Below are 229,123 nucleotides of genomic sequence, written 5' to 3' on the forward strand. Positions count from 1 at the left end.
TGCAGCAGCTCGGCGGACCGGCCGACGGCCGGGTCGGAGAAGCTCTCGCGGGACTCGTAGAGCATGTCGGCCGCGATCCGGATGGTGGTCAGCGGCGTGCGCAGCTCGTGCGAGACGTCCGAGACGAACTGCCGCTGCACCTGCGACAGGTCCTCCAGCTCGCCGATCTTCTCCTGGAGGTTGGCGGCCATGTCGTTGAACGAGCGCGCCAGCCGGGCCAGGTCGTCCTCGCCGCGCACCCGCATCCGCTCTTCGAGCCGGCCGGCGGCGAGCCGCTGGGCGCCCTGCGCGGCGAGCCGTACCGGGATCACCACCTGCCGGGTGACCAGCGACGCGATCGCGGCGAGCAGCACCAGCAGCACCGCGCCGACGCCGACGAGCGAGCGGCCGACGAACGTCAGCGTCGCCTGCTCCTCGGTCAGCGGGAACAGGTAGTACAGCTCGTACTGGCCGGTCTTGCCGCCGACGATCAGGCCGGGCTCGTCGGGCTGCCCGATGTAGGAGAGCGTGCCGTACGTGGACCCGCGCGTCCCCGAGGGCCCCTTGGCCAGCTCCTCGCGGAGCCGCTGCGGGACGCTCTCCTCGCGCAGCTCGTTGGTGGCGAACCCGTCGAAGTACGGCTGCCGCACGTCCCGGATGTACACCTCGTACAGCCCGGACGGGCCGCTGCGCGCCTTCAGCGAGTTGACGACGGTCTCCAGCCGGCCGCCGGCGTCCTCGGACGGGTTGCCGAGGTCGCGCTGGACGGCGCTGAGGCCCTCGTCGAGCTGGAGGCGGGCGGCCTTGACCTTGCCGTCCATCAGCGCGGTGGTGATCTGCTGCATCAGGAACAGGCCGAGGATCGCCACCACGATCGCGGAGATGAACAGCGTCGAGGTGACGACCCGTACCTGGATGGAGCGCCGCCACCGCGTGTAGGCACGGCCGATCGCGCCGCGGAGCACTCGGCGCGTCCTGCCGAGCCCGCGGCGGGCGAGGCGCCTGACCCTGTTCATCGCGGGGTACGGGCGCCTGGTCAGGCGGGTCCGGCCTTGTAGCCGACGCCGCGGACGGTCACGACGATCTCGGGCCGTTCCGGATCCTTCTCGATCTTGGCGCGGAGCCGCTGCACGTGCACGTTCACCAGCCGGGTGTCGGCGGCGTGCCGGTAGCCCCAGACCTGCTCCAGCAGCACCTCGCGGGTGAACACCTGGCGCGGCTTGCGGGCCAGCGCGACCAGGAGGTCGAACTCCAGCGGGGTGAGCGGGATGTGCCGGTCGCCGCGCTTGACCGAGTGGCCGGCGACGTCGATGGTGATGTCGCCGATCTGCAGCGTCTCGGGCGCGGGCTCGTCGGTGCGGCGCAGCCGGGCGCGCACCCGGGCCACCAGCTCCTTGGGCTTGAACGGCTTGACGATGTAGTCGTCGGCGCCCGACTCCAGGCCGAGCACCACGTCCACGGTGTCGCTCTTGGCGGTGAGCATCACGATCGGGATGCCGGACTCCGCGCGGATCTGGCGGCACACGTCGATGCCGTCGGCGCCGGGGAGCATCAGGTCGAGCAGCACGAGGTCGGGCCGGGTCTCCCGGAACGCCTCGAGCGCCTTGTCGCCGTCATGGACGAACGACGGCTCGAAACCCTCGCCCCTCAGCACGATGCCGAGCATCTCGGCGAGAGCGAGATCGTCGTCGACGACCAGTACGCGTCCTCTCATGGCCCTCATCGTCACTAAAGTCGGGGATGGTGGGGGGAAATCGTGGGATCTGGCAGGTCTGACGGGGATCTGTCGGGGTGCGGCGGGCACGGCGCGCGGGGGATACCCACCTCAGCGTGCCAGGTTACCCGCGTTTGCCTGGTCCGTGACCCGTCCGGTTCCGGAAAGATCGCCGGGCGTGCGGGCGGACGGGCGAACGCGGACGGCGGCCCGTGACAGGATGACCCGACGAGTAATCGCACGGGGAGCGGACATGGCGACACCGGACGGCACGGACACGGCCCTCGCGGGCGAGATCCCGTTCCGGCCGCTGTCGATCGCGGAGATCCTGGACGGCGCGATCGCCTGCATCCGGCTCTACCCGCGCGCCGTCCTCGGCACCTCCCTGCTGATGACCACGGTCGTCCAGGTGGCCGGGTCGGTGGCCGCGTACTACTTCGTCGGCCGGACCGCGCGCGACGAGGTCACCCCGAGCTGGGTGGTCCGCTCGGTCGGCACGCAGTTCACGCTCGGCGCGTTCGGCCTGGTGCTGTCGGCGTTCGCGATCGTGCTGCTGGCCGGGATGCTCGGGCCGGTGATCGGCCGCGGGCTGTACGGGCAGCCGGTGCCGCTGCGCCGCGCCTGGCGGGACACCCGCCCCCGGCTGTGGCGGCTGGTCGGCACCGCGCTGGTGGTCACCCTCGTCCCGCTGCTGGGGCTGGCGGTCCCGACCCTGCCGTTCGCGGCGTTCGTCGCGGTCGACGCGCCCGCCGGGGCGGGCGTGCTGTCGGCCGTGATCGGCTTCCCGCTCGGCGCGGTCCTGATGGTGTGGCTGTACGTGCTGCTCGTGCTGGCCGCGCCGGCCGTGGTCCTGGAACGGCAGAGCGTCGGCGGCGCCCTCAAGCGCGCGTACGCGCTGTCCCGCGGGCGCTGGTGGCGGACGTTCGGCACCTGCCTGCTGGCCATCCTGGTCACGGTCTTCATGGGGTTCTTCGCGCTGCGGATCCCGTTCCTGCTGGTGGAGCTGATCTTCTTCGGCGGCGACGCGGGCGCGGACGGGCAGGGGAACGAGGCGCTGTTCGCGCTGGCCGTCGACACCGTGGGCCGCATCGTGAGCTGGACGGTGGTGCTGCCGTTCGACGCGGGCGTGATCGCGCTGCTCTACCTGGACCGCCGGATGCGCCGCGAGGGGCTCGACCTGGAGCTGCGCACCCGCGCCGTCGAGCGCGCGGCGGCCCGTACCGGCCCGGTGGCGGGCACCGGCCGCGCGCCCGAGGGCGAGAACGGCGAGGCCCGGGGCGAGGGCGCGGACCGCCGGGATCCTGACGACGAGTTCTTCGAGACCTGGGAGCCGCCCGCGCCGCGGCACCGGGCCGGACCGCTGCCGTACGAGACCGGGGCGATGCCGTGAAGCTGCCCGAACCGATCGGCCGCGAGGAGGCCGAGGAGCTGGCCCGCCGCGAGCTGGAGAAGCCGATCTACCAGCGCGACCAGCCGTCCTGGCTGGAACGGGTCCTGGACCGCGTCGGCGAGTGGCTGCGCGAGCTGATGAACCGCGGCGTCGACCCGTCGGCGCACGGCAACGACGGCGGGTACGTCTCGCTGGTCGTCATCCTCCTCCTGGTCGCCGCCGCCATCGGCCTGGTCGCCTGGCTGATGTGGGGGCGCGGCAACGTCCGGTCCCGGCGCGAGGCGCTGCTGGACGAGAAGCCGACCACGGCGCGCGACCACCGGACCGCCGCCGAGGAGCACGCCGCCGCCGGCGACTGGCCCAAGGCCATCCGCGAGCGCCTCCGCGCCATAGCCCGCGACCTGGAGGAACGCGCCGTCCTCGCGCCGCAGCCGGGCCGCACCGCCGACGAGCTGGCCGCCGAGGCGGGCGCGGCGCTGCCCGAGCTGGCCGGCGGGCTGCGCGACGGCGTCCGGATCTTCGACGACGTCTGGTACGGCGACCGGCCGGGCAGCGCGGAGTCGTACGCGCGGATGAAGGCGCTGGACGAGCGGGTCCGGGCCGCGCGCCCGCGCCCCCTCGGCGGCGAGGACGAGGCCGCGCTCGCCGGGACGGCCGCCGACGAAGGGGGCCCGCGATGGTGATGAGCGACCGTCCCTCCACCGCCCCCGCGGCCCCGCCCGGCCCGGCGGCCGGCGGCGACGGCCCCACCGCGGGCCAGGTGGCCGCGCGCCGCTGGCGGTCCTCGCGGGGCGTGCTGTTCGCCGTGCTCGCCCTGGTCGTCGTCGCGCTAGGGATCGCCGCGCTGCGCCCGTCCGGCTCCGACCAGGACCTGGACCCCGAATCGGCCCGCCCCGGCGGCACCCGCGCGCTCGCCGAGATCCTCAAGCAGCGCGGCAACCCCGTCCAGGTGTCCCGCGACGCGGGTGACGCGGCCGGGAAGGCCGGCCCCGGCACCGTACTCGTGATCACCCGGCCGGAGCGGCTCACCGACCGCGACATCGCCCTGCTCCGCGGCACCCGCGGCGACCTGCTGCTGGTCGAGCCGTCCCGGGACGTGCTCGCCGGGCTCGCCCCCGGCGTGGAGCGCGCGAGCAGCAGCTACGAGCCGGTGTCCGAGCCCGGCTGCGCCGTGCGCGGCGCCGAGATCGCCGGGCGGGTCGAGTTCGGGCGGTCCGACACGTACCAGCTCACCGGCGGCGCGAGCGGCGGCATCGGCTGCTACCGGTCCGAGGACGACCTGCACCGGCTGGTCCAGGTCCCGGCCGCCGGCCGGACGATCACCGTTCTCGGCTCCGCCGCGCCGCTCACCAACGAGCGGCTCCGCGACGAGGGCAACGCCGCCCTCGGCATGAACCTGGCCGGCGCCCGCGCCGCGACCGTCTGGCTGATCCCCGACATGCCCGCGCCGGGCAGCGGCAGCGAGGAGGAGTCGCTCGGCGACCTGCTGCCGTTCGGGGTCAAGCTGCTCATCCTCCAGCTGATCATCGCCGTCGTGCTCGTCGCGCTGTGGCGGGCCCGCCGGCTCGGGCCGGTGGTGGCCGAGGCGCTCCCCGTCATCGTCCGGTCCGCCGAGACCGTGGAGGGCCGGGCCCGCCTCTACCGGGCGCACCGGGCCCGCGGCAGCGCCGCCGAGGCGCTGCGCGCCGGGACGCGCGAACGCCTCGTCCCGCTGCTCGGGCTGCCCCGCAGCGCCGCCCAGGACCCGGCCGCGGCGCGCGAGATCGTCGCCGCCGTCGCCCAGCGCAGCACGTACGACGAGGCGATGGTCGGCGCGGCCCTGTACGGTCCTGAACCGGGGGACGACGGGCAACTCGTCGGGCTCACCGACCTCCTCGACGACCTGGAAAGGCAGGTACGCCTCTCGTGAACCACCCAGTCGAGCTCGACAAGGGGATGCCGTCCGACGACGACCGCCCCGGCGGCGCCCTCGAAGGGTCCGACACGGCGCGGGCCGCGCTGACCGCGCTGCGCGGCGAGGTCGCGAAGACCGTCGTCGGCCAGGACTCGGTGGTGACCGGCCTGGTCATCTCGCTGCTGTGCCGCGGCCACGTGCTGCTGGAAGGCGTGCCCGGCACCGCCAAGACCCTCATGATCCGGACGCTGGCGGCGGCGCTCGACCTGGACTTCAAGCGGGTGCAGTTCACGCCCGACCTGATGCCCGGCGACGTCACCGGCTCGCTGATCTACGACAACCGGACCGCGGAGTTCGAGTTCCGCGAGGGCCCGGTCTTCACCAACCTGCTCCTGGCGGACGAGATCAACCGGACGCCGCCCAAGACCCAGGCGTCGCTGCTGGAGGCCATGGAGGAGCGGCAGGTGTCGGTGGAGGGCATGCCGCGCGCGCTGCCCGACCCGTTCGTGGTCTGCGCGACGCAGAACCCGATCGAGTACGAGGGCACCTACCCGCTGCCCGAGGCCCAGCTCGACCGGTTCCTGCTGAAGCTGACCGTGCCCGTCCCCACCCGGGACGAGGAGATCGCGATGCTCCAGCGGCACGCGACCGGCTTCGACCCGCGCGACCTGTCGGCGGTGCGGCCGGTGGCCGGGCCGGGCGATCTGGCCGCCGGGCGCGCCGCCGTACGGACCGTCCACCTGGACCCCAAGGTCGCCGCGTACGTCGTCGACCTGTGCCGCGCCACCCGGCAGTCCCCGTCGCTCGCGCTCGGCGTGTCCCCGCGCGGCGCGACGGCGCTGCTGGCGACGTCCCGCGCCTGGGCATGGATGTCGGGCCGCGACTACGTGACGCCCGACGACGTCAAGGCGCTCGCCCGGCCGACGCTGCGGCACCGCGTCCAGCTGCGCCCCGAGGCGGAGCTGGAGGGGGCCACCACCGACGGCGTGCTGGAGGGCATCCTCTCCCACGTCCCGGCGCCCCGCTGACCGGAGGGAACACTCCATGGCGCTGACCGGACGCCTGGGCCTGCTGGCGCTGCTCGCGGCTCCGCTGCCGATCCTCCTTCCGAGCTGGTGGACGCCGCTCGGCGTCCTGGGCGTCCTGCTGCTGGGCGTGGTGGCCGACCTGGCGCTGGCGGGCAACGTCCGGGCGCTGCGCTTCCACCGCGCCGGCGACACCAACGTGCGGCTGGGCGAGAAGGCGACGGTCGCGCTGATCGTCGAGAACCTCGGCCGGCGGCGCCTCAAGGCCGTCGTGCGGGACGCCTGGCAGCCGAGCGCGGGCGCGGTCACCCGTACCCACGCGGTGGACGTCCCGGCCGGGGAGCGGCGCCGTACGGACATCACGCTCGTCCCCACGCGGCGCGGCGACCGCAAGGCCGTGACCGTGACCGTCCGCTCGGTGGGGCCGCTCGGCCTCGCCGCCCGGCAGCTGTCGCGGCCCGCGCCGTGGACGCTCCGCGTCCTGCCGGCCTTCCCCGCCCGCCGCCACCTGCCCGGCAAGCTCGCGAAGCTCCGGCAGCTGACCGGCCAGCACGTGGCGCTGATCCGCGGCCAGGGCACCGAGTTCGACTCGCTGCGCGAGTACGTCGACGGCGACGACGTCCGCTCGATCGACTGGCGGGCCACCGCCCGCCGCGCCGACGTGGTCGTCCGCACCTGGCGTCCCGAGCGCGACCGCCGGCTCTACCTCGTCCTCGACACGGGCCGCACGTCCGCGGGCCGCGTCGGCGACATCCCCCGGCTCGACTGCTCGATGGACGCCGCCCTCCTGCTGGGGGCGCTCGCGTCCCGGGCCGGGGACCGGGTGGACCTGCTCGCGTACGACCGGCGCGTCCGCGCCCGGGTGGAGGGCGCGTCCCGTACGGACCTGCTCCCCACGATGGTGCAGGCGATGGCGCCGCTCGAACCCGAGCTGATCGAGAGCGACGCCGCCGGCATGGTGTCCACGCTCATGTCCCGCGTCCGGCAGCGCTGCCTGGTCGTGCTGCTCACCGAGCTCAACACCGCCGCGCTGGAGGAGGGCCTGATCCCGCTCCTCCCGCAGCTCACCGCCCGCCACCTCGTCATGATCGCCGCCGTCGGCGATCCGCGGGTGGGCGAGATGGCCGCCACCCGGGGCGACCTGGCCTCGGTGTACGACGCGGCCGCCGCCGAACGGGCCCGCGCCGAGCGCCGCCGCCTCACCGCCGAGCTCCGCAGCCACGGCGTCGAGGTCGTCGACGCCCCACCGGACGAGATCGCCCCGGCCCTCGCCGACGCGTACCTGGCCCTGAAGGCCGCCGGCCGGCTCTAGCCCGCCGTGGGGGCGAGGTCGGGGCGGAGTTCGGGGTCGCCGGTCTCGCCCCGGCGGACGGCGCGGCGGCCGAGGACGATCACGTACGCCAGGAACGCGACCTCGGCGACGACGCCGATGCCGATGCGGAGCCAGGTGGTGTGGACCCAGCCGGTCACGAAGCCCTCGATGAGGCCGGAGACCAGCAGGACGGCGATGAGGCCGAGCGCGACGCCGACGGCGGCGCGGCCCTCCTCGGCCAGCGCCTGGCCGCGCCGGCGGCGGCCCGGGTCGATGACCGTCCAGCCCAGCTTGAGGCCGGCGGCGCAGGCCAGGTAGACGGCGGTGAGCTCCAGCAGGCCGTGCGGCAGGATCAGGCCGAAGAAGATGTCGCCCTTGCCGTGCGCGAACATCAGGCCCGCCGTGAGCCCCAGGTTGACCTGGTTGAGGAGCAGCACGTAGATCGTCGGGATGCCGAGCAGGATGCCGAAGATCAGCGCGGTCGCCGACACCCACGCGTTGTTGATCCAGACCTGGAAGGCGAACGACGCCGCCGAATGCTCGACGTAGTAGTTGGCGAAGTCGTGCTCGACCAGCCGCCTGATCTCGTGCGGGGTCGCGATCGCCGCCTGCACCTGCGGGTTCCGCGCCACCCAGATCGCGAGGACCAGCGCGACCAGGTTGCCGAGCACCGCGCAGCCGAGCCACCACCAGCGCATCCGGTACGCGGTCGCCGGGAACGATACGGTGGCGAACCGGCCCACGTCCCGCCACAGCGGGGCCTGCGCGCCGGCGACGGCCGCGCGCCCCCGCGCCACCAGCGCGGACAGCCGGCCGACCAGCATCGGGTCGGGCGAGCTCGACCGTACGACCGACAGGTGCGTGGCGGTGCGCTGGTAGAGCTCGACCAGCTCGTCGATCTCCGGGCCGGTCAGCTTGCGGCTTGAGTTGATCAGCCGCTCCAGCCGCTGCCACTCGGCGTTGTGCGCGGCCACGAAGGCGTCGACGTCCACCCGGCGAGACTAACGCCTCGGCCGCTCGTACGGGCAAAATGGACCCGGCACCCCCAACGGAGGAGGCACCTTGACGCAACTCGTCACCGGCGAGGCCGTCGCGCTCGACATCCGGGTCGCGCGCCTGGCCAGCCGGGGCTGCGCCCTCCTGCTGGACCTGTTCTTCCAGATGATGATCCTCAACCTGCTGCTGTACGTGGCGGGGATGACCGCGGTCGTCGCCGACGAGGCATGGGGCGTGGGGCTGAGCATCCTGGCGGTCGCGGGCGTGATCGTCGGGTACCCGTGCGCGTTCGAGACGCTGACGCGCGGCCGCACGCTCGGCAAGCTCGCCGTGGGCATCCGGGTGGTGGCCGAGGACGGCGGCCCGATCCGCTTCCGGCAGGCCCTGGTACGGGCGCTCGCGGGCTTCCTGGAGTTCTTCGTCCTCTACGGCGCGCCGGCCCTGCTCACCTCGCTGTTCAACAAGCGCGGCAAGCGGCTCGGCGACGTGTTCGCGGGCACGGTCGTCATCCAGGAGCGGCTACCGCACGCGGCGCTGCACGGCCCCGTCGCGGTGATGCCCCCGCAGCTCGCCGGCTGGGCCCGCAACCTTGAGGTCTCCATGGTGTCGGACGAGCTGGCGATGACCGCCCGGCAGTACCTGTCGCGCTTCTGGGAGCTGCGCACTGAGGTGCGCGACCAGCTCGGCGGCCGGATCGCCGACCAGGTCCGCGCCGCGGTGAGCCCGCCGCCGCCCGACGGCGTGCGCCCGGAGATCTTCATCTCGGCCGTGCTGGCCGAACGCCGCCGCCGCGAGGAGTGGCGCCTCTACCGCCGCCAGGCGGCACGCATGCGCAAGCTGGGCCACGCCTGGCCCACCGCCCCGGCGCCCGCCCCCGTCATGGCCATGGCGGGTGCCGCACCGGCCGCGGGCCCGATGCGCCAGGGCCCGCCCGCGCCGCCCCCGTTCAGCGCCCCCCAGCCCGGCCGGCCGCGTTTCCTGCCGCCCACCGACTACGGCGCGGGCCCGTACCAGCAGGTCCTCGTGCCGCAGAACCCCCAGGCCCCCGGTGGCTGGCCGCACCAGCAGCAGCCGCCCCAGGGACAGGCAGGCGCGTGGCCGCAGCAGCAGACGGCACCCCAGGGGCACACGGGCACCTGGCCGCAGCAGCCGCCTCAGGGACAGACGGGCGGGTGGCCGCAGCAGCAGCCCCCGCGGGCTTAGAGGTTCGGAGGGGATTCGAGGTCGGTGAGCTCTATTCCCGGGGCGTTCAGGACCACGTCGCCTGCCACGTGTACCGGGGCGACCTCGCCGGTGGCGAGGTCGGTCAGTTCGTAGGCCGCGACCGGCAGCGGGTCGGTCTCGGTCTCGTACGGGGTGATCCCCGTCAGGCGCCAGCGGCGGTCGACGGTGAGGGTCGCCAGCGACGGGCCCGTGACCTGGACGACGCGTACGGACGCCCCCTCCCCCGGCCGCAGGTCCAGCGTGCGGGACAGCGCGACCAGGAACGCCGGGGACTCCCCCAGGAAGCCCACCGCGCGGGCCTGGTGCTCGGCGTCGCCGCGCACCCAGACGAGGTCGCGGCCGGTGACGCCGCCGCGGATGCGCCACTCGGGCCCGGCCAGCTCGACCCGGATCTGCCGCCAGCGGGTGTCGGCGACGAGGTCGGTGCGGACGCCGTCGGAGCGTTCGCCGACGTAGCGCCAGCCGCCCGCGCCGGGAGCGCACCGGAAGCGCTCCTCCAGGCCGCCGTCCAGATGCAGGTACGTGCCGCGCGGCATGCTCAGGAGCCCAGCCGCCACGAGTGCAGGTAGTCCTCCTGCTCGGCGGTCAGCGTGTCGATGCCGATCGACATGGACGCGAGCTTGAGCCGCGCGACCTCGGTGTCGATCTCCTTGGGGACCTCGTGGACGGCGGGTTCGAGCGTCTCGTACGCGGTGGCGAGCCAGGCCAGGGTGAGGGCCTGGTCGGCGAACGACATGTCCATGACGGCGGCGGGGTGCCCCTCGGCGGCGGCGAGGTTGACCAGCCGCCCCTCGGCGAGCAGGACCAGCCGCCGGCCGTCGGCCAGGACGTACTCGTCGGCCTGCGGGCGGACGCCCTCGTGGACGTCCACGGCGAGGTCGTTCAGGGCGCGCACGTCGATCTCGACGTCGAAGTGGCCGGAGTTGGCGAGGATCGCGCCGTCCTTCATGACGGCGAGGTGCTCGGCCGCGATCACGTCCCGGTTGCCGGTGACGGTGATGAACACGTCGCCGAGCGGCGCGGCCTCGGCCATCGGCTGCACGGCGAACCCCTGGAGCGCGGCGTCCAGCGCCTTCACCGGGTCGATCTCGGTGACGACCACGCGGGCGCCGAGCCCGCGGGCGCGCTCGGCGAGGCCGCGGCCGCAGTACCCGAAACCCGCGATCACGATCGTCTTGCCGGCCAGCAGCGTGTTGGTGGCCCGGACGATGCCGTCGAGCGTGGACTGGCCCGTCCCGTACCGGTTGTCGAACATGTGCTTGGTGTCGGTGTCGTTCACCGCCACCATCGGGAACTTCAGCGCCCCCTCGCGCGCCATCTGGTGCAGCCGGATGACGCCCGTGGTCGTCTCCTCGCAGCCGCCCTTGACGGTCCCGATCAGGTCGGTCCGGTCGATGTGCAGCGTGTTGACCAGGTCGCACCCGTCGTCCAGGACGAGGTCGGGCCCGGTCTCCAGCGCCTGGTGGATGTGCCGGTAGTAGCCCTCCCGGTCGGTCCCGGAACGGGCGAACACCTCGGCCCCGTACTCCTGGACGAGCGCCGCGGCGGTGTCGTCCTGCGTCGACAGCGGGTTGGACGCCGCCAGCGCCACGCTCGCGCCGCCCGCCTGGAGCGTCCGGATGAGGTTGGCGGTCTCGGTGGTGATGTGCATGCAGGCGGCGACGCGGAGGCCGTCCAGCGGGCGCTCGGCCGCGAACCGCTCCCGGATCTGCCGCAGCACGGGCATGGTCCGGTCGGCCCACTCGATCCGCTTGACCCCCTCGTACGCGAGGGAGACGTCCGCGATGTCGCTCACCAGTTCCCACCTTCAATCAGACGAGAGCCGCCGTACGGCCGGGACGGGCCGTACGGCGGCGTGCTCGCTCGATCTTTACCGGATCCCGATCAGTATCGGTAGTGGTCCGGCTTGTACGGGCCCTCGACGTGAACGCCGATGTAGGCGGCCTGCTCCTTGGTCAGCTCGGTGAGCTTGACGCCGAGGGCGTCGAGGTGGAGGCGGGCGACCTTCTCGTCCAGGTGCTTGGGCAGCACGTAGACGCCGATCGGGTACTCCTCGGTCTTGGTGAAGAGCTCGATCTGGGCGATCACCTGGTTGGTGAACGAGTTGGACATCACGAACGAGGGGTGGCCGGTGGCGCAGCCCAGGTTCATCAGGCGGCCCTCGGCCAGGACCAGGATGGAGTGGCCGTCGGGGAAGCGCCACTCGTGCACCTGCGGCTTGATCTCGATCCGCTCGATGCCGTCGATCTTGGCCAGGCCGGCCATGTCGATCTCGTTGTCGAAGTGCCCGATGTTGGACACGATCGCCTGGTGCTTCATCCGGGCCATGTGGTCGGCGCGGATGATGTTGAAGTTGCCGGTGGTGGTGACGAAGATGTCGGCGATCTCGACGACGTCCTCCAGGGTGGTGACCTGGAAGCCGTCCATCGCGGCCTGGAGCGCGCAGATCGGGTCGATCTCGGTGACGATGACGCGGGCGCCCTGGCCGCGCAGCGCGTCGGCGCAGCCCTTGCCCACGTCGCCGTAGCCGCAGACCACGGCGACCTTGCCGCCGATCAGCACGTCGGTGGCGCGGTTGAGGCCGTCGATGACCGAGTGGCGGCAGCCGTACTTGTTGTCGAACTTCGACTTGGTGACCGAGTCGTTGACGTTGATCGCCGGGAAGGCCAGGGTGCCCTCCTTGGCCATCTCGTACAGGCGGTGGACGCCGGTGGTGGTCTCCTCGGTGACGCCCTTGATGCCGGCGGCGGTCTCGGTCCAGCGGCCGGGACGCTCGGCGATGGTGCGGCGCAGCGTGTCGAGGATGATGCCCCACTCCTCGGGGTCCTCGGCGGTCGCGGACGGGACGGCGCCCGCCTTCTCGTACTCGGCGCCCTTGTGCACCAGCAGGGTGGCGTCGCCGCCGTCGTCGAGGATCATGTTGGGGCCCGACCCGTCCGGCCACGCGAGGGCCTGGTCGGTGCACCACCAGTACTCCTCCAGCGTCTCGCCCTTCCAGGCGAACACCGGGACGCCCTTCGGGTCCTCAGGGGTGCCGTCCTTGCCGACGACGACGGCCGCGGCGGCGTGGTCCTGGGTGGAGAAGATGTTGCAGGACACCCAGCGGACGTCGGCGCCGAGCTCGACCAGCGTCTCGATCAGCACGGCGGTCTGGATCGTCATGTGCAGCGAGCCCATGATCTTGGCCCCGCGCAGCGGCCTGGCCTCGGCGTACTCGGCGCGTACGGCCATCAGGCCGGGCATCTCGTGCTCGGCGAGCCGGATCTCCCGGCGCCCGAAGTCGGCCAGCGACAGGTCGGCGACCTTGTAGTCCATGCTTGGGTAACTCCTCGTCGTCCACTGTGATCGGCGACCGCCGCCGGGGCGGGGTCCGGTGCCGGGTTCGCCCGCGAGTCTAGGCCCGTCCCCGGGTGCGGAGCACGGCCGGACCTGACTTTCTGACACGGATTTGTCAGAATCGGCCCATGCGCATCACGGAGGCCGCCCGCCGGCTCGGTACCTCGCCCCGCATGCTCCGCTACCGCGAGAGCCTCGGGCTGCTGCCCGCGACCCGGGAGCCGTACCCCGGTTCGCGCGGCCGCGTCGCGGGCGGCCACCGCCGGTTCGGGGACGCGGAGCTGCGCGCCGTCGCGCTCGCGCTGGCCCTGGAGAAGCGGTACGACATCGGCCCCGCCGAGCTGGCCTTCGGGCTGCGGGTGCTGGCCGAGCCCGAGGTGCAGGCGCGGGTCCGCGAGCTGGGCGAGCGGGTCGGACGGCTGTCCGCGCCGCCCACCCGGGCCCTGGACTTCGAGAAGGAGAAGGCCCTGCGGCTCCTCCAGCAGCGCTCCCGCCCTAGGCCGGGAGGAAGTGCGCGAGGAGGAGCTTGACCAGCAACGCCGGTGCCAGCCAGAGGAGCGCGCCGGGGACGGGGAACGCGGTCAGCGCGACGGCGGTGCCGAGGACGGCGGCGCCGAAGGCGACCGGAGGCCGCAGGTCCGCCGGGGCGGCCGTGGCGGCGAGGGCGCCCGCGACGGCCAGCGCGTACAGGAGTCCGGCGGCGGCCCAGCCGTAGCCGGGCACCGCGAGGGCGACCAGGAACGGCTGCACGTGGACGGCCACGAACCCCAGCCGCCTGGACGGGGCCTCGCCCGGCCCGTGGAAGCGCCGCTTGGCCGCTCCCGTGGCGTTGGCGACCGCTCCCCCGAACATGTCGAACGCGACGGCGGCGATGACCGCGGCCGGGAGGGCGGCGTACCCGGCGTCGAGGGCGAGAGCGGCCGCGAGGACCGTTCCGGCGGCCGCGGCGCCGTAGGTCACGGCCAGCTCGCCGGTACCGGCGCCCGGCGCCACCAGGAGGCCGTTGATCGTACGGAGGGCCGTCACGCGTCCTCCCGCGGGCGCAGGCCGTCCAGGCAGACGGCGACGATCGAGCCGGCCAGCTCGCGGAGCGGCACCCGGGGGTCGACGACCCACTGGAGCAGGCAGCCCTCGATGGCGCCGACGATGACGGCCGCCTCGGCGGCGCCGGTCCCGGCGCGTACCGCGCCCTCGGCGGCGGCCTCCTCCAGCAGGACGGTGACCGCCTCGCGGTACCGCTCGTAGACGCGGGACATGTTCAGGGGGCGGCCGGGTTCGCCGCCCCGGCCGACCGTCCACAGGTCCAGGAAGAGGCGGGCCAGGTCGGGATCGCCCGCGGCCGCGCCGATCACGGCGTGCACGAGCCATTCGAGCCGTTCGACGGCCGGGCGGCCGAGCGTGCGCGCGATCCGGACGATCTCCGCGTCGGCGGCGGCCAACTCCTCGAAGACGGCGTCCAGGATCGCCTCGCGGCTGTCGAACGCCAGGTAGACGCTGCCCTTGCCGATCCCGGCCTCGGCGGCGACGTCCTCGACGCGCGAGGCGGCGAAGCCCTTGCGGGCGAACACCCGGATCGCCGCGTTCAGGATCTGCTGTCGCCGGGCGTCCTCGTCGACGTGTTTCGGGGTCATCCGGCCTCCTTTGACTGACTGGTCAGTCATCCTACGCCTTCGGCGCGAGAAGGACGGCGGGCGCGTTCTCTGAAGTGGGCGCGTTCCCTAAGCGGGCGGGTTCTCGCCTGGTACGACGACGCCGGACTCGTACGCGAGCATGACCGCCTGGGCGCGGTCGCGCAGGCCCAGCTTGGTGAAGACGCGGGCGACATGGGTCTTGACCGTGTGCTCGCTCACCACGAGCCGCTGCGCGATCTCGCCGTTGGACAGCCCGCCCGCGATCAGGACGAGCACCTCGGTCTCCCGGGCGGTGAGCGTGGACAACTCGGACGGCGCCTTCGGCTGGTTGCGGCGCTGCTTGGTGAACTCGCGGATCAGCCGCCCGGTGACCTGCGGCGCGAGCAGCGAGTCGCCACGGGCCACGACCCGTACGGCCGACACCAGCTCGTCGGCGGTGGCGTCCTTCAGCAGGAACCCGCTGGCGCCCACGGCGAGCGCGTCGTAGACGTACTCGTCCACGTCGAACGTCGTCAGCACCAACACCCGGACGCCGTCCGCCCACGGCTTGGCCAGGATGCGGCGGGTCGCCTCGATCCCGTCCATCCCGGGCATCCGGATGTCCATCACGATCACGTCGGGCCGCTCGGCCTCGGCCAGCCGGACCGCCTCCCGGCCGTCGCCCGCCTCGCCGGCGACGGAGATGTCGGGCTGGGCGTCCAGCAGCGCGGCGAACCCGGCCCGCACGATCGTCTGGTCGTCGACGATCAGTACCTTGATCACTCCGCCGCTCCGGGGGACGCGGAACGGCGGTCAGGGCCGCCCGGGCGGCTGGGAACCGGGGTCACGGGTGGGGCTCTCCTCCCTCGTCAGCGGAAGCTCGGCCTCCACCAGGAACCCGCCCTCGGCGGCCGGACCGGCGGAGAACCGTCCGCCCAGCATGGTCGCACGTTCCCGCATGCCCACGAGGCCATGTCCGCCGCCCTCTTCGCCCGAATGCGGGGTTTCCAGGCGGGTACGGCCGCTCTGGCCGCTTCCGGCGGTGTTCGCCAGGTCGGCGGGATCCAGTACCGCGGTACGCGGCGCGCCGCCGTCCCGGTTCAGCACCATGGTCGGCGCGGCCGAGCCGTCGTCGCGGACCCGCACCGCCAGCCGGTCCGGCAGGTACGTCAGCTCCACCCGCACCCCGGCGCCCGGCGCGTGCCGCCGCGCGTTCGTCAGCGCCTCCTGGACGATCCGGTACGCCGACAGCTCGACCGTCGTCGACAGCGACCGCGGCTCGCCCTGCACCGCCAGGTCCACCTGGCCGGCCGCGGCCCGGTGCTGGTCGATCAGGTCCGGCAGCCGGTCGAGGCGCGGCTGCGGCGCCGACTCGGGCTCCGGCTTGGCGTCGGCGCGCAGCACGCTCAGCAGCCGACGCATCTCCACCAGCGCGTCCCGGGCGGTCCGGGCGATCTCGGAGTAGCCGGCGCGGGCCTCCGGCGAGAGGTTCTGCATCGTGTACGGCGCGGTCTCGGCCTGCACGGCGATCATCGAGACCGAGTGGGCGACCACGTCGTGCAGCTCGCGGGCGATCCGGGCGCGCTCCCGCATCACCGCCTGCTCGCGCTGCACGGCGGTGAGCCGGGTGAGGGTCTCGCTGGTGCGCTCGTGCGCCTCCGCCTGCGTCCGGTCCGCGGTCTCCACGGCCCGGCGGGCGTCGCCCAGCCCGATCGCCGCCAGCACGGCCACGGCGGCGGCCGGCCAGGGAATGTCGTCCAGCGTGCTCGTCGCCAGGTAGACGACCGCGACGATCACCGCCGCGCCGACCGCCAGCGCGCCCGCGGACTGCCGGGGCAGCTGCCGGCCCAGCGCGTACAGCGTGTACAGCGCGGCGAACGCGGTCGTCACCAGCACGGTCTGGCCGGTCAGCAGGCTCGCCGCGAACGCGCCGAGCACCACGGCCGCGACCGGGCGCAGCGACTCGGCCCGCCACACCAGCGGCAGCGTGCCCGCGACGGCGAACGCGCCCTCCACGGTCAGCGGCGTCTCCACCCGCGGCGCCAGCTCGGCGAGCGCGGCGACGGTCAGCGCGAGCCCGGTGAGCGGGGCGAAGTACCAGGCCCGGGTGAACTCGCTCCAGGCGTTGATCCAGCGCGGCAGCGGCGCGGTCGTGCCGGCCGCCGGGGCCGTCCGGGTGCGGCCGTCGCTGCCGGGCCCGCCGGGGGCGGGGGCGGCGCGGCGGCCGTACAGCTTGGCGCCGATCCGCACGCCGAGGGGGCGCAGCAGCCGGCCGGCCCCGGTGAGGATCCACAGCAGCAGCTGGCCCACGCCCGCCACGATCCGGCCGGACAGCCGCCACGCGTGGTGGGCGAGCCCCGCGCCGAACCCGGTGGGCGGGGCGCCGCGCCCGTGCGGCGGCCCGGGCGGCGCCGGGGTCTGGGAGTGCTGGTCGCTGGTCACCCCTCAATACTGACCGCTGCGGGCGGGTTCTCACCTCACCGTGCGGTGTTATGCGATCAGCTCGTATCCCCCTCGAGAACGACCCGCGTTCCCTCCTCCAGGGGGACGTACCGGCGGGATCCCGGCACGTAATGTCTTAACCGTGACCGAGCCGGTGGCCCGCTGACATAGGGGGTTCGGCGAGCCGCCGCGGTCACGCCAGAACCGCCCGGCTTCAGGGGTCCGGGCGGGGAGCATGGGAAGGCGTCCTCGCCGGCCGGGGTACGGCCGGTCAAGCCTGGGCTGGGGTCGACCGGCGAAAGGCCACCGACCGGCGAGGCTGCTTCCCATGCGAGGGAGCCAGGTCAGGACGACGAGGACTTCTCCGCGGCGTCCGTCTCCGTGGCCTCCGCCGTCTCCGTGGTGCTCCCCTCCGCCGAGACCCCGCCCTGGCGGGCCTCGTCGATGGCGGGCTCCAGGTAGATCAGGCGGGCCACCGGGAACTGCTCCCTGACCTTCGCCTCGGCGGCGTCGATGCCCCGGGCCACGTCCGCGGCCGTGTCGTCGTGATTCACCGCGATCTTGGCGGCGATCAGCATCTCCTCCGGGCCCACGTACTGCGTGCGCATGTGGATGACGCGGTCGACCTCGTCCACCGACTCCAGCGCCCGCTGGATCTCCCGCTCGACCTCCGGGTCGGCGCCCTCGCCGATCAGCAGGCTCTTGGTCTCCAGCGCGAGCACGATCGCGATCACGGCGAGCAGCACGCCGATGGCCACCGTGCCGACGCCGTCCCAGACGCCGTTGCCGGTCACCACGGCCATCGTGACGCCCAGCAGCGCCAGGATCAGGCCGACCAGCGCGCCGAGGTCCTCCAGCAGCACGACCGGCAGCTCGGGGGACTTGGACCGGCGGATGAACTGCACCCAGGACTTGCTGCCGCGCACGCGGTTGGACTCCACGATCGCGGTGCGGAACGAGAAGGTCTCCATGATGATCGCCGCGATCAGCACACCGAACGCCCAGGCCGGCGACTTCACCTCGTGCGGGTCGGTGATCTTGTGGATGCCCTCGTACAGCGAGAACACCGCACCGACCGTGAACAGCACGACGGCGACGACGAACGCGTAGAAGTAGCGCTCCCGGCCGTACCCGAACGGGTGCTGGGGCGTGCGCTGGCGCTCGGAGCGCTTGCGCCCCACCAGCAGCAGGGCCTGGTTCCCCGAGTCGGCCAGCGAGTGGATCGACTCGGCCAGCATGGACGACGAATGCGTGAACAAGTACGCGACGAACTTGGAGGCCGCGATTCCCAGGTTGGCGGCCAGCGCGGCGACGATCGCCTTGGTTCCGCCCTCAGCACTCATATATCAACGATCCTTGCCTTGAGCTCTTGAATGGCCGACACCGGTGTGGGGTCGGCCCCCAGCGCGATAGCCAAGTAAACCGTGATGTAGTCCGAGAGTGCGATCATTGTCGCGATTCTTTCGAGCGGGTGCCCGCCCTCGGCGGAGATCTCCGTCACCGCGATCCCGCGCGCCCGGGCCAGTTCCCCGGTGACCTCGCGGCGCCGCGCCACCTGCGGATGCTCCTCGGTGTCGCGCAGCACGACCAGGTGCAGCCCGTGCTCGGCGTCGTCCACCCGGTCCCGGAAGAAGTCGTCCGGATCGTCCGCACCGCCGCCGCGGCGGGACGCGAAGTACCCGTCGAACGCCACCACCTGGTTGTGCCCGGACTCGGGCAGCTCGCCCCAGACCCCCGGGTACTTGGCGTTCTCGTTGAGCTGGCAGCAGAAGCGGTACGCCGCCGTACCGGCCAGCGGTGAGGTGCCCCACACCAGCGGCACGTCGCCCATCAGGTCGAGCGCGATCCGCTTGGCCGGGTTGACGAACGGCTCGCTCCCCGGCCGGCACCGGTGCGCGACGTCCTCCAGCCGGCCGGCGGCCGACTCCAGCACCTCGTCCGGCAGGTCGAGCAGCTTCAGCGTGCGGGCCGCGAGCAGCAGCGGAACGGTCAGCCCCCACAGCGTCGCCCGGGGCTGCCCCACCGAGCGCACCGGGACGAACAGCCCGCGGTTGCGCTCGGCCAGCTCGGCCAGCGGCGAGTCCGCGCCGCCGACGAACAGCAGCCGGCACCCGCGCCGCGCCGCCTCCGCCGCCACCACCAGCGTCTCCTCGGTCGCGCCCGAGCACGACACCGCGATCACCAGGTCGGCGGCGCCGACCCAGCCGGGCAGGTGGTAGCCCCGGACGGTCACGACCGGCACCGCGCAGCCCGGCCCGCACACGGCCGCCAGCACGTCCCCGGAGATGCCCGAGCCGCCCATGCCGGTGACCACGATCGCCCGCGGCCGGCCGTCCTCGGCCAGCGCGTCGATCCCGGCCTCCGCGGCCAGCAGCCGCGCCTCCCGCAGCTGCGCCGCCGACGAGGCGACCTGCCGCAGCATCCCGCCCGGATCGGCCTCCTCGATCGCCCCGGGATCGTCCAGCCGCCCGGAGTCGATCCCCGGACTCACCGTGCTGCCCGGTCGCCTACGGGACACCCCCATGCGGCGCCTTCCCTCGTCGCTCCGGTCGCAAGCTCCCTGCACTCCTCAGTCCAGGCGCCGCGTCGTCCCTCCGGCTCCCTCTCTGTTACCCGGTCGCCTACAGGACGCCCCCATGCGGCGCCTTCCCTCGTCGCTCCGGTCGCAAGCTCCCTGCACTCCTCAGTCCAGGCGCCGCGGCGTCCCTCCGGCTCCCTCATGGGGTGGGGGTCCTGGCCTCGTCCACCAGAAGGACCGGGATGTCGTCGCGCACCGGGTAGGCGTAGCCGCACGTGCCGGTGCACACCAGCTCGTCGTCCCGCTCCTCGGCGCGCAGCTCGCCGCCGCAGTTGGGGCAGGCCAGGATCTCCAGCAGCCAGGTGTCGAGCCTCACGTTCACTTCCCCCTCACGATGGCCAGGACCTCGTCGCGGATCGCGGCCATGGTCTGCTCGTCGGCGGCCTCCGCGTTGAGGCGCAGCAGCGGCTCGGTGTTGGAGGGCCGCAGGTTGAACCACCAGTCGTCGGTGCCCACGGTCAGCCCGTCGAGCTCGTCCACGGCCACGCCGGGCCGGCCCTCGAACGCGGCGCGGACCTGCTCGGCGGCGGCGGCCTGGTCGGCCACCTCGCTGTTGATCTCGCCGGACGCCGCGTACCGGGTGTACTCGGCCAGCAGCGCCGACAGCGGCTCGCTCTGCCCGCCGAGCGCGGCCAGCACGTGCAGCGCGGCCAGCATCCCGGAGTCGGCGAACCAGAAGTCGCGGAAGTAGAAGTGCGCCGAGTGCTCGCCGCCGAACACCGCGCCGCTCTCGGCCATCGTCTGCTTGATGAACGAGTGCCCGACCCGCGTCCGGACCGGCTCGCCGCCGTTCTCGGACACGATCTCCGGGACGGCCTTGGACGTGATCAGGTTGTGCACGATCGGCGAGCCCGGGTGCTTGGCCAGCTCCCGCACGGCCACCAGCGCGGTGATCGCGGACGGGGAGACGATCTCGCCCCGCTCGTCCACCACGAAGCAGCGGTCGGCGTCGCCGTCGAAGGCCAGCCCGATGTCGGCGCCGGTCTCGCGGACCTTCGCCTGGAGGTCGCGCAGGTTCGCCGGCTCGATCGGGTTGGCCTCGTGGTTGGGGAACGTGCCGTCCAGCTCGAAGTAGAGCGGGACGAGGTCGATCGGCAGCCCCTCGAACACCGACGGGACGGTGTGCCCGCCCATGCCGTTGCCCGCGTCCACGACCACCTTCAGCGGCCGGATCCCGGACAGGTCGACCAGCGTCTTCAGATGGTCGGCGTACCCCTTGAGCAGGTCGCGCTCCGAGACGGTGCCCTTGGGCCCGTCGTACGCGGGGACGCCCTTCTCGACCATGTCGCGGATCTCGGTCAGGCCCGTGTCGCGGCCGACCGGCTTGGCGCCCGCCCGGCACAGCTTGATCCCGTTGTACTTGGCGGGATTGTGGCTCGCGGTGAACATCGCGCCGGGCATGTCGAGCGCGCCGCTGGCGTAGTACAGCATGTCGGTCGAGCCCAGCCCGGCCTCGACGACGTCCGCGCCTTGGCTCGTCGCGCCGCGCGCGAACGCCGCCGCCAGCGGCACCGACGACTCGCGCATGTCGTGGGCGGTCACCACGGCCGAGGCCCCGGTCACCCGCACGAAGGCGGCGCCGGCCGCCTCCGCGGTCGCGGCGTCGAGCTCGTCCGGGACCACGCCCCGGATGTCGTACGCCTTGAAGATCTTGGCGAGGTCGCCCACTCCTGCTCCCTGGTAGGTCTCATCGGTGCCGGGCACGGCGTTCTCACCACGACGCCATGTGGGGAACGAGCCTATCGAAGGGAGCCGGGCGCGGCCGCCCTACCACCCGGACCGGGTCACTCCTGGCCGGGCTGCGTCCCGGCGGGCTCGGAGCGCAGCACCCGCAGGTGCCCGCGGCGGCCGACCTCGGTGCCCTGCCCCACCGGCTCCTGGCCGGTGCCGGGCGCGGGCCTGGCCGCCTCCCGCACCGCGTCCGCGAGGGCCTCCAGGTCGTCGGCGCTCGGCTCGGGGTCCTCCTCCACCGGAAGCCGGACCAGTTCCCATCCCATCGGAGCGGTGAGCCGCTCCGAATGCTCCGCGCACAGGTCGTAGCAGTGCGGCTCGGCGTACGTGGCGAGCGGCCCCAGGACCGCGGTCGAGTCGCGGTAGACGTACGTGAGCGTGAAGACTGCCGGCGCCTTGCAGGCGGTGCGGGAGCAGATGCGGACGGGGCTCACGATGGCCGACCGTACCTCCCAGCCGCCGACTCCGCCACCACCCGCGCAGACGTGTCGCCGTTACCGCCCTAATTCCCGCGCAACAATCACATACCGTGCCCGCCCGGATGCGGTCCGGCCTGCCGCTCGGGCGGGGCGCGAGGGGCGGTCGAGGGGTAGTGTGGGAGACGTGCGATCCCGTGTGGCAGGCGTGCGCCGCCGCGACCGGCACGGTCGCGGCCTCCGCGGCCCTCTGACGCCCCCGCAGGCCCCGTTCTCCCGTACCCGCGCGGAGCGCTTCGACGACCTCGTCGCCGACGAGGTACGCCGGCTCGGCCGCCGCTGGGAGCGGGAACTGGCCCGCGTCGAGTTCGCCGTCGAGGACGTCCCCGCCGTCGAGCCCTGGTCGGACGGGCCCGTACCGCTGGGCCAGACCGTCCCCGCCGAGGACGGGGCGCCCGTCCGCATCGTCGTCTACCGCCGCCCCATCGAGGCCCGGGCCACCGGCGACCGCGAGACCGCCCGCCTCATCCGCGACCTGCTGGTCGAGGAGGTGGCCGACCTCCTCGGCCTCTCCCCCGAGTCCGTGGACCCCAGCTACGACGAGTGATCGTGGAGGGGCGACCCTCCCCACCACCCGCCGTCCCCCGCACCCACTGCTGGGGACTCCGTCCCCTCGGCCCCCTGAAGGCGGCGGGGGCGGGGCTAGTACAGGACGCCTTGGGTGTCTCCTACCGGCGGCAGGTGGACCGTGGTCACGGCCGGGGGGACGGGCAGGGTCGTGAATAGGGCCTTGTCGTCCTTGCCCGTGGACTGGACGCGTACGGCGTGGACGGGGCCCGAGCCGGGGCGCGGGGCGATCAGGAGGCCCTGGTTGGCGCCGGACGGGGCGGGGAGCCTGACGTCCACGGTCCGCTCCGACGGGATCCGCACGTCCTTCGGGGCCCCGGGGCCCTGGGCGGTCATCGGGGTGATGCGCACGTCGGCGGGGCCGTGGGGGGCGGTCAGGGTGACCGTGGTGTCGAAGCGGTTGTCGGAGACGGCGCCGAACCCGCCGGGGGCCAGCGGCGGGGTCGCGGTGCCGTAGGCGACGTCGGCGCCCTTCTGGGCGTCCAGGCCGGCCAGGATCGGGCGGTCGGAGACCAGCCGCACGGCGGCGGGCTTGCCGGACAGGGCGCGGTCGAGGTCGACGGCGGTAACGGTGCCGGCGGGGGCGTCCAAGGTGTCCTGGCCTTCGGGGGCGAACGCGCCGTCGGGGCCGATCACCTGGACCTTGATGCCGGCGTTCTCCTCCCCGGGTACGGCGACCAGGAGGCGGCGCCTGCCCTCGCCCGCCGGGACGCCGGGAACGATCAGCGAGGTCGCGGGGGACGGCGAGAGCGGCACCCAGTCGATGCCCTTGCCGCCGGCGATCCGGACGCGGACGGACGCGGCGACGCGGCCGGCGGTGGCGCGGACGCGGAGGGCCAGGTCGCTCGCCGTCCTGACCGTGTCGCCCAGCCCTTCGGCGGACTTCCCGATCTCGATGACCTTGGTGCCGTACGGGGGGACGGGGATGCCCCGGCCGTCGGTGGTGTCGAGCGGGCCGTCGCCGGACAGGGCGGTGAGGTCGACCGCGGCGGGCTGCCGGTCCACGTTGGCCAGGTGCAGCTGGACGCTCTCGGCGGCGACCGGGCCGGGGCCGACGAACCACTGGTCGGTGCCGGGACGGGCGCAGCGGACGCCCGCGAGCCCGCGGTCCTCGCCGCCGGGCCAGTGGGTGGTCTGCCCGGCCTCCAGGCCCGCGGCGAGGGCGCCCTGGGCCCGCACGGTGTACGAGTCGTCGCCCGGCTCCGGCAGGTCCTTGAGCAGGCCGCCGCCGAACGACGCGAGCGAGCCGGCGGGCGCGCCGCCACGGGTCGGGTAGAGGTCGGCGCGGCCGGGCTGCTTCCCCTTGGCCTCCAGGAGGTCCTGAGAGGCGCTCTGGACGGTCAGCCGGGCGCCTTCCTTGCCGGGGCACACGGCGACGGCGGACGTGACGGGAGCGTCCCGTCCGGGGCCGGTGGCGTCGGCGGCGGGGCGGGAGAGGGCCGCGGCGCCGTACAGGGCGGCCACGGCCAGCAGGACGAGCGCCGCGGTGGCGTAGCGCATGCCGAGCAGGCGGACGATCTTCTCCGGGTTCACACGCGCTCCCCGGCCGGCGCGGGCTCCCCGTCGGGCGCCTCTTCGGGCTCGGGCCGGATGCGGGCGCGCAGGGCGCCGGTGCGGCGCTCGGCCCCGGCGGCGGCGCGGCGGGCCAGGGAGCGGGCGCGGCGGCCCCGGCGGGCACCGTGAGCGCCGCGGCGGCCGCCCTTGGTGAGGTCGACGGCCTCGGGGCGGGCGCCCGGCAGCGCCAGGACGGCCACGGCCAGGACCGCGACGCCCTGGACGCCGACCCAGACGTGCCGCGTCCACATGCTGCGGGTCAGCTCGAACCGGCCGCCGCCCGCCGGGATCTCGTACGCCTGCGCCCAGCCGTCCAGGGTCCGCGACTCCACGTCGCGGCCGTCCAGAGAGGCACGCCAGCCGCCGTCGGCGGACTCGGCGAGCAGCAGGGTGCGGGCGTTGCGGCTCGCGGGGATCCGCACGTGGGCGCCGATCTCGCCCGCTTCGAGGGGGGTGGCGGTGCCGCCGTCCAGCAGCATCAGCCGGCCGGCGGGGTCGGGCAGCCGCCACACGCCGAACGCGTCGGTCCGGCTGAGGCGCGACAGCTGCGGCGCCGCGTCCAGCACGGGGGTCAGCGCGTCGCGGGACGGCCGCGGGACCAGGACGTACTGGACGCCCATCCGGGTCAGCGCCCGCCCGTCGGCGGCCCGGCCGCCGGCCAGCCCGGCGACCAGGTCGTCCATCCGGCGGGTGGCGTCCTCACCGGCGGGGGTCTCGGCCTCGCCCAGCATCGGCTCGCGGCCGCGCAGCACGGTGTACGCGACGCGGCCGCCCGGCTCGCGGCTCAGGACGAGCGTGCGCGGCCCGGCGGGGCCGGACACGAACGACGGGACGGCGTCGGGGTCGGTGCGCCCGAGCGGGCCGCCGGCGCCGCCGGCGATCCAGCCGGCGGCGGCGAGGACGGGCGCGGTCAGCGCGGCCAGCACGATCACCGCGCCGCCGATCCGGTACGTGAGGTGCTTGCCGGCGAGCACGTCCACGGCCCGCTGCACGGCGGCCGTCGCGGCCAGCAGCACCCCGGCGCCCGCGAACAGCAGCGCGACGCCCGGCCACGCGGGGGCCGTGTCGCCGCCCTTGGTCACGGTGGCCATGCTCATCACGATCGCGGTCAGCAGCCCGGCGACGGCCAGCAGCCAGCCGGTCAGCACGACCGTGCGGCGGCTGCGCAGCGGCAGCGCGCAGACCGCGACGAGCAGCAGCCCGTAGAGGGTCCAGCGGGCCGGGGTGCCGGGGCCGCCGGGGTCGAGTTCGAGGAGGCCGCGGGCGGTGGCCAGCGGGGTGGCGGGCCCGTGCAGGCCCGCCTCCAGGAAGAACCGGGACGGGTGCAGCAGCAGTCCCAGAGTCCACGGCAGGAGCAGCAGCGGCGGCACGCCGAGGGCGATCACGAGGTTGCGGCGGCCGCGCCCGGCGACGAGCGCGGCGAGCCGGCCGGGGCGGGCGCCCGTGCCGCCGAACAGCGCCCACAGCAGGACGCCCGCGAGCAGCGCCAGCAGCCAGGTCAGCGGGACGAACGCCATCGCGACCGTGAGCAGCAGCGCGACCGCCCACGCGGCCCGCCCGGCGCGGCGCGGATCGGCCGGGCCCGCCGAGCGCGGCAGCCCGAACATCCGGATCGCCTGCACGGCGATCAGCGGCAGCAGCACGATCACCACGGCGGTGCCGAGCCGGCCGCCCGCGATCGCGCCGGTGCCCACCGGCAGCAGCGCGTACACGGCCGCGAACCACACCCGTACCGCCCAGATCGGGATCCGGGGGCCGGTCGCGCGGGCCCGGCGGCCGGTCCGCCGCTTCTCCCTGATCAGCAGCCGGGACGCGTGGTACGCCGACAGCCCCGCCAGCGGCACGCTGCCCAGCAGCAGGAGCGACACCGCCAGCCACGGCTTGCCGAGCAGGACCGTGGACAGCAGCGCGAGCGCGCCGACGTACGGCGGGCTGCCCGCGTCCGAGCCGAGCCCGGTGCCGTGCCAGCCCGCGGCGTACTGGGCCCACAGGTCGCTCGCGCCGCCCCAGGCGGGGACGAGCGCGCCGCCGCCGAGCCGCCCGGCGGCGGTGATCAGCGAGCGCTCGGCGGCCAGCGCGACGGCGGTCAGGCCGAGCCCGACCATGACGCCGGGCCGCGCCAGCAGCCGCCGCAGCGTCCCCGGGCCCTGGTCGCGCTCGGGCTCGTCGTCGGCGTCGTGCCGCCGGCCGCCGCGCGCCGCGAAGTACGCCGCGGCGGCGTCGACGATGCGGCGCAGCGCCACCCGCCGCGGCTGGAACCGCCGGATGCTCCGGTGGACGCGCTTGCGCCCGTCCGCCCGGGCGGCGCGGGCCCGCCGCAGCCGGCCGGGGGCGCGCAGCACGTCGCCGAGCGCGGCCAGCTCGTCGCGGGCCGCGTCCTGCCGCTTCACGACCAGCAGGAACAGGGCGCGGGTGAGGGTCGTCCACACGTTCCGCGGCAGGGCCCGCAGCATCGCGGGCAGCGGCTGGTTGGCCAGCAGCGTGTAGAGGCCGTTGCGGCGGTCGCGGCGGCGCCGCGACTCGGCGGTCATGCCGATCTCGCGGACGCCGCGCCAGGACGCCTCGGCGTGGTAGAGCACGGCGTCGCTGACCACGACCACCCGGTGCCCGGCGGCGTGCGCCCGCCAGCAGAAGTCGGCGTCCTCGCGGAACAGGCCGAACTCGACGTCGAACCCGCCCAGCGCGTCCCACACGTCCCGGCGGACGAGCATGCCGGCGCTGGCCACCGCCATCACGTCGCGCAGGCTGTCGTGCTGGCCCTGGTCGAACTCGCGGCGGTCGACGCCGGTCTCGCGGCGGGCGGCACCGTCCATGGCGACGCCGACCTCGCGCAGCACGCGGCGGTCGTCCCAGTCGCGCAGCTTGCCGCCCAGCACGGCGGCGTTGGGGTCGCCGTCGGCCGCGGCCAGCAGCCGGGCCAGCGCGTCGGGGGCCGGGGCGGAGTCGTCGTGCAGCAGCCAGACCCATTCGGTCCGGGGCTCGGCCGGGGCGTCCTCCGGGACGGGGACCGGCAGCGACGCGGCGGGATGCCGCAGCGCCTCCGCGATGGCCTCGCCGTAGCCGGTCGTGCGGGGCAGCGTCAGCATGTTGCCGGCGCCGACCACCTCGGCGAGCACGGCGGGACCGCGGTCCCGGCTCCCGGTGTCCGCGGTGACGAGGCGTTGGACGGGCCGGGTCTGGGTCAGCAGCGCCTTCAGCGTCTCGGGGAGCCATCGCGCACCGTCGTGGGCGACGAGGACCGCCGTGACGACATGGCGATCGAGAGTGGGCGACAAGGGTCCGCTCGATCTGTGAGGTCTGAGGGGTCTCGATTGGGGTCGGGACGATAGCAGCCGTGCCGCCCCTCCGGGGCCGGCACGGCTGACACTGTACGCGCGGGCGGGCCGCGCCGCCCCCGGATCCCCCCGGATCCTCTGGGGAGCCGCCCGGCCCGCCCGTACCGTTCCGTCTCTTCCCGCGCTCTCGCTTCCGGGTCCCTCGCTTCTCGCTTCTTCGCCCGCGAGTTCCCCGCGACCGCTCGACGCCGATCAGACGGCCTGGCGCTTCAGCTTGCGGCGCTCCCTTTCGGAAAGACCGCCCCAGATGCCGAAGCGTTCGTCGTGCTGCAGCGCGTACTCCAAGCACTCCGCCCGTACCTCGCATGCCCGGCACACCTTCTTGGCCTCGCGAGTCGAGCCGCCCTTCTCCGGAAAGAAAGCCTCCGGGTCCGTCTGCGCGCACAGTGCGCGCTCCTGCCAGCCCAACTCTTCGCCGTCCGTGCCGTGCGCCAGCGGGATGACTACCTCGCTCACAGCGCACCTCCTAGCCCGTGGAGCCCCCTGGTCAATGCCTTCCCTCAGCTCCATCCCCCGAGAAGGCACAGAACTACACCCACGAAATTACACGCGTGTAGCGCCCGGTCCGTCAAGCGGAACGAGTTTCCGGGGGGACAAAGGGTGTTATTCGAGCTATGGGCACGATCACGTTTGGACGGAGATCAGTTAATCGCCCGGAACATCCGCGCAGGCGTGATCACCGCGCCATCACCGTTCGATCAACGCGCCGTCACTGCGGCGGCGGGGGGCGGTTGTCGCGGTACCAGTCGCCGCCCTCCTCGGGGCGCTGCTCGCCCTGAGGAGCGCCGTGACCCTGGTCACCGCTACTACCCCCGTAGGCGCGGGTCCATTCGCCCACGCCCTCCTCGGCTTCGGGAGCGGGCTGCTGGCCGTACGCCTGCTGCCCGCCCTGGCCGTACTGCTGGCCCTCGCCCGGCTGCCCGAACTGCTGCTGGGGCTGCTGCGCCTGGCCCTGCTGGAAGTCCTGCTGGGGCTGCTGGCCGTACGGCTGCTGCCCGAACTGCTGCGGCTGCTGGGGCTGCTGCTGCCCGAACTGCTGGCCGCCCTCGGCGCCCGGCTGGCCGAACTGCTGCTGGCCGTACCCCGGCTGGGGCTGCTGCGGCTGCTGGCCGAACTGCTGCGGCTGACCGAACTGCTGCTGCGGCTGGGGCTGACCGAACTGCTGCTGGCCCTGCTGGTAGCCGAAGTCGGGGTAACCGCCGGGCTGCATCTGGCCCGGGCCCTGCGGGCGGGCCGGCTGCATGGCCTGGAACACGGCGAACAGGAACCAGCCGGCGATCCCGATCACCGCGATGATCGACGCGCCGTACAGGAACACCGCCAGCTTCGCGCCGCCGCCCGCGATCTGCGACTCCACGAGCAGCGAGGCGAGCCAGCAGACGACCGTGAACAGCCCGATGCCGCCGAGGACGCCCAGCGCCCCCATGACGATCGTGCGGGCCTGCCGGGTCGGCACCGGGCCGAGGGCCACCAGCGCCACCGCGAGCGCCACCAGCGCCACCGTGGCGACCTGAGCGAAGAAGCCGCCGGAGATCTCAAGGTACGCGCGGTACTTGAACCCGGCGCTGTTCTCGCCGCCGCCGAGGAAGAGGTCGATGAGGCCGGCCAACAATTGCACGCCCGCCGCGGCGAGCAATACCCAGGCGGCCGGTTCCCGCAGGCGCTGGACGGCTTCCTTGTTCACGGCGACATCTCTCCAGTGGCAGGCAATGTGATTCCCCCGCAAAGCTTTGCACATCCCGGGCCCCGACGTCTCTTCACCCTCCGGCGCCATAGGCTGAGCCCCATGAGCATGAAGATCGTGGCGCCGGCGGGCGGGATCGGCGGGGCCCGGTTCCTGCGCGGGCTCCAGCGGGCCGCCCCCGAGGCCGAGATCACCGTGATCGGGAACACCGGCGACGACATCTCGCTGTTCGGGCTGCGGGTGTGCCCCGACCTCGACACGGTGATGTACACCCTCGGCGGCGGGATCAACGAGGAGCAGGGCTGGGGCCGGCTGGACGAGTCGTTCACGGTCAAGGAGGAGCTGCTGGCGTACGGCGTCGGGCCGAGCTGGTTCGGGCTGGGCGACCGCGACTTCGCCACCCATATCGTCCGCACCCAGATGCTGGCGGCCGGCTACCCGCTGTCGGCGGTGACCGAGGCGCTGTGCGACCGCTGGTCCCCGGGCGTGCGGCTGATCCCGATGACCGACGACCAGGTCGAGACGCACGTGGTGCTCGACGACCCCGAGCAGGGCCGGCGGGCGGTGCACTTCCAGGAGTGGTGGGTACGGCTGCGCGCGTCGGTCCCGGCCGAGTCGATCACCGCGATCGGCGCCGGCGAGGCCAAGCCCGCCCCCGGCGTGCTGGACGCGATCGCGGCGGCCGACGTGGTGCTGTTCCCGCCGTCCAACCCGGTGGTGAGCATCGGCACGATCCTGTCCGTGCCGGGCATCCGGGAGGCGATCGAGGCGAAGACCGTGGTGGGGATCTCCCCGATCATCGGGGACGCGCCCGTGCGCGGCATGGCCGACGCGTGCCTGACCGCGATCGGGGTGGAGACGTCCGCCGCCGCGGTCGCCGCGCACTACGGCGCCGGGCTGCTGGACGGCTGGCTGGTGGACGAGGCGGACGCGGGCACCGAGGTGCCGGGGATCGAGGTGCGGTCCCGGCCGCTGCTGATGAGCGACCCGGACGCCACCGCCGCCATCGCCGCCGCCGCCCTCGACCTGGCCAAGGAGTTCTGAGTGAGCCGGAGGGCCGCGGCGCGGGCTGGACTGACGAGCGAGGAACGAGCGAGGAGGGAAGCCCGTGCCTGAAGGCGGCCCGGAGGCGAACGGGAGACAGGGAGCTTTCTTGAGCACGATCGAGATCTTCGGGATCACCGGGCTGCCCGAGATCGCCGAGGGCGACGACATCGCCGCGCTGCTGCCCGCGGACGCGCTGCGGGACGGCGACGTCCTGGTGGTCACGTCCAAGATCGTCAGCAAGGCGGAGGGGCGGATCCTGGTCGCCGGCGACCGGGAGAAGGCGATCGACTCCGAGACCGTGCGGGTCGTGGCCCGGCGGGCGCACGCGCGCGGCGAGACGCGGATCGTCGAGACCCGGCAGGGCCTGGTGCTGGCCGCGGCGGGCGTGGACGCGTCCAACACCGAGCCCGGCACCGTGCTGCTGCTGCCGGAGGACCCGGACGCCTCGGCCCGCCGCATCCGCGCCGGGCTGCGCGAGCGGGCCGGGCTGGACGTCGCGGTGATCGTGTCCGACACGCTCGGCCGGCCGTGGCGCAACGGGCTGACCGACGCGGCGATCGGCGTCGCCGGGCTGGCCCCGCTGGACGATCTGCGCGGCCGCGAGGACGCGTACGGCAACCGGCTCGACGCGACCATCACCGCCGTCGCCGACGAGATCGCCTCGGCGGGCGAGCTGGTCAAGGGCAAGCTGGCCGGGGTCCCGGTCGCGGTGGTGCGCGGGCTGTCGTCGCTGGTCACGGCCGACGACGGGCCGGGGGCGCGGCAGCTGGTCCGGCCGCCGGACGAGGACATGTTCCGGTACGGCTCGGCCGATGTCCTGCACGCGCGCCGGACGATCCGCGAGTTCACGGCGGAGCCGGTCGACCCGGCGGCGGTGCGGCGCGCCGTGGCCGCCGCGATCACCGCGCCGGCGCCGCACCACACGACGCCGTGGCGGTTCGTGCTGCTGGAGTCGGCGGAGTCGCGGACCCGGCTGCTGGACGCGATGCGCGACGCGTGGGAGGCCGACCTGCGCCGGGACGGCTTCACCGAGGAGTCGATCACGAAGCGGCTGCGCCGCGGCGACGTGCTGCGCCGCGCCCCGTACCTGGCCGTCCCGTGCCTGGTCATGGAGGGCTCGCACGACTACCCGGACGAGCGGCGGGCCGCGGCGGAGCGCGAGATGTTCGTCGTCGCGACCGGCGCCGGCGTGGAGAACCTGCTGGTCGCGCTGGCGGTCGAGGGGCTCGGCTCGTGCTGGGTGTCGAGCACGATGTTCTGCCGCGACGTCGTCCGCGAGGTCCTGGACCTTCCGGACGAGTGGGATCCGATGGGCGCCGTGGGAATCGGGCACGCGGCGGCGCCGCCGCGGCAGCGGCCGCCCCGTTCCCCGGACGCGTTCATCGAGGTCCGCTGAAATTGCGGCGCCGCTGAAATTGCGGTGAGGACCGGGCGGCGCCATTCGGTGCCGCCCGGTCCCCGTTCACGGCAATGGTCAGGTGCCGACGAGCGGAAGGCTCAGCCCGGCCTTTCCGAAGTGGCCGACGCCGTCGGTGCGGCGGGCCGCCTCGATCCGTTCCGCCGGGACCTCGCCGTAGGTGGTGGTGCGCTGCCGGGCGGGCCGGCCGGCCGCCGCGGCGATCTCCTCAAGCGAGCTGATGGTCTTGAACGAGCCGTTCTCCGACCCCGCCATCCGGCTGATCGTCTCCTCCATCAGCGTGCCGCCCAGGTCGTTCACGCCGCCCTGGAGCACGCGGGTGCACAGCTCGTCGCCGAGCTTGACCCAGGAGGTCTGGATGTTGGAGATCGCGCCGTGCAGCAGGATCCGGGCGAGGGCGTGAACGGCCACGTTCTCGCGGGCGGTGGGCCCGGGGCGGGCCAGCCCGGCCAGGTAGATCGGCGAGTTGTGGTGCACGAACGGCAGCAGCACGAACTCGCTGAACCCGCCGGTCCGCTCCTGGAGCGAGCGCAGCAGCTTGATGTGCGCGACCCAGTGCTCGGGCTTGTCGACGTGCCCGTACATCATCGTGGACGTCGTCGGGAGGCCGACCTCGTGCGCGGTGGTGACGACCTCGATCCACTGGTCGGTGGGCAGCTTGCCCTTGGTCAGCACCCAGCGGACGTCGTCGTCGAGGATCTCGGCGGCGGTGCCGGGGAGCGAGTCGACGCCCGCCTCCTTGGCGCCCTGGAGCCACTCCCGGATCGACAGGTCGGTGCGGCTGGCGCCGTTGACGACCTCCATCGGGCTGTAGGAGTGCAGGTGGATGTCCGGGGCGCGCTTCTTGACCTCGCGGGCGAGGTCGAAGTAGGCGGTGCCGGGCAGGTCGGGGTGGATGCCGCCCTGCATGCAGATCTCGGTGGCGCCGGCCGCCCACGCCTCGTCCACCCGGTCGCCGACCTGGCTCAGGGAGAGCGTGTACGCGTCGGCGTCGGTGCGGCGCTGCGCGAACGCGCAGAAGCGGCAGCCGGTGTAGCAGACGTTGGTGAAGTTGATGTTGCGGGTGACGACGTAGGTGACCTCGTCCCCGACGGCCTCCCTGCGCAGGTCGTCGGCGATCTTCGCGAGCGCGTCCAGCTCGGGACCGTCGGCGTGCAGCAGGGCGAGCGCCTCGTCGTCCGACAGGCCGGCCGGGTTCCGCTCGGCGCTCGCGAGCGCCGCCTTGACGTCGGCGTCGAACCGCTTGGGGGCGGACATCCGGTCGCGCAGGGCGTCCCAGTCGCCGTAGACGGAGTCGAAGTCCTCGCGCCGGTCGCTCGTCCGGCCGCTGGTGTCGATCTCGACGTGCAGGTCCGTGCGGCCCGTGCCGCCGAACTCCGCGAACCCGCCGTCCGGCTCCTGCCACGGCCGCCCCTCCAGGACGGCGTCCTCGCGGGCGAGGCCGGTCTTCGGGTCGGCCAGCGCCGCGACGTGCCCCGTCAGGCGCGGGTCCAGCCAGGGCTCGCCGCGCTTGATGTACTCGGGGTAGATCGTCAGCCGCTCGCGCAGCGTGAATCCCTGCTCGGCGGTCCTGGCGGCCAGCTCGTCGATCTGCGGCCACGGCCGCTCGGGGTTGACGTGGTCGGGCGTCAGCGGCGACACCCCGCCCCAGTCGTCGATCCCGGCGCGCAGCATCAGGGCGTACTGGTCCGCGACGAGGTTCGGCGGCGCCTGGACGCGCGCCTTCGGCCCCAGCACGAGCCGGGTGACCGCGATCGTCGCGGCCAGCTCCTCCAGCTCGGCGTCCGGGGTGTCGCGCATCTTGGTGTCGGGCTTGGCGCGGAAGTTCTGGACGATGACCTCCTGCACCGCCCCGTACTCCCGCATCGTCCTCCGCAGCGCGAAGATCGCGTCGGCGCGCTCCTCGGCCGTCTCGCCGATGCCGATCAGGATGCCGGTGGTGAACGGGACGTTCGTGCGGCCCGCGTCCTCCAGCACCCGCAGCCGCACGGCCGGGTCCTTGTCCGGGGAGCCGAAGTGCGGCCCGCCCCGCTCGCTGAACAGCCGGGTCGCCGTCGTCTCCAGCATCATGCCCATGGACGGGGCGACCGGCTTGAGCCGCTGGAAGTCGCGCCAGCCCAGCACGCCCGGGTTGAGGTGCGGGAGCAGGCCCGTCTCCTCCAGCACCCGGACGGCCATCGCCCGCACGTACGAGAGCGTGTCGTCGTACCCGTGCGCGTCCAGCCACTCCCGGGCCTGCTTCCAGCGGTCCTCGGGCCGGTCGCCGAGGGTGAACAGCGCCTCCTTGCAGCCCATCGCGGCGCCCTGCCGCGCGATCTCCAGGACCTCGTCCGGGCTGAGGAAGGGGGATTCCAGCTTGTGCGGGACGGTCGCGAACGTGCAGTACCCGCAGCGGTCGCGGCACAGCCGGGTGAGGGGGATGAAGACCTTGCGGCTGTAGGTGATGACGCCGGGCCGCCCGGCGGCCTCCAGGCCGGCGTCCCGGGTGCGCGCCGCGTAGGTCAGCAGGTCGTCGAGCTGCGCGCCGCGCGCGTGCAGCAGGGTGGTGGCCTCGGCCGGATCGAGCGTCTTGCCATCGCGTGCCCGGGCGAGCGCCCGCCGGACCGCGTTCGGGCTCGGCACGCTGCTGTTCATGGCATCCATGACATCGAACTCTATGCCAAGCGTCATAGAATGAAGAGAGGCGGGTCCGGCCGGAATCGTCAGGGAGAGCGCGGGCTCGCACCGGTTTATTCCCCCTTCACGGCGCCGCGAACGAGACTGGTCCGGCGGGCGGCCAGCTCGTCGGCGGACGCGCGCAGGGCGTCCAGCACCGCCCGCACCGAGGGGCGCACGTCGGCGCCCACCCGCGTCCACATCACCATGCGGCGGCTGACCCGGGCCTCGGCGATGTCGCGCACCGCGACGCCCTCCTCCAGCTCGGCCAGCGCCAGGTCCGGGACGAGGCAGGCCGCGCCGCCCTGGGCGACCATCGCGAACAGCACCATGAAGTCGTTGGACCGGAACCGGACCCGGGGCCGGAAGCCGCCCAGCTCGACGCAGGTGCGCTCCAGCAGGTCGGCGTGGTTCGTGCCGACGTGGCCGGACACCCACGTGTGGCCGGCCAGGCCCGCGATCCGGACCGGGCCGTCGCCCTCCACCCGCGCCTCCGGCAGCGCCAGCCGCATCCGCTCGGTGATCAGCACCTCGGCGGCCAGCTCGGGCCGGCGCGGGCGGGGCAGGTGCGAGTACTCGTCGGTCAGCACGACGTCGATCTCGCGCAGCACCAGCGCCTGGAGGACGCGGTGGAACTCCTCGTCCAGGACGTCCACGACCAGGTCCGGGTACGCGGCGGCGAGCCGCGGCAGCGCGGGCGCGAGAACGTGCAGCAGCGCGGTCTGGAAGCCGACGACGCGGACGGTGCCGGCGACCCGCCCGCTGGCGGCCAGCGCCTCCTCCTCGGCGCGCTGCGCCGCCGCGAGCAGCGCCTCGGCGTGCCCGGCCAGCACCTCGCCCGCCTCGGTGAGCCGCAGCCGCCGGCCGACCCGCTCGACCAGCTCGCAGCCCACGTCCTTCTGCAGCTGGGCGAGCTGCTGGGAGATCGCGGACGGGGTGTAGCCGAGCGCGTCGGCGACCGCGCCGACGGTGCCGCGCAGCTTCAGCTCGCGCAGCATGCGTAGCCGTCCCAGATCCAGCATTGTGAAGCGATTCTTACACGAACCCTGCAGAAAGTATCGCTGGACCTGAAACATTCGCCGCGCGACACTGGATGTGCAACCGCGGAAACGCGCCCCTGGCCAGGGCTCATCCCTACGGAACGAAGGAACGCACCATGTGGGTCATGCTCGCTCTCCTCGCCGCCCTGGCCGTGCTGGGTCCGCTGTTCGGCGCCGACTCCCGCGACGGCCTCGACTGGACGCCCGGCAACTTCTGGCTGCGCCGCCGCGCGGGGCGCCCCTCTTTCAGAAGCGGCGGTAGTCGCGCACCGCGAGGCGGGGGCCGCGTCGCGGCGGACCGGCGCCGCTCGATTCCAGCAGCCGGGTGACGCGGTGCCGGTGCCCGGCGTACGGCGCCAGCAGCTCCAGCATCCCGGCGTCGTCCACCTTGCGCCCGGTCAGGGCCCAGCCCACGATCCCGGGCAGGTGGTAGTCGCCGACGGAGACGGCGTCGGCGTCCCCCGCGGCGCGCTGCCGGATCTCGGCGGCCGTCCACACCCCGATCCCCGGCAGCGACCGCAGCCGGGGATCGGCGGGATCCTCCTCCAGCCGGGCCGCGACCCGCGCGGCCCCGATGATCGTCCGGGCCCGTACCGCCTCGGCGCCGGACCGGTGCCATTCCCACGAGGGGATCCGGATCCAGACCTCGGGCGGCGGCGGCACCCGCAGCGCCGGGTTCCCGGGCGCAGGCCGGCCGAACCGCCGCAGCAGGTAGCCCCACGCCCGCCACGCCTCGGCGGTGAGGACCTTCTGCTCCAGCACCGCCGGCACCAGCGCCTCGAAGACGCGGCCCGTACGCCCGATCCGCAGCCCCGGATGGCGCCGCAGCGCGTCCCGCACGGCCGGATGCCGGGCCTCGAACTCCTCGGGGACGTCCCCCGCCCTCAGCAGCCCGGGCACCCCGTCGAGCAGCCACTCCGCGCCCGGCCCCCAGGCAGCGGCGTCGACGGCGTCCCCCCGCCTCCGTAGCCGCAGCGTCCCCGGTCCCTCCGGCGTGAACGAGGCGCGCCAGACCGACCCGTCCCGCTCGACCCGGAACGCCGGATCGTGCGGCCCCCGCCGGTGCGGCCGCAGAGTCAGCAGGAGATCGACCGCGAACGGCGCCCGCCACACCCGCACCAGAGCCCCGTCCATAACGGACGCGAGAGTACCCGCCGCCGGCCACCGCGCGAGCGCTCCAGAACGTTGACTCGTGGCGTGTCTCGCCTCTGGAGCGCCCCGACCAGGAGGACACGCCACGAGTCAACGCGGCTGCCGGGGCCGTGAGGGGGCTATGCGTCGGTTGAGAAGCGCAGGGCGGTGGCCGGTAGCTCCACGCCCGGCCAGACTCGGAGGCCGCCGCGCAGCTCGTTGCCCGGGCCGACGACCGCGCCGTCGCCGAGGACGACGCCGTCCAGCACCGCGCCCGGCCCCACCCGCGCGTGCCGGCCGACCACCGAGTCGCGGACGGTCGCGCCCTCCTCCACGTGCGCCTCGTCCAGCAGCACGCTGCCCAGCACCGTCGCGCCCGCCTCCACGGACGCGCCGCGCCCGACCGTCGTGCCGTCGCGGACGACCGCGCCCGGCGACACGCGCGCGCCGTCCAGCTCCAGCCGCTCCCCCGGCTCGCCCGGTATCGCGGACGACGCCAGCCGCCCCTCCACCAGGTCGCGGGAGCCCTGGACGAACGCCTCCGGCGTCCCGACGTCGAGCCAGTAGCCCGGCTCCACGTACCCCATGACGACCGCCCCGGAGGCGATCATCTCGGGGAACGTCTCGCGCTCGACCGACACCACCTCCTCGGCCGGGATCGCGTCGATCGCCGAGCGGCGGAACACGTAGCAGCCCGCGTTGATCTGGTCGGTCACCGGATGCGGCGTCTTCTCCAGGAACGCGGTGACCCGCCCGTCCGCGTCGGTCGGCACGCACCCGAACCGGGACGGGTCGTCGACCGGCGTCAGGTGCAGCGTCGCCGCCGCGCCCGCCTTCTCGTGCGCCGCCACCTGGGCCTGGACGTCGTGGCCGGACAGGATGTCGCCGTTCAGGATCAGCACCGGGTCGTCGGGGCCGCAGGTCAGGCCGCGCGCGGCGTTGCGGATCGCGCCGCCGGTGCCGAGCGGCTCGTCCTCGGTCAGGTAGACCAGGTCGACGCCGTGCGCCCGGGTGCCGAACGCGGCCTCGAACATCTCCGCGCGGTACGACGTCGCGAACACGATGCGGTCGACGCCGGCCGCCCGCGCCCGCGCCAGCTGGTGGGCCAGGAAGGGCACTCCCGCCGTGGGAAGCAGCGGTTTGGGGGTGGAAATGGTCAGCGGGCGCAGGCGGGTCCCCTGCCCTCCGACCAACAGGATCGCTTCCAAGAGGCTCCTTCCCCGGACGGCCGGGCCGGTCCCGGCTCCCACGGCCAGAAAAACGTCCGGCCGAGCCTACTTGTCCCCTCAGCCGGCCGGATACTGCGCCACTGCCTGCTCGTACGACGCCAGGTGCGCCTCCGCGGAGGCCGTCCAGCTGAACCCCTGGGACCGGGCGTACGCGGCGTCGGCGAGGGTCCGGCGGCGGTCGGGGTCGTCCATCAGCCGCTCCAGCGCGGCGCCGATGGCCGCCGCGTCCGGCTCGGTGTAGGCGACCGCCTCGCCGCCCACCTCGGGCAGCGGGCCGCGCCGGGTCGTCAGCACCGGGGCGCCGCACGACATCGCCTCCAGCACCGGCAGGCCGAAGCCCTCGCCGGTGCTGGGCAGCGCCACCGCCAGCGCGCCGCCGAAGAAGCCCGGCAGCGACGTCCAGGCCAGGTAGCCGGGCCGCACCACGCGCAGCCCCAGCGGCACGGTCGCCAGCGCCGCGTCCACCTCGTCGTCCCAGCCGCCGCTGCCCGCCAGCACCAGCGCGGGCGGGTCGGGGCGGTCCTCACAGGCGCGCACCCAGCCGCGGATGAGGTTGGGCACGTTCTTGCGCGGCTCCAGGGCGCCCAGGTACGCGATGTACGGCCGCCCGTGCAGCCCCAGCCGGTCGGAGACCCGCTTGGTCTCCTCCTCCGACGGCCGGTGGAACGCCTCGTGGTCGACGCCGTGGTACGCCACGTCGATGTGGCCGGGATCGGCGTCCAGCACCCGGACCAGCTCGTCGCGGGTCGCGCGGGACGGCACGATCAGCCGGGTGGCGCGGCGCGCGGCGGTCCGGGTCGCCGACTTGACGAACGTCGTCCGGACCGGGTCGTGCACCTCGGGCTCGGCGAAGAGCGTCACGTCGTGGATCGTCACCACCGTCGGCCGGTTCGCCTGGATCGGGATCATGTAGGTCGGCAGGTGGATCACGTCCGCGCCGACCTGCCGGGCCACGTACGGCAGCCCCGACTGCTCCCAGGAGAGCCGGGACGCGCGGTGCGCCAGGGCCGCCGGGCCCTTCACGATCCGGGCGCGCGGCGCGAGCTCGCCGTACCGTTCCTCGTCCGCGCGCTGGCAGGCCACCGCCAGGTCCGCGCCCAGCTCGTGCAGGGCGCGGAGCAGCCCGTCGACGTACCGGCCCAGCGCCCCGCGGTCGGCGGGTACGGCGGTCGCGTCGAGCAGAATCCGAGGCGCCAAAGGGTCCACCCCTATCCCCGCGAAGATCGGCAAGCCCATCGGAAGGCCGGAGTGAGGGGGATCACCCCGCCGCTCACCGAGCCTACGCCGAATAGGGCCGCCGGGAAGGAACGCGAAGAATTCGGCCGTGTCGCCGCGGGATCGCGGTCAGCCGCGCTTGCGGGCGCGGATCAGCACGATGCTGCCGCGCTCGTTCGGCGCCCGCCGGTCGGTCATCGCGACGATCGGGGTCAGCGGCGCCGCCGCGTTGAAGCCGACCTTGCCGCCGTACGTCGACAGCGACAGGTAGAGCCGCTCGGCCGCCGCCGTGCGGAACTGGTACGAGTACCGCACCAGGTCCAGGCCGCGGTCGTCCATCAGCTCGCGCAGGCTGCCGTGCGTGTACGTGTGCTGCACGTGGTACTTCGACCTGTGCGCGTCGCGGAGCTTGGGCCAGGCGTCGGCGCGGCTCAGCACGTCGGCGGACATGAAGATCTCACCGCCGGGCTTGAGGACCCGCGCCATCTCGTCCAGCGACTTCCCGCCGTCGTCGAAGTGCTCGATCGCGCAGACCGACAGGACCGCGTCGAACGAGCCGTCCGCGAACGGCAGCCGCAGCGCGTCGCACTCGATCAGCGCGGGCGCGTTCGCGAGCGTCCGGCCGTACACCATCTTCTTGCGCATCAGGTCGATCGAGACGGCCTCGGCGCCGCGCTTGCGCGCCTGCCCGGCCCAGTAGCCGTCGCCGCCGGCGACGTCGAGGACCCGCTTGCCGCGCAGGTCGCTCCCCATCCAGCCGAGCAGCGTCCCCGCCTCGCGGTACCGGCACACGTGCACCTGGTGCCCCATGAAGGCGACCACATCCGAGAGTTTCATCGCCGACCACTGTAAGCGCAGCCGCTCACGGGGGTGGCCTAATCTGGGGCGCGTGAAGTCGAAGGCCGTCCTGATGCGCGTGCTGCGGATCCTCCTGGTGCTGCTCGCGCTGGGCTTCTGCGCCTACAGCCTGGTCTCCCAGTGGGACGACACCGTGCGGGCCTTCGGCCAGATGTCCTGGATCACACTGGCGGGGGCCTTCGTCACCGGGGTCGCCGGGCTGTTCGTGTGGATGCTCGGCTGGCGCGCGTACCTGGCGGGACTGGGCTCGCCGCTGCCGGTCCGGGCGACGTTCCGGATCTCCAACATCTCGCAGCTCGGCAAGTACGTGCCGGGCAAGGTGTGGGCGCTGGTCACGCAGATCGAGATGACCCGCGAGCACGACGTGCCGCGGCTGCGCAGCTTCAGCTCCACGATGCTCGCCGTGGCGACGTCCTGCGCGTGCGGGCTGGCCATGGCGGCGGTGACGCTGCCGCTGACGTCCGAGGCGGCCCGCGACCGGTACTGGTGGCTGTTCCTGCTGGCGCCGGTGATGCTGGCCGCGCTGCACCCGCGGATCGTGACCTGGTGCCTGGACACCGCGCTCAGGCTGGCCCGCCGGCCGCCGCTGGAGCACCCGGTGAGCCTGGGCACCACGCTGGTGGCCGCGGCCTGGACGATCCTCGGCTGGGCGCTGTTCGGCGCGCACACCTGGCTGCTGTGCGCGGCCGTGGGCGGCGAGGGCGCGGGGCTGCCGTTCCAGGCGGCGGGCGCGTACGCGCTGGCGTTCGTGTTCGGCCTGCTGGTCTTCATCGCGCCGGGCGGGATCGGCGCCCGCGAGGCCGCCCTGGTCATGGTGCTGGGGCCGGTGCTGCCGGCGGGCGCGCCGATCGTGGTGGCGATCGCGTCCCGGGTCATCCTGACGCTGGCCGACCTCGCCGGCGCCGGCGTCGCGTTCCTGATGGGACGGGGCAAGGTGGCGCCGGACGGCCCGGTTCAGGACGAGCCGGAGAAGTTCACCAAGACTTCGACGTAGGCGTCCCAGAGCGGGGCGTGGTCGACCGGCCGGACGCCGGCGCGCAGCCGCTCCGGCTCCCCCTCGGCGTAGAAGCGCTTGAGCGCGTCCGTGAGGGAGCCCACGTCGTCCGGCTCGCAGACGATGCCGTCCACGCCGTCCCGGATCTGGTCCGCGAACCCGCCCACGCGGGTGGCGATGACGGGGACGCCGTACTCGTACGCCATCCAGACGTTCTGCGAGGCGGTGGCCGTCCGGTACGGCAGCACGAGCGCGTCGGCGGCGCCGAACAGCTCCGGCACGTCCGCCGCGGGAACGTAGCCGGGACGCAGGTCCACGCGGTCGCCGAGGCCGAGCTCGCCGATGAGGGCGCGGGTCCCGTCCACGCCGCCCCAGAACTCCCCCGCCACGGTCAGCGCGACGCCGTCCGGGCCGGCGGCGAGGGCGCGCAGCAGCACGTCCAGGCCCTTGTACGGGCGGATCATCCCGAAGAACAGCAGCCGGTCGCGGCGCCCCGCCGTACCGGTGTCGGCGGCCGGGGCGGTGGGCAGGTGGGCGGGCATCTCGGCCACGCTCACCGGGCGGGACGTGAGCCCGCGCGCCAGCCCGGCCTGCTGCCCGGAGTGGACGAGGACGCCGTCGACCTTGCGCAGCAGCCGCTTCATCAGCGGCACGTCGTACGGCTTGCGCTCGTGCGGCAGCACGTTGTGGCACAGCGCGACGACCTTCGTCCGGCGCCGCAGCCCGGCCAGGATCCCGAGGTACGCCGGGACCTGGACGGGGCTCAGCACGGCCAGCACGACCAGGTCGTACGAGCGCAGGTCGCGGCCGGTGCGCCACCAGCCGTCCGGGCGGCGCCAGTCCAGCCGCCGCCGGGTGCCGGGGAACGGCTCGCCCTCCGGCTCGGAGATCGTCTGCTGCCCGGGGTAGAGGAACGACGGGTACTGGGCGCGCCAGGACTCGATGACCGCGGCGTGCCCCGCCGCGGCCAGCCGGTGCGCCAGCTCGGTCGTGTGGTGCGCGCCGCCGCCCTTGTACGGGAACGCCGGCCCCACGATCGCGATCTTCAAGGGCGCCCCGGTCATGTGTCGCCGCGGGAGCGGACGATCAGGTCGGCGAGCAGCGCCAGCGACGCGATCAGCAGCCCGGTGATGAAGATCATCACGGTGTTGTTGGCGAAGTACCCGAAGTGCACGATCATGTCGAACACGCCCTTGCCGAAGCCGATCAGCAGCAGCCACAGCGCCGGCGGCATCAGCACCTTGAGCGGGTTGAAGTACATCACCATCCGCAGCACCTGCAGGATGTAGCGGTAGGCGTCCTTGGTGAAGTGGAACTTGGACTTGCCCGCCCGCTTGGAGTACGGGACCGGCTCGTACCGGACCGGGTGCTGGTTGGACAGGAACGCGATGGTGATCGTCGTGACGCAGGAGAACCCGGGCGGCAGCAGCCGCAGGTAGGGCAGCGAGACCTCGCGCCGGAACGCCCGCAGCCCGGAGTTCAGGTCGGGGATCTTGGAGTTGGTGAGCCGCTCGGCGAACTTGCGGATCAGCCACTTGGCCGGGACGCGCAGCGCCTTGTGCGAGCCCTCCTCGGTGGTCCGCGCGCCGACGACCTGGTCGACCGACGGGTCGGTGTCCAGGATCTCGACCAGGTCGGGGATCAGCTCGTTCGGGTACGACATGTCGGCGTCGGTCCACACGACGATGTCGCCGCGGGCCTGCTGGCTGCCGATCCGGCGGACGGTCCCCGACCCGCTGTTGTGCTGGAACGCGATCACCCGCATGTGCGGGAAGCGCGGCGCGGCCTCCCGCAGCCTGGCCAGCGTGTCGTCGGTGGACTTGTCGTCCACGGCCAGCAGCTCGTAGCTCTTGCCGCTGTCGTCCATGACCTTGGTGATGCGCTCGACCTCGTCGATGACGTGGTCCTGCTCGTTGTAGCAGGGGAGCACGATCGTCACGTGCACGTGCTCTTCCGCCGGGGCCGGATCCGGGACCGGGTCCGCGGGCGCGTGCACCACGGGCGCCTGGGGCGCTTCGGGCTGCTCGGTGGGCTGGGTACTCACGCCGGGCGAGGATACTCGTCCCGGCTGAACTCTGCGGTCAGGACGGGACGGCCGCGCGCTCCCGGGGCGGCGGGGGCTGCGCCATCCAGACGTCCATGGAGAGGCCCCAGGTGCCGTCGGGAGGCTCGACCAGCGTGCGCTCGTCCTGCCGCGTGCGGACGGCGACGACGTGCTCGGCCCGCGCGTACGGCGCCACCTGCCGCGCCTCCGCGCCCAGGAGCACCGGGCGGCGGCCCGCGGCGTGGATCTTCCCGATGACGCGGCGGACGTCGTCCGGCTTCGCGCCGGCGACCGTGCGGGCCGCGGGAACGCCGCACATGCCGCGGACGACCTGGAGGAACCGGTCCGCGGTGGCGCGCTCGACCACCACCACCGAGGCGTCCGGGCCGATCCGCCCGCACAGCTTCCGGACGGCCGCCACCTCGCCCTGCTCGGTGCGGGAGACCAGGATCCCGCCGGACGACAGCACGACCGGAACCAGCAGGACCAGCACCGCGCCTACCGCCCACCGCCGGGTGGCGCGCGGGCCGTACCCGTTGCGGCGGATCCGGCGGATCGTCCAGGCCGCGCCCCACACCGCGAACAGCAGCAGCCCGGGGATCACCACGGCGATCAGCCGCCGCGACGCCCACGGGTGGTCGGGGGTGATGCCGGGCCGGTACAGCACCAGCACGGTCGTCCAGGCGATCATCGCGAACGGCAGCAGCCACTCGGGCGCGGTCCCCCACACCAGCCGCCGGGCCAGCAGCGCCGCCCCGAACGTCGCCATCAGCAGCGCGGGCACGCCGACGTACCAGACGGCCCAGTAGAGGGAGAGCTCCGAGTACTGGCGGGTGCCGTCGGCGGCCAGCCCGGACAGCTTCTGGACCTGCTCGATGAAGTGGACGTTCACCTCGTCGTCGGACGTCGCGGGCTCCCGCCGCACGGTCTGCACCAGCGGCCGCACCGCGAACGCCAGCACGGCCGCCACGGTCAGCAGCGCGGCGGCCGTGCCCGCCCGGCCGCGCCGCGGCGCCGTCCCGAGCCGGCGCAGCCGGGACCCGGTCGGCTCCCAGCGCAGCGCGGCCGCCATCACGACCGTCGCCGCGACCAGCAGGCCCGTGATGAGCAGCAGCGGGTCGACGGACGCGCTCAGGTAGTCCAGGTACGGGCGCGACAGCAGGAAGCCCTCGGCGAGCCCCGCGCCCGCACCGGCCGCCAGGCCGAGGGCCAGCGGCACGCCGGTACGGCGCCGGGCCCCCGCCAGCAGGCCCGCGAAGACGACCACCGGCAGGATGTCGCGCAGCCCGTCGATGCGGACGAGCACGATCAGGCCGAGCGCCAGCCCGCCCAGGAACGCCTTGGCCACCTCCGGCGGGACGCGCGGCCGCGGCGCGTCCTCTCCCGGCACCCGGGAGCGCTCGTGCTCCTCGTCGCGGCGCGCGTCGTGCAGCAGCACCAGGCCGCCGAGCAGCAGCACCAGCGCGGGAACCTCGCTGTAGGTCGCCCGCGACACCCACAGCATCGGCGTCGTCAGCGCCAGCAGCAGCGCCCCGGCGGGCGCCCAGCGCGGGCCGACCAGCCGCGCGACCAGCCCGCCGAACGCCACCACCGCGCAGGCGCCCAGCAGCGGCGCCATCGCCAGCATCAGGTGCGGCCCGCCGAGCCAGTCGCCCAGCGCGAGGATCAGCGGCAGGCCGGCCATGAACTGCGGGACGAGGTCGTCGCCCGCCACGTAGAACGCCGGGCTGCCGAAGCCGAGCGCCGGGTCGCCGCCGCCGAACGCGGCACGGTCCTGCGGGATCGGCAGCGAGCCGTGCTCGGCCAGCCACGCCGCGAACTGCGCGTACGAGGCCGGATCGCGGCGCACCACGATCTGCTCCCCGGCCATCAGCACCTGGAGGACGAGGAACGCCGCGCCGATCGCCGCGACGCCCCAGAACGACCAGCGCGGGAACGCGACGCCGCCCGGGCCGCCGTCGGCGGCGTCGTCCCGGCCCGGCCGGTCCCGCAGGCCGAGCCACAGCGCCACCGCCGCCACGGGCACGAACAGCGCGATCGCCGGCAGCGGCCGGAACGCCCCGGCCAGCAGCAGCGGCAGCGACACCGCCAGCCAGGCGGCGACGAGCAGCGCGGGCGCGGCGGACAGCCGGGCGAGCAGCCGGCCGGCCCTCACCGGGCCGCTCCGCTGCCGGGCGTGAGTCGGTGCGTTCTCATCGGTGCGGAGCGTAGCGGCCCGTCCGGGGCGCGGAGGACAGGCCCGTGGGAGTCGCGTGGCGCGGAACCCGGCCGGACCTCTCGTACGCTCGGCTCATGAGCATGATCGGACCCGCGGAGCTGCTCCGGCGGCGGGTGGCGGACGACCCGTCCCGCCCCCTGGTGACCTTCTACGACGATGCCACCGGAGAGCGGGTCGAACTGTCGGCCCGCACCTTCGACAACTGGGTGTCCAAGACCGCCAACCTGCTGGTGGACGGGCTGGCGGCCGAGCCGGGGACCCGGGTGGTGCTGGCGCTGCCGCCGCACTGGCAGTCGGCGGCGTGGCTGATGGCCTGCTGGGCGGCCGGCCTGGAGGCCGTGCCGGTCGGCACGGATCTCGGCACGGATCCCGGCACGGGGGACGATCCGGGATGGATCGGCTCCGGGACCGAACCGCCCGGTACGCCCGGGCCGTACATCCTGGTGGCCGCCGAGGAGGTGCTGGACGCCGTGACCGCCGACCGGGACGCCGAGGAGATCGTCGGACTGTCGCTGCACGCGCTCGGCGGCGCCCTGGCGGAGTGCCCCGCCGGGGTCGTCGACTACGCGGTGGAGGTGCGGTCGTACGGCGACCGGTTCACGCCCCCGCCGGACGCGACGCCCGACGCCCCCGCGTTGAGTGTGACAAAGACCACACTCAGCGGTGCGCGGCTGGTCGCCGAGGCCATCGGTGCCGCGGAGAAATGGGACTTCGACGCACGTGACCGGGTCCTGGTTGACATGCCGTACACCACACTCGAAGGCGTGCTGGTCGGGCTTCTTTCCCCACTAGCCTCAGGGGCTTCCGTCATAATCCAACGAAACTTCGACAAAGCATCCCTAGATCGACGAGCGACCCTGGAACATGTGACAGCGGTGGCGGGTGTACCGGGATGGAATGACGCATCCGGGTCCGTAAGACGCCTCCTCTGACCTAGTCTCTGTTTGTTTCCGCCCCAGAAGGCGGGCCCGGCGCGTACCGCGGCGGGCGCCGACCCCACCTCGGAGCCGATGAACAGCAACCCGATGTACATGGAGTACGTCGACGACGCCGACCCCCAGCCGGCGGCGCGTCGGCGTGGCTGGCGCGTCCTCGGCTGGGTCTCCATCGGCCTGTCCGCGGTGATGGTCGCCGGATCGCTGACCGCCTACGGCGTCTACCGCAAGGCGATGGGCAACATCTCGCAGGAGGACGCGAACGCGCTGCTGGGGCCCAACCGCCCCAAGAAGCTCAACAGCGCGATGAACATCCTGCTGCTGGGCTCCGACACCCGCGCGGGCTCCGGCAACGCCAAGTACGGCAAGAGCATGACCAAGGAGCCGCCGCGCTCGGACACGATGATCCTCCTGCACCTGTCGCCGGGCGGCGGGCAGGCGATGGGCATCAGCTTCCCGCGCGACCTGATGGTGCCGATCCCGTCCTGCAAGCTGAAGAACGGGCAGCGCACCCCCGCGCAGACGATCGGGCAGATCAACGCCACGTTCACGATCGGCGGCGCGCCCTGCACCATGAAGACGATCGAGAGCTTCACCAACATCAAGATCGATCACTTCATGCAGGTCGACTTCAACGGCTTCAAGACCATCACCGAGGCGGTCGGCGGCGTCGAGGTCTGCCTGCCCAACGCCGTCGACGACCCCCAGTCCAAGCTCAAGCTCCCCAAGGGCAAGAGCACGATCAAGGGCGAGACGGCGCTGGCGTACGTGCGCGTCCGCAAGGGCCTGGGCAACGGCTCCGACACCGACCGCATCAAGCGCCAGCAGAAGTTCCTCGGCGCGCTCGCCAACAAGGCGATGAGCGCGGGCGTCCTCAGCAACCCGAGCAAGATGCTGTCGCTGATGAACGCCACCACCAAGTCGCTCACCACCGACAGCGAGCTGACGCCGCAGGTGATGATGGACATCGCGTCCGGCATGCGCGGCATGACCTCGGGCAAGCTGCGGTTCGTGACCGTGCCGTGGGGGGCGTACGCGCCCGACCCCAACCGCGTCGCGCTGCGCCAGCCCGCCGCCGACCAGTTCTTCAGCGCGGTCCGCAACGACAAGACGGTGCCGGCCGAGCCGAAGAAGGAGGCCGCCGGCGCCGCGCCCAAGATCCCCGCGAGCCAGGTGCGGGTCCGGGTCTACAACGCCAGCGGCATCGACGGCCAGGCCCGCCGGGTCGCCGACGACCTGGAGGCGCAGGGCTTCCACGTCTCGGTCGGCGGCAACCTCGACCTCACCAAGACCAGCCGGGTGATGTACGGCGCCGGCGCCGACCAGCACGCGCAGACGCTCAACGCGCTGATCCCGAACGCGCCGCAGCCCACCGCCCGCACCGGCGGCCAGCCCGGCCTCGTCGACCTGGTCGTCGGCTCCGACTGGACGTCGCTGAAGAACTCCAAGAACGGCGGCATTCCCACGCAGGACGGTGAGGTCAAGGCCACCGACGACGTCTGCAAGACATGAGCGACCCGGCGGCCACCGCGACCGTTCCGGCACCCGCGCCGGAGGCGGCGGCCGCGCCCGCGCCGGCTCCCAGGCGGCGCGAGCGCGACCCGTTCTTCGACAACGCCAAGTTCCTGGCGATCCTGCTGGTCGTGATCGGGCACTCGCTGGCCTACCGGCTCGAAGTGCCGCTGGCCAAGGGCCTGTACATGTTCATCTACATGTTCCACATGCCGATGTTCATCGTGGTCACCGGCTACTTCTCGCGGAACTGGACGTTCGCCGGCGGCAAGGCCCGCAAGCTGATCACCAATGTCGGCGTGCCGTACGTGGTCTTCGAGATCGCGTACTCGCTGTACGACTGGACGGTCGGGCGCAACAAGCTGGAAGTCAGCCTGCTCGACCCGTACTTCCTGACGTGGTTCCTGTGCGCGCTGTTCTTCTGGCGGCTGTCCACGCCGGTGTGGCAGCAGATCCGCTGGCCGCTGGCGGTGGCGCTGGTCTTCTCGCTGCTGTCGTACATGAGCGACCTGGGCGACTCCCTGGACATCCACCGGCTCATCGGGCTGCTGCCGTTCTACGTGCTCGGCCTGATCCTCAAGCCGGAGCACTTCGAGCTGCTCAAGAAGCCCGCCGCGCGGGTGTTCGGCTGGGTGACGCTGGCCGCCGGGCTCGCCCTGATGTATCCCGCGATGGCGCACTTCAACCGCGACTGGCTCTACTGGAAGCACCCCCACGAGGAACTGGGCGTGGGGAACGTCACCGGCACCGCGATGCGGCTGGCGATGTTCGTCGCGGCCACCGTGCTGGTCGCGGCCTTCCTCGCGGTGGTGCCCAAGCGGAGGACGTGGTTCACCAGGCTCGGCGCGACCACGCTGTACGCCTACCTGCTGCACGGCTTCATCACCCGCCTGCTGGAGTTCACCGACTGGTGGGACGCCGAGTGGCTGAACACCGTCCCGGGACTGGTCCTGGTGATCGCCGGGGCCGCCGCCGTGGGCACGTTCCTGTGCTCCAAGCCGGTCGTCAGGTGCATGAGCTGGGCCTTGGAACCGAAGATGCGGTGGGCGTTCACCCCGCTGCGCCGGCCCGGATCGCAACGATCCAACGGGAAGGTGAACAAAAAGGAGCCAATACGTAATGGTGTCGGCGGCTGACCGATAGCATCAGGCGCGGCACCCGAGACAAACCTCCGTCAACCGGAGTGAGCGCGCGCGCTGGAGGGGCCCCCGCGTCCGGGGAAGCCCACCGCCGTCGGGGAGCCCTCACGTCGATGAAAGGACAGCACTCCATGGCGAACTTCACGCTCGAGGACGTTCGGCAACGAACGTACAAGGCGCGTGATGCATGGTGGACCGTACTTCTGGTGGATCCGCCCGCCTCCCGCCTCGTCCGATTCACAGCCAACCGGACGAACATCACCCCGAACCAGCTCACCGTCGGGGCACTGATCCTGGGCCTGGGCGCGGGGGCCTGCTTCGCCGTCGCCACCGCCCCCTGGCTGCTGCTCGGCGCGCTGCTGTACCACCTGTCCTTCACCCTCGACTGCATGGACGGCAAGATCGCCCGGCTCAAGGGCACCGGATCGGTCTTCGGGGCGTGGCTCGACTACATCTTCGACCGGATCCGCGTGCTGGCCTGCGCGATCGCCCTGATGGGCGGCCAGTACGCCCGGACCGGGAACGTGGCCTACGTCTGGGCGGCGCTCGGCGTGGTCTTCCTGGACATGCTCCGCTACATGGACGCGCTGGAGATCTACAAGGTCCGCTCGCAGATGCGGAACAAGCTGCGGACCATGAAGGAGCAGGTGGAGGCCATGGAGCTGGCCCACCGCTCCAACGGCCACGCCGCCGGCACCGCGGACACCGCCGGCGCCAACGCGGACCTGCGCTCGGCCGAGGGCGTCCTCGCGCGCGCGCCCGAGTCGGAGATGGACGACCAGGTCGTCGGCGACAACCCGAACGTGCTGCTGCAGGAGGGCTTCAACAAGAAGTTCCCCTGGTACGCCCGGATCCGCAACGCGCTCAAGCGCGGCCGCATCCGCCCGCACCTGATCAGCGGCATCGAGTTCCAGATGGGCGTGTTCATCGTCGCGCCGGTCGCCGCCGCCGTGGTGCCGGGCGCGATCATCCCGGTGTCGGCGGTGTCGGCCGTCGGGATGCTCGCCTTCGAGTTCGTGATCATCTACAAGTTCTGGCTGTCGAGCCGCGACTACGGCCGCGTCCTCGGCGACCTGGAGAAGAAGTCCGCCGAGTGGGCGCTCCGCACCGAGCAGGCGGAGGAGGCCCGGCCCGCCGCGCACACCGCGCCGCTGCCGGCCGACGTTCCGGTCAGCGGCCGCTAGCCCGCCACGTTTCCGGCTCGTGCCGGCCGTTCCCCCGCGGCCGCGCACGGGCCCGCCGGAGGCCCATCAGTGACCAGCCCCCGCCTCGCGCCGGCCGTCCCCGCGGTACCCGCGGCGAGCGCTCCCCCCGCCGCCAAGAAGCGCGACGCCTATTTCGACAACGCCAAGTTCGTCACCGCCGTACTGGTGGTGCTCGGCCATGTCTGGGCGGAATTCGGCGACAGCCACGCCGTCGACGCCGCCTACAAGGCCGTCTACGCCTTTCACATGCCGGTGTTCGTCTTCATCACCGGCTACTTCTCGCGCAGCCTGATGAGGAACCCGCAGAAGTTCCGCACCATGCTGCCGACCCTGGTGGTCCCGTACCTCATCTTCATCGTCCTCTACCGGGGACAGATCGTGCTGCTTCTCGGCAAGCCGTTCGATCTGAACGAGTTCCTCATGCCGCACTTCCTGATGTGGTTCCTCGTCGCCATGGTCTGCTGGCGGCTGAGCGCGCCGCTGTGGGACCACCTCCGCCATCCGGTGGCGGTCGCGGTGGTGGGATCGCTGCTGTCCGGGATGTGGATCTTCGGCGAGGAGCCGACGATGAGCCGGATGGCCGGGCTGCTCCCGTTCTTCGTGCTGGGCCTGATGATCGAGCCGGAGCGCCTCCAGGCGCTGCGCCGCCCGGCCGCGCGCTGGGCCGGGGCCGCCGTGCTGGTGGCCGCGGTGCCGGCGATCTACGTCTGGGAGAGCGGCCTGCTGGGCGTTCCCGGTATCAACATGGACCTTCTGTGGTGGAACAGCAGTTACCGGGACATGGGGTATTCTGCATTGGTCGGGATGAGCGGACGCGCCGCCGCCCTGTTGCTGGCGGTCATTCTCGGAACCGCCTTCCTCGCAGTCATCCCCCGCAGGCACACATGGTTCACGGAGATGGGTACGAGGACGATGTACGTGTATTTGCTGCACGGGTTGGTGGTGAAGACCTTCGACTACACCGGCGTATTGGCCGAGCCGGTCCTGCACACGCCACTGGGCATCGTCGGAGTGACACTCGCCGCCGTCGCGCTCGCCCTGCTCCTGTCCACCGGCGCCGTACAGCGCCTCACCCGCCCGGCGATCGAACCGAAGGCCCGCTGGCTGCTGAAACCCCAGCACGGGCGCGGCACCTGAACCCGCACCGCCGAAATGGACGCCCGCGAAATGCACACCGCCTTAACGCACACCTGAACGCACGCCACGAACAATGGGCGCTCGGTCGGCGTCCAATCGAAACAGCCCCCCAGCAAGCGATGGGTCCACAGTGAGCAGCGACACCAGCATCTCCCTCAGCATCATCGTGCCCGTGCACAAAGTGCAGGGGTACATCCGGCAGTGCCTCGAGTCCATCCTCGTCCCCGATGTCCCGAACCTGGAGGTCATCGCGGTCAACGACGCCTCGCCGGACGGCTGCGGGGCGATCCTCGACGAGTTCGCCGAGCGCGATCCGCGGGTGCGGGTGCGGCACCTGACCGAGAACGTCGGCCTCGGGCAGGCCCGGAACGTCGGCCTGGACATGGCGACGGGCGACTACGTCTGGTTCTTCGACAGCGACGACTACGCCACCGAGGGCGCGGTCCGGGCCATCTACGACCGGCTCGTGGAGACCCGCCCGGACGTCCTGCTGTTCGACTACGCCCGCTCGTACTGGACCGGCAAGACCAAGCGCAGCATCATCAACCACCTGTTCCGCGAGCCCCCGGCGCCCGACGTCTTCCGGCCCGAGGACCGGCACAGCGTGCTGGAGCTGATGATGACCGCCTGGAACCGGGCGATCCGCCGCGAGTTCCTGCTGGAGCAGGGCCTGCGCTTCAGCAGCGGCTACTACGAGGACTTCAACGTCACCTACCCGCTGCTCATGGCGGCCGAGCGGCTGAGCCTGCTGGACCGCGTCTGCTACATCTACCGGCAGCGGCGCCGCGGCGCGATCACTAAGACGGCCGGCAAGAAGCACTTCGACGCGTTCGCGCAGTACGACCGGGTCTTCGCCTTCATGGAGAAGATGGGGCCGCGCGCCGACCAGTTCCGCCCGCTGATGTTCAACCGGATGCTGTGGCACCTGCTGGTCATCCTGGAGCGCGAGGACCGGGTGGAGGGCCCCGAGGAGGCCCGCTTCTTCGCGGAGATGTCGCACATCTACCACCGCTACCGGCCGGTCGACTACGCCGTGCCGGACGACCCGATCCTGGCCAGGAAGCACCGCCTGATCGAGAAGAACGACTACAAGGGCTTCAAGAAGCTGCGGCAGAGCGAGAAGGCCGACAAGAAGCGCGAGAAGAAAGAGAAGAAGCGCAAGAAGGACAAGCGCACTCTCAAGAACTCGATCAAGGCGCGGGTCAAGATCGCGTACTACAAGGTGCAGCTGCGGCGGCCGCTGGACGAGAACGTCGCCGTCTACGGCGCGTACTGGTACCGCGGCTACGCCTGCAACCCCGCCGCCATCTACGAGGCCGCCAAGGACCTGGCGCCCGGCGTGCGCGGCGTCTGGGTGGTCAAGCCGGCCGGCCGCAAGAACATGCCCCAGGGCGTCGACTACGTCGTCTCCGGTTCGCTGAAGTACTACCGCCTGATGGCGCGGGCCAAGTACTTCGTCAACAACGTGAACTTCCCCGACGAGATCGTCAAGCGGGACGACCAGGTGCACGTGATGACCCAGCACGGCACCCCGCTGAAGAAGATGGGCCTCGACCAGATGGAGTACCCGGTCGGGACCAGCGACATGGACTTCAAGGCGCTGATCGCCCGGTCCGACCGGTGGGACTACCTGGTGTCGTCCAACCCGCTGTCGAGCGAGGCGTGGGACCGCGGCTTCCCCTGCAACTACGAGATGCTGGAGATCGGCTACCCGCGCAACGACCGGCTGGTCAACGCCGACGCCGCCGAGCGGGCCCGGCTGCGCGCCGAGCTCGGCATCCCCGAGGGCAAGACCGCCATCCTGTACGCGCCGACGCACCGCGACTACCAGCGGCGCTACACCCCGATGTTCGACATCGGGCGGTTCCTCCGCGAGCTCGGGCCCGACCACGTCCTGCTGCTGCGCGCGCACTACTTCTACAAGCTCAAGGACCTCGCGGCCGACATGGGCTGGCCGGCGGACCGGCTGATCGACGTGTCGCAGCACCCGACGGTGGAGGACCTGGCCATCGCGTCGGACGCGCTGCTGACCGACTACTCGTCCATCATGTTCGACTACGCGAACCTGGACCGCCCGATCGTCCTGTACGTCAACGACCTGGAGACGTACACCCGGACCCGCGGGCTCAACTTCGACCTCATGGCGAACGCGCCCGGCGCGGTCGCCACGACCGAGGACGAACTGATCGACGCGTTCACGTCCGGCGCCGCCTGGGACGACCAGTCGGCCAAGGCCCGTGCCGCGTTCCGGGACCGGTTCTGCCCGTGGGACGACGGCCACGCGGCCGAACGCGCCGTCCGGCGCGTATTCCTCAACGAACCGGTCCAGACCGGCGCGCATCCCTGACCCGGAAGTCGGGTGGGGGCACCCCAAGGGGGATCCGAAGTGAAAATCAGCGTCATCGTTCCGGTGTACAACTGCCGGGAGTTCCTCGACCACACGTTCCGGTCGGTGTTCGACCAGTCGCTCGACGGTGAGCTGATCGAGCTGATCGCCGTCGACGACGGGTCCACCGACGGCAGTGGCGAGTACCTGGACGAGCTGGCCGGACGGCATCCCCGGATGAGGGTGCTCCACCGCGCGAACACGGGCGGGCCGGGCGCGCCGCGCAACGCCGGCATCGAAGAGGCGCGCGGCGAGTACGTGTTCTTCCTCGACGCCGACGACCATCTCGGTCCCGAGGCGCTGGAGCGCATGTGCGCCGCCGCCGACGCCAACGGGACCGACGTCGTCATCGGCAACTACGTGGGGATCGGCCGGTCGGTGGCCAGGTACGACCGGTCGCGCCCGCGGGTGACGCTCGACGACCCGGACTTCGACGTCTTCGGCAGCTCGCTCACCGCGCACAAGCTGTACCGGCGGTCGATGCTGCTGGACAACGGGATCCGGTTCCCCGAGGGGATCCGGTCCGGCGAGGACAAGGTGTTCGCGGCGCACGCGTACCTGCACGCCCGCGCCGTCTCGATCGTCGCCGACCACGACTGCTACTACCTGGTCGCGCGGGAGTCGGGCACCAGCATCATGCAGACGGGCGGCGCCCCCGCGGCCGAGTACTACCCGCAGATCGCGCTGCCGCTGCTGCAGAGCGTGGTGGCGCACACCGAGCCCGGGTTCGCGCGCGACCGGATGCTCGTCCGGCTGTTCTGGCGCGACGTGCTGCACCGGTTCGGCGCGGCGTTCCTGAAGGACCCCGTACGGCGGTACGAGACCTGCAAGGGCGCCCGCAAGGCGTGCGAGGACTTCCTGACGCCGGCCGTGCTGGAGCGGCTGCCGGTCCACCACCGCGTGATCGCGCACCTGCTGCTGGAGCACGAGGACGCGCTGCTGCACGAGATGATCAGCCGGGTGCAGGACGGCTGGATCCCGCGGATCGTGGTGGACGGGGACCGCGCGTACGCCGAGTACCCCGGCTTCCGCTCGCCCCTGGCGTCGCTTCCCGACGAGTACTTCGACGTCACCGGGCGCCTCACGGTGATCCGCGAGGTGACGCGCGCCGAGTGGGCGGGCGGCCGGCTGCTGCTCGGCGGCACCGCCCGCGTGAAGGGCGCGGAGGAGCCCGGGACCGTCCGGGTCGTGCTGCGCCACAAGCAGGACGGCACCGAGATCGCCCTCCCCGGGGACGGCGCGGACGGCGCGTTCGCCGTGGAGTTCGACCCGGCGGCACTGCCGTCGCCGGGCGTCTGGGAGTTCCATGTCGCGGTCGACCTCGGCGGGGTCACCGCCGAGGCCCGCCTCGCCATGGACCGGGACGGCGACGGTCCGGCCGCGCCGGGGGCCCGGCTCGTACCGGCCGCCGGGCTGGTCGTCGTGCCGTTCCTCAGCCCGAAGGCCGGGCACCTGTCGGTGCGGGCGGGGTCCGGCGACAGGTTCACGCGCGAGGTGTTCGCCGTCGAGGCGGTGGAGTGGGCGAGCGAGGGGCGGCTGCGGCTGCGCGGCTCGCTGCTCATGGCGGCGGCCGGCGAGGAGCCGCCGGTGTCGTTCCGGCTGGCCCACCGCGGCGGCACGGACGTCCGGCACGCCGCGGTCGAGCGGTCCGCGGACGCCGGCCGGCTGGTCCTCGACGTGGTCGCGGGCCTCCAGGGCTGCCCGCCCGGCCGCTGGGACGCCTGGTGCGAGATCGGGACCGGCGCGGACGCGGTCCGGCTGCGGGTTCCGCTGCCGGAGGGCGCGGCCCTGCCCGCGGCGACCGCCACCGGCTTCGGCCCGGCGCGGCGCGATTACGAGCCGTACCGGACGGCCAAGGGCGGCCTCTCGGTCAACATCACCGCCACCCCGGTGACGCGGCGCCTCAGGAGCGCCCTGTCACGTACGGTGCGCGCTCCGCTGGCCCGAGTCCGCGGTGACCGGGCTCGCTGACTCGGGCTCCCTCGCGTCCGCGCCGTCCGTCTCGTCCACTTCGTCGTTCTCGTCGTTCTCGGCCGGCTCCGCCGGCGGCTGATCCGGGCCGTCGCCGGCGGTGCCGGAGCCGTCGGTCCCGCGCTCCGTCCCGGGCCCGGGCTCGGCCCGCGCTCCGGCCGCGGCGCCGTCCCCCGGCTCCGTTCCCGTCTCGGGCTCGTACGGGCGGGGCAGCAGCGCCAGGGCGGCCGCGACGATGGCGAACGGGACCGCCGGCACCACGTACCGGTAGTCGAAGTCCGCGGTGGCGGCCGGGATGACCAGCAGCGCCAGCCCGAGGGACCCGGGCAGCAGGACGGTGCGCAGCCAGTGCAGCAGCCCGCCGCCGACGCGCCAGCGGCCGAGGTGGCGCAGGTTCCGGACGAGCCCGGCGAGCCCGGCGAGCATCATGTAGCCCAGGAACGTTCCCGGCATGGCGGCGTGGTCCTGGTACGCGAGCACGCGCGAGGCGTGCGGCTCCACGACGCGCGGCCGGCCGCTCCCGGCGGGGTCGTACCGCTCGGCGAGCAGCGCGTCGTCGTCGGCCCACTCCTCGCCCTTGGAGAACTCGTACTGGTGCCAGGTCCAGGGCGTCGGGTACGGCTTGCGCTCCCACTCGAAGGAGCGGAACGTGTCCCGGACGATCACGGCGGCGTAGTCGCCCGGCTGCGCCATGATCGCCTTCCAGGCGAACTCGCCGGCCAGCTTGTCGGCGTGCGGCCCGGTCACCCAGCCGGGGATGTTCCGGAACGCCGAGTCGTCGGTCCACATCGAGGAGAACGCGGGCGAGATGGCGGGGTTGGTCTGCTTCGGGCACATGATCGCCAGCTCGGGGCTCGGCTTGATGATCCGGCAGTCGGCGAAGTCCGCGGTCCGCCCGTACAGCCAGATCTGGCTGGCCTTGGCGACGGTGAACTGGCCGTACACGGAGTTGAACCAGGCCATGTAGGCGAGGATCGCGACCGCGTACACGCCGGCGGCGCTCACGCAGGCGCGCCAGCCGGCGCGCCGCAGCAGCATCCCCACCAGCAGGACCAGGATCAGCGGCAGCCCGGCCGACCGGGTCAGCGCCGCGCTCGCCATGACCAGGCCGGCCAGCCCGCCGGTCCACCAGGTCATCCGCTCCCGCCAGAGGATGACCGTCATGGCCAGCAGCAGCAGGAACGTGAAGAGGAAGTCCGACATGAGCATGTGCTCAAGGGCGATCTGGTGCACGGGGATCAGCACCGGGACGGTGGCCGCCGCCGCGATCAGGCCGGGCAGCCAGCGCCGCCAGGCGATCCGGCCGGGCGGGCGGCGGCGCCACGCCGCCTGCCCGGCGCGCCACACCAGCAGGTAGACCAGCACGCCCGTCAGCACGCCGATCGCGTGCTGCACGGCCACCACCACGGTGAAGCTGTGGAACGGCTTGAGCAGCCACAGCAGGAACGGGTAGCCGCTCGGCCGCAGGTCGCCGGGCCCGAGCTCGATCGCGACCTTGAGGTAGCCGGCGGAGTCGCCGAACCACCAGGGCGCGGGGTAGCCGCGCACCGCGATCACGCGGACGGCGACGGCCACCGCCAGTACGGGCAGGAAGAACAGGTGGGGGGCTGCGGCGCGGCCCAGCCCCGCGATGCCGCGGCGCGGTTCCTGGACCACCGCCCCCCTTCGCTCTGACCACCGGATCGAGCGGAACATCGGAAGCCTGGAGACCACCGGCAGATCATATCGGCCTGACGGGTCCGTAAACTCCGCCGAAACTCCGCTATATCAAGGCTTTCCGACCGGTTCCGGCGCCACCGGAGCCCCCGCGAGCAGCCCGGTCCACTGGCGGCACACCTCGTCCAGCGCGTACGCGCCCCGCACCTGCGAGCGGGCGAGCGCGCGCTCCTCCTCCCACCGCCCCTCCCGCACGGTCGCGGCGATGGAGGCGGCCATCGCGGGCGCGTCCCGGTGGATCCACCGCGTGTCGTAGATGGTGTCCGCGCCCGGCCAGCCGAGCAGGACCGGGACGGCCCCGGACGCCATGCCCTCGGCCGGTGCCAGGTGGAAGCTCTCGTCGTCGCTGGTGGACAGCACGAAGCCGATGCGGCGGAGCCACGCCGGGACGTCCCGCCCGTACGAGTCGAACACCACCCCGCCCGCCAGCAGCGGCGAGCGGCGGATCCGGCGGAAGACCTCCTCGTAGTGGGCGCGCTCCTCCGGCTTCTCCCAGATCCACCAGTACTCCCACGGGAGCTTGGACTTCACGAAGAGCGTGAAGCGCGGGTCCTCCCGGCGCAGCTCCTCCAGGGCGTCCAGGGCCAGGTCGAGCCGCTTGCGGGACGGCGCGATGCCGATCATCCCGAGATGGTGCTCGGCGCCCGCCAGCTTGGGCCGGTCGAGCTGGAGGTCGTCCACCCAGTTCGGGACGACCACGACCTTCTCGGCGGGCCAGCCGGTCATCTCCCGGGTGAGGTCGGCGTAGTGCGGGCTGACGCAGATGACCTGGTCGACGGCGTCGATGTCGAGATGGCGCGGCCAGGCCGCGTACAGCTCGAAGCGGTGCAGCCGGACCAGCAGCCGCTGGCCGGGGCGCTTGTGCGCCGCGTACCAGAGCGCGTTGGGCCCGCACCACTCGCAGATCACCACGTCCGCCCAGTCGGCCAGCGCCTGGCTGCGCTCGGGATCGTGGGACTTGAGCGCGGCCCAGTGGTCGACCCGTACCTCCATGTCGGGCCGGGACTCCAGGTAGTCCAGCAGCCGGGTGAAGAACTTCAGGTCGTGCCCGGCGACGCCGACGCGCAGCCGCCGCCCCTCGGGCACGGGTGCGGCGGCGACGGCGCGCGCGGCCTCCAGGACGGCCTCGGACGGCTCGGGGAACGCCCGCGCCAGGTAGCCGCGCAGCCGCCCGGCGGCGGCGTCCAGGCTGTACTCGGCGGCGGCTGCCCGGCAGCGCTCGACGGCGAGCGTGTGGACGTCCGGGTTCTTGCCGATCAGTGCGAGGGCGTCCACCACGTCGTCCTCGGTGGCGGCGAACAGCGGGTAGTCGGCCCCGAACAGCCGCTCGTGCATGGGCGTCCGGTTGAGCACGACCGGGACGCCGAGCGTCCCGCACTCCAGCACCTTGGTGGACAGCTCCAGGCTCGCGTCCATCTCCGGATGCCGCCAGGACAGGCCCACGTCGCAGGCCGCGGTGAGCCGCATCGCCTCCGCGCGCGGATGCCCGCCGTGCCAGACCACGCCCTGGCCGGACTCCAGCGCGGCGCGCATCCGCTCGGAGTAGCCCGGGTCCTTCGGGTCGTCGTGGATCTTGTCGCCGACCATGTGCAGCTCGGCGTCCACGCCGCGGCGGGCCAGCAGGCGGGGCAGCGACGCCATCTCGTAGGTGTTCCAGCGCGGCGCGAACTTGCCCGTGTAGACGAGCTTCAGCGCGCGCCCCTCGGGCGGGCCGTCCGGGCGGCCGGTCATCCCGTCCGGCAGCACGACCACCGGCGGGAACAGCACGCTCTTGCCCGCCGTGGCCGGCACGGCGCTCTCCAGGAAGCCGCGCAGCTCCTCGGTCTGGCAGAGCAGCATCCGGGACGCGTCGGCGATCCGCCGCAGCTCCCCCTTGGCGGAGCCGGCGAACTCCCCGGCCGTCTGCGGGACGTCGGTGAGGTACGTCCACAGCCGCCCGGCCAGCGGCCCGGCCGACAGCTTGCCCGCCAGCCGCCGGCCGCGCACGACGACCAGGTCGAACGGGTCGGCCTCGTCGATCGCGGCGAGCACGGCGGCGGCCTGCTTCGGCTGCATGCCGGCCTCGCCCTCGACCAGCCCCTCGGCGTGCGGGCTGAGCACGGTCACGCCGGGCAGCGCGCGCAGCGGGTCGACCAGCCGGCCGGTCCGTACCGGGGCCTTGAGGACGAGGGTCACCTCGCAGCCCGCCCTGGCGGCGGCCTGCACCATCCCCTGGGCCCAGATCGCCGAGCCGTCGATCAGGTTGAGGTCGACGTCGCCGTAGACGAGGGCGCGTGGTCGCACGGAAGGTCCTTTCACGGTGCTGCGGGAGCGGCGGGGCGGCCCGCCGGTGCGAGCTGTTCGAGCTGGGTGAACGCGGTCGCGCGGGCGTCCCAGTCCAGGATCGCGAGGGTCGGCGGCGGCGCCTCGCCCCACAGGACGAGCGGCAGCCCGCGCTCCCTGGCGAGCCGGCGGGCCTCGTCCAGCACGCGGTCCCGGTCGTACATGCCGGGCACGCCCAGGTAGGCCCAGGGCCCGCCGGGCTCGCCGGCCGCCGCGTCGACGACCAGCAGGTCCACGTCGGCGGAGTCGAGCACGATCGTGGCGTCGTGCGGGTGCAGCGGGACGACCCGGGCCCGCTCGCCGAGCGCGGCGGCGGCTTCCCGGCCGAGGATCCCGGCGACGATCAGCCCGTCGTACGGCTGCGACACCAGCAGCCGGTCCTCGGGCCGGTCGACGCGGTCGAGCTGGACGCGCTCGCTCTCCCGGACGCTCGGCGCGACCGCCGGGATGTGCCGCTTGCGCCACAGCCGGTACAGCTCGCGCGGGAGCCGCACGCCGCGCTGCTTGGGGTTGCGGGCCGCGCCCGCGACCAGCCGCCCGAACTGCACGGTCGTCGAGCTCTCCAGCGCGATGAGCCGCCGTTCCAGCTCCTGGACGCGCCCTTCGCGCTCCCTGAGGACGGCTCTGAGGCGGGCCGCCTGGCGGTTGGCCTTGGCCGCGGACGGGTCAGTCACCGAGGAACTCCATGATCACTTCTGCGATGCGGGGGCCGGCGTGGCCGTCCCACAGCGGCGGCTTGCGGGTGTTCTCGCCGCGCTCGGCCTCCAGGGCCTTGCGGGTCTCCGGGACGAGGTCGTCGAGGGTGACCAGGCGGTTGGTGCCGTGGGTGATGGTGATCGGCCGTTCGGTGTTGGGCCGTACGGTCAGGCAGGGGACGGCGAGGATGGTGGTCTCTTCCTGGAGGCCGCCGGAGTCGGTGACCACGGCGGCGGCGCCGCGTACGGCGGCGAGGAAGTCGATGTAGCCCAGCGGGTCCAGGACGTGGACGCCCTGGTGGGTGTCCAGGCCGGCGGCCAGCAGGTTGGCGCGGCCGCGGGGGTGGAGGGGGATGACGAGGTCGGCGAGGTCGGCGATGCCGTGCAGGTGGGTGACCAGGGCGGCGGCGGTGGCCGGGTCGTCGACGTTGGCGGGCCGGTGCAGGGTGGCCAGCACGTAGCGCTCGGGCAGGTGGTGGGCGGCGCGGACGGCGGCGGTGTCGAAGTGGCCGAGGTTGGTCAGCAGGGTGTCGATCATGGGGTTGCCGACCAGGTGCGCCCGGGCGGGGTCGATGCCCTCGGCGGCCAGGTGGCCGATCGCCTCGGGGCTGGTGACCAGGCACAGTGCGGAGAGCTGGTCGGTGAGGCGGCGGTTGACCTCCTCGGGCATGGTCATGTCGAAGCTGCGCAGCCCGGCCTCCACATGGGCGACCGGGATGTGCAGCTTGGCCGCGACCAGCGCGGCGGCGATCGTCGAGTTCACGTCGCCGTACACGATGACCAGCTCCGGTGAACGGCTCGTGAACTCCTCCTCCAGCCCGAGCAACAGCGCGGCCGTCTGCTGGGCATGGCTGCCCGACCCGACGCCGAGGTTGACGTCGGGTTCGGGCAGGCCCAGCTCGCGGAAGAAGATCTCCGACATCTTCTCGTCGTAGTGCTGGCCGGTGTGGACCACCGCCTGCGCGGCCCCGCGGGCCGCCAGCGCGTCGATCACCGGCGCCGCCTTGACGAAGTTCGGGCGTGCTCCCAGAACGTGCACGATGGACGCCACCACAATTTCCCTTCTGTTCATCGGGGTTGCCTACGCTCGCCCGCCGTGCTCAAAAAACCCGTCTACCTGCTGGGACAGACCTGGCGGCAGCTCCGCGACGACCCGGGGCGAGCGCCCCGGCTGGCCGTGCGGCTGCTGGCCCGGGCCGTCCCCGGCCGCCCCGGCGCGCGGCTGCGCGGCTCCCGCCTCGCGGTGCCCCGCCCCCGCGACCCGCGCCGCGAGTCCGCCGACCTGCGCGCCCTGCTGGACGCGCCGGCCGCCCCGCCCGCCCGTGAGCGTTCCCGCGCGACGGCAAAGCCCGAGGCTGGGGCCGTTCTGCAGTTCGTGACGAACGCCCTGCCGCTCACGAACGCCGGCTACACCGTGCGGACGCACCGGATCGCCCTCGCGCAGCGCGAGCTCGGCTACGACACCCACGTCGTCACCCGGCTCGGCTACCCGCTCAGCCAGGGCCTCGGCGACGCGCGGGCGGCGGTCGAGGTGGACGGCGTCCCGTACCACCGGCTGCTCCCCTGGCTCCCCGCCGCCGACCCGCGCCGCGACATCGGCAAGAGCGCCGACCTGGCCGGGCGGCTGGTCGAGCGGGTGCGGCCGCGAGTGCTGCACGCGGTGAGCAACCACCTGAACGCGGCGGTCGCGCTGGAACTGGGCCGCCGGCACGGGCTGCCGGTGGTGTACGAGGTGCGCGGCTTCCTGGAGGACTCCTGGCTGTCCCGGGACCCGGCGCACCGGGAGACCGACGACTTCTACCGGCTGACCCGGGAGCTGGAGACCCGCCGGATGGCCGAGGCGGACGCCGTGGTCACGCTGGGTGAGGCGATGCGCGCCGAGATCGCCGGCCGGGGCGTCGACCCCGGCAAGATCTACACGGTCCCGAACGGGGTGGACGCGGCGTTCCTGGAGCCGCTGCCGGACGCCGCGGGCCTCCGCGCCGAGCTGGGGCTGAGCCCCCGGCTGCCGGTGGTCGGGCTGACGTCGTCGTTCTACGGCTACGAGGGCATCGACACGCTCATCGACGCGGCGGCGCTGCTCCGCGAGGACGGCACGCCCGTCACGCTGCTGCTGGTGGGCGACGGGCCGGAGACCGGCGCGCTGGTTCGGCGCGCCGCCGGGCACGGCCTGGCGGTCGACGACCGGCGCCCCGGGCAGGGCGGCGCCGGCCCCCGCGGCGGCGAGCACGACGCTCGGGTCGTGTTCACCGGCCGGGTGCCGATGGGGTCGGTTCGTCGCTACCACGCGCTCCTCGATGTGTTCGCCGTTCCCCGCAGGGCGGACCGGGTCTGCCAATTGGTCACGCCCCTCAAGCCGATCGAGGCGATGGCGGGGGGAATCCCAGTAATAGCAAGTGATGTCAATGCTCTGCGCGAAATCGTGGAACCGGGCGTGACCGGCACGTTAACACTTCCGGAAGACGCGGCGGCATGGGCGAATTCCCTGGCAGCGCTGATTTACAGTCACGAAGAACGCCGAAAAATCGGACAGGCGGCCCGGGAATGGGTCAGCGCGGAACGCACCTGGCGAGCCGTGGCCAGCCGCTACCGGGACGCCTATGCAGTGACATAGAACTCGCGCGAAGGGAGCCACCGGAATGGATCTGGTGGTCATTGGACTCGGTTATGTCGGGTTGCCGTTGGTCAGGGAGGCATGCCGGGCAGGACTCCGCGTCGGGGGCCTGGACCGCGACACCCGCGTCATCGACGGCCTGGCCGCGGGCCGCTCGCACATCGACGACGTCACCGACGGCGAGGTTCGCGAGATGCTCGCCGCCGGGTTCGCGCCCAGCACCGACGACACGCTGCTGGGCGCCGCCCGCACCATGGTCATCTGCGTGCCGACCCCGCTGTCGGCCGAAGGCGGCCCCGACCTCACCGCCGTCAAGGGCGCCGCGGCCACCATCGCCCCGCACCTCAACCCCGGCGACCTGGTCGTCCTGGAATCCACCACCTACCCCGGCACCACCGAGGAGGTGCTGCGGCCGCTGCTGGAGGAAGGCTCCGGCCTGACCGCCGGCACCGACTTCCACCTGGCCTTCTCACCCGAACGCATCGACCCCGGCAACCCGCACTACGGCGTCGCCAACACCCCCAAGATCGTCGGCGGACTCACCGAAGCCTGCGCCCAGGCCGCCGCCGCCCTCTACGGCAAGTTCGTCGCCCAGGTCGTCCTCGCCAAAGGCACCCGCGAAGCCGAGATGGCCAAACTCCTGGAGAACACCTACCGCCACGTCAACATCGCCCTGGTCAACGAGATGGCGGTGTTCTGCAACGAGCTGGGCGTGGACCTGTGGGACGCGATCGACTGCGCGGCCACCAAGCCGTTCGGGTTCCAGCCGTTCCGGCCCGGGCCCGGCGTCGGCGGCCACTGCATCCCCATCGATCCCAACTACCTGTCCTACAAGGTGCGGTCGCTCGGCTACCCGTTCCGGTTCGTCGAGCTCGCCCAGGAGATCAACGACCGGATGCCGCGCTACATCGTCGAGCGCGCCCAGCAGCTCCTCAACCAGCACGGCAAGGCGCTGAAGGGCGCCCGCGTCCTGCTGCTGGGGGTCACCTACAAGGCCGACATCGCCGACCAGCGCGAATCCCCGGCCCGGCCCATCGCCCGCCGCCTCGCCCGCCTCGGCGCCGAACTGGCCTACCACGACCCGTACGTGCCGTCATGGCAGGTGGACGGGGTCGAGGTCGCCTCGGCCGGGCCGGACCTGCCGGCCGCCCTGGCCGGCGCCGACCTGGCGATCGTGCTGGCCGACCACGCGGCGTACGAGGCGGAGACGCTGGCGCGGCACGCCCGGCTGCTGTTCGACACCCGGGGCCGGACCCGGGACGCGCGCGGCGAGAGCGTCGAGCTGCTGTGAACGGCCCGGCCGCGGCCCCGGAAAGGCGGTTCCCCGCGCCGGATCCGGCCCCGGATCCCGCGGCGGCGCCCGAGCCGACCTGCGGCGTCCACCGCCCGGACAGGCGGAATTCATCCGCCATTTCCACGGCGCCCGGAGGATCCAGAGTGAAAGATCATCGGAACCGTTCCGGAGTGAGTGGAATGCGGGTCTGCGTTTGCACGATCGTGCACCATCCCGAGGACGCCAGGATTTTGCACCGGCAGATCCGGTCCCTGCTCGACGCGGGCCATGAGGTCACCTATATCGCACCGTTCCGGGCGTGTAACGTGACCCCTTGGCGGGAAATAAGCCCGGTCGACGTGCCGCGGGCGACGGGCCGGAAGCGGCTGCGCGCGCTGCGCGCCGCGCACCGCGCGCTCGAAGAGCACTCCGCGTACGCCGATCTCGTGCTGCTGCACGATCCCGAACTGCTGATCTCGCTGCCGCGGTCGGTGCGCGACCGCACGGTCGTCTGGGACGTGCACGAGGACACCGCCGCCGCGCTGGTCGCCAAGGGCTGGGTGCCCGGGCCGGTACGGCCGCTGCTGCGCCCGCTGGTGCGGCGGCTGGAGACCCGCGGCGAGCGGCGGCACCGGCTGCTGCTGGCGGAGGAGGGCTACCGCGAGCGGTTCCGCGAGCCGCACCCGGTCGTGCCGAACACCACGTTCGTCGCGGACCTGCCGCCCGCGCCGCCGGACGACCGCCGGATCGTCTACGTCGGCCACCTGTCGGAGGCCCGGGGCGCCCTCGACATGATCGAGATGGCCCGGCTGCTGGCGCCCGAGGGCGTCATGGTCGAGCTGATCGGCGCCGCCGACCCGCAGATCCGGCCGCGGCTGCGGGAGGCGCAGCGGGCGGGCCTGCTGCGCTGGTACGGCTTCGTCCCCAACGACCGGGCGCTGCGGATCGCCGAGGGCGCCATGGCGGGCCTGGCGCTGCTGCACGACGAGCCCAACTACCGGCACTCCATGCCCACCAAGATCGTCGAGTACATGGCCCGCGGGGTGCCGGTGATCACCACTCCGAACCCGCCCGCCGTGGCGATCGTGGAGCCGGCCGGGTCCGGGATCGTGGTCCCGTTCGGCGACCCGGCCGCCGCCGCGGACGCCGTCCGCAAGCTGCGCGCGGACGCCGAGCTGCGCACCGGCCTCGGCAAGCGCGGCTACGAGGCCGCCCGGGCGCACTACCACTGGCCGGTGCACGCCGAGCCGTTCGTCGCCCAGCTGGAGGAATGGGCGGGCCGCCCCTCCCCGGTCCACCCCCGAGGTTGACTCGTGGCGTGTCGCCCCCTCGCGGCGGCACGGCGAGGCGGACACGCCACGAGTCGACGTTTCCGGCGCGGACGGCGCGTCAGCGCGAGCGCGGGAGGTGCGCGGCGACGGCCTTCGCCAGCCGGGTCGCCGCGCCCGGCGGCCGCGCGGCGTCCACCATCACGATGTAGCGGTCCACCCGCAGCGCGATCATGCTCGCGGCCGGGCCGATCTCGTACGCCTCGTCGCCGCCGATGTCGGTACGGCGCCGCGCCTTCGACTGCGTGGACTGGAGCGTCTCCAGCATCGCCGAGGCGCCGCCGGGGGCCGGGGCGACCCACTTCACCGTCACCGTGAGACCGCGCGAACCCCATCCGGGCACCGTTGCCGGCACCGGGCCCGGCACGGGCGAACGGCCCGGCGACGCGTCCCCTGACGGGCTCGCCGAGGGACGCGGCGAGCCGGACGTCCCGGCGTCCCCTCGCTCTTCCTCGCCCTTGGCCTTGTCCTTGGCCTTGTCCTTGTCGCGCGGCTGCTTCTCGGGCTCGTACGTGCAGCTCACCGGGTGCGGCAGCCGTACGCCCTCCAGCGTCGCCCGTTCCGGCCTGGCGACGTACTCGCCCTTCAGGTCCAGCGCCTTCAGCAGCGCGCACGCGTCCGGCCAGTCCGCCTCCGCGACCCCGCCCAGCTCGGCGGGGCCAGGCCCGGCCGCGCCGCCGCGCAGCGCGATCAGCCGGGCCGATCCGGTCGGCCGGGGCGCCGCCTCCGGGACGGCGACGTACAGCAGCCCGCCCGCCGCAGCCAGCCACGGCCGCACCCCGCCCAGGACGGGGTCCATCGCGAACGGCGCCGGCGCGGTCGTGGCCGTCCCGTCGCCGGGCTCCACCACGTCGACGCCGGCGGGCAGCAGGCGCTCGTCCAGCTTGGGCCGCAGCGCGTACAGCCGCCCGGCCGCGGTCGTGAGCGCCACGTAGCCGGGGACGTCCCGCTTCCATTCCGTCCGGCCCGAGGGCACCGCGACCGACTCCATCAGGCCGCCGCCGCCGTCGCCGTCCGGGTCCCGCACGACGATGAGGCGCCCGCCGACGAGCGCCGCCGGGCACATGCCGTCGGCGCAGACCTCGGCGCCGTTCCAGACGGCGAACTGGGTGCCCTCGCGGTCGTAGGCGCGCAGCGCCGTCCCGTCGGCGGCGAGCGTGACGCCGTCCAGCATGCGCACCTCGGGCGACTCGGCGGAGCCGAGCGCGCGGACCCAGCGCTGCCTGCCCCGGGCCGGGTCGATCGCCAGCAGCCGGCTGCCGCCCGCGCAGTCGATGGCCAGCGCCACCAGCTTCTCGGTGCCGTCGGACGTGTGCGCGGCGTCCTCGAACAGGCGGCAGCCGGCGGGCAGCCGCACCGTCCACGCCTTCTTGCCGTCGGCGGCCGCGCGGCCGCGCAGGACGCGGCGCTCCTGGTCGGTGGTCAGCACCACGCCGGCCCCGGCGGGCCAGCGCAGCGTGTCGCGGTTGGCGGCGGCGGGCCGGTCGCCGGCGCGGCGCCACAGCACCCCGCCGGACAGCGCGTCGAACCCGACCAGCTGCCGCTCGCCGCGGTGCCCGTCGCGCTCGAAGTGCCCGACCAGCCGGGACCCGGTGGCCGCCCAGCCGAGCATGGTCCAGCCGGTCCGGCGGTAGCTCCAGCGGGCGGCGCCGGTGCGCGCGTCCCGCACCTCCAGGCCGCGGCCCGAGGCCGTCACGACCTGGCCCTGCGCGACGTCGTACGCGACGGTGCCGTACCCGGCCTGCGGGCCGCGCCGCACCTGCGCGGTGCGCTGCCAGCTCACCGCCAGCGGGCCGGCGGGCGGGCCCAGCGCGGGCTGCGGCGCGACCGGCTCGGCCGTCACCGTGTGCCGGACCTGCCACCACTCCGCCTGGAGCACGAACCGGTCGACCACCAGCCCGCCGGCGGCGACCAGCGCGGCGGCGAGGGCGAACGCGAGGAGGCCGCGCCCGACGGAGCGCGGCCCGCCGCGCGGGCGCTCCCAGCCGGTGCTCACGACCGCGTACGCCTCCCTCCGGGACCCGTCCCGTACCGTGTCGGTGAACCGTGCGAACGCCTCCCACCATGCCCTGTGCCGGACACCCCGCGCGACACGCGGCGAGAAACGGAGCCCCGTGGAAACCTTCATCTCCTGGCGGACCTGGGACGAGGCCCGCGCCGACCTGGAGCGCGAGCCGCCCGTACCGGACCCGGCGCGGAGCGCGATCGACCTGCCCGCGCTGGAGCGGGCCGCGGTGGCGGCGGAGCGCTGGCACGGCGACCAGAAGCGGCCGACGGGCGTCCCGTACGTGGAGCACCTGCTGGAGGCGCTGGAGGCGGCCGTGCGCGGCGCGGGCGAGACCCGTACCGAGGTCCTGTCGGCGGTGCTGCTGCACGACGTGGTCGAGGACACCGGGGCGACGGTCGGGGACGTGGAGGACGCGTTCGGGCCGGTCGTGGCGGAGCTGGTGGACTGGGTCACCAAGCCGCCCGCCGGGAACGCGGGCCGGCAGGCCAAGCGGGCGGCGAAGGCCGCGTACCTGCGCCGGCTGCGGGACGCCCCAGCCGAGGCGGTCGCGGTGAAGCTCGCCGACCGGGTGAGCAACGTCCAGCGGCTCGACCAGATGCCGCCGGACTTCCAGCGCCGCTACTACGCCGAGACGGTGACGTACATCATCCCGCTGGCCGAGGGGCACCCGTGGTTCGCCTCCTGGTACGCGGACTGGCGCGAGCGCTACGCCCACCTCCGCTGACTCCGCCGTGCGCGGGGTCCGGGCGCTCTGGCGTGACCCGCCGGTCATGCGGGATCATCCAGGCATGGAACGCGAATGGGTCGCCGAGGAGAGCGTGGTCGTCGGCGCCGCCCCGGCCGTGGTGTACGAGGCGGTTTCCGACCTGCGGAAGATGCCGGGCTGGAGCCCGGAGCTGTTCGCCGTGTGGATCCGGGGCCGCTCGATCGAGGCGGGGACGCGGTTCGTCGGGTTCAACCGGATCGGCCCGCGGGTGTGGTTCACCAACGCGCGGGTGACCGCCGCCCTCCCGGGCGAGCTGTTCGCGTTCCGGGTGTCGAGCTTCGGCATCCCGGTCGCGCTGTGGGGCTACCGCCTGGAGGGCGTCGAAGGCGCCGAGGGCGACGCGACCCGGCTCACCGAGTACTGGCAGGACCTGCGCCGCGACAGCCGCGGCTCCAGGCTCGTCACCCTGATGGGCAAGATCTTCACCGGGGTCCCGGCGGAGCGGCGCGCCGCGCTGAACCGGGCCGGGATGCGCGCCACGCTGGAACGGATCAAGGCCGCCGTCGAGCGGAAGCGGTGAGCGCGGCGCGTGACTTCAAAATGAGAACCTGTTCTACTTAGGCGTGTGACGACCGAGACCCACACCCCCGCGCACCTGATCCAGGGCGAGCGGGTGGCGATGCCCGTGCGGATCCGGGACGCCGCCGTCGCCTCGGCGATGTTCCCCGTACCGGCCGCCCCGGCCCAGGCCCTGATCGCCTACTCCGGGCTGGAGGTCGCCGAGCCCCTCCCCGGCCGCGCCGTCTGCTCGCTGGCGTTCATCCGCTACGCCGACGGCGACCTCGGCCCGTACCACGAGTTCGCCGTCGCGTTCCTGGTCCGGCCGCCCGGGTCGCGGCCCCGGCCCGGCCCGCTCGCCCTCAAGGGAGCCGGCGCGTTCATCCACTGGCTGCCGGTCAACCAGGAGTTCACCCTGGAGGCCGGCCGGACGATCTGGGGCTTCCCCAAGGAGATCGCCGACATCCCGATGGACCTGACCGGCCGGATCCGGCGCTGCGCCGTACGGTTCGGCGGCCGTACCGCGATCGAGATCGCCGTGCGGCCCGGGCTGCCCGTACCGGCCGGGGCGGGCGCCATGCCCGACGTCACCGCCTACTCCTGCCTGGACGGCACCACCCGCCGCACGCCCTGGACGCTGACCGCCTCCGGGGTCCGGATGCGGCCCGGCGGCGCCCGCGTCCGGCTCGGCGACCACCCCGTCGCCGACGAGCTGCGCGAGATCGGGCTGGGCCGGGCCCGCGCGCTGAGCACCGCCACGGTCGACCACCTGACGATGAGCTTCGCGGACGCCGCGCCCGTCGCGGGCCGCGCGGAGGAGGACCGGAGTTGAGGAAGACAGCGCTGGTCACCGGGGCGGCGAGCGGCCTCGGCGCGCTCGCGGCGCAGCGGCTCGCCGCCGGCGGCTGGGACGTCGTGGCGGTGGACGTGGACGAGGACGGCCTGGCCCGCACGGCGCTGCGCTCCCCCAACACGCACACCCGCGCCTGCGACGTCGCCGATCCCGCGGCGGTCGAGGCGGTCGTGGCCGAGTCCGGCGCCGTGCACCGCGTCGTGCACGCCGCCGCGGTCAGCCCGCTGGCGCCCGCGCTGGAGCAGCCCCTCGCCGACGTCGAGCGGACCCTCCGGATCGACTACCTGGGCACCGTGAACGTCGTCCGCGCCACCCTGCCCGGCATGCTCGGCCGCGGCGCCGGCGAGCTGATCCTCTTCTCCTCGCTCGCGGCGTTCACGCCGGTCGCCGGGTCCTCGGCGTACGGGGCGGCCAAGGCGGCCGTCAACGCCTACGCCGAGACGCTGGCGAACGAGCACCGCGGCAGCGGCGTCCGCTTCCGGATCGTCTGCCCGCGCCAGGTCGACACCCCCGCGTACCGCGCGGCCGCGGCCGCCGACCCGGGCGGCACCGCGGCCGGGATGCGGCCGATGCCGCCCCGCGCGGTGCTGGACGCGGTCGACCGCTCGCTGGCCGGGGACGGCCTCTACGTCTTCCCGGACGCGATCACCCGCGCGGTCGTGCTGGCCAGGCGGTACGCGCCCGGCCTCCTGCGCCGCGCCCTGCCCGCGAACTGACCGTACGCGGAAACGGGGCACCGGGGTCGAACGCGCGATTTCGGGGTACCGAGGGCCGAGCGAATACGCTGTCTCTTCCGCCCCTTCCCGGGGCCCGGACGGACGGTGAGGGAGCAGCCTGCATGTCGTCCCACGTGGAGGGCCGGCCGGCCACGGTCAAGGATCACGAGATCGCCGCCGAGCAGCGCTACGTCGACGTGGCGTACGCGCGGCTGGAGGAGATGCGCGCGGACGCGCAGGCGATGATCCGCGAGGGCTACCGGCAGTCCATGGCGGGCACCAAGGGGTCGCTCGTCGACCGGGACGCGATGGTGCACCAGGCCGCCATGCGCGCCAGGGCCCTGGACGTGGCCGACGACGGCCTCGTCTTCGGCCGCCTCGATCTCGACCCGTCCCGCCGTCCCGCCGAAGGGAACGGCGCCGGCGCGCCCGGGTCCGGCGGTGAGATCCGCTACATCGGCCGGATCGGCGTCCGCACCCCCGAGCACGACTCCCTCGTGATCGACTGGCGGGCCCCGGCCGCCGAGGACTTCTACCAGGCCACCCCCGAGGACCCGCGCGGCGTGATCCGCCGCCGGGTGCTGCACTCGCGCGGCCACACCGTCGTCGACCTGGAGGACGACCTGCTCGACCCGGCCGCCGCGGGCGACCTCACGGTCGTCGGCGACGGCGCGTTCATCGCCTCCCTCGCCCGCGCGCGCGAGGGCGCGATGCGCGACATCGTCGCCACCATCCAGCGCGAGCAGGACGAGGTGATCCGGGCGCCCGCCGACGGCACCGTCCTGGTGCGCGGCGCCCCCGGCACCGGCAAGACCGCCGTCGCCCTGCACCGGGTGGCGTACCTGCTGTTCCGGCACCGCCGCCGGTTCGGCTCGCGGGGCGTCCTCGTCGTCGGCCCGAACCGGCGCTTCACCGCGTACATCGAGCGCGTGCTGCCGTCCCTCGGCGAGGGCTCGGCCACCCTGCGCTCCCTCGGCGACCTCGTCGACGGCGTCTCCGGCACCGTCCACGACACCCCGGAGCTGGCCCGCCTCAAGGGCGCCGGCGACATGGCCAAGCTGCTGCGCCGCGCCGTCACCGACCACGCCCCCGGCGCCCCCGACGAGCTGCGGGTCGTCTACAAGGGCGTGGTGGTGCGGCTGGACCGGTCCAGGCTCGACCGGATCCGCAACGACGTCCACCGCCGCAGCCGCGGCAGCGTCAACGCCGCCCGCGGCCGCGCCGCCGACAGCCTCCTGGACGCCCTCTGGGACGCCTTCCGCGATCTCGGCGGCCCCGAGGCGGCCGCGTCCGCCGCCGAGGGCGACATGAGCGTCTGGAACGCCCTCCTCGCCGCCGACGGCCTCGCCGAACTCGACCCGTCCGACGCCCCCGGCACCCCCGTCGCGGTCTCGTCCAACGGGAGCGGCGACACGATGCGCGACGAGTTCCTCGCCCGGGTCCGCGACCAGCGCGCGTTCACCGACTTCCTCGTCGCCTGGTGGCCGATGCGCCGCCCGATCGACGTGCTGCGCGCCCTCGGCGACCGCGACCGGCTGCGCCGCGCCGCGTCCCGCGACCTGTCCCCCGGGGAAGTCCGCCTCCTGGCCGACGCCTGGGCCGGCGAACCGCCGCTCTCCTACCAGGACATCGCCATCCTGGACGAGATCGACGCCCTGCTCGGCCCGCCGCCCCGCCCGTCCCGCCGCCGCAAGCCCGCCGACGACGACCCGTTCGTCGTCGACGGCGTCAACATCCTCACCGGCGAGGAGGTCGCGGACGAGTCGTGGGAGCCCGAGATGCAGGAGCTCACCACGTCCATCGAACGCCTCGAACGCTCCCGCCGCGTCGACGACGGCGTGGTCGAGGAGCGCCCCGAGTACGCCCACATCGTCGTGGACGAGGCCCAGGACCTGTCCCCCATGCAGTGGCGCATGCTCGCCCGCCGCGGCCGCCAGGCCAGCTGGACGATCGTCGAGGACCCCGCCCAGAGCGCCTGGGAGGACCTGGACGCCGCCCGCGAGGCCATGGACATCGCCCTGGGCGCCAAGGAGGCCCCCGCCGAGGGCCGCCGGCGCCGCCGCAAGCCCGCCCCGCGCCGTGCCCGCCACGAGTACGAGCTCACCACGAACTACCGCAACTCCACCGAGATCGCCGCCGTCGCCACCCGCGTCCTGGCCCTGGCCCTCCCGGGCGCCCACCCGGCCCGCGCCGTCCGCGCCTCAGGCATCGACCCGGCCATCCGCCTGCTCCCCGAACCCGACCACGAGCGCGCCGCCCGCGAGTACACCGAGGAGCTCCTCGACCAGGTCGAGGGCACCATCGGCGTGATCCTCCCCACCGGCACCGAGGCCGCCCGCGCCCGCCTCGCCGCCGGCCTCCCCGACCGCGTCCAGGTCCTCGACGTCCTGGAGGCCAAGGGCCTGGAGTTCGACGCCGCCGTCATCGTCGCCCCCGAGACGATCGCCGCCCAGTCCCCCCGCGGCCTCCGCGTCCTCTACGTCGCCGTCTCCAGAGCCACCCAGCACCTGACGATCCTCACCGCCGACCCCACCTGGCAGACCACCCTCACCAAGGACTGACGCAAAAAAGGACCGCGAGGCGCGTTCGCACCTCGCGGTCCCGAGTGGCATCGCCATGGGCCCTCACCGCCGTTCCGCCCAGGCTCCTTCCCGATCCGCCTTCTCCCCGCCCGCCTCGTGGCGGCCGTCCCGCTTTTCCGGCCCCGCACACGGATCCGCCCCCGCGGGCTCCGTGATGATCACAAGGTCGGCTTTTCCGGACGGCTCTTCCGAACTCAGATCCTGATGTCTCACCGGGACTCCCTCTTCTGGACGCCCCCGAGCGGGCCTTGCGGGCCGGCGAGGGGCGCTCGTCTTACCGGGTCGGCCGGTTGACGAAGAGTCCGGCCATCGAGCGGAACGCGGTCTCCCATCTGGTGCCGGGCGGGCGGTTCGCCAGCACGGTCCGGCGGCTGTGCCGGCCGAATGCCGCACAGAGCCCCAGATAGAGAGCGAAAGTGACGAACGCGATGTAAGCGCCCGCAGTAGCGATCATCGCCACAATCTCCTCTTCTTCCTCTTCCGTTGCTGCCCGAGGGACGAAACTCCTCCAGATGAGCCCGTCGATTCCAGTGACCTGGCCCAGTTAGGCGGGTAAGCTCGTCCCAGTCATCCCAACAAGTAGATAACCCGGACAATCGGCCTTAAACATGCGATCATGGCCGATCAGTCGTGTTAACTGCCTCGAACAGCTCATCTGTACGGGTCAGGACATCCAGACCAATCGGGGCCCGTCATCGGGAGGCTGCCATGCCGGCTCGCTATGAGGAGATCGCCGCCGACCTGCAGAAGAAGATCAAGGCGGGTGAACTGAAGCCGGGTCAGCGACTGAAGACCGAGAAGGAGCTGATGGCCGAGTACGGCTCGGCCCGCAATACGGTGCGCGATGCGATCAACAGACTCAAGGTCCTCCGGATGGTGGAGTCCCGCCAGGGCAGCGGCAATTTCGTGGTCAAGCAGCCCGAGCCGTTCAAGATCACGCTGACGCCGGAGAAGGAGACCGGATTCAGCGGTGGCGAGGGGGAGGCATGGACCACCGAGGCCAGCAAGCAGGGGCGCGATGCCTGGGTGTCGTCCACCAAGGTGCTGATCGAGCAGGCGGACGAGGTGCAGAGCCGAGAGCTCGGCATCAACGAGGGCGAGGATCTCATCCTCCGCCACCAGCGGCGCTACATCACCGGCGAGGCCGATGAGGACGTTCCATGGTCGATGCAGACGTCGTACTACCCGTTCAGCTTCGTCGAGCGCGGCGCCACCGCGCTGATGAAACGCCAGGACATCGAAGAGGGGACGATGGCGTACCTGGAGGAGAAGCTGGGCATCCGCCAGGACCGCTACACGGACACCCTCGGGATCCGGCCGCCCGACGAGGACGAACGGGACTTCTTCAAGCTTCCGGCCGAGAGCAGCGTGTGGGTCTACGAGCACAAGAGGACGGTCTACGACACCGATGACGTCCCCTGCCGCTACACGGTGACGGTCTATCCGACGGATCGCAATGAATTCGTCATCGAAGCGCGCCTGCCACGCTAGCACCAATCGCCACAATTACCCCTGAAGCAATACATTCGGAGGTCCTCAGGCAGCAGCCTCGCTCGATGTCACGATAGGCCGGCCTGTCCAACGGGCCGGCCAAATCGGCCTTTTTCGTCCATCCAACTGTAGCTTTTTCACGATCTTTTACTGCTGACTACAGCTTTTCTATCTGTTTTTGCGTCTTTCGACTAAAGGCGCTCACCGTGGGCGCCTGTTCAGTAGATGGAGACCCGATGTCCGACAGCACCTTGCCGGCCAGGCACGAGGACCCTGCCCTCGACCTGCTCCGGCCCTACATCACGGCCTCTGCTCGCGCGCTGCTGGCCGCAGGCGTCGAGCTGGAGAGGTCGTGGCTCGACCCGTCCGGCCCTCGCGATGCCACCATCGTCTGCCGGCTGAAGGGCGAGACCCGCGCGCTCGTGTGGGACGAAGAGAGCGGCTGGCGCATCGGCGGGTTCATCAGCGGGCGTCCGGGCGAGCGCACGCAACTTTCCGATGCCCGCTACCTGGGCCAAGAGGTGCTGCCACGACCCGAGAAGGTGGCGAAGGCCGTCGTCACCGATTCCACGCACCCTGCCCGCAAGTACAGGGATCACTTCGACGACCCGGCGTCGTTCGACGACACGGTTCGCCAGGCATGCAACTGATGGCCGCCTGAACGCCGCACGAGTCGCCGCCGTGCCATGTCCGCACCGGTGGGCACGGCGGTTCGGTGAGCAATCAAAGCAGAAGCATACAATCGTCACATAAGTCGACATTCACCCCTGCAAGCTGCCTTGCTTGCAGATCGGTCAATACTGCATTATTCCGGCATCGTATAAGTTACGGTGATTATCTGCCCTTGCCGGCAGTACCGGGATTGCGGCTCGGACATGGCCGGCCACGGCCCGGATCTGCGGTTCCGTCGTCGCGAGCGAGGATCGAGAGTGGGAGTGAGGTTCCGACTTTGTCCGGCTTCACCAGGCGATCTGCCATCCGTACTCGACCTGATCGACAGTGCTGCCGAGTGGTTGCGCACCAAGGGCACCACGCAATGGCAGCACCCCTGGCCGGACCGTGAGCAACGCGACCACCGCGTCCTCGACGCACTCGAGCGTGGCCAGACCTGGCTGCTCTGGGAAGGGGCCGCACCGGTCGCGACCGTGACGCTCACGCGCACACCGAACGTCGCCTTGTGGACAGCCCGGCAGCGCGCCCAGCCGGCTCTCTACCTCCACCGGCTCGTCGTCGAGCGCGGCCGGGCCGGGCTGGGCATCGGCGCCCACCTGCTCGACTGGGCCGGTGTACGGGCCCGCGAGTGGTACGGCGCGCACTGGCTGCGGATCGACGTCTGGACCGACAACTACGCGCTCCATCGCTACTACCGCGAGCGGGGCTTCAGGCGGCTCAGCCAGCTGCCCGGCATCCCCGGCTACCCCGCGGGCGCGCTGTTCCAGAAGGACACCGGCTCCATCCGGCTGAGCCGCCGCCTTCCCTTCGAGGTCGGACCGTACCCCGCGCACGAGGCGCACCACCCCGCCGGTTCCGACTGGAGTGCCGCGCCCTCTCCGCATCCTTCCTCCACATCGAGCGGCTCCGTGCCGGCGCTTCTCGGCGCGGCCAGGGATCGCTGAGGCCGGTACCACCGCCTGTCCGCCGAACGGCCCGGCTCCCCACCGGGGCTCCGCCACGGGAGACGCGGCACCGTCGATCAGAGAAAGCGCACCCGCTCGGTCTCGGTGGCCCCGGCCTCCCGGACGAAGACCGCGCCCCCCTCGTCCATGATCTTCTCGAAGTAGTCGTAGAGGATCAGCGCGCGGTTGATGACGTCGGTCTTGGAGTCGTCCGTGCGGCTCACCAGATCGGCGAGTGCGGCCGCCCCCTTGCCCGTGAGGTTGACCGTGATCCGTTCCTTGGCGGACGGCGCCTCGCTCTGCCGGGCACCGTTCCGCGCACGGCCCACCAGGGACGACTCCCCCTTGCTCATCGCGGTCTCCTCACCAGGGCGCATGCCCACCCGTACCCTCGCACCACCGCTTCAGGCGCATCGGCCGTGCGCGTTCCGCTCGCGCCGACGATGCCCACCATCCCATGGCATGTCCTCAGGACATACCCCGCACTGTCATACGTACTCATACTTTCTCCGTTGTATATGGCGATGTACATCAATCGTATGTACACCATATGTACGAAGCGCGTACGCTCGGCAGAGCACGACCCCGCGCCCCGACCGCACAGCGGTGATCGCCCACCCCGGCGATCGTCCAAGACGAGGAGGGAAAGGCGCATGGGCCACCGATCGACACCCGAACGGCGTGGACGGCTCCGCGACGGGACCGCGCGGGCCGTTCTCGCGGCCGCCGCCGGAGTGGGCGGCACCGTTCTCTTCATCGGCGGGACGCCGTCCGTCGATGTGGGCGTCACCGCGCTGATCGTTCTCGGCATGGTGGGCGTGGTGGCCATCCCGGTGTCCGGCTACACGCTCATGCTGGTGTGGCTGGCCGTGCGGGGGCTGGAGAAGGCCGACTCCCCCGAGGAGGTCACCGGCCTCATGCAGGTCGGTGCGGCCGCGTTCACGATGCCGTTCGCGACCCTCCTGCGCGGGATGCCCGTACGTGCGGGTCCTCCCCCGCGCCGCACCAGGGCGGTCCGCCCCTCGGCCGCCGCCGCGATCACATCTTCCGGAGCCATGCCGCCGGCCACCGCTCCCGTGCGAGGCGGGACGCCGGACTGGGAGCCGGAGGGCGGCTTCGTGCCGAACCACACCTTCTGGGCCGAACTGACGCCCATCGAGCGCGGCACCCTGGCGCAGTTGTCGGAGCGGCTGACGTTCCCCGAGGGCGCGGTGCTGTGCCGGAGGGACCAGCCCGCCGACCGGGTCATCGTGATCCGTTCCGGCGTGGTGCGGGTGACCTCCGGCCGCGCGGGCGACGACCGGGAGCTGGCGCGGCGCGGGCCCGGCGACATCCTGGGCGAACGGGCCATGCAGCTGATCAGGGAACGGTCCGCCACCGTGATCGCGCTGACCCCGGTGCGGGTGATGGTCACCTCGGCCGCCGCGTTCAACGCCTTCCTGGACGACCATCCCCGGGTGGTGGAGGTACTGGAGCGCCAGATCTACGACCGCCTCACCCGCTCCACCGACCCCGCGGACGATCGGGGCCGGCCCGCCGAGCCGAGATTCACCGGCCAGTACTGCGCGGTGCTCTTCATCGACGTGGCGGGCTTCTCGACACCGGCCCGTACCGACCGGGACCGGCTGGTGATCCGCAAGTCCGTGTACGCGCTCCTGGAGAAGGCGTTCGAACGCGCGGACATCGCCTGGCGCGACTGCCACCGGGAGGATCGCGGCGACGGGGCACTGATCATCGTGCCGCCCGCCGTCCCGGCCGCGTCGATCGTCGACCCGCTGGTCGGCCTGCTGGCCGCGGAGCTCGCACGCCACAACCGGGGCGCGAGCGAGCGGCTGCGCATCCGGCTCCGTGCCGCGCTCGACATCGGGCCCGTGACCAGCGACCCGTACGGCGTGAACGGAGAGGTCATCATCCGCGCCGCCAGGCTGCTGGACGCCCCGGTGTTCAAGCAGCGGCTCGCCGCCGCCACGGCGCAACTGGGCTTCATCGTCTCCGAGCCGGTGTACGACAGCGTCGTACGGCACGCGTCCGGGCACGGCGATCCGGGCTCCTACGTCCGCGCGAACGTGAAGGTCAAGGAGGCCCGGCTGACCGCATGGACCCGGATGCTGGAGCCGACGCGATCGATCCGCTGACCAGTCCGCGCTCTAGCGCGGCAGCCGAGCCTCGATCACGAACTCGCAGGGAGGAAGGAGGCCAGGATCGCCGCCCGGACCCACCTGCCCGCCGTGGTGGTCAGATGATCGGGGGGCGGCCGGTTCTCGTCATGCGCCAGGCCGTGCGCCAGCTGATGGGGCGGCGGGGGCCGGCGGGCTTGCGCCAGCCCTCCAGGAAGCCCTTGAACCATGGCTTGAGGGCGCTCGGCCTGCGCTCGCGCAGGACGGTCATGGCGACCCACACGGCCAGGTAGGTCAGGCCGATCGTCCAGGGCAGGTTGCGGCGGGCCAGCCAGACGCGGTTGCGGGCGTTGTAGCGGTAGAACATGTCGTGCCGGGTGGGCAGGACGGCCGGGTGGAACATGACGGCGGACGCGTCGTACACGATGCGGTAGCCCGCGTTGAGGACCTGCCAGGCGAGGTCGGTCTCCTCGTGGGCGTAGAAGAAGTCCTCGGGCAGGCCGCCGCCCGCGTCGAAGGCGGCGCGGCGCATGGCGCAGGCGCCGCCGAGGAACGTGGTGACCTCGGAGGAGCGCTCGGGGTCGCCGGCGCGCAGGCGCGGGACGTGGCGGCGCTCGCCGCGGCCGCCCTCGGGGTCGCGGACGCGGAACGACACCACGCCCAGCGACGGGTCGGCGGTGAAGCGGTCGCGCAGGTGGGCGCCCAGCCGGGTAGAGCGGTACCAGCCGTCGTCGTCCAGGAACAGGACGATGTCGCCGGACGACGCCTCGACGCCGCGGTTGCGGCCGGCGGGAATGCCGACGTTCTTGGGGAGGCGGACGAGCACGATCCGCTCGTCGTCGAAGACCGGGTCGTCGCCGGGGGTCCAGTCGCCGGGGACGCCGTTGCCGACCAGGACGATCTCGACGTCGACGTGCTCCTGGTCGAGGGCGCTGCGCAGGGCGCGGGCCAGTTCGGCGGGGCGGTTGCCCATCGTCAGCACGACGACCGACAGGGTGCCGCCGCCGCGGGTGGCCACCGGGGCCTCCTCGATCTCCTCAGAAAGGCTCACTTCAGTCTCCGCGAGGCCAGGATGCTCACCAGGTGCAGCAGGGTCTGGACGACGGCGACCGCGGCGACCGCGACGGTGAGCACCCGGATCGCGGCCGGCGTCTCGTTGCCCAGCAGGACGTCGATCGCGGCGGCCGCCACGATCAGGAGGGACAGCTCGACCGCGCCGATGATGCGGTGGAACTTCAGCATCGAGGCGGCCTGCCGGGCCAGCGCCATCCCGGTGGAACGGGGCCGCAGCGCCCGGTCGCCGCCGGCCGGGTCGGCGGGCAGGCCGGACTTGGCGCGCGCCACCACGACGTTGTCGGTCTCGGCCTTGATCAGCGCCGCGCCGAGCGCGGCGAGCAGGCCCAGCTCGGCGTAGCCGCCGTTGGACCAGCCGCCCTGCGCGGCGAGACCGAGGCCGATCAGGAGCGAGACCTCGGAGAGGTAGTGGCCGATCCGGTCGAGGAACACGCCGGCGACGGACGTCTGCCGCAGGTAGCGGGCGACCTCGCCGTCCACGCAGTCGAGCAGCAGGTAGACCTGGATGAGGAGGGCGCCGCCGAGCGCGGTCCACAGCGCGCCGGTGCCGCCGAACGGCAGCGACACGACGACGCCGGCCGCGATGCCGCAGCCCATCATCATGTACGTCAGCTGGTTGGGGCTGAACCCCATACGCATGGCCAGCCAGGCGAAGTACGGCGACAGGGCCCGCATGTAGAGGCGGCCGGCCCAGTGCTCCTCGTTGCGGCGGTCCTTGAGGCCGGGCGGCTGCCCGTACCGCCGGACGTCGGCGACGCTCGCGGACCGCCGGGACGGCCGCTGGTCGTCGCCGGGGGCGGGCATCTCCGGGATCTCAGCCTCCATGGGCTTCGACATACTCTTCCACCGCCTTGAGGATCGCGCCCTGGTCCAGGCCGAGATGCTCCAAGATCGTATAGCGGCCCGGGCGGGTCTGCGGGGCATACTCCACGGCTCGCGCGAACTGCTCCGCGGTCAGCCCGATGTCGCCGGGCAACCGGGGCAGCCCGTGCCGGTCCAGGCAGGCCGTGATCTCCGCCAGCCGGTCGGCGCCGGTGCCGAGGTGCGTGGCGCGCAGGTGGTAGCAGAACGCGGCGCCGATCCCGGCCAGCTCGCCGTGGTTGGCGGTGCCGGGATACAGCTGGTCGATCGCGTGCAGGATCTCGTGGTCGCCGCCGCTGGACGGCCGGGACGAGCCCGCGAACGCCATCGCCATCCCGGACAGCACGAGCCCCTCGGCCAGCACGGTCAGGAACCGGTCGGACTCGATCGTCCCGGGCTGGTGCAGCAGCGCCTCGGCGGCGGTGCGGGCGACGGTCAGCGCCATCCGGTCGACCGGCTCGCCGCACTCGTCGGCGGCCAGCAGCCAGTCGTCCACCGCCGAGAAGTTGCTCACCACGTCGCCGATCCCGGCCCGGACCAGCTCGGCGGGCGCGGCCCGCACGTAGTCGAGGTCGACGACCATCGCCAGCGGCATCACCACGCCGAAGGAGCCCTTGCCCTTCTCGTGGGTCAGCGACGCGACCGGGGAGCAGATCCCGTCGTGGGAGAGGTTGGTGGCGACCGAGACCATCGGGATGCCGGCCAGCGTCGCCGCGTACTTGGTCGCGTCGATCGTCCGGCCGCCGCCGATGCCGACGACGGCCTCGTACGAGCCCGCCCGCAGATTGGAGCCGAGCGATACGGCGGCGTCGACGGTGCCGCCGTCGACCCGGAAGACCTCGCAGGCGGCGAGCGACGGCCGGACGTGCTCGGCGATCTGGTCGCCCTGGCCGGGGCCGACCGCGATGGCGACCCGGCCCTCGGTGACGATCCGCCGGTCGGCCAGCAGGTCGCCCAGGGCCGCGACGGCGCCGCGCCGGACATCGATGGACAGCGGCGCGGTCAGCATCCGCGTCAGCAGGGGCATGTGGACTTCCTCGCTCGGGACGTCGGGGCGCCCGGGACGCGAGTCGGCGCGCCCGGGCCCGGCGGGCGGGTCAGTAGCCCTTGGCGATGCGGCGGGCCTTCTCCAGGTCGTCGTGGTTGTCGACCTCGACCCAGTCCACCTCGCCGATCGGGGCGACGCCGATGACGCCGCCGCGGTTGACCAGCTCCTGGTAGCCGTCCTCGTAGTAGAGGTCCGGGTCCCCCTCCCAGGTGGCCTTGAGCGCGTCGGCCAGCGGCTCGGCGGCGGCCGGCTCGATCAGGGTGGCGCCGATGTACTCCCCGTTCGCGGTCTCGGGGTCCATCAGCTTGGTGATCCGCTGGAGCCGCCCCCCGGCGTCCAGGATCACCTTCATCTCCTCGTCGGCCAGTGTTTTCACGTCGTCCACCGCCAGGAGGATGTCCGGGCCGCGGTTCGCCAATAGGGTCTTCTCGACACCGACCGGGTGGACCGTGTCGCCGTTCACCATGAGGACGCCCTTGGAGAAGTGCTCCCGAGCCAGCCACATGGAGTAGGCGTTGTTCCACTCCTCGGCCTTGTCGTTGTGGACGAGGGTGAGCGAGACGCCGTAGCGCTCCTCCAGCGCGGCCTTGCGCTCCTCGACGGCGCCCGCGCGGTAGCCGACGACGATGACCACGTCGGTCAGCCCGACCTCGGCGAGGTTGCCCAGGGCGATGTCCAGGATGGTGGTCTCACCATCGACCGGAACCAGGGCCTTGGGCAGCGTGTCGGTGTAGGGCCGCAGCCTCCGGCCCGCGCCCGCCGCCAGCACCATTCCGATCATGCTTCCTCTTCCTCCAGGTGACCCGTCACGCCGCCGCGCACCGCATCGCGCCCGGCACCGCGGCCGCCCGTGAGCCCGGTTCGCGCCCAGACCGCGACGCTCTCGCCCACGGACAACACGCCAAGGTAGACGGCGAGCGCCGCGTACGCGAACGGAAGGGCGCCGGAGAGGCCCGCCCAGCCCGCCAGTCCCGCCAGGCCCGCGGCCAGCATCCGGCCGTCCCAGCCCAGCCCGGCCCGGCGGAGCGGCCCGGCCGCCCCGAACCCCTGGTGGGTGCGGTACACGATGTCGTAGTGGTGGTACGCCAGGACCGCGAGCAGCACGTAGACGAGCGGTGCGGCCACACCCTGTGCGAACCCCAATGCGGCGAGGTAACCATACTCGATCGTGCGGAGACCGGGAGGGACAAGCCAGTCGATCCTCCCGTCCAGGGGACGGCGGGCGGACGGTCCGGCCAGCACGGCCGCCATGACCGGCGCGAGGGCCGCCGCCGCGGGCCATCCGGCCGTCCCGGCGGCCAGCAGGGCGGCCGTGAGCAGCAGGGAGGCGGCGACCGCGACCGGCGGGGACGGGCGCTGCCGGCCCGGCCGCCCGAGCAGCCGCCCGATCAGCAGGACGGCCGGCCCGTCGTCCCGGTAGGCCAGGAGCCGGTCTGGTACGGCCGCGCCGCCGGTCCCCGGCCCGCCGCGCGCGTGCGGCACGGCGTCCCGGAGGAGCCCGCTCCCCGGGCCGGTCATGCCGGGACCGCCCGTCCGAGCCGTCCCGCGAGGGTGTACGCGGCGGCGGCCGCGCCCCAGGCCAGCAGGGCGAGGAACGCCACCCTCGCGTCGGCCGCGGCCGCGGTGACCGCGATCAGCGCGATCCGCTCGCCGCTCGGCAGGGTGAGCGCCTTCCGCGCCCAGTACGCGGCGCGGCCGCCGCTCCTCCGCCCGGACTCGGCGGGCGCGACGGAAGCGGCGGGCGCGGCGGGGTCCGGGAGTCCGAAGGAGCCGTCCGGGGCGCGGCGGGCGGCCGCGGCCGGCGCGGGGGCGGAGCCGCGGGCCATGAGGGACGCGGTGAGCCTGACCCTGGCGGGCGGCGGGGCGTTCCGGGCGTGGAAGGAGAAGTCCATCATGTGCCTCAGGACCTGGAGGATCAGCGCGGCGGCGGCGAGCGCCCACACGTACCCGCCGCCGGCGGCGCAGCCCCAGGCGAGGCCCGCGTACGCCGCGTACTCCTTCACCCGGTCGAGCACCGAGTCCAGCCAGGCGCCGAACACGCTCGCGCGCCCGGTGTAGCGGGCGAGCTGCCCGTCCACGCAGTCGAGGACGAACGAGAGGTAGAGGAGCACCGCGCCGGTGACCAGCCCGGCGCGGGTCCCGGCGGAGAACCACATCGCCGCCAGCAGCGCCAGCGCCAGCGAGGTGCCGGTGACCGCGGCGGGCGTCAGGTCGCGGCCGGCGGCCCAGCGGACGATGTGCGGCGAGTACGAGCTGACCGCGTACGTGGCGACGAACCCGTCGTCCGCCTTGACCGCCGCGGCGAGCCGGCCGGCGTCGTCGCCGTCCTCGATCGCCGCCCGGGCCGCGCGCACGCCCTCCGCGTCGGCCGCCCGGCGGCAGGGCGCGCCGCCGCACGGTTCGGCGGCGACCGGCGTGCCGGACCGGACGAGGCCGACCAGGAGCAGCTCGGCGGCGCTCGCCCGCGTGCCCGGCGTCACGAGGTCGGCCAGCTCGGCGGCCGTGTCGGCGGCGGCCGGCGCCTGCTCCGCCGCGATCCGCAGCACCCCGGGCGAGAGGGCGTTCGGGTCGGGGACGGCGTGGTCGGCGGAGCCCGCGGCGACGATCCGGCGGCCCGCGACGCGGACGTCGGCCGTCCCGTACGGCCGGTCCGCCGGGTCGGCGGTACGGGCGAGCGCCCGCCCGCGCGGCACGGTCAGCGCCGCGACCGGCGGGCCGCCCACGCCGCCCACGCCGCCTGCGCCGCCCGTGCCGTCCAGCAGCCGGGCCAGCGGCTCGTCCGCGGCGACCAGGTCGGCGGGCAGGATCAGCAGCGGCGTGCCGTCCGTCCAGGCGAGCCTGGCCAGCCGGGCGATCTCCCGCAGGTCGGCGGCGGTGTCGGCGCACTCGGTGACGAAGTGGCCGTGGGCCCGCAGCGGCGGCGCGAGATCGGGCCGCCCGAGGACGTGCACGTCCGGTACGTTGAGCGTGGTGAGCTGATCACACAGCCGCGCCAGGAGCGTCGGCGGCCCGTCCGGGTCGCCCGGGGCGGCGGCGCCGCCCGGGTACGGCAGGGCGGCCGCGGGTCCCGGGCCGGCCCCGCCGCGGGCCCGGCCCGTCGCGATGATCACCGCTAGGGTCATCGGCGCCTCCCGGCCGCCTGGGTGCAATAACAGGAACGACTGCTCAGTGTAGCCATCCGGCTACATATTGCGATCAACGAGATGGGACGGCATGGCGGACCGTACGGTGGCGGTGGTGCTCGCGGGCGGCATCGGGCAGCGGGTCGGCTCGGCCCGCCCCAAGCAGCTCCTCGAAGTCGGCGGGCGGCCGATCCTCAGCCGGGCGATCGCGGCCTTCGACGGCCATCCCGGCATCACCGAGGTACTGGTGGTGATGGCCGCCGGGCACGTCCGCGCCGCCGCCGCGCTGGCCGCCCCGTTCCGCAAGGTCACCGGGGTGATCGAGGGCGGCGCCACCCGTACCGCCTCGACCGCGGCCGCGCTGGAGGCGCTCGCCGGGCATCCGGACGGGACGCGGGTGCTCTTCCACGACGCCGCCCGGCCCTTCGTGGACGCCCCGGTGGTCGACCGCGTGCTGGACGCCCTGGACGCGTACGACGCGGTCGCGGTCGGCGTGCCGTCCAGCGACACCATCGTCGCCGTCGAGGACGGCGTGGTCGCCGGCATGCCGCCGCGCGCGTCGCTGAGCCGGTTCCAGACGCCGCAGGGGTTCCGGCTGGGCACCGTGCGCGCCGCGTACGGGCGGGCGCTGGCCGACCCGGACCTGCTGGCCACCGACGACTGCGGCATCGTCCACCGCTACCTCCCCGAGGTGCCCATCCGGGTCGTGGAGGGCAGCGAGCGCAACCTCAAGGTCACCCACCCGCTGGACATCGTCGTCGCCGAGCACCTCGCCGCCGCCCCCGCCGATCCCGCCGATCCCGCCGACCACCCCACGGAGCTCTCGTGATCTTCGAAGACCCGGCCTCCCGGCACCGGCCCGCCGTCATCGGCCACCGCGGCCTCGGCTCCGGCGACCTCGCGGTCCCCGGCGCCGCCGACGGCGCCACCGTCGCCGAGAACACGATCCCCTCGATGCTGGCCGCGCTGGACGCCGGCGCGTCCTGGATCGAGCTCGACGTCACCCGTACCGCCGACGACGCCCTGGTGCTGCGGCACGACCCGACCACCCCGGAGGGCGCGTTCGTGGTGGACGGCGAGGCGGCCGCGCTCGGCCTGCCCCTCCTGGAGGAGGTCTTCGACGCGCTGCCGCCCGAGGTGCCGGTGGACGTGGACGTCAAGACGATCCTGGAGGACGCGGTCGACGATCCGTCCCGGCGCACCGGCGCCCTGCTGCTCCCCGTCCTGGAACGGGAGGCGCGCCGCCGGCCGCTGCTGGTGACCTCGTTCGACCCGTCGCTGCTGGCCCACCTGCGCGACAACCTGCGAGGCGTCCCGCTGGGGCTGCTGACCTGGCACCGCTTCCCGCTGTGGCACGGCATCCCGGCGGCGGCGGGCCTCGGCCTCCAAGCGGTCGGCGTGCACACCGCGTCCTGCGGCTTCGACCAGCCCGACACGCGGCTGCGGCCGCTGGAGCACTGCGTGGACGTGGCGCACAAGGCCGGGCTGGAGCTCCTGGCCTGGTGCCCGCCCGCCGAGCGCGCCCGCGACTTCGCCGCCGCGGGCGTGGACGCGCTCGTCGTCAACGACGTCCCGGGAGTGGTGGCGGCCCTGACCGAGGATCCCGCCACCGTCGACTAGCGAGTGGCGGCCGGCGCGCCGACCGCCGGGATGCCCGAGCCGCCGTCGACTCGTGGCGTGTCCTCCCTCCGGCGGCCGCGTGAAGGACGGACACGCCACGAGTCGACGGCGCGGCGGGCAGGGTCAGGCGGCGGTCACTTGCCGTCCTTGTCGCCGCGCAGGTCGTCGCCGCCGTACATCTGCGTCCACTCGCCCGGCTGCTCCTGCTTCGGCGCGGAGCCGCCGGCGGGCGCCTGCCCGGGCTGCCCGGGGTGGTCGCTTCCGGAGCCGTAGCGGGGCGCTCCCGGCTCGGGCGGCGTGCCGAACGGGCCCTGGTCGGCGGGCGGCGGCGGGGTGCCGTACGGCTGCGCGGGCGGGTTCGGGTCGGCGGCGGGCGGCGGCGTCCCGTACGGCTGCTGCGGGTGCGCCTGCGGCGCGTACGGCCCCGGCTGCGCGCCGGGCGGGCCGACCGGCGGGCCGCCGGGGCCTCCCGGCCCCATCGGGCCCGCGTACTGCGGCGCCCGGCCACGGGCGGCACCGGCCGACCGCCAGCGCGAGGGCGGGGCCGAGGCCGCCAGCAGCGCGACGCCGACGAGGAGGAACCCGCCGTACGCGCTGAACGTGAGGAACCAGCGCGCCAGGTCGCCGGGCATGAGGTCGGGCAGGTGCCGGATGCTGAACCGCGGCGCGGCGATCCACAGCAGCCCGATGAGGGTGAACACGATCCCGGGGACGGCCGAGGCGACCGGCGACAGCCGGGAGCCCATCAGCGCGCCGAGCAGGGCCGCGCAGAACAGCAGCGCGAGCGCGCCGGGCAGCCGGTCCGACCACGGCGGTTCCATGAACAGGCGCGCGTAGCGCACGGTCCTGTCCGTCCCGTACATCAGGCCCACGGCGATGATCGGGGTGGCGACCAGCCCGACCACCACACCGATCCCATGGCGTGCTCCACCGGACATGGCCACCTCCTCAGGCGCCGACGGCATGATCCGTCCAACGTAACCCTGAGATGCGGTGATCGGGAAAAAGGTTCGAGACCGTTACGGGTTTTTCGCCGGCGTCGGCTGACCCAGCCCGGGCGGGCTCGTCAGGAAGCCCAGCCCCCAGGACACGTGCATGGTCGCGAACACCAGCGGCAGCCGCAGCCACGCCGACACCGGCAGCCCGCGGCCCTCGACGCCCGCGCCGAGCACGATCCCGGCCGCGTACGCCCCGGGGACGATCCAGCCCGGCCAGAACCCGAACGCCCCGGCCACCGCGCCCGCCGCCATCGCGACGACCGCCAGCGGCGGCGCCAGGTAGCGGAAGTTCAGCGTGCCCTGGTGCTCCCGGCCCACCACGCGGCGCCAGCGGCCGGTGTGGAAGTACTGCTTGGCCAGCGCCCGCAGGTTGGGCCGCGGCCGGTACGTCACCCGCATCCGGGGCGTGAAGAACACCCGCCCGCCGGTCTGCCGGATCCGGTGGTTCATCTCCCAGTCCTGGGCCCGCACGAACGTCTCGTCGTACCCGCCGACCCGGTCGAGCGCGCTCCGCCGGAACGTCCCGAGGTAGACGGTCTCCACCTCGCCCGCCTCGCCGCCGGTGTGGAACCGGGCGTTCCCGACCCCGATCTTGGACGTCATCGCCCGCGCCACGGCCTTCTCGAACGGGGTGACGCCCTCGGCCGCCATGATCCCGCCGACGTTGTCGGCGCCGGTCTCCTCCATCGTCTCCACCGCGGCCCGGACGTAGTCCGCCGGCAGCAGCGAGTGGCCGTCCACCCGCACGATGATCGAGTACTGCGACGCCTTGATGGCGATGTTCAGCCCCTGCGGCGTGCGGCCGGTGGGGTTGGGGACCACCACGATCCGCGGATCCTCGGTGGCCAGCCGGGCGGCGATCTCCTCGGTGCGGTCCCGGGAGGGCCCGATCGCCAGCACCAGCTCCAGCTCGCCTGGATACTCCTGGAGCAGGATGCGGCGGACGGCGTCGGTGAGGTGCCGTTCCTCGTTCAGTACGGGCATCACCACGGAAACCGCCGGCCACGTACGGTCGGTGGTGGCGGCCTGCGGGGCGCTGTGCGCGCCGGAAGACGGATTCATCTGGACTCGCGGGCTCTCTCTCGATCGTCCATGACGCAGCCGAACACACCCGGGTCAGCCCGGGGGCAAGGTCAAGACGGCGCCACGTTACTGCAAGGACACGAGGTCCAGGTACCGAACGGACCGGTGTCTCCCACTTTAGAGTGGGAACCCACGCGTGCCGGAAGGTGCCGAAGCGAAGTTCTCGGGAGGCGGCGGCCAGGATGGCAGACGGGCCCAGGAAACCGGACGGGCAGGGACGGGGCGGCGAGACCGATCCGCTGGAGCGGTACTTCAAGCCACGCCCCGGCGGCCCCGGCGGCCCGGCCGAGGACGACGAGAGCATCGAGGGCGTCACGGTCGACGGCGTACCGGCCCCCCGGGTCGCGGTGGACGGGCCGCGCGGCCCGCGCCGTCCCGGCTCGGGCATGAGCCGCCGGTCGGCGATGAGCGCCCGCAGGCAGCGCCGCTTCCTGATGGTCACCGGCGCCATGTCGGCGTTCGTGCTGCTGACGTCCGGCGGCGCCTGGGCGTTCCAGAACTACGTGACCGGCGCCCTCGACCGGGTCAGCGTCGGCGGGCTCGGCAAGGGCAGGGACACGCCGAAGGGCGCCATGACCATCCTGGTCGCGGGCGTCGACCGGCGCGAGGGGCTCACCAAGGAGCAGCAGAAGGCCGCCAGGCTCGGCCACGAGGCCGGCGAGCGGTCCGACACGATGCTGCTGATGCACATCTCGCGGAACCACGACCGCGTCACGGTGGTCAACCTGCCGCGCGACTCGTACGTGACGATCCCGCCGCACAAGTCGAACGGGTCGGAGGGCCCCAAGGGCACCCAGGTCCCGGGCCGTCCCGGCAAGCTGACCTGGGCGTACCAGTTCGGCGGCCCCGACCTGACCGTCGACACCGTCAAGCGCTCGACGGGCGTGTCCATCGACCACTACGTCGAGGTCAACTTCTACGGCTTCATCAGCATGGTGGACGCCCTCGGCGGCGTGGACGTGTGCACCGAGGAACCGATCAACGACAAGAAGAGCGGGCTGGTGCTGCCCGCCGGCACCACCCACGTGGACGGCATGAAGGCGCTCGCGTTCGCCCGCGCCCGCTACACCCTCACCGGCGGCAGCGACCTCGGCCGCATCGACCGCCAGCAGCAGTTCATGGCGGCGATGATGAAGCAGGCCCTGAGCACGAAGACGCTGAGCGACCCGGGCAAGTCGTCGCGCTTCCTCAACGCCGCGCTCAAGTCCCTGCGGGTGGACGACAAGCTCGCCGACGACCTGCCCGGCCTGGCCGAGCAGATGAAGGGCCTGTCCACCGACAGCCTCACGTTCGCCAAGGTCCCGCTGGCCAACCCGAACCACAACGCGCTGTTCTGGAACGCCCCGACGCCCCAGTCCAGCGTCCTGTGGGAGCAGAACCGCGCCGACGACCTCTTCACCAAGATCAGGCGCGACCAGCCGGTGGCGAAGGAGAGGAAGCCGTCCGCGGCGCCGACGACCGCCAAGCCAACCGGCCCGACCGTCCCGCCGGAGGACATCCGGGTCAGCGTCCTGAACGCGATCGGCACCCCGGGCCTGGCCACCAAGGCCGGCGGCCAGCTCCGCGACGAGGGCTTCAAGGTCACCGTCGTGCCCGGCGTCGCCCGCCGCGGCCTCCAGACCACCACGATCCAGTACGGCCCCGGCCGCAAGGACTCCGCCGAGACGCTGGCCGCCGCGATCCCCGGCGCCAAGCTCAAGCAGGTGGGCTCGCTCGGCTCCCGCGTCCAGGTCCTCGTCGGCGACGACTGGTCCGGCGTCGAGAAGGTCAAGGTCCAGGCGTCCCCGACGGCGTCCGCGAACCCGTCCGGCGAGGTCGAGTCCGGCACCGCCACCGAAAAGCTCTGCAAGGGCTGACCGGGCGCCCCCGGCCGGAGTCCCCGGCGGCCGGGGGCCGTGCGGCCACGTCGGCGGCTACTTCAGGAGCTGGCGGGCCATGACCATGCGCTGGATCTGGTTGGTGCCCTCGTAGATCTGGGTGATCTTGGCGTCGCGCATCATCCGCTCGACCGGGAACTCGCGGGTGTAGCCGTAGCCGCCGAGGAGCTGGACGGCGTCGGTGGTCACGTCCATCGCCACGTCCGAGGCCAGCGCCTTGCAGGCCGAGGAGACGAAGGTGAGGTCGGGGATCTTCGCGCCGTGCATCGCGCGCTCGGACTTGATCGCCGCGTGGTAGGTGAGCTGGCGGGCGCCCTCCAGGCGCATCGCCATGTCGGCCACCATGAACTGGACGCCCTGGAAGTCGCTGATGGACTTGCCGAACTGCTTGCGCTCCTTGATGTAGCCGAGCGCGTAGTCCAGCGCGCCCTGGGCGATGCCGAGGGCCTGGGCGGCGATGGTGATGCGGGTGTGGTCCAGGGTGGCGAGGGCGGTCTTGAAGCCGGTGCCCTCCGCGCCGATGATCCGGTCGGCGGGGATCCGGACGTTCTCCAGGATGACCTGGCGCGTCGGCGAGCCCTTGATCCCGAGCTTCTTCTCCTTGGGCCCGAACGAGACGCCCTCGTCGCCCTTCTCCACCACGAACGCGGAGATGCCGCGGGCCCCGACGCCCGGCTCGGTCACCGCCATGACCGTGTAGTACTCCGAGACCCCGGCGTTGGTGATCCACATCTTGGCGCCGTTGAGCACCCAGTGATCCCCGTCACGCACCGCGCGGGTCTTCATCCCGCCCGCGTCCGACCCTGCCTCGGCCTCCGACAGGGCGTACGAGAACATCGCTTCGCCCTTCGCCACCGGAGTCAGATACTTTTTCTTGAGCTCATCGGAGCCGGACAGCAGGACCGGAACCGTGCCGAGCTTGTTCACCGCCGGGATCAGCGACGACGAGGCGCACGCGCGAGCGACCTCCTCGATCACGATCACGGTGGCGAGGGCGTCGGCCCCGGCGCCCCCGTACTCCTCCGGGACGTGCACCGCGTGCAGGTCGTTCTGCACCAGCGCGTCCAGGGCCTCCTGAGGGAAGCGGGACTCCTCGTCGACCTCCGCCGCATGCGGCGCGATCTTGGCGTCGGCGAGCTCGCGGACCGTCGTGCGGAGCAGCTCGTGCTCCTCGGACGGAGCGTACGTGGGAAAGTCGGGACTCATAGCGCGAATGCTACCCGCCGGTACACTGCCCCCGGCCAGGGCGGGGTATGTCCACCACCGGGCGGCAGCGAGAGACGACGAAGGAGTTGTGCCTTGACCCACCGGCTGACGGTGATCGGGACCGGGTACCTGGGCGCCACCCATGCGGCCTGCATGGCGGACCTGGGCTTCGAGGTGCTCGGACTGGACGTCGACCCCGAGAAGGTGGCCCGGCTCGCGGCGGGCGACCTGCCCTTCTACGAGCCGGGGCTGGAACCCGTGCTCCGCCGCAACCTGGAGAACGGGCGGCTGCGCTTCACCTCCTCGTACGAGGAGGTCGCCGAGTTCGGCGACGTCCACTTCGTCTGCGTCGGCACCCCGCAGAAGGCGGGCGAGTACGCCGCGGACATGACCTACGTGGACGACGCGATCACCTCGCTGGCGCCGCTGCTGCACCGGCCGTGCGTGATCGTGGGCAAGTCGACCGTGCCGGTCGGCACGGCGGAGCGGCTGGCCGGCCGGATCGCCATGCTGGCGCCCGCCGACGGCGACGCCGTGCTGGCCTGGAACCCCGAGTTCCTGCGCGAGGGCTTCGCCGTCCAGGACACCCTGCACCCGGACCGGATCGTCGTCGGCGTGCCCTCCGACCCGGGCGCCGCCGACCGCGCGGAGAAGGTCCTGCGCGAGGTCTACTCCTCCATGCTGGCCGCGGAGACCCCGTTCATCGTCGCGGACTACCCGACGTCCGAGCTGGTCAAGGTATCGGCCAACGCGTTCCTGGCAACCAAGATCTCGTTCATCAACGCGATGGCCGAGGTCTGCGAGGCCGCGCACGCCGACGTGACGAAGCTCTCGGAGGCGCTGTCGTACGACGACCGGATCGGCGGCCGGTTCCTCGGCCCCGGGCTCGGCTTCGGCGGCGGCTGCCTGCCCAAGGACATCCGCGCGTTCATGGCCCGGGCCGGCGAGCTGGGCGTCGACCAGGCGCTGACGTTCCTGCGCGAGGTCGACGAGATCAACATCCGCCGCCGGATCCGGATGGTGGACCTGGCCCGGCACGAGCTGGGCGGCTCGTTCATCGGCCGTACGGTCGGCGTGCTCGGCGCGGCGTTCAAGCCCAACTCCGACGACGTGCGCGACTCCCCCGCGCTCGACGTGGCCGCCACCATCCGCGGCCAGGGCGGCAAGGTCACCGTGTACGACCCGCAGGCCATGGCCAACGCGCGCCGCGCGCACCCGGCGCTGGACTTCGGCGAGTCCGCCATGGACGCGGCCCGCGGCGCGCACGTGGTGCTGCTGCTGACCGAGTGGCAGGAGTTCCGCGAGATGGACCCGCACGCCCTCGGCGAGGCCGTCGCCGAGCGCAACATCGTCGACGGCCGCAACGCCCTGGACCCCGAGCAGTGGCGCTCCGCAGGCTGGAACTACCGCGCCCTGGGCCGCCCGTAGGGAACGATCGGGACCGCGGCGCTGTTGTGCCGGACATGGATGATCTGTTCGCACGGCAGGACGTGATCAAGCGGCTGCTGAACGAGTCGCGGCGGTGGGCGTTCGTGGGCCTGGGGGACAATCCCGAGCGGGAGGTCCATACCCAGGCCCGGCTGCTTCAGCGGCGCGGCAAGACGATCGTCCCGGTGCATCCGTCCGCGGCGACGGTGCTGGGCGAGAAGGGCTACGCGGCGCTCGCGGACGTGCCCGGGCAGATCGACGTCGTCGGGGTCTACCGGCGCGCCGAGCACGCGGGCGCCGTGGTGGACGAGGCCATCGCCGCGGGCGCCGGGGCCGTCTGGCTGCCGCTGGACGTGATCGACGAGGCGGCGGCGCGGCGGGCCCAGGAGGCCGGGCTGGACGTGGTCATGAACCGCTGCCCGGCCGTGGAGTGGGCCCTGCGGCGGTAGCGCTAGAGGTTCTCGCGGAGGCGGGCGCCCTTGGCCTTGGCCTGCGCGTACAGGTCCTGCTGGAAGTCCGCCATCTTCGCGCGGAGCGCCTCGTCGGAGGCCGCCAGGATCCGCACGGCCAGCAGCCCGGCGTTGCGGGCGGCGCCGACGGCGACGGTCGCGACCGGGACGCCGGCGGGCATCTGGACGATCGACAGCAGCGAGTCCATGCCGTCCAGGTGCTTGAGCGGCACCGGGACGCCGATGACCGGCAGCGGGGTGACCGAGGCGAGCATCCCGGGCAGGTGGGCGGCGCCGCCCGCGCCCGCGATGATGACCTTGAGGCCGCGGCCGGCCGCCTCCGCGCCGTACGCGATCATGTCGTGCGGCATCCGGTGCGCCGAGACGACGTCGGCCTCGTAGGCGACGCCGAACTCGTCGAGCGCCTCCGCGGCGGCCTTCATCACCGGCCAGTCGGAGTCGCTCCCCATCACCACGCCCACCTGGATCAAGACTCTGCTCTCCGTTCATCTCCGGGCCGCCTCATGGCGCTACGAGTCACTCGGGTTCTCCTTCATGTCGGAGCCCCAGCGCAGGAAGTCGGCGGCGTGCCGGGCGCGCTCGCGGGCCTCGGCGAGGTCGGCGCCCAGCGCGGTGACATGGCCGATCTTGCGGCCGGGGCGGACCTCCTTGCCGTAGAAGTGCACCTTGACGGCCGGGTCGTGGGCCATCACGTGCAGGTACCGGTGGTAGATCTCGCCCTTGTCGCCGCCGAGCACGTTCGCCATGACGGTGTACGGGGCGGTGGGCTCGGTGGAGCCGAGCGGCAGGTCCAGCACGGCGCGCAGGTGCTGCTCGAACTGGGAGGTGCGGGCGCCCTCGATCGTCCAGTGGCCGGAGTTGTGCGGGCGCATCGCCAGCTCGTTCACCAGCAGGCCCGCGTCCGTCTCGAACAGCTCGACAGCGAGCAGGCCGGTCACGCCGAGCTGCTCGGCGACGCCGAGGGCGAGCCGCTGCGCCTCGGCGGCGGTGCCGCCGTCCAGGCCGGGCGCGGGAGAGATCACCTCGACGCAGATGCCGTTCTCCTGGACGGTCTCCACGATCGGGTACGCGGCGCCCTGGCCGTGCGGCGAGCGCGCCACCAGGGCCGCCAGCTCGCGGCGGAACGCGACGTGCTCCTCGGCCATCAGGGTGACGCCCTCGGCGATCAGGCGGGCGGCCAGGTCCGCGTCCTCCGGGCCGCGCAGGATCCAGACGCCCTTGCCGTCGTAGCCGCCGCGGGTGGCCTTGAGGACCAGCGGCCAGCCGTGCTCGCGGCCGAACGCCTCCAGGAACGCCCGCGGCTCCCGGTCGGGGACGGCCCCGTACGCCGGGCAGGGCGCGCCGATGCCGCTGAGCCGCTCGCGCATGACCAGCTTGTCCTGGGCGTGCAGGAGGGCGGCGGCGCTCGGGCGGCAGGGGACGCCGGAGTCCTCGACGGCCTGGATGTGGTCGCCGGGGACGTGCTCGTGGTCGAACGTGACGACGTCGCAGCCCTTGGCGAAGGCGCGCAGGTCGTCGAGCGAGGAGTCGTCGCCGACGTGGACGTCCGCGCACACCCGGGCCGCCGAATCGGTGGCCGAGCCGGCGAGCACCCGCAGCGACACGCCGAGCGCGATCGCCGCCTGCTGGGTCATCCGGGCCAGCTGGCCGCCGCCCGCCATACCCACCGTGGGCATCTGAGCTGGATCTCTCACGCCCGAAAGGCTATCGGGGCCGGGATGGTGAACGAACCGGGCGGGTACGGCGTCAAAGGATGTGTGATCCGCGTCGAGGAGGGCACGGGGAAGGGGCGCGAGTCCGGGATCGTTCCCGTTGCGACGCCCCAGTGGCAACATGCGTCTATCCTCGATGTGCCTCCACAGTCGCCAGAGCGCGCGCCGGCCGGGCGCCCGCGCCGCGCAGTGGCCGCCGAAACCGCAGCCGCAGTCCGGAAGGACGGTCCCCGTTCGTGAAGCTGCTCTCCCGTCTCCGCCACCGGTTCGAGCACCTGGTGCGCGAACTCGCCAAGTTCGGCAGCGTCGGCGCGATCGCCTTCGTCATCACGATGGTCCTCAGCAACGCGCTGCACAACGAGGCGGGCCTGGGGATGGGGCCGCTGTCCTCCAACGCCATCGCGACCGTGGTGGCGACCACGTTCTCGTACGTCGCCAACCGCTACTGGACGTTCCGGCACCGTGACCGGACCGGCCTGGGCCGCGAGTACGTGCTGTTCTTCGCGCTGAACGGCGTCGGCCTGGTGATCACGCAGCTGTTCATCGGCTTCGTGCACTACGTGCTGGGGCTGCACGGCCCGCTCTTCTACAACGCGGCGCTGATCCTCGGTACCGGGGCGGCGACGCTGTTCCGCTTCTGGTCGTACAAGAAGTGGGTGTTCCTGCCGGTGGAGGCCGCGCAGGTCGACCCGCACTCGGGGCTGCCCGGCACCGCGCCCGCCGAGCCGGCCGCGTCGGAGCGCGTCAACGGCCGTTCCCTGCCGTCCCATGGGCTGGGCCGCCCGATCGGCGAGCAGCCGGCGGAGGGCCGGGCGGAGTTCACCCGCTCCCACTGATCCCTCGGTCCGGCCGGTCCGGCGAGGTCAGGCGGGGCCGATCACGACGCGTTCGGAGGCCAGCCGGGCCTCGGCGGCCGGGCGCAGGAACACCCCGAAGACCGCGGGCCGGTTCTGGATCAGCTCCAGCCGGCCGCCGTCCACCACCGCCAGCGAGCGGGCCAGGTAGAGGCCGAGGCCGGTGCCCTTGCCGCTGCTGACGCTGCGCTCGAAGATCCTGGCCTCCAGGTCCGCCGGGATGCCCGGCCCCTCGTCGGCGATCTCCACCACCACCGAGCCGACCCCGAGCTTGGTGTTGATCGTCACCGGGCCGGAGCCGTGCACCAGCGAGTTGTCCAGCAGCGTCGCGATGATCTGGGAGAGCCCCTCCGGGCTGGTCATGCCGACCAGGCCGCGCTCGCCGGTGGTACGGACGTCGCGGCCGTCCCGGCGGAAGATCGGCCGCCACTCCTCCACCTGCTGGGCGATGATGTCGTCGACCGGGGCCGCGACGGCGGCGCCGGTGCGGTCGTGCCGGGACCGGGCCAGCAGCTGCTCCACCACGGCCACCAGGCGTTCGGCCTGGGCCAGCGCGGCGGCACCCTCCTCGCGGACCACCTCGGGGTACTCGGCGGCCTCGACCATCTCCTCCAGCCGCATCGACAGCGCGGTCAGCGGGGTGCGGAGCTGGTGGCTGGCGTCGGACGCGAACTCGCGGCTGGCCGCGAGCAGGTCGGCGATCCGCACCGCGCTGCGGTCGAGCACCTCGGCGACCCGGTCGACCTCGGGGATCCCGTACCGGCGGCGGCGCGGCCGGGCGTTGCCGCTGCCCAGCCGGTCGGCGGTCTCGGCGAGGTCGGTCAGCGGGACGGTCAGCTTCCGGGCCTGGAACATCGCCAGCCCGACCGTCACAGCGACGCCCAGCGCGGCCAGGCTGCCGATCAGCAGCATCAGCCGCAGCGCCTCGTCCTGGATCTGCCCGGCCGGCCGGGACACCTGGACCCGGACGCCGCCGGCGGTCCCGGTGGCGGTGAGCAGCTCGGTGCCGCGGGCCGGCCGCGCCCCCGCGGTGACCGTCCGGTCGTTCGCCAGCGTGATCACGATGTACCGGCCCGGATACTCCTGGGCGATCTTCTGGGCGGTGATCGGCTGGCCGGACTCCAGGCTGAAGCCGACCCCGCCGAGGATCGAGGCCGCCTCGCGGTCCAGCGACTGGCGCGCCTCCTCGTAGATGAGCTTGTGCGTGGCGTAGGCGAGGGGGATGCCGAGCAGCAGGATCGCGACGACCGCCACCGCGAGCGTCGACAGGAGCAGTCGGCGCCTCATCAGGGCTCCTTCGAGGTGAAGCCGTGATCACGCCGCATCGCGCCGCGGCCCGTCTCGGATCGGCCCGCGGCGGCGCCGCATGATCATGGCGAACGGTTCAGGGCGTGCGCGGCCCTAGTCGCCGCGCTCGAACCGGAAGCCGACGCCGCGCACGGTCGTGATGTAGCGCGGGCTGCCGGCGTCGTCGCCGAGCTTGCGGCGCAGCCAGGAGATGTGCATGTCGAGGGTCTTGGTGGAGCCCCACCAGTTGGTGTCCCACACCTCGCGCATGATCTGTTCGCGGGTCACGACCTTGCCGGCGTCGCGCACCAGCACGCGCAGCAGGTCGAACTCCTTGGTGGTCAGCTGGAGCTCCTGGTCGCCCATCCAGGCCCGGCGCGACTCGGCGTCGATCCGGACCCCCTGGACGATCGGGGTCTCGGTGCTGCCGCGGCGCAGCAGGGCCCGGACCCGGGCGAGCAGTTCGGCCAGCCGGAAGGGCTTGGTGACGTAGTCATCGGCACCGGCGTCCAGCCCGACGACGGTGTCGACCTCGTCGGCGCGGGCCGTGAGGATCAGGATGGGCACCCCGTGCCCCTCGGCGCGCACCCGGCGCGCCACCTCCAGACCGTCCAGCTCGGGCAGTCCGAGATCGAGGACGATGAGGTCCACGCCGCCCCCGAGCGCCCGCTCCAGGGCCTGCGGCCCGTCCGGGCTGACTTCGACGGTGTACCCCTCGCGCCGCAGCGCACGGGCGAGAGGCTCGGAGATGGACGTGTCGTCCTCGGCGAGCAGTACTGAGGTCATGGACCGATCGTATGACCATTCATGAACGTTTCCCGGCGGCCGCCGCGCTCTTGACCTGCGGTTTGCCACTCATAGTACTTCCATGAACACGGACAAGTCAGAGAGTAGAGCGAAGTAACCGCACGTTATCGGCGGAGGTCAGCGCGGTGCGGGAACGGCGAGCACCGCCACGGCGGGTCCCGGCAGGGTCAGCGTGGCGGTTTCGCCGCCATCGCCCGCCTGACCGCCGTCCAGGCGCACGCCGGGATCCGAGGCGAGCAGGAGGCGGCCGTCCGGTTCGACCGGGATTCGCGCCGTCCGTTCCTCGAATTCGACGGCCACCCGGATCCGGCCGCGCCGCAGGACCAGCCGGCGGGCATCCGTCCCATCGCTCCCATTCCGCTCATCCGCCCGCGTGTCGCCGCCATTCCCCGGGGCGATCTCCGGCTCGCACGGGATCTCCACGGTGGTGCCGGTGAGGCGGGGATCGTTCAGCTCGGGCCAGGCCCGCCGGAGCGCGATGAGCGCGCGGTGCCAGTCGAGCAGCTCGCGGTGGACGCCGGTGCTCGCCGCCGGCTCGGCCCAGTCGAGCCGCGAGCGCCGGAAGGTGTCCGCGTCCTGGGGATCGGGGACCTCGCCCGCCCAGCCGTGCCGGGCGAACTCGCGCCGCCGCCCCTCCGTCACCGCCCGGCCCAGCTCGGGCTCGCGGTGGTCGGTGAAGTAGCACCACGGCGTGCTCGCCGCCCACTCCTCCCCCATGAAGAGCATCGGGGTGAACGGGCCGAGCAGGAGCAGCGCCGCGCCGATCTTGAGCCGGCCGGGCGGGAGCGCGGCCGCGACCCGGTCCCCGGCGGCCCGGTTGCCGACCTGGTCGTGGTTCTGCAGGAACGTCACGAACCGGTGCGCCGGCGTCCGCTCCACGTCCACCGGGCGGCCGTGGCGGCGGCCCCGGTACGCCGACCACGTGCCGTCGTGGACGAACGCCCTGGTCAGCGCCTTGGCGAGCGTCCCGGTCGAGCCGAAGTCGCAGTAGTACCCCTGCCGCTCGCCCGTCAGCGCGGCGTGCAGCGCGTGGTGGACGTCGTCGCACCACTGCCCGTCCAGCCCGTACCCGCCGGCCTCCCTGGACGTGATCAGCCTCGGGTCGTTCAGGTCGGACTCGGCGATCAGGAACAGCTCGCGGCCGAGGTGGGCCGAGAGCCCCCCGACGCGGTCCGCCATCTCCTCCAGGACGTGGACGGCGCCGTGGTCGTTGATCGCGTGGACGGCGTCCAGCCGCAACCCGTCGAACCGGTAATCGCGCAACCACATCAGCGCGTTGCCGATGACGAACGCGCGGACCTCGCCGGACCCCGCCTGGTCGAAGTTCACCGCGTCCCCCCAGGGGGTGCTGTAGGCGCCGGTGAAGTACGGCCCGTAGGAGGCGAGCCGGTTGCCGCTGGGGCCGAGGTGGTTGTAGACCACGTCGAGGACGACGGCGATCCCCTTGGCGTGGGCCGCGTCCACGAACCGTTTCAGCCCGTCGGGCCCGCCGTACGGCTCGTGCGGCGCCCACAGGTGGACGCCGTCGTAGCCCCAGCCGTGGATCCCCGGGAACGCGGCGACGGGCAGGAGCTCGACGGCGTCCACTCCCAGGGAGACGAGATGGTCGAGCCGTTCTATGGCCGCGTCGAACGTCCCCTCAGGGGTGAACGTGCCCACGTGCAGCTCGTACAGGACGCTGCCAGGGAGGGGGCGGCCCCGCCAGGCGCCGTCCGTCCAGGGGAATCGGTCGTGCTCGTACACCCGGCTCACTCCGTGCGCGCCGTACGGCTGCCAGGGAGAGCGCGGGTCGGGCAGGATCTCGTCCCGGTCGTCGAGGACGAAGCCGTAGTCCGTGCCGTGCCCCGCGCCCGGGACATCGGCGGCCCACCACCCGTGCCGCCCGTCCCGCCTCATGGGGTGATGGACGGGGTCTTCTCCTTCCCGCCCCTCCCAGACGGCGACCCGGACGCGCCCGGCGCCCGGCGCCCACACCTCGAACCGGGTCACCCGTCCTCCGCCACCGGATCCGGGACCAGCAGGGCCACCGGCAGCGTGCCGAGGACGTCGGCGAGCGGCAGCCGCGGGCCCCGGTGGACCTCGCCGGTCAGGACGTCCCGCCACAGGCCCGGGGCCGCGCCCAGGTACGTGCCGCCCCAGCCGCCGGCGCGTTCGAGCCCCGCCGGGAGCCGGGTCGCGACGGTCAGCGCCCCCGGCCGCTCCCCGCGCCGGAACGCCAGCGCGTGCCGCGCCGCCGGCCCCTCCGCCGCGACGGGCTCGTACGCGCCGGTCCCGTACCACTCGGGACGGTCCCGGCGCAGCCGCAGCGCCCGCGAGGTGACCAGCAGCTTCTCGTCGTCCAGGTCGCGGGGCTCGCGGCCGCTGTCGAGCCGGGTGAGGCGGGCGCGGCGCAGCCCGTAGTCGACCGGCCGCCGGTTGTCGGGGTCGACCAGCGACAGGCCGGTCAGCTCGCAGCCCTGGTAGACGTCCGGGACGCCGGGCATGGTCAGCTGGACGAGCTTCTGGCCGAGCACGTTGGCGCGCGCGTACACGTCCAGCATGTCCACGAACCCGGCCAGGTCGGCGGTCAGGTCGGCGTCCCCGAGGACGCGCCGCGCGTACGCGAGCACCGCCTCCTCGTAGCCGGTGTCGGGCTCGATCCAGTCCGTCCGGGTCTTGGCCTCGCGCATCGCCTTCGTCAGGAACTCCGCCAGCCGCTCCTCGGTCAGCGGCCAGGCGCCGGCGAGCGTCTGCCAGAAGAGGTACTCCAGGTCGGGTTCGAGCGGCGACCCCTTCGGGTCCCAGTCGCGCCAGCGGGCCGCCGCCTCCGCCCACGGGCCGGGCAGCTCCGCCAGGACGGCGAGCCGGGCGCGGACGTCCTCCTGCCGCTTGGTGTCGTGCGTGGACAGGGTCGTCATGGTGGCGGGCCAGTCGCGGAGCCGCCGGGCGCAGTACGCGTGGAAGTCCTCCGGGCTCACCGCGAACCGCGCCGGGTCGCCGCCGACCTCGTTCAGGGAGGCCATCCGGTTCCAGCGGTAGAACGCGGTGTCCTCCACGCCCTTGGCCGCCAGCGGCGCCGACGTCTGCTGGAACCGCACCGCGAACTCGGCCGCCCCCGACCCGCCGCCGCCCCCGAGGGCCAGCGCGACGATTCGCCCCAGGTCGTCGCGCAGCCGTTCCGGGACGCGGGCGCGCGCCGCCAGCTCGGCCCGCTCCAGCACCTCCACCGCCTGGACGGGCGGGTCCTCGCCCGGGACGACGTACGCGCGGTAGACGGGCATCGCGGCCAGCAGCTCGACCAGGGCGGTGCGGAGGTCCGCGGCCCGCGCCTCGTCCCGCTCGCCCAGCGCCCGGCACAGCACCCGGTGCAGCCGGTCGACCTCCGGCCGCAGCCCGTGCCCGGCCGCGTGCCGGCGGGCCTCGTACTCGACCTCCGCGAACGACTCCGGCCCGCCGGTGAACGCCGTGTACGCCTCGGTCAGCGGCCGCTCCCCGGCCGGATCGACGAAGACGCCGCCGACCATGCCGAGGGCGTCGTACCCGGTGGTCCCGGCGCACCGCCAGCCGGGCGGCAGCCGCTCCTCCCCCGTGGTGATCTTCTCGACCAGGATCCAGCGCGGCGCGCCCGGCGCGGACGCGGCGGCCGACAGCCGCTCCAGGTAGCCGCGCGGGTCGGTGAGGCCGTCGGGATGGTCGATGCGCAGGCCGTCCACGAGGCCCTCGGCGACCATGCGCAGCAGCAGCCCGTGCGTGCGGGCGAAGACCTCGGTGTCCTCCTGGCGCAGGCAGATCAGGCCGGAGATGTCGAAGAACCGGCGGTAGTTCGGTTCCCCTTCCCCCGGCAGGACGAGCCGGCCGCCGCCCGCCTCCCAGTCGACGTCGAACCAGCGGGCGTACGGCGAGTCCGCGCCCTCGTCGAGCACCGCGGCGAGCGGCGCGTTCAGCTCCGGCGGGTCGGGGATCGCCATGTGGTTGGGCACCACGTCCACCAGCACGCGCAGCCCGTGCGCGCGGAACCGCGACACCATCGCGCGGAACGCGTCGCCGCCGCCCAACTCGGCCGACAGCCGGTCGTGGTCGACCACGTCGTAGCCGTGCGTCGAGCCGGGCGCGGCCTGGAGCACGGGCGACAGGTACACGTGCGACACGCCCAGCGACGCCAGGTACGGCGCGAGCGCGGCCGCCTCCCTGAAGCCGCAGTGGCGGGTGTCGCTCGTGCCGCGCAGCTGGAGCCGGTACGTGCCGGCCGCCGGGGCCGCCGGGGCGTCCGGCTCGGGGGGCGGCGGCTCAGACACGGCGGAGCACCTGGAGCGAGCGGGCCTCGACCATCACCGTCTCACCTGCCTTGACCACGGGAGACTCCTCCTCGGCGAGCATGGGATCGGCGGTGTCGAGCACCTTCGACCACATCCCTCCATACCGGGCGGGCGGCAGCCCGAAACCCAGATCGCCGTGATGGGCGTTGAACAGCAGCAGGAACGAGGCGTCCCGGATCCGCTCGCCGCGCCGTCCCGGCTCGCCGATCGCGTCCCCGTTCATGAAGATGTAGAACGACTTGTTGTAGCCCGCCGACCAGTCGGCGCCGGTCATCTCCCGGCCGCCCGGCGTGAACCACAGCAGGTCGGGCAGCTCCTTGCTCTGTCCCTTGCCGCCCTTGCCGCCCTTGCCGGGACGGTCCGCCGGGCGCCCCTTGAAGAAGCGGCGGCGCCGGAACACCGGGTGCCTGCGGCGCAGCGCGGCCAGCTTCTGGACGAAGTCGAGCAGCGGGAAGTTCTCCTGGAGGCCGTCCCAGTCGACCCAGGAGATCTCGCTGTCCTGGCAGTAGGCGTTGTTGTTGCCGCGCTGCGTGCGGCCGATCTCGTCGCCGTGCGACAGCATCGGCACGCCCTGCGTGAGGAACAGCGTGGCCATGAAGTTGCGCTTCTGCCGCTCCCGCAGGCCGATGATCTCCAGGTCGGCGGTCGGGCCCTCGGCGCCGCAGTTCCAGGACCGGTTGTCGTCGGTGCCGTCCCGGTTGCCCTCGCCGTTGGCCTCGTTGTGCTTGCCGTCGTACGAGACCAGGTCGTGCAGGGTGAACCCGTCGTGGCAGGTCACGAAGTTGATCGACGCGATGGGGCGGCGGCCGTCGTCGGCGTACAGGTCGCTGGAGCCGGTCAGCCGGGACGCGAACTCCGGCAGCGTCGCCGGCCGGCCCCGCCAGTAGTCGCGGACGGTGTCGCGGTACTTGCCGTTCCACTCCGTCCACAACGGCGGGAAGTTGCCGACCTGGTAGCCGCCCTCGCCCACGTCCCACGGCTCGGCGATCAGCTTCACCTGGGACACGACCGGGTCCTGCTGGACGAGGTCGAAGAACGCCGACAGCCGGTCCACCTCGTGCAGCTCGCGCGCCAGCGTGGCGGCAAGGTCGAAGCGGAAGCCGTCCACGTGCATCTCGGTGATCCAGTAGCGCAGCGAGTCCATGATCAGCTGGAGCACGTGCGGGCTGCGCATGAACAGGCTGTTGCCGGTGCCCGTGGTGTCCATGTAGTAGCGCGGGTCGTCCTCGACCAGCCGGTAGTACGAGGCGTTGTCGATGCCCCGGAACGACAGCGTCGGCCCCAGGTGGTTCCCCTCGGCGGTGTGGTTGTAGACCACGTCGAGGATCACCTCGATGCCCGCCTCGTGCAGGGCCTTCACCATCGCCTTGAACTCCAGCACCTGCTCGCCGCGCTGCCCCGCCGCCGCGTACCCGTTGTGCGGGGCGAAGAAGCCGATGGTGTTGTAGCCCCAGTAGTTGCGCAGCCCCCGCTCGACCAGCGGGGCGTCGTGGACGAACTGGTGCACCGGCATCAGCTCCACGGCGGTCACGCCCAGCGCGGTCAGATGATCGACGATCACCGGATGGCCGAGCGCCGCGTACGTGCCGCGCATCTCCGGCGGGATCTCCGGATGCCGGTACGTGAGCCCCTTCACGTGCGCCTCGTAGATCACCGTCTCGTGGTACGGGGTGCGCGGCGGCCGGTCGTCGCCCCAGTCGAAGTAGGGGCTGACCACCACCGACCGCATCGTGTGCGGCGCCGAGTCGGCGTCGTTGCGGGACCAGGGGTCGCCGAACGCGTAGCCGAAGCACGACTCGTCCCAGTCGATCTCGCCCTCGATCGCCTGCGCGTACGGGTCGAGCAGCAGCTTGTTCGGGTTGCAGCGGTGCCCGGCGCGGGGGTCGTGCGGGCCGTGGACGCGGTACCCGTACCGCTGGCCCGGCATGATCCCCGGCAGGTAGGCGTGCCAGACGAAGGCGTCCCGCTCCGGCAGGGAGATCCGCGTCTCCCCGCCGCCCTCGCCGGCGGGCCCGTCGAACAGGCACAGCTCCACCCGCTCGGCCGCCTCAGTGAAGATCGCGAAGTTGGTCCCCGCCCCGTCGAAACGGGCTCCGAGCGGATACGCGTCCCCCGGCCAGACAACCGTCACCGTCCGCCCTCCCGTTCGTCCGGGACGGATGCTTCCCCCTGAGGCCCGCCTCACACGCCAGGCCGGCGGGGCAGGCGGCCAGGTAAAGAGAACCGGCCACCACTGGCCAGACCGGACATCCGTGAGCTACCTTAGGGGAGCCTTACCTTATTGAGGGTGCCCTAACCGCCCGGCGCGCTTCGCCGGCGGTGACGCCCTCCGACCGTAATGCCGCACGGAAGGTTCGACCGCCGGATGTACGTCTGCATCTGCAACGCCGTCACCGAGGATGACGTGCGGAGCTGCATGGCCGGCGGGGCCTGCTCCCCCAAGGAGGTCAAGGCCGCCTGCGGCATGAAGCCCGGCTGCGGCAGCTGCACCAAGCGCCTGCACGCCCTGGTGAGCGAGTACCGCACGGCCAGCGAGCTGGCCGACGCGATCACCGGCGGCCCGGCGTCCCCGGTGATGCCCGCCGAGCGCACCCAGCCGATGCCGGTCGCCGACCCCGCGGCCCCGGCCGCACCGCCCGTCACCGGCCCGGTGCCGGTCGCGGGCGCCTCGCTGCCGGTCCGCACCGCCGAAGGGGGGACCGCCGCCACCGCCGCCTGACGCCCGCGAACCGGGCCCCGCCGCCCCCGTTCCGGCCGGACACGCGCCGAACGGGGGGTTAGTGCTGTCCAAGAACAGGGGCACGTGCGAGCATGGTCGACATGGAAGGCGACAAGGACATCATCAACCTGCTCAACGAGCAGCTGACCGCGGAACTCACCGCGATCAACCAGTACTTCCTGCACGCGAAGATGCAGCAGAACTGGGGCTACACCCGCCTGGCCCGGCACACCCGGGAAGAGTCGATCGACGAGATGCGGCACGCCGAACGGCTGACCGACCGCATCCTCTTCCTGGAGGGCCTGCCCAACTACCAGAAGCTCGGCACCCTGCGCATCGGCCAGACCGTCGTCGAGCAGCTCAAGGCCGACCTCCAGATCGAACTGGAGGCCGTCGCGCGGCTGCGGCCCGGCATCGAGCTGATGCGCTCCCGCGGCGACGTGACCTCCGCCCGCCTCTTCGAGTACATCCTCGAGGACGAGGAACAGCACATCGACTACCTCGAGACCGAGCTCAGCCTGGTGGAGTCGCTCGGCGAGCAGAACTACCTCCAGCGCCTCACCGAGGCCCCCGGGGAAGACCTCAGCAAGGCGTGAGCGCGCCCCGGCCCGCGGGCGAGCCGGTCCCGGCCGTCACCCGGCGGCCGGGGCCGCGACGTCCCCGGGACCGGGCTCGTCCCGGCCCCGGCGCAGGACGTACGGCTGGACGATCCCGAGGCCGCGCACCGGGCGCCGCACGATCCGGGTCGTCGCGAAACCCGGCTCCTTCTCCAGCTCCGCCGCCAGCTCCGCGTCGATCACCACCGAGCCCGGCCGGGCCAGCTTGGTCAGCCGCGCGGCCAGGTTCACCGTCGTGCCGAACACGTCGCCCATCAGCGACAGCACCGGCCCGTACGCCACACCGACCCGCACGTCCGGGACCTCGGTCTCATCCGTGATCGCCTGGGCGATGGCCAGCGCGATCTCGCCGCCCACCGCCGGCGTGTCGGCGCAGAACAGCACCTCGTCGCCCAGCGTCTTCACCAGCCGGCCGCCGCACGAGGCCACGATGTCCGACGCCGTCTCCTCGAACCGCTCCACCACCCGGGCCAGCTCCAGCTCCTCCAGCTCCCGGCTCATCTGCGTGAACGAGACCATGTCCGCGAAGCCCACCGCGATCTGCGGCCGCACCGCGCCGGACGAGCCCGGCTCCCGGGTCGCCGCCGCCGCGATCGCGCGCGTCCCCGCCGCGGCCAGCTGCCGCCGCCAGGCGTGCACCACCAGCGGCTCGAACTCCCCGATGTGCTTCTCCGCCAGCTCCACGATCGTCCGCACCGACTCGGCGTCCGGCTCGTCCCCGCCCGGCCCGATCATGTGGCTGAGCAGGTTGACCTGCCACTCCGCGAGCCGGGTCATCGTCTGCCCGAACGCCCGCACCAGCCGGATCACCGCGTCCTCGTCCAGGACCCCCTCGTCCATGAGGCGCCCCAGCCGGTTCAGCGCCGCCACGTCGCCGTCCGTATAGGCGACCTCCCCGTCGGGCATCGAGGGGTAGCCGAACGCCTTCCAGACCTGGCCGGAGAACTCCCGGCTCACCCCGGCCCGCTCGACGGCGTCGACACGGGTGTAGAGCAGCTCGCCGCCCAGCAGGAGCTCCTCGATCTCCTTCGGATCCGGCAACCCCGCTGCTGACATCTCCCCTGCCCCTCAGCCCGCCGGCGGCGGCGACGCGGTCAAGTTCCGCGACATATCGTGGCAGACGCCATGCTTCCGGGGTGATCGGACCGCCGATCCCCGCGCGCCGTTCATCGGACGTGCACCACGTCGCCGGCGCCGACCGCCCGTACCGCGCCGTCCTCGCCCGTCACCACGAGCCGCCCCGACCCGTCGATGTCACTCGCCGTCCCGCGCAGCGGCTCACCCCCGGGAAGCTCCACCCGCACCGACCGCCCCAGCGTCGCGCACAGCTCCTTGTACGCCGTCCGCAGGCCGCTCGCCTCCGCATCCCCGCCCAGCGCCGCCCACTCCCGGTACCAGATCTCGAACTCGCGCAGCACCGCCCGCAGCAGCGGCGCACGATCACTGAGCGGCGCCCCCTCGATCAGCAGCGAGGTCGCCGCCGGCACCGGAAGCTCGTCCTCCCGCAACCCGACGTTCAGCCCGCACCCGACGACCACGGCGTCCGCCACCTTCTCCGCCAGGATCCCGCCCAGCTTCCGCTCCCCCGCGAGAAGATCGTTCGGCCACTTGAGCCGCACGTCCACGGCCACGTCCGCCCCGTCCCCCAGGAACCTCTCCCCCGCCTCCGACCACGCCGTCATCCGCCGCACCGCGGACGCCACCGCCACCCCCGCCAACAGCGGCAGCCACCCCAGCCGATCCGCCGCCACCTCCGGCCGCAGCAGCACCGAGAACATCAGCCCCGACCGCGGCGGCGCCGACCACGCCCGCCCGAGCCGCCCCCGCCCCGCGGACTGCGCCTCGGCGACCAGCACCGACCCCTCCGGCGCCCCCTTCCCCGCCGCATCGCCCAGATCCGCGTTCGTCGACCCGGTCTCCGCCACGACCCGCACATCCCGCCACAGGCCGTCCGCCCGCACGAGCGCCCGCTGAAGAGCCCGCTCATGCAGAGGCGGCCGCTCAAGATCCCCATAAGGTTGCACGGTTTCATTGTGGGGGGTCGACCCCCCACGCCCCCCGCGCAGGGTGCGTGCACCCTCCGCTCGTTCCTCGCTGCGGGCACCCGCCCCCTGGCAGGGGGCTCCGCCCCCCGCACCCCCCGCTGGGGACTTCGTCCCCTCGCCCCCTTTTGGGGCTCCGCCCTTGCCCCCTCCTGGGGCGGGGCTGGAATGGCTAGGGTGCTTGGGTGGATGGAGTGACACTGCGGCGCGATGCGGGGCATGCGCACGTCGCCGAGATCGTTCTGGATCGGCCCGAGGCGCTGAACGCGCTGTCCACCGCCATGGCGCGGCGGCTGGCGGACGTGGGGGCCGAGGTCGCGGCGGACGCCGGGGTGCGGGCGGTGGTGCTCAGCGCGGCCGGCGAGAAGGCGTTCTGCGTGGGGGCCGACCTCAAGGAACGCAACGCCATGACGGACGCCGAGATCCTGGCGCAGCGGCCGGTGTTCCGGGCCGCGTTCGGGGCGATCCTGAACCTGCCGCAGCCTGTGGTGGCGGCGGTGCACGGGTACGCGCTGGGCGGCGGGTGCGAGTTCGCGCTGAGCTGCGACCTGATCGTCGCCGACGAGTCGGCGGTGTTCGGGCTGCCCGAGGTGGGCGTGGGACTGGTGCCGGGCGGCGGCGGTACGCAGTTGGCGCTGCGCCGGCTCGGGCCCGGCCGGGCGGCCGATCTGGTGTTGACCGGCCGCCGGCTGGGCGTCGACGAGGCGCTGGAGTACGGGCTGGTCGACCGGCGGGTGCCGGCGGGGTCCGTGCGCGAGGAGGCGCTGGCCATCGCGGGGACGATCGCCGGGAACTCGCCCGTCGCCGTGCGCGCCGCCAAGCGCGCCCTGCGGCTCGGGGACGGGCTGAGCCTGGACGCCGCGCTCGACATCGAGGACAACGCCTGGCGCACCGCCGTCTTCTCCGCCGATCGCCGCGAGGGCATCGCCGCGTTCAACGAGAAGCGCAAGCCCGACTGGCCCGGCCAGCCGCGTTGACTCGTGGCGTGTCCCGGCTCCGGGCGGCCGGCGACGGGGAGACACGCCACGAGTCGACCGCCGGCGGTCAGCCCGTGTTCTGGAGGCCGGCCGCCACTCCGTTGACGGACAGCAGCAGCAGTTCCTCCAGGTGGGCGCGTTCGGTCCCGTCCTGGACGCCGTCGCGGAGGGCGGCCAGGGCGCGGAGCTGGAGGTGGGAGAGCGCGTCGACGTACGGGTTGCGCAGCTCGACGGCCCTGGAGAGGACCTTGCGGTTCTCCAGCAGGCGGGTGTGGCCGGTCGTCGCCAGGACCAGCGAGCGGGTGCGGTCGTACTCGGCCAGGACGGTCTCGGTGAGTTCCGGGCGGCCGCCCAGCGCCAGGTAGCGCTCGGCGATCGCGCGGTCGGACTTGGCCAGGCTCATCTCGGCGTTGTCCAGGAGGGCGCCGAAGAGCGGCCACGCCTCGTACGCCTCGCGGAGGGCGTCGAGGTCCTCGCCGTCGGCGGAGACGGCGGCGAGGCCGCTGCCGAGGCCGTACCAGCCGGGGAGGTTCACGCGAGTCTGCGTCCACGCGAACACCCACGGGATGGCGCGCAGGTCCTCCAGGCCCTGGGCCGCCTTGCGGCGGGCGGGGCGGGAGCCGATGCGCAGCTCGGCGATCTCCTCCAGCGGGCTGACCCGGGCGAACCAGGCCGCGAAGCCGTCGGTCTCGATCAGCGACCGGAACGCGGCGCGGGCGGCGTCGCTCAGCTTGTCGGCCAGCGGCCGGTAGCGGGCGGCGGCGCTGCGGGCGCGGTCCTGGACGGCGTCGGTGGACGCCAGCAGGACGGCGTTCGTCACCTGCTCGACATGGCGGCGGGCGATCTGCGGCCGGCCGTACCGGGCGAAGATGACCTCGCCCTGCTCGGTGACCTTGAACCGGCCCGCGACGGAGCCGGGCGCCTGCGCGAGGATCGCGCGGTTGGCGGGGCCGCCGCCGCGGCCGAGGGAGCCGCCGCGGCCGTGGAACATCGTGAGCTTGACGCCGTTGCGGGCCGCCCACGCGGTGAGGGCCTCCTGCGTGTCGTACAGGCGGAGGGTGGCGCTGGCGGGGCCGAGCTGCTTGGCGGAGTCGGAGTAGCCGAGCATCACCTCCAGCCGCCGCCCGGTGTCGGCGAGCCGCTTGCGGACGGCCGGGATCGCGAGCATGCCCTCCAGGACCTCGGGGGCGCGCTCCAGGTCCTCGCCGGTCTCGAACAGCGGGATCACGTCCAGGACGGGCGCCCGGTCGCCGAGGGACGCGGCCAGCTCGTGGACGTTGGCGATGTCCTCGGCCGTGCGGGTGAACGAGATGATGTAGCGGCTGCACGCCCGGACGCCGAAGCGGTTCTGGATCCACGCGACCACGCGGAGGGTCTCCAGGACCTCCTCGGTCATCTCCGAGTACGGGCCGCCGGCGCGGACCTCGGCGAGGGCCTTCTCGTGGATCTCCGAATGCTGGCGGACCTCCAGCTCGGCCAGGTGGAACCCGAACGTCTCCACCTGCCAGATCAGGTGCTGGACGCTGCCGTACGCCTGGCGCGGCGCCCCGGCCTCGGCCAGCGACTCCTGGACGAGCCGCAGGTCGGCGAGGAGTTCCTCGGGCGAGGCGTAGGCCAGGTCGGCGTCGCGCTCGCGGGTGGCGGCGACTCGGGCCGCCGCGTACAGGAGGAACTGCCGGTGCGGCTCGCCCGGGGAGCGCTTGGCGATGTCGCCGATGCGGGCCGGGTGCGCGGTACGGGCCGCGGCGAGCGCCTCGCGCAGGGCGGGCGAGGGCGGCGTGGTCGCCTCGTGCAGGGTCAGCTCGCGGCCGATCCGCCCGCAGGCGGCCTCCAGGGCGCGCAGCACGTGCTCGGCCTGGATCATGACGGCGTCCCGGGTGACCTGCGCGGTCACGAACGGGTTGCCGTCCCGGTCGCCGCCGATCCAGCTGCCGAGCCGGACGTACGGGCGGGCCTGCGGCGGCTTGACGCCGGTGCCCTCGGGGTCGAGCGCGCGGTCCAGGGAGCGGTAGATCTCCGGGACGACGCGGAAGATCGTCTCGTCGAACGCGGCCATCGCGGTGCGGACCTCGTCCAGCGGGTCCATCTGGGTGTGGCGGCGCAGGGCGGTCCGCCAGAGGAGGTCGATCTCCTCGCGGAGCCGCCGTTCGAGCTCGTCCGCCTCGCTCGCGCCCGGGCCCTCGTTCAGGCGGGTCAGCAGGTCGCTGACGCGCTGGATCGCGGTGACGACGGCGCGGCGGCGGGCCTCGGTCGGGTGGGCGGTGAAGACGGGCCGGAACTCCAGGCCCTCGACCACCTCGGCCAGCCGGCCCGGCCCGGCCGTCTTCCGGATCTGCTCGACGGCGGCGGGCACGGAGCTCGGGACGGTCTCGTCGCGGGTGTCGCGTTCCCGCAGCGTGCGGATGCGGTGGTGCTCCTCGGCCAGGTTGGTCAAATGGAAGTAGACGGTGAACGCCCGCGCCACCTGGCCGGCGCGTTCCAGCGTCCAGCCCTCGACCAGGGACGCGACCTCGCCGCTGTCTATCTCGCCGCGGCGGGCGGCGATGACGGCGTGCCGCAGCCGTTCGACGTCGTCGAGCAGTTCCCGGCCGCCGTACTCCACGAGCCCGTCGCCGAGCATGGCGCCGAGCAGCCGTACGTCGCGGCGCAGCGGTTCGGGCATGTCCTGCCGGAGGGTGTCGCGCGTGTTGGTAGCCACGGGCCCAAGGTTATGGGTCCCGCGTAACGGGATCCCGCGCGGAACCGCCGATCAGCGGCCGGTTACCCTGACCGGCATGGCGATGGAAGCTCCTGAACCCGCGGCCGGGATCGACGTCCACACCACCGCGGGCAAGATCGCGGACCTGGAACGGCGCCGGTACGAGGCCGTGCACGCGGCGTCCGCCCGCGCGGTGGAAAAGCAGCACGCCAAGGGCAAGATGACCGCCCGCGAGCGGATCGAGGCGCTGCTGGACGACGGGTCGTTCGTCGAGTTCGACGAGATGGCCCGGCACCGGTCGACGAACTTCGGCCTGGAGAGGAACCGGCCGTACGGCGACGGCGTGGTCACCGGATACGGCACGGTCGACGGCCGGCACGTCGCGGTGTTCAGCCAGGACTTCACGATCATGGGCGGCTCGCTCGGCGAGGTCTACGGCGAGAAGATCTGCAAGGTCATGGACCACGCGCTGAAGACCGGCTGCCCGGTGATCGGGATCAACGAGGGCGCCGGCGCGCGGATCCAGGAGGGCGTGGTCGCGCTCGGCCTGTACGCGGAGATCTTCAAGCGGAACGTGCACGCGTCCGGCGTCATCCCGCAGATCTCGCTGATCATGGGCACCACGGCCGGCGGGCACGTGTACTCGCCCGCGCTGACCGACTTCATCGTCATGGTCGACCAGACCTCGCACATGTTCATCACCGGCCCGGACGTCATCAAGACGGTCACCGGCGAGGAGGTCACGTTCGAGGAGCTGGGCGGCGCGAACGCGCACAACTCCCGGTCCGGCGTGGCGCACTACCAGGGCACGGACGAGGAGGACGCGCTCGAGTACGTGAAGGCGCTGGTCTCCTACCTGCCGTCCAACAACCTCGCCGACCCGCCCGTCTTCGACGTTCCGGTGGATCTGGACGAGCTGGACGCCGAGGGCGCCGTCCTCGACTCGATGATTCCCGACTCGCCGAACCAGCCGTACGACATGCGCACGGTGATCGAGCACGTGCTGGACGACGGCGAGTTCCTGGAGGTCCAGGAGCTGTTCGCGCCCAACATCGTGGTCGGCTTCGGCCGGGTCGAGGGGCACTCGGTCGGCGTGGTCGCCAACCAGCCGATGCAGTTCGCCGGGACGCTCGACATCCACGCCTCGGAGAAGGCCGCGCGGTTCGTGCGCACGTGTGACGCGTTCAACATCCCGGTGCTGACGTTCGTGGACGTGCCCGGCTTCCTGCCCGGCACCGACCAGGAGTGGAACGGCATCATCCGGCGCGGCGCCAAGCTGCTGTACGCGTACGCGGAGGCCACCGTCCCGCTGGTCACGGTGATCACCCGGAAGGCGTACGGCGGCGCGTACGACGTGATGGGCTCCAAGCACCTGGGCGCCGACATCAACCTGGCATGGCCGACCGCGCAGATCGCGGTGATGGGCGCGCAAGGCGCGGTGAACATTTTGTACCGGCGCGAGCTGGCGGCCTCCGACGACCCGGACGCGCGGCGCGCCGAGCTGATCACCGAGTACGAGGACACGCTGGCCAACCCGTACATCGCGGCCGAGCGCGGCTACGTCGACGCGGTGATCAAGCCGTCCGAGACCCGCGGGCAGATCATCCGCGCGCTGCGCTCGCTGCGCGAGAAGCGGATGACGCTGCCGCCGAAGAAGCACGGCAACATCCCGCTGTGACCGGCGCGTACCGAGGAGGAGGCCCGGGTGGGTGAGGCGAGTGGCGGGCGGCCGTTCCTGCAGATCGTGCGGGGGGACGCGACGCCCGAGGAGGTCGCCGCGCTGGTGGCGGTGCTGACCGCGCGGGCCCGCGCGGCGGCGGCCGGCGGCGGGCGGGACGAGCCGGCGGTGTCGCGGTGGGCCGACCGGTCCCGGCTGGTGCGCGATCCGGCGGGCGGGGCGGCCCGGCCGCGCGGCGCGCGCGCGTGGCGGGCGAGCGCCCTCCCGCGGTAGCCGGGAGAAGCGGCCGGCGGAAGCGGCCGGCGAGAGTGGACCGACCGCCCGGCGCGGCCCCGTTCCAGGACGGGCGCCACGCCGGGCGGACGCGTTCCGGGGACGTTCACCGGCGACGCACGGTCACGGCCGCCACCCGGGTCACATACACCGCGTAACGTGGCGTAACGCACACCGGGCGGGGGCGGCGGGCCGGCGTACGGCGACGCCGAGGGGAGATGTAACCGTGGTTCGCCCCCAGGAACGGGCCCGGCACGAATAAGGTGAAAGGCCATGGCCACCTCGGAGTTCGTCCCTCAGCCCGCGCGATACGCCGTCTTCGTCGACGCGGGGTACCTCTACGCGGCCTCTGGGGCGCTGCTTCTCGGCTGCGGCTCGCGGCGCGAGTACCGCGTCGCCGCGGAGAAGTTGATCAAGGCGTTGACAAGCCATGCCGACGACCAGTTGCTCGGCGAGTTGCTACGGGTCTACTGGTTCGACGCGGCGCCCAAACGGCAGCCGACCGTCGACCAGCGCGTGATAGCCAACCTGCCCCTGGTGAAGCTCCGGCTGGGCAACCTGAACGCCCAGGGCCAGCAGAAGGGCGTGGACGCCCAGTTGCGCGCCGACCTGGAGGCGCTGGCCCGGCACCGCGCGATCACCGACGCGGTGCTGCTGGCGGGCGACGAGGACATGCTGCCCGCGGTGGAGGCGGCGCAGCGGTACGGCGTCCGCGTCCACCTGTGGGGCGTGGAGCCGACCCACGGCTCCAACCAGGCCGAATGGCTGGTCTGGGAGTCCGACACCGTCGAGGTCCTGCCCGCCGACTTCCTGCGCCCGTACTTCACTAAAGCCAAGGTGCTCCCCGTTCCGGCCACCGCGCCCGCCGCGCGCGAGCCCGTCGCCGCCCCCGGGCGGTCGCCCGTCCCGTCGCCGTCGCAGGTGTTCGCCGGCCGCACCCCGGCGGTCAAGCCGTCGCACACCGCCGCGGGCGTCCGCGCCGGCGGCGTCCCGGCGGGCGCCGGGATCCCCGCCGCCCCGGCCGGGACGGTCGCGGCCCCGGCCAACTCGCACGGCGGCCTCACCCACGCGGAGGGCCGGCTCGGCCCCGACCGCGACCACATGCTGGAGATCGGCGAGCACGTCGCGCAGAAGTGGCTGTTCGAGCGCGGCCGCGACAACATCCGCGACCTGCTGCCCGGCCCGATCCTGCCGCCGGTGATCGACAAGGAGCTGCTGATCGAGGCGGAGAAGGAGCTCGGCGGCTCGCTGCGCCCGTACCAGGAGGCCCGCACCTGGCTGCGGGACGGCTTCTGGGAGCGCGTCTACCGCGAGTTCGGCATCGGGATCGGCAAGTCCGGCTGAATCGCGCGCCCCGGACCGCCGCGACCGCGTGTTGTGATGATCCGTGCACGGCGAGTGCGCGAGCCGGTACAGTCCCGCCGTGATGGGGGCATCTCGTGGACCGCGCCGCCGCCGGGCTCCGGCGCTGCTCGCCGCCGCGGCGCTGGCGGCGGCCGCGTGCGAGTCGCCGGTACCGTTCCACCCGCCCGGCGAGGGCGCCCCGGACGCGCCGGTCATCGCCGTGGGCGGCGCCGCGCCGGGCACGCTCGACCGCGCGGCGCCCCCGGCCGCGGACGCGCCGCGCTCCGCGGCCGCGACCGGCGCCGCCGCCGGCGTGTACGCGGCGACCGGCCCCGGCATGCTCGCCCCCGGCGTCGCCGCGCTCCCGCCCCGCGTGTACGTGCCGAACGCCGCCGCCGGCACGGTCGACGTCCTCGACCAGCCCACCGCGCGGCTGCTCGGCCGGGTCCGCACCGGCGGCGCGCCGGCGCTGGCCGTCCCCGCCTGGAACCTGCGGCGCCTCTGGGTGTACGACCTGGCCAACGGGACGGCCGTGCCGCTCTCGCCGCGATCGGCGCGGCAGGGCGGGACGCTGCGGATCCTGCGGCCCGGCCCGCTGTACTTCGCGCCGGACGGCCGCGAGGCGTACGTCCTGGCGGGCCGGCACGCGCGGCTCGACGTCCGGCATCCGCACACGATGGAGCCGCGGGCGAGCGTGCGGCTCCCGTGCGCGGGCGCCGCGAGCGCCGACTACTCCGCCGACGCCGCGTCCCTGGTCGCGTCCTGCCCGGCCGCCGGCCGGCTCGTCCGGGTGGCCCCGGCCCGCCGCGCCGTCACCGCGTCGGTACCGCTGCCCGCGGGCTCCCGGCCCGGCGACGTGCGGCTGCTGCCGGACGGCTCGGCGTTCCTGGTCACGGACGCCGCCAAGGGCGGCCTGTGGCGGATCGACGCGGCCTCCCTCCGGCCGGCCGGCTTCGTCCGTACCGGGCCGGGCGCGCGCGGTCTCGTCCTCGACCGCCGCGCCGCCCGCGTGTTCGTGGCGGGCGGCGACGGGACGGTCTCGGCCGTCGATCTCGGCACGTTCCGCGCCACCCCGCTCTGGCGCGCGCCGAGCGGCCACGCCCCGCTCCCCGGCGGCGTCTCCGCCGACGGCGGCGCGCTGTGGCTGTCGGACCCTGTCGCCGGCACGGTCCACGCGATCTCGACCCGCACGGGCGCCGCCCTCCGCACGGTCACGGTCGGCGGCCGCCCCGGCCCCCCGCTCGTCTACCCGCAGCCGGCCCGCCACTCCCTAGGCGGCCCCGGCCTCTACCGCTGACCCGCCGCGTCGACTCGTGGGGTGTCGGCCCTGTCCGCGCGGCCGCGGACGCGGACACGCCACGAGTCGACGGCTCGGGCTAGCGGGCTACGGCGTGGCGCCACTGGGGGACCAGTTCCTCCACCAGGGCCTCGGTCTCCGGCTGGAGCTGGTCGAGCATCGGGTCGCGGCCTATCCGGTTGCGCAGCTCGTCCACGACGACCCTCACCTGGGCCTCGTCGCCCGCGGCGTGCGTCGCGCGGAGCAGGTCGCGCCACAGGCCCTCGTCCTCGGGGGCGAGCCGCAGGCCGGCGCGGGCGGCGCCGATCGCGCCGCGGATGTCGCCCTCGTCCAGGCGCAGCACGACGAGGCGGTGCGCCACGTCGATGACGCGGGCGGTCGCCTCGTACTCCAGGTCGTCGGTCACCAGCCAGCCGTACCGGCCGCGCGGGCGGCCGGCCAGCACCGGGCCGCGGACCAGGTCGAGCGCGTACGCCATGTACGCCGTCTCCGACGCGGGCTCGGCCGCCGACCGCCACACCAGCCAGCGGAACACCGCCCAGTCGACCCGGACCTCCGAGCCGAGCCTGATGCGGCCCCGGTCGTCGTAGTAGAGGTTGGGACGGCCGCGCGCGTCCCGGCCCAGCCAATCCGACACGCGCGCCACGCAGGCGTCCCGTACGCCGGCCGTGACGCCGCGCGGCCAGACGGCACCGCCCAGCACGGTCGGGTGGACGCCGCCGGGATGCGTCGCCAGGTAGACGAGGACCTCGGTGCACAGCGCGCGGCGGCTCTCGTCCATCGGGCCCGGCGCGTCCACCTCGATCGGGCCGAGCAGCCGGATGTCGACCGACGACCGCTGCGCGCCCGGCCCGCCCTCCGACAGCGGGCCGTCGCCCGGCTCGGGCAGCGGCACCGACTCCGGCCGGGACGCGGTGTGGAAAAGGTCGGCGATCGCCCGGTAGTGCTCCTCCGGGACGAGCTGCGCGTCCACCTCGAAGCCGAGCACGCCCGCCTGGAGCCGGCCGTCCGCGTCGACGTCCCACGTCCAGGTGGCGCCCTGGATCTCGCCCGGGACCAGGTGGCCGGCCGCCATCCGGGTGCCGGTACGGGCCAGCGCGACCAGCCGGTCGGCCTCCCGCTCGGACGGCTCGTCCGCCATGATCAGGTAGTGCGGCATCCACGCCTCGCCGAACACGCCGCGGCTGCGGCCGGTGAGGACCGAGTCGACGCCGGACGCCGCGAGCGCCTGCCGCACCTCCTCGCCGCGCCCCTCCAGCTCGGGCAGCGCGTCCGCGAGCGTCGGGACGGTGCGGATCCGGTCGGGCGCGATCTCGGCGAGGTTCTCGCCCAGCTCGCCGCCGAACCCGACCAGCGTGATCCGCATGTGGTCGGACCAGCGGTTGGTGGCCAGCTCCAGCGCGATCGCGGCGAGCACGTCCCGGCGGGTGTCCGCGGGCCCGCGCAGCGCGATCAGGCCGTGCGCGGCCTCCAGGTCGACCAGGATCCGGCCGCCGGGCCCGTTCGCGGTGGCGCTGGTGCCGATCGAGACGAGCCCCGGGTACGGGGCGAGGACCTCGCTCAGGTCGGCGGCCTCCAGCGCGGGCAGCGCGTCGGCGTGCAGCCGCCACACCTGCCCGTCGTCGTGGCTCTGCCAGGGCGCGGGCGGGTTGCGGTCGGCGGGCGCGATCCACAGGTCGAGGCCGCCGGCGCCGAGATGGACGCCGTACACCGTCGGCAGCGCCCGGCCGCCCGCCGCCATCGACTTCGACAGGTGCCGCAGGCCGAGGTCGAGCAGCCGCACGCCGTCGTCGTCGGCACCGATCCGCAGCGCCCGCTCGGCCGCCGCGGCCGCGCCCTCGGGACGCGGGATCATGTGCCCGAACGCGCGGTTCCACATCTGCTCGCGGCGCCGCCGGCCGAGCGCGCTCAGCACGCCCGCCGCCAGCAGCGAGGCCGCCGCCAGCCCCTCCGACCATTCGAGGTCGAACGGCAGCGGCGCGTCGTCCGCCTGGGCCCGGTCGCTCCCCGGGACGCCGGCGCTGCCCGCGCCCCCGCCCAGCTCCCGGCCCGGCCCCTGCGGCTTGGGTTCGGCCTTCTCCGGCTGGGGCTCCTTCTCCGGCTGCTTCTCGGGCGGAGGGACGTTCGTGCCCGGGATCTGCGCGCCGGGCTGCTCCGTTCCCTGCCCCGTCTCGGGCACGGGCTCGGGAACGGGCACAGGCTCGGGTTCCGGCTCCGGCGTGGGCTCGGGCTCCGGTTCGGGCTCCGGCTGCGGGGCGGGGGCGGATCGCTCCGGCTGCGGCTCCGGCTCGGGCTCGGGCTCGGGCTCGGGCTTCTCGTCCGGTACGGCGCGGCCGTGCCGGAAGTAGTCGTTCAGGTCCTCGACCGGGACGACCTGCGCGTGCTTGGCGTCGGACGGCATCTCCAGGATCCAGCCCGGCCGGATCAGCGACGCGATGCTCAGCCGGCTGCCGTCCGGCTGGATGTGGCCCTTGTTGAGCGCGAAGATCTCCTTGTACCGGCGGCCCTCGCCCAGGCACTTGTCGGCGATCTCCCAGAGGCTCTCGTGGTGCCGGCCCTGGGGCGGGTTCACCCGGTAGATCTTGGTGGTCTCGGCCTTCTCCATCGGCTGCGCGGCCGGCGCCCGCGCCGGCGCCGCCTGCTGCTGCACGGGCTGCTGCTGTTGCGGCGGCGCGGCGGCCAGCGGCCGGAACTCCTGCGACTGCGTCTGCACCGGCCGCTGGTGCAGCTCGCGCCCGGAGAACGCGGGCATGATCGTCGTGGTGGCGGTGAACAGCAGCAGCGCCGCGACCACCAGCCGGTGCACCAGCGACTGCGTCCCGCCGGCCAGCGGCACCCGGGCCGGGACGCCGACGCCGCGGATCCCCGCGTACACCTCGACGACCGCGCACAGCGCGAGCTGGAGCCACGCCAGCCAGACCAGCGCGACCAGGATCGGGATCAGCATCCCGTCGCCGACCGGCCGGGTGAGGTCCGACAGCTCCGGTACGCGGTCGGGGATCGGCGAGCCGAAGAACGTCAGCAGCGCGAACGGCACGCCGAACAGCAGCGCCGCCAGCGCCAGCAGCGCCCCCAGCCCGGCGAGCACGTCCAGCGGGGTGCGCCGTGCCCGTACCCGCACGGGCTCCGGCGCGCCGTACCCCAGCCGCCTTCCCGAGGCGTCCCGGACGCTCTCGGGCCGCCTGCCGCCTCCATGCCGTGGTGCCGTCATCGGTCCCCTACTGATCTCCGTCGGTCACCGGTCGAGCGGACGCCGTCGAGGTCATCGTAAACTCGCCCAGCCCGGGCACGATGCCCAGCAGCTGGGCCCGCACGGTGAGCTGCACGGTCACGTCCACCTGCTCCTCGTCGGCCGCGCACCGGGACGCGGTGACGTCCTCGCCGTAGTCGGCCAGCAGGTCGCAGGCCGCGGCCCTGGCCCGGTCCGGGGCGATGACCGGCTCCCCGGTACGGCGCAGCGCGGCGGTGTCGATCTCGTTCGCGCCCGCCCGGGCGGCCTGCTCGGCCATGTCCGCCGCCCGCTGCCGGGCGTGGATCGCCAGGCCGCCGTCCACCAGCAGCCCGGCCAGCAGGAACACCGCGGGCGTGAACAGGACGACGTACATCGCGATCGTCCCGCGATCCCCGCCGTGTCCCCGGTCGCGACGACACCTCATCCCGCGTCCCCGCCCCGGTAGGTGAACGTGTCGATCGGCGCCAGCGCGCGCCCGCTCAGCGACTTGCTGCCGGGCAGCCCGATGAACGACAGGTCGGCCAGGTCCACGTCGCACGTGATCGTCACGGCGACGCGGCCGCCGGGCCCCCACCGGCTGGTGTCGGTGACGACGGTCGGGCCGCTCGCGCACCAGTCGCGGCCGTTGAGGTTCGCGGTCGCCGCCTCCTGCGCCAGGACCTCCGCGCCGCCCGCGCTGCGGGCGATGGACGCGGCCCGGACGGCGTCGCGCGCGGCGCCGTCCACCTGGCTCTGCGCGTCCACCATCCGGCCGCCCGCCGCCAGCAGCATCAGGAAGATGACGAAGAGCGGCGTGACCAGCACCATCTCCATCGACATGGAGCCCGAGTCGCCGCGCGCCTTCACTGGGCGCCTCCCTCGCAGGCGACGCCGTCGCCGACGTCCGGGCGGAAGCACTCGATGGGTCCCTGCGAGCGCTGCTCGACGCGGAACGTCATGAACGGGATGACGCGCACGGCCTCGCCACTCACCTCGACCCAGCGCTGGTCACCGGTCTCGCCGGTCCGCACGTCCAGCCCGGTGAGCAGGTTGCGGCCGATCTTGCGGACGTCGCCGGCGGCCTTCTCCTGCGCGGCGCCCTCCCAGCCGCCGCCGACCGGTGCCGTACGGGCCACCCGGGCGCCGGACTGCGCGGCCGCGAGCGCGACGTGGCGGGCGTGGTAGACCATCGCGAACTGGACGACGGCCAGCATCACCAGGATCAGGATCGGCGTCAGCAGCGCCCACTCCATCGAGGACGCCCCGCGGTCGGGCGCCTGGTCGCGGCGCGGGCGGGACATCCGCGCTACTCCGTCCGGATGCTGTTGGCCTTGTTGACGATCAGGTTGCGGATCGTCGCGCCGATGGTGATCGCGATGACCGCCAGGATCGCGGTGATGATCGCCCATTCGATCGCCGAGGCCCCCCTGGTGCGGTCGGTCTCGTTCCGGAGCCGGTCGATCCGGCTGCCGAGCAGGGCCCGCAGGTACACGACGGCCGGGTCGTTCCATGGATTCAACGGACCCATCAATCCTCCTTCGAGGGATCGGTGTCATTCACGCCGCCATCACTCGCATGAGGGCGGGGTAGGCGAGGAAGACCAGGAACGCGGCGCAGAGCAGGAGCTGGGCGACGAGCATCGACTGGGACCGCTCGCCGGCCTTGCCCTCCAGCTCCGACAGCTCGCGGCTGCGCATGGACGCGGCGCGGGCCGACAGCGACTTGCGGATCTGGGCGCCGTCGTCGGCGACCAGCGACAGCGCGCCGGCCATGTCGCGCAGCTCGGCGATGTCGAGCTCGTCGCCGAGGCCGCCGAGCGCCTGCCACGGCGTCTGGCCGGTGATGCGGGCGTTGGCGAGCGCGTCCCGGATGCGGTGCATCGCCCAGCCCTCGCCGACGTCGGCGGCGGTCATCAGCGCCTCGGGGACGCCGCGGCCGCCGGCCAGGTTCATCGAGACGAGGTCGAGGAACGCGCCGACGACGTGCCGGAAGTCCTGCCGCCGCCCGGCCGCCTCCTGCCGCAGCTGCATGTCGGGGAAGAAGAAGAACAGCACCGCGAAGAACACGCAGATCCACGCCGGGATCTGGAACGAGGCGCCGAGGCCGAGCAGCGCGAAGTACGCCACCACGACCGGGATGAACAGCAGCGCCGCGGCCGGGAGCAGGAACTTGGTGGCGAGGAAGCCCTCCAGCGACCGCTCGGTGATGGCCAGGTCGGCGCGGTACGAGCGGAGCCGCCAGCCGCGCGCCTCGCAGTAGCGGACCAGTTCCTTGCCGACGCGCGAGCGCAGCGTGCCGACCTTGTCGAGGGTCGGCGAGACGCGGCCGGCCCGCGCGTCCTCCAGGTCGCGGCGGCGGGCGGCGTCGAACGCGGCCAGCCGCGCGGTCAGCCCGGGACGGGACGGGAACAGCGCGCGGAACAGCAGGTAGAGGCCGGCGCCCACGAAGGCGCCCGCCAGCAGCGGACCCGTCACGCCGAACCACCCCGATCCACGAGCACGGCCCGGCCATGGTCACACGCGCACGTCACGGCGCACCACCCCCGCCGCCCGCGTCCATCGTGTGCCGCCCCCGCAGCACGCCGCCCTTCGGCTGGTCCTTCGGCCGGCCCTTCGCCTGCCACGCGGCGACCGTGCTGGGCACCTCGCCGGGGACGCCGGGACGGTCCGTGCGGGTGAGGAAGCGGCTCGGCATCTCGTACTTCGCCAGCCGCCGCAGCCACACGAAGCCCGCCCCGTACAGCGCGATGACCAGGCACAGGACGAGCTGGCCGAGGAAGTCGTCGTACGGCTCCACGTAGGAGTGGTTGAAGACGGCCAGCCCGATCGCGGTGCCGACCGAGACGCCGACGACGATGCGGACGCTGCGGCGGGTGGCGCGCCGGTCGGCCTCGACGCGGCGGCGCATGTCGAGTTCGGCGCGGGCGGACGCGGCGAGCGCGCCGAGCATGTCGCGCAGGCCCGGCCCGCGCAGCTTGGCGTTCAGGATCAGCGCGGCGATGACCAGGTCGGCGGACGGGTCGTCGAGGTCGTCGGCGAAGCGGCGCAGCGCCTCCGGCATCGGCACCCGCGTGTGCAGCCGGTCGACGAGGTTCCGCAGCGGCTGCTGGAGTACGGGCGCGGACGCGCGCAGCGACGCGGGGATCGCCTGCTCCAGCCCGACGGCGCCCGCGATCGTGTCGCGCAGCGACTCCGTCCACGCGGCGAGGGCCTCCAGCCGGGCGATGCCGCGGCGCTCCTCGGCGGCGCCGCCGGCCAGCCCGTTCCAGGCGAGGACGAGCACGCCGGTGCCGGCGGCGGCGATCGGCCAGCGGGTCACGACCAGGACCGCGATGCCGACGATGACGGCGAGCGCGGTGCGGGTGCTGAGCGTCCTGATGAGGTCCTCGCGGCTGCGCACCCGTGCCGCGCCGGAGCCGCCGCCGGGCCGGGCGGGCAGCCCGCGGACCGCCAGGACCAGCACCAGCAGGCCGCCGCCCACCAGGCCGCCGGCGAGGACGGCGAGCATCACGTCGGGCGCGTACACCGGCTACCAGCCCCCCGCCGCGACGGGGTCGTACCCGAACTCGGCCAGCTCGTCGGCGCAGGAGATCGGCGCGGCGGGCACGGCGGTGCCGTCCGGGCCGAGCGCGAACACCTCCGACGACAGCACCCGGTTGTCGACGCCGGTCACCTCGCGGACGCTGGCCACGAACCGGCGCAGCCGGCCGCCGCGCGCGTACTCGTTGCGCTTCTCGATGAAGACGACGAAGTCGATCGCGCCCGCGATGAGCATGTGCGTCGCCTCGACCGGCAGCCGTTCCTCGGACTGGATCGCGTACGTGGCGATGCGGTTGAAGACCTCCATCGAGGAGTTGGCGTGGATGGTCGACAGCGAGCCGTCGTTGCCCTGCGTCATCGCGTTCAGCATCGTGACGATCTCGTCGCCGAGGACCTCGCCGACGATGACGCGGGACGGGTTCATGCGCAGCGAGCGGCGGACCAGCTCGGCCATCGAGATCGCGCCCTGGCCCTCGGAGTTGGGCAGCCGCTGCTCGAACGCGACGCAGTTGGGGTGCAGCTCCGGGAACGCGTCCAGGCCGAGTTCCAGCGCCCGCTCGACGGTGATGAGCCGCTCGTGCGGCGGGATCTCGTTGGCGACCGCGCGCAGCAGCGTGGTCTTCCCGGCGTTGGTGGCCCCAGCGATCATGATGTTCTTGCGGGCGAGCACGGCGGCCCGGAAGAAGGCCCCGATCTCCGGGCTGAACGTGCCGTTCCCGACCAGGTCGGACAGGAACACCTTGCCCATGCGGGCGCGGCGGATCGACAGCGCGGGCCGCAGGGTCACGTCCATCACCGCCGACAGCCGGGAGCCGTCGGGGAGCCGCAGGTCCAGCTGCGGGTTGGCGGAGTCGAACGGCCGCGACGACAGCCCGCTGTAGGCCGCGAGGATCTGGATCAGCTCGATCAGTTCCTCGTCGCTCTCGGCGACCGGCTCGCCCATGACCTCGCGGCCGTCGGCGTACCCGATGAAGACCCGGTCGCAGCCGTTGACGTCGATGTTCTCGATCTCGGGGTCCTCCAGCAGCGGCTGGAGCCGGCCCACCCCGAACAGCGCCGCGTGCACGCCCGCGGCCAGCGCCTCCTCCTCTTCGGCGTTGGGCGGGCGGCGGCCGGAGGTGATCTCGCCGCGCGCGTACTCCTCCAGCACCTGGCCGATCAGGGCGCGCGCGAACTGCCGCTCGTCCTCCGCCGACATCGGGGGCAGCCCGTTGGCGGCGTCGAGCCGGCGCTGCTGCGCGAGCCGGTCGCCGACCTCCTGGCGCAGCCGCTTGACGAGCCCGTGGTCCACCTACCGGCCCCCTTCCTGGTACTGCGGCGCGGGCGGCCGTACCGCCGGAGGGTGCGCGTACGAGTCCTGCGCCTGCGGGGCGTACTGCCCCTGCTGGTAGGGGCCCTGCTGGTACGGGCCCTGGGCGTGGCCGCCCTGCGGCGGTACGGGCGCGTCGCCGCCGACGCGGCCGGCGAGGGTGCCCGCGACCTCGCGCGCGGAACGGATCAGCAGCGACCGGTCGAGCCGCCCGCCCCAGCGTCCCGACAGCATCTCCGCGCCCTTGGGGTCGAGCGCGAGCCCGCCGAGCACGGTCACCGGCGGCGGCGCGGGACCGGGGTCGGCGGCCGGTACGGTCCCGTCCGGCGCGCGCATCCGGTGCTGCGCGCCGGCGAGGATCCGGTCGACCTCGGCGATCGAGGCGCGGAAGTCGCGCGGGTCGGCGAGCACGACGACGCCGATGGGCGGGCCGCCGCGCAGTTCGGCGGCCAGCGCCGCGACGCGCTCGCGCAGGTGCGCGACCTGCTCCAGGGTCGCGCGGGTGAACAGCACGACCATGTCGGCCTCGCGCATGAGGTCGTACAGCGGGGTGCCGGCGCCGAGCCGCCCGCAGTCGGCGAGCACGTCCACCGGGGCGAGCCCGGCGAACGCCCGGCCGAGCGGCCCCCACAGCCAGGTCATGCCGCGCGCCTGCTCGGCGCTGGTGATGCCGACGAGGACGTCGAGGCCGCCGACGAGCCGCTGGCAGTGCTCGGCGATCTGGTCGGGGCGCAGGCCGCGGCGCGCGGTGGCGGCGAGGCTGAGCAGGCCGCGGGACGGGTTGAGCATGCCGCCGTCCTGGCCCGCGTCCCCGGCGGCGGCGGCCGGGAGCCGGTAGACGAGGTCGCCGCCCGCCTGGTCGCATTCGGCGACCAGGACGGGACGCGGCCAGACGGCGCCCAGGGCGACGGCCGCCGTCGTGACGCCCGGCGCCCCCTTGTCGGCCGCGAGCGCGATGAGTGCCACGGTCAGTTACCGCCAGTGCCGTTCGGGGGCGGGGATTCGTTCTGCCCGGGCGTCCGGCCCGGGGTCTCGCCGTTCTGGCCGTTCTGCCCGTTCTGGCCGCCGGTGGGGGGCGGGCTCTGGGACGCGCCGGGCCCGGTCTCGCCGCCGCCGGTGTCGGCCGGGGGCGGCGGCTGCGCGCCGCCGCCGCTCACCCTGGTGCCCTCGGGGATCAGCGCGATCGCGATCGATCCGGCGGAGGCGGCCTGGGTGACCTGCGCGGCCTCGCCGGGCGGCACGGCCACGTCCACGCTCGTCTGGTCGCCGCGCAGCCGCTGCCGGTCGCCGCCCGACGACACGCCGATCACGACGGCGTCGGCCGACAGCACGGTGCCGGCGCGGGGGCCGCCGCCGTTGCCGCCGCCGACCGCGTACAGGCTGACGCGCTTGCCGGTCTCCAGCCCCTGGGACGGGAACTGGCCGGGCTTGAGCGCCAGGCCGACCACGACGCGGCCCTTGGCGGCGTCGTCGGCGGCGCTGACCATGCCGTTGGTGAGCAGCGCGCCGCGCACGAGCGGGACGGCGGCGTACGCGCGCGCGACCCGCTCGCGCTCGGTCCAGTTGATGTAGTAGGCGGTGCCGGTGTCGCTGACCTGGACCTCTTCCAGGGCGTTGAGCGGGATGCGCTGGCCGGCCGCGACCGGCTGCGCGATCCGGATGGCCGAGACCCGCTGCCCGCTGGCCATCACCAGGTAGGCGCTGGTCAGCGCGCCGCCGAGGATGAGCAGCACGGCGAGGGCGGCGAGGGCGGGCTTGCGCTCGCGCGGCGCGGCGGGGAGCCGCTGGCCGCCGGAGGCGCCCAGCCCCGAGCGCCCCAGTCCCCGCGGGTCGGCGCCGCCGCCCGCCGGAGTGGTCGCGACTCCGCCCGTGACGGCCGACTGGTTGGACTTCATCGCACTGCCCACGCGCTCCTTCCCCGCCCCGCGCGGCTCGCCACCCGCGAGATCCCCGCTTTCACCGGGCGATCCATGCTCGCGGTGCGGGCGATGCCGCGTCAATGGATTCCGGAAGGTGAAGCCCGCCCGTAACGTGATGTATCCCTATGACCTGCCGGGACGGCGGCCACTTCCGTTCTTACGGGCAGTCACAGGAATCACTGACTACTCCGGAGTCTCACCTCTGGTTCAGATTCATATATCGCGTTGGTGAGGCGGGGACCGCCGTTCGGAACGAGCGTGGAACGGGTGTGGAACGTCCGGTCCGGGTGCGCCCCATCCGCCCGCCCCGGCGCGTTCCGGATTATTAAGCTGGCCCGTACGGCTGCGATGGAGGGCTCGAATGCGGATCTCGTTCACGGCGCTGACGGGCCAGGGGCCCCGGGACGTCGTGATCGACGTCGATGACGAGATGACCGTCGACGGCGTCGCCCGGTCGCTTTTCAGCGTTCTCGACGGAAAGGCGCAGGCGGGCCGTTCCGAGCCGCTGCGGCCGCGCTTCACGAAGGCGGCCCTTCCCGTCATGGCGGCCGCCGCGACCCGGCCGGTGGAGCGCCGCGAGCCGCACGCGCTGTGGATGGACGGGCGGATGCTCGACCCGCAGGCCCGCGCCGTCCGGGAGCTGCGGGACGGCGCGGTCGTGGCCGTCGAGCAGCGCGCCGCCGCCGCGACCGTCCTGGCCGAGCCGTCCGGGCTGATGGAGGTCCGGGTCGTGACCGGGCCCGCCGCCGGGTCGGTGCACCGGCTCGGGCTGGGCGCGAGCACGCTCGGCTCCGGGACCGGCGTGGACGTCACGATCCCCGACCCCGCCGTCCCGGCCCGCGCGCTGCGGGTCACGGTCGGCCGCGACGCGGTCGAGGTCGAGGGCGCCGCCGGTGCGCTGCTGGACGGCGAGCCGCTGACCGGTACGGCCGTGTGGCCCGCCGGGGGCATGCTCGCCGTCGGCTCCAGCATCCTGACGATCGCGCCGAGCGCCGCTCCCGACACGCACCTGGAGCCGCTCCCCGACGGCGGCCTCGCGTTCAACCGGCCGCCGCGCCTGAACCCCGCCGGGCGGGGCCGCCGCCTGGAGGTGCCCGAGCGTCCCGAACGGAATCCGCGCGAGCGGCTCCGGCTCTTCGGCGCGCTGCTGTTCTCCGCGTTCGGGCTGGTGATGGCGTTCGCGCTCGGGCAGTGGTGGTGGGCGCTGTTCGCGCTGGCGTGGCCGCTGATGACGCTCGGCGAGTGGGCCGGCGACCGGCTGCACGGGCGCAAGTCGTACAAGAAGGCGCTGAAGGAGTACCAGGCCAGGGCGGCGGAGTTCGGCGGCGCGCTGGACCGGCTGCGCCGCGAGGACCAGGCCGAGCGGCGCGCGGCGCATCCCGACCCGGCCGAGGTGCTGCTCACGGCGACGGGCCCGCGCCGCCGCCTCTGGGAGCGGCGCGCCACCGACCCCGACGCCCTGCACCTGCGGCTCGGCGTGGCCGACCTGCCCGCGCGCGTCGAGCTGGCCGGACGCACCGGGCCGGCCGGGAGCGGCGGGCCGGACCCCGAGCTGGGCGACGTGCGCGTCCCGACGGCCCACCTCGTACCGGTCGCGCTGCCGCTCCCCGAGCTCGGCGTCGTCGGCCTCACCGGGCCGCGGCCCGCGTCGCGCGCGCTCGCCCGCTGGATGGTCGCGCAGGCCGCCGCGCTGCACAGCCCCCGCGACCTCGCGATCGTCGTGCTCAGCTCCGACCAGGAGGCCGGGGACGAGTGGAACTGGGTGCGCTGGCTGCCGCACGGCAAGCCGCGCGAGGGCGAGGAGTGCACCGCCCTGGTGGGGACCGACCCCGAGTCGGTCGCGCACCGCATCACCGAGCTGGCGATCCGCGTCACCGAGCGGCGCCGGGCCGCGCAGGCGTCCGCGAGCTTCTTCGGCGGCGCGGCGAGCACCGGGAAGGCGGCCGAGGCCGTCCCGTACAACATCCTCATCGTGCTGGACGGCGCGCGCGCCCTGCGCCGCGTACCGGGCATGCCGATGCTGCTCTCGCGCGGCCCCGAGTACGGCCTGTACGCCATCTGCGTCGACGACGAGGAACGCCTGCTCCCCGAGGAGTGCGCCGCCGTCGCCGCCTGGGACCCCGACGGCCCCGAGACGCTCCGGCTGCGCGGGCAGGGTCTCGACGTCCTCGGCCCCATCCTGGCGGACCAGGTGTCCGCTTCCTGGGCCGACCGCGTGGCGCGTTCGCTCGCGCCCGTACGGGACGTGTCGCGCGAGGACGCCGAGGAGGCGCTCCCGTCCGACGTCAGGCTCCTGGACCTGCTCGGCATGCCGGACCCCACGGCCGAGCACGTGCTGGCGTCCTGGGCGCGCACCGGCGGGCGCACCACCCGCGTCCCCGTCGGCGTCGGCACGGACGGCGTCCACGAGATCGACCTGAGCCGGGACGGGCCGCACGGCCTGATCGCGGGAACGACCGGTGCCGGCAAGTCCGAGCTGCTGCAGACGCTCATCGCGTCCCTCGCCGTGGCCAACCGGCCGGACGAGATGACGTTCGTGCTCATCGACTACAAGGGCGGCGCCGCGTTCAAGGACTGCGCCGCGCTCCCGCACACCGTCGGCATGGTGACGGACCTGGACGGCCACGCCACCGAGCGCGCCCTGGAGTCCCTCGCGGCCGAGCTGCGCCGCCGCGAGGAGATGCTCCTCGAAGCGGGCGCCAAGGACATCGGCGACTACAACGACCTGCGCGCGTCCGCCGCCGAGCCCGGTCTCGCCGCGATGCCGCGGCTCGTCCTGGTGATCGACGAGTTCGCGGCGATGGTCGCCGAGCTGCCCGGTTTCGTGGCCGGGCTGGTCGACATCGGCCGCCGCGGCCGCTCCCTCGGCGTCCACCTGATCCTGGCGACCCAGCGGCCCGCCGGGGTCGTGACCGCCGACATCCGCGCCAACACCAACCTGCGCGTCGCGCTCCGCGTCACCGACCCGGACGAGTCCACCGACGTGCTGGACGCGCCCGACGCGGCCCACATCTCCAAGTCGGCGCCCGGACGCTGCTACGTCCGCTCGGGCGCCGCGGACCTGCACGCCCTCCAGTCGGCGCGGATCGGCGGCCGCCGCCCCGGCGCGCGCGCCGGCGGCGGACGGGCGACCGTCCTGCCCGTCCCGTGGCAGGGCCTGGGGCGCCCGCTGCCCGCCCCGCGCGAGCCGGCCGACGACGCCGCCACGATGGTGACCGACCTGGCCGTGCTGGTGCAGGCGGTCGGCGAGGCCGCGCGGCGTTCCGGCATCCCGCGCCAGCCGTCCCCGTGGCTGACCCCGCTCCCGGAACGGGTCCGGCTGAAGCCGCGCACGACCGCCGGCGGGTCGGTCGTCGACGTCCCGCCGATCCCGTTCGGCATCACCGACCTGCCCGCCGTGCAGTCGCGCGAGCCGCTCGCCCTGGACCTCGCCGGCGGCGGCCACCTCTACCTGGCCGGTTCGGCGCAGTCGGGACGCTCCACGGCCCTGCGCACCATCGCGGGCTCCCTGGCCGGCGGCTGCTCGCCCTACGACGTGCACCTGTACGCCATCGACTGCGGCGCCAACGCGCTGCTGCCGCTGGTGTCGCTCCCCCACTGCGGCGCCGTGGTGAGCCGCGACCAGCTCGACCGCTGCGAGCGCCTCCTCACGGCCCTCGCCGCCGAGGTGGCCCGCCGCCAGCAGCTCCTCGCCGAGGCGGGCTTCGCCTCCCTGACGGAGCAGCGCGCCGCCGTGGCCGCGACCGACCGCCTCCCCTGGATGGTCCTCCTTCTCGACCGCTGGGAGGGCTTCCTCGCGGCGTTCGAGAACTACGACTACGGCCGCCTGGTGGACGCCGCCCTGCGCCTGCTGCGCGAGGGCGCCGCCGTCGGGCTGCGCGCCGTCTTCACCGGCGACCGCACCGGCCTGAGCGGCCAGATCTCCACCATCTTCGACCGCCGCCTGATCCTGCGCATGGCCGACCCCAACGACTACGGCTACGCGGGCCTCCAGGAGAAGCAGGTCCCCGCCGCGATGCCGCCGGGCCGCGCCCTGGAGCTCCTCCCCCCCGGCGCGCCCCTCCGCGAATCGCAGATCGGCCTACTCGGCGACGACCCGTCCGGGACGGCGCAGGTCGCCGCCCTGCAGGAGATCGCCCGCACCTCGGTGAGCCGCTACGGGCGCCTGCCGCGCAGGCAGCGGCCCATCCACGTGGACGAGCTGCCCGTGCGCGTCACGTACCGCGAGGCGATGGCCCTCGACCAGGACTTCCTGGCGCCGTCCGCCCTCTGGGCGCTCGTCGGCGTCGGCGGCGACACCCTCGCCCCCGCCGGCATCGACCTCCTCCACGACGGGCCTGGCTTCGCCGTCGCGGGGCCGCCGCGCTCGGGCCGGTCCACGACGCTCCGCACGATCGTGCACTCGCTCCTGGACCCGGCGGTCGGCGGCGGCCTCGTCCCGGTCGTCCTCATCACCCCGCGCCGCTCCCCGCTGCGCCTCCTGGCGGGCCGGCCGGGCGTCCTCGGCGTCCTCACCGGCGACTCCGGCACCGACGACCTCCTGGACGCCATCGGCGACGAGCACCGCTACGTCGTCGTCGCGGACGACGCCGAGCTGCTCGACGAGACCGAGCTGGACGACGCCCTCCGCGACGTCCTCCGCACGGCCCGCGACGGCGAGCACGCGGTCGTCATCGGCGGCACGACCGAGGACCTCGGGCGCGGCTACCGGGGCTTCCTGTCCGACACCCGGCGGTCCCGCTCCGGCGTCCTGCTCTCGGTCGACTCCCCTGACGACGGCGAGCTGTTCGGCCTCCGCCTGCCCCGCAACGCTCCCCTGGGCGGCCCGACCGGGCGCGGCCTGTTCGTCGTCACGGGCGCCACCACCCAGATCCAGGTGGCGCTGCCGCCGCCGGTCAGCGGAGACTCCGCAGACAGGGGCTCCGGACGGTGACGAGCACGCCCGAGTCGTCCTCCCCGGGGAGCAGCTCCACGACGAAGCCGTCGGCGTCCGCGAAGAACGCCTCGTTCTCGCGGCCGACGGCGTCGCGCCGCTCGTTCAGCCGCGCGGCGAGCCGGTCGACCGTCTCCTGCGCGCGCTCGGCCGGGATCGTCGCGGTCACCTCCACGGCCCCGCTCCCCGGCGGCTCGACCAGCCCCCTGGCGCGTCCCGCGTAGATCCAGCAGCCGCCCGGCCTGGCGCGCGACGACGGCCGCGCCTCCCCGGCGACCTCCTTCAGCTGCGCCAGGGCGCGGCGCTCCGCCTCGTACCGGCTCATGGAACCGAACCTGTCGACGTACGCCGCGTACCGCTTCGCGGGGGCGTAGTACTCGGGGGCCATCCCCATGCACCAGCCGCCCGTGCCCAGCCCCACCGCGATCCACCCGGAGATCAGCCCCAGCCCCACCCACTCCTGCCCGTACATCAGCACCGTGGCGCCGCCCATCAGGCACGCGAGCGCGCACGCGGCGGCCACCGCGTACACCAGCGCCAGCGGCGGCGGCTTGGGCATCCACTGCCGCTCGGGCGCCGTCCCGATCCCCAGCGGCCACAGCAGCAGCGGCATGGACAGCAGCAGGCACACGCCCGCCGCGAGCGCGATCCCGCCGAGCCACCGCCACAGTTCGCGATACCAAGGGCCCACCCAACGGGCATACGCCTCCCGTCCCGGCGCGGCAAGCGCCGCACCGGACCCCGGACGCGGCGAAGTGGCCTCATCCGGCCAGCCGATCGCCCACCGCGTTCACTCGTGGCGTGTCCGCCTTCGGCGGTCGGCCGAAAGGACGACACGCCACGAGTCAACCCCGCGGCGCGGCGAGCATGGCCTCGAAGACCTGGGCCAGCTCGCGCGCGTCCTCGCCCGCGTGGTGGGTGTGGGGCAGGCCCTCCAGCTTGAGGGTCTGCTTGACGATGCTCTTGCGGGTGCTGACCCACTCGCAGCCGCGCATGCCCATCCAGTAGCTGCGCATGTCGATGCCCGCGCCGCTCGCGCTGAACGGGCTCTTGCCCAGGAAGCGCATGAAGTACCAGTGGACGAACATCCCGTCGAAGACCGCCGGGCCGGCCAGGAACACGGGACGGCCGACCTTGCGCAGGCCGTTGATCCACTTCGCCGCCGCGGCCATCGCCTCCCCGGCCGCCGGCGCCTCGCGCAGGAGCCGGTCGCGGTCGAGGCCGGAGACGGCCAGCGCCTCCGGGACGAAGTCGTCCGAGATCGGCCGCAGCTCCGTATAGAACCCCAGGTCGTCCCGCCCGACGACGGCCATCCCCAGCGAGATCATGCTGTACGGGCCGGGGATCGGCCCGTCCGCCTCGACGTCCACGGCGATGTACAGCTCGGGCAGCTTGGGCGGCTTGGGCGGCTTCGGCGGGTTGTCCATGCCGCCGGACGTTAGCCGGGCGCCCCGGCGCCGGTCCATCCGATTATCCCGTTCCCGTTGACAGGTCCCGCTATCTCTCTATTGTGCTAGTTAACTAGTGAAATGGAGCTCGCATGATCGAGTTTCACCTGGACGACCGGTCCGGCCTGTCGCCGTACCAGCAGCTGGTCCGGCAGGTACGGCAGGCGCTGCGGCTCGGGCTGCTGCACGAGGGAGATCAGCTCCCCACGGTCAAGGAGGTCGTGGGCGGGCTGGCCATCAACCCGAACACGGTGCTCAAGGCGTACCGCGAGCTGGAGCACGAGGGGCTGGTCGCGGCGCGTCCCGGCAAGGGGACGTTCGTGACGGCGTCGCTGGCGGACGCGTCGCTGGCCGCGCACGGACCGCTGCGGCAGGAGCTGCGGCGCTGGCTCGCCAAGGCGCGGCGGGCCGGGCTCGACGACGAGAGCATCGAGGCGCTGTTCATGACGACCTTTCGGTCCGCCTCTCAGGAGGAGATAGCGTGAACGCCGTTCTGAGCACCCGGGGTCTCGGCAAGAAGTACGGGAAGCGCTGGGCGCTGCGCGACTGCACCCTGGACGTCCCCGCCGGGCACGTGGCCGGCCTCGTCGGCCCGAACGGGGCGGGCAAGACGACCCTGCTCACCCTCGCGGCCGGCCAGATGCCGCCCACGGCGGGCGGCGTCACCGTCCTCGGCGAAGGGCTCACCGGGAAGCCGGCGCAGCTGGCCCGGATCGGATTCGTCGCCCAGGACACCCCCACGTACGCCGGGCTGAGCGTCGCCGACCACCTGAAGCTCGGCGCCAAGCTCAACCCCGGGTGGGACGCCGCGCTGGCCCGGAACCGGATCGAGCGGCTCGGCCTCGACCCGTCCCGGAAGGCCGGGAAGCTGTCCGGCGGGCAGCGCGCCCAGCTCGCTCTGACGCTCGGCATCGCCAAGCGGCCCGAGCTGCTCATCCTGGACGAGCCCGTCGCCTCCCTCGACCCGCTGGCGCGCCGCGAGTTCATGCAGAGCCTGATGGAGGCGGCCGCCGAGCAGGAGTTCAGCGTGCTGCTGTCGTCCCACCTGGTGTCGGACCTGGAGCGGACCTGCGACCACCTCATCGTGCTCGTGGACGCCCGGGTCCGGGTGACCGGGGACGTCGGCGAGCTGCTCGCCACCCACCACCGGCTCACCGGCCCGCGCCGCGACCCCGGCCGCCTCCCGGCGGACCAGCACGTCGTCTCGGCCAGCCACACCGACCGGCAGAGCACGTTCATCGTCCGTACCGGCGCGCCGATCCACGACCCCTCGTGGAACGTCAGCCAGGTCGGCCTGGAGGACCTGGTGCTCGCCTACATGGACACGTCCGCCGAAGACCGGAAGAACGGCGACCGGCCGATCCCGGAGGTCCAGCGATGATCTGGCTGGCATGGCGGCAGTTCCGCACCCCGGCCGCGGCGCTGTTCGCCGCCGTCGCCGCGCTGGCGGCCGTCCTCGCGATCACCGGCCCCGGCCTGGCCGACGACCACGCCGCCGGTCTCGCCGGCTGCACCGCGCAGGGCGACTGCTCGAACTTCACCCGGCGGTTCTTCGACGAGCACAGGAGCGCGTTCGCCGGGCTCATCGTCGTCGTGGTGTTCCTGCCCGGCGTCATCGGGCTCTTCTGGGGCGCCCCGCTGATCGCCCGCGAGGTCGAGACGGGGACGCACCGGCTGGTGTGGAACCAGAGCGTCACCCGTACCCGCTGGCTCGCGGTCAAGCTGGCCCTCACCGGCCTGGCCGCCGTCCTCGTCACCGGCCTGACGGTCCTCGCGGTGACCTGGTGGTCCGATCCCATCCAGCGGACCGCAGGAAGCGAGTTCCCGAAGCTGACCCCGGTCCTGTTCGACGCGCGCGGCGTCGTCCCTCTCGGGTACGCGGCGTTCGCCTTCGCGCTCGGCGTCACCGTCGGGATGCTGGTCCGCCGCACCCTGCCCGCCATGGCGATCACGCTGGCCGCGTTCGCCGCCGTGCAGTTCGCGATGCCGCTGCTCGTGCGGCCGCACCTGCTGCCGCCGACCGAGATCACCACCACGGTCACCACCGAGAACGTGGGCGAGTTCATGTCCGAGGGCCCCGGCAACCCCATCCAGGTCAAGGTGAAGCCGTCCGACGAAGGTGCCTGGGTCCTGTCCCAGAAGACCGTGGACGCGTCCGGCCGCACCGTGAAGCACGTGGGCCTGACCATGGACTCCGGCCCGTGCGATCCCCACTCCCAGCCCGCGAGCGCCGAACGGCTGGGCCCGCCGAAGCGCTGCCTCGACGAGATCAGCAGGCGCGGCTACCGGCAGGTGCTCTCGTACCAGCCGTCCAGCCGCTTCTGGCCCCTCCAGTGGGCGGAGACCGGCATCTATACGGTGCTCACGCTCGGCCTCACCGGCTTCTGCTTCTGGTGGCTCCGCCGCCGCATGTCCTGAGATGACACGACACGAAACGGCACGGCACGGAAGCGGGTCCCGGCCTCGGGGGGGTTGACCGGGACCCGCGGTCCGTGCGCCGCGTCAGCGGGTGGCCGCCTCGATGTTCTGCTGGGAGCGCTTGATGTCCTGGCCGCCCTGCTCCAGCGCGACGGCCATCTTGTCGAAGGCGGTCTTGGCCTCCGTCCAGGCGGCGCGGAAGCGGTCGGCCTGCGGCCCCCACCAGATCTCCTGGCTGGAGACCGTGCGGCCGTTGAGGTCCTTGATCAGTGCGTCGAGGTTCCGGGAGTGCTTGCTGAACATCCGGGACAGATCTTCCAGCGCCGCGATGCTGGCGCCCCTCTTGTCGGTCATGGGTGGACCCTCTTCCCTTCGCCACGGCGCGGGGTGCTTCCAGGCAATTGCCGACAGCCTACGGCCCAGCCTTCACAGGAGCCAGTAAAGATCCGTGCGATCGGCGAACGGGTCAGCGGCCGCCGGCCGAGCTCTTCGGCGGGAGGTCGGCCGGGTCGAGGTCGTTGATCGGGTGGGCCTCGGGGTCGACGACGCTCTCGCCGGTGAGCGTGATGCGCTCGTTCTTCGTGACGAACTCGAAGCGGCGGCGGACGGACTGGGTCATCTTGCCGGTGCCGTAGCGGACCTCGGTGTGCTCCACGGCCTCCAGGGTGATGTGGTCGCCGGCGCGGGTGGCGCTGGCGGCGTCGAGGCGGGTGCGGGCGCCGGTGTACGCGGGGCCGCCCTGGACGGGGGCGCGGTTGCGGTTCTCCAGCTCGCGGAGCGTGCGGGCGTGGGTGCGGACGACGTCCGGCGCGATCAGCACGCCCATGATCTCGTCGGGGACGGTCTCGCCGGAATGCCTGGCCGGCTGGACGAGCGCCTGGGAACGGAGCCGGACGAGCGTTCCGGCGGCGGCGGTCAGCTGTTCTCTGGTCTCGTGGCCGACCGGGGTCGTGTCGCGCCCCAGGGCGGACGAGGGCGGCACGACGCAGACGGCCAGGGCCAGGACCAGGCCCAGCCGCGTCCAGTGGCGGACCATCGAGGGCTCCCGAATCGTCGGCTGATCAGACGCGAAGATACACCCGGCGGGCCGTTCCCGGGGAATGAAAATGGTTATCGTCCTGTTCTAGGAGGCGTACGCAACGAGGAGGTCGTGAAGTTGAAGAACATCCACCCGGACTACAGGCCCGTGGTGTTCCGTGACCGGAGCGCCGACTACGCGTTCCTGACGCGGTCGACCGCCACGAGCGAGCAGACGATCGAGTGGACGGACGGGCGCACGTACCCCGTGATCGACGTGGACGTGTCCTCGGCGAGCCACCCCTTCTACACGGGGCGCGGCCGGATCGTGGACTCGACCGGCGCCGTGGAGAAGTTCAACCGGCGCTACGGCCGGTAACCCGGTCACCCGGTCACCCGGCAACACGGACGTGCGAAGGAGCGGCGGGCCCGGCGGGCCCGCCGCTCCTTCATGTCCGGACTTGTTCGGCTCTCTCATGCCGTGCCGGGCAAACACTTCTGTACCTTCCGTTTGCGCTGGAAGCGGCGCGGCCGGGTATCGGCGACGTTGGCAATCCGAGCGAGAACGGGGAAGTGAACGATGGGGTTCGTCAGGACGCGCGACGGCGAGGAGATCTTCTACAAGGACTGGGGATCGGGACGGCCCGTGGTGTTCATCCACGGCTGGCCGCTGAACGCCGACGCCTGGGAAGACCAGATGAAGCTCGTCGCCGAGAACGGCTTCCGCGGCATCGCCCACGACCGGCGCGGCCACGGCCGCTCCAGCCAGCCGTTCAACGGCTACGACTTCGACACCTTCGCCGACGACCTGAACGACCTGATCACTTCGCTGGACCTGCGGCACGTCACCCTGGTCGCGCACTCGATGGGCGGCGGCGAGCTGGCGCGCTACATCGGCCGGCACGGCACCGACCGCGTCGACAAGGCGGTGCTGCTGTCGGCGATCCCGCCGCTGATGCTCCAGGGGCCGGACAATCCCGAGGGCGTTCCCGAGCAGGTGTTCGAGGACATCAAGAGCGGCATCATGAAGGAGCGCTCGCAGTACTGGAAGGACGCGTCCGAGGGGTTCTTCTCCGCCAACCGCCCCGGCAACAAGGTCACCCAGGGCAACAGGGACGCGTTCTGGTTCATGGCGATGCACGAGAGCATCCAGGCCGGCGTCAAGTGCGTGGACGCGTTCGCGCGCACCGACTTCACCGAGGACCTGCGCAGGTTCGACGTCCCGACGCTGGTCGTGCACGGCGACGACGACCAGATCGTCCCGATCGACGCCACCGGCCGCAGGTCCGCGGAGATCATCCCGAACGCCACCCTCAAGGTCTACGAGGGCGGCTCGCACGGCATCGCGCTCGTCCCGGGCGACAAGGAGAGGTTCAACCAGGACCTCCTGGACTTCCTCAAGAGCTAGCCGCGGCCGTCCCGGCGGGAACGTGTCAGGAACCCCTTACCAGCTGCGCGTTCCCGCCGATGAGGAGGGGCTTGCGAAACCGTGGAACGGCCGTTATCTAGACTGCGCGTGCGAGGTTGAGGGAGGAGACCCACGTGCGCAAGGTCCTGATCGCCAACCGCGGTGAGATCGCGGTCCGTATTGCCCGTGCCTGTCGCGACGCGGGGCTTGCCAGTGTCGCGGTGTACGCCGAGCCGGACCTGGACGCCCTGCACGTTCGGGTCGCCGACGAGGCGCACGCGCTGGGCGGCCAGACGGCCGCCGACAGCTACCTGAACATCGAAAAGATCATCAAGGTGGCGGCGGACTCGGGCGCCGACGCCGTCCACCCCGGTTACGGGTTCCTGGCGGAGAACGCCGATTTCGCCACCGCCGTCCAGGACGCGGGGCTGACCTGGATCGGTCCGCCGCCCGCGGCGATCACCGCGCTGGGCGACAAGGTGCAGGCCCGGCACATCGCGCAGAAGGTGGGCGCGCCCCTGGTCGCGGGCACCAAGGATCCGGTGTCGGGCGCCGAGGAGGTCGTGGCGTTCGCCGAGGAGCACGGCCTGCCGATCGCGATCAAGGCGGCGTTCGGCGGCGGCGGCCGCGGGCTGAAGGTGGCCCGCACGCTCGACGAGGTCACCGACATGTACGAGTCGGCCGTCCGCGAGGCCGTCTCGGCGTTCGGGCGGGGCGAGTGCTTCGTGGAGCGCTACCTGGACCGGCCCCGGCACGTGGAGACGCAGTGCCTCGCCGACAAGCACGGCAACGTGGTGGTCGTGTCCACCCGTGACTGCTCGCTGCAGCGCCGCCACCAGAAGCTGGTGGAGGAGGCCCCGGCGCCGTTCCTGAGCGAGGAGCAGCTGGAGCTGCTGTACAGCTCGTCCAAGGCCATCCTGAAGGAGGCCGGGTACGTCGGCGCCGGGACGTGCGAGTTCCTGGTCGGGCAGGACGGGACGATCTCGTTCCTGGAGGTCAACACCCGGCTCCAGGTGGAGCACCCGGTGACCGAGGAGGTCGCGGGGGTCGACCTGGTCCGCGAGATGTTCCGGATCGCCGACGGCGAGGAGCTGGGGTACGGCGACCCGGAGCTGCGCGGCCACTCGATCGAGTTCCGGATCAACGCCGAGGACGCGGGCCGCAACTTCCTCCCGGCCGTGGGCACGCTGACCCGGTGGTCGCCGCCGTCCGGGCCGGGCGTGCGGCTGGACGCGGGCTGCGTCGAGGGCCAGACGATCCCGCAGCAGTTCGACTCCATGATCGCCAAGCTGGTGGTGACCGGCGCCACCCGCAAGCAGGCGGTGGAGCGGTCGCGGCGGGCGCTGGCGGAGTTCGAGATCGGCGGGATGCCGACCGTGCTGCCCTTCCACCGGGCCGTGCTGGACGAGCCGGCGTTCGTGCCGGCGGACGAGAGCGAGCCGTTCCAGGTCCACACGCGGTGGATCGAGACCGAGTTCGACAACACGATCGCCCCGTACGAGGGCGACGTGGCCACCGAGGAGGAGGCGGGCGAGCGCGAGCGGGTGACCGTCGAGGTCGGCGGCAAGCGCGTCGAGGTCGTGCTGCCGGCCGGGCTGGGCGCCGCGCCGGCGGGCGCGGGCGCGGGCGGCGGCAAGGCGGCCCCGGCCAAGCGGCGCGGCGGCAAGAAGGGCGGCGGCTCGCAGGCGTCCGGCGACTCGCTGGTCAGCCCGATGCAGGGCACCATCGTCAAGATCGTCGCCGAGGAGGGCGCCGAGGTCGCGGCCGGGGACCCGATCGTGGTCCTGGAGGCGATGAAGATGGAGCAGCCGCTGAACGCGCACAAGGCCGGCACGGTCACCGGCCTGGCCGCCGAGGTCGGCGCCACCGTCTCCAACGGCGCCGTGATCTGCGAGATCAAGGACAGCTGAGCGGAAGGTCGCAGCGCCCCCGGTTCCGGCCATCCGGAAACGGGGGCGTTTTCCTTTTCCGCCCCCCTAGTCCGGGTATGTCCAGATCAGACGGAACGGACGGCGGTGCCTGCTCGTCTACCAGGTGAGGAGGCAGGTCTGCTAATGAACACCGGACGCAAGAACACCGATTCGCAGCCCGGGCGGGCGGCCCGCCGCGGCGCGACGCTGGCGGTGGCCGCCGCCGTCTTCGCGCTGCTGTTCGGCTTCGCCGCGCCGGCCCAGGCGGACGACACCGTCTCCACGATCGCCAACGGCCTGACGCAGTCCCGGCTGTACGTGACCGGCGAGGCGCGCCGGCAGGCGTCCATCGACGAGAACGCCGTACGGTCGGCGCTCGACCGGCAGGACGAGGCCGACATCCGGGCCGTCGTGGTGCGGAACCAGGCCGGGCAGGAGGCCATGGGCCGGATGCTGGTCGCGGTGAAGAACCGCGTCGGCGAGGGCGAGACCTACGTCGCGATCACCGCCGACGGCTCGCGGATGACCGGCATCTCCAAGACCTTCGACACCCGGGAGATCAACCAGCTGGTCGCGCGGTCCGACCCGGGCGGCAGCGCGCAGGCGCGGCTGGCGGCGTTCGCCGACGTGGCCGAGACCAAGGCCGACGACAAGGCCCGCAGCGGCATGATCGGCGGCTTCGTCACGCTCGGCGTGGTGATCCTGGTGATGGCGGGCGCGCTCGGCGCGTTCCTCGTCGCCGGCAGGCGCCGCCGCGACCGCGAGGCCCGCCAGATGGCCGAGCTGAAGAAGGGCGTCGAGGAGGACGTGACGCTGCTCGGCGAGGACATCGCCGCGCTCGACCTCAACGTCATGGACCGGGACCTCGACCCCGACACGCGCCGCGACTACGAGCGGGCGATGAACTCCTACGACGAGGCCAAGGCGGCGACCGAGCGCGCCGCGCGCCCGGCCGACATGGAGAACGTCACCACCGCCCTGGAGAACGGCCGCTACCACATGACCGCCACGCGGGCCCGGCTCGCGGGCGAGCCCGTACCGGAACGGCGCGCCCCCTGCTTCTTCAACCCGCAGCACGGGCCGTCCGTCAAGGACGTCGTCTGGGCGCCGCACGGCGGCGTGGCCCGGTCCGTCCCGGCCTGCGAGATGGACGCCCAGCGCGTCCTGACCGGCCAGGACCCGGACGTGCGGATGGTCCCGTACGGTGACGGCCGCCGCCCGTACTACGACGCGGGCCCGGCGTACGCGCCGTACGCGGGCGGGTACTACGCCGGCTACGGCGGCATGGACCTGCTCGGCGGGATGATGATCGGCACGATGCTCGGTTCCATGATGAGCGGCGGCTTCTACGGCGGCGGTTACGGCGACATGGGCGGCGGCTTCGGCGGCGAGGGCGGCGACGTCGGCGGCGGCTGGGACTTCGGCGGCGGCGACTTCGGCGGCGGGGGCGACTTCGGCGGCTTCTAGCGCCGCTCGACACGGCCCGGGAGCCCGGCCACGGCGCGAGCGCGCTACCTGCCCGGTGAGGCGAAACCGAAGGCGAGCCTCACCGGGCAGATCGCGAAACGATGTCGCGCTCGCCCCGGTCACGGTCGCATCGCGGGCCGGGATCGCGGTTAATAGGCGTGCTCGGTCATCAGGCGGCGGGACGCCTCGGTGATGCTGCCCGACAGGGACGGGTAGACGGCGAAGGTGTGCGCGACCTGGTCGACCGTCAGGTGCTGCTGGACGGCGACCGACACGCCCAGGATCAGCTCGCTGGCGCGCGGCGCGACGATGACGCCGCCGAGCACGATGCCGGTGGACGGGCGGCAGAAGATCTTGACGAAGCCGTCCTCGAAGCCCTGCATCTTGGCGCGCGCGTTGCTGAACAGCGGCAGCATCACCGTGCGGGCGTTGACCTCGCCGGAGTCGACCATCTTCTGCGTCACGCCGACCGAGGCGACCTCGGGATCGGTGAAGATGTTGGACGACACCCAGCCGAGCTTCAGCGGCTGCACGGCCTCGCCCAGGGCGTGCCACATGGCGATCCGGCCCTGCATGCCCGCCACCGAGGCCAGCATCAGGATGCCGGTGCAGTCGCCGGACGCGTAGATGTGCGGGACGCTCGTGCGGGAGACCTTGTCGACCTCCACGAACCCGCGGGCGCTCAGCCGCACCCCGGCCTTCTCCAGGCCGATGCCGCGCGTATTGGGCTCCATGCCGACGGTCATCAGGCAGTGCGAGCCGGTGACCTTGCGGCCGTCCTCCAGCGACACCACCACGCTGTCGCCCTGGCGCTCGACGCCGGCGGCGCGGGAGCGGGACATGACGTTCATGCCGCGGCGCAGGAAGACGTCCTGCAGCACGCCGGCGGCGTCGGCGTCCTCGCTCGGCAGGATCCGGTCGCGCGAGGACACCAGCGTGACGCGGGAGCCGAGCGACAGGTACGCCCCGGCCAGCTCGGCGCCGGTGACGCCGGAGCCGACCACGATCAGGTGCTCGGGCAGCTCGGGCAGGTCGTACAGCTGGCGCCAGTTCAGGATGCGCTCGCCGTCGGGCTCGGAGCCGGGCAGCACCCGCGGGGTGGCGCCGGTGGCGAGCAGGATGACGTCGGCCCGCAGGTGGCGGTCGCCGACCGCGACGACGTGCGGCTCCAGCAGCCGCGCCTCGCCGCGCACGATCTTGACCTCCTCGTACGCGAGGCGTTCGGCCACGTCGAACGACTGCGCCCGGGCCAGCTCCTTCACCCGCTTGTTGACCACGGGGAGGTCGACCTCCAGGCCGCCGACGATGCCGTCCGGGCCGCCGTTGAACTTCAGCCCGAGCCCGGCGGACTCCGACATCACGGCCATCCGGGTCGAGGTGGCGATGAGCGTCTTGGAGGGCACGCAGTCGGTGAGCACGCACGCGCCGCCGGGGCCGTCGCGCTCCACGACGGTCACGTCGGCGCCGAGCTGCGCCGCGACGAGCGCGGCCTCGTAGCCGCCGGGGCCTCCTCCGATGATCACGATGCGGGTCGTCACGCCTCCCATTGTTTCTCATGACCGGCGATGCCCTGACCAGGGCCGCGCCTTCGCGCGCCGGGGCGGATCCCCCTCGGATCCGGGGAACTGCCGTACGCTTGGCGACCGTGGCACTGTACGCGGCGTACGCCTCCAACATGGACCCCGAGCAGATGGCGTCCCGGGCCCCGCACTCACCGATGCGCGGCACCGGCTGGCTCGCGGGCTGGCGGCTCACCTTCGGCGGCCAGGACGTCGGCTGGGAGGGCGCGCTGGCCACGGTCGTCGAGGACCGCGACGAGCAGGTCTTCGTCGTGTTGTACGACGTCCCGGCCTGGGACGAGACCGAGCTGGACGCCTGGGAGGGCGCGGCCCTCGGCGTCTACCGCAAGATCAGGGTGCGGGTGTCGACGCTGGACGGCGACGTCCTGTGCTGGATCTACGTCCTGGACGACTACGAGGGCGGCCTGCCCTCGGCCCGCTACCTGGGCATCCTCGCCGACGCGGCGGAGGCGGCCGGCGCGCCCGACGACTACGTCAAGGAGCTGCGCAACCGCCCCTGCAAGTCGCTCGGCGACTAGCGCGGCCGCGCGGCTCCCCCGTACGGACCAGGTGATCAGCGGCGGGCGCCGCCGTCCGCGAGCGCCGGAGCGGCCGCGGCGGGCCGTGCGGCCGGGCGGCCAGCAGCGCGGTCGCGGCGGCCACGGCCAGGAACAGCGGCGCCCAGAGCAGGCCCGCCCGCCCGAACCGGACGGCGTGCGCGGGGACGGCCGCGCCCGGCACATCATCGGCCTCGTCGTCGTCCCCGGCAAGGACGCGGGCACCGGCGGCGCCGCCGGGCACGAGGGCGGCTAGGGTCGGCATGGTGAGCAACGAGGCTTTTCCACGTGCCCGGGCGGCCGCCGAGCGGCTGCGGGAGCTGACGTCCTTCGACTCGTTCGACGTGGCCCTGGTGATGGGGTCCGGCTGGGTCCCGGCCGCCGACGCGCTCGGCGAGCCGGTCGCGGAGCTGGCGGTCACCGAGCTGCCCGGCTTCGCGCCGCCCGCGGTGGAGGGCCACGCGGGCCGGATCCGGGTGGTCGAGGTCGGCGGCCGGCGCGCGCTGGTCTTCCTCGGCCGCACCCACCTGTACGAGGGCCTCGGCGTCGACCCCGTCGTGCACGGCGTCCGCACCGCGCTGGCGTCCGGCGTGGGCACGGTCGTCCTGACGAACGCGGCGGGCGGGCTGCGGCCCGAGCACCAGAAGGTCGGCGACCCGGTGCTGATCTCCGACCACATCAACCTGTCCGGGGCCAACCCGCTGACCGGGCCGACCTTCCTCGACCTGACCGAGGCGTACTCCGGGCGGCTGCGGGCGCTGGCCCGCGAGGTGGACCCGACGCTGGCCGAGGGCGTGTACGCGGCGTTCCGCGGCCCCACCTACGAGACCCCGGCCGAGATCCGGATGCTCCGCACGATGGGCGCCGACATGATCGGGATGTCCACGGTGCTGGAGGCGATCGCGGCCCGGCAGGGCGGCGCCGACGTGCTGGGCGTGTCGCTGGTGACCAACATCGCGGCCGGGCTGGCCGAGGGCACGCTGGACCACGAGGAGGTCCTGGCCGCGGGCCGCGCCGCCGCCGGCCGCATGGGCGCCCTCCTCGCGACGGTCATCTCCAAGCTGTGAGCGGGGCCGTGAAGCCGCCGTACGCGCGCGAGGCCGAGGAGTGGCTGGCGCAGGATCCGGATCCGGAGACGGCCGCGGAGCTGCGGAAGATCCTGGACGCCGGGGACGCGGCGGAGCTGGCGGCCCGGTTCGGGGCCCGGCTGGAGTTCGGCACGGCCGGCCTGCGCGGCGAGCTGGGCGCCGGTCCCAACCGGATGAACCGGGTCACCGTCATGCGCGCCGCCGCCGGGCTGGCCGCGCGCCTCGGCCGCGGCGGGCCCGGCGGGGTCGTGATCGGGTACGACGCGCGGCACAACTCGGAGCGGTTCGCGCTCGACACGGCCGCGGTCATGACCGGGGCGGGCCTGCGCGCCTGGCTGCTCCCGCGGCCGCTGCCCACGCCCGTGCTGGCGTTCGCCGTACGGCACCTGGGCGCCGCCGCCGGGGTCATGGTCACCGCCAGCCACAATCCGCCGCGCGACAACGGCTACAAGGTCTACTGGGGCGACGGGGCGCAGATCGTCCCGCCGCTGGACGCCGAGATCTCCGCCGCGATCGACGCGGTCGGGCGGGTGGACGCGCTGCCGCTGGGCGACGGCTGGACGGTCCTCGGCGACGAGATCGTCGAGGCGTACCTGGACGCCCTCGCCGCCCTCCCCCTCGGCGGCGCGCGCGACGTGTCCACGGTCTACACGCCCCTGCACGGCGTGGGCCGGGACGTGCTGCTGCGGGCGTTCGAGCGGGCCGGGTTCCCGGCGCCGGCGGTCGTCCCCGAGCAGGCCGCGCCCGATCCGGACTTCCCGACGGTCGCGTTCCCGAACCCCGAGGAGCCCGGGGCCATGGACCTCGCCCTCGACCTCGCGGCCGGCCGCGAGGTCGACCTGGTGATCGCGAACGATCCGGACGCGGACCGCTGCGCCGTGGCCGTCCCCGGCGCGCGGCAGCTCACCGGAGACGAGGTCGGCGGCCTGCTCGCCGAGCACGTGCTCCGGCACGCGGCCGCGCCCGATCCCCTGGTGGTGACGACGATCGTGTCGTCGTCCCTCCTGGACCGGATCGCCGCGGCGCACGGCGCGCGCTCGACCCGTACCCTCACCGGCTTCAAATGGATCATGAAGGCCGGGGACGGGATCGTCTACGGGTACGAGGAGGCGCTCGGCTACAGCGTCGGCGGGATCGTCCGCGACAAGGACGGCGTCGGCGCCGCGCTCACCGTCGCGGCGATGGCCGCCGAGGCGAAGCGGGACGGCCGCACGCTGCTCGACCTCCTGGACGACCAGGCCCGCCGGTACGGCCTGCACGCCACCGGCCAGCTGTCCGTCCGTGTCCCCGATCCCGCGCTGATCCCGGCGGCGGTGCGGCGGCTGCGCGCCGATCCCCCGTCCGCGCTGGCCGGCTTCGCCGTCGAGTCGGCCGAGGACCTCGCCGAGGGCGTCGACGGCCTGCCGCCCACCGACGGGCTCCGGTTCCGGCTGGCCCCGTCCGCCCGGATCGTCGTCCGCCCGTCGGGCACCGAGCCCAAGCTGAAGTGCTACCTGGAGGTCGTCCGGGCCGTACCGGACGGCGACGTGGCCCCGGCCCGCGCCGCGGCGGAACGCGACCTGGAGGCCCTCCGGAACGCCCTGTCAGCCCTGCTGGACCTGTCCTGACCTAGCCGAGCAGGGCGAGCAGGGACGCCGCGACGGCCAGCGCGCCCGGCACGGCGACCGCCGCCACCGCCGGGCGCGACCAGGTCACCGTGCCCTGGTCCGCCTCGCCCTTCCCCTGGTGCTCGCGCGCCAGCTCGGTCAGCTGCCGGGCGGCGAACATGGTGGGCGTGCCGTGCTTGAGCGCGGTCGCGGCGGCGTCCGGCATCCGGGCGGCCTGCCGCCGCTCCCGCGCCTCGGCCTTGGCCCGGGCCCGCGGCGACGTCTGGTGGACCCACGCCTTCGTCCGGCGCTCGCCGCCCGCCGCCGTGAAGGTGAACAGCAGCGCGTCCGTCGCCTCGATCTTGCGGGACGCGCGCCACGGGACCCGCGTGTCCCGCAGCGGGTTGCGCACCGTGTACCCCTGCTCGTCCGCCACCACCGCCGGGCGCAGCCCCACCGCGTACGCGATGCCGCAGCCGAGCAGCAGCAGCGCGGTCATGACCAGCGAGGCCACGTCCCGGCCGCGCACGGCGATGTCGATGAGGTTGAGCGCGGCGAACACCATCCAGGCCCAGCCGGCGACCCGGGCGACGGTGGACTTGATCGTCAGGAGCGGGGTCATGCCCACAGCATTCCAGGCTCGTGCCATCACCAGAACGCGGGCGGCGCTCAGGTCGCGTCGCGCAGCGCCGCGAAACCCGGCTTGATCACCTCGTTGATCAGCTCCAGCCGCTCGTCGAACGCGATGAACGCCGACTTCATCGCGTTCACCGTGAACCACTGGAGGTCGTCCCAGCCGTACCCGAACGCCTCCACCAGCTTCGCCATCTCCAGCGACGGCACCGTCCCGCTCATCAGCCGGTTGTCGGTGTTGACCGTGACCCGGAAGTGCAGCCGCCGCAGGAGCCCGATCGGATGCTCGGCGATCGACTTGGCCGCGCCGGTCTGGATGTTGGACGTCGGGCACATCTCCAGCGGGATCCGCTTGTCGCGCACGTAGGCCGCGAGCCGGCCCAGCCGCGGGTTCCCGTCCTCGTCCTCGGTGATGTCGTCGATGATCCGCACGCCGTGGCCGAGCCGGTCGGCGCCGCACCACTGGATCGCCTGCCAGATCGACGGCAGCCCGAACCCCTCGCCGGCGTGGATGGTGAAGTGCGCGTTCTCCCGCTGGAGGTACTCGAACGCGTCCAGGTGGCGGGTGGGCGGGTAGCCGGCCTCGGCGCCCGCGATGTCGAACCCGACGACCCCCGCGTCCCGGTACCGCACCGCCAGCTCCGCGATCTCCATCGACCGGGCCTGGTGCCGCATCGCCGTGACCAGCGTCCCGACGCGGATCCCGTGGTCGCGGCCGCCCCGGGCGAAGCCGTCCAGGACGGCCTCCACGATCGTCTCCAGCGGGAGGCCGGTCCGCGTGTGCAGCTCCGGCGCGTACCGGACCTCCGCGTAGACGACGCCGTCCTTCGCCAGGTCCTCGGCGCACTCGTACGCGACCCGGGTCAGCGCCTCGGCCGACTGCATGACGCCGACCGTGTGCGCGAACGTCTCCAGGTAGCGCTCCAGCGACCCGGAGTTGGACGCCTCCGCGAACCAGGCGCGCAGATTCCCGGGATCGGTCGTCGGCAGGTCCCCGTACCCGGTGTCGCGGGCCAGGTCCACGATGGTCTCGGTCCGCAGGCCGCCGTCCAGATGATCGTGCAGCAGCACCTTGGGCGCGCGCCGGATGTCGTCGAGCGACGGACGTTCGTTCATCTCGCGAATCTACCCGCCGCCCGGCCCGGGTACATCGGCGACATCTGCCGAGCGTCGGTCCGGCTCGCCCGCGCCGCCGACGGCAGGCTCACCGGCTGACCAGGTCCTTAAGGTGGCGGGCGGTCCTCGCGCAGCGCCCGCAGCGTGGCGGCGGACCGGGCGCACTCGGCGGCGGCGCAGGCGGTCTCCCCGACCGCGGCGCGCAGGTCGGCCGAGGTCAGCTCCGGCAGGAGTGCGGTGAGCGCGCCAGCGGCGGCGCGGGGCCCGGTCAGCGCGGCGTCGAGCAGGGCGTCCGCCTGGCCGGCGCCGAGGGCGCGGAGGGCGGCCGAGCCGTCCGGGTCGACCGGGGACAGCCACGTCCACCAGCCGGGCGGCACGACCGGGGCGGCGGCGTATCCGGTGAGGAGCTGGCGGGAGGAGAACGGGAGCCGGGCGGTCACGGTCCCGTCGGGGGCGGTGACGGTGAGCACGCCGCGCAGCGTGCGCAGGAGCGCGGTGCGGGGGGCGGCGATTTCGAGGGCGGGGCCGGTGAAGCCGGACTGCACCAGCGGTACGAGTCGCGCCCGGGCGTGCCGGAGGTCGGGCACCGACTCCGTGGCGGCCTTACCGTCCCAGCCGGCGGCGAGCCCGTGCAGGACGCGGCGGATCCCGGGCGCCTCCAGGGCCCGGCGGAGGAGGGCGGGCCCGTCCTTGTCGGTCGCGCCCAGGTCGCGGACGAAGGCGTCCAGTTTCTCGGGCAGGTCCGCTTCGGCGGCGGCGCTCGCGAAATCGGTGTCGAGGTTCCAAAAGAGGGGCGCGTCGCGGTCAGCAGCCGGGCGGCGAGGGCGTCCTCCGCGTCCCGCTTCTTCACGCCCGCCGCCTTGGCGAGCGGCCGCAGGTCGGTGAAAATCCGCGCGTACGGAACGACCCCGGCCGCGAACGCCTTCTCCAGGATCTCGTGGAAGCGGCCGAGGGCCTCCTCCGGAGAAAGGTGCTCCGCCATGAGGCCGATGTGGGCGCGCAGGACCGCCGGCGCCACGGCGCCGGCCGGCACGAACTCCAGGAACGTCCCGTGGAGCCGGTCCATGTCGCGGAGGGCGGGATGGTTCTCCTCGGCGCGGCGGGCCTCGCCGAACGCCCAGGCGGCCAGCTCGGCCTCGCCCGCCGCGAGGAAGTCCCGGCAGGCCCGCTCGAAGTGGGGAGGCAGATCGGCGGCGGCGAGCGGGCGCGCGGCCCTGGTGACCTTGGACTTCTCGATGGCCGCTTCCTGGAGGTTCACTCGCCGTGCTCCCTCCGGCAGGACCGCCACCAGTCGGCGGCGCGGGCGATGTCGGGGCCGGTCGTCCACAGGTCGGCGGGGTCGTCGGGCATGAGCAGCTCGCGGAACCGCCCGACCGGGCCCGAACGGCGGCTCCCCATGGTCTTCCGTTCCAGCCCGCCCGGGACCGCCCGCTCGTCCCGGGCCGCCTTCAGCAGCTCGATCACGTCGGCGGGCAGGCCCGACTCCTCCAGCGGGACGCGCGGGAACGACCGGACGAACCCGTCCTTGTCGCCGTACAGGATCCCGACCGCGGTCGCGGTGGTGATGCCGGCCCGGGCGGCCAGCTCCTTCGCGGTGCCGGCGCCGGCCGGCGGCGGGCCCTTGTCGGCCAGCAGCCGTTCGACGCGGCGCAGCAGATCGGGGCTGAACCTGCCCTGGGGAACGGTGAGCACGGGGACCCGTCCCTCCGGGAACCCGTTGTCGCCGAAGCGGCCGTCCGGCGCGTGCTCGACGGCCGCGAACAGGTCCCGCCCCTGGCTGCGGCCGCTCACCACGAGCAGCGCGCCGTCCGGGGTCCGCCACAGCGCGAGGTGCGGGTACCCGGAGCCGCTGAACGGCCGGTCGAACCAGTGCAGCCGCCAGCGCCCGCTGCCGTCGCCCAGCGGGGTGTTCGCCCAGGCGTTCAGCTCCGCGACGGTCCGCTCCGGGAACCGGTCCCATGGCCACAGCCGGCTCATCAGCTGCCCGGTCATCCGCTCGAACTCCTGGGGGATCCATTCCGTCCCGCTCAGCGAGTCGAGGGTCCGCAGGAGCACCGGTTCCCGCGGGGCCGGGCCCTCCGCCGCCCCCTCCAGGAGATACTCGGACACCAGCCGGACCCGCATCAGGGTGTGCAGGTACCGGGTCGGCAGGTCGGGCGCGGTCTCCAGCAGCGGGACGGGCGGCGGCCGGTACGGCAGGCCCTCCATGCCCAGCAGCACGTGCTCGTTCAGCAGGCACCGCGCCGCGCGCACCACCCGCCCGGCCACCGTCTCCGCCAGCCCGGGCGCGGTGATCTCGGGCAGCAGCTCCGCGATGAACTCGCCACGCCTGATCGAGCCCACACCGGACCATCTGGGCAGGACGGGCTCCACCAGGCGCCGGACGGCCGCCCGGTCCAGCGACCGCAGCCATGCCGACCCGGCCGGGTCCACCGCCTCCCGCGTGCTCCACGCGGCGGGCGGGAGCACGGACGCCTGCCGGGGCGTGAACGCCGTCCGGAGGACCTCCGTGCCGTCCGGCGCGGTCACGGTGATCACGCCGTCCCGGAGCCGCACGTCGTTCCGCACGGCGGTGCCGGGGAGGGTGACCGTTCCGGTGCCGGGCGCTTCGGGACGGGCCGTACGGGAGGCCGCCTCCAGCCTCAGTACGGTCCCGGCCGGGCCGTCCACGACGAAGGTCTGCCATTGCCCGCCGGGCCCCGGGCGCGACGCGTACCAGGTCTCGCCGTCGAACCACGGCATCAGGTCGCCCGGGCAGGAGCCGAGCGTCCAGGTGCCGCCCTTCCCGTCCGCCGCCACGGCGTCGCGCTTCCGCCGGACGGTCACGTACGCGCCGTGCTGGAGGACGGACTGCGCGTCGCCGCCCCACCTGACGTCGTGCGCCGGCGGCACCGTCCGCATCCCGATCTCCTCCAGGATCCCGGTGCGCAGCTCCGCCGCCAGGGCGTCCACCGGATCACTGATCTCCACTCCGCCCAGGAAGCCGGGGTTGCGCTCCAGGAACCGGCGGCCGTGGTCGTACAGCCAGGAGACGGCCCGGTCGAGGCGCGCCAGGACGCCGGACTCCAGGTCGGCCTTGAGGATCTCCCTCAGCTCGGCGTCGGGCGCGTCGTGCCAGGGGGCCGGGGTCGGCGGGATCGCCGCCGGGTCGGTGCCGGACGGCGGCTCGCCGGTGCGCGGGAACAGGTGGTCCGCGCCCTGGTCGGCGAGGCGGAGCAGGTGGCCCGCCGGGCAGGGCCGGCCGGCGTACCACTCCAGCGGCAGCCGCGTCCCGGCGCCCGCGTCGACGAGCGTCTCCAGCCACCGGTCCCGGTTCTCCTCGCCCGGCTCGGCCGCGATCAGCAGGTCCATCAGGCCGCCGTCCCGGGCGGCGACGTCGGCCAGCGCGGGCGCGGCGGCCGCCCAGATCGTCGGCGGGGCGCCGGGCAGCAGGCCGTCGCGCAGGAGGCGGGCGGCGAGGAACTCGTCCTCGTCCCGCTTGCCCAGGCCCGCCGCGACGGCCAGCCGCCGCAGGTCGGGGAAGACGCGGGCGTACGGGATCAGCCCGGCGCCGAACCCCGCGCGGATCACCTCGCGGAACCGCGCGTGCGCCTCCTCGGGCGCGAAGTCCTCGCCCAGCGCCTTGGCGTGGTCGCGCAGCACGGCCGGCGCGACCACGCCGTCCGGAACGAGTTCGAGCAGGACCCGGTGCAGGCGCCCGGTGTCGCCGAGGCCCGCGTCCTTCTCGACCTTGCGGGCCTGCGTGAACGCCCATGTCGCGACCTCCGCCGACCCCGCCGTGAAGGCCCGGCACGCCTCCTCGTAGAAGGCGATCCGGTCCGCGGGCGGCAGCGGCGCCGCCAGCCTCCTCAGGCCGGACTTGAGCTTGCGGGGGTGGTCGGTCGCGGCGCCGGCGACCAGGGCTGCGAGTTCCGGGGTCATGGTGATCGATTATCGGGGCGCCGCCGCGCGCACGGCGCCGCGTGGCGCGGCGCCGTGCGCGGTGCCGTCAGGGGCGCTGCCCCGGCTTGGCGACGAACCCGGACTCCACCAGGCCGCCCCAGCCGACGACCTCCCCCTTCTTCACCGGTACCAGGCCAACCGGCCGGTGATCCTTGATCGCGACGATGCGGAATCCCAGGTAGGCGTAGGACTTCGGATCGACGATGATCTCGCTGCGGAGGTAGCCGCCCTCCATCCGGTAGAGCGTCACGCCCTTGCGGCCGGCGATGTCGGTCGCCCGCGGCTCGTACCGGACGCCGGGGATCTTCGCCGCGGCGCCGTACAGCGCCGCCCGGATCCTGGCCGGCAGCACGGCGTCGCGCATGTGGAGCGAGATGAGCTCGAACGCCCTGGCGTTGCGCTCCTCGGCCGTCGGCGGGACCGGCTTCGGCCGCTCCTTCAGCTTCGCCCTCGTGCGCGCGGGCGCGTCCTTCGGGATCGGCTCGTTCCAGGCGGCGACGCTCCTGGCGTGGTCCGCGTCGATCGCCTTGTAGATCCTGGCGAGCAGCTCGGCGGGCCGGTCCGGCAGGGACAGCAGGTACGGGTAGTCCAGCCGCCGCACGCCGTCCGACACGGCCTTGGAACCGTTGGCGACCTTGAGCCGTCCGCCCTCGACCACGGCGAACCGCTTGCCGTCGGTCCGGCGCCAGATCTCCCGCGACAGGGTCTTCCCCGGCTTGCCGCCGCCCTCGCGCGTCCCGGCGAAGACGGTCTTCACGTACGCCCACCGGGGGCTCTTCGCGATGGGCTCGGTGGCCGCCACCAGCGCCGCGTTGTGCGCCAGGTCCTCGGGGCCGGCGACGGTGCGCAGCCTGTCCGGGACGGCCGGGCCGCCCCCGCCGCCGCCCTGCCCGCCCGGGCCGGCCACGACGACGCCCGCCGCGACGGCCGCGCCCGCGAGGACGCCCGCGACCAGCAGGCGCCGGCGCCCGAAGAGCGACCGGCTCCGGGCGGGCGACTCCGCCTCGTTCAGCAGGCGCACCCGCATGCGGGCCTTGGCCATGCGGTCGTACTCCGGGACGTCCGGTCGGCCCTCGCGGAAGAGGGTGATCTCGTCGGTCTTCATGACTCCTCCAGCGGGTTCGCGCCGCCGAACGCGCGGCGGACCTTCTTGCGGATCCGGTGCAGCCGGGACCTGACCGTCCCGATCGGCACGCCCAGGGCCTGGGCCGCCTCCTCGTACGACAGGTCCGCCCAGGCGATCAGCAGCAGCAGATCGCGGTCGGCGGCCGAGAGCCGGCCGAGCGCGGCGGCGAGCCGCGGCTGGAGCCGCTGCGCGCTGACCTTGGCGGTGCTGCGCTCGTCGAACGGCTCCGCCGCGCCGTCCGCCGCCGCGCGGGCCAGGGCGCGGTTGCGGCGGGCCTCGGCGCGGCGGTGCTCGCGCAGCGCGTGGGTCGCGATGCCGTACAGCCAGGGCCGGGCGTCCGGCCGGGCGAGGTCGTACCTCGCCCTCTTGCGGAACGCCGCCAGGAACGTCTCGGCGACGATGTCCTCGGCCATCTCCGGGCCGAGCCGGCGGGCGGCATAGCGGTGGATCTCGTCCGCGTGCCGGTCGAAGACGTCCGCGAAGCGCTCCGGCCGGCGCAGGGACTCCTCCATCAGCGCCGCGTCGGTCGCCTGCCCGGAGCCGGTATCCGGCTCCGATTCGGACGGCGCGGTCAACACCTTCCACTTCCGTTCACAGGCGGTCCCTTCCGAGTGGATTTCACCCCGTACTCGACCGCTCCCCCCGGACCGGTTCCCTTTTCTTCCTGGACGTTGCCGCCACCGCCAGGTACCTTGTGAAGCATGGTACCGGGTGACGCATCCAACCTGCTGACCCAGATGAGGCGGGGCGCACTGCCGTACTGCGTGCTCGCGCTCCTGCGCGACGGCGAACGGTACGGAGTGGAGATCGTCCGCCTGCTGGCCGAGGTCGACGGCCTGGTCACCAGCGAGGGCACCATCTACCCGCTGCTGTCGCGGCTGCGCCGGCAGGGGCTGGTCGAGACGACCTGGCGGGAGTCGGCGTCCGGACCGCCCCGGCGCTACTACCGGCTCACCGCCGACGGCGGGCGCGCCCTCGGCGTCTTCGCCACCGAATGGGCACGCTTCCGCGACGCCGTGGAGGGCTTCGTCGGAACGGAAACGGAGAGCTGATGACCGGCACCGACCAACTGATCACCGACTACCTCGACCGGCTGGACGCGGCGGCGCGCGACCTGCCCCCGGACCGGCGCGCCGACCTGCTCGCCGAGATCCGCGAGCACATCGCCGTCGCGGTCGCCGAGCGCGGCGACGGCTCCGCCACCGCCGTCCGCGACGTCCTCGACCGCCTGGGCGACCCGGCGGCCATCGCCCGCGAGGCCGCCGACGAAGCCGGCCCGGCCCCCGCGGCGCCGCGGCCCGGCCGCGGCGCGTTCGGCGTCACGGGCGCCGCCCTGGCCGTGGCCGCGGCCGCCGCCGGAATCCTCCTGCCCGTGATCGGCACGCTCGCCGCCGCCGCGCTGATCTGGGCGCTGACCCGCTGGCCCGCCCGCCACAAGGTGCTCGCCGCCGTGGCCTGGCCGGTCGGCTTCGGCATGGGCGCCTGGTACGCCGGGCCGGGCGCGTCCGAGTCCACCCTGTGCTCGCCGGACGGCACCTGCACCACCGACGGCATGCCCATCGAGGCCCAGCTGGGCCTCGGCCTCGCCCTGGTGACCGCCGCGCTCCTCGCGACGGTCCTCGTCGCCCGCCACGACCGCCTGGCGGCCCGGCGCGGCTCCCATCCGTCCAAGCCATGACCGGCGGTCCCCGGCGACGATGGACCCCGTACCAGCATCGAACCTGATCATCCGGAGCCGTCGATGACCATCCGCCGTGTCATGCCCGACATCCAGTCCGACGCCATTCCCGCGAGCCGCGAGTTCTACGAGCGGCTGGGCTTCGAGCAGGTCATGGACGCCGGCTGGATCGTGACGCTGGCCTCCCCGTCCAACCCGACGGCGCAGGTCAGCCTCATGTCCGGCGACCGGACCGCGCCGGTCGTCCCCGACCTGAGCGTCGAGGTGGACGACGTGGACGCGGTCCACGAGGCCGTGCGCGAGAGCGGGGCCGAGATCGTGCACCCCCTTCAGGACGAGGAGTGGGGCGTCCGCCGCTTCTTCGTCCGCGACCCGAACGGCCGGGTGGTCAACGTCCTGACCCACCGCTGAGCCGCCGGCGCCTACTCCACGTCCGGGAACGTCCACACGGCGCGGGGACCCGGGCCGACCGTCAGGGTCGAGCGGCCGATGCGCTCCTCATGGCGCGTCCGCAGGGAGCGGTTGAGCGACATGTCGATCCGCCGCAGGCCGACCTCGTCGCGCGGCACGACGTCGAGGCGCATCGTGGTGCCGCCGCGATGCGCGACGACGCCGCCGCCCGGCACCGGGCGGACGGCGAACCCGCCGGCGCGCAGCAGCGGCACCGTGTCCGCCAGGTCGCCGCCGGTGATCGCGATGCGGACGCCGGTCACGTCGCGCATCAGGCGGTCGCGGTAGGTGTCCGGCAGGTAGCGCTCCCGCCCGACGTCGCCGGGGCGGGCGGGCGGCTCGGTGTTGCTGCGCGGGTCGGCGAAGTACTCCGGCCGGTACTCCATGCCCCACCCGAGGAACGCGTCGATCTCGTCGGTGACGTAGACGGCGTCGAACCACGGCACCGGGACGCCGTCCCCGAAGTCGCGCGTCTGCAGGAACCGGACCGGCTCGGCGACGCCCTGGTCCCGCAGCCGTTCGACCACCGTGGCCAGGCCGCCGGCACGTTCGACGGAGACCGCCAGCCCGGCGGAACCGTAGCCGGTGTCGGGGAGGTCGCCCACCCCGAACAGCTCGAAGTAGGTCTCGCGGCCGTACAGGTAGCGGCCCGTCCAGGTGACCCCGCCCGTACCGGTCGTCGTGCGGACCTGGAAGTTGGCGAACTCCCGCAGGTAGGCGGAGTGCTCGACGGCATCGGCGGTCACCCGGTCGATCACGCCGTAGGCGTGGTTGAAGAACATCAGCTGCGACCGGCTCTCCAGCCCCCGCGCCGTCCCCGCCTGGGCCCCGACCGCACCGGCGAGGGCGACCATGAGGATCGTCACGAGGGCCGCGAGCATCTGCACCACCCGGGAGATCGGCATGCGCCCGATGCTAAATCGGGAAAGTCCTGCTGTACACGCCGCCCACTGATGCAGGAAAGGCCGTGCCGGGTTATCCGGGACGCCCCGTACCCGTATCGCGGAACGCGCATCACCTTCGCTTTTCCGGAACCCGAGCGAATGGATCTTGCGAGCGCCCGGCGGCGCGCGACGTCCGCCATCGGCCATGATCACGCCCGCCGTCGCGCGCGCCTCGATCGTCAGTGGCACTGCCAGGTGAAGCGGACGCGGTCGAAGCGCCGCGCGGCGAGGTCCTCGGCGGTGGCCAGCCAGTAGAGGATGCCTGCATCGCCCCACATCATCCCTGCGTCGGCGTCGCTCGCGAACTGGGCGAGAAGCCTCCACCGCGCCATCTCGTCGAGGATGTCGTCGAAATGGGCATTGTCGGGGGTGAAATCGTCGAGGTCCCAGTCCGGGGAAAAGTCGGCGACCTCGTATTCGACCTTGCCCTGGACGTGGCTCGGCAGGCCGCCCACCTGGTGCCTTCCCGCGGAGCAGAGGCCGCGCACGGCGTCGTTGAACGCGGCGTACATCGGATCGGCGGACAGCGTCTCGGGGGCGATGCCGAGCGGCTCGTACATCTCATGGGTCTCGATCAGCGGCAGGGCGACGGCGGGCTCGGCACGCAGCGGTACCTGCTTGTAGGGATCCAGCGGGCTCGGCGTCCGGCGCGGCTGGACGGGCGTTCCCGCCGGGACGTACAGGACCCGGGACCCGGGCCGGGACGCGGGCTCAGACGGATGGACCCAGCTCTCGTGGCCGTCCGCCTGCCCGTCGAAGTAGAAGAACAGGAGGGCGCCGTCCGCGGGCAGGGGCAGCCCGGTCGCCGGCAGCCGGCCGCAGTCGAGGGCGGCGACGAAGGACAGGGGGCCGTGCCCTTCCCATGTGGGCCAGTCGAGCGTCTCCGGAAGCAGCGGCTCGCCGCCCAGGACGCCGACCCGCTCGTCTCCGGGCCGAGCGGCCGAGAGGATCCGGCCCGATGGTCTCAACAGGGTGCGGTACCGGTCCGCGAGATCGGCGGGAAGCCGCTCGGCTGCCAGCCGGCGGATCTCGGAGAGACTGATCATCATGCGGCGGGAGTATGCCGGACCCCGGTGACAGCGGCCGGCCCCGCACCCGTCCGGTGCGGGGCCGGCCCGTCACTCGCGCTGCCCCATCCGGTCGACCACGGCGGAGTGGAGCAGGGCGAACTGCGGGTCGCCCATGTACCGGTAGGTCCGCGGGTCGAGGATGATGCCGACCCGGGGCTCGCCCTGCCGGTCCCGGCCGAAGAGGACCCCTATGCCCGTCCGCCCGGCGTAGTCCTTGACGTTCTTCTTCACCCGAACGCCGGGGATCTTCGCGAGGGCCCGGTAGAGCGCGGCGTTCTTCTCCGGCGGGATGAGGTGGTTCTCGCGGAACAGCCCGGCGATCACCCCGAACGTGGTGACGTCCCGGCCGGCGTCCCGATGGTCCTTCCGGACGCGGGCGAGCAGGGCGCCCGGCTCAGCGGGCAGCGAGGCCACGTAGTCGTAGGTCTTGTTCGGCAGCGTGCTCCAGATCGCCGGACCGCCGATGTCCCCTCCGTTGAAGCCGGGACGCGGGACGCCCGGCCGGCGCTTCTCCCCTGGGCTCATGATGTAGGAGCGGCTGATCCGCTGGTTCTGGACCGACGACGCCATCTGCTTGCCGTCGAACTTCCACCACTCCTCGACCGTCACCTTCCCCTTCAGCATGGCCTCGCGCCCGGCGACGTTCCCGCTCTGGAGGGCGTACGCCGCCTTCGTGCGCGTGTAGATCCACTGATCGGGGGTGGGGCGCGCCGGCGCCGCCTGCCGTTCGACGGTCGCGGCCGCCAGTTCGAGCGTCCGCAGGTCCACCTCGCCTCCGGGCGCGGACTCCGGGGACGCGCCGAACTGCGCCACCGCGACCGCCGCCGCGGCCGTGGCGGCGAGCCCGCCCAGGAGCATCGCCCGGCGGCCGGCCCGGGCACGGCGGCGTCCCGGCGCGAGCTCCCTCTGCAGGTGGGCCCGGGCGCGGGCGCGTGCGGCGGGGTCCGTCGGCACCTCGGGACGGTGCCGGGCGATGAGGGCGATCTGGTCGTCGTTCACGCGTCCTCCTGGAGCTGGTCGATGTCGCCGAGGGTCCGGCGGAGCTTCCCGCGCACCCGGTGCAGGCGGGACCGGACGGTGCCCAGCGGCAGCCCGAGCGCCTGCCCGGCCTCCTCGTACGTCAGGTCCGCCCACGCGATCAGGAGCAGCAGGTCGCGTTCGCCGCGCGACAGCTTCGCCAGCGCCGCCGCGATCCGCGGCCCGAGCCGCTGCGCGGTCACCCGCTCGTCGCTGTCCCGGTCGAACGGCTCCGCGGCCCATTCCGCGCCCGTACGGGCCAGCGCCTCCTGATGGCGGCGCTCGACGCGGCGGTGCTGCCTGATCAGGTTGGTCGCGATGCCGTACAGCCACGGCCGGGCGTCGGGGCGGCTCTGGTCGTACCGGCGCCTCCCGCGGAAGGCCGCGGCGAACGTCTCCGCGCCGACGTCCTCGGCGATCCCGGGCCCCAGCCGCCGCGCCACGTACCGGTGTATCTCGTCCCAGTGCCGCTCGAAGATCTCGGCGAACCGCTCCGGGTCGTCGAGGGACGCCCCGATGGTCTCGCCATCGGTCGTCCCTCCGGCACCCGGAGGTCGTGTGATCTTCACCAACCCTGTCTCCCTGATCCGGTGGATCGGTCAACCAGTACTTGGCGACGCGGCACCCGCTTGTTCCCGCTCAGTCCCAGAAGTTGAAGATCAGACCCGTCACCACCGCCGCACCCGCCAACTCACCTCAGGCAAACGGCTCTACCTTCTTGAGCCACTCCGCCAAGTGCCGGAAAGCATGACGCCTCATGCTGATCGTCGGACCAGTAGGATCCTGGCTGTCGCGGAGCACTACAAATTCCAAGTCAGCGGCAACCTCAACACAGTTGTCCCCGGACTCATTGCTGCGAGAAGACTTCCGCCAGCTCAGCCTTCTTGATTCCATCTTTCCTCAATAACCCTTCTTATCAGCGCTCTACTGTCTCTGGTGTTCAGAGCCTCAGCCTGGAGCCTGACCATACTCTCGTTCACGAAAGCGAGGTCCGCAGGATCAGTGGAGGTCTCACCCCCATAGGCCTTGGCCGTATAGACCACTTGACTCTGATCCGCCAAGGTGGCTATCGCGAACGTTGCCCATACATTGCGAACGTAACTGATCGGCAAGATCTGTAGATTGACGTTGTTCTCGTCGGACAACGCCAACAGGTATTCAAGTTGTTCCTTCATGACCGCAGCCCCGCCGACCTCTCGATACAGGACCGTCTCGTCCATCACAACCGTGACCGCGGGCGCAGGAACGCGACCCAAGACCTCCTTCCTCTGCATCCTATTCTTTACCGCATCATCGTCACCCAGAAGAATCCGAGCATAAGCCTCGGTCTGGAAAAGGCCGTAGACCACCCGATCTTCATAGGCGCGAAGCATGATCGCGACTTGTTCGGCCCTGGGGAAGTTGGCGAAGAACTTGGGATATTTGTCGGACTTGATCGAGTCTAGTAGCTCATCCCACGATTCGACGATGGTCGCACCCGATCTGAGCGCCCGGTCCAAACGCAAGGCGAAGTCGCGGCGACACCGCGTCCGCCCGGACTCGATCTGCGTGATGTAGCTGCGGGTCACATTGACCGCGGCGGCGAGCTGCTGCTGATTGAGCCCAGCCGCCTTGCGAAGGCGGCGGACCTCTGCGCCGAACCCCAGGAACTCGGGCTTGATCTTGTTCTGCATCGACATGATCGTCCCCAGGTTAGTGATCACGACAGTACTTGCGAGTGTTCCGTTAGTAGAAGCTCGCTTTCCTGAGACTGTACGACCTCCCGTGTCTTCATGGTGGTCGTTCGTACACACAGGGTGACTTTGGTGAGGATCTTGCGGATGGCGCGAGGGCCTCGGCCGGGGTCAGCCATGTCCCCATGGAGGGAACTGGCCATGTCAGCAGTGGCTTTCGCGCCGGAGACGCCGGCTCTCGTGCTGGCTCACACGGATCGGGCGCCTTCTCGGGCGCGGCGCTTCCTGGTGGAGCGCTACCGGGAACTCGGGATCGCGGACGACTACGTCGGGCGGCTCGTGGTTACCGAACTGGTTACCAACGCCTATCGGCACGTCGGGTACGGCTTCATCGTCGTCCGCGTCTTCCTGGACGAGCGGGACGGCGCGGCCGTCATAGAGGTCTGGGACCAGGGCACCCACATGCCCTCGCCGCGCCCTGAGGACCACGAGGCGACCTGCGGGCGCGGCCTGCTGCTGGTGGGCGAACTCGTCCAGGCATGGGGCGTCCGCCTCCTGAACGAGGAGGGCAAGGTCGTATGGGCCCGCCTCGCACCGTGACCGATGGTTTTCCACAGGCTGTGGACGGCGGGCGCTGTCAGGCTGCGCCGCGCGCCCGACCCGCCGACCGCCGCCGCCGGGCATGTTGACTCGTGGCGAGTCTCGCCTGCGGCGCGGGCGCGGGAGGGAGACACGCCACGAGTCAACCCGGCTGGGGCGGGTGGGTCAGGTTATGCGGTCGATGATCAAGGGGTGGAGATCCGGGGATCCCGTCTCCTCGATCTCGTACGCGCCTTCCAGGGACTCCAGGGCGCGGGGAAAACGGTCCATGTCGTCGGCGTAGAGGGACAGGAAGGGCTGGCCCTTGGTGACCTTGTCGCCCGGTTTGGCGTGGCAGGTGATGCCCGCGCCGAACGAGACCGGGTCCTCCTTGCGGGCCCGGCCCGCGCCCAGGCGCCAGGCCGCCACGCCCACGCCGAACGCGTCCAGGCGGGTGAGGACGCCGGTGGCGGGGGCCAGGACCTCGTACGTCTCGCGGGCGACCGGGAGGGGGGCGAGGGGGTCGCCGCCCTGGGCGGTGATCATGCGGCGCCAGACGTCCATGGCGGAGCCGTCGCGGAGGGCGTCGGCCGGGTCCTTGGCGGAAGCCAGACCGGCGGCCGTGAGCATCTCGCGGGCCAGGGCGAGGGTGAGTTCGACGACGTCGGACGGGCCGCCGCCCGCGAGGACCTCGACGGACTCGGCGACCTCCAGGGCGTTGCCGACGGCGTTGCCGAGGGGGCGGTCCATGGCGGTGAGGAGGGCGGTCGTGCGGAGGCCGTGGTCGGTGCCGATGGCGACCATGGTCTCGGCGAGCTCGCGGGCGTCCGGGAGGGTCTTCATGAACGCGCCGGAGCCGACCTTCACGTCCAGGACGAGCGCCCCGGTGCCTTCGGCGATCTTCTTGGACATGATCGAGGAGGCGATCAGCGGGATCGACTCGACGGTGCCGGTGACGTCCCGGAGGGCGTACAGCTTGCGGTCGGCGGGGGCCAGGCCGGTGCCGGCGGCGCAGACGACGGCGCCGGTGGACTCCAGGACGTCCAGCATCTCGGCGGGCGACAGGGACGCGCGCCAGCCGGGAATGGATTCGAGTTTGTCCAGGGTGCCGCCGGTGTGGCCGAGGCCGCGGCCGGAGAGCTGGGGTACGGCCGCGCCGCAGGCCGCGACCAGGGGCGCGAGAGGGAGGGTGATCTTGTCGCCGACACCGCCGGTGGAGTGCTTGTCGGTCGTGGGACGGGACAGGGCCGACCAGTCCATCCGGTCGCCGGAGTCGATCATCGCCTGGGTCCAGGACGAGACCTCGGGACGGGTCATCCCGTTCAGGAGGATCGCCATGGCCAGGGACGACATCTGCTCCTCGGCGATGTCGCCGCGGGTGTAGGCGGCGATCGTCCAGGCGATCTGGTCCGGGGTGAGTTCGGCGCCGTCGCGCTTGGCGCGGATGACGTCGATCGCGTCCAACGGTCAGCTCCTCGTGATCAGGTCGTCGGGGCCGAAGGCGTCCGGCAGGACCTCGGACATGGGCCGGATGCCCGACACCGTCTCCAGCAGCATGTCCGGGCCGCCGTGCTCGTACAGGAGCTGGCGGCAGCGGCCGCACGGCATCAGCGGGTCGCCGTGGCGGTCCACGACGGAGACGGCGAGGAGGCGGGGCTTCCCCGAGGCGCCCTCGCCGTAGAGGGCGCTCGTCAGGCTGCACTCGGCGCACAGGCCGACGCCGTACGAGGCGTTCTCGACGTTGCAGCCGGTGATGACGCGGCCGTCGTCGACCAGGGCGGCCGCGCCGACGGGGAAGTCCGAGTACGGGACGTACGCGCGCCCCATCGCCGTGCGGGCCGCCGCGCGCAGGGCGGGCCAGTCGATCTCCTGGGTCACCGGGCCTCTCCCTTGCGGTAGCGCTGGCCGTTGCTGGCGGGCATCCGGAGCCGCTGGCTGGCCAGGGCGAGGACGAGCAGCGTGGTCAGGTGCGGGGTGAACGAGACCAGCTCGCCGGGCACCGTCTCGCTGAGCAGGAACCAGGTGAACAGGCCGGCCGCGGCGACGACCGCGAGGGCGGCGCCGATGAACGCGTTGCGGACGTCGGCGCGGTCGTGGTCGGTGACGACCAGCGGGCGCAGCGTGGTGCCGCGGTACGCCTGCCAGAGCGCCACGGCGACCAGGATGATCGTGACGAACAGCAGCAGGGCGTGGACGGCCTCGCCGCCGCCGCGGACGTTCATCGCGTCGGTGTAACCGAACAGCAGCGAGCCGGTGGCCAGCCCGCCCGGGCGCCAGTTGCCGAAGATCATCGCGGCCAGGCCGATGAAGCCGCGGCCGCCGGTCTGGCCGTCCTGGTAGACGGGGGCGGCGACGGTGACCAGGAACGCGCCGGCGAGGCCGGAGAGGGCGCCGGAGATGGTGACGGCCGCGTACTTCATCCGGTAGACGTTCACGCCCAGCGACTCGGCCGCGTACGGGTCCTCGCCGCAGGACCGGACGCGCAGCCCGAACGCCGTGCGCCACAGGACGAAGAAGCTGATCGGGATCAGCGCGATCGCGACCAGGGTGAGCAGCGACATGTCGGTGGTGAGGCCGCGCAGGATCCCGGCGAGGTCGGAGACCAGGAACCAGCCGGTGTCCTCCAGCGACCCGAGGAGGTCGGGGCTCTTCCAGCCGAAGAAGTCGCCGCCGGACAGGACGGGCGCGGTGACCCGGTCGATCGGGTCGACCGGCGGGGACTGCCGGGGCCCGCCGCCCAGCGCCTTCGCCTCGCCGGTGTTGAAGATCAGTCCGGCGAGGAACTGGGTGAGGCCCAGCCCCAGGATGTTGATCGCGACACCGGAGACGATGTGGTCCACGCCGAACGACACGGTCGCGACGGCGTGCAGGAGGCCGCCGAGGGCGCCGCCGGCGATGCCGGCGACGACACCGGCCCAGGGCCCCCACTGGAAGCCGGCCCACGCGCCGGTCCAGGTGCCGAGGATCATCATGCCCTCAAGGCCGATGTTGATGACCCCGGCGCGCTCGGACCACAGGCCGCCGAGCCCGGCCAGGAAGATCGGCACGGCGAGCCGGAGGGCGGCGCTGACCGTACCGGACGAGGTCACGTCGTCGGCGCCGGTGATCACCCGGACGAGCGACAGCAGCACCAGCAGCACGGCGGTGAGGATCAGGTAGTGCGGCCAGCGCAGCCGCAGCCTGCCGTTGCCGTTGGCGCCGTTCCTGAGCTTCGCGGTCACGGAGGCGGTCATGACGAGGCCCCCTTCGCGAGGTCGTGGCCGGTGGCGAGTTCGGTGGCGACCGTGCGCTGCTGCAACCTGATCTCCCAGCGGCGGACCAGCTCGTACACGATGACGACGGTCAGCACGACCACGCCCTGCATGACCCCGACGATCTCCTTCGGCACGTCGACCTCCTGGAGCACGTCCGAGGTCTGGTCGAGGAACGCGAACAGCAGCGCGGCCAGCGCGATGCCGGCCGGATGGTTGCGGCCCAGCAGCGCGACCGTGATGCCGGTGAAGCCGAGGCCGGCCGGGAAGTTCAGCGAGTACTCGTACGAGGCGCCGAGCAGCTCGGGCATCCCGATCAGCCCGGCCACCGCGCCCGACATCACCATCGTGATGACGATCATCTTGCGGGCGCTGACGCCGCTGGCCTGCGCGGCCGTCGGCGACAGCCCGGAGACCTTCAGGTCGAAGCCGAACCGGGTGTGGTTGATGACCACCCAGAACACGATGCCGACGACGACCGCGAGCGGCAGCAGCCCGTACACCGAGCCGGGCAGGTCGGTCAGCGTCGGCGCGACCACCAGCGCGGTGATCGCGGCGAACGCCAGCGCGCCCAGCGCGCCGAGGACCAGCCCGGTGGAGGCGCCGCGGCCGGGGTGGGCGTCGGCCTGGCGGCGGTGCGCCGAGTAGATGATCGCGGCCGAGCCGGCGATCAGCACGACCGCCAGGCCGGGCCCGGAGAACAGCGCGGTCAGCACGTCGTTCAACTTGCCGACCTGGCCGGACTCGGGGATCTTCGGGGTGGCGACGTTGTTGCTGCCCGGCCGCACCTCCGCGAGCCGCTGGTCGTTCAGCAGGTACGCGATCAGCCCGGTGGCGATCGCGTTCAGCATGATCGTGGAGAGCACCTCGCTGACCCCGCGGGTCACCTTGAGGATGCCCGCGATCGCGGCCCACAGCCCGCCGACCAGCATCGCGGCCACGATCACCAGGAACTGGCCGAACGGGGCGGGCAGCGCCAGCGCGCCGCCGAGCGAGGCCGCCAGCATGGCCGCGAGCCGGTACTGGCCGTCCACGCCGATGTTCAGCAGCGCCATCCGGAAGCCGATCGCGACCGCGACCGCCGACAGGTAGTAGCGGGTGGCGCGGTTGAGGATGTCGACGATCGAGTTGTCGGTGGTGCCGTAGTCGACCATCGCCTGGATCGAGCTGAACGGGTCCGCGCCGGTCACCCGGAGCAGCCCGATCGTGATCAGCAGCGAGATCAGCAGGGCGAAGACGGGCGCCCCGACCTGGAGGCCGAGCCCGCTCGGCCCGAGCCCCTGGAGGATCGCCTTCCACGCCGGGACGCCGGAATCCGCCGGCGGCCCGGCGGCGGGCTTCGCCGGCTCGGTGCCGTCCCGGTCGTCCGCGGGCTCCTTCGGGGCGGTCACGAGTCGTCCTCGCCGGTGGCGCCGGTCATCGCGGAGCCGAGCTCCTCGGGGGTGACCGTGCCCGGATCGACCTCCGCGACCAGCCGGCCGCGCAGGATCACGTGCAGGGTGTCGGACATACCGATGAGTTCCTCGAGATCGGCGCTGATCAGCAGGACGGCCAGCCCGGCGGCGCGGGCCTGGCGCAGGTACTCCCAGATGGCGGCCTGCGCGCCGACGTCGATGCCGCGGGTGGGATGGGCGGCGATCAGCAGGCGCGGGTCGCCCGACATCTCCCGGCCGACGATCAGCTTCTGCTGGTTGCCGCCCGACAGCGCGGCGGCGGGGACGTCGATGCCGGGGGTGCGGACGTCGTACTCGCGGACGATCCGGGTCGTGTCGGCGCGCGCGCCGCGCCGGTCGACCCACGGGCCGCGCACGTTGGGGCGCCGGGTCTGGTGGCCCAGCATCCGGTTCTCCCAGAGGGTCCCTTCGAGGATGAGCCCGTGCCGGTGCCGGTCCTCGGGGATGTAGGCGATCCCGGCCTCGCGGCGGCGCCGCGTCGGCCAGGTCGTGATGTCGTCGCCGCCGAACGCGATCGTGCCCGAGTCCGCCTGGCGGATCCCCATGATCGCCTCGATCAGCTCGGACTGGCCGTTGCCCTCCACCCCGGCCAGGCCGACGATCTCGCCGCGCCTGATGCGCAGCGACACGCCGTCCACGACGGGACGGCCCGCGTCGGTGAGCACGGTCAGCCCGTCCACCTGGAGCTGCACGTCCTCGGTGACCGTGGACTCGCGCAGCTCGGGCGTGGGCAGCTCGGAGCCGACCATCAGCTCCGCCAGCTCCCGCGACGTCACGCCCGCCGGGTCGAGCCGGGTCGCGACCGTGGTGCCGCGGCGCAGCACCGAGATGCTGTCGGCGACCGACAGGACCTCGTCCAGCTTGTGCGAGATGAACAGCACCGTGAGGCCCTCGGCGCGCAGGTCGCGCAGGTTGCCGAACAGCTCCTCGACCTCCTGCGGCACCAGCACCGCGGTGGGCTCGTCCAGGATCAGCACCTCGGCGCCGCGGAACAGCACCTTGAGGATCTCCACCCGCTGCCGGTCGCCGACCCCGAGGGTCTCCACCAGCACGTCGGGATCCACCCGCAGCCCGTAGGTGTCGGACATCTTCGCGATCCGCGCGCGGGCCGCGGCGAAGTCGATCCGGCCGCGCCGCCGGGGCTCGGCGCCCAGGATCACGTTCTCCAGCACGGTCAGGTTGTCGGCCAGCTTGAAGTGCTGGTGGACCATGCCGATCCCGCGGGCGATCGCGTCGGCCGGGGAGCGGAACGCGACCCGCTCGCCGCCGACCTCGATGGTGCCCTCGTCCGGCCGCTGCATCCCGTACAGGATCTTCATCAGCGTGGACTTGCCGGCGCCGTTCTCCCCGCACAGCGCGTGCACCTCGCCGCGCTCGATGGTGAGGTCGACGTCGCGGTTGGCCACCACGCCGGGGAAGCGCTTGGTGATCGACGTCAGCCGTACGGCCGGCCCCGCGCTCGCCGCGGGGGCTCGTTCCCCCGCGGGGTGAACGTCAGGCACGTGTGCCCTCCTGACTCGCTGTCTGCGGTTCCGCGCCCCGGCACGCGCGCATGCCCCCGGCGCCTCTCCAGGCTCGCTGCCCGGAGAGGCGCCGGATCATGCGGCGCGTGCGCCGGTACGTGATCAGGGCTTGGTCGGGACCTTGATCTTGCCGGCCACGATGTCGGCCTTGTAGCCGTCGAGCTTGGCCTTGACGTCGTCGACGTGGCCGCCGGAGGTGGCGAAGCCGACGCCGTCGTTGGTCAGGTCGTACTTCTTCGTCCCGGCCTGGAACGTGTTGTTGCTGACCGAGTTGACGAAGTCGAACACCGCCAGGTCCACCCGCTTGATCATCGAGGTGAGGATCTGGTCCTTCACGCTCGCGACCGCGGGCTGGTTGTACTGGTCGGAGTCGACGCCGATGGCCCACTTCTTGGCGCCGCCGGCCGTCTGGATCACGCCGATCCCGGCACCGCCGGCGGCGTGGTAGATCACGTCCGCGCCGGCGTCCAGCTGGCCCTGCGCGGCCTCCTTGCCGAGCGCCGGGTTCTTGAACCCGTCGAAGTTCGGCGGCTGCGTCAGGTACTTGGCCGGCAGGATCTCGATGTCGGACTTGGCGTGCTTGGCGCCCGCCTCGTACCCGGCCTGGAACTTGTGGATCAGCGGCACGTTCACGCCGCCGACGAAGCCGATCTTGCCGCTCTTGGACTTCAGCGCCGCGGCGGCGCCGACCAGGAACGAGCCCTGCTCCTCGGAGAAGCAGGCGCCCAGCACGTTCGCGCCCTCGACCTTGCACTGGTCGGCGTCCACGACCAGGAACTTGGTGTTCGGGAAGTCCTTGGCGACCTTGTTGATCGAGGTGGTGTAGGCGAAGCCCACCCCGATCACCGGGTTGTAGCCCTGGTTGGCCATCAGCCGCAGCCGCGACTCCTTGTCGGAGTCCGGCTCGTCCGGCTTGGCCGAGATCTCGTTCGTCTCGATGTTCAGGTTCTTCTTGACCCGGTCCAGCCCGGCGGCGGCCGAGTCGTTGAACGACTGGTCGCCGCGGCCGCCGATGTCGAAGGCCAGGCCGACCTTCAGGGTCTTCTTGTCGCCCTCGCCGCCACCGTCGGAGGCTTTCTTGCCACCGCAGGCGGCGGCACTGAGGGTCAACGCCGCGCCCGTCATGGTGACGAGCGAGATCTTCAGTCCACGGCGCAAGGCAGCGCTCCCTTCGCGATTCCCCAGAAATCGATCGGACGCTACCCCGCAGAACGCACGGAACGCCCGTTGTGCACCGATTCGCAACGCGTCCGTTACCAAGGCGTAGGCGAGATCGCCACAGGTCAGGACGCGGACCGGACCGCCGGGGGACGGGGCCGGAAGCGGACCCGGAGGCCGGGCCCGGGGGGCGGGGGGCGGACGCGGGCCTCGCGGCCCGCGGCTACTCAGGTGAGCGCGGCGCCCTCGACCGGCTCGGCCTCACCCTGCCGGCCGCCGTCCCACAGCGCGGTCAGCGCCGTGGCCGCCAGCACCCGGACGCCGGCCGCGATGCAGCTCTCGTCGACGTCGAAGTCGCCGCGGTGCAGGTCGTACTCGTCGCCCGAGCCCGGCCTGCGCACGCCCAGCCGGGCCAGCGCGCCGGGGATCGACTCCAGGTACCAGCCGAAGTCCTCGCCGCCCAGGCTCTGCGGGGTCGGCACCGCCGCGTCCTCGCCGAGCACCTGCGCCGCCGCGTCCCGCAGCATCTGGACGCTCGCCGCCTCGTTGACCGTGGGCGGGACGCCGCGCACGTACTCCAGCGACGCCTCCACGTCGTAGGCCGCCGCCACCGACTCCAGCAGCGCCTTCATCATCTCCGGCGCCCGGTGCCACGCCTGGTCGTCCAGGCAGCGGACGGTGCCCTCGGCGATGCCGTCGTCGGGGATCGCGTTGGCCACCGACCCGGCCGCCACCCGGCCCCACACCAGCGACAGGCTGGAGCGCGGGTCGACCCGCCGGGACAGCGCCGACGGCAGCTCCGTCACGATCTTGGCGAGCGCGTACACCAGGTCGGCGGTCAGGTGCGGGCGGGCGGTGTGGCCGCCGGGCCCGGTCACCTTGACGTACACCTTGTCGCAGGCGGCGGTGATCGGCCCGGTGCGCAGCCCCAGCTTGCCGACGTCCACGCGCGGGTCGCAGTGCAGCGCGAACGCGCGGTCGACGCCGCAGATGCCGCCCGCCGCCATCATGTCCAGCGCCCCGCCGGGCGACTCCTCGGCGGGCTGGAACAGCAGCCGCACCCGGCCGGGCAGCAGCCCCGCCTCGGCCTGCTGCGCCAGGAACAGCCCCGCGCCCAGCACCATCGCGGTGTGCACGTCGTGCCCGCAGGCGTGCGCGACGCCCGGCACGGTCGAGGCGTACGGGACGTCCTTCTCGTCCTGGAGGGGCAGCGCGTCGATGTCGGCGCGCAGCGCGACCGTCGGGCCGTCCTCGGGGCCGATGTCGCAGAACAGGCCGGTGCCGCGCGGGAGGATCTGCGCCTTGAGCCCGGCCGCCGCCAGCCGCCCGGCGATCCGCTCGGTGGTGCGGTACTCGGCGTACCCCAGCTCGGGGTGCATGTGCAGGTCGCGCCGGAACGCGATCAGGGCGGGCTCGGCCAGCGCGAGGAAGGCGTCGAGCTGCGGCTGGAGCGCGCCGCCGCTCAGCGCGGCGGCCCGCACCTCGCCCGCGCTCGCGCCCGTGCGGGCGCCGGCCCCGGCGCCGTCGTGGTCGTCGCCGGTGCGCTGGGCCGCCCCGGGGGCGGTCGGTGGTTCAAGGCCCGGCATCACCCCGGGTCCGGTCTGTGTCATGTGCGCCCCCTGCGCGAGGGCGGAGCCGAACGGCGTCCGCCCGGTGGACTTCTCTCGGGCCGGCCCGGCGGCCGGGCCTGCGGGTGGGTCGGTAGGTGGGTCGGCGGATGGGCCGGGGAGCGGGCCGGTGCCGGACGGTTCCCCCGGTTCGAGCGTTTCCCCTGGTTCGAGTGATTCCCCCGGTTCGGGCGTATCAGGTGGTCCCGGCATGGGCGACCTCCCCGTACGTGACGAACCGGTCCTGCGCGAGCTCCATGATCGCCGCGTCGACCAGGTCCGGCACGGATCCGCCCTCGGCGCGGATCGCGCGCTGGCGCTCGTACGGCGCCCCGTGCTCCAGCACCTCGCCGGCGACCTTGAGCTCCTCCGCGCAGCCCAGCCGGTCGGCCACGGGCTCCAGCTCGCGGATCAGCTCGTAGAGATCGTCGCGGAGCGGTGCCGTGCTCCCCGTGTCGTCGGTGATGACGATGGCGTCGAGCCCGTACCGGGTGGCCCGCCACTTGTTGTCGCGCACCACCCAGGCGGCCGGCCGCGGCAGCGTGTAGCCGCGGTCCAGCTGCTGTTCGAAGAGCGTGACCAGGCTCTGGCACAGGGCCGCGGCCATGCCCACCTCTCGCATGGTGGGGATGCCGTCGAACATCCGGATCTCTACGGTGCCGAAATCGGGATGCGGGCGGATGTCCCACCACACTTCCTTGATGCTCCGGATCGTACCCGCCCGGAGCAGCGTTTCCATGTAATCCTCGAAGGCCGCCCAGTCGTCCAGCAGGTGGGGCGGCCCGGCCGTGGGGAGCTGGCCGAAGACGACCGCCCGGCTGGAGGCCAGGCCGGTGTCGCTGCCGCTCCAGTACGGGCTGGAGGCGGTGAGGGCGAGGAAGTGCGGCAGGTAGGCCGACAGCGCGTTGACGATCGGGATCGCGCGGTCGACGTCGCTCACCCCGACATGCACGTGCACGCCGAACGTCTGGATGCGCCGGGCGAGCCACTGCATCTGCTCGATCAGCTCGGCGTAGCGCTTCATCGGCGCCATCACCGCGTCCCGCCAGTCGCTGATCGGGTGGGTGCCCGTGCAGGCCAGCGTGATGCCGCGGGCGGCCGCGGCGGCGCGCAGCTCGGCCACCGTGGCGGCCAGGTCCTGCTTGGCCTCGCCGACGGTATGGCAGATGTCGGTCACGATCTCGACCGTGGACTCCATCAGCTCATGCCGGATCTTCGGGTTGTCGCCGCCCTCGCTGAGCGACGGCAGGGCGGCGAGCACCTCGCCGGCGTCCTGCCGCAGGTACCGCGTCTCGGCGTCGATGAGCTGGAGTTCCCACTCCACGCCCAGCGTCGCGCCGCGCGACGGGTTGAAGTCAATGGCCACGGCCAACCTCCGTCCACAATCCTCGCAGGTCGATGCGTGGCACGTGGCGCTATTCGGCCAGCGGGGCCCTAAGCCTGCACAAACGCGCCGCCAGGCTCGGGCCCTGCGTTCCATCATGGCGCCCGGCGCCCGCCACGCTGCGGGAAACCATGCCCTATGCGGATCATTTGACTCGTCCGGGCCGCCGACGATCACGGCGTGTCACCCTTTTCGGTCATCGAACGGTACGGATGTCATCCCTAGAAGGGACTAGTCCGCCCGTCCGGAACCCGCTTCCGGAACGGTATGGAATGATCACATGACGGACCGTATCCGGGGAATGATCGGCGCATGGCTGTGACCGTCCCGGAACACGACGACCCGGAACGCGGCGGCGCCGATCGACCGGTGCCCGCTACTTCCCGTACACACCGAAAGCCTTGGACGTCGCCTAATCTTCTAATCTTCGGGAGTTCACGAGCGGCGTGCACGGATGACCGGAACGAGGGGCGGCGGAGCTTGCGAGGACAGCGAGGATCGGCACGGGCGCGGGCGTCCCGGCCCCCGGCGGCGCCGATGGGAGCGAACCAGGTCCTGAAGGCACGGGAAGCGCGGGAAGCACGGGGAGCGCGGCCGTGAGGCGGCGGCCCGGGCGCGCGGCCGCCGCGGCCGCGGCACCGCTGCTCGCCGCGACGCTGCTGGCCCCTCCCGCGCTCGCGAACCCGAGCCCGGCCGCGACGGAGCCGGTCGGCGGGGCGCAGCTGGCCGCCAAGGGGATCGTGGCCGGCCAGGGTCCCGGCGTCCCGGCACCGCCGAAGATCAAGGCGTCCTCGTACCTGATCGCGGACGGCGACACCGGCGAGGTCCTCGCGGGCAAGGACCCGCACGGGCGGTACCTCCCGGCGAGCACGCTCAAGACGCTGACCACGCTCGCCCTCGTCTCCAAACTCGACCGGAACAAGCTCGTGCGGCCGTCCCAGAAGGCGTGCGACGTCGAGGGCACCAAGGTCGGCATGACGCCGAAGATGCAGTACAAGGTGTCCGACCTGTTCCACGCGCTGATGATGATGTCGGCGAACGACGCCGCCGTGGCGCTCGCCGAGGCCAACGGCGGCATGGAGAAGACCCTCGCCGACATGAACGCCGAGGCCCGCCGCATCAACGCCCGCGACACGCTGGCCGGCTCCCCCAACGGCCTCGACAAGGACCTCGGGCTCGACGTCAAGACGCAGCACACGTCCGCGTACGACCTGGCGCTGATCCTGCGCGAGGGCATGAAGAACGCCGACTTCCGCAAGTACGTGGAGACGATCGACCACCACTTCCCCGCGCCGCCGTCCAAGAAGGAGCGCAAGCGGGGCAAGAAGGTCGGCGGCTACCCCATCCACACCCACAACCGGATGCTGGAAGGGCAGTCGCAGGAGTACGAGGGCATGCTCGGCGGCAAGAACGGCTACACGATCGCGGCGAAGCAGACCTTCGTCGCGGCGGCCCGCCGGGACGGCCACACGATCATCATCTCGCTGATGCGCGCCGACGAGCAGCCGTCGCGGCTCGCGGCCGAGCTGCTCGACTGGGGCTTCGCCGCGCGCGGCAAGGCGAAGCCGGTCGGGACGCTGGTCCCGCCGGGCGACCCGGCGGCGAAGAAGCCCACCGACGCCCACAAGCTGCTGCCCGCCAACCCGCTGACGCACGACGACTCCGCCGGCGGCTGGGGCCTGCTCGTCGGCGGCGGGGCGGCGGGCGCGGTGCTGGTCAGCGGCGCGCTGTTCCTGCTCCTGCGGCGGCGCCGTACCGCGCCGTACACCGAGTCGTACGACGAGGCCGGCTCCTGACCCCCGCCCCGCCGCCGGGAACGGGGTAACCGTGACCTGACTGGCCGCCCGCGGCGACCGGCCTTACCCTCGCACTGGGGCCGGTCACCCGCGCCGCCGCTGGACGGCGGACCGGTGCCGCAGGAGGAGCCGTCGTGACCCACGAGCACCCCAACGCGGCCCTGATCCGGGAGGGCTACAACGCCTTCGGCAAGGGCGACATGGACATCATCCGCACCCTCCTGGACGACCGGGTCGTGCACCGGGTGCCGGGCCGCGGCCCGCTGTGCGGGGAGTACCGCACGCCGGAGGAGGTGCTCGGCTTCTACGTCCGGGTGTTCGAGCTGTCCGGCGGGACGTTCCGCACCGAGCCGTACGCGGTCATGGCGGGCGACGACTACGGCGTCGCGCTCGTCCACACCAGCGCCGAGCGTCCCGGGCGCCCCGGGCGGGTGCTGTCCGGGCGGGCGGTCGACGTGTTCCGCATCCGGGACGGCCGGATCACCGAGATCAGGACACTGGCCGAGGATCAGTACGCGGACGACGAGTTCTGGTCGTGACCCCGCCGTCACCGTCCCGTTTCTCGGCGCTGAGGACCGCCCGGCGGGTCGCCGTCCAGGCCGCGACGAGCAGCAGGAACCGCGACACCACGTTGATCCAGATCATCAGCCCGACCAGCACCGCGAACGAGGCGTACACCGGGTTGCGGGTGGTGTGGCCGAGCAGCAGCGTCGCGGCCTGCTTGAGCACCTCGAACCCGAGCGCCCCGGCCAGCGCGCCGTGGTAGATCGACCGCCAGGGCGCGCGGGTGCCCGACAGCCGGGAGAACAGCACCAGGAAGATCACCGTGTTGGTGCCGATCGCCATCGCGAACGTGAGCAGCCGCAGCGCGGTGCCGGCGCCGGCGACGTCGTCCCAGCCGAGCCAGGTGAGGACCGTGTGGCTGGCCTGGTTGGTGACCGTCGTGACCGCCATCCCCAGGATGAGCAGCGTCCCCAGCAGCACGATCACGCCCAGGTCCCAGGACCGCCGGACGAAGAAGTTCGCCTCCGGCTGCGGCTCCTTGCCCCAGATGTCGCGCAGCGACTCCCGCAGCACCTGCACGAAGCCGAGGCCGGTCACCAGCAGCCCGGCCAGCCCGACCAGGCCCGCCGCCGTCTTCGACCGGACGATCTCCTCGACCTCCAGCTGCTCCGCCATCCCCGGCAGCAGCGAGTAGACGGCGTCGACGAAGTAGGCCCGCGCCAGGTCGCTGACCCCGACGAGGTACCCGAGCAGCGCGTACGTCAGCGCGAGCAGAGGGAAGAACGACAGGAAGCCGTACGAGGTGAGCGCGGCCGCGAGCCGGTCGCCGCGCCGGTCCTGGTACCGCTCGAACGCCCGGACCAGGTGGTCGAACCAGCCCCAGCGCCGGCGCCGCTCGCGCAGCGCGCCCGTCCCGGCGTCCCGCACGGCGCCGGCCCGGTCCGCGAGGCGCTTGATCATCCGCCGCATACAGGGCGGTCTACCCCGCTGCGTCTAGGTCACGCCGCGTCCGGTCAGCGTGCCCCCGGGTGATATCCCGCTAACCTGCCGGAACGTCCTTGCCGAAGTAAAAGTCCCGCCGCGGCCGCCAGACGCCGTCGGGGCCGTGCTCGTACAGGGAGAAGCTCTCGACGGTGAACGCGGCCTTGTAGGAGGCCAGCTCCTTGTAGGCGCGGTCCATGACCTCCTCTGGGAGGTGGTGGGCGACCGTCACGTGCGGGTGGTACGGGAACTCCAGCTCGCGGCTGAGAGGGCCGGACACGACCCGCCGCTGGAGGCGGCCGCAGCCGTCGGCGCCCTCGGCGAGCGCGACGAACACGACCGGCGACACCGGCCGGAACGTCCCCGTCCCGCTCAGCCTGATCCGGAACGGCGCCCCGGCCTCGGCGACCGAGCGCAGATGGTGCTCGATCGCGGCCAGCGCGCCGGGACCGGCGACCTCCGTCGGCGGCAGCAGCGTGATGTGCGTGGGGATCGCGTCGGCGAGCGGATCGCCGAGGGCGCCCCGGGCGCGCTGCAGCTCGGTGCCGTACGGGTCGGGGATCGGGACGGCCACCCCGATCCAGCGTGCGGGCCCCGTCGGTGCCGGAGTTCCCGGGGTCACCGGGGCTCCCGGGGCCCGCGGGGCCCGCGCGGGCTCAGTGGCCTCGCCCAACGAATCCCACCCTGTCACGGACCACGTCCATGGTCCGCCGGGCCACCGCGCCCGCCCGCTCGGCGCCCTGCGCCAGCACGCCGTCCAGCCGCTCCTCGTCGGCCAGCAGCTTGGCGGTCCGCTCGCGGATCGGCGCGAACGTGTCGAGGACGACCGCGGCCAGCTCCTTCTTGAACGTGCCGTAGCCGCCGTCGCCGTACCGGGCCTCCAGATCGGCGACCGGGGTGCCCTCCAGCGCCGAGAAGATCCGCAGCAGGTTGGTGACGCCCGCCTTGTTCTCCTCGTCGTAGCGGACCTCGGTGCCGGTGTCGGTCACCGCGCGCATGATCTTCTTGCGCATCGGGCCGGGCTCCTCCAGGACGTCGATGATGCCCTGGGGCGAGGACGCCGACTTGCTCATCTTGGCGGTCGGCTCCTGGAGGTCGGTGATCTTGGCCGCGCCCTCGGGGATGAACGCCTCGGGGGCCACGAACGTGTCGCCGAACCGGTGGTTGAAGCGCTGCGCGAGCGTCCGGGTGAGCTCCAGGTGCTGCCGCTGGTCCTCGCCGACCGGGACGTGGAACGTCCGCTCGCCGGGCCCGGGCTCGGGCGAGTAGAGGAGGATGTCGGCGGCCTGGAGGACCGGGTACGTGAACAGGCCCACGGTGGTGCCGCCGGTCCCCTGCTTGGCCGACTTGTCCTTGAACTGCGTCATCCGGCCGGCCTCGCCGAACCCGGTGAGGCAGCCCAGCACCCACGCCAGCTCGGCGTGCTCGGGCACGTGGCTCTGCACGAACAGGGCCGAGCGCTCGGGGTCCACGCCCATCGCCAGCAGCTGCGCGGCGGCGACGCGGGTGCGGCGGCGCAGCAGCTCCGGGTCGTGCTCGACGGTGATCGCGTGCAGGTCGACCACGCAGTAGAACGCCTGGTGGGTGTCCTGCAAGGCGACCCACTGGCGGAGCGCGCCGAGGTAGTTGCCCAGGTGGAACGAGTCGGCGGTGGGCTGGATCCCCGACAGCACGCGCGGGGCGGGGCCCGTGCCGCGCTCGGTGCCGGGGCCGGTGCTGGAACCGGTGCTGGGAGTGGAGGCTTCGGACATGCTCACGGATCGATTCTCTCAGGCCCCGTGCGAGGCGGCGTCGTCGGTCCGGCGCCGGAGGCGGAGCCGGCCGGGGCGCCGGCCGGGGCGGTGGCCCCGGGGGCGCCGTCAGCGGTTGGGACGCCGTCCCCCACGGGGACGTTCGCGGCGAGGGCGTCCGGACCGCCTCCGGCCACCGCCCGCGGCACCGGCTGCCCCAGCGGAACGGACTGCCCCGGCGGGACGGGCTGCGTCAGCGGCACGGAGACGGACTGGAGCGGGACGGACTGGAGCGGGACGGACTGTGCCGGACCGGACTGCGCCGAACCCGGCTGCACCGGAACGGACGGGGTGACGCGCACGCGCGCGACGCGGCGGCCGTCCATCCGGACGACCGAGAGCCGGCAGCCGCCCGCCGCCACCGCGTCCCCCGCGGCGGGGACCCGGCCGAGCACGGCCATGATGTGGCCGGCGACCGTCTCGTACGGCCCGGCGGGCAGCCGTACCCCGGTCTCGGCGGCGAAGTCGTCGAGGTTCAGCAGACCGTCGACCTCGACCACCCCACCGTGCAGACGTTGCGCTTGCGCGTCCTGCACATCATATTCATCGCGGATGTCCCCGATGAGCTCCTCGACCAGGTCCTCCAGGGTGACGATGCCGGCGGTGCCGCCGTACTCGTCCATGACGATCGCCAGGTGGTGGCCCTCGCGGCGCATCTCCGACAGCACCGGCAGCACCCGGCGGGACGCCGGCAGGTACGGGACGGGCCGCACCAGCTCCCCGACCGGCACGCCGCGGTCGGCGACCTCCGGCACCAGCAGGTCCCGGATGTGGACGAACCCGATCACCTCGTCGTGCGAGCCGCTGCACACCGGGAACCGGGAGTGCGGGCTGCCCGCGGCGATCCGGGCGGCGGCCGCCAGCGTCAGCTCGGCGTCCAGGAACTCCACCTCGGTGCGCGGCACCAGCACCTCGCGCAGCGGCCGCTCGGCGGCGGCGAAGACCTCCTCGATCAGCGCCCGCTCGTCGGCGGCGATCTCGGTGTTGGCCGCGATCAGGGCCCGGACCCGCGCGGCGGTGACCATCTCGCGCGGCACGGCGGGGTCCTCCCCGGCCAGCCGCGCGGCCAGGCCCGCGGACCGGGCCGTCAGCCGCGCCAGCGGGCGGGCCAGGGCCCGGCCGCGGCGGGGACGGTGCTCGTCCATGGCGGCACGCCTCCCTGCGGTGTTCCGGCTGCTTACGTGGCTGCTGTGTTCCAGCCTTCCCCGCCCGGGGTTGCCGATAGCCTGAAACGCGTCCCGGCGATGCCCCCCGCGAAACGACCAGGAGGATTTTCCGTGAAGTTGCTCGTCACCGGAGGCGCAGGTTACGTCGGCAGCGTCGTCACCGCCCAGCTGCTGGAGGCCGGGCACGAGGTGATCGTGCTCGACGACCTGTCCACCGGGCACGCGGACGCGGTGCCCGCGGGCGCCCGGCTCGTCCACGGGACGCTGCGCGAGAGGGCCGCCGAGGTGCTGGCGGACGGGGGCGAGGGGAGCTTCGACGCGGTGCTGCACTTCGCGGCCAAGTCCCTCGTCGGCGAGTCGGTGCAGAAGCCGTGGCTCTACTGGGACGGCAACCTCGGCGAGTCGCTGGCGCTGCTGGACGCGATGCGCGAGACCGGCACGTCCCGGATCGTGTTCTCGTCCACGGCCGCCACGTACGGCGAGCCGGAGGAGACGCCGATCGTGGAGACGGCGCCGACCCGCCCGACCAACCCGTACGGGATGTCGAAGCTGGCCATCGACACCGCGCTCGCCGAGTACGCGCGGCTGTTCGGGTTCGGCGCGGTCTCGCTGCGCTACTTCAACGTCGCGGGCGCCCGGCTGGTCGAGGGCGGCGAGGCCCAGGGCGAGCGGCACGCGGTCGAGACCCACCTGATCCCGAACGTGCTCAAGGTCGCGCGCGGCGAGAAGGAGTCGGTCAGCGTGTTCGGCGAGGACTACCCGACGCCGGACGGCACCTGCCTGCGCGACTACATCCACGTGGTCGACCTCGGCGTGGCGCACCTGCTGGCGCTGGACGCGTGCGCCCCGTCCACCCACCAGATCTTCAACCTGGGCAGCGGCAGCGGCTACTCGGTGCGCGAGGTCATCGACATGTGCCGCGAGGTCACCGGGCACCCGATCCCGGCCGAGGTCGGCCCGCGCCGGCCCGGCGACCCGGCGGTCCTGGTCGCCTCCTCCGAGAAGATCAGGACGGGGCTGGGCTGGAAGCCGGAGCGCGACCTGCGCGCCATGGTCACCGACGCGTGGACCTTCGTCCAGGGCCGGTGAACGCCGCCGAGTCCGCCGTGGCCCTCGCCGCGGCGTTCACCGAGGCGTACCGCCGCGCCCCCGAGGGCGTCTGGCACGCGCCGGGCCGGATCAACGTCATCGGCGAGCACACCGACTACAACGACGGCCTCGTGCTGCCGTTCGCGCTGCCGCTGGGCGTGTCGGTCGCGGCGGCCCGGCGGGACGACGCGGTGCTGGAAGTCAGGTCGCTCCAGGCCGCCGACGCGGCCGTCACCGTCTCCCTGGACGGCACCGGGCCGGACCAGGTCCGGCGCTGGGCCGGGCGGGAGCGCTGGGCGGCGTACCCGTTCGGCGTGGCGTCCCTGCTGCGCGCGCACGGCGCGGGCGGCGCCTCGCTGCTGATCGACTCCGATCTGCCGCAGGGCGCGGGCCTGTCGTCGTCGGCGGCGCTGGAGTGCGCGACCGCGCTGGCCCTGTGCGACCTGTACGGGCTGGACGATCTCGCCGCCGACCGTCCCGCGCTGGCCCGGCTGGCGCAGCGCGCCGAGAACGACTACGCGGGCATGCCCTGCGGGATCATGGACCAGTCGGCGGCGCTGCTGTGCACGGCCGGGCACGCGCTGATGCTCGACTGCCGCAGCGGCCTGTCGTCCCAGGTCCCGCTCGACCTGCCCGGCAAGGGCCTGGCCCTGCTGGTGGTCAACACGCGGGCGCGGCACGAGCTGACCGGCGGCGAGTACGCGGCGCGCCGCGCCGACTGCGAGCGGGCCGCCGCGCTGCTGGGCGTGGAGGCGCTCCGCGACGTCAAGGACCTGGGCGGGGCGCTGGCCCGGCTGGACGACCCGGTGCTGCGCCGCCGCACCCAGCACGTCGTCACCGAGAACCACCGGGTCGAGGCCGCCGCCGGCCTCATGCGGGCGGGCGCCGAGGCGGAGCTGGGCGGCATGCTGACGGCGTCGCACCTGTCCCTGCGCGACCTGTACGAGGTGTCCTGGCCGGAGGCCGACCTGGCCGTCGAGACGGCGCTGAAGGCCGGTGCCCGCGGCGGCCGCATGATCGGCGGCGGCTTCGGCGGCTCGGTGATCGTCCTGGCCGCCGCCGACCGCGCCCCCCGGGTACGCGAAGCGATCACGACCGCCTACACCGACCGGAACCTCCCCACCCCGGAATTCCTGAACGCCGTCCCCTCAGCCGCCGCCCACCGCCGCCTGCCGCGTTGACTCGTGGCGAGTCGCCGCTACGGCGGGGGCGCGGCGGGGTGACACGCCACGAGTCGACCGTCAGTCGCCGTTCTCGCCGTTCAGCGCTTCCTGGATGTCGTTGCGAAGGTGCGCGGCCGTTTCCGCGGCCTCCTTCTGGTCCAGGGAGGCGAAGCCCTCGATCGCCTCGTTCACCAGGGCGAGCGCCTCGGGCAGGCGGCCCAGCTGGGCGAGGATGCGGGACTCGTCGTACGCCACCCGGGACGCCTCCCAGGTCCGGCCCGCGGTGTCCTCGGCGGGCAGGCCGGCCAGGGCGGCGCGGGAGCGCTCGATCTCGGCCAGGCCCTCCTCCGGCCGGCCGCACCACAGGTGGCACAGCCCGGCCGCGCGGCGGGCCCGGACGACGCCGTACGGGTTCCCGGCGGCCTCGAACGCCGCCGCCGACTCCAGGAACCGCTCGACGGCCTGCGCGTCCTTGTCCAAGCGCGTCAGGACGCCGGCGCTCAGCTCCAGCAGCTCCCCGGCGGCCCCCGCGTTCCGCTCGGCGGCCGCCTCCGCGGCCAGCTCCCCGAACAGCTCGGCGGCGTGCTCCTCGCCCAGCTCCGACTGCGCGTGCGCGAGGATCAGCCGGATCCGCCGGTACGACTCGGGGTCGTCGAACGACGCGACGAGCGGCAGCGCCTCCTCGGCCGTCTCGGCGGCCTCCAGATGCCGCCCCTCCCCGTAGTAGGCCCCGGCCAGCTCCAGCCGCGCGTAAGCGGCCTGCGGCGCCGCCCCGGCCGCCGTGAACCCGGCGACCGCCTCCACCAGGTCGGCGATCGCCTCGCCGCGCCCGATCGACGCCAGCAGCGTGCCGCGCTCGGCGTGCGCGGCGGTCGCCATCCACGGATCGGCGGCGCGGCCCCGCTCGACCGCCTCGTCGAAGACCTCCAGCGCCGCCGCGAAGATCTCCTCGTGCCCGTCCGCCGCCCGGTGGCCGCGCTGGGCGAGCAGCCGGCCCAGCGTCAGCGACGCCTCCGCCAGCTGGGCGGCGTGGCGGGTCCCGTCGCCGTCGCTCCTGAACGCCTCCCGCGCGGCCTCCAGAAGGGGCACGGCCGCCTCGGTGTCGTCCGCCCGCAGCGCCATCCGGGCGCGCATCAGCGCCAGCTCGCCGGTCTGCTCCGCCCCGTCCGGGACGACGCCCTCCAGGAGCGCCCCGGCCTCCGCGTCGTCGCCGCCGTTGAGGAGGGCGCCGACCAGGCGCATCCGGGCGGTGAACGCGCGCCGCGTGCCGACGGCGTGCTCGGCCAGGTAGTCCGCGCTCTCCCGCAGCATCGGCAGGCCCTCCTCGGGCCGCCCCTGGCCGCAGCGGATCGCCCCGATCCGGCTGCGCGCCGCCTGCCGCGCCACCGGGTCGCCCGCCTCCTCGTACAGCGCGGAGGCGCGCTCCCAGGCCGCCAGCGCGCCCTCGACGTCCTCCCGGGCGAACCGTTCGGCGCCCTCGCCGTCGGTACGGCGCGCGGCCTGGAGCGTCGTGGGGTCGGCGGCCAGCTCGTCGAAGCGGCGCCAGGCCGCCGCCGCGCGGTCGATCCGGCCCGCGACCCACTCCTCCTGGCCGATGTCGAGCAGCGCGTCCGGGTCGTCGACGTCCGCGTGGTCCGGGACGGGCCCGGCCGCCGGGGCGGGCGCCGTGACCGTGGGCGGCCGGTCGTACTGCGCCAGCGGCAGCCGGTCGGCGAGCGGCTCGGCGTCCAGCAGCTCCCGGACCAGCCCGCTCTGGTGCTCGTTGCCGTTGCGGGCGTCGAACCGCGCCGCCACCGCCAGCGCCCGCTCGGCCAGCTCCGCGCGCAGCTCGCCCACCGCGACCTCCACCGACTCCACCGGCCCGCCGGCCGCGACCGGCCGCGCGATCATCACATCGCCGTGGCCGGCCTCCTCCACCCGGCGCAGCAGCAGCGCCGCCGACGCCGCGAACCGCATCTCCGCGTACGGGCTCGGCGCCCGGTCCAGCCACCCCAGATGCCGCTGGACGATCTCCAGCCCGCGCGCCTCGTTGCCGGTACGGGCGCAGAACTCCACGTGCTCGCCGATGTAGGCCAGCTCGTTCAGCCGGGCCCGCATCAGCCGGTACCCGAGCAGGTGCGCGTTGCGGGCGTCCTCCAGCCGGCCCGTCCGCAGGAACACCGGCAGCAGCCCCGTCAGGATCGCCTGCGGCTGCTCGGCGCAGTTCAGCTGCTCCTGGAGCACCGGCTCCGCGACCGCCAGCGCCTCCTCGTCCCGGCCCCGCCACCGCAGATGGCTCACCTTGCCGGTCGGGTCGCAGCCCGCGCAGTCCGACAGCTCGTCGCGCGGCGTCGTGTGCCACATCGCGAACCAGCGGTCGGCGGCGTCGCCGTTCCCCAGATGCTTCGCCACCCGCGCCCGCCGGCCGTACACGGCCTGGAGGCTGTGCCCGCCCAGCTTGTAGCGGCGCTCCATGTCGTCCAGCGCCGCGCGGGTCCGGTCCAGCGGCACCTCCGGGAACTGCGTCAGCGAGTAGACGATCCACTTGTACTGCCACAGCAGCCGGTGCTCGGCCGCCTCCCCCAGCGCGCCCGGGTCCGCGTCGTACTCGGCCAGGCAGCGGCTGAACGTCGTGAACGTCTTCATCGGCTCGCCGCCGAACTCGTACGCGCTGCCCAGCTCCATCCGCACGTCGAAGGTCACCCGGGGGTCCCCCAGCTCCTCCGCGCGGCGCAGCGCCTCCTCCGTCACGACCGTGCGCGCCTCGCCGTAGGGCAGCGCGTACGCCCGCCCCATCAGCTCCTGAACCTGCTCAAGGCTCACTTGGACTCTCCAGCTTCAGCGTCGGGGGTGTGCATGGCCCACTCCAGCAGGCCCAGGAACGAACGGTTGAGCGCGGCCGTGTCCGCCGGGCGCAGCGGATGCTGCCCGTACAGGAGCGCCTGGCCGTACAGCCCCTGGACGGCCAGCTCCACCAGCCCGTCCTCCGCCAGGGACGTGACGCGCCGCGCGAGCGGGTTGCGGTGGTTGAGGACCAGCTGGGGGCGGTCGGCCTGGACGGCGCCGTTCAGCGCGCCCAGCACGTCCGCCCACAGCTCGTCGGCCACCTCCCGGGCCTCCGCCAGCTCCGCCTGATGCCGCGCCGCCCTGCTGGTGACGTACAGCGCGGGCAGCGACGGCGGATCGAAGTCGCGGACCACGACCTCGCAGCCGAGCCGCTCCACCGCCTTCTGCGCGGCCGCCAGGAACGGCCGCAGCGCCAGCTCCGCCGCCGGGTCCAGCACCCCCAGGTGCGTGGTCAGCTCCGCCGGGTCCAGCCGGGGCAGCGCCGCGTCCGGATCGATCGCCGGCAGCCGCTCGATGATCTCCGTGTCGTGGACGTAGCCGCCGTTCACCAGCCCGACGCCCTGCGCGCCCGCCACCGCCGACAGCCGCCGGAACTCCTCCACGCTCGTCACGTACCGCGCGTCCGCGTGCCGCCGCCGGAACTCCGCCAGCGTCATCGGGCCCGCCGACGTCTCGAACTCCAGCCACCGGTCCACGATCCGCAGCATGTCGTCGTCCTGCAGCGCCATCGCCTTCACGCCCAGCTGGTGCAGCCGCAGGAACCCGCGCAGCCGCGCCGGATCCGTCTCGCTCAGCCGGACGAGCCACTCCCGCAGCCGCTCCCCCAGCGCCCGCCGCGTCGACTCCAGCAGCTCGTCCTCGTACAGCGCCTCCCGGCTCGCGGTCGGCCGCAGCTCCCCCGCGTCCACCACGCACCGCACGAAGAACGCCCACTCCGGCAGCAGCCCCTCGACGCTCTCCGCCAGCAGCATCCGCTTCAGGTAGACCCGGTGCGCCCCGCGCGCGGCCGGCGCCACCGGCTGCGGCAGAACGAACGCCACCCCGGTCAGCCCCGCCTCCGGGACGTCCAGGTCGATGACGTCGTACGGGTCGAACCCGTACAGCTCCCGGCAGTACGTGTCCAGCGCCCGCCGGCGCCGCGCCGGATCCGCGTGCGCCGCCCGCCAGGGCGGCCCGCCGCCCGTGATCGGCGCCCCGTCCACGGTCAGCTCGATCGGCAGCAGCGACCCGTACGACCGCGCCAGCTCCCGGACGATCTCCGGGCTCAGCAGCTCCGCCGACCCCGGACGGGCCTTCAGCGCGACGGTCGTGCCCGGCTCGTCCCGCTTCCCCGGCTCCACCCGGTAGCGGCCGTCCGCGAAGCCCGTCCAGCGCACCGCCGCCGCGCTCTTCACGGACCGCGTCACGACCTCGATCTCGTCCGCCACCAGGAACCCCGACAGCAGCCCGATCCCGAACTGCCCCAGGAAGTCGTGCCGCGCGAAGCCCAGCTCGTCCCGCTTGGACGAGCGCCCGATCGTGGCGAGCAGCCGGTGGACCTCCTCCTCGGTCAGCCCGATCCCGTCGTCGTGCACGCGCAGCCCGCCGCCGCCGGTCTCGATCCGCACCGTCCCGCCACCGCCGCCGCGCGCGGTGATCGCGTCCACCGCGTTCTGCAGCAGCTCGCGCAGGTAGACCCGCGGGCTGGAGTACAGGTGCCTGCTGAGCAGGTCCACCACGCCACGAAGATCTACCTGAAACGCCTGGTCCACGCCGCCGCCCCTCATGCCCTGCCCGGTCCGCCCGGCAAGCCTAGTAGCGAGAACCGGCGGTTAAACGCCGATTTCCCCCGACACGCGCCGAGCCCCGGACCGCACGGCCCGGGGCTCGGCACGCCCATCCTCGGATCAGATGAGACCCAGCTTGCGGACGGCGTCGCGCTCCTCCGCCAGCTCGTTCACCGACGCGTCGATCCGCGCCCGGGAGAAGTCGTCGATCTCCAGCCCCTGGACGATCTTCCAGGAGCCGTCCTTCGTGGTCACCGGGAACGACGAGATCAGGCCCTCGGGCACCCCGTACGAACCGTCCGACACGACGGCCATGGACGTCCAGTCGCCGTCCCTGGTGCCGTTCACCCAGGTGTGCACGTGGTCGATCGCCGCCGACGCCGCCGACGCGGCCGACGACGCGCCCCGCGCCTCGATGATCGCCGCGCCGCGCTTGGCCACGGTCGGGATGAAGTCGTTCTCCACCCACGCCTGGTCGTTCACGACCTCGGCGGCGCCCTTCCCGCCGATCTCCGCGTGGAAGATGTCCGGGTACTGGGTCGCCGAGTGGTTGCCCCAGATCGTCAGCTTCCGGATCTCGTCGACCGACACGCCGGCCTTCCTGCTCAGCTGCGCCAGCGCCCGGTTGTGGTCCAGCCGCGTCATCGCGGTGAACCGCTCGGCCGGGACGTCCGGGGCGTGCTGCTGCGCGATCAGGGCGTTGGTGTTGGCCGGGTTGCCGACCACCAGCACCTTGATGTCGTCGGCGGCACCGGCGTTGATCGCCTCGCCCTGCGGCTTGAAGATCCCGCCGTTGGCCTCCAGCAGGTCACCGCGCTCCATGCCCTTGGTCCGGGGCCGCGCCCCGACCAGCAGCGCCACGTTGGCGCCCGCGAACGCCTTGCGGGCGTCGTCGAAGATGTCGATCCCGTCCAGCAGCGGGAACGCGCAGTCGTCCAGTTCCATGGCGGTGCCCTCGGCGGCCTTGACCGCCTGGGGGATCTCCAGCAGGCGCAGCCGTACCGGGGTGTCGGCGCCGAGCAGATGGCCCGAGGCGATGCGGAACAGCAGCGCGTAGCCGATCTGGCCTGCGGCGCCGGTTACGGTCACGTTGACTGGGGTGCGAGTCATTGCCTCTTCACTTCTCCTGTGACGGACGGGCTCAGGCGGCCATCCTTCGTTCTCGAACCCGACCGAGAGGAGCCGCCAGCGGGGTTCTCTCGTCGTCGAGATATTCCAGTGGTCAGGCTATCGCGACCGGCCCCCGCCGGGGCGGGCAGGTGCGCCACCCGGCATGGCATCCGCCCGGAAACGGCGAAGGCCGCCCCGGGATCACCGGGACGGCCTTGGCGCGAGAAGGAACGGCTCAGCCGTTGAGCTTCTTCTGGAGGTTGGTGTCCAGGGCCTCCAGGAACTGCTCGGTCGTCAGCCAGGGGGTCTCCTTGCCGACGAGGAGCGCCAGGTCCTTGGTCATCTGGCCGCCCTCGACGGTCTGCACGCAGACCTCCTCCAGGGAGCGCGCGAAGCCGATGACCTCGGGCTGCGAGTCGAGCTTGCCGCGGTGCTCCAGGCCCCGGGTCCACGCGAAGATGGACGCGATGGGGTTGGTGGAGGTGGGCTTGCCCTGCTGGTGCTGCCGGTAGTGGCGGGTCACCGTGCCGTGCGCGGCCTCGGCCTCGACGGTCTTGCCGTCGGGGGTCATCAGGACCGAGGTCATCAGGCCGAGCGAGCCGAAGCCCTGGGCCAGGGTGTCGGACTGGACGTCGCCGTCGTAGTTCTTGGCCGCCCAGACGAAGCCGCCCTCCCACTTGAGCGCGGCGGCGACCATGTCGTCGATGAGCCGGTGCTCGTAGGTGAGGCCCTTGGCGTCGAAGTCCGCCTTGAACTCGGCGTCGAAGATCTCCTGGAAGATGTCCTTGAAGCGGCCGTCGTACGCCTTCAGGATCGTGTTCTTCGTCGACATGTACAGCGGCATCTCACGGCTGAGCGCGTACCGCATGGTCGTCCGGGCGAAGTCCCGGATCGACTCGTCGTAGTTGTACATCCCCATCGCGACACCGCCGCCGGGGAACTTGGCGACCTCCATCTCGATGGGCTCGCCGCCGTCCTCGGGGACGTACGAGATGGTCACGGTGCCCGGGCCGGGGACGACGAAGTCGCTGGCCTTGTACTGGTCGCCGTGGGCGTGGCGGCCGATGATGATCGGCTTGGTCCAGCCCGGCACCAGGCGCGGGATGTTGGACGTCACGATCGGCTCGCGGAACACGACGCCGCCGAGGATGTTGCGGATCGTTCCATTGGGGGAACGCCACATCTTCTTGAGGCCGAACTCTTCGACGCGCGCCTCGTCCGGGGTGATGGTGGCGCACTTGACGCCGACCCCGTGCTCCTTGATGGCGTTGGCCGCGTCCACCGTGACCTGGTCGTCAGTGGCGTCGCGGTACTCGATCCCGAGGTCGTAGTACTTCAGATCGACGTCGAGGTACGGCAGGATCAGCTGGTCCTTGATGAATTTCCAGATGATCCGGGTCATCTCGTCGCCGTCGAGTTCGACGACGGGGCCCGCTACTTTGATCTTGGGCATGCTGTTGCTGTCCCTTTCCTACACCGGCCAGCAGTCCTTGTAAGGCTCAACTGGGAAGGCTATCCGAGAGCACTCTGCGGTCTAGACCTCGGGTCTACCTGCGCTTGACCGCCGGCCCGGCGTTCGTCAGCCGGGCGCGTGCCGGGCGGCCGATCTCCTGCGCTTGGCCAGGAGGAACCGGGCGCCCCTGGCGACGAAGAGGCACGCGATCAGTACCCCGAACGCGGCGGCCACTCCCAGGCCGGCGCGGTTCATCGGCGGGACGCTCAGCGAGACGAACGCCACGGCCTCCCCCAGGAAGACCAGCGTCCAGCAGTCGATGGAGCGGCTCCGTACCGCCAGCATGCCGAGCTGGGACTCGGGGAGCACCAGCCGGGCGAGCGCGCCGAGCAGCAGCGCCGCCGCGATCAGGACCGTGCCCTTGCGGAAGTAGTGGAACGAGCACAGCACCAGCCCGACCGCCACACCTGACAGCACGATCAGATAGGGCAGCCTGGCCAGCCAGTGCGGTGCGGTTCCCCTCCGTGCGGGGGCCCTGCGCCTCCGGCGGCGCACCTCGGTGCTCATGGATCCGACCGTAGCCGGTCCGGCGGTCCCCCACGACATCCACCGGCATCCTCGGGGAAGGGGACCATCCCGGCCGAAGAATTCTCCCCATGACCCATCTCTCACCGGAGACTCTTCACGCCCAGGGCGTAACGCATGAGGTCCAGGAACTCCCGATGGACACCGAATGCCTTATGCCATCGGTGCTACCGGCCAGTAGGGGGGTGTGACGGGAACGCGGCCGGGTAACCCGGCAGACAGGGGTCGCTAACTAGCTGGGAGGACTGCCGTGGAGGGGCCGTTCATGCGGATCGAGGACAGCGGGCTGGTGGTGCCGCTGCGCCCCGACGTCACGACGGTCGGGCGCGGGCGGGGAGTCGACATCCGCCTCGACGACCCGAGTGTGTCCCGATTGCACGCAGAGATCGTTCGGCGCGGCCCGTACGTGTACGTCGTCGACATGGGGCTCTCCCGTAACGGGACCCGTGTCAACGGCCGGCCGATCGCCCGCCGCGTTCTGGAGGACGGCGACGTCGTCAGCTTCGGCACCTCGCGGTGCCGCATGGGGGGCATCCCCCGGGAGGAGGTCGATCCGGACGTCGAGCTGCGCCGCGCCGTGGCTCCGGAGCTCACCCGACGCGAGGTCGACGTGCTGACCTCGCTGTGCCGTCCCGCGCTGTCGGACGAGGCGTTCGTCGCCCCGGCCACCGCGCGGGAGATCGCCGGAGATCTCGTCGTCACCGAGGCCGCGGTCAAGCAGCACCTGCTGCGGCTCTACCAGAAGTTCCGCATTCCGGAGGGCGCCAACCGGCGTACCCGGCTCGCCAACGAGGTCATCGCGATGGGCCTCGTCCGCCCGCTACCCCCGGTGCACGTACCGCAGCAGGCGCGGTCACCGATGGACGGCGGGCGGCCGCGGGGCCCGGAGGTGCGCCGCCCGGGACCGGCGCACGCGGCGAGCCACGTCCCCGGTCGCACCGCGGCGACCGCGGCGGGCCGCAGGGCGAGCTGATGTGACCGTGCGATCGCCCTCCGGGTAGCGCAGTAGAGGGCGGTCGCCACGACACCGTACGGGGTCGCGAGTCCTCTCGCGGCCCCGTACGCGTGTCCGGTACGGCGGCTAGGAGGCGGCGGCCTTCTCGGCGGCCTCGACGACGTTGGCCAGCAGCATCGCGCGGGTCATCGGGCCCACGCCGCCCGGGTTGGGCGCGACCCACCCCGCCACGTCGCGGACGTCGGCGGCCACGTCCCCCGCCAGCTTCCCATCGACCCGGGACACGCCCACGTCGAGCACCGCCGCACCCGGCTTGACCATGTCACCGGTGATCAGCCCCGGCACCCCCGCGGCGGCGACCACGATGTCGGCCTTCCGCGTGTGCGCGGCCAGGTCGGCGGTCCCCGTGTGGCACAGCGTCACCGTGGCGTTCTCGCTGCGCCGGGTGAGCAGCAGCCCCAGGGGCCGCCCGACGGTCACGCCGCGCCCGATCACGGTGACCTCGGCCCCCTTGATCGGCACATCGAACCGGCGCAGCAGCTCCACGATCCCCTTGGGCGTGCAGGGCAGCGGCGCGGGCTGCATGAGCACCAGCCGGCCGAGGTTGATGGGGTGCAGCCCGTCGGCGTCCTTGAGCGGGTCGATCCGCTCCAGCACGCGCTGCTCGTCCAGCCCCTTGGGCAGCGGCAGCTGGACGATGTACCCCGTGCAGGCCGGGTCGGCGTTGAGCTCGGCGACGGCCCGTTCCACGTCGTCCTGCGTGGCGTCCGCGGGTAGGTCGCGGCGGATGCTCTCGATGCCGACCTCGGCGCAGTCGCGGTGCTTCATGGTGACGTAGGCGTTGCTGCCGGGGTCGTCCCCCACGAGCACCGTGCCGAGCCCGACGGTCACGCCGCGCTCGCGCAGCGCCTCCACCCGTACCTTGAGGTCGGACCGGATCTCCGCCGCGGTGGCCTTGCCGTCAAGGATCTGTGCCGTCATTGCGTACCTCCGCGCTGAACGCCGGGTGCCCCGCCTGGGCGTGCGTTCGTCCCGGCTCGGGTCCCGGTCACCCAGGCGCGCGGTGTCCGGACTGTCTTCGCTCCCCGGTGGTGGCCCACCTTGACCGCGCCAGTCGCGTCCACCCCATGCTACCGAGCGTGCGGAGGTCAGTCCTCGTCGGTACGGGACCGCCAGGCGATCAGCCGGTCGGTGCCGTGCCAGCCGAGCTGCGCGGCCAGGATCGCGGCGAGCACGGCGGCGGCGAGGCCGACCAGCTGGCGGGACTCGGTCAGCAGCGAGGCGGCCTGCGACACGCTCCACACCATCAGGGTCACGAGAACGTCCATGCGGAAAGCTCCAACGAGGAACGGGCCGCGCAGTTCAAGGGCAGGTCAAGGAGGATCGAGCGAGCTGTGCGCGACCCGCCGAGGCTACCAACCCCCAAACCTAAAAACGCCCAAACGATTCGCAAAGACCCAGCCCCGCACCCGGGGGCAAGGGGCGGAGCCCCCAGAGACGGGGGACGAGGGGGCGGAGCCCCCAGGCAGGGGGAGTGGGGGCGGCAGCCCCCCACCCGGACGGGCGTGCTCCCGGAGCGAGCCCCGGCGAGCGCAGGGAGCACGCCCGTCCGGCCTGGGGGTCCAGGGGGGTGGCCCCCCTAGTGGAAAAAGTGGCGGGTGCCCGTGAAGTACAGGGTGATGCCCGCCTGCTTCGCCGCTTCGATGACCTCGTCGTCGCGGATGGAGCCGCCCGGTTCGACGATGGCGCGGACGCCCGCCTTGGTGAGGACCTCCAGGCCGTCGGCGAACGGGAAGAAGGCGTCGGAGGCGCCGACGGAGGCGGCGGCGCGGTCGTCGCCGGCCCGGGAGACGGCGAGGCGGGCGGAGTCGACGCGGTTGACCTGGCCCATGCCGACGCCGGTGGTGGCGCCGTCGGCGGCGAGGAGGATGGCGTTGGACTTGACGGAGCGGCACGCCTTCCAGGCGAAGGCGAGGTCGCGGAGGGTGGCCTCGTTGGCGGGTTCGCCGGCCTTGAGCTCCCAGCCGGCCGGGTCGTCGCCGGGGGCGTCGACCTTGTCGACGGTCTGGAGGAGGAGACCGCCGTCGACGCGGCGGTACTCGACGGTGCCGGCGGGGCCTTCGGGGCAGCGCAGGAGGCGGATGTTCTTCTTGCGGGTGAGGATCTCCAGCGCCTCGTCGTCGAAGGCGGGGGCGACGAGGACCTCGGTGAAGACGTCGGCGACCTGGTTCGCCATGGCGGCGGTGACGGGCCGGTTGACGGCGATGACGCCGCCGTAGGCGGAGACGGGGTCGCAGGCGTGGGCCTTGGCGTGGGCGTCGGCGACGTCGGCGCCGACGGCGATGCCGCACGGGTTGGCGTGCTTGATGATCGCGACGGCGGGGTCGGCGAAGTCGTACGCGGCGCGGCGGGCCGCGTCGGCGTCGACGTAGTTGTTGTAGGACATCTCCTTGCCGTGCAGCTGTTCGGCGCCGGCGAGGCCGCCGCCGGACCGCTCGGTGTAGAGGGCGGCGCGCTGGTGGGGGTTCTCGCCGTACCGGAGAACGGCCTTGCGGTCCCAGGCGGCGCCGAGGAAGTCGGGCCAGCTCGTCTCGGCGCCGGTCTCGTCGGGGGCGTACTCGCTCGCGAACCAGGACGCAACGGCGGCGTCGTACGCGGCGGTGTGCGCGAAGGCGCGGGCGGCGAGCCGGCGCCGCTCCTCCCCGGTGAAGCCGCCGGCGTTGACGGCGGTCAGGACGTCGGCGTACGAGGACGGGTCGACGACGACGGCGACGCCGGCGTGGTTCTTGGCGGCGGCGCGGACCATGGTGGGGCCGCCGATGTCGATCTGCTCGACGCACTCGTCGGGCGTGGCGCCGGAGGCGACGGTGTCGGCGAACGGGTAGAGGTTGACGACGGCGAGGTCGAACGGCTCGACGTCGAGGTCCTCCAGCTGCTGCCGGTGGTCGTCCTTGCGCCGGTCGGCGAGCAGGCCGGCGTGCACCTTGGGGTGCAGGGTCTTGACCCGGCCGTCGAGGCATTCGGGGAAGCCGGTGAGCTTCTCCACCTTCATCACCGGTACGCCGGCGGCGGCGATCCGGCCGGCGGTGGAGCCGGTGGAGACGATCTCCACGCCGGCTTCGTGGAGGCCCTTGGCCAGCTCCTCCAGTCCCGTCTTGTCGTAAACACTGATCAGTGCGCGCTTTACCGGCTCTTGCCGGGGTGCCTGGGGGGTCGCCCCCCCAGACTTGCTCGCGACCTGGGTCACCGGCCCGGACTCCCCTCGTCTTCTGTGCCCTGTTGATCGGACGTGTTACAGGTCCTGCATTTCATGGAGACGCGCCTGCCCTCGGCGGTCCAGCCGTCGCGGGCGAGCCGGCCGACGACGTCGACCATCAGGCGGCGTTCCACCTGCTTGATGCGCTCGTGCAGGGAGTCTTCGTCGTCGTGCCAGCGGACGGGCACTGCCTCCTGGGCGATGACGGGCCCGGTGTCCACGCCCTCGTCGACGAAGTGCACGGTACAGCCCGTGACCTTCACGCCGTACGCCAGGGCGTCGCGCACCGCGTGGGCGCCCGGGAAGGACGGCAGCAGCGCGGGATGGGTGTTGATCGTGCGGCCGCCGAAGCGGGCGAGGAAGCGCGGGCCGAGGATCTTCATGAAGCCGGCGGAGACCACCAGGTCGGGCTCGTGGGCCTCGATCGCGGCGGTGAGCGCCTCGTCCCAGCCGGAGCGGTCGGCGAAGTCGGGGATCCGGACGGTGAACGTCGGGATGCCGGCGCGTTCGGCGCGCTCGATCCCGCCGGTCCCGTCGCGGTCCGCGCCGACCGCGACCACCCGGGCCCCGTAGGCTGGATCCGCGCACGCGTCGAGCAGCGCCTGTAGGTTGGTCCCCGCGCCGGAGACGAGGACGACGAGCCGGGCGGAAACCATGACTCCCCTGGTGAACGTTACTGGTGAGGTGAGGTCGTTCGGGCGAGGCCGGGCTTCGCCGGCCGCTGGAAAGCCTATCGGCCCTGTTCCGCGCGCCGTCATCCGCATCGTGGGTCGGTATCTGGAGGAAGAACGTGAGTGAGCAGCCGGGGCAGGGCGACGGCGGGACCGGTCCCACCGCCGGCCAGGACACCGCGCCCGCGGGCGGTCCCGGGCGGCGGGATCCGGGGCAGCCCGACCGGGCGGGCCTGCGGGCGCTGTGGCTGGGCGGCGGCTCGATCCTGCTGATGCCGCTGTTCTTCCCGATCGGGCTGGCGCTGGCCGTGGCGGCCCTGGTCGTCGGGGTGAAGGCGCGCAAGCGGTCCCGGCAGGACCGTTCCCCCGCGCAGGGGGCGACCGCGGGCATCGTGCTGGGCGCGATCGGCAGCGTCATGGGGCTGGTCTGGCTGGTCTTCACCGCCGCGCTCTACCCGGAGACGGCGCGCTACCAGGACTGCCTCCAGGGGGCCAACACCAACTCCGACGAGAAGGTGTGCCGGGACGCGTACACGTCGGAAGTGGAGAAGAAGTTCAACCTGCCGGAGGGCTCGATGTCCCGGTACGACGGGTGGTTGTGAGCCCGGCGCTCAGTCCTTGCGCTCAGTCCTCTCGCTCAGTCCTATTCGCTCAGTCCTTTCGCGGGTCCTCCCTGAGGACGTAGATGGCGCCGCCGCGGTTCTCGGTGCGTCCGGGGTCCTCGCGGGGCGCGGGAACGGCGCGCTCGTCCTCGATGGCCCAGTCCGGCTCGGGCTCGGATTCCGGTTCAGGTTCGGGTTCGGGTTCGGGCGCGATCTCGTCCTCGTGGATCTCGGGCGGCGGCGCGGCGGCCCGTCCCCTGGCCTTGGCGGGCCTGCGGGGCGCGAGGATCGGCTCGGCCTCCTCGAACTCCAGCGGGTCCTCGGTGTACGGCGCGGGCCTCGGCGCCGGTGCGGGCGCGGGAGCGGGCCGTTCGGGCGCGGGCGGCGGGGCGTCGTCCTCGAACACGGGCGCGGCGAGCACCGGCGCCGCGGCCTTCCGCTTCTTCGCGGGCTTCGCGTCCTCGCCTGACCTGGCGGCCTTGCGGGCGTCGCGGCGGCGCGGGGGCCGGGCGGACGGCTCGGGCCCGGCGGCGCCGGCGGCCGCGGTACGGCGGGCGACGCGCCAGTTGGCGAGCCAGGCCACGACGGCGGCGGAGATGCCGACCTCCAGCGTCGCCAGCAGGCCCACCTGCCATGGCGAGGGGCCCACGGTCGCCATCCGGCCGCCGCCCAGGGGCCCGCCCGCCAGGGCGCTCAGGAAGGCCGTCACGGCGCCCGTGAGGGCCCCGCAGAGGAATCCCCAGAGCGGGGCCGCCTCGTACGCCGTGCTCGGCATGGCGCGGATCGTGAGGACGCCTCCGACGGCGCCGGCGAGGAACGGGGCGGCGAGGGCCACCAGCGAGATCAGCGGGGCGGGGCCGGCCTCGGGCAGCGCGGCCAGCGGCGGGAACGCGGGGATGGAGTCGAGGAAGACCCCGGACGGGGAGACGCCGGTGCCGGCGCCGACGGAGAAGCCGGGGCCGACCGCGTACGAGACGCCCCAGATGACCGCGTTGGGAAGGAAGGCCAGCTCCACCACCAGCAGCAGGATCCCGCCGACGATGCCGGGCGCGAGCGTGTCGTACACCTCGGTCGACTCGGGGACGTGCATCGCCAGCGAGGCGCCGACGAGGATCGCGCCGGCGGCCAGCAGGACGGCGGTGGCGCCGGAGACGCCGATGACGAGGGAGCGGGGGCGTTCGGGCAGCAGGTTCAGCAGGGCGCCGAGGCCGGACCTGATGCCGGGGCCGCGGGCGGCGGCCAGGGCGCGGGCGGCGCCCAGCCCGCCGGCGATCACGGCGACGGCGAGGCCGCCCGCGACCGACTCCCAGGCGGACGCGCTGACCGCGGACGAGGCGGCGGCGAGCGCGAGCAGCCCGGCGAGGATCGCGTACGGCACGGCCAGCGCGAACGCGACGCGCACCACGCCGATGCGGGGCCCGCCGGGCACCCCGGCGGCCCTGATCATCCAGCCGCCGCTGCGGTAGAGGAGCGCCCCGGGCAGGACGAGCGTGCCGAGCGGCAGCAGCCCGATCCGCCCCTGCGGCACGGAGATCCCGGCGTGGTGGGAGACCAGCCAGAGGTTCACCGCCGTGCGGAACACGCCCTGCAGGCCCGGCCCGAGGGCGGTGCGCGGGGCGGCGATCCACCCGATCAGCGTGACGGTGGTGAGCAGCGCGAGCCCGATGCCGATGCACCAGAGCGCGCCCACCAGGCCCGTCACGTACAGCGGGCGGGAGGCTCCGTCGGCCTCGCGGGAGGGTGGTTCGGGCCGTCGCCGTGTCTCGGTCACGGCGTCAATGCTGGACCACGGCGCCGCCGGGACCGGCGCGCCGGTCCGGCGTGTCGCCTTTGCGCCGGAGATCACCCCGCCGCCCGCGACCCGGCGGGCCGGCGTTCCCGGGCCTCCGGGGCCCCGGGGAACGAAAGACGCCCGGGCCGCCGGGCGGCTCGGGCGTCTTTCCGCGGAAGTCCTCTGGCCGGGGCTAGAGGTTCTTCATGATGTCCCGCATGAGGCGGGCGGTCTCGCTGGGGGTCTTGCCCACGCGGACGCCGACCTTCTCCAGGGCCTCCTTCTTGGCCTGGGCGGTGCCGGACGAGCCGGACACGATGGCGCCGGCGTGGCCCATCGTCTTGCCCTCGGGGGCGGTGAAGCCGGCGACGTAGCCGACGACCGGCTTGGTCACGTTCTGCTCGATGTAGGCCGCGGCGCGCTCCTCCGCGTCGCCGCCGATCTCACCGATCATCACGATCGCGTCGGTCTCCGGGTCCTCCTGGAACGCCTTGAGCGCGTCGATGTGGGTGGTCCCGATGATCGGGTCGCCGCCGATGCCGACGCAGGTGGAGAAGCCGATGTCGCGCAGCTCGTACATCATCTGGTACGTCAGCGTGCCCGACTTGGAGACCAGGCCGATGCGGCCGGGCGTGGTGATGTCGGCCGGGATGATGCCGGCGTTGGACTTGCCGGGGGACGCGATGCCGGGGCAGTTCGGCCCGATGATGCGGGTCTTGTTGCCCTTGGACTCGGCGTACTTCCAGAAGTAGGCCGTGTCGTGCACCGGGATGCCCTCGGTGATGACGACGCAGAGGGGGATCCCGGCGTCGACCGCCTCGACGACGGCGTCCTTGGTGAACTTCGGCGGCACGAACACCACCGACACGTCGGCGCCGGTCTCGGCCATGGCCTCGGCGACGGTCCCGAAGACGGGCAGCGCCTTGCCGTCGAAGTCGACGCTCTGGCCGGCCTTGCGGGCGTTGACGCCGCCGACGACGCTCGCGCCGGAGGCGAGCATGCGGCGGGAGTGCTTCATGCCCTCCGAGCCGGTCATGCCCTGCACGATGATCTTGCTGTTCTCGGTGAGCCAGATGGCCATTGTCATGCACCTGCCGCGGCGAGTTCGGCGGCGCGCTTGGCCGCGTCGTCCATGGTGTCGACCTGCTCGACGCCCTTCAGCGCGGCGTCGGTCAGGATCTTGCGGCCGAGTTCGGCGTTGTTGCCGTCCAGCCGGACCACCAGCGGCCGGTCGACGGTCTCGCCGCGCTCGGCGAGCAGCTTGTAGGCGGTCACGATGCCGTTGGCGACGGCGTCGCAGGCGGTGATGCCGCCGAAGACGTTGACGAAGACCGACTTGACGTCGGCGTCCGACAGGACGATCTCCAGGCTGTTGGCCATCACCTCGGCGGACGCGCCGCCGCCGATGTCGAGGAAGTTCGCCGGCTTCTGGCCACCGAACGACTCGCCGGCGTAGGAGACCACGTCCAGGGTGGACATGACCAGGCCCGCGCCGTTGCCGATGATGCCGACGCTGCCGTCGAGCTTGACGTAGTTGAGGTCCTTCTCCTTGGCCTTCGCCTCCAGCGGGTCGGCGGCGGCCTTGTCGTGCAGGGCCTCGTGCGACTCCTGCCGGAAGCCGGCGTTGTCGTCGAGGGTGACCTTGCCGTCCAGCGCCTTGACCTCGCCGCCGGCGGTGAGGATCAGCGGATTGACCTCGACGAGGGTGGCGTCCTCGTCGGTGAAGACCGCCCACAGCCGCTCGATCAGCTCGGCGGCGCCGTCCTGGGCCTTCTCCGGCAGCCGGCCGGCGACGGCGATCTCCTTGGCCTTGGCCCGGTCCACGCCGTCCAGGGCGGAGATGTCGACCTTGGCGACGGCGTCGGGGTTGGTCGCGGCGACCTCCTCGATCTCCATGCCGCCCTCGGCGGAGCAGATCGAGAGGAAGGTGCGGTTCGCGCGGTCGAGCAGGAAGGAGAAGTAGTACTCCTCCGCGATCGCGCTGCCTTCCTCGACGAGGACCTTGTGGACCGTGTGGCCCTTGATGTCCATGCCGAGGATCTGGCCGGCGAGGGCTTCCGCCTCGCCGGCGTCGTCGGCCAGCTTCACGCCGCCGGCCTTGCCGCGGCCGCCGGTCAAGACCTGGGCCTTGACGACGACCTTCGAGCTCCCCGCGGCGAAGAGTTCTTCCGCGATGGCCCGGGCTTCCTGGGGAGTATGGGCGACCTTGCCGGTGGGCACCGGTACCCCGTACTCGGCGAAGAGTTCCTTCGCCTGATGTTCGAACAGGTCCACGAAGGCGTCCTTAAAACGGATCGACAGCCAATGACCGCTCAAGTGTGGTCGCACGATTGTCCGTAGGTGACGGTTTTCCGTGCGCCGGCCCACCTGGCGGTCCGCTCCGTCGATGCAGCCTAGTCTGCCTGCCTTCCTGGTCATGCCGCCGGGTCCCGCCCAGCGGTGACACTCCGATAGGCGGAGGTGGCCGGAGGGTATGCCTCTTGAGAAGGATGCCGGTTTTGCTTCCTGAGGAGGAGGATCCGTTTCGTGGTGGTTGATCTACTTAACTCCCGCTATACGGTGAACAGCGGGTAGCAGGAGAGAGAGGCGCCGGTGACCGATGATCGAATCGGGTCCCCCCGACGGGGAACGTTCCGGACGGTCTGGCGCGTCACCGCGTTGTTCCTCGCCGCCACGCTCGTCGCCACCTGCGGCGCCACGCTCCCCGACCAGGGCCGGCCCGGCTGGGGCGGGGCCGGGCTGATCGGAGGCGGCGGCTGGCCCTTCGCCGGCGACCCGGTCTCCCGCGAGGACGCCGCCGGCGCCGCGTACATCCCCGGCAGCTCCGTCCTCCGCCTCAAGAACGGCCGCGTGCAGCTCGTGCCGTTCGGGGCCGAGAGCGCCATCACCGTCGACGCGGACGACCCGCGCGTGGCCGCCGCCGTACGGTCCGACCAGGCGTGGCTGGCGCGCGGCACCGTACCGGACGGCGGCACGGCCGTCCCGGCGGACAAGCGGGCCGTCTACCGGGAGATGGCCTCGCGCGCGCTGCTCGACCTGCGGCTCCTCACGCGTCCCAACGGGGCGTCCCAGGCGTCCTGGTACGGGGCGTGGCGCTACGCCTGGCCGCGCGACTCGGCCTTCACCGCGGCCGCGTTCGTCATGGCGGGCCACAACAGCGAGGCGCGGCGGGTGCTGCGGTTCCTGGCCCGCGTGCAGACCGACGAAGGGCTCTGGGCGGCCCGCTACCACCCCGACGGCACCGCCGTGGTGGACGGCCGGGAGCCGCAGCTCGACTCGCTCGGCTGGGTGCTGTGGGCGAGCTGGTTCTTCCACGCGCAGGCTCCCGAGGCCGCCGCCGAGCTGCCCGAACTGTGGAGGATGATCGAGCGCGCCGCGAACCACCTGGCCGAGTCGCTCGACGTGGAAGGGCTCCCGCCGCCGTCCTCCGACTACTGGGAGCGCGCCCCCGACACCGAGGAGGACCCGCGCCGCCCCACGCTGGGCGTCGTCGGGCCCGTCCTGGCGGGCCTGCGCTCGGCCGCCTCGTTCGCCCAGGGGACGGGCCGCACGAAGAAGGCGTACGACTGGCAGAGGGCCGCGCACCGGCTGGCCGCGGCGGTGGACCGGCAGTTCGCGCCGTACGGCTACCCGCGCTCCCCGATCAAGGACGGCCTGATGGACACGTCCGTGACGTTCATCGCACCGCCGTTCGCCCCGGCCGAACCGGGGGTGACCGCCGCGATCGCCGACGCCGTCGAGCGCCAGACCCTCCCGAACGGCGGCGTCCTGCCGGGCGAGCGCTGGTCGGGCGACCCGGACACGGCCTGGACGCCGGAAGTGGCGCTTTTCACTCTGTCCGACGCCGCCTCCGGCCGCCCGGACGCCGCCGTGTCCCGCCTGGACTGGCTGGCCGCGCACCGCACGAACCTGGGCGTCCTGCCGGAGAAGGTGGACGAGCACGGGGACGCCGCGTCGGTGGCGCCCCTCGGCTGGACGGCCTCGCTCGTGCTGCTGTCGCTGGCGGCGCTGGAGCACCCGCTGCCCGTGCCTCCGGCGCGCTAGAGGGGGCCGCGCGCTAGGCGAGGAACTGCTCGTACCCCAGCTTGATCACCAGCGCGACCACCACGACCAGCAGCACCACCCGGACGAAGCCCGCACCCCGGTTGATCGCCATCCGGGCGCCGGCCTGCGCTCCGACGATGTTGCAGACCGCCATGGCCAGGCCGATCGCCCACAGGATCTGGCCCTGCATCCCGAAGACCAGCAGCGCGCCGAGGTTGGTGGCGGTGTTGATGATCTTGGCGTTGGCGGAGGCGTTGACGAAGTCGGTGCCCAGCAGGGTGGTGAACGTGATGACGAGGAACGTTCCAGTCCCCGGCCCGATCAGCCCGTCGTAGAAGGCGATGGCCAGCCCCGGCACGAGCACCGCCGCCGCGGTCCGCCGCCGGGTCCGCAGCACCGGCCGGGGGACGCGGCCGAGGTCGGGCTTGAGCACGACGATCGCGGCGACCGCCAGCAGCACCACCATGATGATCGGCTTCAGCGCCGCCGAGGAGATCGCGGCGGCGCACAGCGCGCCCGCCGCCGCGCCGGCCACGGCGATCCCGGCGCCGGGCAGCGCGACCGGAAGGTCCGGCTTGGCCTTGCGGAGGTAGGCGACCGCCGCCGACGACGTCCCGGCGATCGAGGCGAGCTTGTTGGTGGCGAGGGCGCTGGCCACCGGCGCGCCCGGGTTGAGCAGCATCAGCGCGGGCAGCTGGATGAGCCCTCCCCCGCCCACGACCGCGTCCACCCAGCCGGCGGCCAGTGCGGCGAGCAGCAGCAGGCATACCTGCTCCACGTCCAAGGGGGCTCCCAGGGGGTCTCAAGGGGCGGCGGGGGACGACACGCGTAAGGAGTCAAACGAATGTCGCGACTGAACCTACTCGCTGCGCGCCGCGCACCTGCTGACCGGGTTAGCCCGGAACACCGCGACGTGAGGTAACTGGGTCGATGCGGCCGATTGTCGGGGCGGCCCCGGATGCCAACAGTGCTGATATGCCTGTTGTGGTACTGATCGGTATGTTGGACGCCCAGGGCCCGGAGTACGCGTGGGTCCGCGACCGCCTCGAAGCCGTCGGCACCGAGGTCACGCTCGTCGACACCGGCGTACAGGGCCCGCCCCGGGCGGTTCCCGACATCACCCGCGAGGACGTCGCGCTGGCGGCCGGCGCCGATCTGGACGAGACGGGCGACGAGGATGACCGGATCCGGACGATGGCCCGCGGCGCCGCCGAGATCGCCGGCCGGCTGCTCCGGGCCGGGCGGCTGCACGGCGTCCTCGCGATCGGCGGCCCCGGCTCGGCCGTTCCGACCACCGCGATGCGGGCGCTCCCGGCGGGCGTGCCGAAGCTGATGGTGTCGAGCATGGCCGCCGACGACCCGTCCGCGTTCGTCGGCGTCCCCGGCCTCACGCTCATGTACAGCGTCGTCGACATCGCCGGCGTGACCGGCGTCTCGTCCCGGGTGCTGGCCAGCGCCGCCGCCGCCATCGCCGGCCTGGCCACCGGCTACGCCGCGGGCCGGCCCGGCACCGCGGGCGGCCCGCCCATCGTCGCCGCCACCGCCGCCGGGGCCACCGCGCCCGGCGTCGGCGCCGCGCGCGAGCTGCTCGACATCCTCGGGTACGACGTGCTGGCCTTCCACGGCACCGCCGCGTACGAGGCGGCGGCCGGCGGCGGCAGGCTGGCCGCCGCCCTCGACGCGACCCTGCTCGACCTGTCCGCCGAACTCCTCGGCGGCCTGCGCCCGGCCGCCCCCGGCCGGCTCACCGCCGCCGTGCGGGCGGGCCTCCCCCAGGTCGTCGCGCCCGGCGGCCTCGACATGGCCGAGTTCGCCCCCGGCCACGAGCCGGGACGCCGCGTGCACCTGCGCGAGGACGGCGTCACCCTGCTCCGCACCACGCCCCTGGAGGCCGCCGAGCTGGGCCGCCGCGTCGCCGCCCGGCTCCGCGACGCCGTCGCCCCCACCGCGCTGTACGTGCCGCTGCGGGGCCTGTCCGGGCTCAGCGCGCCCGGGGGCCCGTTCCACGACCCGGTGGCCGACGAGGCCCTCTTCGCGGCCCTGCGCGAGGGCCTGGACGGCTCGGCCGTCGAGGTCCACGAGATGGACGCCCACCTGAACGACCCGGCGTTCGGCCGCGCGATGGCCGACCACCTGCACACGATGCTCACCCGCGTGCCGGTGATCCGCGCCGCCTCATGACGCCTGAGCGGCCCGCCACTCGCTCGCCAGCATCGACCAGATCTGCACGCCGCGGCGCTCCCCGTCCATGACGAACGCCTCGCGCAGCGTCCCCTCGCAGGTGAAGCCGAGGCGCTTCGCGGTCGCGACGCTGGGGCCGTTCTCGGGGTCGCAGTGCCACTCCACCCGGGCCATGCCGCGCTCCCCGACCGCCCACTCGATCATGTGCCGGACCGCCGCGGACACCAGCCCGCGGCGCCGCCCCGACCGGCCCATCCAGACGCCGACCTCGCAGTTGCCCATGGCGGGGTCGAACGTGCGGAACACCGTCCCGCCGGTGAGCACGCCGTCGACCCAGATGCCGTAGATGCGCCCCGCGTCCGAGGCCAGCCGGGTCGCGTACAGCTCCAGCAGGGCGCGCGCCGAGTCGGTGTCCGTCACCGTGGCCGCCCACGGGATCCACGGCGAGATGTCGTCGCGGACCCGGTCGACGTGCGCGGCGAACTCCGCCGCCTGCCACGGCTCCAGCGGCCGCATCTCGACCCCGTGCCCCAGCTGAAGAGCGAACATGCGACCCCCTAGGTACGTACCAAACGTTCGTTATGTACTATAGCCGGATGCCCGCACGAGGTGATCACGAGGCTCGCCGCCGGGACGTCTCCGAGGCCGTCTGGCGCGTCCTGGCCGCCCGCGGCTTCGACGGCCTCACCCTGCGCGCCGTCGCCGCCGAGATGGGCGCCTCGACCGGGCTGCTCACCCACTACTTCCCGAACAAGAAGGCGCTGATCGTCCACGCCCTCGACATCGCCGAGGAGCGGACCCGCGCGGTCGATCCCGAGAGCGCGCCCGAGCCCGGCCTGCCCGCCCTCCGCGCCGCGCTGCTGCACGTCCTGCCGGCCACGCCCGAGTCGGTCGTCCTGAACCGCGTCTGGGTCAGCTCGTGGGACGCCTCGCTCGGCGACCCGGAACTGAGCGCCCGGCAGACCGCCCGCTACGCGAACTGGCGGTCCCGGCTGCGGCCCCACGTCGACGAGGCGATCGCGCGCGGCGAGCTGCCGGCCGGCGACGCCGACGGGACGGTCGCGACCGCCGCCGCGTTCACCCACGGGCTGGTCGTCCAGGCCCTCTTCGACCCGGACCTCTTCCCGCCGGACCGGCTGGCCGCGCTCCTGGACGCGTTCCTGGCCTCCCTCGCCGCCCCGCGGCCGGAACAGGCCACCTGACCGGCCCGGAGACGGGTCAGAGCTTCTCGACGGGCGCGTAGCGCAGCACGAGGCGGTGGACGCCGTACTCGCGGCCGAAGTCGATGCTGGCGGCGGCCTTCTCGCCCGCGCCGTCGACGGTGACCACGGTGCCGAGGCCGAACGAGTCGTGCGTGACCTTGTCGCCCGGCGACAGCGCCGGCACGGCCCGGTTGCCCGGCGACTTCACGCCCGGGCGGACGGCCAGCCGGGACGACGCCGACCCGGAGATCGAGGACGCCTCCCGCTCCCACTCCAGCAGCGGGCCGGGGACCTCGCCCAGGAAGCGGGACGGCGGGTTGACCTGAGGGGCGCCCCACGAGCTGCGCATGGTCGCGCGGGTCAGGTAGAGGCGCTGCCGGGCGCGGGTGATGCCCACGTACGCCAGGCGGCGCTCCTCCTCCAGCTCCTTGGGGTTGCTCATGGCGCGCAGGTGCGGGAAGACGCCGTCCTCCATGCCGGTGAGGAACACCACCGGGAACTCCAGGCCCTTGGCCGTGTGCAGGGTCATCAGCGTGACGACGCCCTGGTCGGTCTCCTCCGGCTGCTCGCCGGGCGGAACGGGGTTGCCCTTGGCGCCGCCCGGGATGGAGTCGGCGTCGGCGACCAGCGCGACCTGCTCCAGGAAGTCGGGCAGCCGGCCCTCGGCGGACGCACCGTCGAGGCGCTCCTCGAACTCGCGGGCGACGGCCTCCAGCTCGTGCAGGTTCTCGATGCGGGTCTCGTCCTGCGGGTCCTTGGACGCCTGGAGCTCGGCCATGTAGCCGCTCTGGGCGAGGACCCGCTCCACGAGCGCGGCCGGGGTGAGGGACTCCGCGGCGGCGCGCAGCTCGTCCAGCATCGCGACGAACTCGCGGACGGAGTTGATCGAGCGGGTGGCCATCCCCGGGACGTCCTCGGGGGCGCGCAGCGCCTGCCAGAACGAGATCCGCTCGCGCGACGCGTACGCCTCCACGCACGCCTCGGCGCGGTCGCCGATGCCGCGCCGCGGGACGTTCAGGATGCGGCGCAGCGAGACGGTGTCCTCGGGGTTGGCGAGGACGCGCAGGTAGGCCAGCAGGTCGCGGACCTCCTTGCGCTCGTAGAAGCGGACGCCGCCGACGACCTTGTACGGCAGGCCGACGCGGATGAACACTTCCTCGAAGACGCGGGACTGGGCGTTGGTGCGGTAGAAGACCGCGACGTCGCCGGGACGCGTGCCGCCCTCGTCGGTGAGCTTGTCGACCTCGTGCGCGACGAACGCGGCCTCGTCGTGCTCGTTGTCCGCCACATATCCGACGATCTTGTGGCCCTCGCCCTGGTCGGACCAGAGCTTCTTGGGCTTGCGGTCGGCGTTCCGCTCGATCACCGCGTTGGCCGCCGACAGGATCGTCTGCGTGGAGCGGTAGTTCTGCTCCAGCAGGATCGTGGTGGCCTCGGGGTAGTCGCGCTCGAACTCCAGGATGTTGCGGATCGTGGCGCCGCGGAACGCGTAGATCGACTGGTCGGCGTCGCCGACGACGCACAGCTCGGCCGCGCCGACGCCCTCGACCGGCGCGGTCAGCTCGCGGACCAGCTCGTACTGCGCGTGGTTGGTGTCCTGGTACTCGTCCACCAGCACGTGCCGGAACCGGCGCCGGTAGTGCTCGGCCGCCTCCGGGAACACCTGGAGGAGGTTGACCGTCATCATGATCAGGTCGTCGAAGTCCATCGCGCCGGCCTGCTGGAGCCGCGCCTGGTACATCTCGTACGCCTCGGCGAGCGTCTGCTCCATGTGCGTGGACGCCCGGTCCTTGTACGTCTCGTAGTCGATCAGCTCGTTCTTGAGATTGCTGACCTGGGCCGAGAACGACTTGGGCGGGTAGCGCTTGGGGTCGAGGTCCAGCTCCCGGCAGACCAGCGCCATCAGCCGCTGCGCGTCCGCCTGGTCGTAGATCGAGAAGCTGGTCGGGAAGCCCAGCCGCTTGGCCTCGCGGCGCAGGATCCGCACGCACGCCGAGTGGAACGTCATCACCCACATCGCGCGCGACCGCGGGCCCACCAGCGCGTCGACCCGTTCCTTCATCTCGGCCGCGGCCTTGTTGGTGAAGGTGATCGCCAGGATCTGGCCGGGATGGACGTCCCGCTCGCCGAGCAGGTGGGCGATCCGATGGGTGAGCACGCGGGTCTTGCCCGAACCGGCGCCCGCGACGATCAGCAGCGGGCCGCCGGAGTGCAGGACGGCGTCGCGCTGCTGCGGGTTGAGGCCGTCGAGCAGGGAGTGGGCTTCGGTCTTCGACATCAGGGGTGAGTCTACGGCGCCGCCACGACACTCGGGTCGCGGCGCGGAACGGGGCGTGCGCAGGCCGGAACCGGACAACCGGCCGGAACCGGCCCGGGGGCGGCACGGTGTCCGGGTTGACTGACCTTCCTGACGAGCGGAGTGTGGGCCGCGCAGGACGGTGACGTCCATCTCCATGATCCTGAAGCGGGTTCCCGACAGCGTCTCTTGACGCGGCCCCGGGGCCACCGCCGGGATCCGTCGCGCCCGCCCTGTGCCGCGCAGGGCCAGCAGGGCCCGCGCCCGGTGACGAGAGGTGGCATCGATGACGATCCACCAGCAGGAACCGCAGATCCGGCAGGAGCGCGAGAAGGCGCCGGCGCGCGTGCGGGTGCCCGAGTCCCGCATGGAGCAGCTGCCGCCGTTCCTCCGCATGGAGGGGGCGATGCCCCAGTCCGCGCCGAGCCCGGTCCCCGTACCGGCCGCGGCGGCCGTCGGGCACCGCTTCCTGATCTACAAGCAGGACCCGTCGGTCACCGAGCTCGGCGTGCGGGTCACGTACGTGCCGTCGGTGGTCCTGAACGGGCCGGCCGACGCGCGCATCACCACCGAGCTCGCGGGCGTGACCCCGGTCGCCCGCAACGTCAACGGCGACTTCATCTTCCCGCCGAACACGCCGCAGTTCGACTGCGAGCACACGTTCGCCGTCGTCCGGCAGACGCTGACGATGTACGAGCGGCACCACGGCGCCCCGATCCGGTTCGCCTGGAACATCGGCGGCAACACCGACCGGATCACCGTGCACCCGCGGGCGGGCGTGGACCGCAACGCGTTCTACAGCCGTACGGCCAAGGTCCTGAAGTTCTTCTTCTTCACGCCGGCGAACCAGACCCAGCAGGTCTTCACGTGCCGCTCGCTCGACATCGCGGCGCACGAGATGGGTCACGCGATCCTGGACGGCCTCAAGCCCGGCTGGCTGGGCGCGGCCAACCCGCCGCAGACGGGCGGGCTGCACGAGGCGTTCGGCGACCTGACCGCGGTGTTCCTCACGCTGTCGCAGCCGGACCAGGCCGAGGCGCTGGTGGCGCTGACCCGCGCCAACCTGCACGACAAGAACTTCCTGTCGGCGGTGGCCGAGGAGTTCGGCAAGGCCGCGCTGAACCGCGACTACGGGCTCCGCAACGCCGACAACGACCTCAGGCTCAGCCAGGTCGGCAACGAGGTGCACGACATCTCGCAGGTGTTCACCGGCGCGGTCTACGACATCCTCGCCGACATCTACGCCTTCGAGTGCCGCCGCCGGTCCGGCCGCCGGGACCACACCCTGCTGCTGATCGAGGTCGCCGACAAGCTGTGCAAGCTGCTGCTGGACGCGATCATCGCGGCGCCGGCGGTGGGCGCGACGTACGTGGACGTGGCCAACAAGATGCTGCAGATCTCGGCCCAGCGCCAGGAGCCGGCGATCTACCGCACGTTCATCCGGAACCGGTTCGCGGTCCGGGAGATCACGACGGCCGCGACGCCGCTGACGGACCTGATGAGCGGCCGGATGGACCTCGCCAACGCCGAGTACACCGGGAACGGCTCCGACGTGACCGAGGTGGAGGCGTACGACGAGCACTCGGCCAGCCTGCGCGCCGAGCAGTACCGGGCGCGGTGCTGCGGCACCATGCAGATGCCCGAGTACCTGGTCGTGGACCCCGACAAGCTCAACAAGGGCGGCGCGCTGGAGGACGACGACATCCTGCGGCACGAGCTGGACGAGCTGCGCCGCGCCTTCTCGAAGCAGTAGGCCGAGCGGTAGATCGCGCCCTGCCGGGCAGGATGGCCGCACCCGACGAAGCGAGGCGACCATGCCAGTGGTTCGAGCATGAGCGAGGCCGACCTGGACGTGACGGTCGAGCGGATCGGCGGCCTGACGGGGCGGGCGACGGTGGTCGCGCGGTACGGGACCGCGGACCTGCCGGAGCCGGAGGCGGCCCGGATCCGGGCGGCGGTGGAGTCGCTGGCCGCGGCGCGCGAGCGCGGCGCGGCCGGCGAGATCGGCGCCGACCTGCCCGGGTACCGGGTGTCGGTGGGCGGCCAGGGCGACGCCGCCCCCCGGGTCTTCGAGGTCCGCGGGGATCCCTCCGCGGACCTCGGCGGCCCCCTGAAGACCCTTCTCGCCCCCGGCGACCCGGACTCCGCCTAGCTCTTGCGGTGTTCGTAGGCGGATTCGGCGGCCGCCACCACGGCGCCCAGGTCGGCGCCCATGGCGGCGGTCGAGGCCGCCGCCACCGCGCCCTCGACCAGGGGCGCGTCCGCGAGGACGACGTCGCCCTCGGCCTCGTCGACGACGAGCCTGGCCGTCATCACCGAGCTGCCGATGTCGGCGATGAGCACGATGGGCCCGGCGCCGGCGGCCCTGGCGCGTTCCACCGCGTCCTCGACCACCTCGATGCCCGTCCCCATGCCGCCGTCGGCGGTGCCGCCCGCGGGTTCGGCGATCGCCTTGCCGACGCCCATCGTGCGGGCGAGTTCGGCGGCGCCCTCCGCGAGCGTCCTGCTGTGCGAGATCAGCACGATCCCGACCATGTGGTCCTCCCCCTTGCTTCGGACGGCTTCCTCAGACGACGTCGGCGAGCGCGCGCAGGATGAGCGCGGTGGACGCGGCGCCCGGGTCCATGTGGCCCGCGCTGCGCGGCCCCAGATAGCTGGCCCGGCCCTTGCGGGCCTGCATGGGCACGGTCTCCTCGGCGCCCTTCTCCGCGGCGCCGGCGGCGGCGCGCACGCAGCCCGCCAGGTCCGTCCCGGCCGCGAGGGCCTCCTCGTACGCGGCGGCGGCGGGGACGAGCGCGTCCACCATCGTCTTGTCGCCGCCGGCGGCCTGGCCGAGTTCCCGTACGCCGTCGAGGGCGGCGCGCAGGCCCTCGCCGAGCAGGGCCGCGTCGACCTCTTCCGCGCCGCCGAACGCCTTGCCCATGCGGCGCAGCGCCGTCCCGTACAGCGGGCCGGACGCGCCGCCGGTCTTGGACACGACGGCGCGGCCCGCCGCGATCAGCGTCTTGCCGGGCGGGGCGTCCGCCGGGAGCGCCGCGACCGCGGCGGCGAGACCGCGGTCGAGGTTGTGGCCGTGGTCGCCGTCGCCGATCGCCGCGTCCAGCCGGGTCAGCCGCTCCGCGGCGGCGGCCACCAGCTCGGCGGCGTGCCGGATCCAGCCGGCCAGGTCCGCCGCGGTCACCGTGCTCGCCGAGCCCTCCGCGTCGCCCGTCATCGGCCCCACCGCAGACCGGGCGTCTCGACCGGCGCGTCCCAGAGGCGGGTCAGGTCGGGGGTCAGGCGGCAGACGGAGATCATGCAGCCGGCCATCTCCAGGCTGGTCACGAACGGCCCGACCAGCGGCCGCACGACGGTGGCGCCGTGGCCGCCGAGCCAGTCGGCGACCGCCGCGTACGCGACGTACTGCTCGATCAGCGGGGTGCCGCCCATGCCGTTCACCAGCACCAGGACCTCGGCGCCCGACAGCGGCATGTCGGCGTCGATCGCGGTGAGCGCGGCGTCCACGACCTCGGCGGCGGGCATCGCCTTGGCGCGCTCGCGGCCCGGCTCGCCGTGGATGCCGATGCCCAGCTCGATCTCGTCCTCGCCCAGCTCGAACGTCGGCTCCCCGGCGGCGGGCACCGTGCAGGGCGACAGCGCGACGCCGAACGACCGGCTGCGCTCGTTCACCTCGCGGGCGACGCCGGCGACCGCGGCCAGGTCCGCGCCGGACTCGGCCAGCGCCCCGGCGATCTTCTCGACGAACAGGGTGGCGCCGGTGCCGCGCCGGCCGGCGGTGAACGTGCTGTCCTCCACCGCGACGTCGTCGTTCACCAGGACCGTCTCGACCTCGATGTCCTCGTCCTCGGCCAGTTCCGCGGCCATCCGGAAGTTCAGGACATCGCCGGTGTAGTTCTTGACGATCATGACCGCCCCGGCGCCGCCGTTCACGGCCGTGGTGGCGGCGAGGATCTGGTCCGGGACGGGGCTGGTGAAGACCTCCCCGGGGGCGGCGGCGTCGAGCATCCCGTACCCGACGAACCCGCCGTGCAGCGGCTCGTGGCCGGAGCCGCCGCCGGAGATCAGCGCGACCTTCCCGGTGCGGGGCGCGTCGGCCCGCACGATCGTCCGGTTCTCCGGGTCGACGCGCAGCGAGGGGTGCGCCGCGGCCATGCCGCGCAGCGCGTCGGCGACGACGTCCGCCGGGGCGTTGATGAGTTTCCGCATGTCTCAGCTCTACCCCGCCCCGGCCCCGGCTCCCAGGCCCAACCGGTGACGGATGCACGGCTTAGGGTGGAAATGTGACACATGTTCTGGACGACAGCGAGGTACGGCGCGTACTGGCCGTGATGGCGCACCCCGACGACGTCGACTTCGGCTCGGCGGGAACGATCGCGGGCTGGACCGACCGGGGCGTCGAGGTGGTGTACCTCATGGTCACCGACGGCGACGCGGGCGGCTTCGACGACGCCGTCACCAGGGCCGAGATGGCCGAGCTGCGCCGCGAGGAGCAGCGCGCCGCGGCCAAGTGCGTCGGCGTGGAGGACGTGCGGTTCCTCGGCCGGCCGGACGGGCTGCTGGAGGCCACGCTCGACCTGCGCCGCGACATCGCGCGCGTCATCCGGCAGGTGCGGCCCGACCGCGTGCTGACGTCCAGCCCGGAACGCAACTACGAGCGGATCTACCCGAGCCACCCCGACCACCGCGCGGTGGGCGCGGCGACGCTCGACGCCGTCTACCCCGACGCCCGCAACCCGTACGCGTTCCCCGAACTGCTGGCCGACGAGGGCCTGGAGGCGTGGACGGCGCGCGAGGTGTGGCTCAGCGGCGGCCCCGCCGTGAACCACTACACCGACGTGACGGACGCGTTCCCGCGCAAGCTGGCGGCGCTGAAGGCGCACGCGAGCCAGACCGCGCACATGGGCGACGGGCTGGAGGAGATGCTGCGCGGCTGGCTGGCCGGCAACGCGCTCGCCGCGGGCTGGCCCGAGGGGCGGCTCGCCGAGAGCTACCAGGTCGTGAACACGGCCTGAGACCGGACCGTACTTCGGGAGTGGGCATGCGGCAGCGGACCGGACCGTACAGCGTGGGCGCCACCGCCACCACGCGCGCCGGCGCGGAGGTGGTCTTCAAGCACCTCGTGGTGGCGGAGGCGTGGAGCGAGTGGGGGACGTTCCCGTCGCGGGCCCGGCGCGAGCGGCCGGGCGACGACGCCCCCAACGGCGTCGGCGCCATCCGGGCCATCCCGCCCGCCCGCGAGCAGGTCGTGGAGTACGACCCGCCCCGCCGCTACGCCTACGTCGCGCTGTCCGGGCTGCCCCTGAAGGAGTACCGGGCGGAGGTCACCCTGGAGCCGCGGGGCTTCGAGACCGTCATCCGCTGGGAGGGCGCGTTCGAGCCGAAGTACCGGGGGACGGGGGCGCTCCTGAGGCTGTTCCTCGACCGGATGCTGACCTCGTTCGCGCGCCGCGTCGCGTACCACTGCGAACGCTGCGAGCCCGGCTGCCCCGCCCGCCTCCCGGACATCCTCTGAGCCGCCCCCCGGGGGGTCACTCGTAGGGGACGGCGCGGGCGAGGATCTCGTCCACGGTCTCCTCCACCGTCTGCCCGGAGGAGTCGAGCCACAGCCCGACGCGCGGCGTCGTCTCGCGCAGGATCCGGTCGAGGTCCTCGACGCTGAACGCGCCGTACGCCCGCTTGTCCCGCCCCGCCTCGCGCTTCGCGACGGCCTCCGGGCCCGGCGCCAGGACGACGACGTACAGCGGCCGCGTGCGGATGCGCCCGATCGTCCAGGGCAGCCACTCCCCCAGCAGCACGTCCTGCAGAACGGCCGTGAACCCGGCCTCGGCGTAGGAGTCGGCGACCTCGGCGGCCAGGCGGTGCCGGAGCCGCAGCTGCTCCAGGGCCTCCTGGCTCGGCTCCGGGCCCATCTCGGCGCGCCCGCCGACGACGAACCGGCGGAAGGCGTCGCCCCGCACGTGCGCGGACCTCGGCAGCCGTTCGGCGAGCGCCTGCGCCACCGTCGACTTGCCGGCCGCCTGCACCCCGGTGACCAGGTAGACCGCGTTCTGGGACATGGGCCCACGGTGCCACATCCGCCCCACGCATCGAGCGCCTTCTCCGGGGTAGGGCGCCATCAAGATCGTTGGGCGGCGGTGCCGCCGGTCGCATGAATCGGGGGATGTCGATGCGACGCACGGTACTGGCCTGCGCTCTCGCGCTGGCCGCCACGGGGACGGCGACGGGGGTGGCGGTCACCCAGTGGCCGCGATGGACCGCGATGGGCCCGCAGCAGGCCCGGAACGCGCAGCCGGCCGCGCGCGAGCAGGCCGTGCCGCCCGCGCCGCCGCCCGGCGGCCCGCGGCGGTTCGACCGCACGACCCTGACCAGGGTCGTGAAGTCCTACCTCGCCGGGAGGCCCGGCCGCGCCGGCGTGATGGTGTCCGACCTGAGCACGGACACGTCGTTCGGATACGGCGAGCACGGCAGGTTCGTGACCGCGAGCATCATGAAGGTCGACATCCTCGCGAGCCTCCTCCTCCAGCGGCAGCGCGAGAAGCGCGGCCTCTCCGCGGGCGAGCGCGCGATCGCCGCCGAGATGATCCGGCTGAGCGACAACAGGGCCGCCCAGACCCTCTACTCCGCCGCCGGGAACGGCGCGGGCGTCGCCCGTTCCAACAAGCGGCTCGGCCTGCGGGAGACCACCCCGTACCCGGGCGTCTGGGGCGCCTCCAAGACGACCCCGGCCGACCAGGTACGGCTGATGAACGCCCTGGTCAGCCCGCGCAGCCCGCTGTCGGCGGCCAACCGCCGGCACGTCCTGGACCTGATGGGCTCGGTCGACGGCGAGCAGCGCTGGGGCATCAGCGCCGCCGCCCGCCCCGGCGAACGGGTCGCGATCAAGAACGGCTGGGTCCCGCTGCGCCTCCAGGGCACCGGCTGGGCCGTGAACAGCGTCGGCCGCATCACCGCCCGCGGCCACGACTTCCTCGTGGCCGTGTGCACGCAGGGCCACCCGTCCATGGAGAGCGGCGTCGAGACGGTCGAGCACGTCGCCGACCTCGCCGTCTCCGCCCTCCGCCGGGTCGCTCCCGCGGACTGACCGTCAGACGAGGCGGCGGGCGGCGGCCCACCGGGACAGCTCGTGCCGGTTGGACAGCTGGAGCTTGCGCAGCACGCTCGACACGTGCGTCTCGACCGTCTTGACGGAGATGAACAGCTCCTTGGCGATCTCCTTGTACGCGTAGCCGCGCGCGATCAGGCGCAGCACCTCGCGCTCGCGCTGGGTGAGCTGGTCCAGCTCCGGATCGACGGCCGGGACGTCGGAGGCGGCGAAGGCGTCCAGCACGAAGCCGGCCAGCCGCGGCGAGAAGACCGCGTCGCCCTCGGCCACCCGGGCGATGGCGTCGGTCAGCTCGGGACCGGAGATCGTCTTGGTGACGTAGCCGCGGGCGCCGCCCCGGACGACGCCGATCACGTCCTCGGCGGCGTCGGACACCGACAGGGCCAGGAACCGGGACGGGACGCTGCCGTGCAGCCGCCGCAGGACCTCGATGCCGCCGCCGCCCGGCAGGTGCACGTCCAGCAGGACGACGTCGGGCTTCCGCGCGCGGATGACCTCGACCGCCTCGTCCACGTCGCCCGCCTCGCCGAGGATCTCGATCCCGTCCCCCAGCTCGGCCTTCACCCCGGTCCGGAACATCTGATGGTCGTCCACGAGAACGACGGTGTTCATGGCCTCGCCTCCGCTCGGCGGCTCACGGCCGCCTCACGCGACCGCTTCCCTCGTCGCTCCGGTCGCAGGCTCCCTGCGCTCCTCAGTCCAGCGGCCGCGCGGCCGTTCGCGCTCACTTCCTCATCTCCAGCCTCACCTCGGTGCCCTCGCCGGGGGCGGTGCGGACCTGGGCGGTGCCGCCGTTGCGTTCCATACGTCCGATGATGGACCCCCGCACGCCCATCCTGTCCTCCGGGATCTGCTCCAGGTCGAACCCCTTGCCGCGGTCGCGGACGAAGATGGCGACGTCGGCGCCCTCGACCTCGGCGTAGACGGACACCGACGGGGCCTCCGCGTACTTGGCGGCGTTCACCATGGCCTCGCGGGCGGCCTGGAGGCCGGCGTTGAGGCGCTCGTCCAGGTCGGTGTCGCCGACGCAGACCACCTCGATCGGCACGCCGTGGTCGTCCTCGACCTCGCCGGCGATCTCCCGGATGGCGGCGGCGAACGTCCGGTCCGGGTCGGCCTTGGGCTGGTAGAGCCAGGTCCGCAGGGTGCGCTCCTGGGAACGGGCCAGCCGCTGCACCTCGCGGGGGTCGTGCGCGTTCCGCTGGATCAGCGTGAGGGTGTGCAGGACGGAGTCGTGGACGTGCGCGGCGAGCTCGGCGCGTTCCTGGGAGCGGATGCGCTCGTGCCGTTCGGCGTCCAGGTCCTGCCACATGCGGACCACCCACGGCGTGACGATCACCGTGATGCCGGTGAGGATGATCAGCATCGCGATCAGGACGGACCGCGCCTGCGCCACCTCGACCTGCTGCACCAGGAAGCCGCCGATGCCGCCGGCGACCAGGAGCACGCCCAGGAGGCTGCGCAGCCACATCTGGCGGAGCGGGACCACCCAGCGCTGCCGCTGTTCCCGGTCGGCCTGCTGCCAAAGAATCGAGGCGCCGATCCCGCCGGCGACGAACGGCCACAGCGCCGCCTGCGCGAACCCCGCGCCCCACGTCAGCGCGGACAGCCCGGCGGCCACGGCCGTGTAGGCGAGCAGCTGCCCCCAGTCGCGGGCGGCGCGGGACGGCCACCGGCCGTCGTCCGGGCGCAGCGGCACCAGCACCCAGAGCGCGATGTACGCGGCGACGCCGAGCCCGCTGGCCAGCGTGAGCAGCACGAACGCGGCGCGGACGAGGAACGCGTCCACGCCCAGGTGCCCGGCCAGGCCGCGGCACACGCCGGCCAGCAGCCGGCCGTCGGAGCGCCGTTCGAGCCGGGCCGCGTTCTCGTTCACCGCGATGTCCCCCACGCCGTCGATCGTCACACGCCCCGCGCGCGGGCGCATCAGGGCCCGCCCCTGAACGGCCGCCGGTTTCCTCAGGGTCGGCTCAGGGACCTCCCGGATACCGCGCGCGGGAGGGAGGCGGAACGATGGTGGCCATGGCGGACGACGACAGGGCACCGCACGCCCCGGAGGCACCGCGGGCGCCGTCGCGGCTGGCCCGGGACACCGAGGGCCGGATCCTGGGCGGGGTGTGCACCGGCCTGGGGCGGCACACCGGCATCGACCCGGTGGTGTACCGGGTCGCGTTCGCGATCCTGGTGTTCGCGCACGGCCAGGGGATCATGCTGTACATGGCGGCGGCGCTGTTCATGCCCGCCGCACCGGGCCGCGCGGCGCTCGCCGAGCGGCTGTTCCGGCGCCGGTTCGACGCCGCCGGAGTCCTGTCGATCCTGGGCGCGCTGCTGTGCGCGGCGGTCGCGTTCAGCCTGCTCGGCACGGGGCTCCTCGGCGCCGGGGTGTCGACCGACACCGTCGCGGTGCTGACCGTCTTCGGGCTGGTGATGCTGGCGGCGCACGGCCGGGGCGTGGATCTCGCGGCGGCGGCCCGCGCGTTCCCGGAACGGCTCCAGGGCCATCCGCCCGTACCGGAAGACGAGGCCGAGGGGAAGCCGATGGCCGTCTCGTTCGAGAAGCGGGCCCACCAGCGGGCCCCGGGCGGCGACCTGCCCGAGGGCATGATCGACCTGGCCCGGTTCAGCGGTCCGCGGGCCGCGGCGCCGCCCGCGGCGAACGCGGAGCCGGCGGGCGCGACGGCGGCGGTGGAGCGCTGCCGGGGCGGCCACTCGCCGCTCACGTCGGTGACGCTGCTGGCCGCGCTGGCGGCGGGCGCGGCGGTCTTCCCGGCGGCGCGGGCCCACGAGGGCCCGCAGGCCGCGATGATCGTGTCGGCGACCGCGCTGGCGGTGGTCGGGGGCGGGCTGCTGCTGGGCGGCTGGTTCCGGTCCCGCGGGCTGGCGGTGATGGGGACGGTGCTGACCTGCGCGCTGCTGACGTCGTCGGTGGCCGCGGAGGCGCCGCCGGGGGCGCGGTACGGCGAGGTCGAGTGGCGGCCCGTGGACGCGTCCGCCGCGCAGGACTACAAGATGGCGGCGGGCAGCGGCCGGCTCGACCTGACCGCGCTGCCGCTGCGGCCGGGGCAGCGGGTGGCGGTGAACGCCGAGGTCTGGTTCGGGGAGCTGGACGTGACGCTGCCGAAGGCCGCCCGGATCGAGGTCGACGCCAGGGTCGGGCTGGGCGATCTGGACCTGCCCGGCCGCCGGAAGATCGGCGGCCCGAACGCCAGGAGCACCGAGGTGCTGGAGCCCGAGGGGCCGCGCGCGGAGAACCCGCCGGTGATCGTCCTGCGGATCCGCAGCCGGTTCGGCGATGTGCAGGTGACCCGTGGCTAGGGACGCGGAACAGGCGGAGAAGGCGGGAGAGGCGGGAGAGGCGCGGAAGGCCGTGAAGAAGGCCCGGCGGTTCGACCCGGGGGCCGTGGTGACCGGGCTGTTCTTCCTGGCGGTGGCGGGCGTGTTCCTGGCCGGCGCGCTGTCGGACGATCCGGTCGCGGGGCCGGAGATCCTCGGCCCGGTGCTGCTGGCCGGGCTGGGGCTGGTGGGGATCGTCCGGGTCCTCACCCGGTCGCGGCGGCACTGACCGCGCCGTAGTGGGCCAGATCACTCCATTTCCGGGAACAGCGTGATCGGACGTCGCGGTTGATACTCCCCGTGAGGTTCGCGGAGAAGACCGTCCTGCTCGTGGCCAGGCTGCACATCGATCTGTGCCGCCTCGCCAGCGTGCTCTGTCACGCCTGACGAGCCCTCGACTTCCCTCTGTCTCTCTCGCTCTTTCCATCGCTCCGTGCCGGCGGCCGGGCGATGCCTCATGTTCCTGGAGATCCGTGCTGTGAGTCTTCGTGTCTGGAAGTGGCAGTTCTGGCAGCAGATCGTGCTGGCCCTCGTCCTCGGCGTCGCCGCCGGGGCACTGATCAACAACCTCGGTGACGGCGAGAAGATCGCCGAGAGCTGGCTGGACCCGTTCGGCGGCGTCTACACCAGCCTGCTGCGGGTGATCGTCGTACCGCTGGTGCTGGCCGCGATCGTGGTCAGCGTCGGGCGGCTGCGGAACGTCGGCAGCGTGGCCCGGCTGACCGCCAAGACGCTCGGCTGGTTCGTGATCACCTCGGCGATCGCCACCGCGATCGGGCTCGCGGTGGGCCTGGTCGTCCGGCCGGGCGCCGGCCTCGGCACGCTCGCCGGCGAGGCCACCGAGACCGAGGAGGTGACCTGGACGCAGATCCTGGACAACCTCTTCCCGTCCAACATCGTCGAGGCGATGTCGGAGGGCAACATCCTCGGGCTGGTCACGTTCGCCGTCCTGCTGGGTGCGGCGCTGGTCGCGGTCGGCGAGCGCGGCGAGCGGCTGACCGCGCTGTTCGACGACCTGTACGTCGTCATGCAGAAGATCGTCTGGTGGGTCGTGCGGCTCACCCCGATCGGCTCGTTCTTCCTGATCGCGTCCGTGGTCGCCACGTACGGCCCCAGCTCGCTGGCGCCGCTGGCCAAGTTCACCGGCGCGATCTACCTGGCGGTCGCGATCATGCTGTTCGTCGGGTACCCGGTGCTGCTGCGGGTGTTCGGCCGCGTCTCGCCGCTGAAGTTCTTCCGCAACACCTGGCCGGCGCTCCAGTTCGGCTTCGTGTCGTCCTCGTCGCTGGCCACGCTGCCGATCGCGCAGAAGGTGCAGATCGAGCGGAACGGCGTGCAGCCCGAGTACGCGAGCTTCGCGCAGCCGCTCGGCGCCACGATCAAGTTCGACGGCTGCGGCGCGATCTACCCGGCGGTCGCCGCGATCTTCGTGGCGCAGTACATGGGCATCTCGCTGGGCCTGACCGACTACCTGCTGATCGCGCTGGCCGCGGTGATCGGGCAGCTCGGCACCGGCGGCACCCCCGGCCCGGCGCTGGTGGCGCTCACGCTGACGCTGACCACCGTGGGCCTGCCGCTCCAGGCGGTCGGCTACCTGATCGCGATCGACAAGGTCATCGACATGGCCCGGACGGCGCTCAACGTGGCCGGCCAGCTGACCGTCCCGGTGCTGGTCGCCCGGTCCGAGGGGCTCCTGGACGAGCGCGTCTACAACGCCGCCCCGGCCGAGCTGACCTCGGAGGCCGCGCCGGCCCCCGCCGGCACCGACGCGGACACCGGTGCCGCCCGCAAGACGCCGGAGCCCGCCGCCGTCTGATCGAGGACGGCCCGGTCGAGGGCGGCGCCGAGCAGCACCATCCGCAGCGCCCGCTCGGCGCCGTCCGCGAGGAACTCCTCGCCCCGGGACATGGCCTCCGCGAGGTCCACCGGGGCGGGGAGGATCCCCGCGAACGCGTCGATGCCGCTGCCGTAGACGAGATGGGCGTCCCGGCCGATCGTCCCGGCCAGCGCGAGCACCGGCTTCCCGTACCGCTTGGCCCGCCGCGCCACCTCCGACGGGATCTTGCCCCGCGAGGTCTGCCGGTCGATCGCCCCCTCCGCGGTGATCACCAGGTCGGCGCGGGCGAGCAGCCCGTCCAGGTCCACGTGCGCCAGCAGGACCTCGAACCGCGGCAGCAGCCGCGCCCCCACCGCCGCCAGCCCCGCGCCGAGCCCGCCCGACGCGCCCGTTCCGGGGCCGGTACGGACGTCGAGCCCGGCGGGCACGCGGAGGTCGCGTTCCAGGACGTCCGCCCAGCGGGCCAGCGCCCGGTCGAGGGCGTCCACCTGGTCCGGCGCCGCGCCCTTCTGCGGCCCGTAGACGCGTGCCACGCCCTCCGGCCCGCACAGGACGTTGCACGGGTTGCAGGCGACGAGCAGTTCCGTACGCCACAGCCTGGGGTCGAGACCGGACGGGTCGATCCGGTCCAGCCCGGCGAGCGCGGCCCCTCCCGGCGGGAGGTCGTTCCCGTGCGCGTCGAGCAGGCGGGCGCCCAGCGCGCGCAGCGCCCCGGCACCGCCGTCGGACGTCCCCGAGTCGCCGCAGCCGACCAGGATCCGCTCGGCGCCCGCGTCCAGCGCCGCCGCGATCAGCTCTCCGACCCCGGCCGTCGTCGTGCGGCCGGGGTCCCGCTCGTCCCGCGGCACGAGCCGCAGCCCGGCCGTGGCGGCCATCTCGACCACCGCCGTGCGCGGCCCCGGCCCGCCCATGATCGCGAAGTGCGAGCCGACCGGCCGCCCGGCCGGCCCGGTGGTGACGGCCGGGACGATCCGCCCGCCGGTGGTCCGGGCCAGCGCCGCCGCCGAGCCCTCGCCGCCGTCGACCAGCGGCAGCGGGTCGATCACGGCGTCCGGGACGACCCGCCGCGCGCCGCGCGCGATCCCGGCCGCGACCTGCTCGGCGCTCAGCGACTCCTTGAACCCGCTGGGGGCGATGACGATGCGCATGGTGATCTCCTTCAGACGGGCAGGCCGAGCAGCGGCCAGACGTGGAGCGCGAACGCGAGGACGAGCGCGACCGTGAGCGGTGCCAGCACCGCCGAGACGCGGAGCAGGTCGCGCGAGGTGTAGGTGGCGACGCCCTCGACCTGGTGGAAGAGCGCGACGGGCTTGGCCGAGGACGGGAGCGTGAGGCAGAACCCGGCCGCGGCGGTGGAGGCGAACGCGGCGGCGGCCGGCGACACCCCGGCCGCGGCCGCGGCGGCGATCACCAGCGGCACCAGCACGCTGGACCGCGCCGACCGGGACTGGAGCACGAGGTGGGCGAGCGCGCTCACGACCACGACGGTGCCGATGAACAGCCACGCGGGCGTCTCCCGGCCGCCGGAGCCGCCCCCGCCGAACAGGCCGCCGGCGATCCAGGCGGCGGCGCCGGACGCCGTCAGCGCGGTCCCCATGGCCATCGTCGCGGCCATGAACAGCAGCATCGACCACGGGACGGTCTTGAGGGAGTCGCCCATCCGGACCGTTCCAAGCCAGGGCGAGCAGCTGACGATGGCGCCGACCAGCGCGACCACCGCGGGCGGCACGCCGTGCAGCGGCTCGCTGCACCACAGCACGACCACCACGCCGAGCAGCGCCGCCGAGCGCTGCTGGTGCTCGGTGAGCGGGCCGGTCACCCGCGTCCCGGCGGCCTCCCCGATGTCCTCGGCGCGGATCTCGACCGGCGTGCGGCGGTCCTCGCGGGTCGTCGTCATCAGCAGCACCGCCTCGGCGGCCAGATGGGACGACGCCAGCGCCAGCGGCGTGCCCAGCAGCAGCCACTGCACGAACCCGATCCGGTCGCCGGTGGCCTGCGCCAGCATCTCAGCCGTGATCAGGTGCGCGCCGGCGCCGATCAGCGTCGCCACCGCCGACAGCAGGATCACCGCCGGGAAGATCAGCGCCAGTGCCAGCACGACCCGGCGCCGCTCCCGCAGCGCGCCCGCCAGCGCCAGGAAGACCGGCAGCGCCAGCGCGGCCCGTCCCGACGTCGCCGGGATCGCGAACGCGCTGGCGACCAGCGCCGCCGCCGTCAGGTGCGCCAGCTGCCGCACGGTCCGCGCCCCCGACACGAAGAACGCCGCCGCGCGGGTGGCCAGGCCCGTCCGCGAGATCCCCGCCGCCAGCACGAACGCGCAGATCAGCAGCCAGATCGTCGGCTCGCCGAGGCTGCCGAACAGCACGTCGGCCTCCAGCGCCCCGACCGTGATCAGGACCAGCCCGGCGGCCAGCGCCACGAACGTGTCGTCCACCGGCGTGAACATCCACATCAGCGTCGCCACCGCGAACACCGCCAGCGTGATCCGCCCGGTCATGCCGAGGCCGCCGGCCCCCAGCAGGATCCCCGCGCACACCGCGGCGGCCGCCGCCGCGACCAGCGCGTACCGGATCACGGCCCCGGTCGGCACCGCCGCCGTCACCGCCGTCGTCTGCACCGCTTCCCCGCCTCCCTCGGACGATCGATGTGTCGATCATCCGAAGCGGCGGTGAGCCCCCCATGAACCGCACATGAAGCCGCCTTCATCTGCGAACCCGCAGGTCAGGGCAGGCGGTAGCCCATCCCCCGCACGGTCTCCACGCAGCCGTCGCCGAGCTTCTTGCGCAGCTGCCGCACGTACACGTCCACGATGTTGGAGCCGGGGTCGAAGTCGTACCCCCACACGTGCGACAGGATCTGCTCGCGCGACAGCACCTGCCCCGGATGCCGCAGGAACAGCTCCAGCAGGACGAACTCGCGCGCCGTCAGGTCGACCGTGCGGTCCCCGGACCGCGCCCGCCGCGTCCGCAGGTCCAGCGTCAGCCCGCCCGACCGCAGCAGCGTCACCTCCGGCGCCCGGGACGGCCCGCGCAGCCGCAGCCGCACCCGCGCCAGCAGCTCCTCGAACCGGAACGGCTTGGTCATCCAGTCGTCCGCGCCGCCCTCCAGCCCCGCCACGGTGTCCTGGACGGAGTCGCGCGCCGTCAGCACGATCACCGGTGTCATCACCCGCGCCTCGCGCAGCGCCCGCAGCACCGTGAACCCGTCCCGGCCCGGCAGCCCGATGTCCAGCAGGATCAGGTCGAAGCCCAGGCCGCCGGCGTACGAGAGCGCGACGTCGCCGTCCTCGGCCACCGTCGTGCTGAACCCGTTCGCCCGCAGGCCCTTCTCGATGAACGTCGCGATGCGGTGCTCGTCCTCGACGATGAGGATCCTGTTCACGGCTGCTGCCCCTTCCCCCGGCCCGCCCTCGGCAGGTCGAGCTCGAACGTCGCGCCCTGCCCGTACTCACCGCCGAGCCGGACCGTGCCGCCGTGCCCGGCCGCGATCGCGGTGACGATCGCCAGCCCGAGCCCGGCCCCGGTCCGCGGCCGGCGCCCGGCCGCGCCGCCGTGCGCGAACCGGTCGAAGATCCGTTCCCGGTCCTCGGGCCGCACGCCCGGCCCCGAGTCGGCCACCCAGAACCGCGCCCGCTCGTCGTCCAGCGCCGACCCGACCCGGACGGTGTCGCCCGGCCCGGTGTGCTGGACGGCGTTGTGCGCGAGCTGCACGACGGCCTGCGTGACGCGCTGCGGGTCCACCCGCGCCTCGCCCTCGCCGATGCCGTCCAGCACCCACTCGCGATCCCCCAGCGCCCGCACCTTGGCGTAGATGTCGCTGGTCAGCTCCGTCACCGGGACCCACTGGAGCTGGACGAAGTCGGGCCGCTCGGCCTTGGCGAGCAGCAGCAGGTCCTCGACGATCCGGCTCATCCGGTCCAGCTCGTCGCTGACCAGCCGCATCGTCTCCTCGCGCTCGGCCGGATCGTCCCCCATCAGCTCCAGATGGCCGCGGACGATCGTGATCGGCGTCCGCAGCTCGTGCCCGGCGTCGTCCACGAACCGCCGCTGCGTCGCGAACGCCCGGTCCAGCCGGTCCAGCATCGCGTTGAACGTCGCGGCCAGCTCCCCCACGTCGTCGCGCTGCTGGACCGGGATGCGGCGTGCCAGGTCCTGCTCGGTGATCTCGGCGGCGGTCCGGCGGACGAGCCGTACCGGGGCCAGGATCCGCCCGGACACGATCCAGCCGATCCCGGCGCCGCCCAGCAGGGCCAGCGCCGACACGCCGCCCATCACGCGCACCATCTGGTCCACCTCGGCGAAGTCCCGTTCGATGAAGTAGGCGATCACGAAGGTCGCGGGCCGCGCCCCGGCCGTCTCGATCTTGGCCCAGCGGATCTCCCCCGCCGGGCTCGGCGTGCGGCCGGACGGGCCGGGCGCGGCCAGGATCCGGCGCATCGCCGCGGCGTCGTCCTGGAGGTCGTACGGGCCCTCCCGGTCCTGCCGGATGATCCGCCCGTCCGCCATCACGCCCAGCAGCAGCTCGTCGTCGTCGGCGTGCTGGCGGCGCAGATGCGTGTAGAGGAGCCGGCCCGGATCGTCGAACTTGCGTCCGGTGTCCGGATCGAGCCCCTCGCTCGCGAACTGCTCGAACTCGCGCGCCTCCTGCTCCAGCAGCTGCACGCTGTCGTTCTCCACCTCGGCGATCAGGATCGCCCGCACGGCGAGCGCCACCGACCCCATCGCCACCGCCATCACGACGATCAGCCACAGCAGGATGCGCAGCCGCGCCGAGACGACCGGGCGCCGCGGCCGGTCAGCCGTCATCCGCGTCGTCGTCCCGCTCGTTCCGGTCGTCCGCGTCATCGTCGTAGACGGGCGGCGGCGCGGGGACGAGCGACGGCGACTGCGACGGGGACGGCGAGGGCGACGGGGAGCCGCTCGTGCCCGGCGAGCGCGGCGGCAGCCCCGTCGACGGCGACCCGGTCACCGGCGGCCCGGTGGACGGCCCCGCCGGCGTGGTGCTCTCGCCGACCTGGACGCGGTCGGGGACCTTCGGCTCGGCGGGCGAGTCCGACAGTGCCTGGCTGATCCCGGCGATGCCCAGCGGGACCGCCACGATGGCGCCGATGATCGCGATGCGCTGAACGATGCTCATGGCGCCGAGCCTGGCCCCTCCGGGCGAACCCCCGATGAGCCCACCATGAGGATTTCTTCATCTACGCCAGGGTGGCATGCAGGGTGATCGCGTAGGCGGGGCCGGGATTGGTCAGCTCGTGCGTGCGGCCGCCGCCGTGGACCCGCACCCGGTTCGTCCGCAGCGGCCGCTCGGTGACGCCCGCCCCGGTGATCTTCACCTCGGCCAGCTCGCCGGCGATGACCGTGCTGACCTCGGTGCCGGTGTGGACGTGCACGTCGGTCCGGTGGCCGGGCGGCCAGGTGGTCAGCCACAGGCGGACGCCGTCCACCTCGTCCAGCGGGACCCGTACCGGGCCCTCCTCGAACCGCGCCCGGTGCCACCACTCGCCGGGACGCGCGCTCAGGGCATGGATGCGCTCGGCCAGCTGGCCTACCGTGGGTGGACGCCGGACCATCGTGCGGCCATGGGGATCGTCCTGGCCACGCATCGTGAGATCGGGAACCATATGAGAAAGCCTTCGTGTACGGCCGGATCGGGAAGAGTTCGGGATCAACGACACGAAGGACACAGCGCGCTGGCCACGCGGCGCAGAGCCACGGGGCACACACAGAATCGCGCTGACATGCCGACTAGCAGACCCTGGTCACGCAGCGTTGTCAAGTCGATCAGCGGAACGTCCCCGGATGTCCGGTGTTCACCGCCCGTCCACCGCCCCGCGGGAGCATGCCGCCCATGCAGCCGATGAATCGCCGCACCGTCCTGCTCGGCGGCCTCGCGGCCGGAGCGACCCTCCCCCTGGGCGCCCCCGCGCTCGCCCGTACCCGCCCGCGCCTCACCCACGGCGTCCAGAGCGGCGACGTCACCGCCCGCGAGGCCGTCGTCTGGGCCCGCGCCGACCGCCCGTCCCGGATGGTCGTGGAGGTCGCCCGCCGCCCCGACTTCCGCGGCGCCCGCCGGATCCGGGGCCCGTATCTCACGCCCGGCACGGACCTCACCGGCAAGACGCTCCTGCGCGGCCTCCCCGCCGGCGAAGAGATCCACTACCGCGTCACCCTCTCCGACGGCCGCGCCGGCTCCGCCCCCGTGACCGGCCGCCTCCGCACCGCGCCCGGCCACCGCACCGGCATCGGCTTCGTCTGGTCGGGCGACCTCGCCGGCCAGGGCTGGGGCATCAACCCCGAACTCGGCGGCTACCGCATCTTCCGCTCCATGGCCGCCCTCGACCCCGACTTCTTCCTGTGCAGCGGCGACCTCGTCTACGCCGACAACCCGCTCACCGGGACGGTCGCCCTCCCCGACGGCCGCACCTGGCGCAACCTCGTCACCCCGGAGAAGACCAAGGTCGCCGAGACCCTCGCCGAATACCGCGGCCAGTTCCGCTACAACCTGCACGACGAGAACCTCCGCGCGTTCAACGCCCGCGTCCCGATGATCTACCAGTGGGACGACCACGAGGTCACCAACAACTGGTACCCCGGCGAGATCCTGGACCTCCCGCAATACACCGAGAAAAGGGTCGACGTCCTCGCCGCCCGCGCCCGCCGCGCCATGTTCGAATACACGCCGATCCGCGGCGAGAGCGTCTACCGGAAACTCTCGTACGGGCCCCTCATGGACGTCTTCGTCCTCGACATGCGCACCCACAAGGACCCCAACGGCGCCAACGACTCCGCCGCTCAGGACGAGGGCGTCCTGGGCGCCCGCCAGCTCGCCTGGCTCAAGCGGGAGCTCCGCCGCTCCAGGGCCACCTGGAAGGTCATCGCCGCCGACCTCCCCCTCGGCCTCATCGTCCCCGACGGCACCGCTTTCGAAGGCATCGCCCAAGGCGACGGCGGCGCCCCCCTCGGCCGCGAACGCGAGATCGCCGACCTCCTCTCGTACGCGAAAAGGCACGAGGTCCGCAACATGGTGTGGCTGACGGCCGACGTCCACTACACCGCGGCCCACTACTACGACCCGGCGAAGGCCGCGTTCAAGGACTTCGACCCGTTCTGGGAATTCGTCACCGGCCCCCTGAACGCCGGCGCCTTCGGCCCGAACAAGCTCGAATCCACGTTCGGCCCCCAGCTGCGATTCCAGCAGGCGCCGCCGCGCGCCAACACGTCCCCGGCCGAGGGCTACCAGTTCTTCGGCGAAGCGAGAATCGACGCCGAATCCGCCGCTTTCACCGTCAACCTCCGCGACATCGACGGCAAGACCCTCTACACGAAGACGCTGACCCCGGTTCCCGGACGTCAGTAGGCGGGTGCGACGGTGCCGGTGCAGCGGTGGGGCGGGAAGCCGCGGACGGTCGTCCAGGCGGTGCCGAGGGGCCATTCGCGTTCGGGGGGCCCGGGGTGGACGCCGACCGCCGTGAACGGCGGGAGGTCGTCCCGGTGGCACAGCTCGTCCCACTGGGCCCGGGTGACCTCCAGGTAGCGGAGGCCGGGGAGGTCGGCGATCACGGAGAGGTCGGTGACCGGCGCGGCCGCGACGTCCAGGGCCCACAGGTGGGGGACGGTGCGCAGCGGCGCCAGGTCCACCGGGGAGCCCGAGGTGATCGACAGGGAGCGCAGGGCGGCGTGGCCGGCCAGCGGCGCCGGGTCGACGGACGCGAAGTCCAGAGCCAGGAACTCGACCGGGAGGGCGCTCAGCGGGGCCAGGTCCGGCCCGCCCGGCCCCGAGAGGTCGGCGGACCGCAGGGTGGGCACGGCGGCGAGGAACGCGAGGTCCTCGGCACCGGCCGTCCTGAACTTCTGCCCCTGGAACGGGACCTCCAGGTCCCTGCCGTCCACGTGGAAGACGCGCTCCTCCTCCGGCTCGTACCAGGCCGGGAGATCCGCCTCGATGAAGAGGTCGTCGTCGTGGTTCGTGTAGGAACCGCGTTCGAGGGCCTCCACCAGGCGGCGCAGGTACGTGGTCACCGAGTCGGCGATATGACGCGGAGCCTCCGTGTAGTCGGTGCCGATCGCGATGACCTGCCCGGGACGGCCGGCGGGTCCGGGGTCCATGTCCACGGCGAGCCAGTTGCCGCCGGTGTCGTGCGCGAAGCGGATCCAGCCGGGACGCAGGACGGAACGGCGGACCGCGCCCGCGGGGACCGTGTCGAGTACGGGGCACCGCTGGGGCTCGTGCTCCCAGTCCAGCGATATGTCGACCCACTCGTCGTCCTCGTCGCCCAGCTCGCCGGTGGGGATCCACGGGTGGCGGTCGAACACCGGGGTCGTGAGGGTGTCGTCGCCGTCGGCGAGGAGGTAGAGGGCGCGCAGGTCGGCGGGGAGGGCGAAGCCGAGGCCCTCCTCCACGTCGTCGAGGGCCTCGGCGGTGGCGGGAGGCGGCAGCGCCTCGTCGCCGCCGAAGATCTCCGCGCGGCGCCGCATGAGCTCCCGGAAGAGGCGGACGGCCTCCTCCGGGTCCCCGGCCGGCGCGGCGGAGGCGGGAGCGTCCTGCTCGTCCCCGCGGTCGGGCGGGTACGGGTGGTCCTCGTCGCGGACGTACAGGAGGGGCTCGCCGCGTTCGCCGTCCCCGGCGGGCTCGCCCACGGTCGCCTCGAAGCGGCCGGTGGGATCCACGGTGAGCCGGAGCAGCACCGGGCCACGGCTCACCAGCCGGCAGATCTCGACGGCGTCCTCCACCACGCCGAGATCGACTCGATGGGTTCGGCCGTCCGCGAGCGTGTACGCGGGCTCGGCGCGGTCCGTTCCGTCACCGTGCACGGTCCAGAGCAGGCGCGCGCCCGTCCAGCCCTCGGGTGCGGCGGCGGCGACGCGGGCCGCGATGTCGGTCAGTACGGGGGAGCTCATGCCGGAGCAACCTAGTTGATCACTCTGACAGGCCGAGGAGGGAACGGCAGGGATCGAGGCCCTCGACGGTGACGGGGACCGTGCGGTGGCGTTCCCAGTCGGCGCGGGACAGCCGCAGCCGCCGGCCGATGACCAGGGTGTCGCGGACGACGTGGCGTTCGACGCCGTTCGGGCGGTAGCCCAGCTTGCGGGACACGGCGAGGGACGCGTGGTTGTCCTCGAACGCGCTGGTGACGGCCTCCTCGGCGCCCAGCCCGGCGAAGGCCAGGTGCAGGACCGCGGCGCGCATCTCGGTGCCGATCCCCCGGCCCTGGTGGCGGCGGCCGAGCCAGGAGCCGGTGGCGATCTCGCCCCTGATCGCCAGGTCGCGGGCGCCGACCGTCTGCATCCCGACGGGGACGCCGCCGTGGAGGACGGCGAGGTTGAACTCCCACTCGTGCGGCTGGAGGGCGCCCAGCTGCCGCCAGTGGTGCTGGACGAGGCCGCGCGCCAGCTCGGCGGGCGGCGCGTCCGTCCACGGGATCAGGAACGGCATCACCTCGGGCGGATGGACGCCTTCGACCGCCAGATCCGCCAGCGCCGCGAGCTCCTCCGGGGACGGCAGCCGCAGTTCGAGGCGCGGTGTCGCCAGCCGCAGTCCGGCGAGCGGGAAGTGATCGACGAGCATCTCCCCATCCTGACCGCCGTCCCGCCGGGATTCATCCGGTTTACGGCGCCAGCAGCCCGCGGACGTGAGCGGCGGCCTCGGCGATCGGGACGGTCTCGGTCGCTCCGGTCGCGCGGGCGGTGACCTCCACCGTCCCGGCGGCGACGCCGCGCCCGCCGACCGTCACGCGGTACGGGATCCCGATCAGCTCGACGTCCTTGAACTTCGCGCCGGGCCGCTCGTCGCGGTCGTCCAGGACCACGTCGGCGCCCTCGGCCAGCAGCGTCCCGTAGAGGGACTCCGCCGCCGAACGGACCTCGTCGTCGTTCACGTTCAGCAGCACGACCGCCACCTCGAACGGCGCCACCGAGACCGGCCAGACGATCCCCGCGTCATCGTGGGACGCCTCGACGACGGCGGCCATCGCGCGCTCCACGCCGATCCCGTAGCTGCCCATGACCGGCAGGATGTCGTCCCCGCCGGGCCCGAGGACGGTGACGCCGAGCGCCTCGGTGTACTTGGTCCCCAGCTTGAAGATGTGCCCGACCTCCACGCAGCGGACGGCCTCCAGCGGCGCCCCGCACTCGGGGCACGGCTCGCCGGCGGCGACCTCGCGCAGGTCGGCCCAGCGGACCGCCGCGATGTCGCGTCCGACGTCGACGCCGCGCACGTGGAAGCCGTCGGCGTTCGCGCCCGTCACCATGTCGCGGCGGCCGCGCAGCGCCTCGTCCGCGATCACGGGCAGCCCGGTCACGCCCACCGCGCCGAGGCTGCCGGGGCGCGCGCCGAGCGCCGCCACGATCTCGTCCTCGCGCGCCGGGCGCGGCGCGGCGGCCCCGGTCGCGTCGGCGAGCTTCTGCTCCGCCAGCGCGTGGTCGCCGCGCATCAGCACCAGCGTGAGCGCGCCGTCCAGGACGTGCACGAGCGTCTTGATCTGCCGGTCGGCGGGCACCCCGTACCGGACGGCGAGGTCCTCGATCGTCCGGACGCCCGGCGTGCCGAAGCGCTCCGGCTCCGGCGGGCCCGGCCCGTCCTCCACCGGCGCGAGCCGCGACGTCGCCTTCTCCACGTTCGCCGCGTAGTCGCCGTCCGGGCAGCGGACCACCACGTCCTCCCCGGCGTCCGAGGGGCACATGAACTCGACCGAGTCGCCGCCGCCCATGCTGCCGCTGGACGCCCGCACCGGGATCGCGGGGACGCCGAGCCGCGCGAAGATCCGCCGGTACGCCTCGTGGTGCAGGTCGAAGGCCCGGTCGAGCCCCGCGGCGTCGAGGTCGAAGCTGTAGGAGTCCTTCATGGTGAACTCGCGGACCCGGATGAGGCCCGACTTGGGGCGCGGCTCGTCCCGGAACTTGGTCTGGAACTGGTACCAGATCTGCGGCAGCCGCCGGTACGACCCGAACTCCTGCGCCAGCGTCGCGAAGATCTCCTCGTGCGTCATGCCCAGCGCGATCTCGGCGCCCCGGCGGTCCTGGAGGCGGAACATCTCCTCGCCCATGACGTCCCACCGCCCCGACCGCCGCCAGATCTCGGCGGGATGCATCGCGGGCAGCAGGACCTCCTGCGCCCCGATCCGGCCCATCTCCTCCCGGATCACCGCGATGACCTTCGCCCGCACCCGTACCGCCAGGGGCAGCAGCGAGTAGTGCCCGGCCATCAGCTGCCGGACGAACCCGGCCCTGACCAGCAGCCGGTGGCTCGCGGCGTCCGCGTCGGCGGGATCCTCCCGGAACGTCGGCGTGTACAACCGGGACCAGCGCATACGGGGCGACCTCACGTCTCTTCGGCGACAGGCGACGCATTCTAGGCCCGGCGCCCCCGCGAACCGGAACCTGTTTCCGTGGCCGCGCCGCGCCCCGAGGAACCGCACGGCAGGGCCTGCCCGCCTTCCGGACCCGGACGGAGCGTTGACATTCTTTAACTCACCGTGATTGAACTCCGGGTAGTCGTTTGCCTACGCTATGTCTCGACATGGCAGGTCGACCCCCGGAGGCGCCGTGATCTTCAAGAAGCCCGAGCAGCCGAAGGAACTGGACGAGGTGGACGTCCACCCCGACGTCCACCGGGCCACCGAGGAGGACGAGGAGCAGGTCCTCAGGGAGCTGTACGGCGACCCCGACGAGAACGGCTTCTACCTCGGGGAGGGCGCCTGATGGGTTCGGCGAAGGGGATGCTGCGGGAGGCCCGCAAGTCGCTGGGGACGTCGGGCCGCCCCAACAAGATCACCAAGGCGTACGCCAAGAAGCACGGCGACGAGTTCCTGAAGGCGCCTTGGTGCAACATGGCGATCACCGTCTGGGCCCACAAGTCCGACAACGCGGACGCGGTACTGCCGGGCGGGGACCGGGCGTACACGGTGGCGCACGCGCAGGACTTCAAGAAGGCCGACCGCTGGTACAAGGGCACCACCGCGAACACCAACCGGGCCAAGCCGGGCTGGATCGTGTTCTTCGACTGGGGCAGCACCAACTCCATCGGCGCGATCGACCACGTGGGGGTGGTCGAGAAGGCGCTCGGCGGCGGGCGGGTGCAGACGATCGAGGGCAACACCAAGGACGCCTGCAAGCGCAGGGTGCGTTCATCGAGCGTCATCGCGGGATTCGGGCGGCCCGCGTACGGGTCGTCGAACTGGACGGAGGACATCGTGGACAAGCTGCCGACGCTGCGCAAGGGCGCGGAGGGCGAGCACGTGCAGACGCTGCGGGCGCTGCTGATGGCGCGCAGCCATCCGGAGATCGACGGCGTGGACGGGCCGTTCGACACGAAGGTCGAGCTGGCCGTGCGCGCGCTGCAACTGTGGGGCAAGGTCGAGGCAGACGGGGTCGTGGGACCGAAGACCTGGCCCGTCCTGCTCCGCGTGCATTAACGCGGAACGCGCGGGCCGCCCAAAAAGGGCACGTCGGGGGCTAGTACGGGATTCAACCGCGTCGTAGGTTCGTAGGGTCGTCCGCCCTCCCCGCCGGAGGTGGCCCCGATGCCGTGGCCCGGCCAGCGCGCTCCGCCCCCAGGGACGTCTCTCCCTGCCTGCCCCACCCCTGAGACGTCCCTGGGAGAAACGAATGCCCCGAATCAGTGTCGAGGTCGACGGCGTGACGTACGAGGACGACGTCGAACCGCGCCTCCTGCTCGTCCATTACCTGCGTGACCGGCTGGGGAAGGTCGGCACCCCGATCGGCTGCGACACCACCAACTGCGGCGCCTGCACCGTCCTGGTCGACGGGTTGAGCGTGAAGAGCTGCGCCATGCTGGCCGTCCAGGCGGACGGCCGGCAGATCACCACGGTCGAGGGACTCGGTCTCGACGGGGAACGGCACCCGATGCAGCGCGCGTTCCACGAGGCGCACGCGCTGCAGTGCGGCTACTGCACCCCGGGGATGATCATGGCCTCGATCGACCTGCTGCGCGAGAACGCCGACCCCTCGGACGAGGAGATCCGGGAGGGGCTCGAAGGCAACCTGTGCCGGTGCACCGGCTACCAGAACATCGTCCGGGCCGTACGGGACGCGGCCACCGAGATGCGGCGGCGGCCGGAGCGGGAGGTGGCGCCGTGACCGAGGTCGGCGCGCCGCGCAGGCGGTCGGAGGACGACCGGCTCGTCACCGGGCGGACGAGGTGGACCGACAACATCCAGCCGCAGGGCGCGCTGCACGTTGCGTTCCTGCGCAGCCCGCACGCGCACGCGCGGATCGAGAGCGTGGACGTGACCGAGGCGCGGCGCCGTCCCGGGGTGGTGGCCGTGCTGACGGGCGCGGACTTCGCGGGCGAGCAGGGCAGCCTGCCGTGTGCGTGGCCCGTCACCGAGGACATCAGGATTCCCGACCATCCGCCGATGGCGGTGGAGGAGGTCCGGTACGCCGGGGAGCCGGTGGCGTGCGTGGTGGCCCGCGACCGGTACGCGGCCGTCGACGCCCTCGAAGAGATCGACGTGGACTACGCGCCGCTGCCCGCGGTCGTCGACATGGAACGGGCCGTCCAGGGCGACGGCGGGCTCGTCCACGAGTCGCTGGGCACCAACGAGAGCTTCACGTGGGTGTTCGAGAACGGCGACATGGACGCGGCCATGCGGGACGCGCCGGTCGTCATCGAGCGGCGCTACGTGCAGCAGCGGCTCATCCCGACGGCGATGGAGCCGCGCGCGGTGCTGTGCGTCCCGGAGGGCGACGACTTCACGCTGTACTCGGCGACGCAGATCCCGCACATCCTGCGGCTGATGCTCGCGGTCGTCACGGAGATCCCCGAGCACCGCATCCGGGTGGTGGCGCCGGACGTGGGGGGCGGGTTCGGCTCCAAGCTGCAGGTGTACGGCGAGGAGGTGCTGTGCCTGCTGCTGGCGCGGCGGCTGGGCCGTCCCGTGAAGTGGACGGAGTCGCGCAGCGAAGGGAACATGACCACCCATCACGGGCGCGACCAGATCCAGCGGCTGACGCTGGCGGCCGAGCGCGACGGGCGCATCCGCGGGCTCAAGGTCGACCTGCTGGCCGACATGGGCGCGTACCTGATGCTGGTCACGCCCGGGATCCCGATCCTGGGCGCGTTCATGTTCAACGGCATCTACAAGATGGACGCCTACTCGTTCACCTGCCGGGGGATCTTCACGACGAAGACGCCGACGGACGCGTACCGGGGCGCCGGGCGGCCGGAGGCGACGTACGCGATCGAGCGGCTGATGGACGAGCTGGCCGTCGAGCTGGACCTGGACCCGATCGAGGTGCGGCGGCGCAACTGGATCCGGCACGAGGAGTTCCCGTACGAGACGATCGCGGGCCTGACGTACGACTCGGGCAACTACGAGGCGGCGACGGACAGGGCGCTGGCGCTGTTCGAGTACGACAAGCTGCGCGCCGAGCAGGCCGACCGGCGGGAGCGGAACGACCCGGTGCAGCTGGGCATCGGGACGTCGACGTTCACCGAGATGTGCGGGCTGGCGCCGTCGCGGGTGCTGGGCTCGCTGTCGTACGGCGCGGGCGGCTGGGAGCACGCGTCGGTGCGGGTGCTGCCGTCGGGCAAGGTCGAGGTCGTCACGGGTTCGTCACCGCACGGGCAGGGCCATGAGACGGCGTGGGCGCAGATCGCGGCCGACCGGCTCGGGGTGCCGTTCGAGGACGTGAAGGTCCTGCACGGCGACACGGCCGTGTCACCGAAGGGCATGGACACGTACGGGT

At 73.4% G+C, this 229,123-nt stretch carries 204 protein-coding genes and 1 pseudogene (2 of these 205 cut by a window edge); 83 read left to right on the forward strand and 122 right to left on the reverse strand.

The genetic code is table 11. The annotated features are described in order from the left end of the window. Together mtrB and mtrA are read right to left on the reverse strand one after the other, a co-directional pair. Positions 1-995: the 5' portion of an MtrAB system histidine kinase MtrB gene (gene mtrB / locus ACA361_RS04340; protein WP_375010464.1), read on the reverse strand. It extends 631 nt beyond the left edge of the window; only the first 995 of its 1,626 coding nucleotides appear in the window; its start codon is at positions 993-995; its stop codon lies beyond the left edge, outside the window. A 20-nt stretch (positions 996-1,015) separates the two neighbouring features. Next, a complete protein-coding gene (gene mtrA, locus ACA361_RS04345; protein ID WP_030165828.1) occupies positions 1,016-1,693 on the reverse strand; it encodes an MtrAB system response regulator MtrA in 678 nt (225 codons plus the stop codon). A gap of 253 nt (positions 1,694-1,946) precedes the next feature. On the opposite strand from mtrA, the gene ACA361_RS04350 reads away from it, so the two are divergent. From ACA361_RS04350 to ACA361_RS04370, 5 genes are read left to right on the forward strand one after another with little or no spacing between them, the layout of a single operon-like run. Further along, positions 1,947-3,083: a hypothetical protein gene (locus ACA361_RS04350; protein WP_375010465.1), complete on the forward strand. Its 1,137-nt coding sequence runs from the start codon at positions 1,947-1,949 to the stop codon at positions 3,081-3,083. Beyond that, positions 3,080-3,766 carry a DUF4129 domain-containing protein gene (locus tag ACA361_RS04355; RefSeq protein WP_375010466.1) on the forward strand — a complete coding sequence of 229 codons (687 nt, stop codon included), beginning with the start codon at positions 3,080-3,082 and terminating at the stop codon, positions 3,764-3,766. The genes ACA361_RS04350 and ACA361_RS04355 overlap by 4 nt, the downstream gene beginning before the upstream one ends. After that, the gene (locus ACA361_RS04360; protein ID WP_375010467.1) at positions 3,766-4,992 is read left to right on the forward strand and encodes a DUF4350 domain-containing protein; all 1,227 of its coding nucleotides are present in this window, start codon (positions 3,766-3,768) and stop codon (positions 4,990-4,992) included. The genes ACA361_RS04355 and ACA361_RS04360 overlap by 1 nt, the downstream gene beginning before the upstream one ends. 26 nt (positions 4,993-5,018) lie before the next feature. Continuing rightward, positions 5,019-6,005 (forward strand): AAA family ATPase, encoded by a 987-nt coding sequence (locus tag ACA361_RS04365; protein WP_375010894.1) that lies wholly within the window; start codon positions 5,019-5,021, stop codon positions 6,003-6,005. Between the two features lie 16 nt (positions 6,006-6,021). Then, positions 6,022-7,314, forward strand: a complete 1,293-nt coding sequence (locus ACA361_RS04370) for a DUF58 domain-containing protein (RefSeq protein WP_375010468.1) — start codon at positions 6,022-6,024, stop codon at positions 7,312-7,314. On the opposite strand, the gene ACA361_RS04375 is transcribed toward ACA361_RS04370, so the two are convergent. Beyond that, positions 7,311-8,306, reverse strand: coding sequence for a stage II sporulation protein M (locus tag ACA361_RS04375; RefSeq protein WP_375010469.1), 996 nt, complete (start codon positions 8,304-8,306; stop codon positions 7,311-7,313). The two genes, ACA361_RS04370 and ACA361_RS04375, sit on opposite strands and share 4 nt — an antisense overlap. A gap of 70 nt (positions 8,307-8,376) precedes the next feature. On the opposite strand from ACA361_RS04375, the gene ACA361_RS04380 reads away from it, so the two are divergent. After that, positions 8,377-9,513, forward strand: a complete 1,137-nt coding sequence (locus tag ACA361_RS04380; protein ID WP_375010470.1) for an RDD family protein — start codon at positions 8,377-8,379, stop codon at positions 9,511-9,513. Here ACA361_RS04380 and ACA361_RS04385 read toward each other — a convergent pair. The 3 genes from ACA361_RS04385 to ahcY (ACA361_RS04395) all read right to left on the reverse strand — a co-directional run bounded on the left by ACA361_RS04385 (position 9,510) and on the right by ahcY (ACA361_RS04395) (position 12,849). Beyond that, complete coding sequence (locus ACA361_RS04385; RefSeq protein WP_375010471.1) at positions 9,510-10,091, reverse strand: hypothetical protein; 582 nt, start codon at positions 10,089-10,091, stop codon at positions 9,510-9,512. The genes ACA361_RS04380 and ACA361_RS04385 overlap by 4 nt on opposite strands. Beyond that, a complete protein-coding gene (ahcY, locus tag ACA361_RS04390; protein ID WP_375010472.1) occupies positions 10,073-11,329 on the reverse strand; it encodes an adenosylhomocysteinase in 1,257 nt (418 codons plus the stop codon). The genes ACA361_RS04385 and ahcY (ACA361_RS04390) overlap by 19 nt, the downstream gene beginning before the upstream one ends. Positions 11,330-11,418: 89 nt before the next feature. Then, complete coding sequence (ahcY, locus tag ACA361_RS04395; protein ID WP_375010473.1) at positions 11,419-12,849, reverse strand: adenosylhomocysteinase; 1,431 nt, start codon at positions 12,847-12,849, stop codon at positions 11,419-11,421. A 149-nt stretch (positions 12,850-12,998) separates the two neighbouring features. On the opposite strand from ahcY (ACA361_RS04395), the gene ACA361_RS04400 reads away from it, so the two are divergent. After that, positions 12,999-13,400 carry a MerR family DNA-binding transcriptional regulator gene (locus tag ACA361_RS04400; RefSeq protein WP_375010474.1) on the forward strand — a complete coding sequence of 134 codons (402 nt, stop codon included), beginning with the start codon at positions 12,999-13,001 and terminating at the stop codon, positions 13,398-13,400. Here ACA361_RS04400 and ACA361_RS04405 read toward each other — a convergent pair. The 9 genes from ACA361_RS04405 to ACA361_RS04445 all read right to left on the reverse strand — a co-directional run bounded on the left by ACA361_RS04405 (position 13,366) and on the right by ACA361_RS04445 (position 21,665). Continuing rightward, a complete protein-coding gene (locus ACA361_RS04405) occupies positions 13,366-13,896 on the reverse strand; it encodes a hypothetical protein (protein ID WP_375010475.1) in 531 nt (176 codons plus the stop codon). The genes ACA361_RS04400 and ACA361_RS04405 overlap by 35 nt on opposite strands. Further along, a complete protein-coding gene (locus ACA361_RS04410) occupies positions 13,893-14,501 on the reverse strand; it encodes a TetR/AcrR family transcriptional regulator (RefSeq protein WP_375010476.1) in 609 nt (202 codons plus the stop codon). The genes ACA361_RS04405 and ACA361_RS04410 overlap by 4 nt, the downstream gene beginning before the upstream one ends. Before the next feature lie 87 nt (positions 14,502-14,588). Further along, positions 14,589-15,263 carry a response regulator gene (locus tag ACA361_RS04415; protein ID WP_375010477.1) on the reverse strand — a complete coding sequence of 225 codons (675 nt, stop codon included), beginning with the start codon at positions 15,261-15,263 and terminating at the stop codon, positions 14,589-14,591. 30 nt (positions 15,264-15,293) lie between these two features. Then, positions 15,294-16,922 (reverse strand): sensor histidine kinase, encoded by a 1,629-nt coding sequence (locus tag ACA361_RS04420; protein WP_375010478.1) that lies wholly within the window; start codon positions 16,920-16,922, stop codon positions 15,294-15,296. 344 nt (positions 16,923-17,266) lie between these two features. After that, the gene (locus ACA361_RS04425) at positions 17,267-18,265 is read right to left on the reverse strand and encodes a cation diffusion facilitator family transporter (protein ID WP_375010479.1); all 999 of its coding nucleotides are present in this window, start codon (positions 18,263-18,265) and stop codon (positions 17,267-17,269) included. Then, positions 18,262-19,413 carry an SIS domain-containing protein gene (locus ACA361_RS04430; RefSeq protein ID WP_375010480.1) on the reverse strand — a complete coding sequence of 384 codons (1,152 nt, stop codon included), beginning with the start codon at positions 19,411-19,413 and terminating at the stop codon, positions 18,262-18,264. The genes ACA361_RS04425 and ACA361_RS04430 overlap by 4 nt, the downstream gene beginning before the upstream one ends. A 226-nt stretch (positions 19,414-19,639) precedes the next feature. Beyond that, positions 19,640-19,822 carry a Trm112 family protein gene (locus tag ACA361_RS04435; protein WP_375010481.1) on the reverse strand — a complete coding sequence of 61 codons (183 nt, stop codon included), beginning with the start codon at positions 19,820-19,822 and terminating at the stop codon, positions 19,640-19,642. After that, positions 19,819-21,168: a phosphomannomutase/phosphoglucomutase gene (locus tag ACA361_RS04440; RefSeq protein WP_375010895.1), complete on the reverse strand. Its 1,350-nt coding sequence runs from the start codon at positions 21,166-21,168 to the stop codon at positions 19,819-19,821. Before ACA361_RS04440 ends, ACA361_RS04435 begins: the two co-directional genes overlap by 4 nt. 116 nt (positions 21,169-21,284) lie before the next feature. After that, the gene (locus ACA361_RS04445; protein WP_366615939.1) at positions 21,285-21,665 is read right to left on the reverse strand and encodes a DUF3499 domain-containing protein; all 381 of its coding nucleotides are present in this window, start codon (positions 21,663-21,665) and stop codon (positions 21,285-21,287) included. A 169-nt stretch (positions 21,666-21,834) separates the two neighbouring features. Here ACA361_RS04445 and ACA361_RS04450 point away from each other — a divergent pair, with 169 nt between their 5' ends. Then, entirely contained in the window at positions 21,835-22,254 is a 420-nt protein-coding gene (locus tag ACA361_RS04450; RefSeq protein WP_375010482.1) for a metallopeptidase family protein, read from the forward strand. Positions 22,255-22,349: 95 nt separating this feature from the next. Here ACA361_RS04450 and ACA361_RS04455 read toward each other — a convergent pair whose 3' ends face one another. From ACA361_RS04455 to ACA361_RS04470, 4 genes are all read right to left on the reverse strand, one after another. Further along, positions 22,350-23,807, reverse strand: coding sequence for a DUF5719 family protein (locus tag ACA361_RS04455; protein WP_375010483.1), 1,458 nt, complete (start codon positions 23,805-23,807; stop codon positions 22,350-22,352). Beyond that, positions 23,804-27,103: a glycosyltransferase family 2 protein gene (locus ACA361_RS04460; RefSeq protein WP_375010484.1), complete on the reverse strand. Its 3,300-nt coding sequence runs from the start codon at positions 27,101-27,103 to the stop codon at positions 23,804-23,806. Before ACA361_RS04460 ends, ACA361_RS04455 begins: the two co-directional genes overlap by 4 nt. Positions 27,104-27,355: 252 nt before the next feature. Next, entirely contained in the window at positions 27,356-27,619 is a 264-nt protein-coding gene (locus ACA361_RS04465; RefSeq protein ID WP_067487041.1) for a WhiB family transcriptional regulator, read from the reverse strand. Positions 27,620-27,872: 253 nt separating this feature from the next. Continuing rightward, positions 27,873-28,847: a hypothetical protein gene (locus ACA361_RS04470; RefSeq protein WP_375010485.1), complete on the reverse strand. Its 975-nt coding sequence runs from the start codon at positions 28,845-28,847 to the stop codon at positions 27,873-27,875. Between the two features lie 108 nt (positions 28,848-28,955). Here ACA361_RS04470 and cofD point away from each other — a divergent pair, with 108 nt between their 5' ends. Together cofD and ACA361_RS04480 are read left to right on the forward strand one after the other, a co-directional pair. Beyond that, positions 28,956-29,891, forward strand: a complete 936-nt coding sequence (cofD, locus tag ACA361_RS04475) for a 2-phospho-L-lactate transferase (protein ID WP_375010896.1) — start codon at positions 28,956-28,958, stop codon at positions 29,889-29,891. Positions 29,892-30,000: 109 nt separating this feature from the next. Further along, positions 30,001-31,290 (forward strand): coenzyme F420-0:L-glutamate ligase, encoded by a 1,290-nt coding sequence (locus ACA361_RS04480; RefSeq protein ID WP_375010486.1) that lies wholly within the window; start codon positions 30,001-30,003, stop codon positions 31,288-31,290. A gap of 78 nt (positions 31,291-31,368) precedes the next feature. Here ACA361_RS04480 and ACA361_RS04485 read toward each other — a convergent pair whose 3' ends face one another. The 6 genes from ACA361_RS04485 to ACA361_RS04510 all read right to left on the reverse strand — a co-directional run bounded on the left by ACA361_RS04485 (position 31,369) and on the right by ACA361_RS04510 (position 39,418). Then, positions 31,369-33,945, reverse strand: a complete 2,577-nt coding sequence (locus tag ACA361_RS04485) for a bifunctional FO biosynthesis protein CofGH (RefSeq protein WP_375010487.1) — start codon at positions 33,943-33,945, stop codon at positions 31,369-31,371. Between the two features lie 95 nt (positions 33,946-34,040). Beyond that, the gene (locus ACA361_RS04490) at positions 34,041-34,988 is read right to left on the reverse strand and encodes a LysR family transcriptional regulator (protein WP_375010488.1); all 948 of its coding nucleotides are present in this window, start codon (positions 34,986-34,988) and stop codon (positions 34,041-34,043) included. Between the two features lie 264 nt (positions 34,989-35,252). Beyond that, complete coding sequence (locus ACA361_RS04495) at positions 35,253-36,140, reverse strand: DNA-3-methyladenine glycosylase family protein (protein WP_375010489.1); 888 nt, start codon at positions 36,138-36,140, stop codon at positions 35,253-35,255. A gap of 137 nt (positions 36,141-36,277) precedes the next feature. Then, complete coding sequence (locus tag ACA361_RS04500; protein WP_375010490.1) at positions 36,278-37,345, reverse strand: sugar phosphate nucleotidyltransferase; 1,068 nt, start codon at positions 37,343-37,345, stop codon at positions 36,278-36,280. Positions 37,346-37,423: 78 nt separating this feature from the next. Further along, entirely contained in the window at positions 37,424-38,563 is a 1,140-nt protein-coding gene (locus ACA361_RS04505) for a glycosyltransferase family 4 protein (RefSeq protein ID WP_375010491.1), read from the reverse strand. A gap of 147 nt (positions 38,564-38,710) precedes the next feature. Continuing rightward, on the reverse strand, positions 38,711-39,418 hold the full coding sequence (locus tag ACA361_RS04510; protein ID WP_375010492.1) for a class I SAM-dependent methyltransferase: 708 nt from the start codon (positions 39,416-39,418) through the stop codon (positions 38,711-38,713). A 52-nt stretch (positions 39,419-39,470) separates the two neighbouring features. Here ACA361_RS04510 and ACA361_RS04515 point away from each other — a divergent pair, with 52 nt between their 5' ends. Continuing rightward, complete coding sequence (locus ACA361_RS04515; RefSeq protein WP_375010493.1) at positions 39,471-40,433, forward strand: YbhN family protein; 963 nt, start codon at positions 39,471-39,473, stop codon at positions 40,431-40,433. Here ACA361_RS04515 and ACA361_RS04520 read toward each other — a convergent pair. The 3 genes from ACA361_RS04520 to ACA361_RS04530 all read right to left on the reverse strand — a co-directional run bounded on the left by ACA361_RS04520 (position 40,394) and on the right by ACA361_RS04530 (position 44,632). Next, entirely contained in the window at positions 40,394-41,482 is a 1,089-nt protein-coding gene (locus ACA361_RS04520) for a glycosyltransferase family 4 protein (RefSeq protein WP_375010494.1), read from the reverse strand. The genes ACA361_RS04515 and ACA361_RS04520 overlap by 40 nt on opposite strands. Before the next feature lie 11 nt (positions 41,483-41,493). Then, positions 41,494-42,429, reverse strand: a complete 936-nt coding sequence (locus ACA361_RS04525; RefSeq protein ID WP_375010897.1) for a glycosyltransferase family 2 protein — start codon at positions 42,427-42,429, stop codon at positions 41,494-41,496. An 85-nt stretch (positions 42,430-42,514) separates the two neighbouring features. After that, positions 42,515-44,632, reverse strand: a complete 2,118-nt coding sequence (locus ACA361_RS04530; RefSeq protein ID WP_375010495.1) for a hypothetical protein — start codon at positions 44,630-44,632, stop codon at positions 42,515-42,517. 137 nt (positions 44,633-44,769) lie between these two features. On the opposite strand from ACA361_RS04530, the gene ACA361_RS04535 reads away from it, so the two are divergent. The 7 genes from ACA361_RS04535 (at position 44,770) to ACA361_RS04565 (ending at position 54,980) form a co-directional block, all read left to right on the forward strand. Beyond that, positions 44,770-45,627, forward strand: coding sequence for a TIGR03089 family protein (locus ACA361_RS04535; protein ID WP_375010496.1), 858 nt, complete (start codon positions 44,770-44,772; stop codon positions 45,625-45,627). Between the two features lie 78 nt (positions 45,628-45,705). Then, positions 45,706-47,142: an LCP family protein gene (locus ACA361_RS04540; RefSeq protein WP_375010497.1), complete on the forward strand. Its 1,437-nt coding sequence runs from the start codon at positions 45,706-45,708 to the stop codon at positions 47,140-47,142. Further along, positions 47,139-48,278, forward strand: a complete 1,140-nt coding sequence (locus ACA361_RS04545) for an acyltransferase family protein (RefSeq protein WP_375010498.1) — start codon at positions 47,139-47,141, stop codon at positions 48,276-48,278. Before ACA361_RS04540 ends, ACA361_RS04545 begins: the two co-directional genes overlap by 4 nt. A gap of 134 nt (positions 48,279-48,412) precedes the next feature. Beyond that, positions 48,413-49,465, forward strand: coding sequence for a CDP-alcohol phosphatidyltransferase family protein (locus ACA361_RS04550; RefSeq protein WP_375010499.1), 1,053 nt, complete (start codon positions 48,413-48,415; stop codon positions 49,463-49,465). A gap of 69 nt (positions 49,466-49,534) precedes the next feature. Beyond that, complete coding sequence (locus tag ACA361_RS04555; protein WP_375010500.1) at positions 49,535-50,623, forward strand: acyltransferase family protein; 1,089 nt, start codon at positions 49,535-49,537, stop codon at positions 50,621-50,623. A 130-nt stretch (positions 50,624-50,753) separates the two neighbouring features. Beyond that, positions 50,754-52,970, forward strand: a complete 2,217-nt coding sequence (locus tag ACA361_RS04560) for a CDP-glycerol glycerophosphotransferase family protein (protein WP_375010501.1) — start codon at positions 50,754-50,756, stop codon at positions 52,968-52,970. A gap of 39 nt (positions 52,971-53,009) precedes the next feature. Then, positions 53,010-54,980 (forward strand): glycosyltransferase family 2 protein, encoded by a 1,971-nt coding sequence (locus ACA361_RS04565; protein ID WP_375010502.1) that lies wholly within the window; start codon positions 53,010-53,012, stop codon positions 54,978-54,980. On the opposite strand, the gene ACA361_RS04570 is transcribed toward ACA361_RS04565, so the two are convergent. From ACA361_RS04570 to wecB, 4 genes are all read right to left on the reverse strand, one after another. Further along, complete coding sequence (locus ACA361_RS04570; RefSeq protein WP_375010503.1) at positions 54,927-56,636, reverse strand: hypothetical protein; 1,710 nt, start codon at positions 56,634-56,636, stop codon at positions 54,927-54,929. The genes ACA361_RS04565 and ACA361_RS04570 overlap by 54 nt on opposite strands. Before the next feature lie 111 nt (positions 56,637-56,747). After that, a complete protein-coding gene (locus ACA361_RS04575) occupies positions 56,748-58,904 on the reverse strand; it encodes a glycosyltransferase (RefSeq protein WP_375010898.1) in 2,157 nt (718 codons plus the stop codon). 86 nt (positions 58,905-58,990) lie between these two features. After that, on the reverse strand, positions 58,991-59,692 hold the full coding sequence (locus ACA361_RS04580) for a hypothetical protein (protein ID WP_375010504.1): 702 nt from the start codon (positions 59,690-59,692) through the stop codon (positions 58,991-58,993). Beyond that, entirely contained in the window at positions 59,685-60,785 is a 1,101-nt protein-coding gene (wecB, locus tag ACA361_RS04585; protein ID WP_375010505.1) for a non-hydrolyzing UDP-N-acetylglucosamine 2-epimerase, read from the reverse strand. The genes ACA361_RS04580 and wecB overlap by 8 nt, the downstream gene beginning before the upstream one ends. A gap of 24 nt (positions 60,786-60,809) precedes the next feature. Between wecB and ACA361_RS04590 the strand changes: the two genes are divergently transcribed. The 3 genes from ACA361_RS04590 to ACA361_RS04600 all read left to right on the forward strand — a co-directional run bounded on the left by ACA361_RS04590 (position 60,810) and on the right by ACA361_RS04600 (position 64,910). Continuing rightward, a complete protein-coding gene (locus tag ACA361_RS04590) occupies positions 60,810-62,327 on the forward strand; it encodes a glycosyltransferase family 4 protein (RefSeq protein ID WP_375010506.1) in 1,518 nt (505 codons plus the stop codon). A 25-nt stretch (positions 62,328-62,352) separates the two neighbouring features. Next, positions 62,353-63,618: a nucleotide sugar dehydrogenase gene (locus ACA361_RS04595; RefSeq protein WP_375010507.1), complete on the forward strand. Its 1,266-nt coding sequence runs from the start codon at positions 62,353-62,355 to the stop codon at positions 63,616-63,618. A 182-nt stretch (positions 63,619-63,800) separates the two neighbouring features. Then, the gene (locus ACA361_RS04600; RefSeq protein ID WP_375010508.1) at positions 63,801-64,910 is read left to right on the forward strand and encodes a glycosyltransferase family 4 protein; all 1,110 of its coding nucleotides are present in this window, start codon (positions 63,801-63,803) and stop codon (positions 64,908-64,910) included. 79 nt (positions 64,911-64,989) lie between these two features. Here ACA361_RS04600 and ACA361_RS04605 read toward each other — a convergent pair whose 3' ends face one another. Continuing rightward, a complete protein-coding gene (locus ACA361_RS04605) occupies positions 64,990-66,924 on the reverse strand; it encodes a PQQ-binding-like beta-propeller repeat protein (RefSeq protein ID WP_375010509.1) in 1,935 nt (644 codons plus the stop codon). 118 nt (positions 66,925-67,042) lie between these two features. On the opposite strand from ACA361_RS04605, the gene ACA361_RS04610 reads away from it, so the two are divergent. The 8 genes from ACA361_RS04610 (at position 67,043) to ACA361_RS04645 (ending at position 75,458) form a co-directional block, all read left to right on the forward strand. Next, positions 67,043-67,660 (forward strand): HD domain-containing protein, encoded by a 618-nt coding sequence (locus ACA361_RS04610; protein WP_375010510.1) that lies wholly within the window; start codon positions 67,043-67,045, stop codon positions 67,658-67,660. A gap of 64 nt (positions 67,661-67,724) precedes the next feature. Continuing rightward, complete coding sequence (locus tag ACA361_RS04615) at positions 67,725-68,222, forward strand: SRPBCC family protein (RefSeq protein ID WP_375010511.1); 498 nt, start codon at positions 67,725-67,727, stop codon at positions 68,220-68,222. Positions 68,223-68,267: 45 nt separating this feature from the next. Next, positions 68,268-69,032: an acetoacetate decarboxylase family protein gene (locus tag ACA361_RS04620; RefSeq protein WP_375010512.1), complete on the forward strand. Its 765-nt coding sequence runs from the start codon at positions 68,268-68,270 to the stop codon at positions 69,030-69,032. Continuing rightward, on the forward strand, positions 69,029-69,769 hold the full coding sequence (locus tag ACA361_RS04625; protein WP_375010513.1) for an SDR family NAD(P)-dependent oxidoreductase: 741 nt from the start codon (positions 69,029-69,031) through the stop codon (positions 69,767-69,769). The genes ACA361_RS04620 and ACA361_RS04625 overlap by 4 nt, the downstream gene beginning before the upstream one ends. A 122-nt stretch (positions 69,770-69,891) precedes the next feature. Further along, a complete protein-coding gene (locus tag ACA361_RS04630) occupies positions 69,892-72,330 on the forward strand; it encodes a HelD family protein (protein ID WP_375010514.1) in 2,439 nt (812 codons plus the stop codon). A gap of 729 nt (positions 72,331-73,059) precedes the next feature. Continuing rightward, complete coding sequence (locus ACA361_RS04635) at positions 73,060-73,842, forward strand: GntR family transcriptional regulator (protein ID WP_375010515.1); 783 nt, start codon at positions 73,060-73,062, stop codon at positions 73,840-73,842. 236 nt (positions 73,843-74,078) lie between these two features. Then, positions 74,079-74,492: a DUF6292 family protein gene (locus ACA361_RS04640; protein ID WP_375010516.1), complete on the forward strand. Its 414-nt coding sequence runs from the start codon at positions 74,079-74,081 to the stop codon at positions 74,490-74,492. Positions 74,493-74,777: 285 nt separating this feature from the next. Continuing rightward, positions 74,778-75,458: a GNAT family N-acetyltransferase gene (locus tag ACA361_RS04645; RefSeq protein WP_375010517.1), complete on the forward strand. Its 681-nt coding sequence runs from the start codon at positions 74,778-74,780 to the stop codon at positions 75,456-75,458. A gap of 77 nt (positions 75,459-75,535) precedes the next feature. Here ACA361_RS04645 and ACA361_RS04650 read toward each other — a convergent pair whose 3' ends face one another. Next, positions 75,536-75,811 carry a hypothetical protein gene (locus ACA361_RS04650; RefSeq protein WP_375010518.1) on the reverse strand — a complete coding sequence of 92 codons (276 nt, stop codon included), beginning with the start codon at positions 75,809-75,811 and terminating at the stop codon, positions 75,536-75,538. A gap of 300 nt (positions 75,812-76,111) precedes the next feature. Here ACA361_RS04650 and ACA361_RS04655 point away from each other — a divergent pair, with 300 nt between their 5' ends. Then, entirely contained in the window at positions 76,112-77,593 is a 1,482-nt protein-coding gene (locus ACA361_RS04655; protein ID WP_375010519.1) for a cyclic nucleotide-binding domain-containing protein, read from the forward strand. A 100-nt stretch (positions 77,594-77,693) separates the two neighbouring features. Here the strand turns inward: ACA361_RS04655 and ACA361_RS04660 are convergent, their stop codons facing one another. The 6 genes from ACA361_RS04660 to ACA361_RS04685 form a co-directional block, all read right to left on the reverse strand. Beyond that, positions 77,694-78,548 (reverse strand): glycosyltransferase family 2 protein, encoded by an 855-nt coding sequence (locus ACA361_RS04660; RefSeq protein ID WP_375010899.1) that lies wholly within the window; start codon positions 78,546-78,548, stop codon positions 77,694-77,696. 74 nt (positions 78,549-78,622) lie between these two features. Then, a complete protein-coding gene (locus ACA361_RS04665) occupies positions 78,623-79,453 on the reverse strand; it encodes a CDP-alcohol phosphatidyltransferase family protein (protein WP_375010900.1) in 831 nt (276 codons plus the stop codon). 10 nt (positions 79,454-79,463) lie between these two features. After that, positions 79,464-80,519, reverse strand: a complete 1,056-nt coding sequence (locus ACA361_RS04670; protein WP_375010901.1) for an iron-containing alcohol dehydrogenase family protein — start codon at positions 80,517-80,519, stop codon at positions 79,464-79,466. Between the two features lie 88 nt (positions 80,520-80,607). Further along, positions 80,608-81,339 (reverse strand): sugar phosphate nucleotidyltransferase, encoded by a 732-nt coding sequence (locus ACA361_RS04675; protein ID WP_375010520.1) that lies wholly within the window; start codon positions 81,337-81,339, stop codon positions 80,608-80,610. Beyond that, entirely contained in the window at positions 81,336-82,076 is a 741-nt protein-coding gene (locus ACA361_RS04680) for a DUF5941 domain-containing protein (RefSeq protein WP_375010521.1), read from the reverse strand. The genes ACA361_RS04675 and ACA361_RS04680 overlap by 4 nt, the downstream gene beginning before the upstream one ends. Next, positions 82,073-83,680 (reverse strand): CDP-alcohol phosphatidyltransferase family protein, encoded by a 1,608-nt coding sequence (locus tag ACA361_RS04685; RefSeq protein ID WP_375010522.1) that lies wholly within the window; start codon positions 83,678-83,680, stop codon positions 82,073-82,075. Before ACA361_RS04685 ends, ACA361_RS04680 begins: the two co-directional genes overlap by 4 nt. A 91-nt stretch (positions 83,681-83,771) precedes the next feature. On the opposite strand from ACA361_RS04685, the gene ispD reads away from it, so the two are divergent. Beyond that, positions 83,772-84,509: a 2-C-methyl-D-erythritol 4-phosphate cytidylyltransferase gene (gene ispD, locus ACA361_RS04690; RefSeq protein ID WP_375010523.1), complete on the forward strand. Its 738-nt coding sequence runs from the start codon at positions 83,772-83,774 to the stop codon at positions 84,507-84,509. Beyond that, the gene (locus ACA361_RS04695) at positions 84,506-85,300 is read left to right on the forward strand and encodes a glycerophosphodiester phosphodiesterase (RefSeq protein ID WP_375010524.1); all 795 of its coding nucleotides are present in this window, start codon (positions 84,506-84,508) and stop codon (positions 85,298-85,300) included. Before ispD ends, ACA361_RS04695 begins: the two co-directional genes overlap by 4 nt. A gap of 134 nt (positions 85,301-85,434) precedes the next feature. Here ACA361_RS04695 and ACA361_RS04700 read toward each other — a convergent pair whose 3' ends face one another. Further along, positions 85,435-86,238 (reverse strand): hypothetical protein, encoded by an 804-nt coding sequence (locus tag ACA361_RS04700; RefSeq protein WP_375010525.1) that lies wholly within the window; start codon positions 86,236-86,238, stop codon positions 85,435-85,437. 81 nt (positions 86,239-86,319) lie between these two features. Continuing rightward, positions 86,320-87,360: a glycosyltransferase family 2 protein gene (locus tag ACA361_RS04705; protein ID WP_375010526.1), complete on the reverse strand. Its 1,041-nt coding sequence runs from the start codon at positions 87,358-87,360 to the stop codon at positions 86,320-86,322. A 203-nt stretch (positions 87,361-87,563) separates the two neighbouring features. Here ACA361_RS04705 and ACA361_RS04710 point away from each other — a divergent pair, with 203 nt between their 5' ends. Then, positions 87,564-89,237, forward strand: coding sequence for an LCP family protein (locus ACA361_RS04710; protein ID WP_375010527.1), 1,674 nt, complete (start codon positions 87,564-87,566; stop codon positions 89,235-89,237). 57 nt (positions 89,238-89,294) lie between these two features. Here ACA361_RS04710 and ACA361_RS04715 read toward each other — a convergent pair whose 3' ends face one another. Next, the gene (locus ACA361_RS04715; protein ID WP_375010528.1) at positions 89,295-90,464 is read right to left on the reverse strand and encodes an acyl-CoA dehydrogenase; all 1,170 of its coding nucleotides are present in this window, start codon (positions 90,462-90,464) and stop codon (positions 89,295-89,297) included. A 93-nt stretch (positions 90,465-90,557) separates the two neighbouring features. Between ACA361_RS04715 and ACA361_RS04720 the strand changes: the two genes are divergently transcribed. Then, positions 90,558-91,892, forward strand: coding sequence for a UDP-glucose dehydrogenase family protein (locus ACA361_RS04720; RefSeq protein ID WP_375010529.1), 1,335 nt, complete (start codon positions 90,558-90,560; stop codon positions 91,890-91,892). 35 nt (positions 91,893-91,927) lie between these two features. Further along, positions 91,928-92,341, forward strand: a complete 414-nt coding sequence (locus ACA361_RS04725; protein ID WP_375010530.1) for a CoA-binding protein — start codon at positions 91,928-91,930, stop codon at positions 92,339-92,341. Positions 92,342-92,343: 2 nt separating this feature from the next. Here the strand turns inward: ACA361_RS04725 and purE are convergent, their stop codons facing one another. Beyond that, positions 92,344-92,832: a 5-(carboxyamino)imidazole ribonucleotide mutase gene (gene purE, locus ACA361_RS04730; protein WP_375010531.1), complete on the reverse strand. Its 489-nt coding sequence runs from the start codon at positions 92,830-92,832 to the stop codon at positions 92,344-92,346. 39 nt (positions 92,833-92,871) lie between these two features. Next, a complete protein-coding gene (locus ACA361_RS04735; RefSeq protein ID WP_375010532.1) occupies positions 92,872-94,038 on the reverse strand; it encodes a 5-(carboxyamino)imidazole ribonucleotide synthase in 1,167 nt (388 codons plus the stop codon). A 272-nt stretch (positions 94,039-94,310) separates the two neighbouring features. Between ACA361_RS04735 and ACA361_RS04740 the strand changes: the two genes are divergently transcribed. Further along, the gene (locus ACA361_RS04740) at positions 94,311-94,910 is read left to right on the forward strand and encodes a GtrA family protein (RefSeq protein ID WP_375010533.1); all 600 of its coding nucleotides are present in this window, start codon (positions 94,311-94,313) and stop codon (positions 94,908-94,910) included. 27 nt (positions 94,911-94,937) lie between these two features. Here ACA361_RS04740 and ACA361_RS04745 read toward each other — a convergent pair whose 3' ends face one another. From ACA361_RS04745 to glgX, 5 genes are all read right to left on the reverse strand, one after another. After that, positions 94,938-96,215 (reverse strand): ATP-binding protein, encoded by a 1,278-nt coding sequence (locus tag ACA361_RS04745; protein ID WP_375010534.1) that lies wholly within the window; start codon positions 96,213-96,215, stop codon positions 94,938-94,940. Positions 96,216-96,329: 114 nt separating this feature from the next. Then, a complete protein-coding gene (locus ACA361_RS04750) occupies positions 96,330-97,001 on the reverse strand; it encodes a response regulator transcription factor (RefSeq protein ID WP_019629095.1) in 672 nt (223 codons plus the stop codon). Positions 97,002-97,139: 138 nt separating this feature from the next. Further along, entirely contained in the window at positions 97,140-99,011 is a 1,872-nt protein-coding gene (gene treZ / locus ACA361_RS04755; RefSeq protein ID WP_375010535.1) for a malto-oligosyltrehalose trehalohydrolase, read from the reverse strand. Then, entirely contained in the window at positions 99,008-101,296 is a 2,289-nt protein-coding gene (gene treY, locus ACA361_RS04760; protein ID WP_375010536.1) for a malto-oligosyltrehalose synthase, read from the reverse strand. Before treY ends, treZ begins: the two co-directional genes overlap by 4 nt. Next, positions 101,289-103,448 carry a glycogen debranching protein GlgX gene (glgX, locus tag ACA361_RS04765; RefSeq protein ID WP_375010537.1) on the reverse strand — a complete coding sequence of 720 codons (2,160 nt, stop codon included), beginning with the start codon at positions 103,446-103,448 and terminating at the stop codon, positions 101,289-101,291. The genes treY and glgX overlap by 8 nt, the downstream gene beginning before the upstream one ends. Before the next feature lie 234 nt (positions 103,449-103,682). Here glgX and ACA361_RS04770 point away from each other — a divergent pair, with 234 nt between their 5' ends. Further along, positions 103,683-104,036, forward strand: coding sequence for a bacterioferritin-associated ferredoxin (locus tag ACA361_RS04770; RefSeq protein ID WP_375010538.1), 354 nt, complete (start codon positions 103,683-103,685; stop codon positions 104,034-104,036). A gap of 101 nt (positions 104,037-104,137) precedes the next feature. Beyond that, on the forward strand, positions 104,138-104,632 hold the full coding sequence (gene bfr / locus ACA361_RS04775) for a bacterioferritin (RefSeq protein WP_375010539.1): 495 nt from the start codon (positions 104,138-104,140) through the stop codon (positions 104,630-104,632). A 36-nt stretch (positions 104,633-104,668) separates the two neighbouring features. Here bfr and ACA361_RS04780 read toward each other — a convergent pair whose 3' ends face one another. Both ACA361_RS04780 and ACA361_RS04785 read right to left on the reverse strand, forming a co-directional pair. Beyond that, positions 104,669-105,694 (reverse strand): adenylate/guanylate cyclase domain-containing protein, encoded by a 1,026-nt coding sequence (locus ACA361_RS04780; protein WP_375010540.1) that lies wholly within the window; start codon positions 105,692-105,694, stop codon positions 104,669-104,671. Positions 105,695-105,819: 125 nt separating this feature from the next. Then, the gene (locus ACA361_RS04785; protein WP_375010541.1) at positions 105,820-106,677 is read right to left on the reverse strand and encodes a biotin--[acetyl-CoA-carboxylase] ligase; all 858 of its coding nucleotides are present in this window, start codon (positions 106,675-106,677) and stop codon (positions 105,820-105,822) included. A 203-nt stretch (positions 106,678-106,880) separates the two neighbouring features. On the opposite strand from ACA361_RS04785, the gene ACA361_RS04790 reads away from it, so the two are divergent. Continuing rightward, on the forward strand, positions 106,881-107,672 hold the full coding sequence (locus ACA361_RS04790; protein WP_375010542.1) for an enoyl-CoA hydratase/isomerase family protein: 792 nt from the start codon (positions 106,881-106,883) through the stop codon (positions 107,670-107,672). A gap of 67 nt (positions 107,673-107,739) precedes the next feature. On the opposite strand, the gene ACA361_RS04795 is transcribed toward ACA361_RS04790, so the two are convergent. Further along, a complete protein-coding gene (locus tag ACA361_RS04795) occupies positions 107,740-110,334 on the reverse strand; it encodes a phosphoenolpyruvate carboxylase (RefSeq protein ID WP_375010902.1) in 2,595 nt (864 codons plus the stop codon). A gap of 112 nt (positions 110,335-110,446) precedes the next feature. On the opposite strand from ACA361_RS04795, the gene ACA361_RS04800 reads away from it, so the two are divergent. The 4 genes from ACA361_RS04800 (at position 110,447) to ACA361_RS04815 (ending at position 114,962) form a co-directional block, all read left to right on the forward strand. Further along, positions 110,447-112,048, forward strand: coding sequence for an acyl-CoA carboxylase subunit beta (locus tag ACA361_RS04800; RefSeq protein ID WP_375010543.1), 1,602 nt, complete (start codon positions 110,447-110,449; stop codon positions 112,046-112,048). Positions 112,049-112,075: 27 nt separating this feature from the next. After that, the gene (locus ACA361_RS04805) at positions 112,076-112,321 is read left to right on the forward strand and encodes an acyl-CoA carboxylase subunit epsilon (RefSeq protein ID WP_375010544.1); all 246 of its coding nucleotides are present in this window, start codon (positions 112,076-112,078) and stop codon (positions 112,319-112,321) included. 273 nt (positions 112,322-112,594) lie between these two features. Continuing rightward, entirely contained in the window at positions 112,595-113,665 is a 1,071-nt protein-coding gene (locus tag ACA361_RS04810) for an NYN domain-containing protein (protein ID WP_375010545.1), read from the forward strand. 82 nt (positions 113,666-113,747) lie between these two features. Next, positions 113,748-114,962 carry a YncE family protein gene (locus tag ACA361_RS04815; protein ID WP_375010546.1) on the forward strand — a complete coding sequence of 405 codons (1,215 nt, stop codon included), beginning with the start codon at positions 113,748-113,750 and terminating at the stop codon, positions 114,960-114,962. Positions 114,963-115,041: 79 nt separating this feature from the next. Here ACA361_RS04815 and ACA361_RS04820 read toward each other — a convergent pair whose 3' ends face one another. Genes ACA361_RS04820 through ACA361_RS04865 form a run of 10 tightly spaced genes read right to left on the reverse strand, consistent with a single transcriptional unit; the run spans position 115,042 to position 124,928 of the window. Further along, entirely contained in the window at positions 115,042-118,173 is a 3,132-nt protein-coding gene (locus tag ACA361_RS04820) for a BTAD domain-containing putative transcriptional regulator (RefSeq protein ID WP_375010547.1), read from the reverse strand. Positions 118,174-118,180: 7 nt separating this feature from the next. Further along, the gene (locus ACA361_RS04825; protein ID WP_375010548.1) at positions 118,181-118,618 is read right to left on the reverse strand and encodes a TadE/TadG family type IV pilus assembly protein; all 438 of its coding nucleotides are present in this window, start codon (positions 118,616-118,618) and stop codon (positions 118,181-118,183) included. After that, complete coding sequence (locus tag ACA361_RS04830) at positions 118,615-119,040, reverse strand: TadE/TadG family type IV pilus assembly protein (protein ID WP_375010549.1); 426 nt, start codon at positions 119,038-119,040, stop codon at positions 118,615-118,617. The genes ACA361_RS04825 and ACA361_RS04830 overlap by 4 nt, the downstream gene beginning before the upstream one ends. Continuing rightward, on the reverse strand, positions 119,037-119,474 hold the full coding sequence (locus tag ACA361_RS04835) for a TadE family protein (protein ID WP_375010550.1): 438 nt from the start codon (positions 119,472-119,474) through the stop codon (positions 119,037-119,039). The genes ACA361_RS04830 and ACA361_RS04835 overlap by 4 nt, the downstream gene beginning before the upstream one ends. A gap of 5 nt (positions 119,475-119,479) precedes the next feature. Further along, complete coding sequence (locus ACA361_RS04840; protein WP_366620141.1) at positions 119,480-119,701, reverse strand: hypothetical protein; 222 nt, start codon at positions 119,699-119,701, stop codon at positions 119,480-119,482. 28 nt (positions 119,702-119,729) lie between these two features. Next, positions 119,730-120,647 (reverse strand): type II secretion system F family protein, encoded by a 918-nt coding sequence (locus ACA361_RS04845; RefSeq protein WP_375010551.1) that lies wholly within the window; start codon positions 120,645-120,647, stop codon positions 119,730-119,732. A gap of 52 nt (positions 120,648-120,699) precedes the next feature. Further along, positions 120,700-121,698 (reverse strand): type II secretion system F family protein, encoded by a 999-nt coding sequence (locus tag ACA361_RS04850; protein ID WP_375010552.1) that lies wholly within the window; start codon positions 121,696-121,698, stop codon positions 120,700-120,702. Between the two features lie 3 nt (positions 121,699-121,701). After that, complete coding sequence (locus ACA361_RS04855) at positions 121,702-123,003, reverse strand: CpaF family protein (protein WP_375010553.1); 1,302 nt, start codon at positions 123,001-123,003, stop codon at positions 121,702-121,704. Then, a complete protein-coding gene (locus tag ACA361_RS04860) occupies positions 123,004-123,987 on the reverse strand; it encodes a hypothetical protein (protein ID WP_375010554.1) in 984 nt (327 codons plus the stop codon). Between the two features lie 2 nt (positions 123,988-123,989). Then, on the reverse strand, positions 123,990-124,928 hold the full coding sequence (locus ACA361_RS04865) for a hypothetical protein (RefSeq protein WP_375010555.1): 939 nt from the start codon (positions 124,926-124,928) through the stop codon (positions 123,990-123,992). A gap of 373 nt (positions 124,929-125,301) precedes the next feature. On the opposite strand from ACA361_RS04865, the gene ACA361_RS04870 reads away from it, so the two are divergent. Beyond that, positions 125,302-129,873: an FtsK/SpoIIIE domain-containing protein gene (locus tag ACA361_RS04870; protein WP_375010556.1), complete on the forward strand. Its 4,572-nt coding sequence runs from the start codon at positions 125,302-125,304 to the stop codon at positions 129,871-129,873. Here the strand turns inward: ACA361_RS04870 and ACA361_RS04875 are convergent. Continuing rightward, positions 129,836-130,564 carry a hypothetical protein gene (locus ACA361_RS04875; RefSeq protein WP_375010557.1) on the reverse strand — a complete coding sequence of 243 codons (729 nt, stop codon included), beginning with the start codon at positions 130,562-130,564 and terminating at the stop codon, positions 129,836-129,838. The two genes, ACA361_RS04870 and ACA361_RS04875, sit on opposite strands and share 38 nt — an antisense overlap. A 154-nt stretch (positions 130,565-130,718) precedes the next feature. Further along, positions 130,719-131,300 carry an exonuclease gene (locus ACA361_RS04880; protein WP_375010558.1) on the reverse strand — a complete coding sequence of 194 codons (582 nt, stop codon included), beginning with the start codon at positions 131,298-131,300 and terminating at the stop codon, positions 130,719-130,721. Positions 131,301-131,413: 113 nt separating this feature from the next. On the opposite strand from ACA361_RS04880, the gene ACA361_RS04885 reads away from it, so the two are divergent. Genes ACA361_RS04885 through ACA361_RS04895 form a run of 3 tightly spaced genes read left to right on the forward strand, consistent with a single transcriptional unit; the run spans position 131,414 to position 133,739 of the window. Next, positions 131,414-131,806: a GntR family transcriptional regulator gene (locus tag ACA361_RS04885; protein WP_375010559.1), complete on the forward strand. Its 393-nt coding sequence runs from the start codon at positions 131,414-131,416 to the stop codon at positions 131,804-131,806. After that, entirely contained in the window at positions 131,803-132,702 is a 900-nt protein-coding gene (locus tag ACA361_RS04890; RefSeq protein WP_375010560.1) for an ABC transporter ATP-binding protein, read from the forward strand. Before ACA361_RS04885 ends, ACA361_RS04890 begins: the two co-directional genes overlap by 4 nt. Further along, positions 132,699-133,739, forward strand: a complete 1,041-nt coding sequence (locus tag ACA361_RS04895) for an ABC transporter permease (RefSeq protein ID WP_375010561.1) — start codon at positions 132,699-132,701, stop codon at positions 133,737-133,739. The genes ACA361_RS04890 and ACA361_RS04895 overlap by 4 nt, the downstream gene beginning before the upstream one ends. A gap of 84 nt (positions 133,740-133,823) precedes the next feature. Here the strand turns inward: ACA361_RS04895 and ACA361_RS04900 are convergent, their stop codons facing one another. Then, positions 133,824-134,093: a WXG100 family type VII secretion target gene (locus ACA361_RS04900; protein ID WP_375010562.1), complete on the reverse strand. Its 270-nt coding sequence runs from the start codon at positions 134,091-134,093 to the stop codon at positions 133,824-133,826. A 112-nt stretch (positions 134,094-134,205) separates the two neighbouring features. Then, a complete protein-coding gene (locus ACA361_RS04905; RefSeq protein WP_375010563.1) occupies positions 134,206-134,775 on the reverse strand; it encodes a hypothetical protein in 570 nt (189 codons plus the stop codon). A 120-nt stretch (positions 134,776-134,895) separates the two neighbouring features. Between ACA361_RS04905 and ACA361_RS04910 the strand changes: the two genes are divergently transcribed. The 4 genes from ACA361_RS04910 (at position 134,896) to ACA361_RS04925 (ending at position 139,541) form a co-directional block, all read left to right on the forward strand. Next, positions 134,896-135,135, forward strand: a complete 240-nt coding sequence (locus tag ACA361_RS04910) for a type B 50S ribosomal protein L31 (protein ID WP_375010903.1) — start codon at positions 134,896-134,898, stop codon at positions 135,133-135,135. 201 nt (positions 135,136-135,336) lie between these two features. Continuing rightward, positions 135,337-136,164, forward strand: coding sequence for an alpha/beta fold hydrolase (locus tag ACA361_RS04915; protein ID WP_375010564.1), 828 nt, complete (start codon positions 135,337-135,339; stop codon positions 136,162-136,164). 134 nt (positions 136,165-136,298) lie between these two features. After that, on the forward strand, positions 136,299-138,074 hold the full coding sequence (locus tag ACA361_RS04920; protein WP_375010565.1) for an acetyl/propionyl/methylcrotonyl-CoA carboxylase subunit alpha: 1,776 nt from the start codon (positions 136,299-136,301) through the stop codon (positions 138,072-138,074). A gap of 144 nt (positions 138,075-138,218) precedes the next feature. Beyond that, positions 138,219-139,541 (forward strand): hypothetical protein, encoded by a 1,323-nt coding sequence (locus ACA361_RS04925; protein WP_375010566.1) that lies wholly within the window; start codon positions 138,219-138,221, stop codon positions 139,539-139,541. Positions 139,542-139,690: 149 nt separating this feature from the next. On the opposite strand, the gene ACA361_RS04930 is transcribed toward ACA361_RS04925, so the two are convergent. Further along, positions 139,691-141,079, reverse strand: coding sequence for an NAD(P)H-quinone dehydrogenase (locus ACA361_RS04930; RefSeq protein WP_375010567.1), 1,389 nt, complete (start codon positions 141,077-141,079; stop codon positions 139,691-139,693). Between the two features lie 107 nt (positions 141,080-141,186). On the opposite strand from ACA361_RS04930, the gene ACA361_RS04935 reads away from it, so the two are divergent. Genes ACA361_RS04935 through ACA361_RS04950 form a run of 4 tightly spaced genes read left to right on the forward strand, consistent with a single transcriptional unit; the run spans position 141,187 to position 144,352 of the window. Continuing rightward, on the forward strand, positions 141,187-141,639 hold the full coding sequence (locus tag ACA361_RS04935; protein WP_375010568.1) for a gamma-glutamylcyclotransferase: 453 nt from the start codon (positions 141,187-141,189) through the stop codon (positions 141,637-141,639). Between the two features lie 31 nt (positions 141,640-141,670). Beyond that, positions 141,671-141,913, forward strand: coding sequence for a hypothetical protein (locus ACA361_RS04940; RefSeq protein WP_375010569.1), 243 nt, complete (start codon positions 141,671-141,673; stop codon positions 141,911-141,913). A gap of 7 nt (positions 141,914-141,920) precedes the next feature. Continuing rightward, positions 141,921-142,724 carry a purine-nucleoside phosphorylase gene (locus tag ACA361_RS04945; protein ID WP_375010570.1) on the forward strand — a complete coding sequence of 268 codons (804 nt, stop codon included), beginning with the start codon at positions 141,921-141,923 and terminating at the stop codon, positions 142,722-142,724. Further along, the gene (locus tag ACA361_RS04950; RefSeq protein ID WP_375010571.1) at positions 142,721-144,352 is read left to right on the forward strand and encodes a phospho-sugar mutase; all 1,632 of its coding nucleotides are present in this window, start codon (positions 142,721-142,723) and stop codon (positions 144,350-144,352) included. The genes ACA361_RS04945 and ACA361_RS04950 overlap by 4 nt, the downstream gene beginning before the upstream one ends. A gap of 1 nt (position 144,353) precedes the next feature. Here ACA361_RS04950 and ACA361_RS04955 read toward each other — a convergent pair whose 3' ends face one another. The 6 genes from ACA361_RS04955 to ACA361_RS04980 form a co-directional block, all read right to left on the reverse strand. Then, a complete protein-coding gene (locus ACA361_RS04955) occupies positions 144,354-144,953 on the reverse strand; it encodes a PH domain-containing protein (RefSeq protein ID WP_375010572.1) in 600 nt (199 codons plus the stop codon). 47 nt (positions 144,954-145,000) lie between these two features. Further along, on the reverse strand, positions 145,001-146,080 hold the full coding sequence (locus tag ACA361_RS04960; protein ID WP_375010573.1) for an adenosine deaminase: 1,080 nt from the start codon (positions 146,078-146,080) through the stop codon (positions 145,001-145,003). 107 nt (positions 146,081-146,187) lie between these two features. Further along, complete coding sequence (locus tag ACA361_RS04965) at positions 146,188-146,667, reverse strand: hypothetical protein (protein WP_375010574.1); 480 nt, start codon at positions 146,665-146,667, stop codon at positions 146,188-146,190. Positions 146,668-147,334: 667 nt separating this feature from the next. After that, complete coding sequence (locus ACA361_RS04970) at positions 147,335-150,001, reverse strand: hypothetical protein (protein ID WP_375010575.1); 2,667 nt, start codon at positions 149,999-150,001, stop codon at positions 147,335-147,337. A gap of 67 nt (positions 150,002-150,068) precedes the next feature. Next, positions 150,069-151,127, reverse strand: coding sequence for a CU044_5270 family protein (locus ACA361_RS04975; protein WP_375010576.1), 1,059 nt, complete (start codon positions 151,125-151,127; stop codon positions 150,069-150,071). Then, on the reverse strand, positions 151,124-151,726 hold the full coding sequence (locus tag ACA361_RS04980) for an RNA polymerase sigma factor (RefSeq protein WP_375010577.1): 603 nt from the start codon (positions 151,724-151,726) through the stop codon (positions 151,124-151,126). Before ACA361_RS04980 ends, ACA361_RS04975 begins: the two co-directional genes overlap by 4 nt. Before the next feature lie 123 nt (positions 151,727-151,849). On the opposite strand from ACA361_RS04980, the gene ACA361_RS04985 reads away from it, so the two are divergent. The 3 genes from ACA361_RS04985 to ACA361_RS04995 all read left to right on the forward strand — a co-directional run bounded on the left by ACA361_RS04985 (position 151,850) and on the right by ACA361_RS04995 (position 153,237). After that, positions 151,850-152,200, forward strand: coding sequence for a PadR family transcriptional regulator (locus ACA361_RS04985; protein WP_375010578.1), 351 nt, complete (start codon positions 151,850-151,852; stop codon positions 152,198-152,200). Beyond that, a complete protein-coding gene (locus ACA361_RS04990; RefSeq protein ID WP_375010579.1) occupies positions 152,200-152,826 on the forward strand; it encodes a hypothetical protein in 627 nt (208 codons plus the stop codon). The genes ACA361_RS04985 and ACA361_RS04990 overlap by 1 nt, the downstream gene beginning before the upstream one ends. Positions 152,827-152,889: 63 nt before the next feature. Then, the gene (locus tag ACA361_RS04995) at positions 152,890-153,237 is read left to right on the forward strand and encodes a VOC family protein (RefSeq protein WP_375010580.1); all 348 of its coding nucleotides are present in this window, start codon (positions 152,890-152,892) and stop codon (positions 153,235-153,237) included. An 11-nt stretch (positions 153,238-153,248) separates the two neighbouring features. On the opposite strand, the gene ACA361_RS05000 is transcribed toward ACA361_RS04995, so the two are convergent. The 6 genes from ACA361_RS05000 to ACA361_RS05025 all read right to left on the reverse strand — a co-directional run bounded on the left by ACA361_RS05000 (position 153,249) and on the right by ACA361_RS05025 (position 157,980). Beyond that, positions 153,249-154,181, reverse strand: a complete 933-nt coding sequence (locus tag ACA361_RS05000) for a DUF5829 family protein (protein ID WP_375010581.1) — start codon at positions 154,179-154,181, stop codon at positions 153,249-153,251. Positions 154,182-154,399: 218 nt separating this feature from the next. Next, positions 154,400-155,269, reverse strand: a complete 870-nt coding sequence (locus tag ACA361_RS05005) for a YwqG family protein (protein WP_375010582.1) — start codon at positions 155,267-155,269, stop codon at positions 154,400-154,402. Positions 155,270-155,338: 69 nt separating this feature from the next. Continuing rightward, entirely contained in the window at positions 155,339-156,289 is a 951-nt protein-coding gene (locus tag ACA361_RS05010) for a CU044_5270 family protein (RefSeq protein WP_375010583.1), read from the reverse strand. Further along, positions 156,286-156,876, reverse strand: coding sequence for an RNA polymerase sigma factor (locus tag ACA361_RS05015; protein ID WP_375010584.1), 591 nt, complete (start codon positions 156,874-156,876; stop codon positions 156,286-156,288). The genes ACA361_RS05010 and ACA361_RS05015 overlap by 4 nt, the downstream gene beginning before the upstream one ends. Positions 156,877-157,003: 127 nt before the next feature. After that, positions 157,004-157,201: a DUF397 domain-containing protein gene (locus ACA361_RS05020; RefSeq protein ID WP_375010585.1), complete on the reverse strand. Its 198-nt coding sequence runs from the start codon at positions 157,199-157,201 to the stop codon at positions 157,004-157,006. Further along, positions 157,183-157,980, reverse strand: a complete 798-nt coding sequence (locus tag ACA361_RS05025) for a helix-turn-helix domain-containing protein (RefSeq protein ID WP_375010586.1) — start codon at positions 157,978-157,980, stop codon at positions 157,183-157,185. The genes ACA361_RS05020 and ACA361_RS05025 overlap by 19 nt, the downstream gene beginning before the upstream one ends. 201 nt (positions 157,981-158,181) lie before the next feature. Between ACA361_RS05025 and ACA361_RS05030 the strand changes: the two genes are divergently transcribed. Continuing rightward, entirely contained in the window at positions 158,182-158,580 is a 399-nt protein-coding gene (locus tag ACA361_RS05030) for an ATP-binding protein (protein WP_375010587.1), read from the forward strand. A gap of 165 nt (positions 158,581-158,745) precedes the next feature. Here the strand turns inward: ACA361_RS05030 and ACA361_RS05035 are convergent, their stop codons facing one another. The 8 genes from ACA361_RS05035 to ACA361_RS05070 form a co-directional block, all read right to left on the reverse strand. Further along, on the reverse strand, positions 158,746-160,023 hold the full coding sequence (locus ACA361_RS05035) for a thymidine phosphorylase (RefSeq protein ID WP_375010588.1): 1,278 nt from the start codon (positions 160,021-160,023) through the stop codon (positions 158,746-158,748). Positions 160,024-160,026: 3 nt separating this feature from the next. Next, positions 160,027-160,437, reverse strand: a complete 411-nt coding sequence (locus tag ACA361_RS05040; protein ID WP_375010589.1) for a cytidine deaminase — start codon at positions 160,435-160,437, stop codon at positions 160,027-160,029. Continuing rightward, on the reverse strand, positions 160,434-161,792 hold the full coding sequence (locus ACA361_RS05045; protein ID WP_375010590.1) for an ABC transporter permease: 1,359 nt from the start codon (positions 161,790-161,792) through the stop codon (positions 160,434-160,436). Before ACA361_RS05045 ends, ACA361_RS05040 begins: the two co-directional genes overlap by 4 nt. Continuing rightward, entirely contained in the window at positions 161,789-163,201 is a 1,413-nt protein-coding gene (locus tag ACA361_RS05050; protein ID WP_375010591.1) for an ABC transporter permease, read from the reverse strand. The genes ACA361_RS05045 and ACA361_RS05050 overlap by 4 nt, the downstream gene beginning before the upstream one ends. After that, a complete protein-coding gene (locus ACA361_RS05055) occupies positions 163,198-164,766 on the reverse strand; it encodes an ABC transporter ATP-binding protein (protein ID WP_375010592.1) in 1,569 nt (522 codons plus the stop codon). Before ACA361_RS05055 ends, ACA361_RS05050 begins: the two co-directional genes overlap by 4 nt. A gap of 123 nt (positions 164,767-164,889) precedes the next feature. Beyond that, positions 164,890-165,945, reverse strand: coding sequence for a BMP family protein (locus ACA361_RS05060; RefSeq protein ID WP_375010593.1), 1,056 nt, complete (start codon positions 165,943-165,945; stop codon positions 164,890-164,892). 227 nt (positions 165,946-166,172) lie between these two features. Next, a complete protein-coding gene (locus ACA361_RS05065) occupies positions 166,173-167,411 on the reverse strand; it encodes a M20 family metallopeptidase (RefSeq protein ID WP_375010904.1) in 1,239 nt (412 codons plus the stop codon). A gap of 337 nt (positions 167,412-167,748) precedes the next feature. Continuing rightward, positions 167,749-168,918, reverse strand: coding sequence for a glutamate--cysteine ligase (locus tag ACA361_RS05070; protein ID WP_375010594.1), 1,170 nt, complete (start codon positions 168,916-168,918; stop codon positions 167,749-167,751). A gap of 614 nt (positions 168,919-169,532) precedes the next feature. Between ACA361_RS05070 and ACA361_RS05075 the strand changes: the two genes are divergently transcribed. Further along, positions 169,533-170,732 (forward strand): D-alanyl-D-alanine carboxypeptidase family protein, encoded by a 1,200-nt coding sequence (locus tag ACA361_RS05075; RefSeq protein ID WP_375010595.1) that lies wholly within the window; start codon positions 169,533-169,535, stop codon positions 170,730-170,732. A 134-nt stretch (positions 170,733-170,866) separates the two neighbouring features. After that, complete coding sequence (locus ACA361_RS05080; RefSeq protein WP_375010596.1) at positions 170,867-171,271, forward strand: nuclear transport factor 2 family protein; 405 nt, start codon at positions 170,867-170,869, stop codon at positions 171,269-171,271. Here the strand turns inward: ACA361_RS05080 and ACA361_RS05085 are convergent. From ACA361_RS05085 to ACA361_RS05100, 4 genes are all read right to left on the reverse strand, one after another. After that, on the reverse strand, positions 171,222-172,196 hold the full coding sequence (locus tag ACA361_RS05085; RefSeq protein ID WP_375010597.1) for a YihY/virulence factor BrkB family protein: 975 nt from the start codon (positions 172,194-172,196) through the stop codon (positions 171,222-171,224). The two genes, ACA361_RS05080 and ACA361_RS05085, sit on opposite strands and share 50 nt — an antisense overlap. A 79-nt stretch (positions 172,197-172,275) precedes the next feature. Next, positions 172,276-172,839 (reverse strand): 2'-5' RNA ligase family protein, encoded by a 564-nt coding sequence (locus ACA361_RS05090; RefSeq protein ID WP_375010598.1) that lies wholly within the window; start codon positions 172,837-172,839, stop codon positions 172,276-172,278. Between the two features lie 34 nt (positions 172,840-172,873). Beyond that, on the reverse strand, positions 172,874-173,974 hold the full coding sequence (gene trpS / locus ACA361_RS05095) for a tryptophan--tRNA ligase (RefSeq protein ID WP_375010599.1): 1,101 nt from the start codon (positions 173,972-173,974) through the stop codon (positions 172,874-172,876). Next, positions 173,971-175,152, reverse strand: coding sequence for a hemolysin family protein (locus tag ACA361_RS05100; RefSeq protein WP_375010600.1), 1,182 nt, complete (start codon positions 175,150-175,152; stop codon positions 173,971-173,973). Before ACA361_RS05100 ends, trpS begins: the two co-directional genes overlap by 4 nt. 132 nt (positions 175,153-175,284) lie before the next feature. On the opposite strand from ACA361_RS05100, the gene galE reads away from it, so the two are divergent. Beyond that, positions 175,285-176,262, forward strand: coding sequence for a UDP-glucose 4-epimerase GalE (gene galE, locus ACA361_RS05105; protein WP_375010601.1), 978 nt, complete (start codon positions 175,285-175,287; stop codon positions 176,260-176,262). After that, positions 176,238-177,443 (forward strand): galactokinase, encoded by a 1,206-nt coding sequence (gene galK / locus ACA361_RS05110; protein ID WP_375010602.1) that lies wholly within the window; start codon positions 176,238-176,240, stop codon positions 177,441-177,443. The genes galE and galK overlap by 25 nt, the downstream gene beginning before the upstream one ends. Positions 177,444-177,503: 60 nt before the next feature. Here galK and ACA361_RS05115 read toward each other — a convergent pair whose 3' ends face one another. From ACA361_RS05115 to ACA361_RS05135, 5 genes are all read right to left on the reverse strand, one after another. Continuing rightward, complete coding sequence (locus tag ACA361_RS05115; protein ID WP_375010603.1) at positions 177,504-180,227, reverse strand: hypothetical protein; 2,724 nt, start codon at positions 180,225-180,227, stop codon at positions 177,504-177,506. Beyond that, a complete protein-coding gene (locus tag ACA361_RS05120) occupies positions 180,224-182,017 on the reverse strand; it encodes an HSP90 family protein (RefSeq protein WP_375010604.1) in 1,794 nt (597 codons plus the stop codon). Before ACA361_RS05120 ends, ACA361_RS05115 begins: the two co-directional genes overlap by 4 nt. 120 nt (positions 182,018-182,137) lie before the next feature. Then, positions 182,138-183,127 (reverse strand): malate dehydrogenase, encoded by a 990-nt coding sequence (locus tag ACA361_RS05125; RefSeq protein ID WP_375010605.1) that lies wholly within the window; start codon positions 183,125-183,127, stop codon positions 182,138-182,140. A gap of 235 nt (positions 183,128-183,362) precedes the next feature. Beyond that, a complete protein-coding gene (locus ACA361_RS05130) occupies positions 183,363-184,580 on the reverse strand; it encodes an NADP-dependent isocitrate dehydrogenase (RefSeq protein ID WP_375010606.1) in 1,218 nt (405 codons plus the stop codon). A 126-nt stretch (positions 184,581-184,706) separates the two neighbouring features. Further along, the gene (locus ACA361_RS05135) at positions 184,707-185,147 is read right to left on the reverse strand and encodes a DUF3017 domain-containing protein (protein WP_375010607.1); all 441 of its coding nucleotides are present in this window, start codon (positions 185,145-185,147) and stop codon (positions 184,707-184,709) included. A 268-nt stretch (positions 185,148-185,415) separates the two neighbouring features. Between ACA361_RS05135 and ACA361_RS05140 the strand changes: the two genes are divergently transcribed. Then, complete coding sequence (locus ACA361_RS05140) at positions 185,416-186,138, forward strand: FHA domain-containing protein (protein ID WP_375010608.1); 723 nt, start codon at positions 185,416-185,418, stop codon at positions 186,136-186,138. Between the two features lie 108 nt (positions 186,139-186,246). Here the strand turns inward: ACA361_RS05140 and ACA361_RS05145 are convergent, their stop codons facing one another. From ACA361_RS05145 to purN, 4 genes are all read right to left on the reverse strand, one after another. Continuing rightward, complete coding sequence (locus ACA361_RS05145) at positions 186,247-187,101, reverse strand: bifunctional methylenetetrahydrofolate dehydrogenase/methenyltetrahydrofolate cyclohydrolase (protein WP_375010609.1); 855 nt, start codon at positions 187,099-187,101, stop codon at positions 186,247-186,249. Between the two features lie 167 nt (positions 187,102-187,268). Then, a complete protein-coding gene (locus tag ACA361_RS05150; protein WP_375010610.1) occupies positions 187,269-187,448 on the reverse strand; it encodes a hypothetical protein in 180 nt (59 codons plus the stop codon). Positions 187,449-187,759: 311 nt separating this feature from the next. Further along, positions 187,760-189,367, reverse strand: coding sequence for a bifunctional phosphoribosylaminoimidazolecarboxamide formyltransferase/IMP cyclohydrolase (gene purH, locus ACA361_RS05155; protein ID WP_375010611.1), 1,608 nt, complete (start codon positions 189,365-189,367; stop codon positions 187,760-187,762). Further along, positions 189,364-190,032: a phosphoribosylglycinamide formyltransferase gene (gene purN / locus ACA361_RS05160; RefSeq protein WP_375010612.1), complete on the reverse strand. Its 669-nt coding sequence runs from the start codon at positions 190,030-190,032 to the stop codon at positions 189,364-189,366. The genes purH and purN overlap by 4 nt, the downstream gene beginning before the upstream one ends. 134 nt (positions 190,033-190,166) lie before the next feature. Here purN and ACA361_RS05165 point away from each other — a divergent pair, with 134 nt between their 5' ends. Next, positions 190,167-190,649: a hypothetical protein gene (locus ACA361_RS05165; protein ID WP_375010613.1), complete on the forward strand. Its 483-nt coding sequence runs from the start codon at positions 190,167-190,169 to the stop codon at positions 190,647-190,649. Between the two features lie 49 nt (positions 190,650-190,698). Here the strand turns inward: ACA361_RS05165 and ACA361_RS05170 are convergent, their stop codons facing one another. The 3 genes from ACA361_RS05170 to sucC form a co-directional block, all read right to left on the reverse strand. Further along, entirely contained in the window at positions 190,699-192,420 is a 1,722-nt protein-coding gene (locus ACA361_RS05170) for a DUF6350 family protein (RefSeq protein WP_375010614.1), read from the reverse strand. Positions 192,421-192,613: 193 nt separating this feature from the next. After that, positions 192,614-193,501: a succinate--CoA ligase subunit alpha gene (gene sucD / locus ACA361_RS05175; RefSeq protein WP_375010615.1), complete on the reverse strand. Its 888-nt coding sequence runs from the start codon at positions 193,499-193,501 to the stop codon at positions 192,614-192,616. Between the two features lie 2 nt (positions 193,502-193,503). Further along, a complete protein-coding gene (gene sucC, locus ACA361_RS05180) occupies positions 193,504-194,694 on the reverse strand; it encodes an ADP-forming succinate--CoA ligase subunit beta (protein WP_375010616.1) in 1,191 nt (396 codons plus the stop codon). A 235-nt stretch (positions 194,695-194,929) separates the two neighbouring features. On the opposite strand from sucC, the pseudogene ACA361_RS05185 reads away from it, so the two are divergent. Next, a pseudogene (locus ACA361_RS05185) lies at positions 194,930-194,983 on the forward strand (GlyGly-CTERM sorting domain-containing protein); the annotation flags it as partial. 29 nt (positions 194,984-195,012) lie between these two features. Further along, a complete protein-coding gene (locus tag ACA361_RS05190) occupies positions 195,013-196,464 on the forward strand; it encodes a glycoside hydrolase family 15 protein (protein WP_375010617.1) in 1,452 nt (483 codons plus the stop codon). A 13-nt stretch (positions 196,465-196,477) separates the two neighbouring features. Here ACA361_RS05190 and ACA361_RS05195 read toward each other — a convergent pair whose 3' ends face one another. Further along, entirely contained in the window at positions 196,478-197,248 is a 771-nt protein-coding gene (locus ACA361_RS05195) for a TSUP family transporter (protein ID WP_375010618.1), read from the reverse strand. Positions 197,249-197,439: 191 nt separating this feature from the next. Here ACA361_RS05195 and ACA361_RS05200 point away from each other — a divergent pair, with 191 nt between their 5' ends. After that, a complete protein-coding gene (locus ACA361_RS05200) occupies positions 197,440-198,645 on the forward strand; it encodes a Tm-1-like ATP-binding domain-containing protein (protein WP_375010619.1) in 1,206 nt (401 codons plus the stop codon). On the opposite strand, the gene ACA361_RS05205 is transcribed toward ACA361_RS05200, so the two are convergent. Then, positions 198,640-199,194, reverse strand: coding sequence for a GNAT family N-acetyltransferase (locus ACA361_RS05205; RefSeq protein ID WP_375010620.1), 555 nt, complete (start codon positions 199,192-199,194; stop codon positions 198,640-198,642). The two genes, ACA361_RS05200 and ACA361_RS05205, sit on opposite strands and share 6 nt — an antisense overlap. Before the next feature lie 47 nt (positions 199,195-199,241). On the opposite strand from ACA361_RS05205, the gene ACA361_RS05210 reads away from it, so the two are divergent. Beyond that, the gene (locus ACA361_RS05210; RefSeq protein ID WP_375010621.1) at positions 199,242-199,847 is read left to right on the forward strand and encodes a TetR/AcrR family transcriptional regulator; all 606 of its coding nucleotides are present in this window, start codon (positions 199,242-199,244) and stop codon (positions 199,845-199,847) included. A gap of 16 nt (positions 199,848-199,863) precedes the next feature. Here the strand turns inward: ACA361_RS05210 and pcrA are convergent, their stop codons facing one another. Then, a complete protein-coding gene (gene pcrA / locus ACA361_RS05215) occupies positions 199,864-202,125 on the reverse strand; it encodes a DNA helicase PcrA (protein ID WP_375010622.1) in 2,262 nt (753 codons plus the stop codon). A gap of 304 nt (positions 202,126-202,429) precedes the next feature. Between pcrA and ACA361_RS05220 the strand changes: the two genes are divergently transcribed. Beyond that, positions 202,430-203,896 (forward strand): hypothetical protein, encoded by a 1,467-nt coding sequence (locus ACA361_RS05220; protein WP_375010623.1) that lies wholly within the window; start codon positions 202,430-202,432, stop codon positions 203,894-203,896. Between the two features lie 78 nt (positions 203,897-203,974). Then, entirely contained in the window at positions 203,975-204,295 is a 321-nt protein-coding gene (locus ACA361_RS05225) for a hypothetical protein (RefSeq protein ID WP_375010624.1), read from the forward strand. Here ACA361_RS05225 and ACA361_RS05230 read toward each other — a convergent pair. Genes ACA361_RS05230 through dhaK form a run of 3 tightly spaced genes read right to left on the reverse strand, consistent with a single transcriptional unit; the run spans position 204,292 to position 206,349 of the window. Then, positions 204,292-204,678 (reverse strand): PTS-dependent dihydroxyacetone kinase phosphotransferase subunit DhaM, encoded by a 387-nt coding sequence (locus ACA361_RS05230; protein WP_375010625.1) that lies wholly within the window; start codon positions 204,676-204,678, stop codon positions 204,292-204,294. The two genes, ACA361_RS05225 and ACA361_RS05230, sit on opposite strands and share 4 nt — an antisense overlap. Positions 204,679-204,709: 31 nt before the next feature. Beyond that, positions 204,710-205,357 (reverse strand): dihydroxyacetone kinase subunit DhaL, encoded by a 648-nt coding sequence (gene dhaL, locus ACA361_RS05235; protein ID WP_375010626.1) that lies wholly within the window; start codon positions 205,355-205,357, stop codon positions 204,710-204,712. Then, positions 205,354-206,349 (reverse strand): dihydroxyacetone kinase subunit DhaK, encoded by a 996-nt coding sequence (gene dhaK, locus ACA361_RS05240; RefSeq protein WP_375010627.1) that lies wholly within the window; start codon positions 206,347-206,349, stop codon positions 205,354-205,356. Before dhaK ends, dhaL begins: the two co-directional genes overlap by 4 nt. A 122-nt stretch (positions 206,350-206,471) precedes the next feature. Here dhaK and ACA361_RS05245 point away from each other — a divergent pair, with 122 nt between their 5' ends. Together ACA361_RS05245 and ACA361_RS05250 are read left to right on the forward strand one after the other, a co-directional pair. Further along, positions 206,472-207,155: a PIG-L deacetylase family protein gene (locus tag ACA361_RS05245; RefSeq protein WP_375010905.1), complete on the forward strand. Its 684-nt coding sequence runs from the start codon at positions 206,472-206,474 to the stop codon at positions 207,153-207,155. Between the two features lie 26 nt (positions 207,156-207,181). Further along, positions 207,182-207,655: an SRPBCC family protein gene (locus ACA361_RS05250; RefSeq protein WP_375010628.1), complete on the forward strand. Its 474-nt coding sequence runs from the start codon at positions 207,182-207,184 to the stop codon at positions 207,653-207,655. Between the two features lie 16 nt (positions 207,656-207,671). Here the strand turns inward: ACA361_RS05250 and ACA361_RS05255 are convergent, their stop codons facing one another. Next, positions 207,672-208,199 carry an AAA family ATPase gene (locus ACA361_RS05255; protein ID WP_375010629.1) on the reverse strand — a complete coding sequence of 176 codons (528 nt, stop codon included), beginning with the start codon at positions 208,197-208,199 and terminating at the stop codon, positions 207,672-207,674. A 110-nt stretch (positions 208,200-208,309) separates the two neighbouring features. Here ACA361_RS05255 and ACA361_RS05260 point away from each other — a divergent pair, with 110 nt between their 5' ends. After that, positions 208,310-209,224, forward strand: a complete 915-nt coding sequence (locus tag ACA361_RS05260; protein ID WP_375010630.1) for a serine hydrolase — start codon at positions 208,310-208,312, stop codon at positions 209,222-209,224. A gap of 3 nt (positions 209,225-209,227) precedes the next feature. Here ACA361_RS05260 and ACA361_RS05265 read toward each other — a convergent pair whose 3' ends face one another. Then, complete coding sequence (locus tag ACA361_RS05265) at positions 209,228-209,857, reverse strand: LuxR C-terminal-related transcriptional regulator (protein WP_375010631.1); 630 nt, start codon at positions 209,855-209,857, stop codon at positions 209,228-209,230. 112 nt (positions 209,858-209,969) lie between these two features. After that, positions 209,970-211,136, reverse strand: a complete 1,167-nt coding sequence (locus tag ACA361_RS05270; protein WP_375010632.1) for a PspC domain-containing protein — start codon at positions 211,134-211,136, stop codon at positions 209,970-209,972. A 131-nt stretch (positions 211,137-211,267) separates the two neighbouring features. Here ACA361_RS05270 and ACA361_RS05275 point away from each other — a divergent pair, with 131 nt between their 5' ends. The 4 genes from ACA361_RS05275 to ACA361_RS05290 all read left to right on the forward strand — a co-directional run bounded on the left by ACA361_RS05275 (position 211,268) and on the right by ACA361_RS05290 (position 214,394). After that, positions 211,268-212,560, forward strand: a complete 1,293-nt coding sequence (locus ACA361_RS05275) for a PspC domain-containing protein (protein WP_375010633.1) — start codon at positions 211,268-211,270, stop codon at positions 212,558-212,560. Beyond that, on the forward strand, positions 212,553-212,807 hold the full coding sequence (locus tag ACA361_RS05280) for a hypothetical protein (RefSeq protein WP_375010634.1): 255 nt from the start codon (positions 212,553-212,555) through the stop codon (positions 212,805-212,807). The genes ACA361_RS05275 and ACA361_RS05280 overlap by 8 nt, the downstream gene beginning before the upstream one ends. 71 nt (positions 212,808-212,878) lie before the next feature. After that, on the forward strand, positions 212,879-212,965 hold the full coding sequence (locus ACA361_RS05285) for a putative leader peptide (protein WP_375010906.1): 87 nt from the start codon (positions 212,879-212,881) through the stop codon (positions 212,963-212,965). Between the two features lie 91 nt (positions 212,966-213,056). Beyond that, positions 213,057-214,394 (forward strand): dicarboxylate/amino acid:cation symporter, encoded by a 1,338-nt coding sequence (locus ACA361_RS05290; RefSeq protein WP_375010635.1) that lies wholly within the window; start codon positions 213,057-213,059, stop codon positions 214,392-214,394. Here ACA361_RS05290 and ACA361_RS05295 read toward each other — a convergent pair. The 6 genes from ACA361_RS05295 to ACA361_RS05320 form a co-directional block, all read right to left on the reverse strand. Further along, positions 214,286-215,563 carry a glycerate kinase gene (locus ACA361_RS05295; protein WP_375010636.1) on the reverse strand — a complete coding sequence of 426 codons (1,278 nt, stop codon included), beginning with the start codon at positions 215,561-215,563 and terminating at the stop codon, positions 214,286-214,288. The genes ACA361_RS05290 and ACA361_RS05295 overlap by 109 nt on opposite strands. A gap of 11 nt (positions 215,564-215,574) precedes the next feature. Continuing rightward, entirely contained in the window at positions 215,575-217,032 is a 1,458-nt protein-coding gene (locus tag ACA361_RS05300; protein WP_375010637.1) for an SLC13 family permease, read from the reverse strand. A 104-nt stretch (positions 217,033-217,136) separates the two neighbouring features. After that, positions 217,137-217,796, reverse strand: coding sequence for a response regulator transcription factor (locus tag ACA361_RS05305; protein WP_375010638.1), 660 nt, complete (start codon positions 217,794-217,796; stop codon positions 217,137-217,139). Beyond that, a complete protein-coding gene (locus ACA361_RS05310; RefSeq protein ID WP_375010639.1) occupies positions 217,793-219,220 on the reverse strand; it encodes an ATP-binding protein in 1,428 nt (475 codons plus the stop codon). Before ACA361_RS05310 ends, ACA361_RS05305 begins: the two co-directional genes overlap by 4 nt. Further along, entirely contained in the window at positions 219,210-219,551 is a 342-nt protein-coding gene (locus ACA361_RS05315) for a hypothetical protein (protein WP_375010640.1), read from the reverse strand. Before ACA361_RS05315 ends, ACA361_RS05310 begins: the two co-directional genes overlap by 11 nt. 61 nt (positions 219,552-219,612) lie before the next feature. Continuing rightward, the gene (locus ACA361_RS05320; RefSeq protein ID WP_375010641.1) at positions 219,613-219,987 is read right to left on the reverse strand and encodes a cysteine dioxygenase; all 375 of its coding nucleotides are present in this window, start codon (positions 219,985-219,987) and stop codon (positions 219,613-219,615) included. 278 nt (positions 219,988-220,265) lie between these two features. Here ACA361_RS05320 and ACA361_RS05325 point away from each other — a divergent pair, with 278 nt between their 5' ends. Next, positions 220,266-221,774 carry an alkaline phosphatase D family protein gene (locus tag ACA361_RS05325; protein ID WP_375010642.1) on the forward strand — a complete coding sequence of 503 codons (1,509 nt, stop codon included), beginning with the start codon at positions 220,266-220,268 and terminating at the stop codon, positions 221,772-221,774. Here ACA361_RS05325 and ACA361_RS05330 read toward each other — a convergent pair. The 3 genes from ACA361_RS05330 to ACA361_RS05340 are packed head-to-tail and all read right to left on the reverse strand — an operon-like array spanning position 221,768 to position 225,738. After that, entirely contained in the window at positions 221,768-223,315 is a 1,548-nt protein-coding gene (locus ACA361_RS05330) for an SMI1/KNR4 family protein (protein WP_375010643.1), read from the reverse strand. The two genes, ACA361_RS05325 and ACA361_RS05330, sit on opposite strands and share 7 nt — an antisense overlap. A 19-nt stretch (positions 223,316-223,334) precedes the next feature. Continuing rightward, positions 223,335-223,982, reverse strand: a complete 648-nt coding sequence (locus tag ACA361_RS05335; RefSeq protein ID WP_375010644.1) for a GNAT family N-acetyltransferase — start codon at positions 223,980-223,982, stop codon at positions 223,335-223,337. Positions 223,983-224,022: 40 nt separating this feature from the next. Next, on the reverse strand, positions 224,023-225,738 hold the full coding sequence (locus ACA361_RS05340; RefSeq protein WP_375010645.1) for a proline--tRNA ligase: 1,716 nt from the start codon (positions 225,736-225,738) through the stop codon (positions 224,023-224,025). A 220-nt stretch (positions 225,739-225,958) separates the two neighbouring features. Between ACA361_RS05340 and ACA361_RS05345 the strand changes: the two genes are divergently transcribed. From ACA361_RS05345 to ACA361_RS05360, 4 genes are all read left to right on the forward strand, one after another. Beyond that, complete coding sequence (locus ACA361_RS05345) at positions 225,959-226,114, forward strand: hypothetical protein (RefSeq protein WP_375010646.1); 156 nt, start codon at positions 225,959-225,961, stop codon at positions 226,112-226,114. Continuing rightward, a complete protein-coding gene (locus ACA361_RS05350) occupies positions 226,114-226,827 on the forward strand; it encodes a CHAP domain-containing protein (RefSeq protein ID WP_375010647.1) in 714 nt (237 codons plus the stop codon). Before ACA361_RS05345 ends, ACA361_RS05350 begins: the two co-directional genes overlap by 1 nt. A 193-nt stretch (positions 226,828-227,020) precedes the next feature. After that, entirely contained in the window at positions 227,021-227,512 is a 492-nt protein-coding gene (locus tag ACA361_RS05355) for a (2Fe-2S)-binding protein (RefSeq protein WP_375010648.1), read from the forward strand. Then, positions 227,509-229,123, forward strand: the 5' portion of a protein-coding gene (locus ACA361_RS05360; protein ID WP_375010649.1) for a xanthine dehydrogenase family protein molybdopterin-binding subunit. 830 nt of this gene lie beyond the right edge of the window; the window shows 1,615 of its 2,445 coding nt (coding positions 1-1,615); it begins with the start codon at positions 227,509-227,511; its stop codon lies beyond the right edge, outside the window. The genes ACA361_RS05355 and ACA361_RS05360 overlap by 4 nt, the downstream gene beginning before the upstream one ends.

The organism is Actinomadura sp. 21ATH (assembly GCF_041951345.1).
In the GTDB taxonomy this organism is placed as follows: domain Bacteria; phylum Actinomycetota; class Actinomycetes; order Streptosporangiales; family Streptosporangiaceae; genus Spirillospora.

Bases quoted from the DNA above. Each gene is read 5' to 3' on its own strand.
- ACA361_RS05025 (WP_375010586.1), bottom strand. From the start codon at position 157,980: ATGCAGAACAAGATCAAGCCCGAGTTCCTGGGGTTCGGCGCAGAGGTC.
- ACA361_RS04705 (WP_375010526.1), bottom strand. From the start codon at position 87,360: ATGAATCCGTCTTCCGGCGCGCACAGCGCCCCGCAGGCCGCCACCACC.
- ACA361_RS05200 (WP_375010619.1), top strand. From the start codon at position 197,440: ATGCCTGTTGTGGTACTGATCGGTATGTTGGACGCCCAGGGCCCGGAG.
- ACA361_RS04995 (WP_375010580.1), top strand. From the start codon at position 152,890: ATGACCATCCGCCGTGTCATGCCCGACATCCAGTCCGACGCCATTCCC.
- mtrA (WP_030165828.1), bottom strand. From the start codon at position 1,693: ATGAGAGGACGCGTACTGGTCGTCGACGACGATCTCGCTCTCGCCGAG.
- ACA361_RS05135 (WP_375010607.1), bottom strand. From the start codon at position 185,147: ATGAGCACCGAGGTGCGCCGCCGGAGGCGCAGGGCCCCCGCACGGAGG.
- ACA361_RS04835 (WP_375010550.1), bottom strand. From the start codon at position 119,474: ATGTCCCGCCCGCGCCGCGACCAGGCGCCCGACCGCGGGGCGTCCTCG.
- ACA361_RS04350 (WP_375010465.1), top strand. From the start codon at position 1,947: ATGGCGACACCGGACGGCACGGACACGGCCCTCGCGGGCGAGATCCCG.
- ACA361_RS04810 (WP_375010545.1), top strand. From the start codon at position 112,595: ATGGCCACCTCGGAGTTCGTCCCTCAGCCCGCGCGATACGCCGTCTTC.
- ACA361_RS04820 (WP_375010547.1), bottom strand. From the start codon at position 118,173: ATGACGGCACCACGGCATGGAGGCGGCAGGCGGCCCGAGAGCGTCCGG.
- ACA361_RS04575 (WP_375010898.1), bottom strand. From the start codon at position 58,904: ATGGTGCAGGCCGCCGCCAGGGCGGGCTGCGAGGTGACCCTCGTCCTC.
- ACA361_RS05220 (WP_375010623.1), top strand. From the start codon at position 202,430: ATGACGATCCACCAGCAGGAACCGCAGATCCGGCAGGAGCGCGAGAAG.
- ACA361_RS04640 (WP_375010516.1), top strand. From the start codon at position 74,079: ATGTCCGACAGCACCTTGCCGGCCAGGCACGAGGACCCTGCCCTCGAC.
- ACA361_RS04670 (WP_375010901.1), bottom strand. From the start codon at position 80,519: ATGCTGACCGCGCCGCTGTCCATCGATGTCCGGCGCGGCGCCGTCGCG.
- ACA361_RS04535 (WP_375010496.1), top strand. From the start codon at position 44,770: ATGAGCATGATCGGACCCGCGGAGCTGCTCCGGCGGCGGGTGGCGGAC.
- cofD (WP_375010896.1), top strand. From the start codon at position 28,956: ATGAAGATCGTGGCGCCGGCGGGCGGGATCGGCGGGGCCCGGTTCCTG.
- ACA361_RS05225 (WP_375010624.1), top strand. From the start codon at position 203,975: ATGAGCGAGGCCGACCTGGACGTGACGGTCGAGCGGATCGGCGGCCTG.
- ACA361_RS05230 (WP_375010625.1), bottom strand. From the start codon at position 204,678: ATGGTCGGGATCGTGCTGATCTCGCACAGCAGGACGCTCGCGGAGGGC.
- ACA361_RS05260 (WP_375010630.1), top strand. From the start codon at position 208,310: ATGCGACGCACGGTACTGGCCTGCGCTCTCGCGCTGGCCGCCACGGGG.
- ACA361_RS04510 (WP_375010492.1), bottom strand. From the start codon at position 39,418: ATGAAACTCTCGGATGTGGTCGCCTTCATGGGGCACCAGGTGCACGTG.
- ACA361_RS05205 (WP_375010620.1), bottom strand. From the start codon at position 199,194: ATGTTCGCTCTTCAGCTGGGGCACGGGGTCGAGATGCGGCCGCTGGAG.
- ACA361_RS04870 (WP_375010556.1), top strand. From the start codon at position 125,302: ATGCGGATCTCGTTCACGGCGCTGACGGGCCAGGGGCCCCGGGACGTC.
- ACA361_RS05330 (WP_375010643.1), bottom strand. From the start codon at position 223,315: ATGAGCTCCCCCGTACTGACCGACATCGCGGCCCGCGTCGCCGCCGCC.
- ACA361_RS05000 (WP_375010581.1), bottom strand. From the start codon at position 154,181: ATGCCGATCTCCCGGGTGGTGCAGATGCTCGCGGCCCTCGTGACGATC.
- ACA361_RS04975 (WP_375010576.1), bottom strand. From the start codon at position 151,127: ATGAAGACCGACGAGATCACCCTCTTCCGCGAGGGCCGACCGGACGTC.
- ACA361_RS05325 (WP_375010642.1), top strand. From the start codon at position 220,266: ATGCAGCCGATGAATCGCCGCACCGTCCTGCTCGGCGGCCTCGCGGCC.
- ACA361_RS05100 (WP_375010600.1), bottom strand. From the start codon at position 175,152: ATGGACGAGCACCGTCCCCGCCGCGGCCGGGCCCTGGCCCGCCCGCTG.
- ACA361_RS04700 (WP_375010525.1), bottom strand. From the start codon at position 86,238: ATGTCCGGTGGAGCACGCCATGGGATCGGTGTGGTGGTCGGGCTGGTC.
- ACA361_RS04710 (WP_375010527.1), top strand. From the start codon at position 87,564: ATGGCAGACGGGCCCAGGAAACCGGACGGGCAGGGACGGGGCGGCGAG.
- ACA361_RS04905 (WP_375010563.1), bottom strand. From the start codon at position 134,775: ATGGTCCGCCACTGGACGCGGCTGGGCCTGGTCCTGGCCCTGGCCGTC.
- ACA361_RS04840 (WP_366620141.1), bottom strand. From the start codon at position 119,701: ATGGGTCCGTTGAATCCATGGAACGACCCGGCCGTCGTGTACCTGCGG.
- ACA361_RS05295 (WP_375010636.1), bottom strand. From the start codon at position 215,563: ATGCGCATCGTCATCGCCCCCAGCGGGTTCAAGGAGTCGCTGAGCGCC.
- ACA361_RS05245 (WP_375010905.1), top strand. From the start codon at position 206,472: ATGGCGCACCCCGACGACGTCGACTTCGGCTCGGCGGGAACGATCGCG.
- ACA361_RS04815 (WP_375010546.1), top strand. From the start codon at position 113,748: ATGGGGGCATCTCGTGGACCGCGCCGCCGCCGGGCTCCGGCGCTGCTC.
- ACA361_RS04735 (WP_375010532.1), bottom strand. From the start codon at position 94,038: ATGCCCACGGTGGGTATGGCGGGCGGCGGCCAGCTGGCCCGGATGACC.
- ACA361_RS04970 (WP_375010575.1), bottom strand. From the start codon at position 150,001: ATGACCCCGGAACTCGCAGCCCTGGTCGCCGGCGCCGCGACCGACCAC.
- ACA361_RS05350 (WP_375010647.1), top strand. From the start codon at position 226,114: ATGGGTTCGGCGAAGGGGATGCTGCGGGAGGCCCGCAAGTCGCTGGGG.
- ACA361_RS04630 (WP_375010514.1), top strand. From the start codon at position 69,892: ATGTCGTCCCACGTGGAGGGCCGGCCGGCCACGGTCAAGGATCACGAG.
- ACA361_RS05210 (WP_375010621.1), top strand. From the start codon at position 199,242: ATGCCCGCACGAGGTGATCACGAGGCTCGCCGCCGGGACGTCTCCGAG.
- ACA361_RS04675 (WP_375010520.1), bottom strand. From the start codon at position 81,339: ATGATCGGAATGGTGCTGGCGGCGGGCGCGGGCCGGAGGCTGCGGCCC.
- ACA361_RS05355 (WP_375010648.1), top strand. From the start codon at position 227,021: ATGCCCCGAATCAGTGTCGAGGTCGACGGCGTGACGTACGAGGACGAC.
- ACA361_RS04490 (WP_375010488.1), bottom strand. From the start codon at position 34,988: ATGCTGGATCTGGGACGGCTACGCATGCTGCGCGAGCTGAAGCTGCGC.
- ACA361_RS05045 (WP_375010590.1), bottom strand. From the start codon at position 161,792: ATGACCGCCTCCGTGACCGCGAAGCTCAGGAACGGCGCCAACGGCAAC.
- ACA361_RS04955 (WP_375010572.1), bottom strand. From the start codon at position 144,953: ATGACCCCGCTCCTGACGATCAAGTCCACCGTCGCCCGGGTCGCCGGC.
- ACA361_RS04635 (WP_375010515.1), top strand. From the start codon at position 73,060: ATGCCGGCTCGCTATGAGGAGATCGCCGCCGACCTGCAGAAGAAGATC.
- ACA361_RS05275 (WP_375010633.1), top strand. From the start codon at position 211,268: ATGGCGGACGACGACAGGGCACCGCACGCCCCGGAGGCACCGCGGGCG.
- ACA361_RS04360 (WP_375010467.1), top strand. From the start codon at position 3,766: ATGAGCGACCGTCCCTCCACCGCCCCCGCGGCCCCGCCCGGCCCGGCG.
- ACA361_RS05150 (WP_375010610.1), bottom strand. From the start codon at position 187,448: ATGGACGTTCTCGTGACCCTGATGGTGTGGAGCGTGTCGCAGGCCGCC.
- ahcY (WP_375010473.1), bottom strand. From the start codon at position 12,849: ATGGACTACAAGGTCGCCGACCTGTCGCTGGCCGACTTCGGGCGCCGG.
- ACA361_RS05130 (WP_375010606.1), bottom strand. From the start codon at position 184,580: ATGCCCAAGATCAAAGTAGCGGGCCCCGTCGTCGAACTCGACGGCGAC.
- ACA361_RS05315 (WP_375010640.1), bottom strand. From the start codon at position 219,551: ATGAGCATCGTTCAGCGCATCGCGATCATCGGCGCCATCGTGGCGGTC.
- ACA361_RS04825 (WP_375010548.1), bottom strand. From the start codon at position 118,618: ATGAGGTGTCGTCGCGACCGGGGACACGGCGGGGATCGCGGGACGATC.
- ACA361_RS05250 (WP_375010628.1), top strand. From the start codon at position 207,182: ATGCGGCAGCGGACCGGACCGTACAGCGTGGGCGCCACCGCCACCACG.
- bfr (WP_375010539.1), top strand. From the start codon at position 104,138: ATGGAAGGCGACAAGGACATCATCAACCTGCTCAACGAGCAGCTGACC.
- dhaK (WP_375010627.1), bottom strand. From the start codon at position 206,349: ATGCGGAAACTCATCAACGCCCCGGCGGACGTCGTCGCCGACGCGCTG.
- ACA361_RS04895 (WP_375010561.1), top strand. From the start codon at position 132,699: ATGATCTGGCTGGCATGGCGGCAGTTCCGCACCCCGGCCGCGGCGCTG.
- ACA361_RS05125 (WP_375010605.1), bottom strand. From the start codon at position 183,127: ATGACTCGCACCCCAGTCAACGTGACCGTAACCGGCGCCGCAGGCCAG.
- ACA361_RS04615 (WP_375010511.1), top strand. From the start codon at position 67,725: ATGGAACGCGAATGGGTCGCCGAGGAGAGCGTGGTCGTCGGCGCCGCC.
- ACA361_RS04400 (WP_375010474.1), top strand. From the start codon at position 12,999: ATGCGCATCACGGAGGCCGCCCGCCGGCTCGGTACCTCGCCCCGCATG.
- wecB (WP_375010505.1), bottom strand. From the start codon at position 60,785: ATGAACAGAAGGGAAATTGTGGTGGCGTCCATCGTGCACGTTCTGGGA.
- ACA361_RS04800 (WP_375010543.1), top strand. From the start codon at position 110,447: ATGGCGATGGAAGCTCCTGAACCCGCGGCCGGGATCGACGTCCACACC.
- ACA361_RS04900 (WP_375010562.1), bottom strand. From the start codon at position 134,093: ATGACCGACAAGAGGGGCGCCAGCATCGCGGCGCTGGAAGATCTGTCC.
- ACA361_RS04665 (WP_375010900.1), bottom strand. From the start codon at position 79,453: ATGCCCGCCCCCGGCGACGACCAGCGGCCGTCCCGGCGGTCCGCGAGC.
- ACA361_RS04685 (WP_375010522.1), bottom strand. From the start codon at position 83,680: ATGACCCTAGCGGTGATCATCGCGACGGGCCGGGCCCGCGGCGGGGCC.
- ACA361_RS04540 (WP_375010497.1), top strand. From the start codon at position 45,706: ATGAACAGCAACCCGATGTACATGGAGTACGTCGACGACGCCGACCCC.
- ACA361_RS04990 (WP_375010579.1), top strand. From the start codon at position 152,200: ATGACCGGCACCGACCAACTGATCACCGACTACCTCGACCGGCTGGAC.
- ACA361_RS04495 (WP_375010489.1), bottom strand. From the start codon at position 36,140: ATGGACGGGGCTCTGGTGCGGGTGTGGCGGGCGCCGTTCGCGGTCGAT.
- ACA361_RS05030 (WP_375010587.1), top strand. From the start codon at position 158,182: ATGTCAGCAGTGGCTTTCGCGCCGGAGACGCCGGCTCTCGTGCTGGCT.
- ACA361_RS04945 (WP_375010570.1), top strand. From the start codon at position 141,921: ATGGTGAGCAACGAGGCTTTTCCACGTGCCCGGGCGGCCGCCGAGCGG.
- ACA361_RS04885 (WP_375010559.1), top strand. From the start codon at position 131,414: ATGATCGAGTTTCACCTGGACGACCGGTCCGGCCTGTCGCCGTACCAG.
- ACA361_RS04365 (WP_375010894.1), top strand. From the start codon at position 5,019: ATGCCGTCCGACGACGACCGCCCCGGCGGCGCCCTCGAAGGGTCCGAC.
- ACA361_RS05085 (WP_375010597.1), bottom strand. From the start codon at position 172,196: ATGATCAAGCGCCTCGCGGACCGGGCCGGCGCCGTGCGGGACGCCGGG.
- ACA361_RS05265 (WP_375010631.1), bottom strand. From the start codon at position 209,857: ATGAACACCGTCGTTCTCGTGGACGACCATCAGATGTTCCGGACCGGG.
- ACA361_RS04600 (WP_375010508.1), top strand. From the start codon at position 63,801: ATGCGGGTCTGCGTTTGCACGATCGTGCACCATCCCGAGGACGCCAGG.
- ACA361_RS04550 (WP_375010499.1), top strand. From the start codon at position 48,413: ATGGCGAACTTCACGCTCGAGGACGTTCGGCAACGAACGTACAAGGCG.
- sucD (WP_375010615.1), bottom strand. From the start codon at position 193,501: ATGGCCATCTGGCTCACCGAGAACAGCAAGATCATCGTGCAGGGCATG.
- ACA361_RS05255 (WP_375010629.1), bottom strand. From the start codon at position 208,199: ATGTCCCAGAACGCGGTCTACCTGGTCACCGGGGTGCAGGCGGCCGGC.
- ACA361_RS05145 (WP_375010609.1), bottom strand. From the start codon at position 187,101: ATGACGGCACAGATCCTTGACGGCAAGGCCACCGCGGCGGAGATCCGG.
- ACA361_RS05320 (WP_375010641.1), bottom strand. From the start codon at position 219,987: ATGGTCCGGCGTCCACCCACGGTAGGCCAGCTGGCCGAGCGCATCCAT.
- ACA361_RS05120 (WP_375010604.1), bottom strand. From the start codon at position 182,017: ATGAGGGGCGGCGGCGTGGACCAGGCGTTTCAGGTAGATCTTCGTGGC.
- purN (WP_375010612.1), bottom strand. From the start codon at position 190,032: ATGGTTTCCGCCCGGCTCGTCGTCCTCGTCTCCGGCGCGGGGACCAAC.
- ACA361_RS05005 (WP_375010582.1), bottom strand. From the start codon at position 155,269: ATGATGATCAGTCTCTCCGAGATCCGCCGGCTGGCAGCCGAGCGGCTT.
- ACA361_RS05335 (WP_375010644.1), bottom strand. From the start codon at position 223,982: ATGCTCGTCGATCACTTCCCGCTCGCCGGACTGCGGCTGGCGACACCG.
- ACA361_RS04925 (WP_375010566.1), top strand. From the start codon at position 138,219: ATGAACACCGGACGCAAGAACACCGATTCGCAGCCCGGGCGGGCGGCC.
- ACA361_RS04915 (WP_375010564.1), top strand. From the start codon at position 135,337: ATGGGGTTCGTCAGGACGCGCGACGGCGAGGAGATCTTCTACAAGGAC.
- ACA361_RS04715 (WP_375010528.1), bottom strand. From the start codon at position 90,464: ATGAGTCCCGACTTTCCCACGTACGCTCCGTCCGAGGAGCACGAGCTG.
- ACA361_RS04770 (WP_375010538.1), top strand. From the start codon at position 103,683: ATGTACGTCTGCATCTGCAACGCCGTCACCGAGGATGACGTGCGGAGC.
- ACA361_RS05310 (WP_375010639.1), bottom strand. From the start codon at position 219,220: ATGACGGCTGACCGGCCGCGGCGCCCGGTCGTCTCGGCGCGGCTGCGC.
- ACA361_RS04725 (WP_375010530.1), top strand. From the start codon at position 91,928: ATGGATGATCTGTTCGCACGGCAGGACGTGATCAAGCGGCTGCTGAAC.
- ACA361_RS04960 (WP_375010573.1), bottom strand. From the start codon at position 146,080: ATGAACGAACGTCCGTCGCTCGACGACATCCGGCGCGCGCCCAAGGTG.
- ACA361_RS05020 (WP_375010585.1), bottom strand. From the start codon at position 157,201: ATGGAATCAAGAAGGCTGAGCTGGCGGAAGTCTTCTCGCAGCAATGAG.
- ACA361_RS04410 (WP_375010476.1), bottom strand. From the start codon at position 14,501: ATGACCCCGAAACACGTCGACGAGGACGCCCGGCGACAGCAGATCCTG.
- ACA361_RS04745 (WP_375010534.1), bottom strand. From the start codon at position 96,215: ATGAGGCGCCGACTGCTCCTGTCGACGCTCGCGGTGGCGGTCGTCGCG.
- dhaL (WP_375010626.1), bottom strand. From the start codon at position 205,357: ATGACGGGCGACGCGGAGGGCTCGGCGAGCACGGTGACCGCGGCGGAC.
- ACA361_RS04425 (WP_375010479.1), bottom strand. From the start codon at position 18,265: ATGAGTGCTGAGGGCGGAACCAAGGCGATCGTCGCCGCGCTGGCCGCC.
- ACA361_RS04795 (WP_375010902.1), bottom strand. From the start codon at position 110,334: ATGCCCGAACCGCTGCGCCGCGACGTACGGCTGCTCGGCGCCATGCTC.
- ACA361_RS04545 (WP_375010498.1), top strand. From the start codon at position 47,139: ATGAGCGACCCGGCGGCCACCGCGACCGTTCCGGCACCCGCGCCGGAG.
- ACA361_RS04655 (WP_375010519.1), top strand. From the start codon at position 76,112: ATGGGCCACCGATCGACACCCGAACGGCGTGGACGGCTCCGCGACGGG.
- ACA361_RS04660 (WP_375010899.1), bottom strand. From the start codon at position 78,548: ATGGGCAACCGCCCCGCCGAACTGGCCCGCGCCCTGCGCAGCGCCCTC.
- ACA361_RS04595 (WP_375010507.1), top strand. From the start codon at position 62,353: ATGGATCTGGTGGTCATTGGACTCGGTTATGTCGGGTTGCCGTTGGTC.
- ACA361_RS04750 (WP_019629095.1), bottom strand. From the start codon at position 97,001: ATGACCTCAGTACTGCTCGCCGAGGACGACACGTCCATCTCCGAGCCT.
- ACA361_RS04880 (WP_375010558.1), bottom strand. From the start codon at position 131,300: ATGGACAACCCGCCGAAGCCGCCCAAGCCGCCCAAGCTGCCCGAGCTG.
- ACA361_RS04680 (WP_375010521.1), bottom strand. From the start codon at position 82,076: ATGACCGGCCCGGGGAGCGGGCTCCTCCGGGACGCCGTGCCGCACGCG.
- ACA361_RS04370 (WP_375010468.1), top strand. From the start codon at position 6,022: ATGGCGCTGACCGGACGCCTGGGCCTGCTGGCGCTGCTCGCGGCTCCG.
- ACA361_RS04650 (WP_375010518.1), bottom strand. From the start codon at position 75,811: ATGAGCAAGGGGGAGTCGTCCCTGGTGGGCCGTGCGCGGAACGGTGCC.
- pcrA (WP_375010622.1), bottom strand. From the start codon at position 202,125: ATGTCGAAGACCGAAGCCCACTCCCTGCTCGACGGCCTCAACCCGCAG.
- ACA361_RS04985 (WP_375010578.1), top strand. From the start codon at position 151,850: ATGGTACCGGGTGACGCATCCAACCTGCTGACCCAGATGAGGCGGGGC.
- ACA361_RS04485 (WP_375010487.1), bottom strand. From the start codon at position 33,945: ATGAACAGCAGCGTGCCGAGCCCGAACGCGGTCCGGCGGGCGCTCGCC.
- ispD (WP_375010523.1), top strand. From the start codon at position 83,772: ATGGCGGACCGTACGGTGGCGGTGGTGCTCGCGGGCGGCATCGGGCAG.